224 protein-coding genes, 1 tRNA gene, 1 other RNA gene, 4 pseudogenes and 2 riboswitches are annotated in these 230,011 nt (G+C 40.8%); of the genes and pseudogenes, 55 read left to right on the forward strand and 175 right to left on the reverse strand.

Annotated features, from left to right (window positions below; translation table 11 throughout):
• Together LF817_RS08085 and LF817_RS08090 are read left to right on the forward strand one after the other, a co-directional pair.
• A partial coding sequence (locus tag LF817_RS08085) for a transposase (protein ID WP_253935503.1) occupies window positions 1-176 on the forward strand: 176 nt, incomplete at its 5' end.
• Between the two features lie 560 nt (window positions 177-736).
• Window positions 737-952 (forward strand): hypothetical protein, encoded by a 216-nt coding sequence (locus LF817_RS08090; protein ID WP_253935295.1) that lies wholly within the window; start codon window positions 737-739, stop codon window positions 950-952.
• A 151-nt stretch (window positions 953-1,103) separates the two neighbouring features.
• Here LF817_RS08090 and LF817_RS08095 read toward each other — a convergent pair whose 3' ends face one another.
• From LF817_RS08095 to LF817_RS08125, 7 genes are all read right to left on the reverse strand, one after another.
• Window positions 1,104-1,868, reverse strand: a complete 765-nt coding sequence (locus LF817_RS08095) for an STAS domain-containing protein (RefSeq protein ID WP_253935296.1) — start codon at window positions 1,866-1,868, stop codon at window positions 1,104-1,106.
• Window positions 1,855-2,514, reverse strand: coding sequence for a cobalamin B12-binding domain-containing protein (locus tag LF817_RS08100; protein WP_253935297.1), 660 nt, complete (start codon window positions 2,512-2,514; stop codon window positions 1,855-1,857). Before LF817_RS08100 ends, LF817_RS08095 begins: the two co-directional genes overlap by 14 nt.
• A 15-nt stretch (window positions 2,515-2,529) precedes the next feature.
• Window positions 2,530-2,895, reverse strand: a complete 366-nt coding sequence (locus tag LF817_RS08105; RefSeq protein WP_253935298.1) for a hypothetical protein — start codon at window positions 2,893-2,895, stop codon at window positions 2,530-2,532.
• On the reverse strand, window positions 2,892-3,197 hold the full coding sequence (locus tag LF817_RS08110; protein ID WP_253935299.1) for an antibiotic biosynthesis monooxygenase family protein: 306 nt from the start codon (window positions 3,195-3,197) through the stop codon (window positions 2,892-2,894). Before LF817_RS08110 ends, LF817_RS08105 begins: the two co-directional genes overlap by 4 nt.
• A gap of 249 nt (window positions 3,198-3,446) precedes the next feature.
• Entirely contained in the window at window positions 3,447-4,256 is an 810-nt protein-coding gene (locus LF817_RS08115) for a VLRF1 family aeRF1-type release factor (protein WP_253935300.1), read from the reverse strand.
• A 341-nt stretch (window positions 4,257-4,597) separates the two neighbouring features.
• On the reverse strand, window positions 4,598-5,488 hold the full coding sequence (locus LF817_RS08120) for a glycine betaine ABC transporter substrate-binding protein (protein ID WP_253935301.1): 891 nt from the start codon (window positions 5,486-5,488) through the stop codon (window positions 4,598-4,600).
• A gap of 155 nt (window positions 5,489-5,643) precedes the next feature.
• Window positions 5,644-5,838, reverse strand: coding sequence for a YfhD family protein (locus tag LF817_RS08125; protein ID WP_253935302.1), 195 nt, complete (start codon window positions 5,836-5,838; stop codon window positions 5,644-5,646).
• A gap of 77 nt (window positions 5,839-5,915) precedes the next feature.
• A riboswitch (guanidine-I (ykkC/yxkD leader) is annotated at window positions 5,916-6,019 on the forward strand.
• Between the two features lie 46 nt (window positions 6,020-6,065).
• Between LF817_RS08125 and LF817_RS08130 the strand changes: the two genes are divergently transcribed.
• Together LF817_RS08130 and LF817_RS08135 are read left to right on the forward strand one after the other, a co-directional pair.
• A complete protein-coding gene (locus tag LF817_RS08130) occupies window positions 6,066-6,392 on the forward strand; it encodes a DMT family transporter (protein WP_305882225.1) in 327 nt (108 codons plus the stop codon).
• Between the two features lie 5 nt (window positions 6,393-6,397).
• Entirely contained in the window at window positions 6,398-6,712 is a 315-nt protein-coding gene (locus LF817_RS08135; RefSeq protein WP_253935303.1) for a DMT family transporter, read from the forward strand.
• A 445-nt stretch (window positions 6,713-7,157) separates the two neighbouring features.
• Here the strand turns inward: LF817_RS08135 and LF817_RS08140 are convergent, their stop codons facing one another.
• From LF817_RS08140 to LF817_RS08170, 7 genes are all read right to left on the reverse strand, one after another.
• Entirely contained in the window at window positions 7,158-7,772 is a 615-nt protein-coding gene (locus tag LF817_RS08140) for a PH domain-containing protein (protein ID WP_253935304.1), read from the reverse strand.
• 52 nt (window positions 7,773-7,824) lie between these two features.
• Complete coding sequence (locus LF817_RS08145; RefSeq protein ID WP_253935305.1) at window positions 7,825-8,652, reverse strand: carbohydrate ABC transporter permease; 828 nt, start codon at window positions 8,650-8,652, stop codon at window positions 7,825-7,827.
• Window positions 8,653-8,665: 13 nt separating this feature from the next.
• A complete protein-coding gene (locus LF817_RS08150) occupies window positions 8,666-9,508 on the reverse strand; it encodes a carbohydrate ABC transporter permease (protein ID WP_253935505.1) in 843 nt (280 codons plus the stop codon).
• Window positions 9,509-9,688: 180 nt separating this feature from the next.
• A complete protein-coding gene (locus LF817_RS08155) occupies window positions 9,689-10,948 on the reverse strand; it encodes an ABC transporter substrate-binding protein (protein WP_253935306.1) in 1,260 nt (419 codons plus the stop codon).
• 22 nt (window positions 10,949-10,970) lie between these two features.
• Window positions 10,971-13,094, reverse strand: coding sequence for an amylo-alpha-1,6-glucosidase (locus tag LF817_RS08160; protein WP_253935307.1), 2,124 nt, complete (start codon window positions 13,092-13,094; stop codon window positions 10,971-10,973).
• Window positions 13,095-13,159: 65 nt separating this feature from the next.
• Window positions 13,160-14,173: a LacI family DNA-binding transcriptional regulator gene (locus LF817_RS08165; protein ID WP_253935308.1), complete on the reverse strand. Its 1,014-nt coding sequence runs from the start codon at window positions 14,171-14,173 to the stop codon at window positions 13,160-13,162.
• A gap of 116 nt (window positions 14,174-14,289) precedes the next feature.
• Window positions 14,290-15,462: an MFS transporter gene (locus LF817_RS08170; RefSeq protein WP_253935309.1), complete on the reverse strand. Its 1,173-nt coding sequence runs from the start codon at window positions 15,460-15,462 to the stop codon at window positions 14,290-14,292.
• A gap of 132 nt (window positions 15,463-15,594) precedes the next feature.
• Here LF817_RS08170 and LF817_RS08175 point away from each other — a divergent pair, with 132 nt between their 5' ends.
• Window positions 15,595-16,353 carry a TrmB family transcriptional regulator gene (locus LF817_RS08175; protein ID WP_253935310.1) on the forward strand — a complete coding sequence of 253 codons (759 nt, stop codon included), beginning with the start codon at window positions 15,595-15,597 and terminating at the stop codon, window positions 16,351-16,353.
• Window positions 16,354-16,400: 47 nt separating this feature from the next.
• Here the strand turns inward: LF817_RS08175 and LF817_RS08180 are convergent, their stop codons facing one another.
• The 6 genes and pseudogenes from LF817_RS08180 to LF817_RS08200 form a co-directional block, all read right to left on the reverse strand.
• Window positions 16,401-16,640 carry a hypothetical protein gene (locus LF817_RS08180; RefSeq protein WP_253935311.1) on the reverse strand — a complete coding sequence of 80 codons (240 nt, stop codon included), beginning with the start codon at window positions 16,638-16,640 and terminating at the stop codon, window positions 16,401-16,403.
• Between the two features lie 75 nt (window positions 16,641-16,715).
• A complete protein-coding gene (locus LF817_RS08185; RefSeq protein WP_253935312.1) occupies window positions 16,716-17,321 on the reverse strand; it encodes a serine/threonine-protein kinase in 606 nt (201 codons plus the stop codon).
• Window positions 17,322-17,428: 107 nt separating this feature from the next.
• The gene (locus tag LF817_RS08190; RefSeq protein ID WP_253935313.1) at window positions 17,429-17,659 is read right to left on the reverse strand and encodes a PepSY domain-containing protein; all 231 of its coding nucleotides are present in this window, start codon (window positions 17,657-17,659) and stop codon (window positions 17,429-17,431) included.
• A gap of 48 nt (window positions 17,660-17,707) precedes the next feature.
• Complete coding sequence (locus LF817_RS20190) at window positions 17,708-17,842, reverse strand: hypothetical protein (protein WP_256558239.1); 135 nt, start codon at window positions 17,840-17,842, stop codon at window positions 17,708-17,710.
• A 319-nt stretch (window positions 17,843-18,161) separates the two neighbouring features.
• Window positions 18,162-18,314 carry a small acid-soluble spore protein P gene (locus LF817_RS08195; protein ID WP_253935314.1) on the reverse strand — a complete coding sequence of 51 codons (153 nt, stop codon included), beginning with the start codon at window positions 18,312-18,314 and terminating at the stop codon, window positions 18,162-18,164.
• An 84-nt stretch (window positions 18,315-18,398) separates the two neighbouring features.
• Window positions 18,399-18,694 (reverse strand): annotated as a pseudogene (locus LF817_RS08200) (response regulator); the annotation flags it as partial.
• 135 nt (window positions 18,695-18,829) lie between these two features.
• Here LF817_RS08200 and LF817_RS08205 point away from each other — a divergent pair.
• On the forward strand, window positions 18,830-19,222 hold the full coding sequence (locus LF817_RS08205) for a hypothetical protein (RefSeq protein ID WP_253935315.1): 393 nt from the start codon (window positions 18,830-18,832) through the stop codon (window positions 19,220-19,222).
• 16 nt (window positions 19,223-19,238) lie between these two features.
• On the opposite strand, the gene LF817_RS08210 is transcribed toward LF817_RS08205, so the two are convergent.
• The gene (locus LF817_RS08210) at window positions 19,239-19,445 is read right to left on the reverse strand and encodes a YozQ family protein (protein WP_253935316.1); all 207 of its coding nucleotides are present in this window, start codon (window positions 19,443-19,445) and stop codon (window positions 19,239-19,241) included.
• 217 nt (window positions 19,446-19,662) lie between these two features.
• On the opposite strand from LF817_RS08210, the gene LF817_RS20195 reads away from it, so the two are divergent.
• Window positions 19,663-19,797: a hypothetical protein gene (locus LF817_RS20195; protein ID WP_256558241.1), complete on the forward strand. Its 135-nt coding sequence runs from the start codon at window positions 19,663-19,665 to the stop codon at window positions 19,795-19,797.
• Between the two features lie 22 nt (window positions 19,798-19,819).
• On the opposite strand, the gene hpaB is transcribed toward LF817_RS20195, so the two are convergent.
• From hpaB to ilvD, 7 genes are all read right to left on the reverse strand, one after another.
• The gene (gene hpaB, locus LF817_RS08215; protein WP_253935506.1) at window positions 19,820-21,256 is read right to left on the reverse strand and encodes a 4-hydroxyphenylacetate 3-monooxygenase, oxygenase component; all 1,437 of its coding nucleotides are present in this window, start codon (window positions 21,254-21,256) and stop codon (window positions 19,820-19,822) included.
• A 118-nt stretch (window positions 21,257-21,374) separates the two neighbouring features.
• Complete coding sequence (aceA, locus tag LF817_RS08220; protein WP_253935317.1) at window positions 21,375-22,667, reverse strand: isocitrate lyase; 1,293 nt, start codon at window positions 22,665-22,667, stop codon at window positions 21,375-21,377.
• Between the two features lie 12 nt (window positions 22,668-22,679).
• Window positions 22,680-24,266, reverse strand: coding sequence for a malate synthase A (gene aceB / locus LF817_RS08225; protein WP_253935318.1), 1,587 nt, complete (start codon window positions 24,264-24,266; stop codon window positions 22,680-22,682).
• A gap of 68 nt (window positions 24,267-24,334) precedes the next feature.
• Window positions 24,335-24,460: a hypothetical protein gene (locus LF817_RS20200; RefSeq protein ID WP_256558242.1), complete on the reverse strand. Its 126-nt coding sequence runs from the start codon at window positions 24,458-24,460 to the stop codon at window positions 24,335-24,337.
• A gap of 68 nt (window positions 24,461-24,528) precedes the next feature.
• Window positions 24,529-24,654, reverse strand: coding sequence for a hypothetical protein (locus LF817_RS20205; protein ID WP_256558243.1), 126 nt, complete (start codon window positions 24,652-24,654; stop codon window positions 24,529-24,531).
• Window positions 24,655-24,918: 264 nt separating this feature from the next.
• The gene (locus LF817_RS08230; RefSeq protein ID WP_371925019.1) at window positions 24,919-25,848 is read right to left on the reverse strand and encodes an aldo/keto reductase; all 930 of its coding nucleotides are present in this window, start codon (window positions 25,846-25,848) and stop codon (window positions 24,919-24,921) included.
• Window positions 25,849-27,016: 1,168 nt separating this feature from the next.
• A complete protein-coding gene (gene ilvD / locus LF817_RS08235) occupies window positions 27,017-28,717 on the reverse strand; it encodes a dihydroxy-acid dehydratase (protein ID WP_253935320.1) in 1,701 nt (566 codons plus the stop codon).
• Window positions 28,718-29,004: 287 nt separating this feature from the next.
• On the opposite strand from ilvD, the gene murB reads away from it, so the two are divergent.
• Both murB and LF817_RS08245 read left to right on the forward strand, forming a co-directional pair.
• A complete protein-coding gene (murB, locus tag LF817_RS08240) occupies window positions 29,005-29,928 on the forward strand; it encodes a UDP-N-acetylmuramate dehydrogenase (RefSeq protein ID WP_253935321.1) in 924 nt (307 codons plus the stop codon).
• A 112-nt stretch (window positions 29,929-30,040) separates the two neighbouring features.
• Window positions 30,041-30,316 (forward strand): hypothetical protein, encoded by a 276-nt coding sequence (locus LF817_RS08245; protein WP_253935322.1) that lies wholly within the window; start codon window positions 30,041-30,043, stop codon window positions 30,314-30,316.
• A gap of 50 nt (window positions 30,317-30,366) precedes the next feature.
• On the opposite strand, the gene glpK (LF817_RS08250) is transcribed toward LF817_RS08245, so the two are convergent.
• The 7 genes from glpK (LF817_RS08250) to smpB form a co-directional block, all read right to left on the reverse strand.
• The gene (gene glpK, locus LF817_RS08250) at window positions 30,367-31,860 is read right to left on the reverse strand and encodes a glycerol kinase GlpK (protein WP_253935323.1); all 1,494 of its coding nucleotides are present in this window, start codon (window positions 31,858-31,860) and stop codon (window positions 30,367-30,369) included.
• Window positions 31,861-31,886: 26 nt separating this feature from the next.
• A complete protein-coding gene (locus tag LF817_RS08255; protein WP_253935324.1) occupies window positions 31,887-32,717 on the reverse strand; it encodes an MIP/aquaporin family protein in 831 nt (276 codons plus the stop codon).
• 207 nt (window positions 32,718-32,924) lie between these two features.
• A complete protein-coding gene (locus LF817_RS08260) occupies window positions 32,925-33,224 on the reverse strand; it encodes a hypothetical protein (protein WP_253935325.1) in 300 nt (99 codons plus the stop codon).
• An 83-nt stretch (window positions 33,225-33,307) separates the two neighbouring features.
• The gene (locus LF817_RS08265; protein WP_253935326.1) at window positions 33,308-33,457 is read right to left on the reverse strand and encodes a hypothetical protein; all 150 of its coding nucleotides are present in this window, start codon (window positions 33,455-33,457) and stop codon (window positions 33,308-33,310) included.
• Window positions 33,458-33,749: 292 nt separating this feature from the next.
• On the reverse strand, window positions 33,750-35,747 hold the full coding sequence (locus tag LF817_RS08270; protein ID WP_253935327.1) for an acyltransferase family protein: 1,998 nt from the start codon (window positions 35,745-35,747) through the stop codon (window positions 33,750-33,752).
• A gap of 306 nt (window positions 35,748-36,053) precedes the next feature.
• Window positions 36,054-36,416: a transfer-messenger RNA gene (ssrA, locus tag LF817_RS08275) on the reverse strand.
• Window positions 36,417-36,511: 95 nt separating this feature from the next.
• Window positions 36,512-36,976 (reverse strand): SsrA-binding protein SmpB, encoded by a 465-nt coding sequence (gene smpB / locus LF817_RS08280; protein ID WP_253935328.1) that lies wholly within the window; start codon window positions 36,974-36,976, stop codon window positions 36,512-36,514.
• A 143-nt stretch (window positions 36,977-37,119) separates the two neighbouring features.
• Between smpB and LF817_RS08285 the strand changes: the two genes are divergently transcribed.
• Window positions 37,120-37,980 carry a GNAT family N-acetyltransferase gene (locus tag LF817_RS08285; protein WP_253935329.1) on the forward strand — a complete coding sequence of 287 codons (861 nt, stop codon included), beginning with the start codon at window positions 37,120-37,122 and terminating at the stop codon, window positions 37,978-37,980.
• Window positions 37,981-38,017: 37 nt separating this feature from the next.
• Here LF817_RS08285 and rnr read toward each other — a convergent pair whose 3' ends face one another.
• The 3 genes from rnr to secG all read right to left on the reverse strand — a co-directional run bounded on the left by rnr (window position 38,018) and on the right by secG (window position 41,479).
• On the reverse strand, window positions 38,018-40,303 hold the full coding sequence (gene rnr / locus LF817_RS08290; protein WP_253935330.1) for a ribonuclease R: 2,286 nt from the start codon (window positions 40,301-40,303) through the stop codon (window positions 38,018-38,020).
• A 39-nt stretch (window positions 40,304-40,342) separates the two neighbouring features.
• Window positions 40,343-41,089 (reverse strand): alpha/beta hydrolase, encoded by a 747-nt coding sequence (locus LF817_RS08295; protein WP_253935331.1) that lies wholly within the window; start codon window positions 41,087-41,089, stop codon window positions 40,343-40,345.
• A 156-nt stretch (window positions 41,090-41,245) separates the two neighbouring features.
• Window positions 41,246-41,479: a preprotein translocase subunit SecG gene (gene secG, locus LF817_RS08300; protein WP_253935332.1), complete on the reverse strand. Its 234-nt coding sequence runs from the start codon at window positions 41,477-41,479 to the stop codon at window positions 41,246-41,248.
• Between the two features lie 219 nt (window positions 41,480-41,698).
• Between secG and LF817_RS08305 the strand changes: the two genes are divergently transcribed.
• The 6 genes from LF817_RS08305 (at window position 41,699) to ytzI (ending at window position 47,593) form a co-directional block, all read left to right on the forward strand.
• On the forward strand, window positions 41,699-42,448 hold the full coding sequence (locus LF817_RS08305; protein WP_253935507.1) for a DeoR/GlpR family DNA-binding transcription regulator: 750 nt from the start codon (window positions 41,699-41,701) through the stop codon (window positions 42,446-42,448).
• The gene (gene pfkB / locus LF817_RS08310; protein WP_253935333.1) at window positions 42,445-43,359 is read left to right on the forward strand and encodes a 1-phosphofructokinase; all 915 of its coding nucleotides are present in this window, start codon (window positions 42,445-42,447) and stop codon (window positions 43,357-43,359) included. Before LF817_RS08305 ends, pfkB begins: the two co-directional genes overlap by 4 nt.
• 15 nt (window positions 43,360-43,374) lie before the next feature.
• Window positions 43,375-45,276 carry a PTS fructose transporter subunit IIABC gene (locus LF817_RS08315; RefSeq protein ID WP_253935334.1) on the forward strand — a complete coding sequence of 634 codons (1,902 nt, stop codon included), beginning with the start codon at window positions 43,375-43,377 and terminating at the stop codon, window positions 45,274-45,276.
• A gap of 57 nt (window positions 45,277-45,333) precedes the next feature.
• Window positions 45,334-45,600 (forward strand): phosphocarrier protein HPr, encoded by a 267-nt coding sequence (locus LF817_RS08320; protein WP_253935335.1) that lies wholly within the window; start codon window positions 45,334-45,336, stop codon window positions 45,598-45,600.
• A gap of 4 nt (window positions 45,601-45,604) precedes the next feature.
• Complete coding sequence (gene ptsP / locus LF817_RS08325) at window positions 45,605-47,323, forward strand: phosphoenolpyruvate--protein phosphotransferase (RefSeq protein ID WP_253935336.1); 1,719 nt, start codon at window positions 45,605-45,607, stop codon at window positions 47,321-47,323.
• 96 nt (window positions 47,324-47,419) lie between these two features.
• A complete protein-coding gene (ytzI, locus tag LF817_RS08330) occupies window positions 47,420-47,593 on the forward strand; it encodes a YtzI protein (RefSeq protein WP_253935337.1) in 174 nt (57 codons plus the stop codon).
• 5 nt (window positions 47,594-47,598) lie between these two features.
• On the opposite strand, the gene LF817_RS08335 is transcribed toward ytzI, so the two are convergent.
• From LF817_RS08335 to LF817_RS08385, 11 genes are all read right to left on the reverse strand, one after another.
• Window positions 47,599-48,192 (reverse strand): nitroreductase family protein, encoded by a 594-nt coding sequence (locus tag LF817_RS08335; RefSeq protein ID WP_253935338.1) that lies wholly within the window; start codon window positions 48,190-48,192, stop codon window positions 47,599-47,601.
• Window positions 48,193-48,207: 15 nt separating this feature from the next.
• A complete protein-coding gene (locus LF817_RS08340) occupies window positions 48,208-48,789 on the reverse strand; it encodes a YdcF family protein (protein ID WP_253935339.1) in 582 nt (193 codons plus the stop codon).
• 112 nt (window positions 48,790-48,901) lie between these two features.
• Window positions 48,902-50,188 carry a phosphopyruvate hydratase gene (gene eno / locus LF817_RS08345; protein WP_253935340.1) on the reverse strand — a complete coding sequence of 429 codons (1,287 nt, stop codon included), beginning with the start codon at window positions 50,186-50,188 and terminating at the stop codon, window positions 48,902-48,904.
• A gap of 14 nt (window positions 50,189-50,202) precedes the next feature.
• Complete coding sequence (gene gpmI, locus LF817_RS08350) at window positions 50,203-51,741, reverse strand: 2,3-bisphosphoglycerate-independent phosphoglycerate mutase (protein WP_253935341.1); 1,539 nt, start codon at window positions 51,739-51,741, stop codon at window positions 50,203-50,205.
• Window positions 51,734-52,495, reverse strand: a complete 762-nt coding sequence (tpiA, locus tag LF817_RS08355; protein WP_253935342.1) for a triose-phosphate isomerase — start codon at window positions 52,493-52,495, stop codon at window positions 51,734-51,736. Before tpiA ends, gpmI begins: the two co-directional genes overlap by 8 nt.
• 20 nt (window positions 52,496-52,515) lie before the next feature.
• Window positions 52,516-53,697, reverse strand: coding sequence for a phosphoglycerate kinase (locus tag LF817_RS08360; RefSeq protein ID WP_253935343.1), 1,182 nt, complete (start codon window positions 53,695-53,697; stop codon window positions 52,516-52,518).
• Window positions 53,698-53,889: 192 nt separating this feature from the next.
• Window positions 53,890-54,897: a type I glyceraldehyde-3-phosphate dehydrogenase gene (gap, locus tag LF817_RS08365; RefSeq protein ID WP_253935344.1), complete on the reverse strand. Its 1,008-nt coding sequence runs from the start codon at window positions 54,895-54,897 to the stop codon at window positions 53,890-53,892.
• A gap of 35 nt (window positions 54,898-54,932) precedes the next feature.
• On the reverse strand, window positions 54,933-55,961 hold the full coding sequence (locus LF817_RS08370) for a sugar-binding transcriptional regulator (protein WP_253935345.1): 1,029 nt from the start codon (window positions 55,959-55,961) through the stop codon (window positions 54,933-54,935).
• A 153-nt stretch (window positions 55,962-56,114) separates the two neighbouring features.
• Window positions 56,115-56,348 (reverse strand): glutaredoxin family protein, encoded by a 234-nt coding sequence (locus LF817_RS08375; protein ID WP_253935346.1) that lies wholly within the window; start codon window positions 56,346-56,348, stop codon window positions 56,115-56,117.
• Between the two features lie 451 nt (window positions 56,349-56,799).
• Window positions 56,800-57,027, reverse strand: a complete 228-nt coding sequence (locus LF817_RS08380) for a hypothetical protein (RefSeq protein ID WP_253935347.1) — start codon at window positions 57,025-57,027, stop codon at window positions 56,800-56,802.
• A 244-nt stretch (window positions 57,028-57,271) separates the two neighbouring features.
• Window positions 57,272-57,347 (reverse strand) — tRNA-Arg (locus tag LF817_RS08385).
• 212 nt (window positions 57,348-57,559) lie between these two features.
• On the opposite strand from LF817_RS08385, the gene clpP reads away from it, so the two are divergent.
• A complete protein-coding gene (gene clpP, locus LF817_RS08390; RefSeq protein ID WP_253935348.1) occupies window positions 57,560-58,147 on the forward strand; it encodes an ATP-dependent Clp endopeptidase proteolytic subunit ClpP in 588 nt (195 codons plus the stop codon).
• A gap of 115 nt (window positions 58,148-58,262) precedes the next feature.
• On the opposite strand, the gene LF817_RS08395 is transcribed toward clpP, so the two are convergent.
• The 34 genes and pseudogenes from LF817_RS08395 to LF817_RS08560 all read right to left on the reverse strand — a co-directional run bounded on the left by LF817_RS08395 (window position 58,263) and on the right by LF817_RS08560 (window position 92,758).
• On the reverse strand, window positions 58,263-58,517 hold the full coding sequence (locus LF817_RS08395; protein WP_253935349.1) for an HPr family phosphocarrier protein: 255 nt from the start codon (window positions 58,515-58,517) through the stop codon (window positions 58,263-58,265).
• Between the two features lie 141 nt (window positions 58,518-58,658).
• Window positions 58,659-59,615 (reverse strand): DNA-binding protein WhiA, encoded by a 957-nt coding sequence (gene whiA, locus LF817_RS08400; protein ID WP_253935350.1) that lies wholly within the window; start codon window positions 59,613-59,615, stop codon window positions 58,659-58,661.
• A gap of 21 nt (window positions 59,616-59,636) precedes the next feature.
• Window positions 59,637-60,590: a gluconeogenesis factor YvcK family protein gene (locus LF817_RS08405; protein ID WP_253935351.1), complete on the reverse strand. Its 954-nt coding sequence runs from the start codon at window positions 60,588-60,590 to the stop codon at window positions 59,637-59,639.
• Window positions 60,591-60,593: 3 nt separating this feature from the next.
• Window positions 60,594-61,478: an RNase adapter RapZ gene (rapZ, locus tag LF817_RS08410; protein ID WP_253935352.1), complete on the reverse strand. Its 885-nt coding sequence runs from the start codon at window positions 61,476-61,478 to the stop codon at window positions 60,594-60,596.
• 18 nt (window positions 61,479-61,496) lie between these two features.
• Window positions 61,497-61,964: an 8-oxo-dGTP diphosphatase gene (locus tag LF817_RS08415; RefSeq protein WP_253935353.1), complete on the reverse strand. Its 468-nt coding sequence runs from the start codon at window positions 61,962-61,964 to the stop codon at window positions 61,497-61,499.
• Between the two features lie 232 nt (window positions 61,965-62,196).
• Window positions 62,197-63,147, reverse strand: a complete 951-nt coding sequence (gene trxB, locus LF817_RS08420; RefSeq protein WP_253935354.1) for a thioredoxin-disulfide reductase — start codon at window positions 63,145-63,147, stop codon at window positions 62,197-62,199.
• A gap of 79 nt (window positions 63,148-63,226) precedes the next feature.
• Complete coding sequence (locus LF817_RS08425) at window positions 63,227-64,243, reverse strand: tetratricopeptide repeat protein (RefSeq protein WP_253935355.1); 1,017 nt, start codon at window positions 64,241-64,243, stop codon at window positions 63,227-63,229.
• A gap of 97 nt (window positions 64,244-64,340) precedes the next feature.
• On the reverse strand, window positions 64,341-64,964 hold the full coding sequence (gene hisIE, locus LF817_RS08430) for a bifunctional phosphoribosyl-AMP cyclohydrolase/phosphoribosyl-ATP diphosphatase HisIE (protein WP_253935356.1): 624 nt from the start codon (window positions 64,962-64,964) through the stop codon (window positions 64,341-64,343).
• Window positions 64,961-65,719, reverse strand: a complete 759-nt coding sequence (gene hisF, locus LF817_RS08435; protein WP_253935357.1) for an imidazole glycerol phosphate synthase subunit HisF — start codon at window positions 65,717-65,719, stop codon at window positions 64,961-64,963. Before hisF ends, hisIE begins: the two co-directional genes overlap by 4 nt.
• Complete coding sequence (gene hisA, locus LF817_RS08440) at window positions 65,719-66,450, reverse strand: 1-(5-phosphoribosyl)-5-[(5-phosphoribosylamino)methylideneamino]imidazole-4-carboxamide isomerase (RefSeq protein ID WP_253935358.1); 732 nt, start codon at window positions 66,448-66,450, stop codon at window positions 65,719-65,721. The genes hisF and hisA overlap by 1 nt, the downstream gene beginning before the upstream one ends.
• A gap of 12 nt (window positions 66,451-66,462) precedes the next feature.
• Window positions 66,463-67,092 (reverse strand): imidazole glycerol phosphate synthase subunit HisH, encoded by a 630-nt coding sequence (hisH, locus tag LF817_RS08445; protein ID WP_253935359.1) that lies wholly within the window; start codon window positions 67,090-67,092, stop codon window positions 66,463-66,465.
• Window positions 67,093-67,686, reverse strand: a complete 594-nt coding sequence (gene hisB, locus LF817_RS08450; RefSeq protein WP_253935360.1) for an imidazoleglycerol-phosphate dehydratase HisB — start codon at window positions 67,684-67,686, stop codon at window positions 67,093-67,095. It abuts the gene before it with no gap.
• Window positions 67,683-68,957: a histidinol dehydrogenase gene (hisD, locus tag LF817_RS08455; RefSeq protein WP_253935361.1), complete on the reverse strand. Its 1,275-nt coding sequence runs from the start codon at window positions 68,955-68,957 to the stop codon at window positions 67,683-67,685. The genes hisB and hisD overlap by 4 nt, the downstream gene beginning before the upstream one ends.
• On the reverse strand, window positions 68,954-69,592 hold the full coding sequence (gene hisG / locus LF817_RS08460; RefSeq protein ID WP_253935362.1) for an ATP phosphoribosyltransferase: 639 nt from the start codon (window positions 69,590-69,592) through the stop codon (window positions 68,954-68,956). The genes hisD and hisG overlap by 4 nt, the downstream gene beginning before the upstream one ends.
• On the reverse strand, window positions 69,585-70,769 hold the full coding sequence (locus LF817_RS08465) for an ATP phosphoribosyltransferase regulatory subunit (RefSeq protein ID WP_253935363.1): 1,185 nt from the start codon (window positions 70,767-70,769) through the stop codon (window positions 69,585-69,587). Before LF817_RS08465 ends, hisG begins: the two co-directional genes overlap by 8 nt.
• Window positions 70,770-70,951: 182 nt before the next feature.
• A pseudogene (locus tag LF817_RS08470) lies at window positions 70,952-72,542 on the reverse strand (acyl-CoA dehydrogenase family protein).
• A gap of 59 nt (window positions 72,543-72,601) precedes the next feature.
• Window positions 72,602-72,985: a MerR family transcriptional regulator gene (locus tag LF817_RS08475; RefSeq protein WP_253935508.1), complete on the reverse strand. Its 384-nt coding sequence runs from the start codon at window positions 72,983-72,985 to the stop codon at window positions 72,602-72,604.
• 106 nt (window positions 72,986-73,091) lie between these two features.
• Window positions 73,092-73,913 (reverse strand): hypothetical protein, encoded by an 822-nt coding sequence (locus LF817_RS08480; protein WP_253935364.1) that lies wholly within the window; start codon window positions 73,911-73,913, stop codon window positions 73,092-73,094.
• Window positions 73,914-74,307: 394 nt separating this feature from the next.
• On the reverse strand, window positions 74,308-75,975 hold the full coding sequence (locus LF817_RS08485; RefSeq protein ID WP_253935365.1) for a glycerol-3-phosphate dehydrogenase/oxidase: 1,668 nt from the start codon (window positions 75,973-75,975) through the stop codon (window positions 74,308-74,310).
• A 225-nt stretch (window positions 75,976-76,200) separates the two neighbouring features.
• A complete protein-coding gene (gene glpK / locus LF817_RS08490) occupies window positions 76,201-77,700 on the reverse strand; it encodes a glycerol kinase GlpK (protein ID WP_253935366.1) in 1,500 nt (499 codons plus the stop codon).
• Between the two features lie 12 nt (window positions 77,701-77,712).
• Window positions 77,713-78,528, reverse strand: a complete 816-nt coding sequence (locus LF817_RS08495) for an MIP/aquaporin family protein (RefSeq protein ID WP_253935367.1) — start codon at window positions 78,526-78,528, stop codon at window positions 77,713-77,715.
• 132 nt (window positions 78,529-78,660) lie between these two features.
• Window positions 78,661-79,206, reverse strand: a complete 546-nt coding sequence (locus tag LF817_RS08500; RefSeq protein ID WP_253935368.1) for a glycerol-3-phosphate responsive antiterminator — start codon at window positions 79,204-79,206, stop codon at window positions 78,661-78,663.
• On the reverse strand, window positions 79,206-79,727 hold the full coding sequence (locus LF817_RS08505) for an acyltransferase (RefSeq protein WP_253935369.1): 522 nt from the start codon (window positions 79,725-79,727) through the stop codon (window positions 79,206-79,208). Before LF817_RS08505 ends, LF817_RS08500 begins: the two co-directional genes overlap by 1 nt.
• Window positions 79,728-79,730: 3 nt before the next feature.
• Entirely contained in the window at window positions 79,731-80,369 is a 639-nt protein-coding gene (gene ppaX / locus LF817_RS08510) for a pyrophosphatase PpaX (protein ID WP_253935370.1), read from the reverse strand.
• Window positions 80,359-81,303, reverse strand: a complete 945-nt coding sequence (locus LF817_RS08515) for a nucleoside recognition domain-containing protein (protein ID WP_253935371.1) — start codon at window positions 81,301-81,303, stop codon at window positions 80,359-80,361. Before LF817_RS08515 ends, ppaX begins: the two co-directional genes overlap by 11 nt.
• Before the next feature lie 16 nt (window positions 81,304-81,319).
• On the reverse strand, window positions 81,320-82,156 hold the full coding sequence (gene lgt, locus LF817_RS08520) for a prolipoprotein diacylglyceryl transferase (RefSeq protein WP_253935372.1): 837 nt from the start codon (window positions 82,154-82,156) through the stop codon (window positions 81,320-81,322).
• A 14-nt stretch (window positions 82,157-82,170) separates the two neighbouring features.
• The gene (gene hprK / locus LF817_RS08525) at window positions 82,171-83,112 is read right to left on the reverse strand and encodes an HPr(Ser) kinase/phosphatase (protein WP_253935373.1); all 942 of its coding nucleotides are present in this window, start codon (window positions 83,110-83,112) and stop codon (window positions 82,171-82,173) included.
• 118 nt (window positions 83,113-83,230) lie between these two features.
• On the reverse strand, window positions 83,231-83,575 hold the full coding sequence (locus LF817_RS08530) for a phage holin family protein (RefSeq protein ID WP_253935374.1): 345 nt from the start codon (window positions 83,573-83,575) through the stop codon (window positions 83,231-83,233).
• 28 nt (window positions 83,576-83,603) lie between these two features.
• Window positions 83,604-84,629 (reverse strand): DUF4097 family beta strand repeat-containing protein, encoded by a 1,026-nt coding sequence (locus LF817_RS08535; protein ID WP_253935375.1) that lies wholly within the window; start codon window positions 84,627-84,629, stop codon window positions 83,604-83,606.
• A 421-nt stretch (window positions 84,630-85,050) separates the two neighbouring features.
• Window positions 85,051-85,710: a bacillithiol biosynthesis deacetylase BshB2 gene (gene bshB2, locus LF817_RS08540; RefSeq protein WP_253935376.1), complete on the reverse strand. Its 660-nt coding sequence runs from the start codon at window positions 85,708-85,710 to the stop codon at window positions 85,051-85,053.
• Window positions 85,703-86,074, reverse strand: coding sequence for a YojF family protein (locus LF817_RS08545; RefSeq protein WP_253935377.1), 372 nt, complete (start codon window positions 86,072-86,074; stop codon window positions 85,703-85,705). Before LF817_RS08545 ends, bshB2 begins: the two co-directional genes overlap by 8 nt.
• 70 nt (window positions 86,075-86,144) lie before the next feature.
• Complete coding sequence (uvrA, locus tag LF817_RS08550; RefSeq protein ID WP_253935378.1) at window positions 86,145-89,021, reverse strand: excinuclease ABC subunit UvrA; 2,877 nt, start codon at window positions 89,019-89,021, stop codon at window positions 86,145-86,147.
• A 7-nt stretch (window positions 89,022-89,028) separates the two neighbouring features.
• Entirely contained in the window at window positions 89,029-91,008 is a 1,980-nt protein-coding gene (gene uvrB, locus LF817_RS08555) for an excinuclease ABC subunit UvrB (RefSeq protein WP_253935379.1), read from the reverse strand.
• 166 nt (window positions 91,009-91,174) lie between these two features.
• Window positions 91,175-92,758: a peptide chain release factor 3 gene (locus LF817_RS08560; protein ID WP_253935380.1), complete on the reverse strand. Its 1,584-nt coding sequence runs from the start codon at window positions 92,756-92,758 to the stop codon at window positions 91,175-91,177.
• A 296-nt stretch (window positions 92,759-93,054) separates the two neighbouring features.
• Between LF817_RS08560 and LF817_RS08565 the strand changes: the two genes are divergently transcribed.
• Window positions 93,055-96,258: a DEAD/DEAH box helicase gene (locus LF817_RS08565; RefSeq protein WP_253935381.1), complete on the forward strand. Its 3,204-nt coding sequence runs from the start codon at window positions 93,055-93,057 to the stop codon at window positions 96,256-96,258.
• A gap of 57 nt (window positions 96,259-96,315) precedes the next feature.
• On the opposite strand, the gene LF817_RS08570 is transcribed toward LF817_RS08565, so the two are convergent.
• Together LF817_RS08570 and LF817_RS08575 are read right to left on the reverse strand one after the other, a co-directional pair.
• Window positions 96,316-97,197, reverse strand: coding sequence for a COX15/CtaA family protein (locus LF817_RS08570; RefSeq protein ID WP_253935382.1), 882 nt, complete (start codon window positions 97,195-97,197; stop codon window positions 96,316-96,318).
• Window positions 97,198-97,280: 83 nt separating this feature from the next.
• On the reverse strand, window positions 97,281-97,829 hold the full coding sequence (locus LF817_RS08575) for a metal-dependent hydrolase (protein ID WP_253935383.1): 549 nt from the start codon (window positions 97,827-97,829) through the stop codon (window positions 97,281-97,283).
• A gap of 117 nt (window positions 97,830-97,946) precedes the next feature.
• Between LF817_RS08575 and LF817_RS08580 the strand changes: the two genes are divergently transcribed.
• Window positions 97,947-98,603 carry a haloacid dehalogenase type II gene (locus LF817_RS08580; protein WP_253935384.1) on the forward strand — a complete coding sequence of 219 codons (657 nt, stop codon included), beginning with the start codon at window positions 97,947-97,949 and terminating at the stop codon, window positions 98,601-98,603.
• 40 nt (window positions 98,604-98,643) lie between these two features.
• Here LF817_RS08580 and LF817_RS08585 read toward each other — a convergent pair whose 3' ends face one another.
• The 5 genes from LF817_RS08585 to LF817_RS08605 form a co-directional block, all read right to left on the reverse strand.
• On the reverse strand, window positions 98,644-99,501 hold the full coding sequence (locus LF817_RS08585) for an ABC transporter ATP-binding protein (protein ID WP_253935385.1): 858 nt from the start codon (window positions 99,499-99,501) through the stop codon (window positions 98,644-98,646).
• 241 nt (window positions 99,502-99,742) lie between these two features.
• Entirely contained in the window at window positions 99,743-100,924 is a 1,182-nt protein-coding gene (locus LF817_RS08590; RefSeq protein WP_253935386.1) for a PDZ domain-containing protein, read from the reverse strand.
• Window positions 100,925-101,010: 86 nt separating this feature from the next.
• A complete protein-coding gene (locus LF817_RS08595) occupies window positions 101,011-102,510 on the reverse strand; it encodes a S41 family peptidase (RefSeq protein ID WP_253935387.1) in 1,500 nt (499 codons plus the stop codon).
• A 96-nt stretch (window positions 102,511-102,606) separates the two neighbouring features.
• Window positions 102,607-103,761 (reverse strand): copper resistance D family protein, encoded by a 1,155-nt coding sequence (locus LF817_RS08600; RefSeq protein WP_253935388.1) that lies wholly within the window; start codon window positions 103,759-103,761, stop codon window positions 102,607-102,609.
• Window positions 103,758-104,348 carry a copper resistance CopC family protein gene (locus LF817_RS08605; RefSeq protein ID WP_253935389.1) on the reverse strand — a complete coding sequence of 197 codons (591 nt, stop codon included), beginning with the start codon at window positions 104,346-104,348 and terminating at the stop codon, window positions 103,758-103,760. Before LF817_RS08605 ends, LF817_RS08600 begins: the two co-directional genes overlap by 4 nt.
• A gap of 191 nt (window positions 104,349-104,539) precedes the next feature.
• Here LF817_RS08605 and LF817_RS08610 point away from each other — a divergent pair.
• A pseudogene (locus LF817_RS08610) lies at window positions 104,540-104,824 on the forward strand (winged helix-turn-helix transcriptional regulator).
• A 113-nt stretch (window positions 104,825-104,937) separates the two neighbouring features.
• On the opposite strand, the gene LF817_RS08615 reads toward LF817_RS08610, so the two are convergent.
• From LF817_RS08615 to hpf, 9 genes are all read right to left on the reverse strand, one after another.
• A complete protein-coding gene (locus LF817_RS08615) occupies window positions 104,938-106,362 on the reverse strand; it encodes a murein hydrolase activator EnvC family protein (protein ID WP_253935390.1) in 1,425 nt (474 codons plus the stop codon).
• Between the two features lie 28 nt (window positions 106,363-106,390).
• Window positions 106,391-107,284: a permease-like cell division protein FtsX gene (gene ftsX / locus LF817_RS08620; protein WP_253935391.1), complete on the reverse strand. Its 894-nt coding sequence runs from the start codon at window positions 107,282-107,284 to the stop codon at window positions 106,391-106,393.
• On the reverse strand, window positions 107,274-107,960 hold the full coding sequence (ftsE, locus tag LF817_RS08625) for a cell division ATP-binding protein FtsE (protein WP_253935392.1): 687 nt from the start codon (window positions 107,958-107,960) through the stop codon (window positions 107,274-107,276). The genes ftsX and ftsE overlap by 11 nt, the downstream gene beginning before the upstream one ends.
• A gap of 307 nt (window positions 107,961-108,267) precedes the next feature.
• A complete protein-coding gene (cccB, locus tag LF817_RS08630) occupies window positions 108,268-108,621 on the reverse strand; it encodes a cytochrome c551 (protein WP_253935393.1) in 354 nt (117 codons plus the stop codon).
• Window positions 108,622-108,680: 59 nt separating this feature from the next.
• Window positions 108,681-109,520 (reverse strand): YitT family protein, encoded by an 840-nt coding sequence (locus LF817_RS08635; protein WP_371925025.1) that lies wholly within the window; start codon window positions 109,518-109,520, stop codon window positions 108,681-108,683.
• Between the two features lie 211 nt (window positions 109,521-109,731).
• Window positions 109,732-110,833 (reverse strand): peptide chain release factor 2 gene (gene prfB / locus LF817_RS08640; RefSeq protein WP_253935394.1). Its coding sequence is split into 2 segments (ribosomal slippage): window positions 109,732-110,760 and window positions 110,762-110,833, totalling 1,101 coding nucleotides; the frame shifts between segments, so codons are not numbered across the junction.
• Between the two features lie 81 nt (window positions 110,834-110,914).
• Window positions 110,915-113,431 carry a preprotein translocase subunit SecA gene (secA, locus tag LF817_RS08645; protein ID WP_253935395.1) on the reverse strand — a complete coding sequence of 839 codons (2,517 nt, stop codon included), beginning with the start codon at window positions 113,429-113,431 and terminating at the stop codon, window positions 110,915-110,917.
• A gap of 172 nt (window positions 113,432-113,603) precedes the next feature.
• Window positions 113,604-113,804 (reverse strand): hypothetical protein, encoded by a 201-nt coding sequence (locus LF817_RS08650; protein ID WP_253935396.1) that lies wholly within the window; start codon window positions 113,802-113,804, stop codon window positions 113,604-113,606.
• A gap of 229 nt (window positions 113,805-114,033) precedes the next feature.
• Window positions 114,034-114,588, reverse strand: a complete 555-nt coding sequence (gene hpf / locus LF817_RS08655) for a ribosome hibernation-promoting factor, HPF/YfiA family (protein WP_253935397.1) — start codon at window positions 114,586-114,588, stop codon at window positions 114,034-114,036.
• Window positions 114,589-115,516: 928 nt separating this feature from the next.
• Between hpf and LF817_RS08660 the strand changes: the two genes are divergently transcribed.
• Genes LF817_RS08660 through LF817_RS08670 form a run of 3 tightly spaced genes read left to right on the forward strand, consistent with a single transcriptional unit; the run spans window position 115,517 to window position 118,073 of the window.
• Window positions 115,517-116,311 (forward strand): ABC transporter ATP-binding protein, encoded by a 795-nt coding sequence (locus LF817_RS08660; RefSeq protein WP_253935398.1) that lies wholly within the window; start codon window positions 115,517-115,519, stop codon window positions 116,309-116,311.
• A complete protein-coding gene (locus LF817_RS08665; RefSeq protein WP_253935399.1) occupies window positions 116,289-117,047 on the forward strand; it encodes an ABC transporter permease in 759 nt (252 codons plus the stop codon). Before LF817_RS08660 ends, LF817_RS08665 begins: the two co-directional genes overlap by 23 nt.
• A 21-nt stretch (window positions 117,048-117,068) precedes the next feature.
• Window positions 117,069-118,073, forward strand: coding sequence for an aliphatic sulfonate ABC transporter substrate-binding protein (locus LF817_RS08670; RefSeq protein ID WP_253935400.1), 1,005 nt, complete (start codon window positions 117,069-117,071; stop codon window positions 118,071-118,073).
• Between the two features lie 33 nt (window positions 118,074-118,106).
• Here the strand turns inward: LF817_RS08670 and LF817_RS08675 are convergent, their stop codons facing one another.
• From LF817_RS08675 to LF817_RS08770, 20 genes and pseudogenes are all read right to left on the reverse strand, one after another.
• Entirely contained in the window at window positions 118,107-118,484 is a 378-nt protein-coding gene (locus LF817_RS08675) for a DUF8042 domain-containing protein (RefSeq protein ID WP_253935401.1), read from the reverse strand.
• Window positions 118,481-118,831: a flagellar protein FliT gene (fliT, locus tag LF817_RS08680; protein ID WP_253935402.1), complete on the reverse strand. Its 351-nt coding sequence runs from the start codon at window positions 118,829-118,831 to the stop codon at window positions 118,481-118,483. Before fliT ends, LF817_RS08675 begins: the two co-directional genes overlap by 4 nt.
• 1 nt (window position 118,832) lies before the next feature.
• Window positions 118,833-119,222 carry a flagellar export chaperone FliS gene (gene fliS, locus LF817_RS08685; protein ID WP_253935403.1) on the reverse strand — a complete coding sequence of 130 codons (390 nt, stop codon included), beginning with the start codon at window positions 119,220-119,222 and terminating at the stop codon, window positions 118,833-118,835.
• A 24-nt stretch (window positions 119,223-119,246) separates the two neighbouring features.
• Entirely contained in the window at window positions 119,247-120,752 is a 1,506-nt protein-coding gene (locus LF817_RS08690; protein WP_253935404.1) for a flagellar hook-associated protein 2, read from the reverse strand.
• Window positions 120,753-120,763: 11 nt separating this feature from the next.
• On the reverse strand, window positions 120,764-121,132 hold the full coding sequence (gene flaG / locus LF817_RS08695; protein WP_253935405.1) for a flagellar protein FlaG: 369 nt from the start codon (window positions 121,130-121,132) through the stop codon (window positions 120,764-120,766).
• A 271-nt stretch (window positions 121,133-121,403) separates the two neighbouring features.
• Window positions 121,404-121,565, reverse strand: a pseudogene (locus LF817_RS08700) (flagellin); the annotation flags it as partial.
• Between the two features lie 73 nt (window positions 121,566-121,638).
• Window positions 121,639-121,863 carry a carbon storage regulator CsrA gene (gene csrA / locus LF817_RS08705; RefSeq protein WP_253935406.1) on the reverse strand — a complete coding sequence of 75 codons (225 nt, stop codon included), beginning with the start codon at window positions 121,861-121,863 and terminating at the stop codon, window positions 121,639-121,641.
• Window positions 121,850-122,302, reverse strand: a complete 453-nt coding sequence (fliW, locus tag LF817_RS08710; protein WP_253935407.1) for a flagellar assembly protein FliW — start codon at window positions 122,300-122,302, stop codon at window positions 121,850-121,852. Before fliW ends, csrA begins: the two co-directional genes overlap by 14 nt.
• Window positions 122,303-122,316: 14 nt before the next feature.
• Entirely contained in the window at window positions 122,317-122,868 is a 552-nt protein-coding gene (locus LF817_RS08715) for a DUF6470 family protein (RefSeq protein ID WP_253935408.1), read from the reverse strand.
• Window positions 122,869-122,918: 50 nt separating this feature from the next.
• A complete protein-coding gene (gene flgL, locus LF817_RS08720) occupies window positions 122,919-123,794 on the reverse strand; it encodes a flagellar hook-associated protein FlgL (protein ID WP_253935409.1) in 876 nt (291 codons plus the stop codon).
• Window positions 123,795-123,805: 11 nt separating this feature from the next.
• Complete coding sequence (gene flgK / locus LF817_RS08725; RefSeq protein WP_253935410.1) at window positions 123,806-125,344, reverse strand: flagellar hook-associated protein FlgK; 1,539 nt, start codon at window positions 125,342-125,344, stop codon at window positions 123,806-123,808.
• 18 nt (window positions 125,345-125,362) lie between these two features.
• Window positions 125,363-125,851 carry a flagellar protein FlgN gene (locus LF817_RS08730; RefSeq protein ID WP_253935411.1) on the reverse strand — a complete coding sequence of 163 codons (489 nt, stop codon included), beginning with the start codon at window positions 125,849-125,851 and terminating at the stop codon, window positions 125,363-125,365.
• Between the two features lie 12 nt (window positions 125,852-125,863).
• On the reverse strand, window positions 125,864-126,133 hold the full coding sequence (gene flgM / locus LF817_RS08735; RefSeq protein ID WP_253935412.1) for a flagellar biosynthesis anti-sigma factor FlgM: 270 nt from the start codon (window positions 126,131-126,133) through the stop codon (window positions 125,864-125,866).
• A 63-nt stretch (window positions 126,134-126,196) separates the two neighbouring features.
• Window positions 126,197-126,619 (reverse strand): TIGR03826 family flagellar region protein, encoded by a 423-nt coding sequence (locus tag LF817_RS08740; protein WP_253935413.1) that lies wholly within the window; start codon window positions 126,617-126,619, stop codon window positions 126,197-126,199.
• Window positions 126,620-126,685: 66 nt separating this feature from the next.
• Complete coding sequence (locus tag LF817_RS08745; RefSeq protein ID WP_253935414.1) at window positions 126,686-127,357, reverse strand: ComF family protein; 672 nt, start codon at window positions 127,355-127,357, stop codon at window positions 126,686-126,688.
• Window positions 127,354-128,721, reverse strand: a complete 1,368-nt coding sequence (locus LF817_RS08750; protein ID WP_253935415.1) for an ATP-dependent helicase ComFA — start codon at window positions 128,719-128,721, stop codon at window positions 127,354-127,356. The genes LF817_RS08745 and LF817_RS08750 overlap by 4 nt, the downstream gene beginning before the upstream one ends.
• Before the next feature lie 64 nt (window positions 128,722-128,785).
• Entirely contained in the window at window positions 128,786-129,631 is an 846-nt protein-coding gene (locus tag LF817_RS08755; RefSeq protein ID WP_253935416.1) for a DegV family protein, read from the reverse strand.
• 216 nt (window positions 129,632-129,847) lie between these two features.
• A complete protein-coding gene (locus tag LF817_RS08760; RefSeq protein WP_253935417.1) occupies window positions 129,848-131,059 on the reverse strand; it encodes a stalk domain-containing protein in 1,212 nt (403 codons plus the stop codon).
• Window positions 131,060-131,329: 270 nt separating this feature from the next.
• Window positions 131,330-132,004, reverse strand: coding sequence for a response regulator (locus tag LF817_RS08765; RefSeq protein ID WP_253935418.1), 675 nt, complete (start codon window positions 132,002-132,004; stop codon window positions 131,330-131,332).
• Window positions 132,005-132,160: 156 nt separating this feature from the next.
• Window positions 132,161-133,300 carry a sensor histidine kinase gene (locus tag LF817_RS08770; RefSeq protein WP_253935419.1) on the reverse strand — a complete coding sequence of 380 codons (1,140 nt, stop codon included), beginning with the start codon at window positions 133,298-133,300 and terminating at the stop codon, window positions 132,161-132,163.
• 149 nt (window positions 133,301-133,449) lie between these two features.
• Here LF817_RS08770 and LF817_RS08775 point away from each other — a divergent pair, with 149 nt between their 5' ends.
• The 3 genes from LF817_RS08775 (at window position 133,450) to LF817_RS08785 (ending at window position 136,829) form a co-directional block, all read left to right on the forward strand.
• Entirely contained in the window at window positions 133,450-134,088 is a 639-nt protein-coding gene (locus LF817_RS08775; protein ID WP_253935420.1) for a YigZ family protein, read from the forward strand.
• Between the two features lie 29 nt (window positions 134,089-134,117).
• Entirely contained in the window at window positions 134,118-135,143 is a 1,026-nt protein-coding gene (locus tag LF817_RS08780; protein WP_253935421.1) for an LCP family protein, read from the forward strand.
• Between the two features lie 225 nt (window positions 135,144-135,368).
• Window positions 135,369-136,829: an APC family permease gene (locus tag LF817_RS08785; protein ID WP_253935422.1), complete on the forward strand. Its 1,461-nt coding sequence runs from the start codon at window positions 135,369-135,371 to the stop codon at window positions 136,827-136,829.
• 275 nt (window positions 136,830-137,104) lie between these two features.
• Here LF817_RS08785 and LF817_RS08790 read toward each other — a convergent pair whose 3' ends face one another.
• From LF817_RS08790 to LF817_RS08815, 6 genes are all read right to left on the reverse strand, one after another.
• Window positions 137,105-138,367 carry a TcaA second domain-containing protein gene (locus LF817_RS08790; RefSeq protein WP_253935423.1) on the reverse strand — a complete coding sequence of 421 codons (1,263 nt, stop codon included), beginning with the start codon at window positions 138,365-138,367 and terminating at the stop codon, window positions 137,105-137,107.
• 230 nt (window positions 138,368-138,597) lie between these two features.
• The gene (gene sinI / locus LF817_RS08795; protein ID WP_253935511.1) at window positions 138,598-138,732 is read right to left on the reverse strand and encodes a DNA-binding anti-repressor SinI; all 135 of its coding nucleotides are present in this window, start codon (window positions 138,730-138,732) and stop codon (window positions 138,598-138,600) included.
• Window positions 138,733-138,765: 33 nt separating this feature from the next.
• A riboswitch (cyclic di-GMP riboswitch) is annotated at window positions 138,766-138,853 on the reverse strand.
• 68 nt (window positions 138,854-138,921) lie between these two features.
• Window positions 138,922-139,128: a YkvS family protein gene (locus LF817_RS08800; protein ID WP_253935424.1), complete on the reverse strand. Its 207-nt coding sequence runs from the start codon at window positions 139,126-139,128 to the stop codon at window positions 138,922-138,924.
• 145 nt (window positions 139,129-139,273) lie between these two features.
• Window positions 139,274-139,975 (reverse strand): CpsD/CapB family tyrosine-protein kinase, encoded by a 702-nt coding sequence (locus LF817_RS08805; protein WP_253935425.1) that lies wholly within the window; start codon window positions 139,973-139,975, stop codon window positions 139,274-139,276.
• Window positions 139,965-140,723 carry a YveK family protein gene (locus LF817_RS08810; protein ID WP_253935426.1) on the reverse strand — a complete coding sequence of 253 codons (759 nt, stop codon included), beginning with the start codon at window positions 140,721-140,723 and terminating at the stop codon, window positions 139,965-139,967. The genes LF817_RS08805 and LF817_RS08810 overlap by 11 nt, the downstream gene beginning before the upstream one ends.
• Before the next feature lie 159 nt (window positions 140,724-140,882).
• On the reverse strand, window positions 140,883-141,929 hold the full coding sequence (locus LF817_RS08815; RefSeq protein ID WP_253935427.1) for a glycosyltransferase family 4 protein: 1,047 nt from the start codon (window positions 141,927-141,929) through the stop codon (window positions 140,883-140,885).
• Between the two features lie 247 nt (window positions 141,930-142,176).
• On the opposite strand from LF817_RS08815, the gene secA2 reads away from it, so the two are divergent.
• Together secA2 and LF817_RS08825 are read left to right on the forward strand one after the other, a co-directional pair.
• The gene (gene secA2 / locus LF817_RS08820) at window positions 142,177-144,567 is read left to right on the forward strand and encodes an accessory Sec system translocase SecA2 (RefSeq protein ID WP_253935428.1); all 2,391 of its coding nucleotides are present in this window, start codon (window positions 142,177-142,179) and stop codon (window positions 144,565-144,567) included.
• Complete coding sequence (locus LF817_RS08825) at window positions 144,560-145,468, forward strand: accessory Sec system S-layer assembly protein (protein WP_253935429.1); 909 nt, start codon at window positions 144,560-144,562, stop codon at window positions 145,466-145,468. The genes secA2 and LF817_RS08825 overlap by 8 nt, the downstream gene beginning before the upstream one ends.
• 47 nt (window positions 145,469-145,515) lie before the next feature.
• Here the strand turns inward: LF817_RS08825 and LF817_RS08830 are convergent, their stop codons facing one another.
• From LF817_RS08830 to LF817_RS08845, 4 genes are all read right to left on the reverse strand, one after another.
• Window positions 145,516-147,735 (reverse strand): 5'-nucleotidase C-terminal domain-containing protein, encoded by a 2,220-nt coding sequence (locus tag LF817_RS08830; protein WP_253935430.1) that lies wholly within the window; start codon window positions 147,733-147,735, stop codon window positions 145,516-145,518.
• 473 nt (window positions 147,736-148,208) lie between these two features.
• Complete coding sequence (locus LF817_RS08835) at window positions 148,209-149,213, reverse strand: C40 family peptidase (protein ID WP_253935431.1); 1,005 nt, start codon at window positions 149,211-149,213, stop codon at window positions 148,209-148,211.
• A 527-nt stretch (window positions 149,214-149,740) separates the two neighbouring features.
• Window positions 149,741-151,408: a S8 family serine peptidase gene (locus LF817_RS08840; RefSeq protein ID WP_253935432.1), complete on the reverse strand. Its 1,668-nt coding sequence runs from the start codon at window positions 151,406-151,408 to the stop codon at window positions 149,741-149,743.
• A 60-nt stretch (window positions 151,409-151,468) separates the two neighbouring features.
• A complete protein-coding gene (locus tag LF817_RS08845) occupies window positions 151,469-152,878 on the reverse strand; it encodes an N-acetylmuramoyl-L-alanine amidase (protein ID WP_253935433.1) in 1,410 nt (469 codons plus the stop codon).
• 444 nt (window positions 152,879-153,322) lie between these two features.
• Between LF817_RS08845 and LF817_RS08850 the strand changes: the two genes are divergently transcribed.
• The 4 genes from LF817_RS08850 to csaB all read left to right on the forward strand — a co-directional run bounded on the left by LF817_RS08850 (window position 153,323) and on the right by csaB (window position 158,720).
• The gene (locus LF817_RS08850; protein ID WP_253935434.1) at window positions 153,323-155,239 is read left to right on the forward strand and encodes an S-layer homology domain-containing protein; all 1,917 of its coding nucleotides are present in this window, start codon (window positions 153,323-153,325) and stop codon (window positions 155,237-155,239) included.
• Between the two features lie 105 nt (window positions 155,240-155,344).
• Window positions 155,345-156,076: a WecB/TagA/CpsF family glycosyltransferase gene (locus LF817_RS08855; RefSeq protein ID WP_253935435.1), complete on the forward strand. Its 732-nt coding sequence runs from the start codon at window positions 155,345-155,347 to the stop codon at window positions 156,074-156,076.
• Complete coding sequence (locus LF817_RS08860; RefSeq protein WP_253935436.1) at window positions 156,073-157,635, forward strand: putative polysaccharide biosynthesis protein; 1,563 nt, start codon at window positions 156,073-156,075, stop codon at window positions 157,633-157,635. Before LF817_RS08855 ends, LF817_RS08860 begins: the two co-directional genes overlap by 4 nt.
• 14 nt (window positions 157,636-157,649) lie before the next feature.
• Window positions 157,650-158,720 (forward strand): polysaccharide pyruvyl transferase CsaB, encoded by a 1,071-nt coding sequence (gene csaB / locus LF817_RS08865; RefSeq protein ID WP_253935437.1) that lies wholly within the window; start codon window positions 157,650-157,652, stop codon window positions 158,718-158,720.
• An 84-nt stretch (window positions 158,721-158,804) separates the two neighbouring features.
• Here csaB and LF817_RS08870 read toward each other — a convergent pair whose 3' ends face one another.
• The 7 genes from LF817_RS08870 to LF817_RS08900 all read right to left on the reverse strand — a co-directional run bounded on the left by LF817_RS08870 (window position 158,805) and on the right by LF817_RS08900 (window position 165,553).
• On the reverse strand, window positions 158,805-160,130 hold the full coding sequence (locus LF817_RS08870; RefSeq protein ID WP_253935438.1) for a UDP-glucose dehydrogenase family protein: 1,326 nt from the start codon (window positions 160,128-160,130) through the stop codon (window positions 158,805-158,807).
• Between the two features lie 15 nt (window positions 160,131-160,145).
• The gene (gene galU, locus LF817_RS08875; protein ID WP_305882227.1) at window positions 160,146-161,030 is read right to left on the reverse strand and encodes a UTP--glucose-1-phosphate uridylyltransferase GalU; all 885 of its coding nucleotides are present in this window, start codon (window positions 161,028-161,030) and stop codon (window positions 160,146-160,148) included.
• Window positions 161,031-161,095: 65 nt separating this feature from the next.
• The gene (gene pssE, locus LF817_RS08880; protein WP_253935440.1) at window positions 161,096-161,575 is read right to left on the reverse strand and encodes a PssE/Cps14G family polysaccharide biosynthesis glycosyltransferase; all 480 of its coding nucleotides are present in this window, start codon (window positions 161,573-161,575) and stop codon (window positions 161,096-161,098) included.
• The gene (gene pssD / locus LF817_RS08885; protein ID WP_253935441.1) at window positions 161,572-162,042 is read right to left on the reverse strand and encodes a PssD/Cps14F family polysaccharide biosynthesis glycosyltransferase; all 471 of its coding nucleotides are present in this window, start codon (window positions 162,040-162,042) and stop codon (window positions 161,572-161,574) included. The genes pssE and pssD overlap by 4 nt, the downstream gene beginning before the upstream one ends.
• Entirely contained in the window at window positions 162,043-163,143 is a 1,101-nt protein-coding gene (locus LF817_RS08890) for a glycosyltransferase (protein WP_253935442.1), read from the reverse strand.
• Window positions 163,144-163,155: 12 nt separating this feature from the next.
• Entirely contained in the window at window positions 163,156-164,538 is a 1,383-nt protein-coding gene (locus tag LF817_RS08895; RefSeq protein ID WP_253935443.1) for an O-antigen ligase family protein, read from the reverse strand.
• Between the two features lie 121 nt (window positions 164,539-164,659).
• Window positions 164,660-165,553: a PIG-L deacetylase family protein gene (locus LF817_RS08900; RefSeq protein WP_253935444.1), complete on the reverse strand. Its 894-nt coding sequence runs from the start codon at window positions 165,551-165,553 to the stop codon at window positions 164,660-164,662.
• Between the two features lie 462 nt (window positions 165,554-166,015).
• Here LF817_RS08900 and LF817_RS08905 point away from each other — a divergent pair, with 462 nt between their 5' ends.
• The 3 genes from LF817_RS08905 (at window position 166,016) to LF817_RS08915 (ending at window position 170,236) form a co-directional block, all read left to right on the forward strand.
• A complete protein-coding gene (locus LF817_RS08905; protein ID WP_253935445.1) occupies window positions 166,016-167,047 on the forward strand; it encodes a GNAT family N-acetyltransferase in 1,032 nt (343 codons plus the stop codon).
• A 255-nt stretch (window positions 167,048-167,302) separates the two neighbouring features.
• Complete coding sequence (locus LF817_RS20390; protein ID WP_253935446.1) at window positions 167,303-169,087, forward strand: asparagine synthase-related protein; 1,785 nt, start codon at window positions 167,303-167,305, stop codon at window positions 169,085-169,087.
• Between the two features lie 114 nt (window positions 169,088-169,201).
• Window positions 169,202-170,236: a glycosyltransferase family 2 protein gene (locus tag LF817_RS08915; protein WP_253935447.1), complete on the forward strand. Its 1,035-nt coding sequence runs from the start codon at window positions 169,202-169,204 to the stop codon at window positions 170,234-170,236.
• A gap of 51 nt (window positions 170,237-170,287) precedes the next feature.
• On the opposite strand, the gene LF817_RS08920 is transcribed toward LF817_RS08915, so the two are convergent.
• From LF817_RS08920 to LF817_RS08960, 9 genes are all read right to left on the reverse strand, one after another.
• Window positions 170,288-171,388 (reverse strand): glycosyltransferase family 4 protein, encoded by a 1,101-nt coding sequence (locus LF817_RS08920; protein ID WP_253935448.1) that lies wholly within the window; start codon window positions 171,386-171,388, stop codon window positions 170,288-170,290.
• Between the two features lie 197 nt (window positions 171,389-171,585).
• Window positions 171,586-173,301: a phospho-sugar mutase gene (locus tag LF817_RS08925; RefSeq protein WP_253935449.1), complete on the reverse strand. Its 1,716-nt coding sequence runs from the start codon at window positions 173,299-173,301 to the stop codon at window positions 171,586-171,588.
• Between the two features lie 257 nt (window positions 173,302-173,558).
• Window positions 173,559-174,050: a VanZ family protein gene (locus LF817_RS08930; protein WP_253935450.1), complete on the reverse strand. Its 492-nt coding sequence runs from the start codon at window positions 174,048-174,050 to the stop codon at window positions 173,559-173,561.
• 426 nt (window positions 174,051-174,476) lie between these two features.
• A complete protein-coding gene (locus LF817_RS08935; protein WP_253935451.1) occupies window positions 174,477-175,691 on the reverse strand; it encodes a helix-turn-helix domain-containing protein in 1,215 nt (404 codons plus the stop codon).
• Window positions 175,692-175,766: 75 nt separating this feature from the next.
• A complete protein-coding gene (locus LF817_RS08940; protein ID WP_253935512.1) occupies window positions 175,767-175,889 on the reverse strand; it encodes an anti-repressor SinI family protein in 123 nt (40 codons plus the stop codon).
• Window positions 175,890-176,149: 260 nt separating this feature from the next.
• The gene (locus LF817_RS08945) at window positions 176,150-176,743 is read right to left on the reverse strand and encodes a hypothetical protein (RefSeq protein ID WP_253935452.1); all 594 of its coding nucleotides are present in this window, start codon (window positions 176,741-176,743) and stop codon (window positions 176,150-176,152) included.
• Window positions 176,744-176,778: 35 nt separating this feature from the next.
• Window positions 176,779-177,009, reverse strand: a complete 231-nt coding sequence (locus tag LF817_RS08950; protein WP_253935453.1) for a helix-turn-helix domain-containing protein — start codon at window positions 177,007-177,009, stop codon at window positions 176,779-176,781.
• Window positions 177,010-177,228: 219 nt separating this feature from the next.
• A complete protein-coding gene (locus LF817_RS08955; RefSeq protein WP_253935454.1) occupies window positions 177,229-177,699 on the reverse strand; it encodes a hypothetical protein in 471 nt (156 codons plus the stop codon).
• Window positions 177,700-177,849: 150 nt separating this feature from the next.
• Window positions 177,850-178,074, reverse strand: a complete 225-nt coding sequence (locus tag LF817_RS08960) for a hypothetical protein (RefSeq protein ID WP_253935455.1) — start codon at window positions 178,072-178,074, stop codon at window positions 177,850-177,852.
• Window positions 178,075-178,526: 452 nt separating this feature from the next.
• On the opposite strand from LF817_RS08960, the gene LF817_RS08965 reads away from it, so the two are divergent.
• The 4 genes from LF817_RS08965 to LF817_RS08980 all read left to right on the forward strand — a co-directional run bounded on the left by LF817_RS08965 (window position 178,527) and on the right by LF817_RS08980 (window position 182,314).
• Entirely contained in the window at window positions 178,527-179,822 is a 1,296-nt protein-coding gene (locus LF817_RS08965) for a homoserine dehydrogenase (RefSeq protein WP_253935456.1), read from the forward strand.
• A gap of 2 nt (window positions 179,823-179,824) precedes the next feature.
• Entirely contained in the window at window positions 179,825-180,877 is a 1,053-nt protein-coding gene (gene thrC, locus LF817_RS08970) for a threonine synthase (protein ID WP_253935457.1), read from the forward strand.
• Window positions 180,874-181,788 (forward strand): homoserine kinase, encoded by a 915-nt coding sequence (gene thrB, locus LF817_RS08975; protein WP_253935458.1) that lies wholly within the window; start codon window positions 180,874-180,876, stop codon window positions 181,786-181,788. Before thrC ends, thrB begins: the two co-directional genes overlap by 4 nt.
• A 157-nt stretch (window positions 181,789-181,945) precedes the next feature.
• Window positions 181,946-182,314 (forward strand): hypothetical protein, encoded by a 369-nt coding sequence (locus LF817_RS08980; protein WP_253935459.1) that lies wholly within the window; start codon window positions 181,946-181,948, stop codon window positions 182,312-182,314.
• Between the two features lie 236 nt (window positions 182,315-182,550).
• On the opposite strand, the gene LF817_RS08985 is transcribed toward LF817_RS08980, so the two are convergent.
• On the reverse strand, window positions 182,551-183,045 hold the full coding sequence (locus LF817_RS08985; RefSeq protein WP_253935460.1) for a sigma-70 family RNA polymerase sigma factor: 495 nt from the start codon (window positions 183,043-183,045) through the stop codon (window positions 182,551-182,553).
• Window positions 183,046-183,236: 191 nt separating this feature from the next.
• Between LF817_RS08985 and LF817_RS08990 the strand changes: the two genes are divergently transcribed.
• The 3 genes from LF817_RS08990 (at window position 183,237) to LF817_RS09000 (ending at window position 184,328) form a co-directional block, all read left to right on the forward strand.
• Window positions 183,237-183,743: a sigma-70 family RNA polymerase sigma factor gene (locus tag LF817_RS08990; RefSeq protein ID WP_253935461.1), complete on the forward strand. Its 507-nt coding sequence runs from the start codon at window positions 183,237-183,239 to the stop codon at window positions 183,741-183,743.
• A 66-nt stretch (window positions 183,744-183,809) separates the two neighbouring features.
• Window positions 183,810-184,097 carry a hypothetical protein gene (locus tag LF817_RS08995; RefSeq protein WP_253935462.1) on the forward strand — a complete coding sequence of 96 codons (288 nt, stop codon included), beginning with the start codon at window positions 183,810-183,812 and terminating at the stop codon, window positions 184,095-184,097.
• Window positions 184,098-184,169: 72 nt separating this feature from the next.
• On the forward strand, window positions 184,170-184,328 hold the full coding sequence (locus LF817_RS09000) for a hypothetical protein (RefSeq protein WP_253935463.1): 159 nt from the start codon (window positions 184,170-184,172) through the stop codon (window positions 184,326-184,328).
• A gap of 40 nt (window positions 184,329-184,368) precedes the next feature.
• On the opposite strand, the gene LF817_RS09005 is transcribed toward LF817_RS09000, so the two are convergent.
• From LF817_RS09005 to LF817_RS09035, 7 genes are all read right to left on the reverse strand, one after another.
• Window positions 184,369-185,265 carry an AEC family transporter gene (locus LF817_RS09005; protein WP_253935464.1) on the reverse strand — a complete coding sequence of 299 codons (897 nt, stop codon included), beginning with the start codon at window positions 185,263-185,265 and terminating at the stop codon, window positions 184,369-184,371.
• Between the two features lie 138 nt (window positions 185,266-185,403).
• Complete coding sequence (locus LF817_RS09010) at window positions 185,404-187,056, reverse strand: sodium:solute symporter family protein (protein WP_253935465.1); 1,653 nt, start codon at window positions 187,054-187,056, stop codon at window positions 185,404-185,406.
• Between the two features lie 34 nt (window positions 187,057-187,090).
• A complete protein-coding gene (locus LF817_RS09015; protein WP_253935466.1) occupies window positions 187,091-187,375 on the reverse strand; it encodes a DUF4212 domain-containing protein in 285 nt (94 codons plus the stop codon).
• Window positions 187,376-187,741: 366 nt separating this feature from the next.
• Window positions 187,742-188,020 carry a YesK family protein gene (locus LF817_RS09020; RefSeq protein WP_253935467.1) on the reverse strand — a complete coding sequence of 93 codons (279 nt, stop codon included), beginning with the start codon at window positions 188,018-188,020 and terminating at the stop codon, window positions 187,742-187,744.
• 257 nt (window positions 188,021-188,277) lie between these two features.
• Entirely contained in the window at window positions 188,278-189,327 is a 1,050-nt protein-coding gene (locus LF817_RS09025) for an IS1595 family transposase (RefSeq protein ID WP_253935468.1), read from the reverse strand.
• Window positions 189,328-189,413: 86 nt separating this feature from the next.
• On the reverse strand, window positions 189,414-189,599 hold the full coding sequence (locus LF817_RS09030) for a hypothetical protein (protein WP_253935469.1): 186 nt from the start codon (window positions 189,597-189,599) through the stop codon (window positions 189,414-189,416).
• Window positions 189,600-189,770: 171 nt separating this feature from the next.
• Complete coding sequence (locus LF817_RS09035) at window positions 189,771-190,646, reverse strand: N-acetylglucosamine kinase (protein ID WP_253935470.1); 876 nt, start codon at window positions 190,644-190,646, stop codon at window positions 189,771-189,773.
• 112 nt (window positions 190,647-190,758) lie between these two features.
• Between LF817_RS09035 and LF817_RS09040 the strand changes: the two genes are divergently transcribed.
• Window positions 190,759-191,610, forward strand: a complete 852-nt coding sequence (locus LF817_RS09040; RefSeq protein ID WP_253935471.1) for a MurR/RpiR family transcriptional regulator — start codon at window positions 190,759-190,761, stop codon at window positions 191,608-191,610.
• 69 nt (window positions 191,611-191,679) lie between these two features.
• Here the strand turns inward: LF817_RS09040 and LF817_RS09045 are convergent, their stop codons facing one another.
• A complete protein-coding gene (locus LF817_RS09045) occupies window positions 191,680-194,997 on the reverse strand; it encodes an FN3 associated domain-containing protein (RefSeq protein ID WP_253935472.1) in 3,318 nt (1,105 codons plus the stop codon).
• 210 nt (window positions 194,998-195,207) lie between these two features.
• On the opposite strand from LF817_RS09045, the gene LF817_RS09050 reads away from it, so the two are divergent.
• Window positions 195,208-195,909 carry a DsbA family oxidoreductase gene (locus LF817_RS09050; protein WP_253935473.1) on the forward strand — a complete coding sequence of 234 codons (702 nt, stop codon included), beginning with the start codon at window positions 195,208-195,210 and terminating at the stop codon, window positions 195,907-195,909.
• Between the two features lie 237 nt (window positions 195,910-196,146).
• On the opposite strand, the gene LF817_RS09055 is transcribed toward LF817_RS09050, so the two are convergent.
• The 4 genes from LF817_RS09055 to LF817_RS09070 are packed head-to-tail and all read right to left on the reverse strand — an operon-like array spanning window position 196,147 to window position 201,815.
• On the reverse strand, window positions 196,147-198,099 hold the full coding sequence (locus LF817_RS09055) for a beta-galactosidase (RefSeq protein WP_253935474.1): 1,953 nt from the start codon (window positions 198,097-198,099) through the stop codon (window positions 196,147-196,149).
• Between the two features lie 17 nt (window positions 198,100-198,116).
• Window positions 198,117-199,628: a UDP-glucose--hexose-1-phosphate uridylyltransferase gene (galT, locus tag LF817_RS09060; protein ID WP_253935475.1), complete on the reverse strand. Its 1,512-nt coding sequence runs from the start codon at window positions 199,626-199,628 to the stop codon at window positions 198,117-198,119.
• A 16-nt stretch (window positions 199,629-199,644) separates the two neighbouring features.
• Window positions 199,645-200,634: a UDP-glucose 4-epimerase GalE gene (gene galE / locus LF817_RS09065; RefSeq protein WP_253935476.1), complete on the reverse strand. Its 990-nt coding sequence runs from the start codon at window positions 200,632-200,634 to the stop codon at window positions 199,645-199,647.
• Entirely contained in the window at window positions 200,631-201,815 is a 1,185-nt protein-coding gene (locus LF817_RS09070; protein ID WP_371925023.1) for a galactokinase, read from the reverse strand. Before LF817_RS09070 ends, galE begins: the two co-directional genes overlap by 4 nt.
• 301 nt (window positions 201,816-202,116) lie before the next feature.
• On the opposite strand from LF817_RS09070, the gene LF817_RS09075 reads away from it, so the two are divergent.
• On the forward strand, window positions 202,117-203,331 hold the full coding sequence (locus tag LF817_RS09075; RefSeq protein ID WP_253935477.1) for an ROK family transcriptional regulator: 1,215 nt from the start codon (window positions 202,117-202,119) through the stop codon (window positions 203,329-203,331).
• Between the two features lie 759 nt (window positions 203,332-204,090).
• Entirely contained in the window at window positions 204,091-205,551 is a 1,461-nt protein-coding gene (locus LF817_RS09080) for an esterase/lipase family protein (protein WP_253935478.1), read from the forward strand.
• A gap of 69 nt (window positions 205,552-205,620) precedes the next feature.
• On the opposite strand, the gene LF817_RS09085 is transcribed toward LF817_RS09080, so the two are convergent.
• Window positions 205,621-206,001 (reverse strand): hypothetical protein, encoded by a 381-nt coding sequence (locus tag LF817_RS09085; protein WP_253935479.1) that lies wholly within the window; start codon window positions 205,999-206,001, stop codon window positions 205,621-205,623.
• Window positions 206,002-206,206: 205 nt separating this feature from the next.
• Here LF817_RS09085 and LF817_RS09090 point away from each other — a divergent pair, with 205 nt between their 5' ends.
• Window positions 206,207-207,082 carry an LCP family glycopolymer transferase gene (locus tag LF817_RS09090; RefSeq protein ID WP_371925024.1) on the forward strand — a complete coding sequence of 292 codons (876 nt, stop codon included), beginning with the start codon at window positions 206,207-206,209 and terminating at the stop codon, window positions 207,080-207,082.
• 115 nt (window positions 207,083-207,197) lie between these two features.
• Here the strand turns inward: LF817_RS09090 and LF817_RS09095 are convergent, their stop codons facing one another.
• Window positions 207,198-207,365, reverse strand: coding sequence for an aspartyl-phosphate phosphatase Spo0E family protein (locus LF817_RS09095; protein WP_253935481.1), 168 nt, complete (start codon window positions 207,363-207,365; stop codon window positions 207,198-207,200).
• A 252-nt stretch (window positions 207,366-207,617) separates the two neighbouring features.
• Here LF817_RS09095 and LF817_RS09100 point away from each other — a divergent pair, with 252 nt between their 5' ends.
• Window positions 207,618-207,866 carry a GlsB/YeaQ/YmgE family stress response membrane protein gene (locus tag LF817_RS09100; RefSeq protein WP_253935482.1) on the forward strand — a complete coding sequence of 83 codons (249 nt, stop codon included), beginning with the start codon at window positions 207,618-207,620 and terminating at the stop codon, window positions 207,864-207,866.
• A gap of 412 nt (window positions 207,867-208,278) precedes the next feature.
• Complete coding sequence (fdhA, locus tag LF817_RS09105) at window positions 208,279-209,493, forward strand: formaldehyde dehydrogenase, glutathione-independent (protein ID WP_253935483.1); 1,215 nt, start codon at window positions 208,279-208,281, stop codon at window positions 209,491-209,493.
• A gap of 47 nt (window positions 209,494-209,540) precedes the next feature.
• On the opposite strand, the gene LF817_RS09110 is transcribed toward fdhA, so the two are convergent.
• A complete protein-coding gene (locus LF817_RS09110) occupies window positions 209,541-210,554 on the reverse strand; it encodes a YecA family protein (protein ID WP_253935484.1) in 1,014 nt (337 codons plus the stop codon).
• Window positions 210,555-210,649: 95 nt separating this feature from the next.
• On the opposite strand from LF817_RS09110, the gene LF817_RS09115 reads away from it, so the two are divergent.
• A complete protein-coding gene (locus LF817_RS09115) occupies window positions 210,650-211,066 on the forward strand; it encodes a YkvA family protein (RefSeq protein WP_253935485.1) in 417 nt (138 codons plus the stop codon).
• A 55-nt stretch (window positions 211,067-211,121) separates the two neighbouring features.
• Here the strand turns inward: LF817_RS09115 and LF817_RS09120 are convergent, their stop codons facing one another.
• Window positions 211,122-212,039, reverse strand: coding sequence for an NAD(P)-dependent oxidoreductase (locus tag LF817_RS09120; RefSeq protein WP_371925026.1), 918 nt, complete (start codon window positions 212,037-212,039; stop codon window positions 211,122-211,124).
• A gap of 78 nt (window positions 212,040-212,117) precedes the next feature.
• Entirely contained in the window at window positions 212,118-213,053 is a 936-nt protein-coding gene (locus LF817_RS09125; protein WP_253935486.1) for an LCP family glycopolymer transferase, read from the reverse strand.
• A 235-nt stretch (window positions 213,054-213,288) separates the two neighbouring features.
• Here LF817_RS09125 and pxpB point away from each other — a divergent pair, with 235 nt between their 5' ends.
• The 4 genes from pxpB to LF817_RS09145 are packed head-to-tail and all read left to right on the forward strand — an operon-like array spanning window position 213,289 to window position 216,980.
• Window positions 213,289-213,996, forward strand: a complete 708-nt coding sequence (gene pxpB, locus LF817_RS09130; protein ID WP_253935487.1) for a 5-oxoprolinase subunit PxpB — start codon at window positions 213,289-213,291, stop codon at window positions 213,994-213,996.
• Complete coding sequence (locus LF817_RS09135) at window positions 213,989-214,990, forward strand: 5-oxoprolinase subunit C family protein (protein ID WP_256558247.1); 1,002 nt, start codon at window positions 213,989-213,991, stop codon at window positions 214,988-214,990. Before pxpB ends, LF817_RS09135 begins: the two co-directional genes overlap by 8 nt.
• Window positions 214,987-215,757, forward strand: a complete 771-nt coding sequence (locus LF817_RS09140) for a LamB/YcsF family protein (RefSeq protein WP_253935488.1) — start codon at window positions 214,987-214,989, stop codon at window positions 215,755-215,757. Before LF817_RS09135 ends, LF817_RS09140 begins: the two co-directional genes overlap by 4 nt.
• Before the next feature lie 35 nt (window positions 215,758-215,792).
• The gene (locus LF817_RS09145; RefSeq protein ID WP_253935489.1) at window positions 215,793-216,980 is read left to right on the forward strand and encodes an NRAMP family divalent metal transporter; all 1,188 of its coding nucleotides are present in this window, start codon (window positions 215,793-215,795) and stop codon (window positions 216,978-216,980) included.
• Window positions 216,981-217,006: 26 nt separating this feature from the next.
• Here LF817_RS09145 and LF817_RS09150 read toward each other — a convergent pair whose 3' ends face one another.
• The 12 genes from LF817_RS09150 to LF817_RS09205 all read right to left on the reverse strand — a co-directional run bounded on the left by LF817_RS09150 (window position 217,007) and on the right by LF817_RS09205 (window position 228,402).
• Entirely contained in the window at window positions 217,007-217,381 is a 375-nt protein-coding gene (locus LF817_RS09150; RefSeq protein WP_253935490.1) for a hypothetical protein, read from the reverse strand.
• Window positions 217,382-217,590: 209 nt separating this feature from the next.
• A complete protein-coding gene (locus LF817_RS09155; RefSeq protein WP_253935491.1) occupies window positions 217,591-218,517 on the reverse strand; it encodes an LCP family glycopolymer transferase in 927 nt (308 codons plus the stop codon).
• 224 nt (window positions 218,518-218,741) lie between these two features.
• The gene (locus tag LF817_RS09160) at window positions 218,742-219,509 is read right to left on the reverse strand and encodes a putative hydro-lyase (RefSeq protein WP_253935492.1); all 768 of its coding nucleotides are present in this window, start codon (window positions 219,507-219,509) and stop codon (window positions 218,742-218,744) included.
• Between the two features lie 90 nt (window positions 219,510-219,599).
• Window positions 219,600-220,286, reverse strand: a complete 687-nt coding sequence (locus LF817_RS09165; protein ID WP_253935493.1) for a YesL family protein — start codon at window positions 220,284-220,286, stop codon at window positions 219,600-219,602.
• A 25-nt stretch (window positions 220,287-220,311) separates the two neighbouring features.
• Window positions 220,312-221,280 (reverse strand): sugar phosphate isomerase/epimerase family protein, encoded by a 969-nt coding sequence (locus LF817_RS09170; RefSeq protein ID WP_253935494.1) that lies wholly within the window; start codon window positions 221,278-221,280, stop codon window positions 220,312-220,314.
• Between the two features lie 21 nt (window positions 221,281-221,301).
• Window positions 221,302-222,342, reverse strand: a complete 1,041-nt coding sequence (locus tag LF817_RS09175; RefSeq protein ID WP_253935495.1) for a Gfo/Idh/MocA family protein — start codon at window positions 222,340-222,342, stop codon at window positions 221,302-221,304.
• Window positions 222,343-222,346: 4 nt separating this feature from the next.
• Complete coding sequence (locus tag LF817_RS09180; protein ID WP_253935496.1) at window positions 222,347-223,378, reverse strand: Gfo/Idh/MocA family protein; 1,032 nt, start codon at window positions 223,376-223,378, stop codon at window positions 222,347-222,349.
• A 21-nt stretch (window positions 223,379-223,399) separates the two neighbouring features.
• On the reverse strand, window positions 223,400-224,119 hold the full coding sequence (locus LF817_RS09185) for a ThuA domain-containing protein (RefSeq protein WP_253935497.1): 720 nt from the start codon (window positions 224,117-224,119) through the stop codon (window positions 223,400-223,402).
• Window positions 224,120-224,137: 18 nt separating this feature from the next.
• On the reverse strand, window positions 224,138-225,193 hold the full coding sequence (locus tag LF817_RS09190; RefSeq protein ID WP_253935498.1) for a LacI family DNA-binding transcriptional regulator: 1,056 nt from the start codon (window positions 225,191-225,193) through the stop codon (window positions 224,138-224,140).
• A gap of 21 nt (window positions 225,194-225,214) precedes the next feature.
• On the reverse strand, window positions 225,215-226,039 hold the full coding sequence (locus LF817_RS09195; protein WP_253935499.1) for a carbohydrate ABC transporter permease: 825 nt from the start codon (window positions 226,037-226,039) through the stop codon (window positions 225,215-225,217).
• A complete protein-coding gene (locus LF817_RS09200) occupies window positions 226,039-226,899 on the reverse strand; it encodes a carbohydrate ABC transporter permease (protein ID WP_253935500.1) in 861 nt (286 codons plus the stop codon). The genes LF817_RS09195 and LF817_RS09200 overlap by 1 nt, the downstream gene beginning before the upstream one ends.
• 201 nt (window positions 226,900-227,100) lie before the next feature.
• Complete coding sequence (locus LF817_RS09205) at window positions 227,101-228,402, reverse strand: ABC transporter substrate-binding protein (RefSeq protein WP_253935501.1); 1,302 nt, start codon at window positions 228,400-228,402, stop codon at window positions 227,101-227,103.
• 524 nt (window positions 228,403-228,926) lie between these two features.
• On the opposite strand from LF817_RS09205, the gene LF817_RS09210 reads away from it, so the two are divergent.
• Window positions 228,927-229,688, forward strand: a complete 762-nt coding sequence (locus LF817_RS09210; protein ID WP_253935502.1) for a sugar phosphate isomerase/epimerase family protein — start codon at window positions 228,927-228,929, stop codon at window positions 229,686-229,688.
• Window positions 229,689-230,011: the final 323 nt, after the last annotated feature.

The following is a 230,011-nucleotide window of genomic DNA, read 5'->3' on the forward strand; positions in this document are numbered from 1 at the left end:
AATTTAAAGAACGAGCGAAAAGCCGTTACAAAATTGAAGCGAAAAATGGAGAATTAAAGCAACGGCACGGATATGAGACCGCCTCATCTTCGGGTCTTGAAGCCATGGAATTACAAGCAGCGATGGCAGTCTTCACCGTTAATATGAAACGAATAGTAAAATTAAAGAACCAATAAGGGAGAAATCCCATATAAAAGATGTTAAAAATAGCGGTTTTCGGAAAAAAACATTCCGAAAACCGCTATTTATTTTTCTGAGTGAGAATTACCAACAGTTTTTCAGTGGCCTCGCTTCGCTCTCCGGGGTCTCACCAAGCACTCTCTTCCCACAGGAGTCTCGCGATTTCCCGGAGCTCTTTACGATGGTTAGTATCACGGAAACGTCTTTGATAAGACATTAGAATCTACGAACCATAAAAAACTTAATTATGAATATTTTTACTACAGTTGTTTACGATACCGTGTCTTCACATGGAAATAAGAACATGGATGTTAAATACTGAGGGTCGTAACAAAGATCTCTTGTTAAAAACTTGAGGTAGAACACATTATTTTCATTTCGCAGAATACGGGAAGACGCTCTTCTTTATGTGTGGGTTCGTTTCTCACCATCATACAATGGGGTTGTTGGGAAGCTGCGAGACTCCCTTTGTAAAAGCGGAAGCGCTTCGTTAAGCGGCGTTTGGACTGGACTGAGCTGGCGGAGATAAAGGAAACACGAAGAACGGAGTGATTCGATGTTGACTTATCGTACAGAAGTGAAGGAAGTCTCAGTAGCCGCTAAGCGCTGGAGCTGGATAGTCCCCCATGACGTTTATGAACGGATTCACTCCATAGACTTATTTTGGTGTAAGAGGTGGGAGAAGGATGTAGGCGAGATCCCACAGGGCTTTAGCCCGAGGAAGCTCGCCACTTCCCCACAGGAAAGCGAGCAGCTTCCCAATAACCCCTGACCCTCAATACGGCAACGAACCCAGGTTATCTCGAAACCAAATCTTCCACAATCCTGCCATATTATTGAAAAATGAAATCAACTGTATCTGGGAACAAAGCTAATAAGCGGAGCCTGCCATAGACTCCGCTTTCCTTATAGTTTATAACGCTTTACTCGACACAATATTTATGGATAGCCTGCTGCAAAGAATTCATAAACCTTATTTGAGAAGGAATGACCATTTCATGAAGTACCTTCACTTGCTTCGGCTTAACTCCAATAATAACGATCTCAGCACCCATATAAAACAGAGAGGTCATCATGTTAGTCAGCACACGAATTCCCTCTCTGTTCATCTCTCCGACAGCGGTGAAATCGAATAGCATTCGATCAATATCGTCATTTTGAGATGATTTAAAAAGGTTATCCTCAACAGCCTGCATTTTCTCTTGAGTTAATTCTCCAAATAACGGAATCAGAGCAGTATCTTCAGTCAAACGAATAAAAGGAGCAGAAAGACGATTATTTTGACTAATGGCATTTTCCAGTTTTTCTTTTTCATCCAATAGTTCAAAGTTCGTGTCATTTAACCTTCCCCTAAGCTGATTCAAGGTTTTTGTTACTTTTGTCAACTTGTCATCTTTAGGTATTATAAGGGCTTGAGCATATAAATCGTTATCCCATGTCACATAGAGATCAACTGTCAACGGTTCTACTTCCTCAGCAACCGGCTTCAAATGAACCTCTAAAGCTGCTTTATGCAATTCGGGAGTCACCCATTTTTTAACTTTTTCTAGACTTCCATCCTCGAATACCTCTAATAAGCTAGCAGGTGTCCCACACAGTTTTTCTGCTTCTTGTGAAAAAGTCAGGATAGTAAAATTTTTATTAATCGTAAAAAAAGGTAAAGGAAATGTCCGGTCAGCTTGTTTCATTTATGGCGCCTGCCCTTCCCTCATTAAACCATTGATTCAAATGATTTAAGTCCTTTACAATCATTACTTGGTCTGATTCCAACTCTTCGAGCTCAAATTTCCTGGCCATTCGTCCTCCAATCATAATCAAAGGATTCCATTCTAACGTTCGGAAATGTTCGACAAGCTTCTTTAAAGTGGGGAGTCTATAGGAGAGCGATGCAGATAAACCGATCACATGGGGCTTATAACTGTGCACTTGCGAATATGAATGCTGTAACCCCAAGTTAGGGCCTAAGTAACGCACACGCCACCCGTGTTCTTTAAATGTGTCAGCAACCATTTTCAAACCGATATAGTGCTGCTCCTTTTCTACTCCAAAAAGCATGGCTTTAAAAGTGGTTTGATGCTCTCCACTTATTTTTTTTGTTTGTGCCTCAATTTTTGATAGAACAAAGTCACAAATGGCAGTGGCTAAATGTTCATCAGCTACTGAAATTTTATTATTTTCCCAAAGCTCCCCAACATAATACATGGCAGGAGTAATAATATCTTCATACAAATATAATCTAGGGTAATCGGTTATTAAGTTTTCGATATATTCAATTGCCCCTTCTTCGTCTCCTTCGAGAAAAAAGCGGGCTAGCGTTTTATGATGTGGAGTCAAATGAATTCACCTCTCTCATTGCGGAAGCTTGCGTAATTGATCGATTGCTAAAGCGAGATAACGGATGAACGATTCTTTTTCTATTTCATCTTCCCACTGGATTTTCTCCAAATTTTCGATCAACCGTTGAAAATTATCTATAATCAGGTTCGTACCTACCCCTCGTGATGTAAGGAGGGTATTCAACCAATCGGTATAATCAAGAAAAAAAGAGGCGCTTTTCATTTCATAAGCTGCATACAGATGGTCAAGGTGATGATGGTTATCTTCCTCTGTACGGTCTCGACCGTTCTGTCCGAACCTGGACCAGAGTGTTGGATAAGCCTCATAAATTTCTTCTGTAACTTGTTGAGCCATTTGATTCTTTTCCTTATTATTCATCGGGCTACTACCTTATATCTCTGCACTTGCGGTACAATTCCCTGTAATTCCTGGTCTGGATAATTCTTCTCTAATTCGTGGATTTTTTTAAATTGATCGCTGCGCGCCCAATTCAAATAAGAAGCTTTATCCTCCCATTCCATATGAACAGTCAATTCACCAAGCTTACGTTCATTTTGAAGTAGTTGAAACGTTAAAAAGCCTTCGGCCTCATCCACGAGGCGGGAGCGATTTTGATAAATAGAAATTAATTCATCCGCTTTATGTTCTGGAACTGCAACGGTTGAATCGACAATATACATAATACAATGCTCCTCTTCAATTATTTTTACTAAATAGTATTCTATCATATTAATAAAGAAGTTGTATAACCAGAGGGACTATCTCTCTTGACTTGGGTAAAGGATAGATGGAGTATGACCATAATTCAAAACCCATATTTAATCTTTTTACTGATTATATAAATTCCTGGCTTTTATAAGTAAATACAAAAAAAGGGAAGCTGGTACTAACCAGCTTCCCTTATATCTTATATACTGCAAGAAATGAAGTTATTTAAAGGCTACTTCATTGACAATTTTTGTTTCTTCATGATCAAGCATGTTCTTATTGACGAACTCATCTACAGGCTTGTTCATATTATCATCTAAATCCTTGAGTTCTTCTTTATCACCGACCATATAAATACGTTCCCATTCATATTCTTTGGCCAGCTTGTCGAGTTTCGGAGCTACACTCTTGTACCAGCGGTAACGGTTTTCCTCGAAACGCTCTTTATATTCGTCTTTTTTAGAGCTTTTCGCACCACCAGAGCCCATAGATGCATCTCCTTGATGAGGACCCTGATGTTGTTTCCAATCTTCAGTGTTCAAGTCCAGTTCAAACAACTGTGTATCGTTTACCATCCCTAATTGTGCATCGATACACTTGATTTGTTCCTTTTGAGTAAGAATAATACCCGTTTTAGGGAATTTTTCTCTCATTTGCTTAAGCTGATCAAGCACAGGGGATTCTTCCCAGTAAAATTCACTTTCCACTGGCATTTGGAAACGCTCCGCGAACCAAACAGTGTCATCTCCAGAAGCGATGATAACTACACTTTTAGCAAAGTTCTGCTCATTTTCTTCAATGTAGTTTTGGACTTTTTCTTTAACAGCCCAATAATTCCTTTTTTCGTCTGGATCTCCGTCTTCTTTTAAATAAGTTTCAAAATTATTTAAACCGTTCTTCAAGTGTATTTTCCACTCGCCGCCTTGCTGATCAGGATCAGAAGGATCTGTATTTAAATACATAGTAAAAACACGCTGGGGTTTTTCCAGGTGAACATTCTCTAATTTCTTAATTTCCTTGTTTAAATCCATAAGCTTCATCTACTCCTTCTATTAGAATAATATTTCTATTCTAGTCTGTATGTTTCCGCTAAAGCGGCTTGTTAAACTTATGATTTAAACAATTAGAGAAATTACATGTTTTTTATCCCTTTTCAATAGCACTTTGTTAAATATTACTTTCTTCATTAATATGCTATTAGATTAGATTTCCGCTATCTATGCATCAGCCTGTAATTCTGCCCTAACGTTGAATAACTAACTCTATTATATTTAGCTTCTTTAATTTTAATAAAACACTTGAATAAGAAAAAACCAGAGGTGACGAGAATTTCCACGTCCCTCTGGTTTTTTATGAAATCAGACCTTGCTTATTATTGAATCCATTCATCAATAACGTCCTGGTTCTCGTCAACCCAAGCCTGAGCGCCTTCTTCTTCAGAATCTGCTTCGTTAATAGAAGCCATCAATTCACCAAGCTGCTGATCATCCAGCATAAACTTATCAAACATTTCAACTAATTCTGGTTGATCATCTTCTAAACCTAAACGAGCGGCGTAAGAGATGTTCTCAGAATCACCATAGACATTTTCTGTATCTTCAAGGAACTTCAAATCCATTTCTGAAAATGCCCAGTGCGGCGTCCATAGTGTTACCACGATAGGCTCTTCATTTTCAACAGCCCCTGTTAGTTCAGTCATCATAGAACCTTCAGAAGAAGCTGCTAAAGAATAATCTAAATCATACGTATCGATAGCCTCATCCGTTAAAGACATAATACTTGCTCCTGAGTCGATACCGTAAATCTGTCCATCATCAAATTGATCAACGTTTTCGTTTAAATCTTCTATCGTATTAATATCTTCCATGTAAGAAGGGACGACAAGACCTAGTGTAGTTCCTTCATACCAAGTTTCACGCCAGTCAATATCTTCTTCATACTGTTCATAGAAAGAAGCGTCAGTATTAGGCAGCCAAATTTCCATTCCGATGTCAATATCGCCGGCTTCTAAACCTTCATAAAGTACCCCTTTTTCAACATTTTCAAGCTCAACATCGTAGCCTTCTTCTTCAAGAACAACTTTCCACATATTAGAAACTGCTATATTTTCTGCCCAGTTATTCATACCGATACTCACTTCTTTATCTTCAGAAGAACCTTCGTCAGAGGAACCCTCTTCGGAAGAATCCGATCCTCCACAAGCCGCTAGCACCAGTAATGCGCTAAGCATAAGAGCTGTGAGCCAAATACGTGTATGCTTCATAAACATTCCTCCATTTCAAAAATATTAAAAAATTACACGGGTATTGCATTTCAATTACAAATTATATCATAAATTGTCGAAAGCTCAAAATTGCACAACACATTCATCATGTACGGGAATAAAACCATCTCCATATGAAGATGGTTTTATTATACTTATCTTTTTGTTTTATTTTCGTGATTTGCTCTACGGTCTGCTGCTTCGCTTCTTCTGATTGCTTCTAAATCATCATGATCAGCCATATCCTGTGAAAATTCCACGTCAAAGCCGTCAAACTTAGCATGACCAGGAGTTTGAGACAACTTTTGTTTTTTCTTTGGATTTGAATGTTTATGTTCATCTCTTCCCATGTTATTGACCTCCTTCAAGAATTACGTTTAGGATTTGCTACAATAAAATTCTTATTCTATAATGAGCATAATTTAGCAAATGGCTCTTCTAGGGTTCCGCTCTTTCTTTGAGAAGAGGACTGGTCCGAGAGAAGACACGTAGCAGAAAGCTATGACACGGAGGGACAAAAGCCCGGGAGATATTCGTAAAAGAATATCTCCTTTTTTATGGGGGAGAGGATATTAAATTGAATAAGGAATGGATGAAGATTTTTATTGCGGCAATTTTTGAGGTTGGCTGGGTGATCGGTTTAAAGCACGCAGAGTCTTTGACTCACTGGACGGCCACTGTTATTGCTATTTATATCAGCTTCCACCTGCTGATCGCTTCTGGTAAAAAGTTACCTGTTGGTACCGCCTACGCTGTATTTACTGGCCTTGGGACGGCTGGTACCGTAGCTGCAGAAGTATTAATTTTTGGTGTTCCCTTCCAATGGCTCAAGCTATTTCTTATCACTCTCCTTTTAAGCGGTGTGGTCGGTCTGAAGCTTGTATCTGAAGGGAAGGAGGCATAAGTCCAATGAGCTGGTTTTATTTAGTTGCAGCGGGATTATTTGAAATGACCGGAGTGCTAATGATTAATATATATCACCGGGCAAAGTCCATCGTTTCATTAGCATTACTCATCATAGCTTTTCTACTCAGTTTCTTGTTTTTATCCTTGGCCCTCGAGAACCTTCCAATGGGTACTGCTTACGCCGTATGGACAGGAACAGGTGCGGCAGGGGGAGCACTTATGGGGATGATCTTTTTCCAAGAATCTGCAGAATGGAAAAGAGTGTTTTGCGTCTTCCTAATTATAGCTTCAGCAGTCGGATTAAAGCTTATCGAATAGCTATGTTAATCTCGTTGTTGATCTCTCATGAAAAGTTATTTACCAGTATGGCAGGATAGTGGAAAGGCTTTTAAATGCCTGGCCGGCCAGAAATAGCGCTTTACATCAAGGTTTAACATAAGACACTTGGTATGAAAATCACCAAATGTTTGCTTTTTCTTGAAGCGGTTTCGAGCTGCTTATTTGGCAGAGGGGTGGAAGGAAAAGGTGAGACTCCCAAGGGATTAGCCGGGGACCCCGCAGAGCGAAAGCTCGATTAGGCTCAGCTCCCGCCCCACCGGAAAGCGAACCGTTTCCTTCCGCCCTTAAACTCTCACTATATCTCGAAACTAAGTCTTCAACATAAAATAGCTTATATGAATACTAACACTGCAATTTAACAGTGCTTACCAAAAAGAAAAGCACCGCCGTCTCTAAAAAAAAGACAAAGCGGTGCTTTTCTGCTTCAATTTTTTATGAACAATTCAAATACATAACCGAAATCTTTGATATGATACTGATTCTTTGTTTCAAGAAGCCAGTTAAAAGACGTCTCATTTATATCTCTGAATTCATGAGATAAACGGGTTTCGTTGGTGCGGCTGTTCTGCAATGTAGTTGATGCCGTGTGCAGACTTTGATTCGCGTACTCAGTAAACATCTTGTTTTCCTCAGTAATCTCTGAAATTTTCAGAAGGGATTTATATAAATCCTTCACTTCTTCAATAAATTTCTTATGAACATCGATATCAAAAACTTCATTGCCTAATTGGAATTTGATTTCTACATCTAAATCAATTGTGCCTGCGGTTTCTAATTCGATATTGGCAAAATCATTCTTATGATAAGAATATCTGCGAAGTGTGCGTTTTTTGCTTGTAGCACTCGTGCCATCCACGTGAATGAGAGCTTTGTTCGTAAAGCAGTATTCATCAGCTTTCGATTTAATAAGGAAGTAGATTTTTTCGCCATCTTCATGCATGACATAATCATCAGCGTCAACTTTATCATAATCCTCTGGTTGGATAACACTTCCAATATCACTTAAACCTAGTGCGTCTGTCGCCATCTTTTTAAACATGGTTCCCCCTCCTCTTTGTACCATTTTATCATTTAGAAGAGTGGGAATCTATTTACTTGTCGGCTGTGAAAGACATCCCCTTCATGAAAAATTTATTGAAGAACATGTAGATGACTAGAACAGGTAAAGTGAACACCATGGAAGCTGCCATAATATAATTCCAGTAAGTGACGTATTGACCTTTGAACGAATTAAGTCCGACTGTCAACGTGTACATCTCCGCATCAGTCATAATGATCAAAGGACGCATAAAGTCATTCCAGAATCCCATAAAAACAAATATTGCTTGTGCAGCTAAAGCCGGCTTAGCTAACGGAAGTACAACTCTTATAAACATTCCAAAACGACCCAGCCCATCTAATGATGCGGCTTCCTCCAGTTCTTTAGGGAAATTGATAAAGAACTGTCTCATCATGAAGATGAAAGTGGCGTTAATCATTGCTGGAACGATCATTCCTTGATAACTGTTCAGCCATCCAAGCTCCTTAAGGATCAAATAATTTGGAATCATAGTAACTTGGACCGGAATCATAATGACAGCAAGGATGAGCATAAACCATATTTTCTTTCCAGGGAAGCTTATTCTGGCCAGTGCGTAACCAGCCATCGAGTTGAATATCAAATTGAGAGCTGTCCCTCCCCCGGCTATAGCTACAGAGTTGAGCAGCCATCTAAAGAATAACTCTTCTTCGATAAAGATTTGCCTATAATTTTCAAACGTAAATTCATTCGGAATGAAGCTCATTACTCCACTAGATATTTCAGCGAATGTTTTGAATGAGGAAGAGAGAGCCCAGACGAAGGGCACTAATGTAATAACTGCGTAAGTAATTAATACGACATACAGTAACTTCTTTGACCATTCTTTTTTCTTGTTCATTAGAATCCCTCCATCAATTGAATTGTTCTTCCTTAGACAACACACGCTGTAAAATACTAGCGACCAATATAATCAGAGCTAACATAAAGGCGATAGCTGTGGCATACCCCATGGTGCCTAACGATTTAAAAGCATACTGATAAATCAACAGAACTACAGTCAAAGTAGAATTTGAAGGTCCCCCAGATCCGCCTGAGAAAATATACGACTGGTCGAACAATTGAAAAGTTCCGATTAACCCCATGATGACAACAAAGGATGTGATCGGGCGCAGCTGCGGAACTGTTATATACCAGAACCTTTGTATCACATTGGCTCCATCAAGCTCAGCAGCTTCATATAAATTTTTAGGCACGCCTTGAAGAGCGGCTAAGTAGATTACCATAAATAATGGAGCTGTTGCCCAAATGTTCATAATCATGATGGAGTAAAGGGCAATATTAGGATCACCAATCCAATTGTAAGTAGGTAGATTTACAGTCTCCAGCATGTTATTAATAAGACCATTTTGGTTGTACATCCACATAAATATAAGAGTAAGTACAGCTGAAGAAGTTAAAGTCGGCAGGAAATAAATGATCCTGAATATTTTTTCTCCCTTTAATCCCGCATTGAGTGTTGCTGCCAGGAATAATGCTAAAAAAGTCTGAACAGGAACGACGATTCCAACATACAGACCTGTGTTCAGTAAAGCCCTCTGTGCCCTTGCATCATCCATTAACCTCAAATAATTGTCTACACCTGTAAAGTCTAAAACTGTGCCTCCTAGGAGAGTAACATCAAAAAAGGATAAAAAGACCGCATATAGAACCGGGCCTAAGATAAAGGTCAATAACACTAATATAGTCGGCAGCATAAATCCATAGCCTTGAATGATATCCCTCAGCAGACGTTTATTGTTTCGTTGTTTCTTTTTTCTCTCTTTCACTTTAGAAGTGCTTGAGGTTTCAGCCCGTTCCATAAGAGGCCCTCCTTTAATAATTTTCCTAAAGACCGCCTTTAAAACAGCGGCCTTTAAGCTATCCTGTCCATTCAATTAGTCACCGATTTCATCGTTAGCAACTTTTTCTCCTGTTTCAAGTGCATCTTCGAGTGATTTCTCTCCTAAGAAAGCGGACAAAAATTCATTATCGAAGTTGTTGTAGATGGTCGGCAGGTTGGGGCCGTCTGACCATGTCGTAGCATATTCAGCTCCAGTAACCAACGGTCCGCGAAGCTCATCATCTTCAAATCCTAGTTCCTCGGCAACAGACTGACGTGCTGGAAGTTCGATCCCTGTTTCGGTCCAAGTTTTCATACCTTCCTTACCTGTCAAATAAGAAATCAGCTTCCAAGCTGCTTCTTTTTTATCTGACGCTTGATTCATCACGTAAGAAACTGTATAAGCCATCGTTCCCTGCGTTCCGTTCATTTCCGGAATTTCAGCGACGCCATAATCCATTTCCGGGAACGTTTCTTCAAAGTACGGTACATTCCAGTTACCTTCCATAACCATGGCAGCACGCCCCTGGCCTAACATTTCACCGGTAGATTCAGACCCCATTTCTGACGGCGCCGCTGCTGCTTCTTCCTCTGTGCGCAGATCAACTAATGGCTGTAATCCTTGTACGACTTCCTCACTGCCAAAAGCCGCCATATCATCTTCAACCATGTCCCCGCTTCGAGATTCACCGATAAACTGGAGACGGGCCATTTGTGGAGCTACTCCTAACCCGACAGTATCCTCTGTAGTCAGTTCAATTGCGGCTTCTTCTAGTTCCTCCCAGTTTGTAGGAACATCTACACCTGCTTCATCTAACATTTCTTTGTTGTAAAATAGCCCAAGCGTAGAATATCCTTTAGGAAATCCATAAGTTTCTCCTTCTTCATCCTTGAAAGCTTCAATTAATGTGTCCTCGAAATCACCAGCATCGAACTCATCGTCCACATAGCTGTTCAACGGCTCTAAAACACCGGTTTCAATTAAAGATGGAGCTTCCACAGCATCTAAGTAAAATACATCAGGGCCTTCTCCACCCACTAATCTTGTTTTTATAACATCCATATATTGATCGGCGATTGCTTCATGTTTTACTGTAATGTCTGGATTTTCTTCTTCAAACTCTTCTAGCTGTGTATTAAGCAATTTTTCTTCTTCAGGTGAAGAGGCCCATCCTGCTAGGGTCAATTCTGTTGTTCCATCCTCTGATTCTCCACCGCCATCACCAGAAGTCGTACCGTCATTCCCTGAACAACCTGCAGCCACAAGTAAAAGAAACATTAATGCACTCCAAAACACCCATGCTTTTCTTTTCATACTTAATTTCCTCCTTAAAATTTTATTTAGATTCCACAGGTTGCGTGAAGACAACATTTAAACCTGTAGTATTTTCTAACACATCTACATCCACTTCGACTCCATTTTCTTGCTTAACTACTTTTATACTCAAATAACCCTTACCCACAGGTAATCGCTCTACCTTTAAATGCTCAACTCCCTCTGGAAGTAAAGGATTCAAGTGGATTTCACCTTGTAAAACATTAGGGAAAATTCCCAACAACGATTGCACTATCGTTAACGAAGTCCCAGCCGCCCAAGCTTGAGGTGAACACGCGACTGGATATTCGATTAATCGGCCACGCTTTTCGTCATATCCGCAAAATAATTCTGGAAGCCTGTAATGTTCGAACTGGGAAGCTGCTTTTAATAAGGCGTCAGCTGTTTTTCCAACTTCTTTAGAAAATCCTAATTTGCTCATACCTAACAGGGCGATACTATTATCATGGGGCCATACACTTCCGTCGTGATAACTCATAGGGTTGTATGCTTTCTCGGTTGCCGCCATCGTCCGTATACCATAACCGGAAAACATAGGTTCAGATAAAAGTTTATCGACAACAGCCCGGCTTCTAACAGAACTTGAGATTCCCGAAATCAAGGTGTGACCAGGATTTGATGTTATCGATCCTACTTGCGCTTTATCCTGATCAAGAGCTACAGCATAAAATTGCTCACCTTCCATCCAGAAAGCGTTTTCAAATTTGGCCTTTAGTTCACCAGCTTCGTTCCTTAAAGATTCAGCTTTCTTCATTTGATTGTTTCTTTCGTAAATTTCCGCAAGACCGGTTTTGGCATGGTATACATATCCTTGGACCTCTGATAATGCAATAGGCGGTTCAGCATAACGTCCATCCCGATGAACGATTGAATCTGCAGAGTCCTTCCACCCTTGATTGGCAATTCCTTTGGAAGATTTCTGGAAATATTCAACAAATCCATCTTTATCCCTGTCCCCAAATTTATCTATCCATTCCAGCGCTCGCTCTACATTTGGCTGTAAATGCTCGAAAGTCTCAAGATCTCCAGTCCATTTCACATATTCGGATAGTAAAACTAAAAACAATGGTGTAGCGTCGATCGTTCCAAAATAAGGAGTGAACGGAACCTGGTTCGTGTTCGCAAGCTCTCCGTATCTTATTTCATGCATGATTTTACCTGGCTGCTCGTCTCTCCACTCATCCTCTTTTTTACCTTGCTGATCAGCTAACGTATATAAAGTTCCCCGAGCAGATTCAGGATAATAAGGGAGCAGCTGCCATGCGGCAATTAGACTATCTCTTCCAAAAGGGACTCCGAACCATGGTAAACCTGCTACAGGAAACTGCCCATGACCAAGATTTGTAAGCAGCACTCTTAAGTCCTTCAGACCTTGACGAAACGAATTATTTAAAGCTTCCGAATCTGAATGTATGGTCGGCAATTGATTATTCCAGCTCTTATGCGATTGACTGAGTAGTGTAAAAGCTTTTTCATAATCAAGAGGCAGCCCCTTAAGCTGACCTTTTATTTCAACGGACGTTTTGATTATAAGTTCTTCTTGCTCCTGGGGGTTTAAGGAAATAGGGAAATGATATAACTGCTGATCAAAAGCATCTGTATCAGCCGCCTTGCTCCATTGCAATTTAGTAGACCTTTCTAGTCGATCGGCTCCCTCATAATTGAACTTCACGTAATCTTGTTCAGAATCTATTCCTGATATTTTGCCGATGTTCCCTGACTGGAATCCTCTAATTAAAAACATGTCTTTAAAGTCCGCTCCAACTTTTAAGCTGAAAGTAAAATCGATAGACTGTGGGCTGTAGTTCTTCAATATAATCTTTTCATATAATACTTCCTCATATATAAATTGTTCACGAGATATTTCTACCGATTCTCGCCATAATTCGATGCTCCCGTCCTGCTCTTGATGAGGATTCGTAAGTATCATCCTGGAAACATAGTTGCTGGACCCATCTGAATCTAACAAAATAGGTGCTTCACCATTAATAAAGATCTCTAAACTGCTTAAGAACCTCGTGTCATTTATATATAGTCCGAGCCCATTAGATCCCCCTGGGTAAATATTTCCGTCAGGGCTTGTAAGTAAAAACATGTTATTTTCTTTTATTGCTCGATAATCCATTATTGCTTTCCTCCTATCAATTACTTATTCGTTCATCCGAAACGTTTCGGATTTGTTTAAAAAAATTAAGATGTGGCGCTTGTGGAGCTTCTGATTATTAATTCGGTTTTTAAGATGCATTGCTCAGGTGGCTGCTGATATTTAAGCATTTTCACTAACATTTTGGCCGCATTATAGCCTAGAGCAAATTTATCTTGTGAAATAGTCGTTAGAGAAGGTGATATGTAGCTGGACAAAGGGATGTCATCGTAACCGATTACAGAAAGATCTTCAGGGACACGATAATTCAATTGTTTGGCTGCTGAGATCGCTCCAATTGCCATTAAATCACTTGCACAGAAAACGCTGGTCACATCGGGCTGTTCTTTAAGTAAGGACATTGTTTCTCTGTAAGCCTCTTCTTCTCCGAAAGAACCGTCTTTGACAAGTTGGTCTTTAAAACTGATGCCGTATTCTTGAAGAGCCAGTTTGTAACCTTCCAGCCTCTCCTTACTTACGAAAGCCTGCTTGTGACCATTGATCATTCCAATATTACGATGCCCAAGCTCTAATAAATGAAGTACGGCGTTTCTTGCTCCTTCAACATTATCTGTTGAGACATACCCAACATGTTTCGAACTTACAGGGATATCTATAAATACACAAGGGATATTGGAATCCATTACTTCTTTAAGGTAAGGGTCGTCTGTCTTGATCCCTTGCAGTATGACTCCATCTACCCTTCTTTCTCTACAAAGTTGTGTATATGTTTTTTTTCTTTGTTTGGAAGAATCCGTGTTGAATAGCACTAAATCGTATTGCGTTTCTGCAATATAGCTGTTGATCCCAGACATGACTTCTACTGTAAAACCGTCCTTAACACTCTCTTTATTAAACCCTGAAACTAATAAGCCAAGGGTCTCCGACTGGTTTCTAACCAGGCTCCTCGCCAGTGAATTAGGACTGTAGTTTAATTCCTTAGCAACTTGTTCAATTTTCTTACGAGTTTCAGCATTGACGTCTGAATACCCATTAAGAGCACGGGAAACAGTAGTGACTGATACTCCAGCCTGGCTTGCAATATGCTTAATTGTAGTCATGAAATTTTCCTCCAAAACGTTTCGGATCCATCTTGTACCTTAGGTTAAAACAATTCTGACAATAATGCAAGCCCTTTCATAAAAAAACAACCGGATTTTTCCGGTTGTTAATATCCCTACGAAGAATGTGACGTATTCGCAGAAACTACTCCACTTGACCTCGTAATTGAATAAACGGCTGTAACCAAAGCAAACAGAACAAAAACTCCGCCTACAGAAGCGTTATGGATCACCGATGACTGTTCAATCACTATAGCTCCAATTGTAGATCCAAATGCTATGCCAAAGTGTAAGGCTGAATTATTCAAACTTTGCTGAATATCTGAAGTCTCAGGCGCTGCAGCAATCAAGTAGCTTTGCTGAGCTGGGGTAATCGCCCAGCTTAACATGCTCCACATAACCATCACAATTAAAAACAGTGGTAACGAGAACGTGACAAATGGAATGATGAATATAGAAATGGCAAACGCAGTGATAATCACTGGAATACTGCGCTCAGCGCCCCATTTATCAGATATCAAACCTCCTGCTCCACCACCAAGTACAGCTGCGACTCCGAATATGAAATAGACTATACTGACCCAAGTTCCATCTAAGCCCATCGTCGTTTTTAAAAAAGGTGTTAAATATGCATATAAAGTTAAATGACCGGTTAGGAACAAAAAGGATGTCAACTGTGCAGTAAGAATTTTATTATCCTTCAACGTTCGGAGCTGCTGCCTTAAAGGCAGACCAGGTTTCGGTTCGATCTTTTCCAGAAATAAAGCTACTCCAACCATGGAAACGAGAGTAAGAATGGCAATTAACAGAAAAGGAGCGCGCCACCCAAACGCATTTCCTATTGTAAGTCCAATAGGCACCCCTAGCACTAATGATCCACTAATCCCCATATAAATGATACCAATCGCTCTTGCCTTGTACTCTTTCTGTACGATGGCTGAGGCCATTGTGATTCCTAAGACAACAAGAAGCGAACCACTAGCCGCTGAAATAATTCTGGCGATAAGTATAACGGAATAAGTAGGACTCCAAAAAGCCAGCAAATTCCCAAGGAAAAAAACAAATAATGCAACAAGAGTCAGTTGTTTTCTTTCATACTTCGCCGTTACTGTTAACAATAAAGGAGAGGCAATAGCGAAAACTAATGAGAAAATCGTTATCAACAACCCCGCTTGACCCAACGTAACTCCGAGGTCTTCCGCTATTAAGTCAAGGGTCCCTCCGATTATTAATTCTACAGTTCCAACTACAAACGAAACTATAGCGAGCATATATACTTTTTTATTCATTTAAAACTACTCCCTTTAATTAGGTTACCACTACAAAGGTAACCTAATTAAAGACTTTTGACAAGACATTTTACTGTTCAATTAAAAACATGTATTCTTACCTTAGAGTTTAGACGGAAGGAAGTTCAACTTATGCTGCAAAAATTCGGATTTACCCAGTATGAAAGCCAGGTGTTTGAAGTGTTGACAAGCAGTACTCTCCCTCTGGACGCTACATCTGTCGTAAAATACTCAGGTGTACCAAAATCTAAAGTTTATGAAGTCCTTAATCGACTCGCCGATAAAGGGCTGTTACTTATTACATTTCAAGAAAGAAAAAAGTTATATCACGCACTTCCGCTCGACACGACGATTGAGAAGCTTACGAAAGATTTCAACGAGAACATAAAAGATTTAAAAGAGAGAGAATATACTTTAAAACCTACAGACGACCGTGTATGGTCCTTACAGGATGGGAACAGTATTGACGCCCTTCTGAATGACAAATTAAAAGAAGCTCAGAAAACGATTTACCTTTCAGGATGGAATAACGATATAGAAGCTTTCCTCCCTCTTTTAGAAAAGAAAAAAAGCGAGGGTGTGGATGTCGAAGTGTTATCTGTAGGTAGTCTGAAGACTAAATTAGAGCCGCTGCACATATTACTGCCTGATGAGAAGCATGAAGCTTTGGAGCAGCACAGGTTGTTGATCATAGATCATAAAGACATTGTATTTGCAGGAGTAGAACAGGGGAACTGGCAGGGAATAACTACTGCATCAAGCCCTCTGGTAAAGTTTTTCATTGAGTTTTTCTACCATGATGTAGCATTGACAGAAATCACAAAGAAGTATGATGCTGTTCTGAAGCAGGACGAAGAGATTAAAGATATTCTTATGAAGTTAAGATATTAAAAAAAGGAGACCTCTTTTAGTTTGAACTAAAAAAGGTCTCCTCCCATTTACACTTTTTCCACAATGTACGCTTTCTTCTCTCGGAAGTATTTCTCTCCGTCGTTTGAAGAATGTTCAAAAAATCCGTCAAAAGCACCTGTGACTTTATATTGGCGTTCAGGATCTGTGAATAATTGGGACTCATTGTTCGATAAAACAACGACATCTGTTGTACTTACAAAACTGTCTAATTCTTTTGCAAGATAATTTTTCCCTACCTCAATATTGCTTAAACGATACTGTGACATGATTAAATTCCCGCCTTTCTTATCTTCATTACAGGACTGTTCCCATGAAAATAAAGGTTGAAACGTAGGAATTTTCTAAATGGGTAATAAACGCTTTCGGTATAGCCGTATAATTAATTCAAGGAAGATAGGAGCGAATCTTTTAGGGAAATATTTTTTCTGGTAATACGTAAAATAGGCTTTCTTTAGATCGGACCAGTGTGGACAATCTTTATCCTGGGTGAATCTGACGACATCAATAACTTTGATCTGATTATTATTTGTAAGCATGATGTTTTTTAAATGGATATCAGATGGGTTCAAGCCTTGTGATCTCGCGTAACCTAAAGCATCATCCACCATAGCTACCATGAGCGGGGTAATCGGGATACCAGCTACAAGGCACTCGTAGAATGTCATACCATTTAAATATTCAAGTACCAAATATCCTTCTCCGACTTCTACAAGTTCAGGATAATACTTATTGTGGGACAGTCTTTCATATACAGCCGCTTCTTGGTGAGCTAGCTGTTTAAATTCAGGATAAAAAACTTTCACAGCATAATCTGGTGAGCCTTCCATTCTAAATACTGCAGCACTTCTACCTTGACCAATCAAGGTGAATTCATTAGGTACTGTGTCTACTTTTTGATGAATAAAAAGGGTTTCTTCAACCAATTCTTTTATTGTTTTAGTATTCATGGTCATCCCCTCTGTCCTTAACCTAATATATAATTATTATACCAAATATTATCAAAATTCCTAAAACTTTCGACTTCAAAAATAAGAACTGCCAAAAGGCAGCTCCCTTAATCTTCATTCTGGTCCTTCTCAAATTCAATGATTTCGCCGTTTTCTCCATTTACTTTTACTTCATATTCCATGTTTCCATCTCTGAATTCAAGCTCATAGTGACCACCATCCAACTCGTCTTCCTTCAGGTCCCCCTCAGCTTCCTTTTTCGCAATAGATACAGCCTCTTCACGGTCGATCGTTACATTGAAATACTTCGATTGTTCATCATCCCGATCGACTTTCAATATCTCTGCAGTATTGGCATCAACTTCAATATTCTTCCCATCTTCATCCTAGATGTCTATCTCATAAGAAACTCGTTCTTCGTCTTCATCTTTTTCAATTTTTGTAACTTCTCCAGATATTTCTTCCTTTGCCGTCTCTTCTGCTTCTTTAGAACTTTTTTGTTCATTTGAAGAATGTAGCATTCGACGTTACTTCAATAGTTTTTTGAGCTATCGGTCAAGTCTCCAGCACTTATTGCTCCTCCCAATAAAACCGTTCCTACAATACCACCTGTTACTAATTTCTTTTTCAATGCTATCTCCTCCTTGGTTGTTAATTACACTATAACGACCAAAGATGGAACTTACCTAAAGTAAAATGAGAATAGGTTAAGAAGTTCATTTTATATGGTGGTGCATTAATTAAAATTTTAGTTCGTTAAGTACTTGCTCTCGACCAGCTACTCAGAAAAATCTCGAAAAAAACAGCCATGATGAAAAATAACCATGGCTGTTTTTTCTATTATAAATCGTGAGATGACTTACTGTTTTGCCGACTATGATTCGCTTGCTTCGATTTATGATTTCCTTTCATTGGATCGCCGTAAGGCTGGGATGGGCTTTTTGGCAGATTCGGATCTTCTTGTTGTTTAGGTCCTTTTGGCCGCACTGACATTAGATGACCTCCTTCCTATATCATAACTAGCATGTGAAAATGAGTTATAAATATCCCTTATCCCACTCACAAAAACACCTCCATTCTTGTATTATAGTCATTCGCTCCTAAATTTAGCCCGGACACTTTATCTTCCACCGAATCTTTAGCCGTGAGTAAAAGGATCGGAGTCCGATCATCATTTGATCTGATTCTCCTTAACAATTCAATCCCGCTGATCCCAGGAAACATGACATCTCATAGAAGCAAATCCCATTCATTGTCACGATATAATTGCAGAGCCTCTCTTCCATCAAAAGCTTTCGTTACTGAATACCCTTCGAATTCCAACTGGCGATTTTCATTTCGTCTTCAACTACTAGAATGGCAGGCTTGTTCAAAAGAACTCCTCCTTTTTTCGTCTTCTTTACCGTATATCAGCATGACGTGCTCAATTTTAGTATAGAGGAATCACTTGACACTGATAATCATTATCAATTAAAATGTGGATAACCAAAGCAAGAGAGGTGAATTTAATGAATCAACCTTTAATCGTTACTCAACCTTTTAGTCATGTTCAAAATGCAGCCTATGAAGAACTTAAGAAAACTATTCATTTTCATAAATTTGAAAAAATCAATTTAACAGATCCGCCACATTACATTGACCCAATGGGGTGGTATATCCCTTTAGCAAGCGACCGTTGCACGTTTAATTTATCGTCGGATACTCTCGATGAATATTATCGTAAGGGATTCATTACTACCTATGATGATTTAGTGTTAGAAAGAAATTACATTCAATATAAAATCAACCAATCACTCGATGATAATGCCAAAGAACAATTTGAATTATTAGCAGACAAATTGAATGATGTGAATCACTTGATCGATTCTTTTACAGAAAGCAAAAACCCCATCGCTTTTTAAGCGCGGGGTTCTTTGTTTACTTTTTTCGAAATGAAAGGTTATCTCCTTCATTACTTTTCAATTTACCGTCTTCGTCTACCTTGGCATCATATGTGCCTTCTGTTAATGTGTCCGTTACTTGTTCATGAGTTACAGCCAGCCCCTTGGACACGGAATCTTTCCTCTCGTAATCCTGAACGTCATACTTGCGATCACCAATTGTCTTTCCATTTTCCTTATTCATGATTGAACCCTCCTCTATCTATTTATTTGCATTTATCTTATGAATAAACATCTATATTTAAGTGGAAACTACAGTCATTCAATACATGGAGGATGGAGAAGAAATATTCGTGAAGCCCGTCCAATCTCTTATTGAATGATTGCTGAAAGAAATTTCTCATCACTAAGTGCAGCGTCAAGCTATCGAAAGAAAGAACAGCAATGAAGGTGGTGATACGATGAGCAAGAAAAGTAATGCAAATAAAAGCAAAAACCAAAAGACTGTAAGCCCCCAAGGACTGACTGAAGATATTGCAGATCAACAACCCCATTCACAATTAGAACAAAAAGCCAAGAAATCAAATAGAAAATAATAAGCTGACTTAATATGTCAGCTTATTTTTTTCCCATCATATTTTTCACAAAATCTTTGGCACATTCCATTTCATATGTTTGATAGATGGTTTGCGATAATCTCACCGGGTCCCCAAAAAAGAAGCGCTCATATAATGTCTGCCTTGATCCAAAAGAACTCATACAAAGATCAAATGCCAGACTGAAGAGCTGGACTCTCTGCTTCCCTTTCACCTCAAACCCTTGCATATAATAATCAAGTTTTTCACCTATCGCTGAATCAAATTGTTTTTCCTGCGGAAGGTTAATCATTCCGCTCGCCCCTAATAATTGAATAATTTCCGTAAATCGCGGATAATTTTCCTGAAACTGGTTAACAGCAACGTACAATGGAGTTCGGTCAGGAACCATCACGCCATTTTTATTTTTACGTGATTGAATTTCAGATACCAATAATAAAGCTTTTGAAGATTCTAATCCCTTTATAATTTCTGTAACTTTATTTTGAACGTGGGGATAATTCCCGATATTAATCGTATCAATGATAAGCTGCGCAATTCCTAAAATAAACTCTGTTTTTACAACCTGTCTGGAAACAATCTGGTGAAGCGCAAAAGGAACAAAGTTCCCATTCTTATAAAACTCGTTTGCCATGCGAATATTATTATAGAAAAAGACTCTTTCCCAGGGAACGAGTACATCATCGAAAAGAACAAGTGAATCCATTTCCTCAAAACGTGAACTGAGAGGGGAATTGAAATCTGTTCCATCACCGATCAATGGTTTCCTGCATACGAATCGCAATCCTTTAGTGTTACTCGGAATCGAAAAAGCGAAAGCATGTGATTCATCCTGGATGCCAGGTGCTGAAAAAACAATAATTTCATCCGTGATGCCGCCCTGCGTAGCTAATAATTTCGCTCCTCTAACGACAATTCCTTCTTCTGTCCTTTTTACAACCCTAGCATTTGTAGTGTCCTCTTCAAAGCAGGACAAAGAAGAACGGTTGTTTTGCGGATTGATGAAGGTGTGGGTAAAGGACAAATCATTCGAAGCCGCGTATTCATAAAAAGACTTTAAATGCTCAGGAAAACAATTCGGTTGATTTTTCAACAAGTGGACAGAGCTTGCAAAAGCAGCCAAAGCCGTATTCATATAGTCCGGGCTTCTTCCCATCAATCCTGCTGTATGTCTGGCCCATACCTGACTCATCTTGCGTCTTTTTTCAAGATCAGACCGCGATTTTGGAATTAAATACGAAGTCCCGAACTTTTCACCTTTTCCTTCTGACTGGTAATACATAATATCCTTTAAATGGTCCTGGTGCTGCAAGTCATATAACTCTGACTGACTTTTTATTACTCCTTTAAAAACAGGATGATCAGATATTTTTTCCTTAACGGTGTCTCCCTCGATCCAAACTTCCGTTTGAAGTTTGTTTATCCTATCTACATACTCCGCCCCTGTAACTATTGCCATAGGCACTCCCTGCTCTCCTAAAAATAGTTGAATACAGCAGTTTATGTTTAGGAGCGATAAAAGTGTCAAAGGACATGTAAACAAAAATTAAGCCCGCCTATCTGGCGGGCTTAAACTTTTATGATTTTACCGTTTCACTCTTAAATTGATCGGTTTCCGTTGAACCTTTCAATGCTGTAGTGGAAGAAGTTCCACCCGAAATGACTTGGGCAACTTCGTCAAAATATCCCGTTCCTACCTCACGTTGATGGCGGGTAGCAGAATAGCCATACTTCTCACTGTTAAATTCATCTTGCTGCAATTCTGAATAAGCTTCCATTCCGCGTTCTTTATATTGGCGTGCCAGTTCGAACATCCCATGATTTAAGGAATGGAAGCCGGCAAGAGTTACGAATTGGAATTTGTACCCCATTTCTCCTAATTTCTGCTGGAATAGTGCGATTGTTTCATCATCTAATTTACTCTTCCAGTTAAAAGATGGAGAACAATTATAGGCTAGCAATTTCCCAGGAAATTCTGAGTGGATAGCCTCGGCAAATTTCTGGGCCTCCTCCAAATTAGGTTCTGATGTTTCGCACCATACCAGGTCCGCATAAGGAGCATAAGCGAGACCTCTAGCAATCGCTTGATCAATACCGGCATTAGTCTTGTAAAAGCCTTCAGCCGTCCGCTCCCCAGTTATAAATTCATGATCGACCGGGTCTATATCACTAGTAATCAAATTGGCAGCATTTGCATCTGTACGGGCAATGATCAATGTCTGTACTCCCATTGTATCCGCTGCAAACCTAGCGGAAATCAGATTCCTAACGGCAGTTTGAGTAGGAAGAAGGACTTTACCGCCAAGGTGCCCGCATTTTTTCTCAGAAGACAATTGATCTTCGAAATGAACTGCTGCTGCTCCTGCTTCAATCATTCCTTTCATCAATTCGAAAACATTCAGTTGTCCTCCAAACCCTGCTTCGGCATCGGCAACAATTGGCGCGAACCAGTCGATATCTTCTTTTCCTTCCATGTAATGTATTTGGTCAGCTCTCTGAAGTGCTTGATTGATTCGTTTTACTACTTGAGGAACACTATTTGCGGGGTACAAACTTTGGTCAGGATACATATGTCCAGATAAATTAGCATCTGCAGCTACCTGCCAGCCACTCAAGTATATAGCTTTCAGCCCAGCTTTTACTTGCTGCATCGCCTGATTTCCAGTCAAAGCCCCAAGCGCGTGTACATAATCTTCTTCGTGGAGTAGTTTCCACAACTTTTCTGATCCTTTTTTTGCAAGCGTATGTTCAATATCCATCGAACCACGAAGGCGGATGACCTCCTCCGCATTATAAGGACGAGTAACCCCATTCCAGCGTTCTTTGTTTTCCCACTCATCGCGCAAATTCTCAATTCTTTCATTTCTCATTCGTAATCCCCCCTAAAGATATTTATAAGCTTTCAAAGTTAGAAACTCAGCAAATTCATCTTCTTCGATCAGTTCTTTAAATATCTGGGAAGCTTGATGGTAATGACCATTGTTATACTGTTGCTCCCCAACTACCTGCTTAATTTTCGCCATTTCCTCTTCTAAAATATCCTGCACTAGCTCTAAAGTAATGTCTTCTCCCTCGATTTTTCCTTGAGGGTGGCGAATCCAATGCCATACTTGAGCCCTTGATATTTCCGCAGTCGCTGCATCTTCCATAAGATTATGAATTGGTGCCGCTCCTTTCCCGCCGAGCCATGAGGCAATATAAAGAATACCTACATTGATATTCGTACGGAGACCATGTTCCGTTATTTCTCCTTCTGGCACTTCCACTAACTGCTCAGCAGTCACATGAACATCATTTCGCTTTTTAGATATTTGGTTCGCTTCCGGCATACCTGTGTTAAATACTTCCATCGCTGTCCCCACCATGCCCGGGTGGGCGACCCACGTCCCGTCGTGGCCATCCCTAACCTCACGATGCTTATCTGCCATCACTTTTTCGAACGCGGATTCATTTTTTTCAGGGTCGTTTTTAACAGGGATTTGTGCTGCCATGCCGCCCATCGCATGTATACCTCGCTTATGACACGTTTTAATAACGAGTTGAGAATACGCTCGCATAAACGGGACTTCCATCGTCACCTGGGATCTGTCCGGTAAGATCATGTTCGGATCCTGACGGAACATTTTCAAATAACTGAAAATATAATCCCACCTTCCACAATTCAGTCCAGCTGAATGTTCTTTCAACTCGTAGAGAATTTCATCCATTTCAAAAGCTGCCGGCAATGTTTCCAGTAAGACAGTCGCCTTAATAGTACCTTGAGGTATTTTCAAATAGTTTTGAGCCTCTATAAAAATTTCATTCCATAGTTTAGCTTCTTCGTGGTGTTCTAACTTTGGAAGATAAAAATAGGGACCAGATCCGTTTTTCATCAACGTTTTTGCATTGTGGAAAAAATATAACCCAAAATCAACAATGCTTGCTGAAATAGGTTCACCATTTACAGTTAAGTACTTTTCTACTAGGTGCCATCCTCGTGGACGGACCTTTAGTACAGCTGGGTTATCATTCAACTGGTACAGTTTTCCATCAGGGTTCTTGAAATCGATTTTTCGGTCTACTGCATCTCTTAAATTAACTTGGCCGTTCATGTTGTTTTCCCAACTTGGGGAGTTAGCATCTTCAAAGTCAGCCATGAATACTTTCGCTCCAGAGTTCAAACCATTGATCACCATTTTTCTATCTACAGGACCCGTTATTTCTACTCTACGATCTTTAAGGTCCTCAGGTATAGAAGCTACCCTCCAATCTCCTTCTCGTATACCTTTCGTGTCTTCTTTGAAATCAAGCTTTTGTCCTTCGTTCAACTGCTGTTGAATCTCAAGACGTCTGGTCAGCAGTTTCTTTCTTTTTGACTCGAATTTAGTATGAAGATGCTCTATAAACACTAGAGCATCTTCAGTTAAAATCTCCTCAAACTGTTTGTTCATTGAACCCTTGATTTGAATTCCCTTAGTTTCTGTTCTCATTTACAAACCACCCTTGTTATATATTAATAAGCCATTACACTTTATGTTATATAACAGATTTCACATAACTATTCTTCTGTTTTTGCAAGACAGCGATTACATTCCATCATATACGTGAAGTTGCTGCCTTCTACTTCTGTTCCACACTCCGGACAAGGTATCCCTGCAGTTCTTCTTGTTTGGTTGGTTTTCATTTTCTTTTCCTCCTCTTTTTATATGAGATTTAATATTTGCTTATTGTTATAAAACAGTTGTTACATAACTATTCTTCTGTTTTTGCAAGACAACGGTTACATTCCATCATATACGTGTAATTGCCACCTTCTACTTCTGTTCCACACTCCGGACAAGGTATCCCTACAGTTCTTCTTGTTTGGTTCGTTTTCATATTCTTCTCCTCCTCTTTTTATATAACAGATTAATTATTTACTAGCTGTTATAAAACAGTTTACGATTGATAATCTATAATTGCAACCCTAAATTTTAATTTTTTTGACAATTAATTCTAGAATGCAGTGATGGTGCGTTTTAAAGCAGTAAATTTTTTCAATAATTACATAGGTACTTGAAAATCGAGCCCATTACTATTCAATAAAAGAAAGACTCCATAATAAAAAGCCCGCCTGTAACAGAGGCGGGCCATATACATATATTACTTAAAAATTCCATCGATTTTTTTGATATCATCATTCGTCAATTCGACGTCTAAAGTACGCAGGTTATCTACGACTTGTTCTTTTCGTTTCGCTCCCGGAATGACAGCGTCCACTGACTCTCTGGTCAAGTACCACGCAAGCACGACATGAGCTGTTTCCACTCCTTTGGAATCTGCGATTTCCCGTACCCGTTCAACTTTTTCCAAGTTACGTTTGAATCGTTCTCCTTGGAATTCTGGATTTTTTGCACGAATATTATCAAAAGTTGTATTCTCATCATATTTTCCTGCAAGTAACCCAGAAGCCAATGGAAAATAAGGGACAAATGATATTTGATTGGCAGCTGTATAAGGCAGCATTTCCTTTTCAGCTTCCCGATTCAATAAATTGTATTCTGATTGTATAACATCGACATGACCATCTTTATTCGCTTCCTTCAATTGCTCTAAAGAAAAGTTGGAGACACCGATAGAACGAATTTTCCCTGCATCTTTTAAATCTTTCAAAGCTCCGACTGCTTCATCTTTTGGAGTCTCTTCATCAGGAAAGTGAATGTAAAATAAATCAATGTAGTCCGTTCCGAGGCGACGCAAACTTTGATCCACCGATTCCTTCAGAAAGTCTGGAGAATTGTTGAACACGACATCATCACCCTTGAATTGATGAGCTCCTTTTGTAGCAAGGACAATCTCATGTCGTCTTCCATATTCCTTCATTACTTGACCTACAAGTTCTTCAGAACGCTCCGGACCATAAATGAAAGCCGTATCAAGAAAGGTCATTCCATTCTCAAGTGCCGTTCTTACTACGCTTTTTCCCGCTTCTTCATCTAGATTCGGATAAATATTATGACCACCGACCGCATTCGTTCCTAACCCAATAGGATTTACTTCAATATTTGATTGTCCAAGAGTTGTCCGTTTCATCAAGAATCCATCCCTTTCATAAGTGTAAGTCACACAGTACCTTACCACAATATGGATATCTGAAACTACCCGGTAAATACAAGACTTAAATCTATTAAAAATAAAGATTATTTCACAATATGGCAGAATACTTTAATACTCAGATTCGAGATAACCTGGGTTCGTTGCCGCATTGAGATTTAGGTGTGGTTGGGAAGCTACTCGCTTTCCTGTGGGGGAAGTGGCGAGCTTCCTCGGGCTTTTCAGCCCTGTGGGATCTCGCCTACATCCTTTTCCCACGGGAGTCTCGCAGCTTCCCAACCACACCAATCGATAGGAGATGAACGAACCCCCTTATACAGTTCTTTGAATTATCTTTATCTCCGCCAACACATTCCTAAAATCCCTAACTTAAAACGGGACTGATCTAAGAAATGAGAAGCAGAAACTCCCTTGTACCAACGCTTGCAGAATAATTCAACCGGTTGTTTTTTAAAAAACTAACTATCCAATAGGCTTTTCATTTACATGAAAGTAAGCTAGAAATGAACCCGTTTTGCAAGAAGGAGCGTCTTCTTTATCCCTGTCCAGTGAGAATATTGTGCTCCACATCAAGGTGTTCAACATGGACCGCATGTTTATGACAATCAGCATACTAACATACTTGTTTGTTTTTTGATGAAGCGATTGTTTATGGGAATAAACCGCTCAATATCAAGCTTTTATCATAACTGTAGCGCAGCAGCATCTGTCATACTGAAATCGGCGTTTCCGTACCCCTTAATCATCGCAAAGAGCTCCGGGAAATCGCGAGACTCCTGTGGGAAGAGAGTGCTTGGTGAGACCCCGGAGAGCGAAGCTCGAGGAGGCTCACTGCGCTCCCACGGAAAGGGAGTGATTTCCCGGAGCTCTTCCCTCTGTTAAACATAGCGGAAACAACAGTCCAAGCATCTCGAAACTGAGTCTTCCACTAAAGGGAGCTTATATGATAATCAACATTGAAATTTAATAAAGGAAAAAACGAATAGACGACGCTTAAACGTTCCTCCACCTAAAAGCGAGTATTTTTCTATCTTCACGAAAATGTTTGAATTAAAGTTTTCCTCGTAAGTGATTCGCTTAAAAACCCTCAAGGAAATTTATTTTTTAAATAAAAAAGGGGGCCTCCTTATGAGGTCCCCTTGTAAGTTTATTCTTCAAGATCCGTAACTGCACCTTTAGCAGAAGAAGAGACGAGACGTGTATACTTCGCAAGCATACCTCTCTTATGTCTAGGTTCAGGTTGAACCCATTCTTTTCGCCGCTTATCAAGCTCATCGTCAGTAACATCGAAATTGATTTGCTGTGTTTCACTATCAATGGTAATAGTATCTCCTTCTTGCAGCAATCCGACTGGTCCGCCGACAAAGGCTTCTGGAGCTACGTGTCCAATGACAAACCCGTGCGATCCTCCTGAGAATCGGCCATCAGTCAATAAAGCCACTTTACCGCCCAGTCCTTTTCCTACGATCATTGCTGTAATGGAAAGCATTTCAGGCATCCCTGGTCCACCTTTAGGGCCGACATTACGAATAACGACGACATCGCCTTCTTTCACTTTGTTGTCCACAATAGCAGTGGTAGCTTCCGCTTCACTGTCGAATACGCGTGCCGGGCCTTCAAAGCGGCTTGCTTTTTGTCCGGACATTTTCGCTACAGCACCTTCAGGAGCAAGGTTACCGCGCAAGAGAACAAGTGGACCATTCGGTTTGATTGGCTCATCAAAAGGTACAATGACCTTCTGCCCTTCTTTTAACGGTTCCGCTTCCGCCAAGTTTTCAGCTAACGTTTTCCCAGTTACAGTCAAACAATCTCCGTGAAGAAGTCCTTGTTCGTGTAGCAGCTTCATGACAGCCGGAACTCCACCGCTCTCGTATAAATCCTGCATGACATATTTACCGCTCGGTTTCATATCTGCAATGTGAGGGACATTTTGACGCACTCGCTCAAAATCATCAAGCGATAGATCTACACCGGCAGAATGAGCCATTGCTGTTAAATGTAAAAATGCATTCGTGGACCCGCCTAAAGCCATGACTACAGTTATAGCATTTTCAAACGCTTGCTTTGTCATGATATCGCTTGGATAAATCTCTTCCTCAAGTAAATTAATGACCATTTCACCAGCTTGTTCACACTCTTTTTCTTTATAGTCGTTAACAGCTGGAGTTGAAGAAGAACCAGGAATACTCATTCCCAGTGCTTCAACAGCTGAAGCCATGGTATTCGCTGTGTACATTCCGCCGCATGCTCCAGCCCCAGGACACGCATGACACTCTACGTTGTGTAATTCTTCTTCATTTATATTTCCTTCATGATATTGCCCTACAGCTTCGAAGGAAGATACAATATCAATATCTTTCCCATTCAATTTTCCAGGCTGTATCGTGCCGCCATATACGTAAACGGCAGGAACATTCATCCGGCTGATGGCCATTAAGCATCCTGGTGTGGTTTTATCACATCCTCCAATTGCTACGACACCGTCCAGTCGTTCTGCGTTGGTGACCGTCTCAATTGAATCAGCGATAATCTCACGGCTCGGTAAGGAATAATGCATTCCTTCATGCCCCATCGCAATTCCGTCAGAAACGGTTATCGTACTAAAAATCATTGGAGCACCGCCATTATTGGCGGCACCAGATTTTGCATGCCGGGCCAAATCATCTATATGTACGTTACATGGTGTTACCTCGCTCCATGTGCTCGCAATACCGATCATTGGTTTCTTGAAATCTTCATCCTTAAATCCTACAGCTCGCAGCATCGAACGGTTAGGGACTCGGTTCACACCTTCACTGATGACTTTACTTCTGATTCTCAAGTCTTTTTTCTCGTCCACTATTCTCATCCTTCCTTATATGAAATGCATGGTTTAATTTGAATAAAAACATCCACTTACAATGATGATACAGATTTACGACAGGGTTCGCAATCAATTTTCTGAATATAAGGAACTTTCCTGTTAATATAGCGCTTTCAAAACAAATGTAACTTTTTTCAAAAAATCCATATAATATAATAAATTGCATATACTTGCTCTTTTATATACTTAAAATTTGTTAAAATGCTTTGATTCCTCCGCTTTTTGTTATACACTTCAATAATGAAGATAACTATTTTATAGGAATGGTGTGCATGAATAACAAACAAAAAATTTACGATACGTTATTAGAATTAGTGAAAAAAGATAATGTAAAAGTTGATGAATTACTAAAAAATCATTTATATACGAAGCTTGGAGGCAGAGCGGATTTTTTCATAACACCTACCAGTTTTGAAGAGATTCAAAAAGTCGTGAAATTTTCAAATGAAGAAAATATCCCTTTTATGCTGCTAGGAAATGGTTCGAACTTGATCATTAAAGACGGAGGAATCCGCGGAATCATTATAAGCTTGAAACAGCTGAACGACATCTCAACAGACGGAACAACTGTAGTTGCTCAAAGCGGTGCAAGAATCATTGACGCTTCTTACCATGCCTTAAATGAAAAGTTATCGGGTCTGGAATTTGCCTGCGGCATCCCCGGGACTGTCGGAGGGGCTTTATACATGAACGCTGGTGCTTACGGTGGAGAGATCAAAGACGTGCTTGACTACGCATATGTGATTGATAAACACGGTGAATTAGTCAAACGCCTCGCTTCCGACCTGGAACTCGACTATCGAACGAGTAATATCGAAAAAAATAAGGACATCGTCATTGAAGCCACATTCAGCTTGAAGCCTGCTAAGTATGAGGACATTAAAGAGGTAATGGATGACCTGACTTATAAAAGAGAATCAAAACAACCTTTAGAATATCCATCATGCGGAAGTGTTTTTAAAAGGCCACCAGGCTATTTTGCTGGAAAACTTATTCAGGATAGCCAGTTACAAGGTGCAACGATCGGCGGAGCGGAAGTATCTACTAAGCATGCTGGTTTCATTGTGAATAAAAATAACGCAACGACATCCGACTATATTTCTTTGATTGAACACGTCCAAAAGACAGTCAAAGAAAAATTCGGAGTTGATTTGGAGAGAGAAGTACGGATTATCGGCGAAGACCTTCCTTCATAATTAAAATACCCATTCCTTTGCAAGGGAATGGGTATTTTTATGTCCAATGTCAGTCAACCACCCTTTCTTTTATCCATCCTGCTCATAGTATAAATAAAAGGGGGGATTTTGATTGACTGCTTACGATAATTACAAAAAAATATATGAACTGGAAGAGGAAGTTACACGATTAAAAGAACAGCTTCAGCAGAACTCTAATAGTGTTGGAGGAAGCAATACTTCCAAAGAAGAAGATAGTAATACCGACCATTTACTTTTCTTGATCGTATTTTTGGTTTTATATAACCTGGACTCCAACACAGTTTTTAGTCTTCTCAACAATAATAATGACTTACTAGGGGAAGCATCAAAACTATTTGACACTCTAATAGATACTGACACCATCTAATTACCCGTTTTAAAAAGAGCAGCCGATACCATCGACTGCTCTTTCGTCTATTATTTAAATTCCCTTGTAGCAGCTACCGCTTTCTTCCATCCGCCATATAACTTTTCTTGTTCTGACTCTTCCATATCATTTTCAAACGTTTTTTCCACATTCCATTGCTTTGCTATTTCCTCTTTGTCTTTCCAATATCCCACGGCCAGCCCAGCTAAATAAGCGGCACCTAGAGCTGTTGTTTCTTGTATGACCGGGCGTTCTACTGGTACTCCAAGAATGTCACTTTGGAACTGCATCAAGAAATTATTTTTTACTGCCCCGCCATCGACTCTCAATGTCTTTAAGTCGATTTCAGAGTCTGCGATCATTGCATCCAATACGTCCTTAGTCTGATATGCCAATGATTCCAGCGTAGCACGGACGACATGGTCCTTCGATGTCCCTCGCGTTAAACCGAACATAGCTCCTCTAGCATCACTATCCCAATATGGAGTTCCTAGTCCGACAAAAGCCGGAACCAAATATACACCATCCGTGGATTCAACGTTAAGGGCATGCTTTTCACTTGCTGGAGCGCTTTCAATTAAATTCAAACCATCACGCAGCCACTGAATAGCAGAACCGGCAACAAATATACTTCCTTCAAGAGCATATTCAACCTTACCATCAACACCCCAGGCTAAGGTTGTCAACAATCCTCGTTCAGATTTCACACCTTCTTTACCTGTATTCATTAACATGAAGCAGCCTGTACCGTACGTATTTTTAGCCATTCCTTTTTCGAAGCATGCCTGTCCAAATAAAGCAGCCTGCTGGTCACCTGCAATACCGGCAATTGGTACTTCATGGCCGAAGAAATGATAGTCTACGGTATTCGCATACACTTCAGAAGACTGCTTCACTTCAGGGAGCATGCTTTTAGGAACAGTTAAAATATCCAATAATTCCTCATCCCACTTCAAATCATATATATTAAACATGAGAGTACGAGAAGCATTTGAGTAATCCGTGATGTGCGTCTTACCTCCGGAGAGCTTATAAACGATCCACGTATCCATCGTACCGAACAAAAGCTCACCTTTGTCTGCTTTTTCTCGTGCTCCTTCAACGTTATCCAGAATCCATTTCACTTTCGTGCCTGAGAAATATGGGTCAAGCAGCAATCCGGTTTTTTCGTTGAATAGATCATTATGTCCTTGAGAGCGGAGCTCCTTACAAATATCTTCAGTTTGGCGTGACTGCCATACAATTGCTTTATATATCGGTTTGCCTGTATTTTTGTCCCAAACAACCGCTGTTTCTCTTTGGTTGGTTATTCCTATACCAGCTATTTGTTCAGGATCGACATCTGACTTTCGCAGTACATCGGCAATACAAGCAAGAACAGACGTCCAAATCTCATTGGCATCATGCTCTACCCAGCCAGGTTTCGGGAAAAATTGCTCAAACTCCTTTTGACCGGTTTCTACGATTTCTCCTGCTTCATTAAACAGAATGGCTCTTGAACTTGTTGTCCCCTGATCGATAGATAGAATAAATTTTTCACTCATAAAAATTCTCCTCCATTATTATATATTTAGACTACTTTTTCTTCGATTTGATCGGCTGGTGTATGATCTTTTTTAAGCTCTGATGAAGCTGCTCCTAGTAGAATACCAGCAACGATAATACTCATCACCCAAAACAGCGCACTAAAGTTCCCTAGGAACAGGGCATTGTAAAATACAGCACCATAAATTCCTCCAAGAATCGGTCCTACAATCGGAATCCATGCATATCCCCAGTCGGATCCGCCTTTACCTGGAATAGGAAGAAGGGCGTGTGCAATTCTTGGTCCCAAATCTCGCGCAGGGTTAATCGCATAACCAGTAGCGCCGCCTAAGGACATCCCAATCGCTATAATCAATGCACCGACAATAAGCGGGTTCAAACCGTCAGTAAATTCATTCGCACCAATGAATAGTAAACCCATTAATAAAACAAACGTTCCGACCATTTCACTGACTAAGTTTGAAAAAGGACTTCTTACTGCAGGGTCGGTTGAAAACACTGCTAATTTCGCTCCTTGATCTTTTGTTTTCTTCCAATGTGGTAAGTAGTTGAAAAATACGATAACTCCTCCAATGAAAGCTCCAATCATTTGAGCGGTAACGTACAGAGGAACTTTAGCCCATTCAAATTCGCCGATAGCTGCAAATCCTATGGTCACTGCCGGGTTGATATGCGCACCAGAAAAATTACCTACTGCATATACACCCATCGCAACTGCTAGTCCCCATCCGATCGTGATGACGACCCATCCGGCCCCTTCAGCTTTAGAATCCTTTAGTACGACTCCTCCGACGACTCCTCCCCCGAAAATAATGAGAATCATCGTCCCGATCAATTCTGCAGCAAATTCCGACATGATTTTTTTCTCCTCCTTTTTCCCAGTCAACTATGTTACTACAAAAAAGACCCACACTAAATTAAAGTACTCCGCGCATATGCAGTACTAAATCTCGTGTGAGTCTCCGTATCTCCGTCACATAGTTAACTTGTTGTAATCAATTTAACTCATTTTGAAAACGCTGTCAATAGTAAGTAGATTATAAGGAATCGTGGAATGTTCTAATCAAGAATTTTTTAGTAATTTTGTAAGCTTTGTATATTGAGCTCGAATTTCACTCATTTGATTTTTCAATTCCTGGACTTGATTATTAAATTTGTAAACTTCATGTACAAGATTGTCTGACCTTTCAGCATTCCTAACATTATATTTCTGATCAATAGTTTCACTACCTTTAATGAGTGATTCTGTTTCAATGCTCTTCTCTTCTGCTATGCCTTGAGAGCTATCTGTACTCTCTAAACCCTCAATTAAATTGGATGCAAAATCGACTATACTATTCAGTTGAAAATTATCGTTTTTCACCTTTATTTACTCCTTTTTTATATAAACTATAAAAGCCCTAAAGAAGCTTAATTTTCAGCTTCTTTGAGGACTTGAGAATATTTTTATGCTGCTGGTCTAATAGTACCCAGAATACTTTTAATCGCATTAATTAGAATTTGTTTTTGTTCATCAGAACCTAGAAGCAGCGCTACTACCAACGCTAGCAGCAATAGCAGAATAATTACAATTGCAGCCAAAGAATTTAAAAGCATCTACATCTCCCTCCCTCTATCTTTTATTAGAAGACGTCTCTTAAATAACATATGCTGTCCTGTAGATAGGGTATAGTTATATCACCCTATCTTAGGATTAATAGAGGAAGACGACTATAAAAATAATAGAAAGTATCAAACAAAGGACTAGCTCTAATCATATAAAAAAGACATGAACAAGCCTATCCCAGTAAAAGATAGCACTTAATTCATGCCTTTATTATAAGTAAGAGTCAATTTTACAATGGTTAGTTCCCATTGTTGTAAATTGCTTTCTACTGATTCTCACCCACTATTCATCTAAACTTTCCAGCGCTTCAGTAAGTGGTTCTCTTAAAGGTTCAGCTAACGTTCTTGAGTACAAATTAGTAAGATGATGCTGATCACGATAAACGACAACATTTCCAATTACAGAATGACATGTTTCATCGTCACAAAAATACTCTGATAAATCAGCGAATGTCACATTATTCGGTATGCCCTCTGTGTTTTCCCACGGCGTCACATCGGGAAGTCCCTCCTCGCGTGAGATAGAACATTCTTCCACTGATTTTGTTTCAATGCACGAAGGTATTTTCTCTTTCATTCTTGGATTATCACGGATTGCAAATACTTCCGTTACCCCTTCTAACTTCTCCCATTGTTCGATGTATCCTTGTGGCACCTTATTTCCACGGTTCACCGTCGCTGTGCCGAACACTAAATCCGGCGGATCTTCTCGAAGTGGTTCTATCACTTTCTCATTCCACTCCATACATGATTCGTTCATAGCTCCGTCAAAATTATCGGTAGTGAACCGACAACCATCTTTATTATATACATCGATCTGGAAGTCCATTTCTTCAGATAGTTCATCCAACGCAGGGAACCAGTGACCCGTATGGGACCCTCCTACCAGCGCAATGGTATATTCAGGGTTCTCCGTTTCACCGAAAGAACAATAGCTCACCTCTGTCCCCTCTATACCAGTGAAGCATCCATCTTCCGTATAAAAATCAGGAAGATTACTTTCTGCATCTTCTGTATTAGAAATTGGCTCGACACCAGAAGGGGGGTCTGTATCTTCATGTATAGCAAGGGCACCCGGATATTCTTCCTCACTATACTCCCCACTGAGTTCATCCTGCACTTGCTCAGCATAAGCCCCCCATGAAAAGTAGACAACGAGTACAGGTAGCATTAATGAGAACAATATTGCCGTAAGCTTAAGCTTCGATTGTTTAATGTTCATTCTGCGGACTGGTGTTTCAAGTATTCTGACTGACAAAATAGACAGTATCAGTGTTAATAGCAAAATTGCCATACCCGCTGGTATCGAGGCTTTATCGGTGCCGAAATAAGCATAATAGAAGATAAGAAGCGGCCAATGCCATAAATAAAAGCCGTAAGAAATACTGCCGAAATAAAGAAATGGTTTTGAACCTAATAACCTTTCAACTCCGAAGCGGCTGCCTTTCTCAGCTGAAATGATCACTAGAATAACCCCGGTCGTTGGCAGCAGGGCCGCATAGCCTGGAAAAACACTGGATACGGGCAAAATAATTCCAGTCAAGCAGACGATCGCAAGGCCGAGCCAGCCTATGACAATACTTATGGATTTATTAATATTAACGTAAGGGATCAATAATGCTAAAATTCCTCCAAGACTGAATTCCCAAACACGAGCGAAAGTGTCAAAATATGCCCATGGCTGGTTAGCAGAAGTAATGTAGATCGAATAAATAATAGAAATAGTGAAAATGACGATTAGAACACCTAAGAGAGTTTTCCTGACAGGTGTTTTCAATATTTTTCTCGCCAGGTAGTACGCCAAGAATATAATAATCGGCCAAGTCACATAAAATTGCCCCTGGATCGAAAGCGCCCAAAAATGTTGAAACGGACTGGCATCATTATTTTGAGCCAAGTAATCGACCGCACTCGTAGCTAACTGCCAGTTCTGGAAGTAGAAAGCCGAAGCAAACGTCTCGGCTATAATTTGTTCCCACTGAGATTGCGGCATAATGAAAATAGACAACAGTGCCGTAACCAGGATGACAATGAAAGCAATCGGAAAAAGTCTTCTAGCCAATCCTAAGAGGTATTCCAGTATGTTAATTTTACCCTCTCTTACCATTCGCGATAATAAAGAGGTCGTAATTAAGTAGCCTGACACAATGAAAAAAACATCGACCCCGCCGGATACGGAGCCTAACCAAATATGATATACCGCTACTAATAATGCCGCAACAGCTCTTATACCTTCTATTTCAGGGCGGAACCTTTTCTCTGGTGCTGTTAAATCATTCATATTCACATCTCCATTGCAATAAATTCATTTAATTAGCCGATTTTATATACGACAAATTCATATGTTGAGGTCTTTTGAATACAGGTTTATCATTTCAAATAAATCCGTACAAACCCTATTTTATCTTAAGATTATAGGTAACGCTAAAATAAAATAACTATATCCCTGTATAAGGTTCGCTATACTTCTTCATTTTTTTATGGTAGCTCAAAACTTTTATTAATTGAGTTCGTTAAAGATTATTGTCGGGATCAACTGGTGTTGGAAACATTTAAAATTAGACATAAAAAAACCACCAATATGTATTGGTGGAGACGGTGGGAGTCGAACCCACGTCCGGAGATATCGGCACTCGGGCTTCTACAAGCTTAGTTGATATATTATATTTCGCTTACTCTTCTGCCTATCAACAGGCTTCCGAGCAGCTAACCTGATTAGTCTCTTCGTCCTTCCTCAGGTGGTGGAAGAACGCGTAGCTCGCTTCAGTTTGAGACCCTTCGATCTGGCACACGAGCGATGCCAGGAAGGATCAGCTATAGACTACTTACGCAGCTACAGCTAGGTTATCGTTAGATTCGCCAGTTATTTTAGGCAAATGACGTTGTACGAGTCGTCGCCTCGACCTGCAACCCGAGCTCAAACTATCCCCGTCGAATCCGTAACGTCCCCGTTAGGATTAAAATAGATAGTATAAAACTCATCTGAAACATCACTTTCGCGACAAAAACTATTATAACATAGTCACTTAAAAAATCAAGCCGGCATTATTTAAGGCTTTCTTTAATGGCACGGTCGATTTCACGATTGACTTGTTTGCGTTTCAAGTCTTCCCGCTTATCATACTTCTTCTTCCCTCGGCCTAATCCGATCAATACTTTAGCGACACCGTTCTTGATATACATTTTCAGAGGGACTAATGCATAACCTTTTTGCTGGGTAGCTCCAATCAGTTGGTTGATTTGTTTACGATGAAGCAGCAGTTTGCGGCTTCTAGTGGGGTCGTGATTGTAAATGTTACCCTGCTCGTAATGGGAAATATGCATATTGTGAATATAAACTTCTCCGTCTTTTATTCTGGCAAAGCTCTCTTTCAAGTTAACCCTTCCGGCACGAATTGCTTTAATTTCCGTTCCTTGCAGAACGATGCCTGCTTCAAACGTTTCTTCTATAAAATAATCGTGACCCGCTTTTTTATTTTGTGCTATTGTTTTCCCATGACCTCTTGGCATAACTTCTTCCTCCTAATATCCATCCACTTAATTGTATCAAAAATGATCGGGCAATCCAATTTTGAAAGAAGCAATGTAATGGACTTTTTTACAATTAATGTGAGAATATATGTTTGCATAGTTTAAATAAAGGAGCTTGATCCATGGAACAATTAGTCCAGGTCCGAAAATTGATGCTTAATGATTTACCTGCTTTAACAAAAATGGATACGGGGATTGAAGATGATTATGTCATTCGTATCTTTGATCGCCTGGTCGCCTCTCCTTCTCAAGAGCTTTATGGCTTATTCCAGCAGGAACAGCTTCTCTCGCTTGCAGGCTATAGTCTTTTTGGACAAAATCGTTTTGCCATGATCGGCAGACTCCGCAGTGATCGCAGGTACCGTTCACAAGGTTATGCGACCGAATTGCTCAAACCGGTTATTGACCAGTTAAGAAACCGTCCTGAAGTCAAATGGATTGGAGCAAACACGCACGTTCACAATCATTCAGCGAGGAGACTGCTGGAGAAATCTGCTCTTCAAGCTGATACAATATCCTACTACTTAACGCTTAATCAACCTGAAAAATTGAAAGGTCATTCTCCCGGAGACCGATGGAATGAGGTACATTCCATTTTTGAAAAGCGAGACCTTCTACACTCTTTAAATGAAAATCATTTAGGCTTATTTCCATACGAATGCTACTATTCCTTCCCCTATGATGAAGCACTTTTCACTGATGACTATTTAGATTCATCTAAAATATACATCAATCGTGATAAAACGAGGTTCGTTATCATCAAAAATGATACGAAAAAATATGACTACTCACACGTTAAATATTTCTGGAACGATCATTACACTCAGCCAGGATTCTTTGAAACGATCCTTCAACACTGGGATGAAAATCCGGACAATGTCGGATGCTGGATTGATTTTTCAAAACAGGCTTATGACCACATCACAGATCTTAGCCCCTATGATGTTCAGGAACCCTGGATTCTTTACGGACTATGGACATAAGCAAACGCGCCGGGATGCCCCGTGCGCGTTTGCTTGCTTATTTTTTCTTTTTCTTGCCTTTTTTCGGTACACCTTTATTTCGGTAAAAAGGTTTGTTCCCTTTTTGTTTTTTCTTTTTATCTTTCTTTTTTTCAGGCCCTCTGGCATCAATCTGCTTAGGCCTTGCGGGTCTTTCCTTTTGTTTTCTTGGTTTCATTCCAACAACTTCAAAATCCACGACTCTTTCATCGAGATTCACATTGGCTACACGAATCGTAATTTCGTCACCAATCCGGTACATATTTCCTGTTCGTTCACCGATCATCGCAAACTGCTTTTCCTGAAAATTGTAATAATCATCAGTCAGTGTGCTTACGTGAACAAGTCCTTCTACGGTGTTCGGTAATTCAACGAACAGACCGAAACTGGTTACAGAACTGACTACACCATCATATTCTTCCCCAATCTTATCCTGCATGAATTCTGCTTTTTTCAAATCATCCGTTTCACGTTCAGCATCTACAGACGCCCGTTCCTTTGCAGATGAATGTTTGGCAATGTCAGGAAGCTGATCCTTCCAATGTTTACGTGTTTTATAATCGAGCTGCTTTTCAACGAGATACGTGCGGATTAACCGATGGACGATTAAGTCGGGGTACCGGCGTATAGGTGACGTAAAGTGTGTATAGAATTCAGTTGATAGCCCAAAGTGACCAAGACTCTGCGGATCATACTTCGCCTGTTGCATCGAACGAAGCATTAATTTGGAAATGATCATCTCTTCCTGAGAGTCTTTGACAGTCTCCAGTACTTGCTGAAGTGCTTGCGGATGTACATTTTCTGCTGAGCCTTTTACAGAATATCCAAGGTTGGCCACAAATTCAAAGAAATTTTGCAGCTTGGATTCATCTGGATCCTCGTGAATACGGTGGATGAATGGAACTTCCATCCAGTGAAAATGTTCAGCCACAGTTTCGTTTGCGGCCAGCATAAACTCCTCGATCAGTCTTTCCGCAACAGAACGCTCCCGCAGTTTCACATCGACTGCTTTTCCTTCATCATCTACAATGACCCCAGCTTCTTTAAAGTCAAAATCTATGGCACCGCGTCCGAACCGTTTTTTTCGAAGAGTGGCTGCTAAGCTTTCCATTTCCCGGAACATAGGTACAAGCTCTTTGTACTTTTCAATCAATTCTTCATCGTTATGCTCTAAAATAGCATTGACATCAGAGTAGGTCATTCGTTCATTTGTTTTAATGACACTTTGGAAAATTTCATGACCTACCACGACACCACTGGAATCTATCTCCATCTCACAAGACAGAGTCAGTCGGTCGACTTGCGGGTTCAAAGAACAAATTCCATTAGATAAACGGTGCGGAATCATCGGAATGACACGATCAACTAGGTACACACTTGTAGCGCGTTCCCTTGCTTCTTTATCAATCGGAGAATTTTCTCCTACATAATAAGTGACATCCGCGATATGAACTCCTAATTTATAGTTTCCGTTATCTAGCTTTTTCACGGTGACAGCATCATCCAAATCTTTAGCATCCGCTCCATCGATCGTTACGATAGTTTCATCACGTAAGTCTCTGCGGCTCTCAATTTCCTCTTCAGTTATTTTCTCAGGCGTATTTCCTGCCTGCTCCAAAACTTCTTCCGGGAATTCGGTTTTGATTCCATGCTTATGAATGATGGATATGATGTCGATACCAGGGTCGTTCTTATGCCCCAGGATTTCAACGATTTCTCCCTCAGCACTCATACGATCTTCAGGAAACTTCGTAATTTCTACAATCACTTTATGCCCATCCACTGCACCGTTCACCTGGGACTTAGGGATGAAAATATCGTGAGGGATACGCTTATCATCCGCTACGACAAATCCGAAATTCCGGCTTGATTCATAGGTTCCGACTACCCTGTTAGTAGCGCGTTCTAAAATCCTTATAACAGTCCCCTCTGGGCGCTGTCCATTCTCATCCCTTTTCTCAACACGGACGAGCACCTTATCATTGTTCATGGCAGAGCTGAGATCAGAGTGATGCAGGTATACATCATCTTTCCCTTCATCATCCGGGATCAGGAAAGCAAACCCTTTCGCGTGCATTTGAATCTTCCCACGGATTAAATTCATTTTTTCAGGCAGCCCGAACCTGTTCTTTCTCGTCCGGACTAATTCACCCTCTTCTTCCAATTCGTTCAAGACTTTCACTAATACCTTAAAATCTTCTGAGTCTTTTAATTCTAGAACTTCTTCTAGCTCTTCGACTGAAAGAGGTTTTGAGGCAGCTTCGTTAAAATGCTGCACAATTTTCTGTTTTAAATCTGTATTCATTTATTTACCTCCTCAAGTGATGGACAAGACTCTGACCGATTATGACCAATCCAGTGATTCAAGAAATTCCAAAACATCTTCATGTAGTTGTTCTTTTTCTTTATCCATTGTGATCACATGGCCGGAGTTTTTGTACCATTTAATATCTTTTTGATCAGATTCAATGTTTTCATAAATATAGTTTGCACTTTCTTTGTTTATCATTTCGTCTTTTTCTGCTTGTATGATAAAAGCCGGAGTATAGATTTGATCGACTTCATCATGGACAGAGGTTATAAAGTCTCCCAATTGTGAAAACATATCTTTGGATTCTTCTAGTAATTCGTCCACTTCTCTATCGATCGTTTCCTTATCTTTTCCTTCTAACTGCTTGTATTGCCTGGCTTTAAATGTGAATCCCTGGGTCAATTGTTCCTCATTATCGAAAAACATAGGACTGCACATCGTGACAATACCCTTTATCGGTTCAGAATATGCCAGTTTTAGTCCAAGTACTCCCCCTAGAGAAAGTCCGGCTACTGCAATTTTTTTGTAACCTAATTCTCTTAGATGGTTCAAGGATGCCGTCACGTCTTCCCACCATTGCTCTGGAGTAGCGTCTACAAGGGCTTCTAGTTCTTTTCCATGACCTCTGTAAATGGGAGCGTGAGAAGTGTATCCGTGTTTTTGCAAAAAGCGGCCAAGCATGCGTACGTCAGCTGAATGACCTGTAAAACCATGTAATAGTAAAACTGCTCTTTCACCTTCACTTTCAAATGTAAATGGTTCTGGTTGTTTGATATTCATTCTGATCTCTCTCCTTACTTCATCTATTTCCTTAAATTGAAATTTCATTCGTAATTACAATGTTTCTATTTTACCAAAATCAATTTCACTAAACACAAAATCTGCACAAAAAAGCCGCGCTCGTATTAAAGCGCGGCCTTGTAAGCAGGCATGAGGTTATCCTAAGATGTAGGCTGCCGAGAAAGCAAGTACAAAGAAGAGAACTCCAGTGACAACTGTCGCTCGATGTAAAACCGCATCGATTCCACGAGCCTTTTGCTTACCGAAGAGTTGTTCAGCTCCCCCGGAGATCGCTCCAGATAAACCAGCACTCTTTCCTGATTGCAGTAGCACAAGTACGATTAAAGCAATAGTATCAATAACTAACAAAGTAATTGCAAGTGTTTCCATGATGTGCCAACACCTCCTAAAGACGCACAATAAACTATTATAAATGTAGCATAAAACATTAAAGACAGCAACATGATAATTTGTATGTGACTTTTTATAAAATGTGAATGATTTTGACACATTCATTGATAGTTTTTGAAAGTTAATGAACGTTTTTGATTGATTTTTGAAAGGGCTTACTTTAAAATAAACTTAGAGACATGAAAGGAGGGTCTTAGTCTGTTAACAGCTGAGCGTCACCAACATATTTTAGAGCTCCTTCAAAAGCATCATACAATTAAATTGAAACAACTTGTCCAGCATACGCAAGCCTCAGAGTCTACGATTAGGCGAGACCTTGATCAACTGGAACAATCAGGCAAGCTTCACAGGGTACATGGCGGTGCTTCGCTGCGCCACGCAACTAGTGTAGAGCCGACAATTGATGAAAAATACACTAAGTTCCATCCAGAGAAAAAATTGATTGCGGAAGCGGCCGCTTCTTTAGTCAGGGACGGAGAATCTATTTTCATTGATGCCGGAACAACGACATACGAAATGATCTCTTATTTATCCGGCAAAGATATTACAGTCGTAACAAATGGTCTTAACCAATTAGACGCCCTCACTGATTATCATATTAAAACATATGTACTCGGTGGATACGTCAAGGAGAGAACACGAGCTGTCGTCGGAACAAGTGCTCTGCAAAACCTGAAGCAATATCGTTTTGACCAGTGTTTTATGGGGGCGAATGGAATTAGCCTCGAAGATGGATACACTACTCCTGACCCGGAAGAAGCAGCTATAAAAAGAACGACATTGGCACTGTCACAGAACAGATATATTCTAGCAGACCAATCAAAATTTAACGAAGTGACTTTTTCTCAAATTGCGAACATTGAAGAAGCCAACATCATTACAGATTATAATGGACCCCTTCTCCATGAATTCCAAGAAAAAACGAATATAAAGGTTGTGACTCCATGATTTACACTTGTACACTTAACCCTTCCATCGACTACATCATGCATGTGGATGGATTTCAATCGGGAGGGCTGACTAGATCTAATAAAACTTTTTATTACCCCGGAGGGAAAGGGATCAACGTTTCCAGAGTAATGGAAAGACTTGGAGTTTCTACTATAGCTCTCGGGTATATAGGGAATTTCACGGGGCAATTCATTATAAATTCCCTCGAACAAGAAGGTATTAAGCACAACTTTATTGAGACGGGGGACTATACAAGGATCAATGTAAAACTAAAAGGTGAACAGGAATCAGAAATCAACGGTCCCGGCCCAAATGTTTCTGAACTACAACTTACCCAGCTTCTTGATCAAGTTCGATCATTACATGAAGAGGATTTCCTGATTCTTGCCGGCAGCGTCCCTTCATCAATGCCTAAGGACTTTTATAACCAAATAGCTGACATTTGCGCGCAGAAAAACATTCCACTAGTTGCAGACACTTCAGGGGACGCACTTAGGCAGCTATTAGGAAAAGAAGTATTTTTTCTAAAGCCTAATGAACATGAACTAGGAGAATTGTTCGATACTACGATTTCTTCAGTGGAAGATGCTGCTTACTATGCGCGCAAACTTGTCGAGCAAGGTGCAAAACACGTCATCGTCTCCATGGGAGGGAAAGGTGCCGTATATGTAGACAGGGACCATAAATTTTATGCGAACGTTCCGAAAGGCGAAGTGAAAAACTCTGTTGGCGCCGGTGACTCCGTTGTTTCTGGATTCATCGCAGGACTAAGTCAAGGGAAATCTGTTGAAGAAGCTTTCAGAGATGGTGTAGCTACAGGAAGTGCCACTGCTTTTCAAGATGACTTATGTCAAAAGGAAGACGCCGATCACTTAAAAGAAGAGATCAAGATTTCACCTATTATCTAAGGAGGGAAAGATACAATGAGAATTACAGATTTGTTGACGAAAGATACCATTTTGCTTAACATGACAGCTTCTTCCAAGCCAGAAGCCATAGATGAACTGATTGGAAAGCTGGATCAAGCCGGTAAGCTGAATGACCGGGACGGATATAAACAGGCCATTGAAGAACGCGAACAGCAAAGTACAACAGGGATCGGAGAAGGAATCGCTATCCCTCACGCAAAAACGGCTTCTGTAAAAGAACCAGCGATCGCGTTTGGCCGCTCACAGGAAGGCCTGGATTATGAATCATTAGATGGGCAGCCTACGAACCTCTTCTTTATGATTGCTGCATCAGAAGGAGCCAACCAAGCTCACTTAGAAACACTGTCCAGCCTCTCATCCTTTTTAATGGATAAGAATTTTCGCGAAAAATTAGAGACAGCTAAAACAGAAGATGATGTTATAGAAGCGATCAACGCGAAAGAAGCAGAGGAAAATGAGGATGAAGTTGAAGATTCTTCTACATCTGAAGGTAAAGTACTTGCTGTAACTGCTTGCCCAACAGGGATCGCCCATACGTATATGGCCGCGGATAAATTGAAAGAAACAGCAAAAGAAATGGGCGTTGAAATCAAAGTGCAGACAAATGGCTCAAGCGGAGTAAAGAACCGTTTGACCGCTGACGACATTGCACAAGCTTCTGCCATCATTGTAGCCGCAGATACGAAAGTAGATATGAGCGTATTTGATGGTAAACCAGTAATTGAAGTTCCTGTCGCAAAAGCGATTCACGAACCTAAACAATTGATTACTAAAGCTCAAAATAAAGATGCTCCAATTTACAGCCATGAAGGCGGAAGTTCAGATTCAGAAGATGGCGGCGGTAAAAAACGCGGTGGTATTTATAAACATTTGATGAATGGTGTTTCCAACATGCTTCCGTTTGTTGTTGGGGGCGGTATTCTCATAGCATTATCGTTCTTCTTCGGAATTAACTCTGCAGATCCAGATAGTGAACAATATAACCGTTTCGCGGAGATGCTTAACACGATCGGGGGCGGCAATGCTTTCTTCCTTCTTGTTCCTGTACTAGCCGGTTTCATTGCTTCTAGTATTGCAGATCGCCCTGGCTTTGCTCCTGGTATGATTGGCGGTTTGATCGCTACCACTTCAGGAGTCGAAGGTGCTGATGGAGGTTCAGGTTTCCTTGGAGGACTTATTGCTGGTTTCTTAGCAGGTTATCTAACGTTAGGTATTAAAAAATTGTTGGAAGGCTTACCTCAGTTTTTAGATGGATTAAAGACGGTACTTTTCTATCCCGTACTTGCCATATTTGGTACAGGAATGATCATGCTGTTGATCAATCCTCCATTGACAAGCATTTACACTGGTCTGCTTAGTTGGTTAGAAGGACTTACAGGAGCCAACGTAGCTGTTCTTGGAATAATTATAGGCGGCATGATGGCTGTCGATATGGGTGGTCCGATCAACAAAGCTGCCTATACGTTTGGTATTGCAACACTGGATGCCGATAACTTTAATATTATCGCTGCAGCAATGGCAGGTGGTATGGTTCCCCCATTAGCTATGGCACTATCAACTACAATCTTCAAAAATAAATATACAAAACAAGAACGCGAATCAGGAAAAACTGCTTATGCATTAGGAGCGTTCTTCATTACGGAAGGCGCCATTCCGTTTGCAGCAGCCGATCCTGCCAGAGTTATACCATCCATGGTTGTGGGCTCAGCCATAACCGGCGCTTTGACTATGCTCTTCAGCATTGGTTTAACTGCTCCACACGGTGGTATTGTAGTCATTGGTCTCGTTCAAGGTGGGATTACACAAGCTGCTCTGTACATTCTCGCTATTTTAATTGGTTCAATAGTTGCAGCATTTATGGTAGGATTCTTGAAAAAGGACCTAAGAAAAGCTTAAAATAAGAGAGTTAGGGTATTCTTTTTTAGAGACCTATTATTATGAGGAGGAATTAGAATGGTAGAAAAAACTTTTCACATCACATCTTCAGACGGCGTACATGCTCGTCCGGCAACTGTGCTTGTACAAAATGCAGGAAAATATGAGTCAGACATCAACCTGCACTACAAAGAGAAATCAGTGAACCTTAAATCCATCATGGGAATCATGAGCCTTGGGATTCCTTCAGGAGCGGATGTAAAGATTACTGCTGAAGGCAGTGACGAACAAGAAGCAATCGATCACCTTGCAACGACTTTAAAGAATGAAGGGCTGGGGGAATAACTTCATGACACAACTTCAAGGAATTGCAGCTTCCAGTGGTATAGCGATCGCTAAAGTATACCGTCTGGAGGCTCCAGACCTTTCTTACAGCAAGACAGATGTAGACCAACCGGAACAAGAAGTCAAAAGACTGCATGATGCATTGGATATTTCTAAGAATGAACTGGAAAAAATCAAAGCTCATACTAAAAATTCACTGGGTGATGAGCATGCCGAAATATTCTCAGCTCACCTGCTCGTCCTAAGTGATCCAGAACTTATCAAACCGATCGAGGATAAAATCAAAGCGGATAACGTTAATGCAGAAGCTGCTCTAGACGAGACAGCTAACATGTTCATCGACATGTTTAAAGGCATGGATAATGAATATATGCGCGAGCGTGCTGCGGACATACAGGACGTTACAAAAAGGGTTATGGCTCATTTATTGAACGTTACGTTCCCCGACCCTGCATTGATTAATGAAGAAGTTGTCATCGTTGCGGATGATTTAACTCCATCAGATACAGCTCAACTTAATAAGCAGTATGTCAAAGGTTTCACTACGGACATCGGTGGCCGAACTTCTCACTCGGCGATTATGGCCCGCTCTCTTGAAATTCCGGCGGTAGTTGGAACTAAGGATATTACCAGCCGTGCAGAGAAAGACGTCATGATCATTGTAGACGGTATTAACGGAGACGTGATTGTAGATCCATCAGCTGAAGAAATCAGCCGATATGAGCAGAAACAAGCTGATTTTGAAGAGAAGAAAAAAGAATGGGCTAAGCTCAAAGATGATCCTACAAAAACTGCCGATGGTGAACACGTAGAGCTAGCGGCCAACATAGGAACGCCTGAAGATGTGGCTGGAGTGCTTAACAATGGCGGGGAAGGTGTAGGCCTTTATCGTACAGAATTTCTCTATATGGGTAAAAATCAACTTCCTACAGAAGAAGAACAGTTTGATGCATACTCTTCTGTATTAAAGCAAATGGGAGACAAGCCTGTTGTCGTCCGTACACTTGATATCGGAGGAGATAAAGAGCTTGACTATTTAGACCTTCCAAAAGAAATGAACCCATTTCTGGGCTACCGCGCGATACGTCTTTGTCTAGAACGTGATGATATTTTCCGTGTTCAGCTCCGTGCTCTTCTACGCGCAAGTGTACACGGCAACTTAAAAATCATGTTCCCTATGATTGCTACTCTTGATGAATTCCGTCAGGCAAAAGCATTGCTTGAAGAAGAAAAACAGAAGTTGATCGAAGAGGGACACGAAGTCGCTGAAAAATTCGAAGTTGGCATGATGGTTGAGATCCCGGCAACTGCTGTCATTGCTCGTCAGTTCGCTAAAGAAGTTGATTTCTTCAGTATTGGTACGAATGATTTAATCCAGTACACAATGGCTGCCGACCGAATGAATGAACGGGTTTCTTATTTATATCAACCATACAACCCTGCCATTTTAGGTTTAATCAATAATGTTATCGAAGCAGCTCATGCTGAAGGCAAATGGGCTGGGATGTGCGGAGAAATGGCGGGCGACGAAATCGCTATACCGATTCTTCTCGGCCTTGGATTGGACGAATTCAGTATGAGTGCTACTTCAATCCTGCCAGCTCGTACACAATTAAAAGAACTATCTAAACAAGAATTGGCTGGCTTTAAAGATGAGATCCTTTCCTTGGGTACTTCTGAAGAAGTAGTAGCGTTCGTCAAAGAAAAAACGAACCAAACTTAAATAATTCCACCTATTCGTGACACACTATCTTTATAACTAGAAGGGAGAGCCACTGGTTCCTCCCTTCTTTAAATGCTTTAAGAAAGAAGTGACTTCATGACATTAACTATTGTGATGATCATATGTATTGCTATCGTCTTAGGCATTGCAGGAGCCTTCTGGGCAGCTATCTCCAAGGGCTACGCTTATGAGCATACGGTTGACCCTCATCCGGATGACCAATCACCGGACAATGAAACTCCACCAAAAGAAACTGACTCTCAAAAATAAGAGAGTCAGTTTCTTTTAATGAATGAATCTTTTTTTATAGTGATGGATACTGTGTCCCTATTTTTAGCCCGGGGTATTTTTTTAGGATAGCCCATTTGCAGTACCCCGACAATTTTATGTTGATCACTATTTAATCCAATATCCTTAATAAATTTCTTGTCGTGGATATAAGGGCTAGAAGTCCAAAGTACGCCTATTTTGTATGCCCAGGCAGCAAGCTGGACATTTTGGATGAAAGCACAGACTGCAGCATAATCTTCTTCGTACTTATGTTCATCGATATCTTCTTCCATATAAATAAGCGCATGGTGAGGAATATCTACCAAAAATTTTTTGATCCCCTCCATCATTCTTTTCGTTTTATCTACTGAATAGCCTTCTGTCAGACCATTTCTCACATAGCTTTCAATTACAAGACTTGCGTAATCATCACTTCCCGATTCCTGGAAAAGAAGCACCTGCCACGGCTGCTTCATCCGATGATTAGGAGCCCAGCTCGCTATATTGAAAATTTCCTGCAGGATATTTTCTTCTATTCTTTTTGGAGAGAATTCATGAATGGAGCGCCGCTCCTTAATCGCTTCAATTATATCCAACATGCACACCTCAGCTATTTAACGGAATACTTTTAAAATTTGGTTCCCTACATAATATGCCCATTCTTCAAAGAAAAATGGCAGCTTAGTTTCTAACGACTCATAAGCAGAATACTCGGTGGCTACCCCTTCCGCATCCATCCCTCTTTCATTGGCAATAGACACAGCGCGTTTTAAATGAAAAGCATCACTAACTAAAAGAAAGGATTTAATGTCCCGGTTTTCGATTAAAGTGTTAGCATTATATAAATTCTCTTCGGTTTCCAGAGACTTATCTTCCACTATGATGTCTTTTTCTGGCACTCCTTGTTCCATCGCATAACTTTTACCTACTTCTCCCTCTGAGTCTTCAGCCGAATCTATAGTACCTCCGGTTACAATTAAAAAATCGACTTGACCTTTTTTATATAATTCTATGCCTTGTTTTAAACGACCTTCAAAAACCGGACTGGGTGTTCCATTCCACTGTGCAGCACCTAAAATGATAGCTGCATCAGCATCTGCGTCTTCGTTGTTTGCACCATAGGTCCAGATCGAATACCCTGTATAAGCTACATATATGATAAATAAGATGACAATATATTTTATTAGTTTCTTCATAGTCTAAAGTCTCCTACTAATTTCAATAATCTCTTTTTCTATCATACTAGAAAACGAAAAAAAAAACCTCCCTCGAAAGTACGAAGGAGATTTTTGATTTTGCTTTTAATTCTTATTTATTCAAGTTATAGAAAGCCTGGTTTCCAGCATAAGTCGCTGTACCTAATAGCTGGTCTTCTATACGAAGAAGCTGATTGTATTTAGCTACGCGATCCGTACGGGATGGTGCACCAGTCTTAATTTGACCAGCATTTGTAGCAACTGCGATATCAGCAATAGTCGCGTCTTCAGTTTCACCAGAACGGTGAGAAATAACCGCGGTGTATCCTGCACGCTTAGCCATTTCAATAGCTTCAAATGTTTCTGTAAGGGTACCAATTTGGTTAACTTTAATAAGGATAGAGTTTCCTACGCCTTCTTTGATAGCACGGCTCAGTTTATTCGTATTTGTAACGAATAGATCATCACCTACAAGCTGGACGCGGTCTCCAATGCGATCTGTCAGAAGTTTAGTACCTTCCCAGTCGTTCTCATCAAGTCCATCTTCAATAGAAACAATCGGATACTTATTAACGAGCTCTTCGTACCAATCAACCATTTCTTCGGAAGTACGTACTACGCCTTCGCCTTTAAGGTTGTACTTACCATCTTCGTAAATTTCAGAAGATGCTACGTCCATAGCGAGTCTAACTTCTTCATCAGGCTTGTAGCCAGCTTCTTCAATAGCTTCAATGATTGTAGATAGTGCTTCTTCATTTGATCCTAAGTTAGGTGCAAATCCACCTTCGTCACCAACACCTGTATTGTAGCCTTTAGATTTAAGAACTTTTTTCAGCGAGTGGAAAATTTCAGCACCCATGCGCACAGCCTCTTTAAACGTTGGCGCGCCAACAGGCATGATCATGAATTCTTGGATATCTACGTTGTTATCAGCGTGCTCTCCGCCGTTAAGGATGTTCATCATTGGAGTCGGTAGAGTGGCAGCAGTAAATCCTCCCAAGTACTTATAAAGAGGTAGATCTAAAACATCTGCAGCAGCATGAGCTACAGCCATAGATACACCTAGAATAGCATTAGCTCCAAGCGTTCCTTTATTTTCAGTACCATCAAGTTCAATCATCATTTGGTCAATGATAACTTGCTGAGTAACGTCCATTCCTAATAGGTTTGGAGCAATTTTTTCATTTACGTTATCAACTGCATTCTGTACACCTTTGCCAAGATAACGATCTTGGTCTCCATCACGAAGTTCTACAGCTTCGTACTCTCCAGTAGATGCTCCACTTGGAACTAGGGCTGTACCGAACGCCCCTGATTCAGTGTAAACTTCTACCTCTACGGTTGGGTTACCACGGGAGTCAAGGACTTCACGTGCATATACATCAGTAATATAAGGCATTAATAATCTCTCCTCTATTTTTTAATTAATGAATGACCTGTCATTTCTTCTGGTTGTTCTACTTCTAGTAGTTGTAAAAGAGTCGGAGATAGATCTCCAAGCACCCCATCTTTACGAAGTTCAACTCCATCTTTCGTTACAATAACTGGGACTGGATTCGTTGTGTGGGCCGTCATAGCGTTTCCTTCCGGGGTCGTCACCTCGTCAGAATTACCATGGTCAGCCGTAATGATAGCATGTCCACCCTTTTCGTGAATCTTATCAACGATCTTTCCTAAGCATTCGTCAACCGTCTCAATTGCTTTGATAGTAGGCTCAAGCATACCTGAATGACCTACCATATCCGGATTAGCGAAGTTCAGGATAATGGCGTTATGCTTATCCGCATCAAGTTCTTGTAATAAAGCATCAGTCACTTCATATGCGCTCATTTCCGGCTGCAGATCATAAGTGGCAACTTTAGGAGAATCGATAAGGATGCGCTCTTCCCCATCAAATTCCTGCTCACGGCCGCCGCTCATGAAGAAAGTGACGTGAGGATACTTTTCAGTTTCAGCAATTCGCAATTGTTTCAATCCGTTATTAGCCAGCACTTCTCCGACTGTATTTTTCAAGTCATTAGGAGGGAATGCTACTTTAGCGTCAACCGCATCACTGTATTGTGTCATTCCAACAACATATAAATCTTTCGGAGCATTTTCCCCCCGATCAAAGTCATCGAAATCATCGTTAGCAAAAGAACGGGACAATTGAATGGCTCGATCTGGTCTAAAGTTATAGAAAACGATTGTATCTTCGTCTTCCATGTTTCCTACAGGGTTGCCACTTTCATCAGTTAAGACGAATGGCTCGACAAACTCATCGAAAATTTCTTGATCATAAGAGTTTTGTACTGATTGAATTGGATCGTTAGATGTAGGACCCTTGCCATAAGCGATAGCATCATACGATTTTTTCACACGCTCCCAGCGGTTATCCCTATCCATAGCGTAGTAACGGCCGCCAATTGTTGCAAATTGACCGACCCCAATCTCATCCATCTTATCTTGAGCCTGCTGGATATATTGTTTAGCTGATTGCTGACCGACATCCCGTCCGTCAAGGAAAGCATGCACATAGACTTTTTCAAGGCCATGGTCCGCTGCTAATTGAAGCAGGGCGTACATATGCTCGATATGACTGTGAATGCCTCCGTCAGATAAAAGCCCAAAGATATGAAAAGCTTTGTCGTTGTCTTTAGCGTGCTGCACAGCATTCACTAACTCTTCATTTTCCATGAATTCTTTCTCACGGATTGATAAGTTAATTCGTGTTAAGCTCTGATAAACTACACGTCCAGCTCCAATATTCAAGTGGCCTACTTCGGAATTACCCATTTGACCTTCCGGCAGTCCAACTGCTTCTCCACAAGCCTGCAGTTGAGAATGAGGAAACTGGTTCCAGTACTTATCAAAATTAGGAGTGTTCGCTTGTTTAACGGCGTTGCCTTTTTCTTCTTCCCGGATCGCATAGCCATCCAGGATAATCAAAGCTGCCAAATCTTTTTTACTCATGCTTACCTGCCTCCACGAGTTTAAGGAAAGAATCTGCTTCTAAGCTTGCTCCGCCTACAAGTGCTCCATCGATATCGGATTGAGACAGAAGTTCGTCAGCATTAGCAGGTTTCACACTGCCGCCGTATTGAATACGAACGGCTTCAGCAACTTCAGAACCGTAAAAGTCGATGATGACACGACGAATGTGTGTACACACTTCATTTGCTTGCTCAGAAGTAGCTGTGCGTCCTGTACCAATCGCCCAAATAGGCTCATAAGCGATAATGACCTGAGCAGCCTGCTCATCATTTAAGCCTTCAAGTGCGTTCTTAACTTGCGCTTCCACGTGATCCATTGTTTTGTCCGCTTCACGCTGTTCTAAAGATTCACCTACACAAACAATAGGAGTCAACCCATGTTTAAATGCAGCATGAACTTTTTTGTTTACTTCTTCGTCTGTTTCTTTGAAAATCTCACGACGTTCTGAGTGTCCAAGTACAACATAGGAGACCCCAAGCTCTTTCAGCATGACCGGGCTTACTTCTCCTGTGAAGGCTCCGCTCTCTTCAAAGTGCATATTCTGTGCACCGATTTTAAGAGAAGTCCCCTTTGTCTCTTCTACTAACTTCTGTAGGAAAGGAAAAGGTGCACAAACTACAGATTCTACTTGATCCGAAGATGGTACTTCGTTCTTCGTTGTCTGGATGAAATCTTCTGCTTCTGTATGAACTTTGTTCATTTTCCAGTTACCTGCAATTACTTGTTTTCGCATGGTATCATCACCTCTCCAAATTATTTATCGTTTAGTAAACTCACGCCTGGAAGTTCTTTACCTTCCATGAATTCCAGAGATGCACCGCCGCCTGTTGAAACGTGATCCATATCATCGGCAAATCCGAATTTCTCGACAGCTGCCGCAGAATCGCCGCCTCCGATAACTGTATAACCTTTTGTATCAGCCAGAGCTCTAGCTACATCTTTTGTTCCATTAGCGAATGTTTCTAATTCGAAGACTCCCATAGGTCCATTCCAAATTACAAGCTTGGAATCTTTTATGATTTGAGCATACTTTTCACGAGTTTTCGGTCCAATATCCAGTGCTTCCCAATCAGCAGGAATACTATCTATTGAAACTTCCTGCGTATTTGCAGAATCAGAGAAGTCATCAGCTACAATGACATCTACAGGCATGACGAAGTCCACGCCTTTTTCCTCTGCTTTTTTCATATATTCCTTGGCGAGGTCAATTTTATCTTCCTCAAGCAGTGACTTTCCGATTTCGTGTCCTTGAGCTTTAACGAAAGTATAAGCCAGGCCGCCGCCAATAATAAGATGATCCACTTTATCAAGAAGATTATCAATGACACCGATCTTGTCTTTAACTTTAGCACCGCCGACAATAGCCGTGAACGGGCGTTCCGGTTCAGTTAAAGCTTTCCCAAGAACGTCAAGTTCTTTTTCCATTAGAAAACCAGCGACTGCTGGAATATGCTCAGCAATACCAGCTGTAGATGCATGAGCTCTATGAGCGGCACCAAAGGCATCATTTACATAAAGATCTGCCATATCAGCAAATGCTTTAGCTAGTTCCGGATCGTTTTTTTCTTCTCCAGGGTGGAAACGTACATTTTCGATAAGGAGAATATCGCCATTTTCCATTTCAGAAATAGCTTTATTCACTTCCTGGCCATGTACTTCGTCCGTCTTCGTAACTGTCTGCTCAAGAAGATTACTTAAACGTTCAGCTACTGGGTCAAGGCGCAATTCGTTGACAACTTCACCTTTAGGTCGTCCGAGGTGGCTAGAAAGAATAACCTTTGCACCGTTCCCAGTCAAATGTTTGATGGTTGGTAGTGCAGCTTTTATTCTAGTATCATCTGTTACCTCTTCTCCGCTCATTGGCACGTTGAAATCAACGCGGCAAAATACGGTTTTTCCTTGTACCTCAACATCACGAATTGTTTTCTTATTCATGATTCGACAACCTCCTTCATTTTAGTCAGGATTACATCTCACCCCTGCCCACTATGTACCTTCCACATTTAGATGCCGTAGAAACCATATGAACAAGGAAAATCTCTTAAGACATGGGTAAAGGAGGAGGACATGAGACCCCCTCCTTTCCATTATACTCTATCTTATTATGAACCTAAAATTAAATGGATATTATAGGCCTTGTTTCTTAAGGAAAGCAGCAAGGTCTACGCAACGGTTAGAGTAACCGAATTCGTTGTCATACCAAGATACGACTTTAACCATATTGTTATCAAGTGTAAGTGTAGAAAGACCATCGATAACTGAAGATTGAGTGTTGCCGTTGTAGTCAGAAGAAACTAGCGGCTCATCGCTGTAACCAAGGATACCCTTAAGGTTACCTTCAGCTTCAGCTTTAAGAACTTCGTTTACTTCTTCAGCTGTAACGTCTTGATCAAGTTCTGCAACAAAGTCAACTAGAGATACGTTCTTAGTTGGTACACGCATAGCCATACCAGTAAGTTTTCCTTCAAGTTGAGGAAGAACTTTAGCAACTGCTTGTGCAGCGCCAGTTGTTGTTGGAATGATGTTTTCAGCTGCCGCACGTGCACGACGGTAGTCTTTGTGCGGGAGGTCAAGGATTTGCTGGTCGTTCGTATAAGAGTGAACTGTAGTCATCATTCCACGCTTAAGACCGAACTTGTCGTTAAGAACTTTAGCGTATGGTGCCAGGCAGTTTGTTGTACATGAAGCGTTAGAGATAACATCATGCTCGTCTTTGTTGTAATCACTTTCGTTAACACCCATAACTACTGTGAAGTCTTCACCTTTAGCTGGAGCGGAGATAACAACTTTCTTAGCGCCTGCTTCGATGTGTTTTCTAGCATCTTCACCTTGAGTGAAACGGCCAGTAGACTCAATAACAACTTCTACGCCAAGATCTCCCCAGCCAAGTTGTGCAGGGTCTTTTTCGGAAAGTACTTTGATTTCCTTACCGCCGATTACAAGATTGTCACCATTTACAGTTACTTCTTCATCAAGCTTTCCGTGAACAGTATCATACTGCAGTAAGTGTGCAAGCATGTTAGCATCAGTTAAATCGTTAACTGCAACTACTTCTACCTCATCATTTTTAAGAGAAGCACGGAATACGTTACGTCCAATACGTCCAAAACCGTTAATACCAACTTTTACAGTCATTCAAAATTCCTCCTTGAATTATAAACAATATTTATTTAAAGGGACGAATCCCTTAATAACTCTTGTGCTGCCCCTTCATCAGTGATCAAAACATTACTTTGACCTGGCTGAAAATAAGAGGCAATCGCTTGTGCCTTCGTATGACCGCCAGCTACAGCGATAACTTTATCGGTATATTTCAAGTCTTCGAGCTGCAATCCTACTGTCCTCACTTTATGGACGATTTCACCTTGCTGATTGAAATAGTAGCCGAACGCTTCGCCAACAGCCTTTTTCTGCTTAATAATTTCGAGCTGATCACTCGAGGTCTTTCTTCGCTCAGCCATCGTCATTGCATCGCCCACGCCATGGATAACGATGTTCGCATTCCGGATCATATTCAAAATCTCTTTGATAGAAGGTTCCTCAATGATGGTATGATAGGAACTTTCACTCAGCGGATCCGGTACATAAAGCAGTCGGTAATCACCCCTGGCTTTCTTGGCCATTTCAGCACAAATTGTGTTCGCCTGGTTCTCCACGCGCTCGCCTAAGCCGCCGCGTGCAGGGACAAACATACATTTCTCTGCATCTTTTAGAGGGGTCATCATGTCAGCTACAGCTGCCATTGTTGTCCCCCCCGTAATCGCCACTGTATTATGGGGCTTCAAATGTTTTTGCAAATATTCCATGCAGGCTTTTCCCATTTCATGCTTGACCCAATCGAGCTCGTCGCTGTCCCCTGGGACAACGATAACATGGTGTAATTTTAATGTATCCTTTAATCGCTCTTCTAAAACCTTAATGCCTGTAACATCTTTAATGAAGTCGGCTAACTGTTCTAAAATGTTCTGACCCTCGTAGGTTAAATGCATACCTCTTGAGGTTATCTCAACAGCACCCATCTTATTCAGATAGTCCACTTCGCTGCGGACGGTACGCTCAGCAAGCTCGACATTGTCAGATAAAGTCCTTCGGCCAACAGGCTGCATCAATTGGATATAGTGCAATAATTGATAACGGCGCTGCATGATGTCCAGTACATCAGGGAATAATTTTTTTTGAAGATCGATTAAAGCTCTCATGGAATAGCTCCTTTAATATTACAAAATACATTTGCCGGGATGGAATTGTCCCAGGTAGTCATAATTTGTCCCACTAGGAGCAAAAAATTATCCTTTTCACCTATTATATTAACAGTGAGAAAAAGCGCGCGCAAGTTATAAATTCATAAGAACTTAATGTAAACGCTCTCTTATGGAATCCAGATTAATCCTGCGGTAATCCAGTTCATATCCATTAACTACTAGGACAGGGATTTCCAAAAGATATTTTCGCTCTAACAGTATATTACCCATTATGTCGACTTTCTCAAACTCGATCTCGGAATCCATTTTCAAAAGATCGACCAGCACTTCGACCTCTTCACATAAACCACAGTTATCTTTCCTGTAAATTATAATTTTATTCAATGATTACCACTCCCGGGTTTTCTTTTATTTATGCGTCCATGAATATAAATAAGGGTTTATTGCTCCTTATTATTTTCGATTGGTGTGATTTGTTCTCGAAAATAAAACGAAAGCATTGAATTTTACTTTTATCAAGATTCTATTTAGTGTAAATATTTTTATATAAACTCCCTTATGTAGAAGACTCAGTTTCGAGGTGTTCATACTGTTTCCGTTCAGCGTTTAGAGCTCCGGGAAATCGCTCGCTTTCCGCGGCATGCTGTTCAGCTTGATTGTCCTGATTAGCTGGCAGTATCTCCTGGTCCCCACCACCCCTGACTCTCAGCCTGGCAACGGATACCAATTACTAGAATCAATTCATCCCTAACCCTACCATATTGTTGAATAACTTTTATGAACAATCAACGGCCACGTTTAACATAGCATTTATGAAAATATAAAAAGGGACGCGTTAAGAAACGCGTCCCTCTTTATCATAGTATCCATGATCAATTTTGTATTTTTTTGTGTCAAGAAACTCAGAAAGTTCTTCTTCTCCGCCTTTTCTCTGGGGAGAGCGTTTTATCGATTCATAATTGAACGATAAATTGCGTTGATTAAGCATGTCGAACACATGTATTCTACGATCATCTGCAATTCTTTCAGTAGACATAATCTTGTATCGAAGAATATCTGTCATAAAATCTCCTTTTCGTGTAAAAGCGAACAGCAGTTTCGACTACTTAAATTATTATAACATAAAGTAACCTCAAACAAAACTACATCATTATAATAAATATTATGTCTCCAAACTCCGAGTAATATCGTACTTCATGTGGTTTTTTTATTCTTTTTATAGGTGACTTTATTATTCCGATATACCTTGCACGGTATATTAAAAAAATCCTGATCGTATAAACGATCAGGACCTCTTGTAAAATTAGCGCGCCCGAGAGGATTCGAACCTCCGACTGACGTAGAACCGGAATCTACCGCTCTATCCAACTGAGCTACGGGCGCATATGAAAACGTAAAATCTATTATACTTTTTTTAATGTATAAAAGCAAGGCAACTTTTATAAAAATAAGGCTGAGCCCACGTTTATACAACTTTTTTTAGGGAAAGATGGTATAAGAAACTAGTCGAATGTTTTTGTTTGACCTTTTCTGACCATAAAGGTATGATAAAAATACATTCCATCATATAGGTATGATAATAAGGAGGAATAACAATGAATTTAATCCCAACAGTAATTGAACAAACGAACAGGGGAGAGCGTGCTTACGATATTTATTCACGCCTGCTCAAAGACCGTATCATTATGTTAGGAAGCCCGATTGACGATAACATTTCTAACTCAGTTGTCGCCCAGCTGCTGTTCTTAGCGGCAGATGACCCCGACAAGGATATTTCAATCTATATCAACTCACCAGGTGGTTCCATTACCGCTGGAATGGCTATTTACGATACGATTCAATTCATTAAGCCTGACGTTCAAACCATTTGTACAGGTATGGCTGCATCAATGGGAGCGTTCCTATTAAACGCAGGTACTAAAGGTAAAAGATTCGCATTACCTAACAGTGAAGTGATGATTCACCAGCCTTTAGGCGGTACACAGGGACAAGCTACTGACATTGAAATTCATGCTAAACGAATCATCAAAATGCGTGAGAAATTGAACCAAATCCTTGCTGAGAGAACAGGCCAGCCGATCGAAGTGATCGAACGTGACACAGATCGTGATAATTTCATGTCTGCTGAAGAAGCCGTTGAATATGGACTGATTGATAAAGTTATGGAAAAAAAACCTAATTAAAACATTTTGAAACCCGCTTGCCATTGGCAGCGGGTTTTTTCATGTTAAATTCAGATATGTAGGATTAAACATTCTCCATTTAATCCCTTCTGCTCATAGCTTCACATGAAAAGGTTTAAGGCTGCTTAACAAAATCACTCAGCTCATTAATGACTTTATCTTCATCAGATCCATCTGCAATCAGCTTAATTTCTTCTCCTTGTCCTACTGCAAGACTCATTAATCCCATGATACTTTTTGCATTGATTCTCTTACTACCTTTTTCTATAAAAACATCTGAAGAAAAACGGTTAGCAAGCTGGACGAACTGAGCAGCCGGTCTGGCTTGAAGCCCTGTGTCTAAATCAATCGTGATGGTTTGTTCTTTCATCTATCATTCTCCTTCCTAACATTTACATTAAAACTTAGAAAGCGCATTCAATCTTTTAAAATAAAGAACGCCTCTTTATTATGAGTGCGTTCTTATTTTAACTTATTTAAATAATTATACCACGAATCACGCAGCATGACATTATTTTTGACTGTTTTCTTGAATCTCACCGCGCCTCACTTTATCAGCAAATTCATCTATTTTCCTTAATCTATGATTAATTCCTGATTTACTGATTGGTGCACCTGAGACTAGTTCGCCTAATTCTTTCAAAGAAACTTCCTGATTTTCATAGCGCAGCCTGGCAATTTCGTGCAGTTTTTCTGGTAACGCCTCAAGACCTACTGTTCTTTTAATGAACTTTATATTTTCCACTTGTCTGAATGCCGCTCCGATGGTCTTGTTCAGATTAGCTGTTTCACAATTCACTAACCGGTTCACTGAATTCCTCATATCTCTAACTATCCGGACATCCTCGAATTTAAACAATGCTTGGTGGGCTCCTATATTACTTATGAGTTCGGTGATTTTTTCAGCCTCTTTCAAATAAGTAATATACCCTTTTTTCCGTTCAAGCGTTCGAGCGTGAAGTCCGAAACTGTTCATAAGCTCACATAATGATTCATTGTGATTCTGATCAGAAGAATAGATTTCCAAATGATAAGAAGAAGTCTCTGGATTATTAACAGAACCTCCTGCAAGGAATGCACCTCTTAAGTAAGCGCGTTTACAGCACGTAGTCTGTAAGTATTTATCGGGAATGTTAGGGTTGATGCTTAAGGGTCCTTTTAAAATTTCTAAGTCTTCCAGCACTTTTTCAGCATTTTCTTTCATCCTGACGATATATACGTTGTTTTTCTTCAAGCGCATTTTTTTACGAACGAGTAGTTCTACCGGGTAGGGATACAGCTTTTTCATAAGAGTATATATACGCCTCGCTATCGCTGCGTTCTCTGTTTGTACATCCAGCAAATACTTTTGATTGGAGAGTGAAAACGTCCCATTCATTCGAACTAGTGCTGCCAATTCAGATTCATTACAACATTCATCCGCTTCTACATTAGTTAATTCTTTTTTTATCTCTGAAGCAAAAGACATGAGTACACCCCCTAACACTTATTAAATCATGGAATATAACAAATGAGCCAACTTATTCGTGTCATGTCGAATCGTGGACTTGTTACGATCTAGAATATCTTCCTCTATAACTTCCAGCCCCATAGACCTTATTCGATCTATATCATAAACGACAGGCTCAGCATTCTCCTCAGCATACATCCTTTTTACTTTTGGAGCGATAGGCCGATTATGAACGATTATCGATTGAATCGTCCCTCTCCCAACATGATCATGCAGTGCCTGCACGTGATCTCCTGCTGAATAACCCGATGTCTCACCGTACTGGGTCATAACGTTACATACATACGTAACTTTAGCCTTTGTTTTTTGCATAGCTTCCCGTATTTCCGGAACTATTATGTTCGGCATAATGCTTGTGTATAAACTGCCAGGAGCTATGACGACAAGATCCGCTTCCATAATTGCACTCATAGCCTCAGGGAGAGGCTGGATAGGGAGTGGGCTGACAAAAACACGCTTAATCTTTTTATTTTGTTTCGGAATATTCGATTCGCCAGTAACGATCGTGCCATCATCCATTTCCGCATGAAGGTTCATGGAATGATTGGCCGTCGGGTAGATTTTCCCTCGGACGTTGAGAACTCTGGAAATTTCTTTGATTCCATTATAAAAATCACCCGTCATCGAGGTCATAGCTGCCAATAATAAATTACCCATCGAATGACCAGAAAGACCATTCCCATTTGAAAAACGATGTTGAAACAAATCAAGCAGCATCGGTTCTGCATCCGACAAGGCTGCCAATACATTACGGATATCCCCAGGAGCTGGTATGGCCAATTCATTTCGAAGTCTGCCAGAACTTCCTCCGTCATCAGCTACAGTTACGATAGCAGATAGGTCGATAGGGAAATACTTGAGGCCTCTTAGCAATACCGGCATTCCCGTACCTCCCCCTATAACGACTACGCGAGGCTTCGTCGAAGGATTCATCGATTACAGTCCCTTTCTTTTTTCAATATCTCGATGAGTAACGTGCGAAGTATAGTCCGTTGAGAAATAATTCGCAAGGTGTTCAGCTAAAGCGACTGATCGATGCTGGCCTCCGGTACAGCCGATGGCGATGACAAGCTGACTTTTACCTTCGCGTCTATATTGAGGAAGCATGAATTGTAATAAGTCTTTGAGCTTTTCCAAGAACTTCTGAGTATCCGACCATTTGAACACATAAGAAGACACTTCAGCGTTAAGTCCGGTTAATGGGCGCATTTGTTCAACATAATGCGGATTAGGCAAAAAGCGCACATCAAATACTAAATCCGCGTCAATTGGAACCCCATATTTAAAACCGAATGAAACCATCTGGACTGAGAACACATGCTGCTCTCTCGCTTTATACTGTTCGAGAATGCGATCGCGCAACTCTCTGGGCTTTAAACTTGTAGTATGAATAATGGTTTGTGCACGTCCCCTTAATTCATCCAACAGCTTTCGCTCCTGCTGAATCCCTTCAAGTGGAAGGCCATCCTGTGCGAGCGGATGAGATCTTCTTGTTTCTTTATAGCGAGCAACTAAAGCATGGTCATCAGCATCTAAAAACAAGATGTGAGCATCAAGCCAATCCACTTCGCTCACTTGGTCCAGAGCATCGAACAGGGCGTCAAAAAATTCTCTTCCCCGCAAGTCCATCACCAACGCTACATTACTGATATCATTTGTTGAATCCTTCATCAACTCTAAGAATTTAGGAAGCAGTGCCGGTGGAAGGTTATCCACACAAAAATACCCCAAATCCTCAAAACTTTGAATAGCTACTGTTTTACCTGCACCTGACATACCTGTAATTATCACTAATTGTGTACTTTGATCTTTCTCCGTCATTTAAAACCGCCCCCTCGTTTACTTAGGTCGAGATGGATCCATATCCTGGTCAATCAATTTGAAATCGGTTGTGTACACGAAAGTGCCATAAATTTGGTCTTCACTGTTTAATATATGTTTAAAAATATGTCGGTCGCCTTCAGCCATCGGTTTATTAAGAACATCTTCAACCTGCACCCATTCCAGCTCGCCTTCTTCACTAGTTTCAAGAAGCTCACCCTTATAGGTGGAAGATTGGAACGTAAACATCATCCACTCTTGAACAGTCTGCTGATCCTCTTTCATTATGAATGTAAAAGAACCCATAAGTTCTGGACTTTGTATATCCAATCCCGTTTCTTCTTTGAATTCCCGTATCACTGAGTCTTTAATATTCTCCCCGGCTTCCATTTTTCCGCCAGGAACAACATACCATCCTCTTCTCGGTTTTTTTAACATTAAAATTTTATTATCTACTCTTAAAATACAGTTTGCTACCCGCTGCATGACTTTCACCTCATTTTTCTATCTCGAGGACATCTTTTACCATTATACAATGAATACGCAATCCGCCACAATGTTATGTCCCCACTATATTCATGCACAAAAAAAGTGCACAGGTCATAAACACCTGTGCATAATAGAGATCTATCTATTAAAAGGGGGTCAATTAATCATTATAATTGTACCCCACAAATGTTGCGTAAGTGTTACAGGATAGTTAAAAAAACGTTACTTTTTAGTTGACAACTTTCAGCTCTTCTAACAGGTTTTCAATATAATGCTGAGCTGATTGAGCGGCAATGCTTCCATCTCCTGTAGCTGTAACTATTTGACGCAGTTCTTTTTCTCGGATATCTCCCGCTGCAAACACACCTGGCACTTTTGTTTCCATGCGTTCATCTGTTTCGATATATCCTTGCTCATTGGTTACTCCTAAGCTTTCAAACGGAACGCTTAGTGGATTCATTCCAATGTATATGAAAGATCCATCTGTATCAAATTCATATTCTTGATTCGTTTTATTGTTATGAAGAGTGACACTTCCTACTTTGCCCTCTTTTTCATTGATTGTTTTAACTTCAGTATTCCAAATGAAATCGATCTTTTCATTATCGAATGCTCTGTCCTGAAGAATCTTTTGAGCGCGAAGTTCATCACGACGGTGCACAATCGTAACCTTACTAGCAAAGCGTGTGAGGTAAACACCTTCTTCGACAGCGGAGTCACCACCGCCTACAACCACTAATTCTTTATCACGGAAGAACGCTCCGTCACAAACAGCACAGTAAGATACGCCGCGTCCGCCTAATTCTTTCTCTCCGGGTACTCCAAGTTCTTTATACTGGGCACCTGTAGTAATAATTACGCTGCGAGCTTTATATTCTTTTTTTCCTGCGACAACGGTTTTATACTCTTTTCCGTCGATGACTTCTTTAATATCCCCGTATGCATATTCAGCACCAAATTTTTTAGCATGCTCAAACATTTTATTAGATAAATCGGGGCCTAAAATACTCTCGAACCCTGGATAGTTTTCAACATCTTCTGTATTAGCCATTTGTCCGCCTGGAATACCTCGTTCAATCATCAACGTATCCAGATTAGCGCGTGACGTATATACTGCTGCAGTCATACCTGCCGGCCCTGCGCCAGCAATGATGACATCATAAATACGGTCTTCAGTCATGTAAATCAACTCCTCGCTTCACTCAAACTTTTACTGTCTATATCATAATAAATTGTCGAAAAACCGTCCATTAATGTGCTTATTGGTGATTCCAAGGACCGCCTTCCTCACTGAGGTGAGGGAATTGTTTACAACCTTTTTCCCAAAGCTGAAGCGCCTGAGACGGCTTACCTGTTTGGTATGAAGCAATACTGAACCACTTATAGTATCCTCTTCGCCCTATTACTAATTTATTTTTCAACCCGCTGAAACGTTCGACGGCTTCTTGATAGTAACCAGCTCGGGTCAGCACCTCAGCAATGGCCAGCTTCTGCTGCTCATGAAGAGGAAATACATTACGCAGTGGTTCAATGTGAGCAAAGGCCTTTTCCTCTTGTTTACTTAGTAAATAGAAAGCAGCAAGATTCACATGACTATGAATATCTTTAGTATCCTCAGTGATCCACTGACTTTCAAGCTCAATCGCTTCTTCCTCGCTGCCACTTTGGAATAAAGCATAGGCGTACTGATGTTTAGCAAGCGTGAATTCGGGAAATAACTGCATCATTTCATGAAGAACAGGAATCGCTTCTTCCCACTCCTCATTCTCTAAATGATAAAAAGCCGTCTCTTGGTAAATCAATAATTCGTCTTCATCTTCAAAAGCATAATCTTCCTCCGCCTCCTCTTCTTCAAGAGAATCCAACATTTGCAGCAGCTGGGAGGCAGCTTCTTCAAAGTCTCCGTCTTTCGCTTGTTCCATATATTTCTCGGCATACTTTTTAGCGTCATTCAGCAGCCCTAAATGGGCATAATTATTCGCCATTAAGTAGTAACAGTCTACATATTCTTCGCCATAAGTGATGACCACTTCACTCAGCAGCTGATTTGCTGCATGATAAGAGCCAACTTCCGTATATACTACAGAGAGCTGGCAAGGGTAAAGAGGTTCATCTGGCGATAATTCAATTGCTTTTTTCAACCATTTCACAGCCGTATCAAACCGCCGCTTCTTAAAAGCTTGGATCCCGTAAGTGAAATAAAAGCTTCCTGTCGGCAAAAACGGGATGACATTAGACTGTTTATCTGTAATGGTCGGATTCGGTGATCTCGTCATGACTGTCCTCCTACTTCCATATCCGTTCTCACTAATTATGCAGTATAACATAGATAGTAGAGTTGAAATAGGAGATTGACGGAATTTGTCTACTGATTTACTGGTGACGGGATTCCAACACGGAGAGCACTTGATCTAAACTGACGCCGCGATCGGTCAATAACAATAGTAAGTGGAATAACAAATCCGCAGACTCCATCGACAACTCTTCTTTATCATCGTTTTTTGCAGCAATGATAACCTCTCCTGCTTCTTCTCCGATTTTCTTAGCGATCCGGTCTACGCCCTCTTGGAAAAGTTGAGAAGTATATGAGCCTTCTGGTAATGTCGTTTTCCTCTCTGCTAATACTTGAGTTAATTGATCGAGAATAGCATAGCGTTCTTGTTTTAGAGAACCCCCAGGGTCAATCAATGAATCACTGAAACAGCTATAATCTCCTTTATGACAAGCTGGCCCTGATGGGATCACCTGAACTAAAATCGCGTCTTGATCACAATCATAATGTAAACTTTCAACTGCCTGGGTGTTTCCTGAAGTGGCGCCTTTATGCCATAATTCCTGTCGAGAACGGCTGTAAAACACCGTCTCCTTTTGGTCGATAGTCATTTGAAGTGATTCTTTATTCATATAGGCCAGCGTTAATACAGATTTTGATCGAGCATCCTGAACGATAGCAGGCACTAATCCTTTTTCATCAAAAACAACATCATCTATATTCATCGTATGACGACCCCTTTCGAGCGTAAATAGTCTTTTACGCTTTCTACTGACGTTTCTTTATAGTGAAAAATAGAAGCTGCTAAAGCCGCATCAGCATCCACTTCGTTGAAAACTTCATAAAAATGATCAGCCGATCCTGCACCGCCTGAAGCAATAACGGGGACAGTCACTACTTCTTGTACAGCTTTAAGAAGCGGCAGATCAAACCCTGTCTTCTCTCCATCCTGGTTCATTGAAGTGAGTAAAATTTCTCCGGCTCCCAGCTTAACAGCTTTTTTTGCCCAATCGGTCACGAGCCATTCCGTAGGTGTACGTCCTCCATGCGTATATACGCGCCACGTTCCAGCTTCTTCATCGTAACGAGCATCAATAGCGACAACGATACATTGAGCTCCGAAATAATCAGCACCTTCACTAATCAGCTCTGGTCGCTTAACAGCAGCTGAGTTAAGTGAAACTTTATCAGCACCATTTCTCAATGTTTCTTTCATGTCTTCAAGTGTACGGATGCCTCCGCCGACAGTAAAAGGAATCGCTAGCTGAGAAGCGACCGAACGAACCACATCAATCATCGTTTTTTTACCTTCATGAGTAGCAGATATGTCTAAGAACACAAGTTCATCTGCGCCTTGTTCATCATAAACTTTAGCCAATTCAACCGGATCACCGGCATCGCGGATATCTACGAACTGTATGCCTTTGACTACTCGACCTTCTTTCACATCTAAACAAGGTATGATCCGTTTTGATAACATTAGCGTACCTCCTCATTCAATGCGTCGGATAATTGGATACGGTCGGTATATAGTGCTTTCCCTACGATAGAACCGATGACATTATACTGCTGGTATTTTTTCAGCTCCTGAAGGTCCTCTATGCCTTTAATCCCGCCTGAAGCGATCACATCCACACCTGTCTGTTCAGCTAAACGCACGATTTCAGAGGTGTTTGGACCTTGAAGCATGCCATCTTTGGCGATATCAGTGTAAACGAACGTCTTTGCTCCGGCACTCGCCAGTTCCTTCCCGAGATCAACAGCCTGGACTTCTGACTTCTCAAGCCATCCTTCTGTTGCGACATACCCGTCTCTTGCATCCAGACCGATGACGATGCGCTTTCCGTATTTACCGAGAAGCTGCTTCGTCAACGCAAGGTCCCGAACAGCTAAAGAACCTATAATGACCCTGTCAACACCGCGGCTTAAGTAATATTCAATATCATCTTCTGAACGAATACCTCCGCCAATCTGGACTTTCACGTCAAGCTGTTGAGCTACTTTTACGACATGCTCTGCATTTTGCTTGGATCCCTCTTTTGCACCGTCCAAGTCTACCATGTGGATCCACGTGGCACCTGCTTCAGCGAACCCTTTTGCTACTTCAAACGGATTATCTCCGTAGACTGTCTGTTTATTAAAATCGCCTTGTTCAAGGCGGACACATTGACCATTTCGCATATCAATAGCTGGAAAAATCGTAAAGCTCATACTAAATGCTCCTCACTGTTTAACGATTCGCTTACAAAAATTTTCTAAAAGCTGTACACCGGCACGCCCACTTTTTTCCGGGTGAAACTGGCTTGCTACGAGGTTACCTTTCCCTACTATAGCCGGCACCTGCTGATGATAATCAGCTGTGGCATATAGTATGGCATCTTCGTCAGTTTCCACGACGTACGAGTGCACAAAGTAGACGTATTCTTCACCTACATTTTCCATTAGTAGATGGTCAGATTGATGCAGTTTCAACTGATTCCAGCCCATATGAGGCACTTTATACGTTTGACCGTCTGGACTGATACCCGGAAACCTTTCGATTTTCCCGGGAAATAATCCGAGACCTTTAGTCAAACCGCCTTCTTCGCTTTCTTCAAACAGCAGCTGCATACCTAAACAAATACCATACATAGGTACACCTTCGCTCACCTTTTGTTTTATAAAATCAATAAAACCATGTTCTTCAAGAGCTTTCATCGCATCCGGGAACGCACCAACACCAGGTAAAATATATCCTGTGCAGTTATCGATTTGATCAGGGCGATCCCCTATCTTGTAAGGAATGTCCATTCGTTCCAGCGCCTTCGAAACGCTGAATAAATTACCCATTCCATAATCAATGATTCCTATCATTTATAAACTTCCTTTCGTACTTGGCACACCTTGAATTCTAGGATCGACCGTCGTAGCCTCATCAAGTGCTCTAGCCAATGCTTTAAACATCGCTTCTATAATGTGATGAGTGTTATCACCGTGATGAAGCACAATATGAAGATTCATACGAGCTTCTACAGCCAGCTTCCAGAAAAATTCGTGAACATTTTCCGTATCAAATGTTCCAACTCGATCCTTAGGAAGGTCAGCCCGCCATTCAAGGTGAGGCCGGTCGCTCAAGTCCACGGCCACAGTGACCAGTGTTTCATCCATTGGAAGAGTCATAGATCCATACCGTTTGATTCCATATTTATCTCCCAATGCTTCCTTTAAAGCCTGTCCAAGTACGATGCCGATATCTTCTGTCAGGTGATGGTCATCAACTTCTACATCACCCTTCCCCGCTACCTTCAAATCAAACTGCCCGTGTTTTGTGAACAATTCCAGCATATGGGACATGAAAGGAACTTGGACATTAAGATCTGATGTTCCTGTTCCGTCAATCGCGAATTCAAGTTCAATATCCGTCTCTCTCGTTTTTCTAGCTATCACAGATTTACGCTCTGCCATCATTTCCAGCGCTCCTTCCGGGTTTCTACAGCCCTGGCATGGGCCTCGAGTCCTTCTAAACGTGCGAATTGAGAAATTTTCCCGCCATTGCTTATTAATGCTTGCTCACTATATGAGATGATACTGGATTTTTTAGTAAAGTCATCAACGGATAACGGACTGGAAAACCTCGCTGTGCCGCTGGTTGGCAATACGTGATTCGGCCCCGCAAAGTAATCCCCTACAGGTTCACTGCTGTATGGACCTAAAAATATTGCCCCTGCGTGTTTCACTTTCGCCATGTCCCCAAAAGGATCTTTTGTCATGATTTCCAAGTGTTCTGCTGCGATTTCATTGATGACTGCGATCGCTTCATCCATCTCCTCACAGATAATAATCGCTCCATAATCGTCGATACTTGCGCGCGCAATATCATAACGCGGGAGGTCTTTAAGCTGTACTTCAATTTGCTCTTCCACCTTTTCAGCCAATTCTATGCTCGTCGTAACGAGCACACTGGAGGAGCGTGCATCATGCTCTGCCTGTGACAATAAATCTGCAGCCACTTCGTTAGCTTTAGCAGAGTCATCGGCTAACACCGCGATTTCGCTTGGGCCGGCAATCATATCTATATCTACATCCCCAAAAACTTCACGCTTGGCAAGAGCGACAAATACATTTCCCGGGCCGGTGATTTTATCGACAGGTTGAAGGCTTTCTGTTCCATAAGCTAATGCTGCGATAGCTTGAGCTCCCCCCACTTTATAGACTTCATGAACACCTAAGAGCTTAGCAGCTACAAGTACGCCCTCAGGGACGTTCCCATCTTTCCCTGGGGGCGTCGTCATAACGATACGTTCTACTCCGGCTACTTGGGCAGGAATAACGTTCATAAAAACAGAAGAGGGATAGGCCGCTGTCCCGCCTGGCACATAAATGCCCGCAGCATCGATGGCCGTGATTTTTTGGCCGAGAATTGAACCATCCGCTGCAGCTTCAAACCAGGAATTTGTACGTTGGCGCTCATGGAAACGACGGATGTTCTGTTCAGCCTCCTGGAGAATTTCAACGAATTCACCATCAATCGATTCATAAGCCGCATCCATTTCATCTTCCGATACCCGCAACTCCTCAAGGTCAACTAGATCGAACTGCTTCGTGTAAGATTGGACAGCTGCATCTCCGCGCTGTTTTACATCATGAATGATTTTTTTAACAGCTTCTCTTTGCTCTTCAGTCCCTTGATCTACACTTCTTTTTAAAGAGTTCAGTTCGTGTTTTTGGATGATTTTCAAGCTTGTTCCACCTCCACTGCTTTGCTCAGTCCGTTCACCATCTCATCAATCTCCTCACCCTTCAGACGATAACTGACAGGGTTGACGATTAAACGAGACGTGATATCCGTAATTTTCTCATATTCAACGAGACCGTTTTCTTTCAATGTGCGTCCCGTAGACACTATATCTACTATGCGGTCAGTGAGGCCAATGATGGGAGCCAGTTCAATAGAACCATTCAACGGGATGATTTCTATTTGTTCTCCCTGTTGTCTGAAATAGTCTGACGCGATTTTAGGATATTTAGTTGCGATCTTCGGAGCGATACGGCTGAGCGGCTGATTGGGCAGCCCTGCGACAGCTACGTAGCAAGGACTGATTTTCAAATCCAATACTTCATATACATCACGGTCTTGTTCTAGAAGAACATCCTTACCCGCAATTCCTATATCTGCCGCACCATATTCAACGTACGTCACAACGTCCATAGGTTTAGCCATCATCACTTGGATGTTCTGTTCTGGAAAGTCCAATATTAACTTCCGTGATTCTTCTGCATCGGCTGATAAATGGTAACCAGCCTGTTTCATTAAACCGGCTGCCTCTTCATAAATCCGTCCTTTAGGCATCGCGATTACTAGTGGCTTACTCATCATTTTGTCCTCCTTTCGCAGTAAAATCGATATGCTCTTTCAGTTGATTTTTAAATTCTTGAATGTCCGGGATCTGGTCAACGTGCTGTAAAAGTACAGGGTATCCTTGTTGACGCAGTTCCTTCGCTTTCTGCACACCTTTGATGTGAGTATCATCATCGACGATGACCCCAAGCCTGGTTTCTCCATTTTCTTCATCATTGATTGCCTCTACAAGTCGTTCCAGATGAATGGCGAACCCAGTAGCCGACGCGTTCAGCTTAAAAGAAGGAAGCAATGTATCATACCTTCCTCCATTACATAATAAAGCGCCAAGGTTTGGAGCGTATCCTTCAAATAAAATCCCCGTGTAGTAATTCATATGGCTGATCAGGTTGAAGTCAAATTTCACATGGCTTTCAACGCCATAATTACTCAATAACTTATAGAGCTGCTTCAATTCATTTACCGCCTGCATGCACACTTGATTTCTAGCCAGGGATTTACTTTTCGCGAATACTTCTTCTCCACCGCGCAGGTCCAGCAAAGCTAGCAAAGCATTCTTTTTATCATCCGTAAGGGTTTGTGCCTTCACTTCTTCGCGGTAACCTACATAATTTTTACGATAGAGATGCTCCAGCAGCAACTCTTTAGTCGATTCGTCATTTCCTAGTAAATCTTTAAAGAACGCTTTTACATAACCAATGTGTCCTATCGTGATTACAAAGTCGGTCAAACCTGATCGTTTTAATGATTCAACTAATAAGGCAATGACTTCCGCATCACCGTGAGATGAATGATCTCCAATGAGCTCAGTCCCAACCTGTTCAAATTGGGCCGGCTTTCCGCCTTCCGCTTGTTGTGCTCTGAATACTGGACCGTCATAAGCTAAACGCAAAGGATATTCTGCATCTTTAAGCTGAGAGGCGGCCACACGAGCAATAGGCGCTGTCATATCTGGACGCAGTACGAGAGTATGTCCTTGCTGATCAAGCAGCTTGAATAAGCGCTGCTCTTTCGTGGCACTGACCTTGCCTACCGTTTCATGATATTCGAGAAAGGGGGTATCCATAAAAGAAAACCCATAAGAAAGAATAGATGACTTCAATTGTTCTCTTGCTTTTGATTTTTGGTTATAAAAAAAAGGAAGCGTGTCTCGCATTCCTAATGGTTTTTCAAACATAAGACGCTTCGCCATTTAGAGTTCCGTCCTTCCTGAATCCTTTAGTCTGCTAATATGCTAACATGATGAAGTTATACCGTCAATACTTAGGCCTATAATACCTTCTCTCTATTATCATACCAAAACCAGCATAGAGCAAACTTACTTTCTTAATAGTACTGAGATTTAACAAAGTTTCCATAAAAAAACTGATGAGCTTAATTCTCATCAGTTTTTGCTGCAGTTTCCTCAGAAAGCTGCAATATATCTTCCGCAAATTTCAATGTAAGCGGGTTCGCTTTTTTAATTGCATGATTAAAGGTTTGGTGTATAAACACCTTCGCAACGCTTAACTTTCGTTCACTTTCAGCAGCTCTTTCAATAGCATGAACCCCTTCATATATATCAACTAGTCTTTTAGCTATTTCTTTACTGTGAAATGTTTGTAAATCCTGTGATAATTGGAGCCCTTCATGGATCCAATTTTCCTGATCTGCTATTTCTTTCTGCAAAAGTGCTTTTTCCTTAGAAAGCACCGTCACGTTTTCCAGCGTAAACTTCATCTCTGTAAAAAGTTGTTCATGCGCTTTATGTTTTGTAAGCAGACGGACAACTTCCAACCCCAGGATATTTGCAGTACCTTCCCAGACCGTTAACACTTGAGCGTCGCGCAACAGACGAGGGGTTACAAAATCTTCTATATACCCATTCCCTCCATGCATCTCTATGGCTTCATGAGAAAAATGGATCGATTGCTCTGCTGTTTCTTTTTTCAGAATGGCAATGAGCAGACGGGTGACCGTTTGTTCTTTCGCACTTACTTGAGCTGGGAAACGTGCTGTCTGGTCAAAACGTTGAATCATTTTAAATAGCGCGCTCGTCTCCACTTCGTGCTTCACGATAAGCCCTCCGCATGATCCCAACTGAAGCTGCTGCATTACAAACTCTAGATAAGTTTAGTGCTTCCACCATATAATAGAAACCTCGATTTTGATCACCTATTAGGTAAGCTTCTGCACCTTCAAACTCTACTTCGGCTGATGGTACAGCCCTTACGTCAAGTTTATCTTTCAACCGGCGGATAGATATTCCGTTTAAGCCGCCGTCTTTTTGTCTCCAGGGGACAAGAAACAGACTTAAACCCTTAGTGCCGCGAGGGGCACCTTCGATTCTCGCTAGCACCATAGCTACTCCACACATTCCAGCATTACTGGCAAAATATTTTTCCCCATACAATTGATAGCTTCCATTTTCTAAAGCTACGGCCTTCACTTCATTAGCACCTACATCAGATCCACCTTGACGTTCGGTTAGAAAAGTCGCTCCCTCATACAGCTCTTCTTCTCCCGTAGAGAGCACATGAGGAAGATATTCAGCTTTTATGTCTTTAGAAGCATAGTGGTCGAGCAAATAAGCAGTAGCCATTGTTAAAGTGACTGGACAATAAAATCCAGGTTCAGCTTGAGACAACAAATACCCTTGTGCCAAAGAATAAATATAATTTCCTTTATACCCTAGTCCAGGAATTTCTTTATGCGGATAACCTGCTATTCCCTCACTATATGTTTCTTTTACTGTATTACGGTAGCCTTCATTGACCCAAACTTCTGAAATATCTTCTCCTTTTTTATTAAACTTGATTAATCTAGGCTGCCCCTCGCGATCCGTATGAATCGCTCTTTGATCAATTTCCTGAGCACACTTTCTTCCAAATTCGTTCAGCTTGCGATCAGCCCAAACAAAAAATGAGGGTTCCAGCTGTTTTTTCAGAATTTCTCTCAAGTCATCGTCTTCTTTGTAAAAATTCATAGACAGACCTCCAAGAATTTTTTACTATTTTACAAAGTTGAACTAGTCGAAAAGGTTCATCAGCCTTCCTTTTTCCGTTTTTCCAATTCTTCATTAAAGTTGATGATCCAGTCATTCATCTCTTTCTTCAGCAATTGTAATTCCTCAATTCTTGCTTCCACCTCATCCATTTTTCTCTGAGCGCTCTGGATGACGGATTCAAGCTGTTTGATACCCGAAGGATCCTGATCAAAAAGCTGTATCATTTCTTTAATTTCCTCAAGTTGAAATCCATATTTTTTACCACGAGAAATTAGACGCAGTCTAGTCATCTCCTTTTGAGTGAACACACGTTGTCCATTGTTCCTCATCGGTGAAATTAGACCAAGCTCTTCATAATACCGAATCGTTCTTGCAGTGACGTCATAATGATACGCTACTTCTGAAATTGTTTTATTTTCGATAAGAAAATCCTCCTTCTACGCACATAAATCATAGCATTTACGTTGACGTAAAGGTCAACACGTTTCACTTCACGCTAAAAAACGCTGATGCCAGGCATCAGCGCAATTATCCAGCTGTATTCGTTTGAACTAAGAATAGAAAAGCTATTAGGGAGTGGGGAATATCTTCACGTTTTTTCCATTCGACTAAATATCCAGGCATGCGGTCAAATCGTTCAGCAGCTTCATAAGGAACAGCATCCCTTTTAATTACAGCCCATAAAAGTCCTTCTTCATCTTTCACTTCCAAATGGCCGATAACCCTATCTCCTTCTGCCGTCCATTGAGTTTTTTCTCCTTCAATATAACGGAATACACTCTTGCCAGTACCTTTTAATTTTTCATGGGAAGTATATGCTACATAGATGCCATCTGGATGCTGTACATAACCGCGCCAAGTAAACCCGCCTTTTTTATCGATTTTATAAGAAGGATTTCCATCCTTATCATACATTTGATAAGTAGCCGGAATAAGACTTCCTCCATTAAACAAGCTGATGAAAGGTCTGAAAATCTTTATATCGTACTTTTCTTTTGGTTTAATTTCGCTGTATACCTCTCCATTCATATCGTATATGCTAGCATGAAAAGCATCTGCAGCTTTATGCCCGATATACATGCGCTGTGGTAAGGTGCGATAGGAATCAGCAGAAAGATCTTGAATGAATCCTTTGGACTGAGATGCATCGCGATAATCCTTTAATCCGCGATTAAATACGGCTATGCCTGCCAGACCAAAAGCTATACTATATACGCTCGAAATAAGCATACTGCTGAATCCGGTAAAAAATATAGAAATCAAAAAAAACATCATAATCGCGATTAATATTCCGCCTGTAATAAGCTGTCTTACGCCATCGCGGCGGACTAGCTTCTGTGCATTGATCATAAACAACATTCCCATTCCTAGAAAATTCAGTTAATAAAAGTATACATAAAAAATTCCATCCGCTCAATGGGCAAGTAGTTAAGATAAAGTATTGAAACTAAGTAAATAGCTGTTAAATTTTTTTGGCAAAAGCGAAAGCATATAAGTAGTTTCGTTTATCAATTATTGGTCAGTGCACTGACAGGATGTTGACTGTTCCGTCACCATAATGAGTGGAAGGTGGTTTTAGGAATAGGGGGGCTTTTCAGACGCTGAGACCGCAATAAATATATTAAAGCCTGGTTTAGAATAAGGGGTATTTAATTTTTATAAATCTGTATATAAGTAAAGCTCAGAGCTATATAGCAGCTCTGAGCTTTACTTAAGTGAATTCACGGTTGAATCATTTACTTTATTAACTGATTTGCACAGGCTCCACAGCTTCTCTTAACAATTCGTCAAGTTCAGCCGTGTACTCGTTCTTCTGTTGATCTGTCCATTTCAATTCTTGAGCCATATAATCAATCACTGGCTGCTTGTGTTCGTGCACCCAGGCGATATTGAAAAACAGGGCAGCCGTTCTTCTTACGAAAAAGTCGACTGGCTTATAGGCTCCCTCATATTCTAAAGCCATAGTTAACTGGGCAAATACTACCCGATCAATCAATGCTGCAGAAGCTTCAGCCTTTTTATCTTGGAACAGTTGATAAAATTTATCGACATTTGCTCCATATAAGTCCACCATTTCTGCCGCTTTATCATGGGTTAACCCAAGGGATTCGCCGATTTTGATTCTTTCTTCCCTGAACGTTTTGTATCCTTTGGATCCGTTGACTTCTCCCCCTGAAATAGCCATGTGCTTCGTCTCTGAATCAGAATAACGAATACCATACTCCTCTGCCAGCTGATCTCTGACTATATCGACAGCGGTCTGAGACATTTTACGGTATCCCGTCAGTTTACCTCCAGCCATGGAAATCAATCCTGAATCTGAAACGAAGATCTCATCTTTACGAGAAATTTCAGAAGGATCTTTTCCATCTTCGTGAATAAGCGGGCGCACACCAGCCCAGCTGGATTCAACATCTTCTGCCGTAACCTTCACAGACGGGAACATCATGTGTATGGCATCCAATATATAGTCGCGGTCAACGTTTGTCATTTTAGGATGATCGATTTCTTCATCAAAAGGCGTATCTGTAGTTCCGACATAAGTTTTTCCGTCTCTAGGGATTGCGAAAATCATTCGACCATCCGGCGTATCGAAGTAAATCGCTTGCTGTAAAGGGAAATCGGATTGGTCAAAGACAAGGTGGACACCTTTCGTCAGCTGCAGCGTTTTACCTTTTTTGGATCCATCAATTTCTCGTAGCTCGTCGACCCATGGTCCACCCGCATTTACTACACGTTTAGCATTAACTTGGTATGTTTCTCCGCTAATGGAATCCTCGACGATTGCTCCCTCAATTTTTCCAGAGTCACTATAGAGAAAATCCACTACTTTTGCATAGTTAAGCGATGTGGCTCCATGTTCTACAGCTTTTTTCATTACTTCTAACGTCAGACGTGCATCGTCCGTTTTATATTCTACATAGAACCCTGCTCCTTTAAGGCCTTCTTTTCTTACTAAAGGTTCGCGTTCTAACGTTTCTTTGGAATCGAACATCGTTCGGCGCTCGCTCTTCTTTACGCCTGCAAGATAGTCATATACACGAAGACCAAGGCTCGTACTGAAAGGACCGAAGTTTCCGCCTTCATGGAACGGAAGCATCATCCATTCAGGTGTAGTGACATGAGGACCATTCTCATAAACGATCTCACGTTCTTTTCCTACTTCAGCTACCATTTTAACTTCAAATTGTTTTAAATATCTTAAACCACCGTGAACAAGCTTAGTAGATCGGCTGGAAGTTCCGGCCGCGTAGTCCTGCATCTCCACTACCGCTGTCTTCATTCCACGGCTGGCTGCATCAAGAGCTATACCTGAACCCGTTATTCCACCGCCAATCACAAGGACGTCCCAATCTTCTTGATTAAGCTTGTTAAATTGTTCTTGTCGCTGATAATTAGAAAAATTCTTCATGATGATACCTCTCCTTTTATATAGTCGGAATGATTTTGATCGTCTGATAACCTTTATTCCCTATTCGGGGCAGGATTATGTGTAGGAATGAGCATTGAAATAAAAAAAGAGACCACGAACAACTTTAGCAACGTTTGTTACAAAGTGTCGTGGTCTCTCCAAATCTCCGACCAGAATCTATTAACTTAGTTTAATCTTATCAAAGGCAGCGAAAAAAATCCACTCTTAAGATTCAGTTTTGAAAACTCTAGTAGCTTCTACAGCTTTCTGCCACCCTTTATATAATTCCTCGCTCTTTTCTTCTTCCATGTCAGGGTCGAATTCTTTACCTACTTTCCATTGCTTAGCGATTTCCTCTCGGTTTTCCCAGAATCCAATAGCAAGACCTGCAAGGTAGGCAGCACCCAGAGCAGTCGTTTCCTCGACTTTTGGCCGTTCAACAGATGTGTTAAGAAGATCACTTTGGAATTGCATCAGTAAATCATTCTTCACAGCCCCACCATCGACGCGCAGTTTTTTCAGTTCAATTCCAGAATCTTCATGCATGGCATCGACCACATCTTTAGTCTGATAAGCCAGCGATTCCAATGTCGCGCGCACAAAGTGCGACTTCTTCGTGCCTCTCGTTAAACCGAACACAGCACCTCGTGCTTCACTATCCCAATAGGGAGTACCTAACCCGACAAATGCGGGTACGACATAAACCCCATCTGTCGTATCCACCTCGCTCGCGATTTCCTGGCTTTGAGCAGAGGATTCCAGCATTTTTAATCCATCGCGCAGCCACTGTATAGCTGAGCCCGATACGAAAATACTTCCTTCTAAGGCATACTCCACCTTACCGTCAACTCCCCATGCAAGAGTGGTAAGGAGTCCATGCTCAGATTGAACAGCTTCCTCTCCTGTATTCATAAGCAGGAACCCGCCGGTACCATACGTATTCTTCGCCATCCCTTTTTCGAAACAAGCTTGACCGAATAAAGCGGCTTGCTGATCTCCAGCTATGCCGGCGATCGGAATTTTTCTACCAAAGAAGTGATAGTCTACTGTATGGGCGTAAATTTCTGAAGAAGGTTTCACCTCAGGCAGCATCGATTTCGGCACTCCTAAAATATCGAGAAGCTCCTCATCCCATTTCAAATCGTAAATATTGTACATTAAAGTTCTTGAAGCATTGGAATAATCAGTCACATGAGCTTCTTTTCCAGATAATTTGTAAACAAGCCATGAATCGATCGTACCGAACATCAAGTCGCCTTTTTCAGCTTTTTCCCTTGCACCGTCGACATTATCCAATATCCATTTGACTTTAGTTCCTGAGAAATAAGGGTCCAAAAGCAGACCGCTCTTATCTCTGAATGTATCATTATGTCCTTGTTCGCGGAGTTCATTGCAGATTGGCTGCGTCTGACGGGACTGCCAAACTATGGCTTTATATATCGGCTTTCCAGTATGACGGTCCCATACAACAGTCGTTTCGCGCTGGTTAGTGATGCCGATTCCCTCAATTTGGTCTGCTTCGACATCGGCTCTCACAAGTACATCAGCTATACAGCCCAGAACTGAAGTCCAAATTTCATTCGCGTCATGCTCAACCCAGCCTGGTTTAGGAAAATATTGTTCAAATTCTTTTTGCGCTGTTTCTACAATAGTTCCTTCATGGTCGAATAAAATGGCTCTCGAACTAGTCGTACCCTGGTCAATTGATAAGATGTATTTTTCCATATTGAATTCCTCCTATGCTGTTCGTTGTTTCCCTTGCTGAGCTTTCTTCAGTTCCACCTTTAAAGATGTCCCCAAAATTAGGACTAAGACTACTGACATTACCCAAAACCATATATTCGGAGTGGCTTCAAAGATAGCTTGATAAAACAACCCTCCATAGACACCGCCTATAACAGGACCTAATACAGGCACCCAGGAATAACCCCAATTCGAATGGCCTTTTCCTGGAATCGGCAGCAAGGCATGCGCAATTCTCGGCCCTAAATCACGAGCTGGATTAATTGCATAACCTGTAGTCGATCCTAGTGACATACCGATTGCTACTATGAGCAGACCGACAATGATAGGGTTCAGTCCATCTGTAAACTCTGTTGCACCTATGAACAGTATTCCCATAACTAATACAAATGTTCCGATAATTTCACTTACTAAGTTGGAAACAGGACTATCGATCGCTGGATCCGTAGCAAAAATAGACAGCTTTGCCATATCGTCTTCCGTTCCTGCCCAGTGGGGGAGGTAATGAAAGAAGACTATCACCGCTCCAATAAACGCACCGATGAGCTGAGCTAAAATATACATCGGCACTTTTGCCCATGCAAAGTCTCCGACAGTAGCTAACCCGAGAGTCACTGCGGGATTAATGTGCGCCCCCGTAACATCTCCTACAGCGTATACCCCCATAGCTACACCCAGTCCCCAGGCTATTGTAATGAGTACCCAGTTCCCTTCTGCTTTCGTGGCGTTTAAGTTGGCTCCGGCTATTACACCTCCACCTAAAATAATGAGGATCATAGTCCCGATCAGTTCTCCCATGAACTCTGTCATTCAGGACAACTCCTTTCAATAATTAAACCCCTCAAATAAAAAAACACACAATAAGAAATAGCGGGCAGCTACTTATATTTGTGTGGATCAGCCAGCTTATATCACGATTTCACTATGTACATAATCCTTCAGCTAAAAGTTCCAAAGCTCTGAACGTGAAGTAGATACTGCCGAAGCACCTGACTCGATTGCGGAATTGACCTCATCTTCCGTACGAATCAATCCCCCGGCAATCACCGATGCTCCAATCTGATCCTTTACCTCTTTAATCATTCCCGGAACGATACCTGGTAAAACCTCGACATAATCAGGCTTCACTTTTTTTATAATGGCAACGTTATGTTCTACTGCCTGACTGTCGATTAAAAATAATCGCTGAATAGAAATCATTTTATATTTTTTTGCTTGTTGAATGACATGCGATCTCGTGGATATCACACCGTCCGGCTTAACGACTCGACCTAAAAATTCCATACCATAGTCATCAGCCTTCAGGCCCTGAATGAGATCGACATGGATCAGCACTTTTTTGCCGGCCTTTTGCGCCGCCCGCACCACTTTGTGCAGGTTTCCTAATCTGCTTTCTAAAATAATAATGTATTCTGTTGTTGTTTCAAGAAGCTTCTCAAAATCCTTCATGTTTTTTACAGCTGGTAAGACTTTTTGTTGAATGCCCATTATCCAGTCACCTCACTCCTCTTTCGGTCTTCCATTTGTGCCTTGGTGTAGATGATTTTCATAGGATTGCCTCCTACAAAAGTTCCTTCAGGGACATCTTTATGAACGAGGGTACCCGCAGATACAATGGCACCGTCACCGATCTTTATTCCTGGAAGAATAGTCGTATTTGCTCCGATCATAACTGCATCTCCGATCTCTACATCTCCCAGACGGTACTCCTGTATCAAATATTCGTGAGCTAAAATCGTTGTATTATAACCAATGATCGTATTACGTCCCACTTTAATTCTTTCTGGAAACATGATGTCAGGCATCACCATCAAGGCAAAAGCAGTCTTCTCCCCGACTTCCATTTTTAAAAAACGACGGTACAGTCCATTCTTAAAACTCAAAGATGGAGTGTACCTCGCGATTTGAATGACTAAAAAATTTTTGACCACTTTTAAGAAAGGAACCGTTTGATAAATATGCCACAGTGAATTGGCTCCTTGAACAGGATATCTTTTCGTGCGACGCATGATTTATCCTCCCAAAATTTCGATCAGATCATCCATTTTATGAAGCATGAAATCTGGGTTCAAGTCATCCAGCACTTGGCGCCCTTTTACTGACCATACAACACCAGCAGTTTTCGTGCCAGCATTTTTCCCAGCCTCAATGTCATGGGTATTATCACCGACCATAAGAGATTGTGCCGCAGTTCCATTCAAAGCTTCAAGCGCTTTAATGACAGGCTCAGGGTGTGGTTTAGCATGGTGTACGTCATCTAGTGTAACCACTGTTTCAAATACACCTTCCAACCCTGTCAGCGCCAGTCCCATTTCTACAGTATGGCGCATTTTTGTCGTGACAATACCTAAGCGATAACCCTGACCCTTTAACGTTTTGACGGTATCAACTACACCTTCATAAGCCGTGACATATTCATCATGGTTTTTAGTATTATGCTCGCGGTACGTTTCAACCATTTCATCTACTCGAATCGGATTTACTTTACTCAGGCTTTCCCTAAGCGGAGGTCCGATAAATTCCAATATCTCTTCACGCGAATAAGGCCTTTCAGCATATTGGCCGAGCGTATGGGTGAAGGAAGCAATGATCAATTCATTGGTGTCGATTAACGTGCCGTCTAAATCAAAAAGAATTGTATTAATACTCATGTGTCAAACTTCTCCTCTTCTCACGCTGTAATTTATTCCAGACAAATCCTACGGCTGCAGTTAATAATATGGCTGTCGTCAGACGAATGATTAGAAGCGGCCAGATTGGTATGCCTAAAGGAATGAAGATGAGCGTATCTTCAACTACGGCGTGACAGGATACGAGAAAGATCATTGCTAAAAACATATCTTTTTTAGAAACACCGTCTTCCTCTACTGCTTGTATCATCAATCCAGCTCCATAAGCCAGTCCAATCGTCAGACCGGCTGCTAGTGTCATAGACGTATTACGTTCCATTCCGAGAAATTTAGTAGCTGGAGCAAGCCAATCGGAAAATCGTTCAAGCCAGCCTTTTTCTCTTAAATACTGCATGACAATCATCAATGGTATGACGATCAACGCCAACTGAACGATCCCCATGGCGGCCGTTTGCAACCCTTGTAAAATGATCTCTGCCCACCCTTCTGGTGCAGATCGTTGCTCTGGAGCAAATCCGTATTGGGCTTGTTCCTGCCCGCCGCTCCACATTAAGTTGATGACGATCGCAGAGAAGAGGGCTAACCCGACACGGACTCCGATGACGAGCCACCAGCTTACGCCTACTTTCTTCGCCACAGTGGATTCAATAATCAAGTTATGGCAGAACGATAACATAACCGCAAGAATAAATACCTCTTTCACAGTAAACTCAAATGAAATGATCGCAGCAATACCTGCATACAAATTCAGAAAATTACCGAGAACAAGAGGCACTGCAGCTTCACCTGAAAGACCAAGCAGGCTCATCAAAGGAGCAAGCTGATCCATTACCCAAGGAAGTACTGGGGTGTACTGAAGAATGGTGACGATCAACGTGACAGGAAATATAACTTTTCCTAATGTCCAAGTCAGCTTCATCCCTTTTTTTAGTCCTTCTAGTAAAATAGCGGACATTCTTCACCCCTCCTTGTTATTTTTTCACTTTTTTACCGTTATAATACTTATCCGCCAGTCCCATTTTTCTACGATAAACCGCGATGATAAGCGAAACGATAATCATCACGATCGAAATGAACTGCGCAGTACGTATTTCACTGAACAGATAGAGGCTGTCAGTCCGCAGTCCTTCCACATAAAAACGTCCAATGGAATACCAAATAATGTAGCTTAAGAATACTTCTCCACGTCGAGGGTTGAATTTATGCCGCAAAACGAGAAGCAGAATGAATCCTGCTATGTTCCATAAAGATTCATATAGGAACGTTGGATGATACATCGTACCATCAATACACATCTGCTGATTAATAAAATTCGGCAAATATTGCATGTAATTATTATAAAAAGATTCCGAAACAGGGCCGCCATGGGCTTCCTGGTTCATGAAATTTCCCCACCGTCCGATGGCCTGTCCTAGAATTAGACTGGGAGCTGCGATATCAGCCAACATCCAGAAGGATAAACCTTTGACTTTTGTATAGACATAAGCCGTCAGAAATGAACCGATCAGTGCACCATGGATAGCGATGCCGCCTTCCCATATCGCAAACACCTTCCACCATGGCTCACCTATATATCGATCAAACTCAAAAATGACATAATAAAGTCTCGCGCATAATATCGCAATTGGAATTGCATATACGACGATGTCCATCATATAATCTTTCTTCAAACCTAGTCGTTCCGTTTCTCTTGTTGCTATTAGCAAACCTAAAAATGCGCCAGTTGCTATAATAACTCCATACCAATAGATAGATAGGGGACCTAATTGTATTAATACTCGATCAAGTGATTCTGCTGAACATGACACGATCTATTCTCTCCTTACTCTTCCGGTGATTGTTCTTGGTCTTCATCGATGACCTTTGTCAAACGCTCAGAAAATTCTTCAGCCGCGTTGACACCCATACGCTTTAACCGGAAGTTCATGGCAGCTACTTCAATGATAACGGCCAAGTTACGTCCCGGTCGTACAGGGATTGTAGCTTTAGGTATTTCGGCATCCATAATCTTCATCGTCTCTTCTTCAAGACCCAGTCGATCATACTGTTTATTCTTATCCCAGATTTCCAGATTGATGACGAGAGTTATGCGCTTGAAACTGCGCACAGCTCCCGCACCAAATAAAGTCATGACATTGATGATGCCCAGACCACGAATCTCTAGTAAATGTTCGATTAACGGCGGACTATTTCCGATTAACGTATCGTAGTCCTCCTGTCGAATTTCCACACTATCATCGGCTACGAGACGATGTCCTCTTTTAACAAGCTCAAGGGCTGTCTCACTTTTACCTACACCACTCTGCCCAGTAATTAGAACTCCAATACCATAGATATCAACAAGTACTCCATGAATAGCGGTGAACGGGGCGAACTTAGTCTCCAGGAAGTTAGTCAGCCGGCTGATCACACGAGTCGTCTTATGCGGTGAACGCATTAAAGGGACGCCTGCTTCTTTTGCAGCTACAGCCAGTTCTTCAGGAATATCCATGCCTCTAGTGATTACGATTCCCGGCGTGATATCCGTGCATAACTGTTCAGCTCTATGCTTTCTCTGTTCATGAGTCAATTCATTAAAATAGGAAAGTTCCGTTTTACCTAGGAGCTGCAAACGATCTTTTGGATAAAATTTAAAATATCCTGTCATTTCAACCCCAGGGCGTGAAATATCACTCATATGTATCTCACGGTGAACGCCGTCCTCACCTGCAACTAATTCAAGCTCAAAACGATCTAACAAATGCTCCGTTCTAACTTTACTCATGGTAGACCTCCTATATTTCGTATCTTCACTGTCCCTTATTGTAGCATGTTTTGAAAAATCTTGGACACAAAAAATCCTATAGGCATAAGAATGCCTATAGGATCGATATAAATATCTATTAATCTTTAATAAAACTATTCAGCACCAGGTTGAGTAACGAAATGACAAGAGCAGCAATAATCGTCATTCCAAATCCAGCAATTTCAAATGTACTGCCTAATAAGGCGTCAGTCATAGCCAGCGTAATGGCGTTGACGATCAATAAAAACAACCCTAAAGTCAGGACCGTAATCGGCAAAGTCAAAATTACAAGAATCGGACGTACAATCGCGTTCAATATAGATAGTATCAATGCTGCGATCAGCGCACCAATGAATCCGTCAATCTCTACCGAACTGAATACAAAGCTGACGATAATGATGGCAATCGCGTTAACTATTATGTGTAATAACCAGTTTTTCACAAAAATCCCTCTCTTCTACCTTACAAAATTATGACGAAGTGTCCTTCACATAAACGGACCCGGTTTTAGTGTCCGCTTCTACATGATAAACATCTTCGAATTGTTCTCTGGCTTCAAAAACCAGCTCTTTGGTCATGATTTCTTTCTTATTTCTTAAAATCTTATAGTTTTCTACCTCACAGTGAAGGCTACCCATGCTGGTTTTAATTTTTCCATCAATCCTTCTGCTCTCAGGTACGTGGACAATGACTTGCCCTGTCGTAGTTTTGAAAAAACCAGTGTGAGCTTCACTTCCATAGTTCTTCACTGTAATACTTCCTGTTACAGCGGACACATCACATTTCCCGAAGCGGCCGTCTACTTTAACGGATCCGTTGATCGTATCCGTTTCAAACGTAGAGAAGCGGCTATCACATACTGTTATCGAACCATTTCCGGTTTCTAACTTACATGTTTCGCCATTGGACCCATTCACCTTCAAAGCTCCGTTACTCGTCTTCATATGAAAGTGGTCGGACTGAACTTCACCTGAGGTGATGCTGCCATTTGAAAGTTTAGCTTTAACAAAGTCATACCGCTTTTTTGGTAAGTAAAGTTTAACATGTGTTTTTACCTTTTTAGATGGGTTGGCAAATCGCAATATCCCGTTCGTAACATCAAATTGCCCATCAGCCAAAAACTGCTCTTTCGCCTCTTTTTCATCTGCAGCTTGATAAACTTTCACCTGGCATTCCGCTTGAGCGTATGACTCCTGCCAAGGTTCCAAATATAAGGACCCGTTAGCGATAGTGATATCCAGGTCATGAAAAGATTCTTCATTGGTTTGGAGATGATATTGAAACTCTACAGACTCACCGAATAACAAATCAAAATCAGCATTTTTGATTTTTTCTACGGCTTCTCCGACAAAATCTTTTAGTCCGTATTTTTTTCCGGCTGCTTTTGTCTCCTCTTCCTTAGAATATTCAACAGCTTTGAGAAGTTTCTCTCCTTCATCTGCAGAAATGGTACCATTTTCAATCATCTTTAAGATTTTCATTCTCTCTTCATTCATCTGTCACTCGCTCCTTTATCATTTCATTCCCTGCAAGCTCCAATAAAAAACTAGGCTTTGAAAATTATTAAAAGTGATTTTTCCAAATAAGATTATATTTGGAGATGATGGATCTAGAAAACGGGTCTATTTCCTTGGGCATGTATTGAGCTTCCTCAGGCTTCGCCTTCCTGGATCTCACCGATCATGTACTCCACACAGGAGACTCACCGCGCTCCCACGGAGGACGAGCCATTCCCCGCCGCCCTGATCCCACTAACTGAATGTCTCGAAATTCCCAAAAACTCTGCCATAATAACTCTCTTATGAAAAAATCAACAACGACGTGTAACATAGCCTAAGACTAAAAATGAGTGTTAAGAGAAAAAAGACACCCCGAAGAAATGTTGAACATTCTACAAGGTGTCTAACTCATCAGGTATCACGAAGAAAGTGTTAAGCGGTAAAACTGCTCTCTTTTCAATCGTTGAATCTGTTTAGATGTTTGCTCGTGATTCTCTATTAAATTCATCATCCCATCAACTTGTGACAGATGAGCCCGGATTGCCGCTTCTTTTCTTTCCCAATAAGGCTCAATGTCAAAAATGAAGTCCGGCTCACCTAATTCATCTTCATGGTTGTTCGTAATCGCGTGCATCCATACCTCAGGCCGCTTTCCTGGCTCGATAAGCTCTACAGCTTTGACTACAGCCGCACCTAATGCATCATGATCAGGGTGTACAGCGTATCCTGGATAATGTGTAATGATTGTAGTAGCTCCGTACGCAAGAATACGCTCCTTCAAATGCTGAGCCAATTCATCAAGCGGCTCAAATTCTAAAGTTTTATCACGGTAGCCTAACAACTCTACGTCAATGTCCAGCTCTTTTGCAGCTTCAGCCAATTCCTTTTTCCTGTAAGTGTACAAAGTTTCGCGATTAGCGAATACTGGGTTTCCCATATTTCTCCCCATTTCCCCTAATGTCCCGCACAAATAGGTGACTGGCACCCCTTCTGCCCGAAACTTCGAAATGGTTCCAGAAGTACCGAAGGACTCATCATCTGGATGGGGGAAAATGACTAGAATGTGCTTATTATTCATGCTCTTCCGCCTCATGAGTAAATGGCTCTTCACTTATTTCCAACGCTACCATCAATCGTCCTTCTCGATCATGGCCTGCTAAAAGGAGACGATCCTTTTCGTCAATTTCGAAGTCACTGACTCCTTCTGCATAAACCCAGCCTATATCGAGCTTTAGTCCTACTCGGTACGAACCGCCTGTACTCACAATTTTTCCATGTTGATAATTCACTTTAGCATTGCGGATGAATGCTCCTACATTGTAGGCTGTTTCATCAAAGTGGCTGGCATACGCTCCATTCGTAGTTTCTAAATGAATGTATACGTCTTTGTTGGCAAAATGATTGATTTTTTCTTGTACTGCTGATTGATCTATCGCTTCCATTTGTATAATTCCTCCCGTTAAACGTCTCTTGTTTAACGATACTCCAAATCTATCGACAGCGTCAAAGCATCTACTTTGAAGAGACTCTTTCTCTTGATTTTAACTTCGTTTTCATGCGCTTTTCATCACGTTCAAGAACGGGTTTTAAATATTTTCCTGTATAAGAAGCTTTTTCTTCTGCTACTTCTTCCGGGGTACCGGTAGCGATGATCTGTCCGCCTTTTTCCCCGCCTTCCGGACCAAGATCAATAATGTGGTCCGCTTCCTTGATCACATCTAAACTGTGTTCAATGATGAGAACAGAATCGCCATTATCCACCAGTCTCTGCAGAACTTTCAGCAGACGTGAAATATCGTCTACATGAAGTCCGGTGGTCGGCTCATCGAGTATATAAAATGATTTTCCATTCGAACGGCGGTGAAGTTCACTAGCCAGCTTCACACGCTGGGCTTCACCCCCGGAAAGCGTTGTTGCCGGTTGTCCTAGCTTAATGTACTCAAGTCCAACATCTGCAACAGTCTGCATTTTCCGTTTGATCTTAGGAATGTTTGCGAAAAATTCCAGCGCCTCTTCAATCGTCATGCCGAGGACTTCTGAAATATTTTTCCCTTTATACTTCACTTCCAGAGTTTCGCGGTTGTACCGTTTGCCGTCGCACACTTCACATGGTACGTAAACGTCCGGCAGAAAGTGCATTTCGATTTTGATGATTCCGTCTCCACGGCAGGCCTCACAACGACCGCCTTTAACATTGAAGCTGAACCTTCCCTTTTTATAGCCGCGGATTTTTGCCTCATTCGTTTGTGCGAACACATCGCGGATATCATCAAACACGCCGGTATAGGTGGCAGGATTGGAGCGCGGCGTTCGACCGATCGGTGACTGATCGATGTCGATGACTTTTTCCAATTGATCTATGCCTTTGATTTCTTTATGCTTCCCTGGCTTTTGCTTGCCGTTATGAAGCTTCATGGATAATGACTTATATAAAATATCATTGATCAGTGTACTCTTTCCGGAACCAGAAACTCCAGTTACGGCCGTAAATAAACCAAGAGGGATATTTGCATCCACTTTCTTCAAATTATTCTCTTCAGCCTGCTTGATCGTAATATAACGCCCATCCGCTTTACGCCGTTTTGCTGGAAGAGGAATAAATTTCTTGCCGGACAGATATTGGCCGGTCAATGATTTGCTGCTTTTCATCACCTGTTTCGGTGTGCCCTGGGTAACGATTTCACCGCCATGAGCACCTGCTCCGGGTCCGATATCGATTAAATAATCAGCGGCCAGCATCGTGTCTTCATCATGCTCCACAACGATTAACGTATTATCTAAATCACGCATTCTTTTCAGCGTATTGATCAGTCGATCATTATCTCTCTGGTGAAGACCGATTGATGGTTCGTCAAGGACATAAAGGACGCCCGTCAATGCAGAACCGATTTGAGTAGCCAAGCGGATACGCTGAGCTTCGCCACCAGACAGCGTTCCCGCAGATCTTGATAGGGTCAGATAATCAAGGCCTACATTAGCCAAAAAGCTTAACCGTTCACAGATCTCTTTAAGGATCATGCGGGCGATTGTCTCTTCCTTCTCAGTAAGCTCTAGGCTATCGAAAAATTCCTTAGCTTCCGTAACCGAATATTCGGTCGTCTCTCCCACATGTTTACCTCCGATCAGCACGGCTAACGCTTCCTCATTCAAGCGGTTACCCTCACACTTCGGACATGGCTTTTGTGCCATATATTTCTCCATCTGCTCGCGAATATAGTCAGAACCGGTTTCCCTATACCTTCTTGATATGTTAGGGATGACTCCTTCATAGAAGATTTCATTCTCACGGACTTTACCAAAGTCATTTTCATAACGGAACTGGACCTTTTCATTTCCGCTCCCATAAAGTACGCGGTCCATCTGATCTTTTGATAAATCTTTGACCGGTTTGTCCATATCAATGCCATAATGATTCGCTACGCTTTGTAACAGCTGAGGATAATATTGAGAGCTTGTCGGCTCCCAGGCAGCGATGGCATGGTCCCTTAAAGATCTATTCCAATCGGGAATGACGAGATCAAGATCCACTTCAAGCTGAGTTCCCAGACCGTCACAGCGGCTGCATGCTCCATATGGACTGTTGAATGAAAACATACGCGGCTCAAGTTCGCTTACAGAAAAGCCGCAAATCGGGCAGGCATGATGTTCACTGAACTGCAATTCTTCCCCGTCAATAATATCAATGATTAGATGACCCGCCCCTAGCTTTAAAGCCGTTTCTATGGAATCGGAGAGCCGCCCTTCGACGCCATCTTTCACCACGATTCTGTCAACGACTACTTCAATCGAATGTTTCTTGTTTTTTTCCAAAGATATTTCCTCGGAAATTTCCCTCATCTCTCCGTCTACCCTCAGGCGAATATACCCTTCTTTACGGAGCTGTTCGAACACTTTCACATGTTCTCCTTTCCGCCCGGAAACTACAGGTGACAAAACCTGAAGCTTCGTACGTTCCGGCTGCTCCATAACCTGATCAACCATCTGCTGAACAGTCTGGGAGCTGATTTCAATGCCGTGATTCGGGCAGGTTGGACGTCCAACGCGAGCATACAGAAGTCTGAGGTAGTCATAAATTTCCGTAACGGTACCTACGGTAGAACGAGGGTTTTTACTCGTCGTTTTCTGATCGATGGAGATTGCTGGAGACAGCCCTTCGATCGAGTCTACATCAGGCTTATCCATCTGGCCGAGAAACTGACGCGCATATGCGCTCAATGATTCAACATATCTTCTTTGACCCTCGGCGTAAATCGTATCAAAAGCTAAAGAAGACTTACCTGAGCCAGAAAGACCGGTCATGACCACGAGTTTATTTTTTGGTATATCTATGTCGATATTTTTCAAATTGTGGGCTCTTGCCCCTTTTATACTAATGTTCTTACTGGCCATAAGGTTCTCATCCTTTCGCTTTTAATTCTAAGATGACATCCCGCAGTTCTGCTGCACGTTCGAAATCTAAGTCTTTAGCAGCCTGTTTCATCTCAGTTTCCAAATTATCCACTAATTCCAAACGCTCTTTTTTCGTCATTTCAGATGGTTTCTTATCGGTCAGATAGGTTTCTTCTTCCTCCGCTACCTTCGTTGCAGAAATGAGACTGCGAATTTCTTTCTTGATTGTTTTCGGGGTGATGCCGTGTTCCTCGTTATAAGCGATCTGCTTCTCTCTCCTACGGTACGTTTCATCTATGGCGTACTGCATGGATTTTGTGGTTTTGTCGGCATACATGATCACTCGCCCGTTTTCATTACGGGCAGCCCGTCCTATCGTCTGAATCAGCGAACGGTCCGACCTTAGGAACCCTTCTTTGTCCGCATCCAAAATTGTGACTAAGGATACTTCTGGGATATCGATTCCTTCCCTAAGTAGGTTTATTCCAACGAGAACATCATACTTACCCAGACGCAGATCCCTTATGATCTCTATCCGCTCCATCGTATTGATTTCGGAGTGAAGATAAGCCACTTTGATCCCGATTTCCTTAAGGTAATCTGTCAAATCCTCAGACATCTTTTTAGTCAGGGTGGTGACGAGCACACGTTCATTGAGCTCTTTCCGCTTATTGATCTCTCCAATCAAGTCATCAATTTGACCGTTGATCGGCCGAATTTCTATTTCCGGATCGAGCAGTCCTGTTGGACGGATGATCTGTTCCGTCATTTTCGGAGTATGCTCAAGTTCATAAGGTCCAGGTGTTGCAGACACATAGGTGATAAATTCGATTTTCTTTTCGAATTCTTCAAACCTTAAAGGACGGTTGTCCAATGCCGATGGTAATCGGAATCCGTGATCGACTAGAACTTGCTTCCTCGCCTGGTCTCCGTTAAACATTCCGCGGATCTGGGGCAGCGTAACGTGTGATTCATCCACTATGATGAGGGAGTCCTCAGGAAAATAATCCATCAATGTATACGGTGTTGCTCCTTTTTCTCTGAATGTCAAATGACGGGAATAGTTCTCGATCCCCGAACAGAAACCCATCTCATTCATCATTTCCAAATCATAATTCGTCCGCTGTTCCAAGCGCTGGGCTTCTAACAGTTTGTTTTGATCCTTCAGTTCTTTTACCCGCACGTGCATTTCTTTTTCAATATTTTCGATCGCTTTTTTCAGTTTTTGTTCTCGGGTTACGAAGTGGGAAGCCGGGAAAATGGCTACATGCTCACGATCACCGACAACTTCTCCAGTCAGTACATCAATTTCCCTGATCCGATCAATTTCATCTCCAAAAAATTCTACACGAATTGCGTGTTCCTCACGTGAAGCAGTAATAACTTCCACAGAGTCTCCGCGCACACGGAAAGTTCCGCGCTGAAAGTCGATATCATTTCGAGCGTACTGGATATCCACTAATGAACGGAGCAGTTCATCACGGTCCTTTTCCATTCCAGGACGAAGTGACAAAACCTGGCTGCTGTATTCTTCAGGAGAACCTAAGCCATAAATGCAAGAAACACTTGCGACGATGATGACATCGTTACGCTCAAATAACGACGTAGTCGCAGAGTGGCGGAGTTTATCAATCTCATCATTTATGTTTGAGTCTTTTTCGATAAATGTATCTGTCTGCGGAACATAAGCTTCCGGCTGATAATAGTCATAAAAGCTGACAAAATACTCTACAGCGTTGTTCGGAAAAAACTCCTTGAACTCACTGTAAAGCTGTCCTGCCAATGTCTTATTATGAGCAATAATCAGGGTAGGTTTATTAACCTCCTGTATGACATTCGACATCGTAAAGGTCTTCCCTGTACCTGTAGCACCTAGTAAAGTCTGGTGTTTCTGGCCATTTTGAATCCCTTTGACAAGTTCATCTATTGCACGAGGCTGATCGCCTTGAGGTTGATATTCTGAAACTAATTCAAATTGATTGTTCATTTCACAATCCTCCGTTCTACATTCGTTCATCAATAGTTTACCACAATATTTTATCATTCTAACATGAAACGAACAAACATTCGGTACTGTACTTTGATAGAATATCTTCCCAGTTCAAATGGAACGTAAAAAAGCCTAAGGATTTAATATCCTCAGGCTTTTATTTTTATTCGTAAGATTGATCATACTGGTTGACTTCGAATAAATCAATCAACTCGATGTCTTCATGTTTATCTTTGAACCAACGCAGAGAGAAGTCGTTTTTAAATAACACAAGCGGCTGTTGTTCACGATCCAATACGAGCATGTTCCGGTCATCAAACATTGACTCATCCACTTGATCTTGAGGAATCCAGCGTGGGATCCTCTCACCGATGGAAGTCAGTTCGACCTCGACATTGTATTCATTTTTCATGCGGTACTCAAATACCTCATACTGCAGCTCACCGACAGCTCCGATGATGTAATCTTCAAAATGATAATGTTTAAACAGCTGGATCGCACCTTCTTGTACAAGCTGCTCCAGACCTTTTTTGAAAGACTTTGACTTCATAACGTTTTTTGCCGTAACCTTTTTGAAAAGTTCAGGCGGGAACTGAGGCATTTCATCAAATTCGAATTTTTGTTTACCCGTCAAGATCGTGTCACCGATTCGGTAAACGTTAGGATCATAAATTCCGATAATGTCGCCTGCGTACCCTTCCTCCACAGTTCCTCGTGAAGAAGCGACGAACTGCTGCGACTGGGCAAGCTTGAACGTTTTACCTGTCCTTGAAAGAGTTACGTTCATTCCTCGCTCAAACTTCCCGGAACAAATTCTTACAAAAGCGATCCTGTCCCGGTGCTGAGGGTTCATATTCGCTTGAATTTTGAAGATGAATCCAGAGAACTCTTCATTGTCTGGAGATACTGTACCTTCAGTAGAGCGGCGGGGAGCAGGCTCAGGTGCATAATTGATAAATGTGTTAAAGAAAGTTTCTACACCGAATGGAGCCAGCGCACTTCCGAAGAATACTGGTGTTTGATCCCCTTTCATCACTTTATCGAGATCAAATCCGTCTCCTGCTTCATCCAGAAGCATCAACTCATCTTCAGCTTCTTTATATGTTGGATCTTCCGTAAGCTCAGGGTGTTGATCTAGCTCGGAATTAGGGATGTACGTTTCTTCTTCATTACCCGTATATTGTACGAATTGGTCATTTTCTCTATCGAAAACACCCATGAATCGTTTCCCCATACCTACAGGCCAGGTCATCGGGTACGTTTCTATATTCAGAGTCGATTCGATTTCTTCCATTAATTCAAGGGGCTCACGGCCTTCACGGTCCATTTTATTAATGAAAGTGAAAATCGGAATACCGCGCATTTTACAGACTTTAAATAATTTCAATGTCTGCGCTTCGATTCCTTTTGTACCATCAATGACCATGACTACGCTGTCAACGGCCGTCAATGTCCGGTACGTATCTTCACTGAAATCTTCGTGTCCGGGAGTATCGAGAATGTTGACTTGATAGCCTTTATAAGGAAAGTTCATCACACTAGAAGTTACAGAAATTCCTCGCTGTTTCTCGATTTCCATCCAGTCTGAAGTAGCGAATTTCCCTGACTTCTTCCCTTTCACCGTACCCGCCGAGCGAATGAGGTTACCGAACAGAAGCATTTTTTCAGTCATTGTCGTTTTACCAGCATCCGGGTGGGATATAATTGCAAATGTCCGGCGCTTTTCCATCTCTTTTTTTATCGTCATCGTGATATCCTCCAGTTCTATTAATGGATCATTTCAATGGTTGGATAGGATATACGTATCACATCGGCCATTTCACTCCATAACAAAGGCCGCTCACTCGACGAGCGGCCCTTCGAATTTAAAATTCTCTACCTTGAAAGTTAGCATATTAAGCGCTTAAAATCAATATGTCTGTTCCACATGTACATCAAGGCATGGATTTTCATAAACAGGAGAAAATAGCCAAAGATAAAGGAAGAAAATTACCCCGTTTACCTGTTATAATGATTAAAAAGACTAGAGTTAGGATGCAAGCTATGCAGTCATACCTTTTACAACCTAAAGATATTATAAAAATTACAGGTCAAACGTTTTATGAGCGTGGAGAGCAATACTATAAGCAAGGGAAAGTATACGCCCTCTCTCATAACAGCGCCATTCGTTCCTGGCGAGCCGTCGTGACGGGTACTCATGATTATGAAGTACGCGTTTTCTTTTTTGAAGACGACGACCTGGAAGCCCGGTGCGAATGTCCCGCTTATGATACGTACTTCAGCTGCAAACATATTGCAGCCGTTCTATGTGCAATAAGAGAGCAGGCCATTGCAGAAGCGTCTCCTAAACTGACGCAGCAGGCTGAAACGGCCCCTGAACAAACGGACCATAAAATGGACCGTGTATTTGCTATGCGATTATACGAAACGTTCCGTGACCGTCAGGAAAACCGCTATACGAACTCTTCCAAACAGGCATTGAATATTCAATACTATTTACACATCCAATCCCTGCTTGGGAGTAAAAATCTTGCGCTTGAAGTTAAGCTTGGTGAGGACTACCCATATGTGATTAAGGATATCCGCAGTCTTCTTCAACATATCCGCCAGGACCAGCCATACCGTATTTCAAAAAAATTCACATACGATCCCGCCGATCATTATTTCAAGGATGATGATTTGAAAATCATTGAAAAACTTCATGGCGCTTATGAACAGGAACTTTTTTATGACCGCCACTGGAACTCCGGAGAACAGCGTGTCCTGACGATACCTCCCGCTCTCGCCCCGGATCTAATGAAAAATTTGGCGCCACAGTACTGTGAAGTCATCGAACGAGGCAGTGCTGTCGGTCAATTAGAGCTTATGGACGATTTTCCAGAGCTTGATTTTTATATTGCTGAAGAGCGAGGCATGTATCATCTGCACATGAATCAGCTTAAGAACTTTGAATACTTAAAGGAGTACCACCTCCTTTACAACAATGCGTGCTTCTACCCTCTAGCTCCAGAAAAAGAAGAGGTGATCCGCACGCTCCATTACCTGCTTCCATACAATTCCAATGGGAACCATACCGTAGGGCAGGTTGATATGGAAGGGATCGTATCTTATGTACTTCCTGAATTAAAGTCTATCGCAAATGTAAGGCTTGATCCCTCCGCTCAAAGTAAAATCGTGCAAGAGGACTTGACTACGAAAGTGTATTTGGATTTTGAACAATGGGCTCTGACGGTCGATGTATCATTTGTTTATGGCGATCACACACTCCACCCCTTCAAAAAGCAGAGCGTAGATAATCAGCAAATTATCCAGCGTGACCGTGAAACGGAGCAGTCGATTATCCATATCATTGAACAGGCTGAGTTCAAATTTGATGGTGAAACAGTGTATCTAGAAGAAGATGAAGCGCTTGACCGCTTCTTGATCGATTATTTACCACAATTGGCTCAGATAGCAGATGTTTACACCTCAAACTCTGTAAAATCTATTATTGACAACCAGGACCGTGAGCTCGTCCCTTCAGTAGACATCGAAAGCGATGGCAGCTGGCTGGATGTTAAGTTCGGAATAGATGGCATTTCTGAAGATGATGTCAGCAACGCCTTAAGAGCAGCTATCGAACGGAAGAAATACTACCGATTATCAGATGGGGCGTTACTGTCACTAACTTCAGAATCATTTGAAAGGTTCCAGACATTAGCAGAAGAATTAGACTTGGCCTCCTCTGATATTGATGGGTCTTCTTTACAAGTGTCCAAAGCGAGGAGTCTTCAAGTTAATGATGCACTGGCTCTTGAAGAAAAAGAGCGCAATGAGCGATTCAGCCAGCTTGTTCAGAGGCTGCAATCCCCGCAATCTTTCAATATCGATCCGCCTGATACTCTAGAAGCTGAACTAAGAAGCTATCAGCTTACAGGATTCAGATGGTTAAAAACTCTTTCGACTTACGGACTGGGTGGTGTGTTAGCCGATGATATGGGACTCGGAAAAACTGTCCAAAGTATCGCTTTTTTACTTTATGAAAAAACAGAAGGTCTGATGGAGCAGCCAGCGATCATCGTCACTCCAGCCTCACTTGTATATAACTGGAAAAAAGAAATTGAAAAATTCTCACCAACGCTCACCGTACAGGTCATTACAGGAGACCCCATATCCAGGAGTGAACAGATCCAAAAAGCGAGCGCAGATATACTAATCACTTCGTATCCTTTGCTGCGCCAGGACATTACGTTTTATGAGGGGAAAACCTTCCACGCCATAATATTGGACGAAGCGCAGGCAATCAAAAACGAATCGACGAAAACTTCTCAGGCTGTTCGCTCATTAAAGGCAAAGCACCGTTTTGCTTTAAGCGGTACACCTATCGAAAATTCATTAACCGAATTATGGTCACTTTTTAGAACCATCATGCCAGGGTTTTACACAAGCAAGAAAAAATTCCTCCAAATGAAACCTGAGAAAATTGCTCGGATGACAAGACCATTTATTTTACGACGCATGAAAACAGAAGTGCTCGAAGAACTTCCTGATAAAATTGAAACTGTACAATATTCAGAACTTACAAGGCCCCAAAAAGAAGTGTATTTAGCCTATTTAGAAAAAATACAGTCTGAAGTTAAAGAAACGATTGCAACGAAGGGGATTCAGCGTGGAAAGCTTGAGATTCTGGCCGGCTTAACGAGACTGAGGCAAATCTGCTGTCACCCTGCCCTCTTTTTAGAAAACTACGAAGGAGAATCTGGTAAACTCGAGCAGTTGAAAGAACTCGTCTCAGAATTGAAAGCAGGCGGTCATCGCGTGCTCATCTTTTCCCAGTTTGCAAGCATGCTCAAGCTGATGTACGAAGAGTTAACAACTACCGGATTAGAAGCATTTTATTTAGATGGAAGTACAAAAAGCGAAGCCCGTGTAGAAATGGTTGAACGATTCAATCAAGGAGAAAATGATGCATTTTTCATTTCATTAAAAGCCGGAGGAACCGGACTGAACCTGACAGGAGCCGACACTGTCATTCTTTACGACTTGTGGTGGAACCCGGCTATTGAAGAGCAAGCAGCTGGTCGAGCTCATAGGATCGGACAGGAAAAAGTCGTTCAAGTCATCCGCATGATTTCAGAAGGTACGATTGAAGAGCGCATTTTCCAGCTTCAGCAGAAAAAACGCGACCTGGTCGATCAGATTATTCAGCCAGGAGAATCGATGCTAAGCTCATTGAGCGAAGAAGAAATACGCAATTTATTTCAATAATGAAGAAAAAAAGCTGTCGCACAGTCTTTTCTGTGCGACAGCTTTTTTGCATGCTCGTTAAATATGTTTCTTTTGAAGCTTGAACCAATAGCCGCCTAATATCATTCCACCAATAACTGTCGTTAAAGTAGATATGATCATATGCATGGAGGAAGCAAGAACAACATTACCAGTCACTACAATGACAAACCCGACTACAGCGTTCAATAAGATCGTCGATAAATAAGCCCAGGCAAGGACTTTATGATACTTGAACCTCGTCGCGTAAATCACATACCAGAGGGCTGCTACAAAAATCACGACTGTAGCCACCCAATGAAGAGAATATAGCATGTTGGCAATCGACTCACTTCGAATCAAGTACTCAGCCGCAGGAATATCCATCATGACATTACTTGCGCGACTGTGCTTGAAAAATGCACCAAGAATGACTTGAGCCATATAAACGGTAAACCCGATCACAAAAGCCCGGTAACTCATGCTTACAGTCGACCAGCTTACCTGGTCCAATTCGATTTTCGTTTCGTGAAGACTGTAACTCAGCAGCACGAGAATGAGCAGCAGCACTTGACTGAACGTGACATCTAAAGTTGTAAATCCAGGAGGTGTCCCAAGCAATACGTTCAAACCGCCAATTGCCGATTGAAACAACAGCATCCCTAAACTCAAAATCGCCAGAACTACAACAGCGCGTTTTTCACGATGCTTTAAAATCGCTCCGACTGCATTGATGAACGTTAAGATAGCAAGCAAAGGAACCATTAATCGGTGAGAATATTCGATCAGTATATGGTAATCTGTAAAGTCTGGTATAATCTGACCATTACAAACCGGCCAAGTCGTCCCGCATGCATCTCCTGATTTAGTAGCAACTACTAAATTACCAAGAATGAGTGCAATAAACGTGACGATTGTCGTTAATATCGAGAATTTTTTCATCGTCTTACCCTTCCTATTTCTAGTCATTTAATCATCTTCTCACAAATCATATCATGAAATTGCCTATAGGTTGCGGGTTCCCCTCATGAATTTTTTGTGAACTTCTTATTCTTACGCCGTTTTCCAACCCACAAATAAAGGAGAGAAATGATGATAAGGAAGATATTCACCAATGAAAAAACACCACCATAATGAGCGTCATCCCAGTAAGAAACGCCACTTCTGAAGGTGTAATCACTCACCGGATAAAAAGTCGGTACGGCATCTTCTACGTGGGTAAGCAGATCCAGAATGACGTGACCGAGCCACCCATACATAAAAGCTGTCCATTTCGTCAATTTCCTGCCTTTTATAAGAATAAGTGCAGCAAAGATCAAGGCCCATATAAATAAAGAATGCCCCGTTTGCCGGAGCACGGATACAACCGGATGCTCAAATAATTCGTGAACAACCATATAGAGGTACTCTGAAAAGTCCGTGCTGCCGAATATATGGGCTCTCTCTATAACCAAATATAGAAACATCACGTAATAGACGACGTCTGGGAATATGCTCCCCATTATGAACCAGGCTACGTAAGGACTTTTTCTCGCTGCGAAAAACGTCCAATAACCATGATGCAGGGTATTCATAGGCTCCCTCCCTTAGTCTATTTCAGTTTACCCTCCCTGCTCTTTTTTGTCATTTCTTAAAGGTTTATTGAAAAAGATGAAAGGGTACCCCAAAGATAGACAGGAGGCAGAATTAAAATGAGTTATAAAGCTTATGTATTCGATGCATATGGTACGTTATTCGATGTCCATTCCGTCATGGATGCCATTCAAGACCATTTTCCAGACAAAGGGCCGCAGATTAGCGAGCAGTGGCGCAGCAGCCAAGTCCATTATTTCATGGTGCGTCAATTAATCGATGGGTATGTTTCATTCGACCAAGTAACTCGCTGGGCCTTAAAAGATGCACTCGTTTCTTCAGGTGCAGAGGCGGATAATGAGACAATAAATCATCTGATGAAACAATACGAAAAATTAAAACCTTATGATGAAGTTCCTTTCTTGAAAGAAAATCACCCTGAGAAGGAATTAACGATTTTTTCAAACGGAACGAAATCAATGCTCGAGCCTCTGCTCGATAACAACCAGCTGTCTGAGTCTTTCCTGCTGCTCAGTGCGGATGCACCGAAAGTCTATAAACCTCATGCGGATGCTTATCATTATGCAGAAGATAAGCTGCAGGCTTCACAGGACGAAATCCTATTCTTTTCGAGTAATCCATGGGATATCGCGGGAGCTTCCCAGTATGGTTTCGATACCGCCTGGGTTAACCGTAATGAACAAAAGTGGCCGGAATTAGGAATTGAGCCAACTCATATCCTTCATGATTTGACCGATATTCCTTCTAAACCATAAGAAAAGCCTCAAGACCGTGAACCCGGACTTGAGGCTTTTTTTAGCTGACGACGGTTTGGGTCTGGCTCTGCCCTTGTGTCTTCTGTGCTTCAGCTTGAGCTTGTTTGATTAAACAACGCCCTTTGCCGTGCGGAATGCACATCGGAGTACCAAAAAGCGGATCCTGTCGTACATCACAGTTCATTTCAAACACATGCTGCATCAATTCACAAGTAATGACATCTTCAGGCTTCCCTTGATCAAAAACTTCTTTATCCTTCACAGCCACAATATGGTCTGCATATCGACAAGCCAAATTTATATCGTGAAGCACCATGACTACCGTACGTCCATTATCCTGATTCAAATCGAACAATAAATCGAGGATATCAATTTGGTGGGTCATGTCTAGATAAGTCGTCGGTTCATCAAGCAGCAGCAAATCTGTATTTTGAGCAAGCGTCATTGCAATCCAAGCCCTTTGACGCTGACCTCCTGATAAGGAATCCACCGCACGATCCTTCAATTCAGTCAAGTTCGTATCGCGAAGAGCCTTATTGACGGAATCTTCATCTTCCTTCGACCACTTTTTAGCCCAGCTCTGATATGGGTAGCGTCCTTGCTTGACTAGCTGATAAACACTCAATCCTTCAGGAGTAGTCGGACTTTGTGGAAGAATCGCCATTTTTTTAGCAACATCTTTCGTGCGCATTTTAGAAATATCAGAACTGTCCAGAATAACTTCTCCGGATTTCGGCTTCAGCAATCGAGCAAGTGAACGAAGCAAAGTAGATTTCCCGCAGCCATTCCCCCCAATTAAAACGGTAACTTTCCCTTTAGGAATTTTTATATCTAATGAATCAATTATAATTTGATCTCCATAACCTAACGTCAGATTGTTCGCCAGCAATGACTCCATCTGCTTTTCTCTCCTTTACAAACGACCCGTTCGTCTGAATGGTTTAAGTATAATATAATTTCAAGTATATTCTCAGTCAATTAATTCAAGAATGGGCTATTACATCTCTTTTAAGTTTAGAAGGTAAATCGAATTGTGTCAATGAATTTGAGAATCATTTTCATTAAAAAAAGATAGTATTCATAAAATTTTCAAAAAACAAAGACAGGCAGAAGCTCGATGTTTTGAGCTTTACCAGTCTTTACTGAGCGATTGGTTCATAAGAATTTTCTTGAACGAACAGCAATCCTAACTGGTGGTGCTCGCCTTCGTACATCGCTCTCTGCTCAAAACGGTTCTCGCCTTGGAAATCTTTCACTTCGATCTTAGTAAGCGCGCGGTTTGTCTGTAAGGCTTCATACAGTTCGTTAACAGAAGAAACATAAATGCCGTTAACTCTGATGATCAACTCGCCTGGTAAAAGGTCCATCTCATCTGCTGGGCTTCCCGGTATCGTCCCAAGTATTCGGACGCCGCGGTGGTCCTCTGTGAAATAGGGCTGATTTTTCTCCCTGCTGCTGTGAATAGAATAAATCGCTAGTCTCCCAAGGAAAGCTATAAGAACGGCAGCGGCTGCAAGTACTGGGACAAATATACTGCTTACAGCAATGAAGAAAGTGAGAACAGCTATCGCAATCGTCTGCCTTCCAAGTCTGATCGCAGATAATTTCGGAGACTGTGCTCTCGCCAGCCATTCATATCCTAATAAAACAGGAAACATCACCAAGCCATAACTGCCTTCACCTATGCTGAAAACTGGCCACCAACCGGCAATAGGTTCAATCACTCCAGCTGGAAAAAGTGTAACCATCGGAATCAATGCCAGTTTTTTTACCCGGTGTTGACCAATCTTTTTCCCACGCGGTCCTGGAACACGTTCCGGGAATGTACGCCGTGATGAAGTTTTCATAAGGAAAACCCCTTCTACGACTAGTAAAATACTTAGTATGATGGCCATTCCCGGCAGTGAAACCCCGGTCACACCTGGAATTGTCTGTTCTATGAAAGAGAGACCTGGCACATAGGATATCATAAAAATCAATAAGATTGAGATTCCTAATGTATAAGCTGGAGATAACCATGTCAGCTTCAATGGGAGACTTAAAAGGATTGTAATTCCTGATACTACCAATAACGACGCTGTAGTAAAAACCATCCCCCCGGCTAAAGCAAAAACCGAAACAAGCAACCCTGCAACTAAAGAGATTCTCCACGTACTTCTCCCCTCGGTGAAGATATCATATACCCTCGTCCCGAATCGCCTGCGCTCCTGTTTCATTCTCCGTATCGATATGACAAACAATAGTATAATAGACCAATATAATAGCGGCTGAGACATCAGCCTGATAAAACCTTGAAGAAATTCTTCGAACCAAACTTCCACCATTATTCCCCCTCTCCCTTTTCCTCGAAAAAATCCGCAGTCTGTAGACTACGGATTAACTTCGAGATTTTTTGCTTAAATCCTGCTTATTCAAACAATACATCTATGGCTTTATCCATTTGTTGATCATTCTCACCTGAACGAACCTGCTCGATAATCAACTCTTGAATTTTCCCGCCAGTTTCTTCATTTACCTTGCCTGATGTCTCAAGCCCTTGATCAGCCTGGAATTCAGAGACAGCAGCTTCTGTTTCTTTACTGAAGTACCCGTCAGTTCGACCTGGCTCATAACCTAATCCTTCTAACATGATTTGTACATTTTCAATTTGCTCAGCATTATCGTCGTAGCTTAATTCTTCCTCAATTTCTACAGGGTTTGTATAGAAATATTCAGGCTGCTTCACTTCTACCGTAGGCTCGACTCCTTTTTCATGGATCCAGTTACCTTCCGGTGTAAGCCACTTATACAGCGTCAACTTGATCGTACTTCCATCGCCCATAGGCATTGTTTGCTGCACAGTGCCTTTACCGAAGCTTTTCGTTCCGACGATATCATAGCCGCCTGCTTCATTCATAGCAGCTGATAATATTTCAGAAGCCGAGGCGCTTCCTTCATCCTGAAGCACCGTGATCGGATAGTCCTTCATGTCTTGAAGGTTCGACCGGTATTCAGATTTTTCACCCGCACTATCTTCCACTTGCACATAAGGCTGTTCATCTGTAATGAACTGCTCTAATATTTCCTGTACATCGGTGAACAGTCCACCTGGGTTACCTCTTACGTCAATTACAAGACCTTCTATATTTTCTTCCTCAAGCTCACTCAAAGCATCTTCAAACTCTTTGGATGTTTTTTCAGAGAAGGAAGTAATTTCAATGATCCCGGCTTTTTTACCATCGACCGTTTTTGTATCTTTATATACCGTTTCAAGGGGAATATCATCTCTTACAAGATCGATTTCCAAAGAGTCACTCGACCCCGGACGCTCAATCGTCAAAGTGACCTCCGAACCTTTTTCACCTCTTATTTTGGAGACCGCATCGTATAAGTCAAGTCCTTCGACACTCTCGCCATCCACCTCGAGGATTTGATCGTTAGGCTTCAAACCAGCCTCTTCAGCGGGTGATCCTTTAATAGGGGCTACTATGGTTACCTTTTCGTCCACCATGCTCACTTCGGCACCTATGCCTTGAAAGGAAGATTCAATGGACTGGTCGAACTGCTCCATTGTTTCTTTATCCATATACGTACTATAAGGGTCGTCTAATGTATCCAGCATACCTTCGATTGCTCCTTCGATCAGCTGGTTATCCTCAGCTTCGATCAAAGAGTTCTCCTGTATCATCTGGTAGGCTTGTTCAACCTTTTCTATGTCTGTATCACCTGACAAACCTTCTATGAAACTCTTTTGTTCGTCTTCTGATAAATCCGCAAAATTCTCTGCTTCTTTTTCTACATTCGCAGATTGACCAGCATTATCATTGGAGGACACCCCAAAATACTGCATCCCCACATACGACCCCGCGGCCCCTAATAGTAAAGCAAGCCCCACTATGATCGCGACGTAACGTGGTTTAACATTCATCGCATTCACCCTTCTGTGTAAAAAAATTCTACTTGATTCTTCTATACTAGCAAAAAAAGCACCACACCGTAAACGTGAGATGCTTTATTTATAAACTTATGCCACAATTTTAGTAAGAATGTCCAAAGCCTCGTAGTTCCAAACTGCCGGTGTTGCCTCTTTCCCAATAGAAAGCGCGCTCATGAGTCCGAAATATACACTTATGATAGCAAGCCCAGCAATACTCAGAGCAGCGGCAGGAGAACTGTTTTGCTGAAAAGCATAAAATACGAGAAATAAAAACACACCGCCTATGGTTATAAAAAGGAGGCTGATGACACTTGGCTGAATAACCAAACCCGTCTCAGCTCCTGCTGAAATAGAAGTAAACGTCCGAAACAGAATCGAAGGATCTTCTCCTCTTAACGTCTGCGAAATATTATGGGCAGGTTCCTTCTCTGTCAAAAATCCAGTAATCATGAATATACTGATCAGGATCACACTTTCTGCTCTCCACCAGGATCGAGGTGAAAATGAGTGGTTATGATGCATCTTTTGACTTATGAGAAAGCCGTTAATACATGCAAACAACAAAAGCGGCACATAAAGTAGATGCTTCAATAACAGTGCTTGACCATACGTTAAAATCCAGGAATCTACAATTCTTTCGTTCAGAAGGAAGGTCATGAACAAGCCTGTGAATGTAAGGATTACGATGCAGCCTAAGGCTAAAAACGTAAACCAATCAATGAACTCCTTCCATTTACGGTCACTTACTGAGAACCAGCTCACAATCAGCAGTACTCCCGCCCAGGAGCTTACGGAAACAAGATGAAAAATATGGGCGGCTGCTCCCGGGAAGCTTCCCATGTTGGCCGAGTGTCCGACTACCCCCTGGGTAACGATCATTCCTAAAGCAATCATTAGACCGGCACCAAAAATAACCGATTGCCTTACTTTTAACCTTAGTAACACGATAAAGAGCAGGGACAAAAGGGCCAGCACCAACCAGGCTTTTCCCGTTTCCAGGTGCAGCCACACATACATCAAACTAGACATGAACGACTCGTCACGGTATCCATTGATCCCGCTAGCCAGCTCCAGTACAGGTACAAGAGACACAATCGGTACGAGCAGGGTACTTCCTTTGATCAATGTCTTCGGTAATTGAAGCTCTGGCTTATGGTCTTTAGGGATGGCCGACAGGATACTGGCACCGATAATTATAGCAAAGCATATATACAAAATGCTGTTGCTAAAAGCGTAAATCATGACTTCTTCCTAATAAACATAAAGGCGATGACTGCTACTGCAGCTAAAAGAGCTACAATAAGCGGAAGCGTCCAGCCTCCCTCATTTCCTGACTGATCCTCACTGGATTCTACTTGATCACCAGATTCAGCGGCGCTTTCATCCGATGCATTTTCTGCTTCGTTTTCCGCTTCCTTTTCTGCTTCCTCTTCCGCTGCTTCTTCAGCAGCTTCTTCGTTTTCTTCAACTTCTTCAAAACCTTCATATGTGTACTCAAGTTCATCTTCCATGACATGACCGTCTTCCCCTACAATGCTGTAAAATAAAGTGAAATCTCCATTTTCCATGGATGAGGGGAGCGTAACTTCAATGACATTCTCAGGAGAATGATTGATCTCAGTGACTTCCATTTCTTCTCCGCTTGCATTTGTTACATTAATCTCGTTCGGCTCCTGGACAGGAGAGTCAAATGTCAGCGTTATCGTCGAGTTCACTTCTGAAATGGTGTCTCCAGCTTCAGGATCTGCACTCTCCAAATGAGTATGAGCACCTGCCAGCGTCGGGAAAATAAGAACCAGCATGATGAGCATTAAAACGGCTTTCTTCATATTTTAACCTCTTTCTTAATTTAGAATGAATGGTATAAAATCCTCTACACACACGATTATAGTTTAGTTATAACAAAGATCCTAGTGGTAAGCTATAAAAAATTATTAACGATATTGTGACGTCATAATACTTTCTTTGAAGTTGATACACTTGAAAAGTACAACTTTGCCAGGACACTATAGAAAGGGGAATGACTCAAGGACACGTTTATTCTAAGGAGTACAAATGTGAAAAAGAACTAACGCTTGCCGAGATCGGTAGGAAGTGGAAGATGGTCATATTATGGTCTCTCGTAAAAGAAGGAACGAAGCGTTTCAGTGAGCTGAAAAGATGGATACCTGTCACCATACAGCTTCGAGAATGAGAATCTGACTAAATTATCCACCGTAAAGTACATCCTGTAGTTCCTACTAAAGCAGAATATTCTCTGACCCCGCAAGGAAAATTACTTATCCCTGGGTTAAATGCTGATTGATGTTCTTTTAGCGAGGTACGGAAGTCTATTTGATAAATTAACAGTAAGGTTAAAAGAAAAGAAACCATTTGCTGAATACAAATGGTTTCTTTTAGCTTCATAGTTTTATAGATTTAGAAGTTGACATGTTTCCTAGGGTCTACTGCATTACTCTTGGAAGCATTCCATGCTCCTTCATGAACTTCAAAGTGAAGGTGGGGTCCGGTTGAACGGCCTGTATTTCCTACACGGCCAAGCTGCTCTCCCTTCGATACACGATCACCTGAGCTTACTTCACGATTTTGCAAGTGCGCATAAACGGTCGTGTAAACTTGTCCATCAATATAGTGAGTGACATACACTACGTTTCCATAAGAAGAGGAGTAATACGACCTCAACACTTCACCAGAAGCGGCGGCAACCACCGGTAATCCGTTTCCTCCGAGATCGATTCCCTGGTGTTCACTTCCCCAGCGCGGACCAAATCCTGAAGTGACCGGGCCACTTGATGGCCGCATGAACTTATCGCTGGAAGAAGAAGGGGCTGGAGCTGATGAACTGTCGGCCGATGAACTGGAGCCGCTTGATGAATCCGAAGAACTGCTCTTCTCCGAGCTGCTTGAACTGCTTTCTTCTTTTTCAGCTTCTTCTTCTGCTTCTTCTGCTTCTTTTGCTTCTTCTTCTCTTTGTCGCTCTAATTCACGTTCGCGCTCTCTCTCACGTTCTTTTTCTCTTTCGATTTCAGCCTGGACATTCTCTTCATCTTCTTCTGCATTTTTCATTGCTTCTTGAATAGCTGCCTCTTGTCCACTTAATAAAGATTCTTCTTCTTCAAGGGCCATTTTATGATCATGAAGCTCTTCTTCCTGCATCTCAAGTTCTTCCATCAATTCTTCTTTTTCTTCTAGTTGACTGTCCAGTTCTTCCTGGATCTCTTCAAGATCAGCTTTCTGTTCTTCAAGATCAGCCATTTTTTCTTCCACTTCTATTTGCTTTTCTTCTAACAGAGCTTTCTCTTCCATATGGGTATCCATGATATTCTTATCCTGGTCCATGATGGTAGTGACGGCTGACGCACGATCTAGAAAGTCACCAAAGCTTTGTGACCCCATGATGACCTCCAGGTATTGCACGTCTCCTCCACTCTTTTGCAAGGCACGTAACCGCTCTGTAAGCAATTCTTCACGCTCGTCGATACGTTCCTTAAGATCTTCTATATCCTTTTCGAGCTGTTCTATTTCCTCTTCTGTCTTCTTAATTTCTTCCTCTTTCAAGCGAAGATTCTCTTGAGTTTCACTCAGTTTATTATCAAGCTCTTCCATTTTGTCCTGAGTCTCTTCTTGTTCTTTTTCATTCTCAGAAATTTCTTCTTCTGTACTGTTTTTGTCGTCGGCAACATCATTTTTCTTTTCATCTACGCTGCCTTTTTCTTCTTCCAGCTCTTTTAGTTCTTCCCGAACTTCTTCCAAGTCTGCATTGGCGCTGACTTCCTTAAGAGGTGTAAACAATGCCCCCGCTGCAAGCAAAGCAGTTAATGATAAGGTGTAAAACTTTCTCATATGACCGTTTTCCTCCCCCTGAATTCCGTTAAACTTTCAAGAACTTCCTTACACTCATAACGCTTCCCCAAACGCCTATGAATGCTCCGATTACCAGAATCAAACCTGCCAGCTGAAAAGCGAAAGGGTTGAATGGAAGTAATTGGATGAAGTCGAACTGTATGCGGTCTTGCAAATTATAATATAAATAGTAATAACCACTCATCACGGCCGCAATTGGAATAATGGATCCGAGAACCCCAAGGGTCAACCCTTCCACGAAGAAAGGCCAACGGATAAACGCATTAGTCGCTCCTACTAGTTTCATAATGCCAATCTCTTTTTTGCGGGCGATGATCGTTATCTTGATCGTATTAGATATTAAAAAGATAGCTGTAAAGACTAACCCTACGATTAGACCTAACCCTATATATCTTGCATATTCATTAAACTGGAACAGCCTTTGGACGATTTCTTCTCCGAAGTCGACCTCATCTACCTGATCCATAGCTTCTGCTTCTTCCGCAATTTGAATTGCATCAACAGGATTGTCAGGTTTAATGATAAAGGCATCATTTAATGGGTTGCTCTGTTCAAAAAGTTCAAAAGCCTTCCCCTGATCTCCGAGACTATCTACTAATTCATCTAACTCTTCTTCTTTCGAAGAGTAGGTCAATTCACCGACGGCTGGTAAATCTCCCAGATTATTTTCAAGTTCAGAAACCTGCTGCTCGTCAGCTGTCAATTCAACAAGAACTTTCACTTCAACATCATCTTCTATGTTTCCTGCTATTTCATTCAAATTCAGCATTAGAGCAAGAAATACTCCTACAAGCAGTAATGTCGTTGTAACGGCTCCCACCGCTGAAATCGTCATCCAGCCATTACGCCAAACACTTTTAGTTCCTTCACGAGCATGTCTGCCGAGGGTTTTAAATTTCATAGCCGTATTCCCCCCGCGCCTCATCACGAACGATTTGACCATCTTCAATAGCGATAACACGTTTGCGGATGGTGTTTACAATTTCCTGGCTGTGGGTAGCCATAAGTACAGTGGTTCCTTTTGCATTAATTTCTTCTAAAATGTGCATGATTTCCCATGAAGTATCCGGATCTAAATTCCCTGTAGGCTCATCAGCAATCAAGAGGCGCGGACGATTTACAATCGCTCTCGCAATAGATACCCTCTGCTGCTCTCCACCGGATAATTCATCGGGAATAAAACGCGCTTTATTTTTTAACCTGACTTGATCCAAAACATCCATGACACGACGCCGAATTTGGTTTGGAGATTCTTCAATAACCTCTAAAGCGAATGCAACGTTCTCATAAACTGTCAGTCTTGGAAGCAGACGGAAGTCCTGGTAAACGACTCCTACATTTCTGCGTAAAAAGGGTACTTTTTTTTCTTTTATCGTAGTTAAATTAAAATTATTTACATTAACAGTGCCTTTTGTCGCCTTTTCTTCTCTGAACATCAGCTTCGTAAATGTCGACTTTCCAGCTCCGCTGGGCCCTACTACATATACAAATTCTCCTTGATCTATATGTACGTCAATCCCATTCAAAGCCGTTACACCATTAGGGTAAGTCTTATAGACTCCCTTCATTTCAATCATACAGATCACCTTAACTCCTTTACTAACAATATTCTAAGTTGTTTTTTAACTCTAGCTGTTTATCGTCTTAAGTCCTCGTTTATTATACCATTCAGATTCGAGTTTTTATGATAAAAAATTATTACATTTTCATTTCAGAATCTTTAATAAATATATAAAATTCGACATTTTTTTCAGGATATGTACGTATTTTCTATATTGTGTAAATGGTTTAAGGAATGTCTATGTAATAGCCCCACGATATGGAAAATGAACATATAAAAAACCCGACTATATTCTGTCGGGTTCGCTAAAAATTATTTATATATCACTCCATTGTTGCAAGCCAGCTCGCTACTAATTCAGCATCACTTTCTTCCACATTCTGCGCTGACATGGAGCCTTTTCCTTCTTGGATGATCGACTGGATCTCATCAGCAGAATATTTAGAGCCGATTTCAGTTAACGCCGGACCGACATTTCCTTCCATGTCGCCGCCGTGACAGCTTGCACAGCTTTGCTGATATACTTCTTCAGCCGCCGCAACATCCCCATCAAAACTGGACTCTTCACTGCCGGTATCTTCAGACTCACCGCCATTTCCGGATTCATCGTCTCCACCGCCACAGGCACCTAATACTAAGATCATCCCTACTAAAGCAGCCCATAATAATTTATTCATCGCGCAACCCCCAAACAGGTAATTTTTTCATAAATGGATTATAGAATAGTATAACCTAATCAACTCGTTTTAAAACCCTCTCCAAGTACTTCTGTTGCGTTCATAGCAACCACGAAAGCTCCTGGGTCAATGAGTTTGACGGTTTGTGTCAATTTAATGAATTCATTTTGCTGAACGACACACATGATGATTCTCCGCTCTTCTTCCGTATACCCTCCGGCACCACTCAACACAGTGACTCCACGATCAATTTCATGTAGAATTGCTGATCTCACTTTGTCCACGTCGTTCGTAATGATCATCACATTTTTAGAGGTGTTCAATCCCACTTGTACAAAATCAATCGTGCGACTGGTCACGAATAATCCGATTAAAGCATATAGTCCTTCTTCTACAGAAAAAACGAGAGCAGACGTAAGAACGATCATACCATCAAATAGAGCCACGCTGACCCCAAGCGGGAGATGCGTAAACTTATGTAGTACTTGAGCCGCTAAATCAATTCCACCAGTAGAAGCGCGCCCTCTAAACACAATACCAAGGCCTAACCCGACACCCATACCACCAAAAATCGCTCCTAAAAGAGGATTTTCTGAAGCCGGCTCCAATTGACTCGTCAACAAAACGAACAAAGGAAGCACCATCGTACCTACGAATGACTTCAAGCCGAAATTTTTCCCGAGGATAATGACACCTGTAATGAAAAGAGGTACATTAAGAACAGCCTGTACAATCCCCGGCTCCCATCCGAATACTCCTTTAGTTATCGTACTGATTCCTGCAACTCCGCCTGAAGCAATATTATTGGGGAGTAGAAAGATATTAAAAGCGAGCGCCACAAAGAATGACCCCAGAATGACTAGTCCGTATTCAATAATATGTCGTAATAAAGGGGGCATAGGCTGGCGCCGGTATTTTTTTGCCATCATCATACTAAATTCCTCCTGAATGAGTCGACTGCCGTTTAGGAGTATACCACTGAGAAGATCAGAATGTAAACGCGATTGTGATAACGTATTACTATGGTAAAGTGTGAAGTTATTATATTTGTAGAAGCTACCTGTAAAACAGAAAAACCCTCTCTTCATGTGGAAAAGAGAGGGTTCTACATTAATTCATTTTGGAACGCAGGAAAGCGTTAATGAACTTATCAAGCTCCCCATCCATGACGGCCTGGGAATTTCCGTTTTCTACATTGGTACGGTGGTCTTTCACCATAGAATATGGATGGAAAACGTAGGAGCGGATTTGACTGCCCCAGCCAATTTCCTTTTGCTCCCCTCGAATATCATCAAGTTCAGCCTGTTGACGTTCTATTTCCAGCTGATAAAGCTTAGATTTAAGCATTTTCATTGCTTGATCCCTGTTTTTCAACTGTGACCGCTCGGATTGACAAGTCACAACAGTTTTAGTCGGGACATGAGTAATTCGAACTGCTGAGTCTGTCGTGTTGACGTGCTGACCGCCAGCCCCGCTGGATCGGTACGTGTCAATTTTCAAGTCCTCAGTTCTCACATCAATTTCGACCTCATCATTGAATTCAGGCATAACTTCGCATGAAACAAACGACGTGTGACGCCGTCCAGATGAATCGAATGGAGAAATACGGACGAGGCGATGCACGCCTTTTTCAGCTTTCAAATAGCCATAAGCGTTATGTCCTTTTATCAGCAGAGTTACACTTTTCACTCCAGCTTCGTCACCAGGAAGATAATCCATCGTTTCGACAGAAAAACCTTTCTTCTCGGCATAACGGGTATACATCCGAAGCAGCATGCTCGCCCAGTCCTGCGACTCAGTTCCGCCTGCCCCCGGGTGCAGCTCAAGGATGGCATTATTTTTGTCATAAGGTTCACTTAGAAGCATGTTAAGCTCAAATTCGTTAAGGTTTTCAACGAGCACGGTCACTTCCTCTTCCAGTTCCTTACGAAGTTCTTCATCTTCCTCTTCTTTTACAAGCTCATAAGAGACTTCCAGGTTTTCGTGGGATTCTTCATGCTCCTCCAATGTGTGTACAAGGCTTTTCAGTCCATTCACTTCATTGATAACTTTTTGAGCGTTTTCCTGTTGATCCCAAAATCCCGGCTCTGTCATTTCTTCTTCTAGCTCAGCAATGCGGGTCTTCTTTTGTTCGACGTCAAAGAGACCCCCTGAAGTCCGCTAATCGTTTAGCTGTATTATCGAGTTCGTGGCGAATTTCTGCCATATCCATTTTCCATCACTCCTAGTAAGATTCAAGACGTCACATAAGCACAAGGGAAGACACCCTCTTATACGAGGGTGTCCTCTTCTATTAAGATCCGTGACAATTTTTATATTTTTTACCGCTGCCGCATGGGCAAGGGTCATTACGGCCTACCGTGTCTTTTTTAACATAAGGCGTTTTTCTTTTAGTTTCTTTACTTTCTTCGCCGTCACCTGAAACAGCTTTCGCACCCTGCGCAACTTCCTGACGCTGGAGGTTGTTCCGGATTTGGGCTTTCATGACGTACTTGGCCACTTCTTCATCAATGGTTTGAACCATCGCCTCGAACATACTGAAACCTTCGAATTGATATTCACGAAGAGGATCATTCTGTCCATAAGCGCGTAAATGGATACCTTGACGAAGCTGATCCATTTGGTCGATATGATCCATCCATTTCTGGTCGACCGTCCGCAGCAGGATGACTTTCTCGAATTCTCTCATTTGCTCTTCTGTGAGCTCAGCTTCTTTTTCGTCATAACGTACTTTAACTTTTTCTAAGATGAGCTCTTCCATCTCTTCAGGATCTTTACCTTTTAAGTCTTCGACCGTTACATCGCCTTCATGAAGCAGGTTGGCTTTCACGTATTCTACAATAGAATCAAGCTCCCAATCGTCATCGATTTCCTCAGACGTATGAGCCTGCACGGTTTTTCGCACGACGTTTTGAATCATCTGTTCGATGATTTCGCGCAGGTTGTCGGAAGTGAGAACATCATAGCGCTGTTTATAAATGACTTCACGCTGCTGACGAAGCACATCATCATATGAAAGTATCGTTTTACGCGCATCGAAGTTATTACCCTCGACCCGTTTCTGAGCCGATTCCACAGCTCTTGAAATCATTTTACTTTCAATCGGCTGTGAATCGTCCATACCGAGGCGTTCCATCATGTTGCGCATATTATCTGAAGCGAAACGGCGCATCAGCTCATCATCAGTAGCCAAATAAAACTGTGACATCCCCGGATCACCTTGACGACCTGAACGACCACGCAGTTGATTATCGATCCGACGTGATTCGTGACGCTCTGTACCTATGACAGCAAGTCCGCCCGCGTCACGGACGCCATCACCTAATTTAATGTCAGTACCACGTCCGGCCATGTTCGTTGCAATAGTCACTGCGCCTTTTTGGCCTGCATTTTCAATGATTTCCGCTTCTCGGAAGTGGTTTTTTGCGTTCAGCACATTATGAGGTACTTTAGCCTTAGTCAAATAACGGGAGATAATCTCTGACGTTTCAACAGCTACTGTTCCGACAAGCACAGGCTGTCCTTTTTCATAACGTTCTTTAATATCTTCTACGACGGCACGGAATTTGCCATCCATCGTCTTATAAACAAGATCTGGTTTGTCATCACGGATAATCGGCTGATTCGTCGGAATCGCTATGACACGCATATTGTATATATTCAAGAACTCTTCTTCTTCTGTTTTAGCCGTACCGGTCATCCCCGACAGCTTTTCATACATCCGGAATAAGTTCTGGAATGTGATAGAGGCAAGGGTCATGCTTTCATTTTGAATCTGCAAGCCTTCTTTAGCTTCTATCGCCTGATGCAGCCCATCACTATAGCGTCGTCCTTTCATAAGACGGCCAGTGAATTGGTCGACGATAACGACTTCATCGTCTTCAACAACATAATCCGTATCACGATGCATCGTCGTGTGGGCTTTTAAAGCCTGGTTGATGTGGTGGATCAATGATACGTTTGAAAGATCGAACAAGTTCTCAATTTTGAAGAATTTTTCTGCTTTGTTGATCCCTTCTTCCGTCAGCTGGACGTTCTTCGTCTTTTCATCAAACGTAAATTCATCATCACGTTCAAGAAGACGCACAAAGGAATTCGCCGCCTGATACAAATCAGCCGACTTGGACGCTGAGCCGGAAATGATCAATGGAGTACGCGCTTCATCGACCAGAATGGAGTCAACCTCATCAATGATCGCAAAGTGAAGCGGACGCTGCACCATCTGCTCTTTATATAAAACCATATTGTCACGCAAATAATCGAAACCAAACTCGTTGTTGGTTCCGTACGTAATATCAGCCAAATAAGCTTCTCTTTTATCATCTTTGGACATTCCATTTAAGTTCAAACCAACAGTCAGACCGAGGAATTGAAAAAGCTCACCCATTTCCTTCGCATCACGACTCGCTAGATAGTCGTTGACCGTAATAATGTGAACACCTTTCCCGGTTATAGCGTTCAAATATGCAGGCATAGTAGAAGCTAATGTTTTACCTTCACCTGTTTTCATTTCGGCTATATTCCCTTCGTGTAGGGCTGCAGCACCAAGGATCTGGACAGTGAAAGGGCGCATACCTAACACGCGTTTGGAGGCTTCACGTACGACAGCATAAGCTTCCACCATCATATCATCAAGCTTTTCTCCTTTTTCATATCGGGACTTGAATTCATCTGTTTTATTGCGAAGACCATCGTCAGACAGCTTCTCTAAATCTGATTCTAACTCATCTACCTTCTCCGCTATTTTTTCTAAGCTTTTAAGTTGGCGTGAGTTTCCATCACCAAAAATCTTTTTTAATGTTCCAAGCATTGCAACCGCTCCTCTTTAATATCCTATCTTCGGTTGAATAGTTTAATCCACACCTTATCATAACACTAAGAACAGCGAAATGACAACAAATCAGAGAACGTGAAGGACCGGTCTGAGCGAAGAAATACCGACGGAGCAGTCCGGGGGTGAACTGCCCGATCGGCGGAGGCGATTATAAGGAAGGAGAAGGGGCCAAGCGGGGTTGCTGCTCACGAATCAACTGATGCTCCATGTTCGATTGACGCTGATCGACTTCATATATACGTCGATTAGCCGTACCAATGATTTCTACGAGCTGAGCAATCGTTTCTTCTTGTTGTTTTAAACGTTCATATAAATGAACGCAATCTGAGCAAGTGTAAGTACGGGTCATGATTTCGCCTCCATGGTAGGATTGTTACTATTTATTTATATCATGGAAGCAATTGAAAGAAAAAAGGCGGAATTTCGATAATCAATCGTGAGGAAGGATATAAAAATCATTTTTGAGTAGAAGGAAAGTGGATTATAATGGACATTTTTACTAAGGTGCTGGGGATCTTCGTTATATTAAATGAATTTAAAAAGCAGCCCCATTTTACTGAGGCTGCCCTTTTCTCTAATTAAGTTTCAATTAAGCCATATCGTCCGTCTCTACGTTTGTAGACAATATTCGTTTCATCTGTATCCGCGTTAGTGAATACGAAAAACGCGTGTCCAAGCAGATCCATTTGTAAAGCGGCTTCTTCACTGTCCATAGGTTTCAGGTCGAAACGCTTCGTTTTTACAATTTCCACTTCGGATTCATCGTTATCATATTTCTCGGCTTGAGCTTCTCTTTCCATTTCAGCGAATACATATTTTGGAGCGCCCTCCTGACGGGATCTCCGGTTCACTTTTGTTTTGTATTTACGGATTTGTCTTTCTAATTTATCTACAACAAGGTCGATGGCAGCATATAAATCTGAATTGTGCTCCTCAGCACGCAATAGTAAATTTTTCATCGGGATTGTGACCTCGATTTTCTGCTCATCATTATAGACACTTAAATTAACGTGAACTTCAGAAGACGGCGGAGTCTCGAAATAACGCTCCAATTTGCCCACCTTTTTTTGAACATAATCTTTGATGGGATCCGTCACCTCTAAGTTTTCACCACGAATGTTATAATTTAACATATACAAGTGTCCTCCTTTCATCCTTATGTAGTTTATATTCTACCATACCCTTGCCCATTCCTGCATAAACTTTCTGAACTTTACAATAATCATTGTCGAACTTTTGTGGAATTGGAGGAAATACCATGAAAGTTGGTTGAATAATTCCATTTAATAGTTGAATTTTGAAAGAATATGGTCGAATTAAAACAGATGATGTAGGTATTATATTATTCTTACCTCTTGTATATGTTTTTTAAAATAGTTAGAGAATATTATTTACATAGATTATAGAAAGGATTAAGTAAGCTTTTGCAAAACTCCCGGCCCCTTTTAAAAAGAAGCTTTACCTCGAAGCCCCCCTCGAACACATGCCAGTTACACAATCATCGAAAACGACTATAGAAAATTCTTCTTCATTTATATTGGACAAGAATCACTTTTCTACTATTTAAAAACAAACTCCATGTCAAATTGCACAAGACATTCGATGTCACCTTCTCCACGTCAAAATCATGAGAGAGCTTTGCATGATTATTCTGTTTTTCTAAAATTGACCATCAAAAATAGAAATTTCCGCGAATTCTGATTTATGAAATCCTCCTCGACGGCTAATAAATTGCTTGCTTCTTTACCATTATCTGCAGTGGGAAGCACTAAAGGCCGCTTTTACCTTCTATTGAAGAAAATAATGACCGTCTCCTTTAAATGGGAGCGGTTTTGCCATTATTTCCTCCAATGACGGAATTAATTCGACCAATGAGTGAGATAATTCAACCACAAACTACGATAATTTCTTCACAACACATCATATTTCTTCTAACTTTTAAAAATATTTCAATAATTCAATGAGAATCATTGCACGTTTCTTGAATCATGGTATAATCTAAAACTACAGCTAAAACCAACTAAGTTTATAGGAATTATACATATATAGGGGAGGGATCACATGTTTCTTCAATTAAATGACGTAGGAAAAACATTCGAAGATAAGGAAAAAGGAAAATTTGAAGTTTTTTCTAACATTGATTTATCAATAGACAGAAAAGAATTTGTATCGCTATTAGGACCCTCCGGCTGCGGGAAATCCACGTTACTTTCGATGGTAGCAGGCCTGGAACATGCTACATCCGGAACGATTCAGCTAGAAGACAAACAAATTAAACAGGCAGGCCCGGACCGGGGCATGGTCTTCCAGCAGCCCTCATTGTTCCCCTGGCTTAATGTGCGTGATAATGTCACCTTCCCATTAAAATCCACCATGTCTAAGCAGGAAGCTGAAAAACGAGCCGACCATTTTTTGAAAATGGTTCACTTGAGCCGCTTCAAAAAACATTACACGTATGAATTATCCGGCGGCATGCAGCAGCGTGTAGCAATCGCACGCGCTTTAGCAATGGATCCTAAAGTTCTCCTCATGGATGAACCGTTTGGCGCTCTTGATGAACAGACTCGTCACATACTCCACGATGAACTCATCAAAATTTGGGAAGAGACTCAAAAAACGATACTGTTCGTCACTCACAGTATCCAGGAAGCAATCAAGCTCTCTGATCGCATCATCGTTATGGGCACTCGCCCTGGCCGTATTATCGCTGATTATAACGTCGATATTCCGAGACCTAGAATAAGATCTGACGAACGAGTGATTGAGATGGAAGATAAAGTGATGAATCTGCTAAAAGAAGAAATCAATAAAGTACTGAAGGAAGAATTAAACGATGAACTTGAATATTCTTATTAAACGCATCCTTTTTCTAGTCGCTGTCTTAGGTATCTGGCAATTAGTTTTCACCGCAGGCATTTTGGAAGAAATCATTTTCCCATCTCCTACAAGTGTTTGGGAAGCTCTTTATAATGGATTTACTACTGGAGACTTTCTCGGAGCATTAGGCGCCAGTTTCAGGCACTTATTCATAGGATTAGCGATGGCGATTGGTTTTGGCACAGTGATCGGAGTAATTCTCGGCAAGTCGAAGCAGGCGGATGAAACCGCCGGCATGTATTTAATTGCCATGCAGAGTATTCCGAGTATCGTCTGGGTACCGCTCGCTATTATGTTATTCGGATTCTCAGAGTTCGCTGTTATTTTCGTAGTTGTTCTCGGTGGAACGTTTGTTATGGCGTTAAACGTACGAACCGCAATCCAAAGTGTTCCCCCGCAGTTCATACGAGCCGCAAGAACTATGGGAACGAGAGGCATCAGCTCTTTTTTCAGAGTCGAAATCCCTTCAAGCGTACCTTATTTTATGACCGGGCTGCGCTTAGCGTGGGCATTCAGCTGGCGAGCGTTAATGGCTGGTGAGCTGTTAAGTAACGGACCGGGGCTAGGCTATTCACTAGCCTACGCTCAGGATTATGCACGTATGGATCAGGTCGTTGCGATTATCGTCATTATTGGCGTTATCGGAGCAGTCGTTGATCAATTCGTATTTTCAAAACTAGAGAAAAATGTAAGAAACCGTTGGGGTTTATCTTGAATATAGAAAGGGAGAGTTATATTGAAAAAATTAATTACAGGATTCAGCTTTATTATATTAATCGGAATACTTTCTGCTTGCGGAAGCAGCTCCACTTCAGGAAGTGGAAACTCAGACAAAGATGAAGTGACTATCGGTTACTTCCCTAACATCGATCATGCGGCAGGAATGGTAGCAGAAGATAAAGGGTTTTATGAAGAAACCTTACCAGACGGAACAGACGTAAATTATCAATATTTTCCTGATGGTTCAGCCTTCATGACGGCGATTGAAACCGGGGAAATCGAAGGCGGAATTGTAGGACCGGGGCCAGCAATGAATCACTTTACAAGTGGAGCGAAAATCAATATCGTTGCAGCCGGAGCGACGGGCGGTACCGTCATTATGGCTAGAAATGGCGCAGACATCGAATCTGCTGAAGATATTAAAGGAAAAACATTTATCTCTCCTCGTGTCGGTTGTACACACGATGTTCAATTTGAAACGATGATGAAAAATGAATTTGGAATCACTTCTGATCGTCTGGACGGCGAAATGAAACACGTCACAGGTAAACCGGCCACTTACAGCAGTATGTTCGAATCTGGAAAAGTCGACGTAGCAGCTGTACCTGAACCATGGGCCGCTTACATCGAAGCACAAGGTACCGGAGAAGTGCTTTTCCAAAATGACGAAGTCGCTCATAACGAAAATATGCCTGCTTCTGTTTTTGTAACTTCCGAAAAGTTGAAAGAGAAAGACCCGGGATTGATCCAAAACTTAGTTGATGCACATAAAAAAGCGACAGACTTCGTAAACGAGAACCCTGAAGAATCGAAAGAAATAGCAATCGCACAAATTAAAGAGATCACTGATCAGGAATTATCCCAAGAAGTGGTAGACAGCTCATGGGAGCGCATGAACTTCACGTATGAAGTTGAAGCGAATGAAATCCAAATGTTCGCTGACTCCTCTTATGAACTACAATTCCTTGAAGAAAAACCGAACTTGAATGGATTAGTCGATACGACATTCATTGAAGAATAAGCAAAAGAGCCTTTCCGATGTGAAAGGCTCTTTTTAATGAGAAATATAAGGGAAAATGTAAGCCTGCATCTTTGACTTCCACCTTTCAAAGGAGGGAATCAGCTGTTGGTTCAACGTCAGACTTTTCTTATCAGCCGCTTTTGCTTGGACCCATTCCTCAAACACTACAATTACATCATGGAAATCAGTCAACAGTTCCTGAGAATAGAAAGGATCATCGAGAACATCCACGATATGAGTATGAGACCGGTGCATTTTTTCAAAAGCCTTAATCGTGTCCCTGAAGACGATCTTTGGCCCCTGCTTATTCATGTTCGCTCCATCTAAGTACTGAAAAGCTTCGCTTACTCCCGTCAACACCTGCATGTATTCATAAAGCATCTCCTGCTCTTCAACTGTACGCTGTCTCATTTTTTTCTGTCCATAAACATGCCGTCAAACGAGGAGACACTTTGATAAGGGTTCATATAGCGCTGCGTACTTGATTTCTGCCTTCTCATCTGCCGAAGCTCAACCTTCAACCCGTTAAAAAGAAACTCAAGCTTCTGATTAATATCGAGGTCCAAACTCATCACAGTTTGAACAATTTCTTTTTCCTTATTGGTTTGAGGTTGAGGAAGCTGTTGAATGATCGCCGAACGCTCGCCAAGTAACCGCTGGATTTCCTGGACAACTTCCTGGCGATTATCGTCGGTGACTTTGCGATTTACTTCCTTAGATAAAAGTTCGGTGATCGTTAAAAAATGCTGCCACCCCATACTAAGCTGTTCCGCCTGCGCCATATTGAGCTTTTCTGGATTGGAGAAGCACTTGTTTCCACGTATCACGGAACTCGGTCACCAACCCCTCCACCTCATCCAAAATAGCCGGATCATTTTGAATGTTAGCTTCGATTAGCCGACGGTTCATATACTCATACAGTGGAAGAACATCCTCAGCCACAGCGTAATCCTGATTCATCGTCACCATCAGTTCACGAATGATCGCTTGCGCTTTTTGAATGACGGTATTTTTTTGTTCAATCTCATTATTTTCCATAGCTTTCTTGCCAGCGCGGATGAATTTAATGCATCCGTTATAAAGCATCAACGTAAGTTCGCCTGGAGAAGCTGTTTCTACTGAGTTGTTTTGATAGGCTTGGATTGACATCTAAACAAACACTCCTTTATATTATTACATCATACCTGCTGAAAAGTTTTGTTGAATATAAGCTGATTGTGAGTTCATCTCCTGAATTGCTTTCTCCATGGCACCAAATTCCGACCAGTAGCGGTCTTCGATTTGCGTCAGCTTACTCTCAAAGCTGAGCATACGCTGGTCGACATTCACTAATTCCCTGCCTAAAGTAAAGCTTTGATTGGTACTCGTCTCTTTTCCAGCCTTGCGTTCAATTGAAGTCCGCGTACTGCCGATAATATCTTCAAGACGGCGTACAATCCCCTTCTCATCACCCTCTCCATCATTAGAAAAAAGGGATTTTACAGAAGAAGCATCTTCGCTTAAAGCATTGCGAAGCTTTTCTTCATCGACCTCAAGCTTACCACGGTCGCGGTAATTAGAGGACGTTTCAATGCCGATTTGCGAAAGAATATTAAACTCGCCGTCAGATTCGACCTTGCTGTACCAGCTTGTCCTCATTTGAGCGAGAGCGCCGGACAAGACAGAATCTCCTTGAAGCAGGCCTTTTCTCGACTGCTCCTCCCACTTCTCAATTTCATCCTCTTCCATAGCTTCTTTCTGCTGTTCGGTCAAAGGGGGATAATCACGATTTTTTCTTTCATTCAGCTTATCACCCAGACTTTCGATGATGTCATTGTATTTATTAACGAAGTCAGTAATTTTTTCAACAGCTCCATCAACGTTATTAGTAACGTTGACAGTAGATTTCCCTACTTCGTGAAGAGTAAAGTCGACACCGTTAACTGAGTAATTATTGTCATGGGACGTAATTTCAAAGCCACTATCATTATACGTAAACTTTGCGTCACTCCCGCCTTTTTCTTCACCGGTGAGACCTAAGGTACTCGTTAAAAAGTTCGGTCCACCGCCAAAATCGATTTCATTTCCATCGGAGTTGTAATTTCCCGTCTCATCTCGCTCAATCATCACTTTATCGGCACTTTTATCATAAAAAGCCCTCACGCCGATTTGAGAATCATTAATTTCTTCTAGAACATCATTTAATGAATCACTTGAATCAATGGAAAACACATGAGATTTTTCTCCATCTTTCCCGTATGTCTTAATCTCAAAGTCACTTTCATCCAGTCCATTGGCAAAGAAACCTCTTTGAGAATCTAACGAAGCATCAGGATCAAACTCATCGTTTCCACCCGTAATCGTTCCTTCAGAGTAATTATAAGCAGCAGAGGCAAGCTGAGTAACCTCCACACTATATCGGCCTTCCCCAGCACTCGAGCTAGCTTTCGCACTTACGGCAGAATTAGAGGAAGAAGCCTCTTTTGATTGATATGTACGATCAAGCTTCATATCCAGCGCTAAATTATCAAGCTCAAGAAACTTCTTATTTACATCTCGGTACTCATCACGCTGCCACTCAAGCTTCGTCTTCTCCTGTTCCATCTTATTCAGCGGCATCCGTTCAGCTTCCATCAAATCTCTGATAATAGTATCAGTATCAATACCGGAAGCCAGCCCGCCAACTCGCATATCACTCATCAAATCACCTCTTATATTTTGTCATCTACGATGAAACCAAGAAACTCAGCCATCGCCCCATAATAATCCAGCATCTTTTTAGGAGGAATCTCCTTCACGACCTCTCTCGTCTTCATATCGACGATCGTCACATAGTACTCATCCAATTTATCATGCATCTCGAACCGCAAAGACGTCGGCTCATAATCCAACAACTCATTCATCTTAGCAATAATCTCTCCAGCATGCAGTTTATCGGGCGCACCGCCGAGATATGGAGTGCTCTTATCTTTTTCCTTCTGTATCTGCTTCAAATTCTCCTGAACAGCTGAAATATCACTAAGTTGGATTGTGCTTCTGTGCAGGAGCTGTGATTGGGTCATGCTTTTTTTGACATCCACCTTCAACAACTCCCCATGTTATATGGTTTAGTTTTTATATCGGTTATTTTTTATGATTGTTGAGTGGTTAGATGAAATGGAGGTGTCTATTGTATGGGCTGTTTTGTGGAGGGTTTCGTGATAACTGGGTTAAGGGGAGTAAATATATTTTCACGCTATTGATGAAAGGAGAAAAAAGTTAACTTAAATAACTCAGTCAAAAATTCCTCCTAGTAAAAGGACCCTATGAATAAGGTCCTTTCCAAATATATTAATGTAGTAACTGAAGAAATCATGGTGGATGCTGATTGCCTTGAGCTAACATCGCTTGAGATGCTTGCCCTAAAAAAGAATTCTTCGTTTGGGTCATCATTTCCTCGGCCTTGTCCAAGTCTTTGATACGAGTTGCTGCTGTTAAGTTCTCAGAAGACGTTCCAAAGTTGTAAATAGAAAGGACTAATCTATTTTAATAAGCTTTCACTTGAGCTCGTGAAGCTGAAACAGAAACTATAGCACTGCCAAGACTATCAATTGGACGAATTTTTCAGCAAATCTAGTAAATCCCCTGAGAATGTAGCCGCTTCGGCGTTCTCTTCCTGTATGGCCACGTAAATTTCCTGGCGGTGGATTTCTATGTGCTTAGGTGCTTCGATCCCTAGCTTCACCTGACCGCCTTCAATAGATACGACTTTCACTTCGATGTCATCACCTATGCGGACGGATTCTCCTGATTTTCGATTAAGGACGAGCATAGGTTTCACCGCCTTCATTTGTAAACAGTGGATGCTTTGTGCGATAGGTCGTTTGGTTCAGGATGATTTGCTTCGCCTGACCGTTATTGATGTTCATAATGATCGGTGCCTGCAGATTAAGGGTGGACTGAGCGAACGGCTCTTTCAATGTGACAACACTATATATGGCCACATCCTCGGGCTTAGTAATGCCAAGTCCTTCCTGTGATTTTTCGTCCAGGTCGAATTCATAATTTTTATAAAATAAATACGGATTGGTAACGATGAGCGCAACGCCTGCTTCATCCACTGATTGCAGGGCGAGATACAGGCTGGTTTCGTCTACCGGCAGCAATATGAATGTGTGATAGCTTTCAAAGCCCGGGATTCCTTTTTTAAACGTAATGCAGTCGTTTTCTTTCACTTTGATATCGCCAAAGTATTTCGTCGCAATGTTCATGATTTCCACCTTCCTTACACTTTCCAGTCAATTTGTATATCCGGGTACTGCTGCATATAGGTACTTACTTTTCCTTGTTGAAAGGAGGTTTCAGGGTTTCTTCTTTCCACATTAATGACCGGCTCGTTTCGCTGGACAGAGATATCAGCTTCGGCCGGCTGATAATGAAGATCTACTAACTCGTGGGTCGGGGAGCGTCCGAGTTGAATGTCAAAGTCAAATCCTGAGTTGCGCTCAGCTTGAGACGCGATCGGGTTGCCTCCATTTTCTATCTTCATCAACTCATCGCCTTCTGAAGAGACACGGGCTACCCCCTGCATCCACTTTTGCTCACCGACTTGTGCCGTTTCTTTTGTCCGCAGAAGTGCATTTTTTAAATCAATATTGTGCCAGGCTTTTGTCTGATCGATTGTAAGCTTGCCAGGCCGCTGCTGAATAGACAGATCCGCTTTAGGCTGCTGGATTGATTGCTGCGCTTTCGGCTGACGGATCGTCTGCTGTCCACGGTCTATAGTTAATGCCAGTCTTGCCGGTGTTGATTTTATTTGAATTTGTGAAACAGCCATCCGAAAACACCTCCTCTAAAAAATGAGACTGCCTCTGCAAAGAGACAGCCTTATCTAAGAAAGTCCATCAGCGACGGTTGAATGATCCGGGAACCTACGCCCATCGCGGCCCGGTGAACACTTTCTTGTGCTTTTAAGTCAGTAATCACTTTTTCAATGTCCGCATCTTCATTATCGGACATCATTTTAGTAGCGCTCACCTGCTGAGTGCCTAAGCGGTCCTCAATCAGCTCGACACGGTTCATTCTCGCGCCTAAATCGGCACGCTCGCCGACAAAGCTGTTCACATGATTATCCATTTGGCTCAAACTGCTGCTGAGCTCGTCTTCACTTGCGCCGCTTTCTAAATCGAAAGCGAATTTTTCTATATCAGCAAATAAGTCCTCGTTAAACACGGAGCTCGGTGTAATGTTTGCCTGGATTTTAACTCCTGAGGACACTTCGATTTCTACCGATGCATCACTGACGTTCAGCTCATACGTATCAGGATCAATCGGTTTCTCCGTCGTATTCGCTCCATTAAAGATGTATTTGCCGTTGACTTGTGTGTTGCCTACCTCAGCCAAATGCTCTTTCAATTGGCGCACTTCTTTAGCGATATTCTCCCGTTCCTCGCCTTCATACGTCCCATTGCTTGCCTGTACGTTCAGCTCTCGGATCCTTTGAACCGCCTGGGTCGCTTCATCTAAAGCGGCATCACTATTATCCATCCAATTATGAACTTCCCCGATATTACGCTGGAATTGCTCCACCTGACCAAGCTGAGAACGATAGTTCATGCCTTTCATCGCCACTACAGGGTCCTGGGAGGGTTTGCTGATTTTTTTGCCGGTTGAGAGCTGTTCTTGATACTTTCCTAAATCCCCGTAGCTGCTGCTTAAATTACGCAGCATATTATTCGATAACATTCCTTGAGTTACACGCATGTACTACTCACCTACCTTCCCACGACGCCCATTTGATTGATGATACGGTCCAACATTTCATCCACAACCGTGATGTTCCGTGCCGAAGCGTTGTAAGCATGCTGGAATTTAATCATGTTCGTCATTTCTTCATCTAAAGATACCGAGCTGACGGACTCACGCTGCTGTTGAACCGAATCTTTCAATGTAGTTGTATTGCCCTGCATGCGCTGAGCTTCCTGTGTTTCCACAGCCATGGCGCCGATCATAGATTCATAGTAATCATCTAAAGACGTTTCTTCGCCAAACAGCTCATTGGCATCATTTTGCACATTAGCTAAAGCAGATGCATTATCTCCATTACCCGACAAAGCTTCATCAGCCGCTGCAATATGATCGGCGTCTGCTTTTATCTCATCCGTAATGTCTAATTGACCAGCCAAGCCTTCGATTACGCCTTCTTCATTTTTCTCTCCCAACACTTCAAAAAAGGCAGGGACTTCCACATCGTCTGCAACACTGTTCAATGATTCTCCGCTCTTATGTACTTCGTTGAAAGCTTCGGTAAATCCTGTGGCCATTTTGTCTAAGTCACGCAGCATATTTTCATATGTTCCGACCGCACCACCGTCGTTGTTAAGATAACCTCCCGAATCCATTAAACCTTTCAGCTTTCCGATGGAAGTGAAATCCTCGACCGTCATTGCCCCGCCACCGAGCCCAACTGATGTCGTCAACCCTTCACCGTTGGAATTGACAGTTAATTCATTAGTAGAGTTGTCTGCTCCGTTTACTAGATTCGGCTTGAGGGCTGCTCCATTTTCACCGATAATGGTAATGTTCGCTTTCCCAGTAGCCATCGGATCAGCGGATGACGGAGGTTCTTCGTAGGATACGTCGATATTCACATGGCCGGAAAGCTTATCAATCAAGTTATCGCGCTCATCATACAAGTCGTTCGGAACCATACCGTGAGGCTCCACTTCCGCAATTTGCTGATTCAAATTGTTAATTTGATTTGCCATTGAGTTAATTTCTTTCGTCGTCACTTCGATTTCCGCCGAAATATCTTCCTGCACATTGTTCAACGTGTTCGACAAGTAATTGAACGTCTCCGCTACGGCCTGTCCACGCTGACGCACGACCGAACGGGCACCGGAATCTTCTGGATTGACCGCTAGATCCTGAAGGGAATTCCAGAAGCGATCCATTGTTTTGGATAATCCATCCTCCGAAGGTTCATTCATAATTTCCTCAAGGCGGCCAAGCTCATCGGCACGAGCCTCGTAGTAACCGGCTTTATTATTTTCACTCCGATACTGATCGTCAAGATAGCCTACTCGAATTCGTTCAATCGCTCCAATTTGAACACCGCTGCCCACCTGCCCCGGGATTTCCGGACGGTTTCTTGAAGCCGGCGGATAAGGTCCGGATGATTCAAAATTAACTCGCTGCCTCGTATATCCTTCTGTATTCGCATTCGATATGTTATGCCCCGTCGTATGTAATGCAGATTGCTGGGCAAACAACCCGCGTTTGGCCACTTCCAACCCGCCAAAAGTTGATCCCATAAAACCTCTCCTCTTCGATTACGCCTGTGAATCGAATACGGAGCGATTCTGCCCGTTCGATCCAGATGCATGACCATAATTTAAATTATTTAAAGAAGGCTGCAATAAATCAAGCGACATATTTATGAACTGCAGCGACTGCTTCGTCAGCTCACCGTTCAATACTTCCTGCTGCTTCAAGTCGGCCAGCACTAAAATGAAAGAGTTGTACATTTCTTGAAGCTGCTCACGATCCGGCCAACGGCTCCACTTAATAATATCAGAAACCGTCGGCACAGCATCCGCAAAGCCCTGCTTTCCAGCTGCCCATTCCTTAACGGCTGCACTGCGTTTATTTTCTAACGAATTAATCGCTGACACATGTTTCCGCTCCTGTGACAGACACAACTGCAAAGCATCCATATCGTTCGTTTTCAAAGCTTCCGTCTTTTTCCTCGAGAGGACAAGCAGACTTTCATGCAGCTGCTTCATCCGTCCCAGATGATCGATAATTAATTTAGCTGTCAACGTCATTCTCCTTTACTTCTTATCCGAAAAGAAATCCACTATATTTCCAGCTGTCCGCTGGTGGTCAACTTTATAATTCCCATTCTCTACCTGGCTTTTAATTTCATTTATATAATTTTGACGTGTCTCATTCGTTTTCCCTGAGTCTTGCAGCGCCTTACCGGCAGAAGAAATTTCTACTTTATCCTGCTGCTGTTTTAGCGGCTGCTTCACTTCGTCCTGTTTGTTCATCTGCTTTTGATATGGATTAAAATTCGAATGGTTCGGCCCATTGATTTTCATATCATTCACCTCTTTCATTCCAGCCTGTCGTTACTTTGTATATCGTCCAATTATGGAAACAGTTTAGCGGTTGTCATCATTCACCGTATAATAAGTCACAGGACCTAAGCCTTCCTTCTTATTGCAAGCCTCCAGGTAATCCAGTTCATCCTGCATTTGTACCCCAGACCTGATGGATATAGTACAGTCTTCACACAGACGTCCCACACGGATATCCGCCCCGCACCGCTCACAACCATAAGATAATGCCGGGAATTGGGCCGGGTGGAGCCGCTTCGACTTCACAAACTCACGGATCTTATACTCTTCCACACCCGTTTTCCTCACAATATCAGGAATCGCAGCCGTCCGGTTCTCCTTTTTCCTTACAAAAGAATACACCAATTGAAAGTCCTCTTCCTCTCGCTTCACACAATCATTGCAGACTATCGCCGGCCCCTTCATAAACAACGCATGACACCTAGGACAATTCGCTAATTCAGCCATCACCCAATCCTCCCATACTACTCTTTTTCTATTATATCGGCAATAATACAGAAATCAAAAGATGTACTAGCGAAAAACCGTAAACGAATGCACTCGCGGACACCCATTCGCCTTAAGCAGACGAGCCAAATGCCTCACCGTCATTCCCGTCGTATAAATATCATCTACCAGCACCACCGGACATTCTACACTGTCCATAAGCACAAACGGATTCTCCCCCATAATCCGTTCTACCCGGCCACGCTTAGACTGCTTTTCATTCCCTTTTCTTTTAAAAAAATGATGAGGAGACGCACCCAGCATTGCTATGACTGCTTCCGACTGGTTGAACCCCCGCTCCAACAACCTCTCCACACTCAAAGGAATTGCTCCAAGCTCTGCATCCATCCCGTGAAAGTGGTTTTTATACTTCGTCTGGACAGCTTCAGCAAAGGCATGGACGAGCGTAAAGTCCCCCCGATACTTCCAGCGCGCAACCAGCTCTTTTGCGAAATCGTTGTAACCAAACACCGACACATTCTCCTCAAGAACCCCGCTGTACTCAGACAGATTCCAGCGCTCACAGTCGAAGCACAAACCGTTGCCCTCCTTCCGTCCACATCCCTTGCAGCCGGGCTCATCGATGACATCGAACTTCTCCATGCAGGAAACACAGAGTTTGATCGGCTTTTGCACGGTCAAAAAGCTGGTCCAATCCACTTTGGGAAGCAATTGTTCAAAACAGATGAGGCACCTCATAGCTCCTTCCTCGCTTTTTTGTTCATGTAAATGATGGCTTCCTGAGCATCCAGCATGGCGTTTGTTTTACCAAAATGGTAGAATATTACATCTCCGTCAGGGTCTACCGGACTTCGTCCTGCCCGCCCGGCGATTTGTACTAAAGCAGCTTCATCAAATACGTGGTGACCAGCGTCAATGACAAAGACATCGACGGAAGGAAATGTCACTCCGCGTTCTAAGATGGTCGTCGTCACAAGAATGTCGATTGTCCGATCGCGGAAGCGCTGGACTTTTTCGCCCCGTTCCGGGTCTTCTGCATGAACTGAGGCCACATTAAAGTCATTTTCAAGAAAGGCTTTGACCGCTCCTGCATAGGTAATCGTCGAAACGAAAAGCAGCAGCTGGCGGCTTCCTTTTTGCTGAATCTGAATTGTTTTTATTATAGATTGAGGCAATCGCCCTTTGGATAAATGGCGTTTTAAGGTAAGAATGAGCTTAAGTCTTGGCACAGGAAGAGGATGACCGTGGAAACGCTGCGGGATGAAGACTGCGGGGAGCGTTCTTTTTCTAATTTTAGCCTTTTCTTTTTTTCGAGGAGTAGCCGTTAAATATAGGCGTGCAGCGTCGGTTTTAGCAGCTCTTCCTGCAGCGAATTGAAGAGAGTCATCGTTATGGTACGGGAAGGCATCAATCTCGTCGATGATGACTACATCAAAAGCCCGCGAGTATCGAAAGAGCTGATGGGTCGTGGAAATAAGCAGTTGGGCGTCTCCCTGCTTTTCTTCAGAATCTCCGTACAACGCCTGAATCCGGACTTGCGGGAACGCCTGTTGAAAGCGCGGAAGCAGCTCACGCACGACATCAGTACGTGGAGTAGCCAAGACGATTCGTAAGCCTCTCTGAAGAGCTGCAGTAATGCCGGGAAACAGCATTTCCGTTTTCCCTGCCCCGCAGACAGCCCAAACGAGAAGCTCGCTTTTTTGTTCAATGGCTGAAACAATTCTTTGAGCAGACGCCTCTTGACTGACCGTCAATTGTCCATCCCACTTGCACGGATCTGCGTGCTGAGGCCATATGACAGCAGCTCCCTCATATAGCGGCTCACACTGAGTGACCCGCCCCATCATGATACAGTTTCTGCAGTATAAGCAGGTATTATTTTTACAAGTGGAGTGTGGAAAAACGGCGAACAAATAGGATCGATCATTGCCGCAGCGCTGACAAACCGATTTGCCTTTAGTCGTGACGATCGAAGGTATTTTGTTGAGGATGGACTGACGTACAAGCTCATTGACGTCTTCCGGTGAAAAGGGGAGTTCTTGCATTGTGAGCAGCTTTCCTGCCAGCTGTTCACGGGAGAAAGATATCTTTTCTTGAAGCACTATGATCACCTTCTTATTAGAGTAGAGCCTATTCGAGTCTCACAAATAGGCTCATGCTCAACAGTTAAGATTCGCGATACCAGCCTAATCCCATCGCACCTTCACCGAGGTGCGTGCCGATGACGGGACCAAAATAGCTGATCGTCACTTCGACTTGATCGAACTCTGCTTCAATCTCCTGTTTGATCTGCTCCGCTTCTTCAGGACGGTTTGCATGGATGACGCTTGCTTTGTAGCGGCCCTCGCTTGATATCGATTCTTCGAACAGCGCAAGTATGCGCTTCAGCGCCTTTTTACGTGTACGGATTTTTTCAAACGGAACGATTTTCGTATCCACAAAATGAAGAACCGGCTTCACCTGAAGCAAACTCCCTACGAATGCCTGAGCTCCGTTCAAACGTCCGCCTCGCTGTAAGTGACTTAAATCGTCCGCCATGAAGTAAGCCTGCATAGATTCTTTCATTTCATCAAGACGGGTCATAATCTGTTCAGGCAGAGCTCCATTATTCGCAAGCTCCGAAGCTTCAAGAGCATAAAACCCTTGCATCAGACAGCTGGTTTCAGAGTCGAAGGCATACACTTCTATATCGTCCACCATGTCACCCGCTGTAATTATCCCCTGGAACGTTCCGCTTATGCCGCTCGACAAGTGGATAGCAATTACGGCGTCGTATTCTTTCGCAAGCTCCTCCAGCTTTTCAGTCATCAGACCGATCGAAGGCTGTGATGTTTTAGGGAGCTGCTCATATTCCTTCACCATGTCGTAGAAGTCATCTGTCGTAATGTCTATTTCTTCCTGATACGATTCCTGGCCAAATACGACATTTAGCGGAACCATATGAATATTATTCGACTGCCTTGTTTTTTTAGGAATGTAGGCTGTACTATCGGTAAGTACCGCTGTTTTCATAGAACCATTCTCCTTACCTATGTATTTTTTATAGCTCTTTTCGTTTATCTTCATTGTACTTGAATAACAATCTTGTTTTTATAGCTTAAACTCCTATCTTATTTCTCACTCAAATAAAATTAACAACTCTTCTATTTTCTAATGTAACACTTTTCACTTCTACTTTATATAAAAAACAGACAAGCGCTCGATGCACTTGCCTAATCCTACTTATTATCATTGTAATGCCTCTTCGATTTTATTTATCATATCATCAGCTGAATACTTTCCATGTCCATTAATTCTTTTTAGTTCGAACACGGACTCTTCTCCGTAAGAAACATCTCCGTTTTTCGTAGTAAAGCCTATTTTATATCCAACTTCTTCAGCAATCCTTATCGTATCACGACTATAATTACCATAAGGATAGGCTATAGAAACAACGCTTACATCTAACTCTTTTTCTATAATCTCTTTGGATTTTGAAAGGTCGCTCCGTAATCGATTTTCAAAAGATGCTTGTGTTTCCAATTTATCACCAACGTACATTCTCTCAGTAATAACCCCTCTTTTAGTACCAACTGCAGTCTTCCCTTTATAATGAGAATCCCACGTGTGTCCTTGAAAAGTGAAAACATCTAAACTATCTCTAGATTGATCCCACGTCATCTTCGGTATTTCATTCGGAAAAGCATTCACATCATTACTCATACGGCTGGCAATCAAATTAATAGAAGCTTTCATCCCCAATTCTTTTAAAATGGGGTAAGCCAAATCATAATTACTGCGATACCCATCGTCAAATGTTATTAATATCGGCTGGTCTGGAAGTTTCTTGCCTCTCTCTAAGTAATCAACTAAGTCATGATCTGTAATTGTGTTGTACCCTTTATTATGTATAGCTTTCATATGTGATTCGAACACTACAGGGTCGATGGTTGCTCCAGTAGAAACACCATTCTCCAAATGATGATACATCAAGACTGGAACATCCACTTCGTATGGATTGAACCCTACTCCATCAGAATCAATGAATACAGTACGTGTGCTATGATCCCAGTCCACACCATACCCGAAATTCTCTGAAAGGAACCTAAGAGGCACGAGTGTACGCTTCCCCTTAAGCACAGGAGCTGCATCGTTAAGTACTATCTCACCGTTCTTTGAAGCCTCTTTCTCCCCAATCGTTAAACTGATTACATCCTCTCCTCGAAACACCTTCACTTCTCGCTTAGTATGACTCCATTCAATGTCAGCTCCAAGCTTTTCCATAGTTAATCGAATAGGCACCATTGTCCTCTTGTTCATGAGTTGAGCCGGGGTATCATACTTCACTTCTTTCCCATCGAGCATGACTTTAACCTCAGCATGAAGGTTCCAGCTTCCTAAAAACATTACTGCTAAAATAATACATGCGCAAACAACCAACATCCCAAACTTCTTCTGCACATTCAACTACCCCAATCCCTTATGTACAAGTTACATAGATATTTAACAGGTATTATTTTACATGAATGACATGAAATTTGCACTATATATTTGGAAATTAAATATTCTTTTATACCTATAAATTTTTTCTGTCAGTTGTTTTAAAATGTTATTTTAGACCTATACATCATGACATGTCATTGTATGACCTATTACTTATGGATCCTGCAAATATTAACTACACCAAAAAAGCCCTCACGTCCATAGACGCGAGGGCTTTCTATCAAGCTATTATATGACTTCTACCCAGCCATTTTTTATTGCTGTAACTACAGCTTGCGTACGATCATTCACATTCATTTTCTGCAAAATATTACTCACATGGTTTTTCACCGTTTTTTCACTGATGAAGAGAGCCTCTGCTACTCCGCGGTTGCTCTGCCCGTCTGCTAATAGCTGCAGCACTTCGCATTCTCTGCGGGTAAGGAGATGGAGCGGTTTACGGTACTCGATGGCACGGAACGCTTCATTTGAACTCGTATCCGAAAGTCGGCGATATTCAGCCACTAAATTATGAGTTACTTTAGGATGAAGGTAAGAACCTCCGTTTCCTACTACCTTTATAGCTTCGATTAATGCGTTCGAGTCCATTTCTTTCAATAAATAACCTTGTGCTCCCGTTTTTAAGGCGTGAGTGACGTAGTTTTCATCGTCGTGAATAGACAGGATGATAATTTTTAGACTTGGATGTCTTTTCGTTAGTTCGGCTGTTGCTTCTACACCGTTCATGCTCGGCATATTTATATCCATTAAAACAACATCAGGATTATGTTTATCGATTATATCTAGCGCAGCTGAACCGTCGTCTCCTTCGGCAACGACCTCAAAGCTGGATTCAAAATCAAGGATTCTTTTTACTCCCTCACGAAACAATTTGTGGTCATCAATTAATACGATTCTGGTCATATTGAGTCTACCTCCTAAATTTTTAGCATCCGAATCTCTTTTTTTAAATCGAATGCAGTGGTTCTCTAAATTCTATTTATCTATTTTAGTCGATCGACCCTAATCCTAATTCCTATTATAAACGATTCACGCCTTTTTACATAGTTTTTCAACTATTTAACTATTTAATGGCATTTTAATCGTTACGATGGTCCCTTCTCCTGGTACAGAATGGATATCCAAGTCACCATTCACCATTTCTACCCGTTCCCGCATCCCTACGAGCCCGAAAGACTTTTCTTTCTTCACAGAAGGGTCGAAGCCTTTCCCATCATCTTTAATGACAATGGTCGTCGAACTGGCTTTGAGCTCGAATTTCACTTCAATCGTACGTGCTTCTGCATGCTTTAATGCATTTTGGACGGCTTCTTGAATTAGCCTGAAAATGGCAACCTCATACTTACTGTCTATCCTCCGGCTGCTCCCCATGGAAACAAATTCAATGGTTGTCTGATTGTAATCTTCTACCGTCGCCAAGTATTTTTTCAAGGTCGGTACTAATCCAAGATCGTCTAACGCCATCGGCCGTAAATCGTAAATAATACGGCGCACGTCATACAACGCAGAGCGGACTAGCTTTCGGACGTTGCGCATCTCTTCTAATGCTTCATCTATTCCCCGGGCATTAAACGTTCGTTCTACCAAGTCGGATCGAAGCATAACATTTGCGAGAGCTTGAGCTGGGCCATCGTGGATTTCGCGGGAGAGGCGGCGCCTTTCTTCCTCTTGGGCTTCAATAATCTGCAGACCGAATTGCTGTTTTTCTTTTGCAGTCTTTAGAGTTTCAGTTACGTCTTTAAGATCTTCCGTCAAATAGTTCAATACGACCGAAATTTTACCAGCCAGTCCTTCAGCTCTTTCTATCGTTTCATCTATGTTTCTTAATCTTAATTCGATCTCATGTCGCCGATCGCGTAACTGCTTCTCTTTCTCTCTTGTCATCGATAAATCCATTTGTAGTCCATGAGTTTGTTCATACACTTTTCGTATTTCGTCTTCCGAGTATTGCAGGAATTTCTTACTGACTTCTGCCAACCTGAGTCTCGATAAACGGACTTTGCGCTCCAGTTCATCTCCATCGTCTATCAAAGTAGCTACATTAACCTTAATAGTTTCCAATTCCTTGCTAAGCTTCTCAAACTCGGTACGAGAATCTTCTCCAATCTGGAAAATCTCATCTTTACTATTGGAAACGGTCGAGACCATATCCTTGATAATATAGTCAAGCGCTTTATTCCCAGACTTAGAATCATCCATTTTAAGTCTCCTCCATCAATGTTCACAATAATCATTCGTAGGACCTAAGTCCATTTATGGGGGTGGTTGTTCATTTGACAAATTCCATCAATAAGTTGCCCCAATTACTCTACCCATTATATAATAAAAATTTAGGAGGTTAAATCACGATGCTAGAATGTTATACAACTGTAATGAAAGAAGGACATCATGAAATAAACATACAAAAGTCTCGGTTTATCGGATTTGTTAAAAGATGTGAAACTGAAGAAGAAGCTCAAACCTTTATACAATCGATCAAAAAGAAACACTCTGATGCTACACATAATTGTTCAGCCTATTTGATTGGCGAGCATGATCTAATTCAAAAAGCGAATGACGATGGAGAACCGAGCGGCACTGCAGGAGTTCCTATGCTTGACGTTTTGAAAAAAATGAAGTTGAAAGATACAGCGGTGGTAGTGACGAGGTACTTCGGAGGAACGAAACTCGGAGCCGGCGGCTTAATCCGCGCCTATTCAAGTGCCGTCTCTGAAGCGATCAAAGCTACCGGAGTCGTCAAGAGAGAGCTCATGCAAGAAGTTAAAGTAACAGCCGAGTACACACTCCTGGGTAAACTCGAGAATGAAATCAGAAATTCAGACCACCCTATAAAAAAGGTTAATTACTTGGAGAATGTGGAAATAGTCGTATATGTTAAAAAAAACGATATTGATGAATTTAAGAAATGGATCATTAATTTAACGAGCGATAAAGCAGTTATCACTGTCGGGAGTTTTTCCTATATGGAGACAATCGCAGATCTATAATACAAGGAACAAAAAAGGAGATTATAGGGATGAAAAGTAGAAAAATAAGAATATTTTTCTGGGTAATCGCTGCAGTTGTCCTTTTGTCGATAGGAGCTGCAGCAGGGTATGCCGCTTTTTTGACCGACAAAGCACGGGAAACGGCTAATTCTTCTCACGATTCATTAGCAAGAGGAGAAAAGTCGGAAAAACGCGTGGAAATAGTTACTCCTGATTTGAATTCTACTTCTATGTTATTTGTCGGTGTAGATGACAGCGACAAACGAAGCGCAAGTGAAAACGGCAATAGCAGTAGTTTAGCGGACGCCCTCGTGCTGGCTACTTTTAATAATGATGATAAAACTGTAAAGCTGGTCAGTATACCGCGAGACGCTTACACATATATTCCAGAAGTCGGTTACTACGATAAAATTACACACGCCCATTCTTTCGGTGGAATAGACGCAACAATAGAAACTGTAGAAAATTTGTTTGATATCCCTGTAGATTACTACGTCCGCTTGAACTTCAATTCATTTGTCGATGTAATTAATGCGATAAATGGAGTCGAATATGACGTACCTTTCGACTTAGCCGAACAAAACAGCAATGATGAGAAAGGTGCCATCAAGCTTGAAGAAGGCAGGCAGACGGTGAATGGAGAAGAAGCATTAGCACTAGTCCGCTCCAGGCAATATGACAGTGACCTTGCGCGAGGAGAACGTCAAATGGAAATGATCAAAGCAATCACAGACAAGACTGCCAGTCTCGGTTCTATTTCTAATTATGGTAAGATTATCGATTCGATCGGTAATCATATGAAAACGAACCTATCATTCGATGAAATGACTTCATATAAGGATTACGTAATTAGTGGAAACGGTCTTGATTTCGATGATATGCAGTTAAAAGGTGAAGGAGGCTATCATGATAACGGTATTTGGTATTACCAAATCAATGAAACGAATTTAGAAAATATTCAAGAGGCATTGAGGAGTCATCTGGATCTGGATGCCCCTAAGAATTCCGAATCATTTGCTGGTGAAGACCAATCCTCTGAAGAAGATATCAATTGATGACCTTATAAAATTTCCCGGGAAATAAGTATTAAAATGCTTACCGGTGTCGAAAAATCACTATTCCGATAAGAATAGTGATTTTTTGCAGCAGGTTAGAACAAATATAGTTGGTACTAAGTGAATTTGAATGAAAATGATTATACAATTGTTATACTGGACATTCGTTTCATAAAATGTAAAATGGAATTTGTGTGTTTTTCACTATAGGAGGAAAAATTATTTATGGAAAAACTTGAAAGAAGACAATTAAAGCGCTCCCTAAAACCTCATTGGGTATGGGCCATCGCATTCGGCTCAGCAATCGGGTGGGGAGCTTTTGTATTGCCCACTGATTGGATCGGCCAGGCTGGACCTATAGGAGTAGTCTTAGGAATACTGTTAGGCGCAATTCTTATGATGGTCATTGGAGTCAGCTACGGCTTCCTAATTGAAAAATTCCCGGTAACGGGCGGAGAATTTTCTTACGCTTACATAGGATTCGGCCGTGGATTCGCATTTATGGCTGGCTGGTTTCTTACCCTTGGGTACATATGTATTGTAGCCTTGAACGCATCAGCCCTCTCCCTGCTGGCCAAATTTCTTTTCCCTGAATTCGCAGCGATAGGTACACTTTATAGTGTAGCCGGGTATGATGTATCTATCGTACAAATCTTGATCTCTAGTACGGTACTTGTAGTTTTTGCTTTATTGAACATTAGAGGAACCAGCTTTTCCGGCCAGACTCAATTCATTTTCAGCCTTATTTTGATTTTAGGAATATTGATGTTAGCGGCTGGTGCCATTTTCACTGAGGGTCCATCCCTATCCAACATCACTCCTGGCTTTGAGCCAACACAGCCGGCCATTGCTTCTGTATTGGCAATCCTGGCGATTGCACCTTTCGCTTACGTAGGTTTCGATAATATTCCTCAAGCAGCTGAAGAGTTTAAGTTCGAATCGAAAAAAGCTTTCGGCTTGATCATATGGTCACTATTAGCTGCAGGGCTTGCTTACGCATTTATGATCATTATCACAGCAAGTACGATGCCGTGGCAGAACCTGCTGGCACAAATTAATGAACAAAATTCTGTCTGGGGAACAGGCGACGCCATTGAAAGCTATATGGGACGAACAGGCGTATTCATCATTGCTGCAGCTGTATGCATGGGTATATTTACAGGTTTGAATGGTTTTTACTTATCAGCCAGTCGATTGACCTTTGCTATGGGCCGTGCAAGAATATTACCAAATGCTTTCCGCTCGCTGCACAGTAAATACCACACGCCTTATGTAGGAATATTATTTACTATGTCAATTTGTTTAATTGCTCCTTGGTTTGGACGTGAAGCACTTTTATGGGTAGTCGATATGTCTTCAACCGGAGTTGCCATTGCCTACTTTTTCTGTACAGCAACCGCTTATAAAATGTTCAAATGGTCCAATAAGCAGCCTGACAAAAATATTAAAACTGTTGCTGCACCCGGCAGAAAACTATTATCTTTATTAGGAATGATCAGTTCTATCATCTTTCTCATTCTATTGTTACTGCCTGCTTCACCAGCTGCATTAGGGCAGGAATCTCTAGTAGCTCTCGGAATCTGGGTATTGCTAGGGATAGTATTCTACCTATTTAATTCACGCCGGTACAATAATCTTTCTGATGAAGAATTGAATTACCTTATCATTGGAAGAGAAAAGATTTAACTGTATAATTTTAATGTTAAACGGCATCAAGATCACTTAAGGTTTTATGAAATTGCAAAAAATAAATAGGTTCTGTCCCAAAAGTTTTAGAAATAGGATTTTCAGGCCAAAACCTTGCAGTCAAGACACTACAATTGAACATTCCCACGAAAAAGAGGCTCAGAACCAAATATAGGTATTCTGAGCTTTTTTTCACGCTAATTCGTTTGTAATTCCAGTTCTTCTATTCAAAAACTGAAACAATTCGCATTAAAATGTAGAGCGTTATATTTTAATTAATAATCATGAGATTCCAGCTGAGCCGTTTCTATTGATGTTGATGTCATAGGCTTGCCAGAAGTAATCACCCATAAACTCTCTTCATCATCAAAGGTGAAATCATATTCCCACGAATACGTATTTTTATTCATTCGAGCGCTATCCTCCCCCTCACCTTCAAGATAGTACCCGGACTGAATATCAAACGATGCAACCATAGTCGATTTATAACTTCCCGTTTCTTCATCTACTGTTACTTCAGGACTTCCTTCACCATAAAAAACACCCTGTATTTCACCATCATAATGCTGGCCCAGGCTTTCCATTTCTTCAATGCTTCGTTTTGTGTCTTCTAAATAAGAATCATTCCTCATCCTATTGAAAACAGTTATATCTTTCTCTTTAAAAGCAGTCACATATTCTTCAACATGCTCCGACACTGCCTGTTGTAAGTCGGCTTCCAACGTTTCTTCTAAAGAAGCTTTGACAGCTTGAGGATTAAGATCTTCGAAGTTCACTTCCACCTTCTCTTCCGAAAGTTCATATGTATTTATTGTTACAGCCTCATCATAAGTCTCTCCGTCTATTTCTACTACACCTTTTAACTCATGAACTCCTGGAGGCAGTCCACTAAGCTCATAAGTTCCTTTAGAAAGTGTTCCAACCTGTTCATTATTCAAGTAAAGTTTCACACCTGATTGAGTAGAGAAAACTTCCATATTCTCTGGGGTCAATTGCAGTTTATAATCATTAAACATCAACCATTTGGAACCTTGATTACTGACATGGAGCATTTGATCTTTTTCTAACTCAGATCCGCCGGCCGAAGCTCTTAAATATCCTAAAGTCTCTACAAACTCCCCGGAAGATTTATTGAAATGCTCAACCATATTTTCAGCATGTGCCAATTTGAATGATTCAGAAGCGTGCTGAAAATCAATCAGGTTCAATAGGCGTTCAGCATCGTTTCCTTTTACGGAGTTCTCAAATTCGTGAACAATATATTCAGAGGAAGTAATTTTCGAAAGATACGCCCATCCAGTAACTGATAGACCGATCACCATTGCAACCGTTATTAAAGTAGTAAATACTTTCTTCCAATTTTTATTTTTATTCTTTTTTTGTTCTTTATAATGGCGTTCATAATATTGGCTGGCGTTCAACCAATCATCACTACCAGCAAAATAAGACGGCTGTTTTGCCCGAGTATTTGAAATACATTCTTCACAAGTACTATCTAAAGAATGTACTTCATTTCCACATTCGTTACACTTTTCCATAAAACTCCCCCATCGTTTGTAAAACTGTTTCTATTTTAGCACAAAAGTACAGAGATAAATTCTCTGTTTCGCAAGTTTTTCCTATAATGTAAGTATTCGTATGACCCAGAACCTTTATCGTGCTCTGAGCTTCCCACTACAGATTGGTTAAGCAAGTTGAAGTAATCACAAAAAACCCCGAATAAGCACACTATTTCAGCGTCTCTCATTCGGGAAACATTTGATAAACTCTAAGCTCTCTCTTTCAGGTTCATTTGTTTCATCGTTTCTATAGAGTGGCGTACTTCCTCTTTAGTCAATCCTAATTCTTCTGCTTCTTTTACAAGGGCTACCCAGTCCGCATCCAACTTCATCACAAACTTCACATCGTCCAATGAATGATCCCCCTACCATTCACCCTAGACAACCCGGCCATCATCATCCTCTAAGGATATTAGACCCGTAGTTTTGCGTCCTTATTTTTCAATAAGTTTGCCTTTTTCAAGGAGAAGTCGCTTGATATAGACTTTATTATAATCGTGTTTTTCAAAAAGCACAATACTTTTTTCAGAAAATTACGACAATATCCTATAGTTTTCGTGCGCGACTACTGTACGTTCAAATTCAAAATCTACTTCAGCAAGATTATCCATAATCGTCAAGTCCACTATGACAGAGCGCTGGCATTGACTAGGAATGACTTTACCTTTAAATGTAATATCATTTCTTTCAAATTCTACGATGTTACCAGGTTGAGCTATCTTTGTATCTGGTGTAACCATTATAGTGACCCCTTTCCACATTTAAACAATTTAAAATAAAGGATAATGTAATTTTTCTGATAAATCAAGTAATATATATAATTCGATTCAAAATTTCGATAATTTTAGACAAAAAGAAACAGGAGCATTCCCTGCTCCTGTTTCTTTAATTACCATAGTAGTAATAATAGTTGCTATTCTTTTTCTCCTGATCGTTTAAAACTACGCCCAGAATATTAGCCTTGGACTGCTCAAGTAATTCTTTAGCACGCTCCGCAGAAGAATTATCTGTTTGGCCGCTTCTTACCACAAGCATGACGCCGTCGACCTCACTGGCTAAAACTTGAGAATCAGAAACAGCAAGCACAGGCGGTGTATCAAATACTAGCAGATCATAGGTTTGCCGAGCTTCCAGAATAAGTTTGCTCATCGCTTTTGAGCCGAGTAATTCAGAAGGATTCGGTGGAATCGGACCACTCGTCATGACCTCTAAGTTTTCTACATTGGTATTTTGGGTCGTCGCTTTTAAAACCTCTTTACCTACTAAGAAATTGCTCAACCCTTTTGTATTGTTAAGGCGGAAAGAGTGATGGACGGTCGGTTTTCTTAAATCTGCATCAACTAATAATACTTTCTTTCCTTGCTGAGCGAATACAGCAGCAATATTTCCTGCTGTCATCGATTTTCCTTCAGAAGGTCCAGATGAAGTGACAAGTAGTGTATTCAATTCATTGTCCACGGAAGCGAACTGTAAATTTGCACGTATCGTCCTATACTGCTCAGCAATCGGTGATTTAGGGTTATCATTTGCAATAATTTTCCTTGCCTTCACCAGCAAATCATTTTTCTTATTTTTTTTACGTGCCAACCGACTCACCCCTAACTTTGGAAGCCCTGTTATTCTGTCCGCTCATCGACTCTGGCCCAAGATCTTCTTCAGAAACCGTAGAGATTACTCCCATTAAAGGTAATCCCAAAGTCTTTTCCACATCTTGTTCTGTTTTGATTGTATTGTCCAAATACTCTAGTAAGAAAGCTAAGCCCACTCCAACCATAAGACCTACCACGATAGCAATTGCAATATTCAGCGCAGGCTGTGGACTTACTGGTGACGGATCCGCTTTCTCCATAGCAGGTGAGAGAATATTCACATTATCTACGTTCATAAGTGTGGGAATGGTCTCCTGAAACGTTTCTACTGTATTGTTAGCTATTTCAACAGACATGGAAGGACTCTCATCCGTGACCGTTACGTTCACAACTTGCGATTCTTCAGCGCTTGACACTTGAATTTTATTACTCAACTGTTCTGCTGACATATCTAACCCTATGTTATCGGAAACCTGATCTAATACCGCGGGGCTTTTGATGATAACATTGTATGTACTAATTAATTCAACATTCGTTCTAATATCATTGACATCATAAGGGGTATTCGCATCCTCACTTTCAGATTGATTAACGATGAACTCCGAAGATGCTTCATATGTAGGGGTTAAAACGAAGAAGGTTATTATTGCACTAATCGCTGCAGCGCCTACTGTGATAGCAAGTATCATCCAAATTCTTTTTTTCAAAACTTCAAATATTTCTTTTAAAGAAATGGTTTCTTCCATTGATGTACCTCCAATTATGTAAATGCTTCATGTCGAAAAGACACAAGATATCTCGTATTATATCATACTGTTCTACATAATAAAGCACAGAATAATGTGAGTATCTACCTAAAACTTTACAATTAGCCTGCTCATCCCTTTACCCATGGGACGTTTCAGCTATTTACGGGTTTTGTAAATTTTCATAAAATTTATGATAGGTTTGTAATCTTTCCCAATTAATCCAGTGAATTCAGCAATCAGTTCGACCATTAGTATCAATGATGCGACTACCGCTAAAGAACCGAATAATGTGGCCTGTGAGAAAACTACTGCAGCTATACTGAATAAAGAACTTACTGCATAAATGATCAGAACAGCTTGTGGATGAGAGTACCCTAAGTTGAGCAGACAATGATGCAAATGGGATTTGTCCGGAGAAGACCACGGTTTATTCTGCAATTTCCGTCTTAATATAGCAAATAAAGTATCTGATATCGGCACACCTAAAATAATGATAGGGATAATGAATGAAAATAGTGTCACATTTTTGAACCCTAATAAAGATAAAACGGCAATCATGAAGCCTAGAAAAAGCGCTCCTGTATCCCCCATGAATATTTTGGCGGGATAAAAATTAAACAGAAGGAATCCTAACGTACTACCTAATACAATAAGACCTACAATAACTACAAAAGTGTTTCCCATAAATAATGCCATTCCAGAAATGGTCAATAAAGCTATGGAAGAGACACCTGCAGCTAACCCGTCTAATCCATCGATAAGATTTATAGCGTTAGTAATACCTACAATCCATAATACAGTGATCGGTATACTTAGCATTCCGAATTCCAGTTGACCCCCAAATGGAAGATTAACGAACTCAACTTGCACTCCTCCATAAATAACGACTCCGGTAGCGAGAAGCTGACCTAATAATTTTATTTTTGGCGAAACTTCTACTAAATCATCAGCTACGCCGGTTACAATGATCAAAATTGCACCAATAATAATAGGAAGCGTATATGTACTATCAGGATAGAATACAATGATCCCTGCAAGGAAACTTAGAAATATAGCTAAACCTCCTAATCTCGGCATTGTTCCTTTATGTACTTTTCTTTCATTTGGCTGATCGGTCGCTCCTAATCTTAATGCTGCTTTTTTAACTAAAGGGGTAATCAAAATCGTAGAAATAAAGCAAAAAATGACCACTAGGTATTCCAATAAAAAACCTCCTTCTATCTCTGTAATGATTTTCGGATAAATTATATGTGTTTTTTAGGCTCTCTAGTAAGATACAATACTTTGAAAAATTTTACTAGAGTTAGCACTACTAATCTAGATAAAATTCGATCAAATTCGCCAAAACCTTAACATCTGCAGCTTAACTTCTATGGAATAAACTAGTAAATCAGTACCATGTCATGATAAAATATGTATGATTACATAGTCTAAGGAGTGTTTAATGCTTATGATTGAAACTCTCAAAAAAGTCCTCACTGAAAAGACGGATAGACCTCTTAAAAAGCATTTAAAATCTATCGAATATATTAATGGTCTTGAAAGCGAGATCAGTATACTTTCAGATGAAGCACTCCAGGCAAAAACATTACATTTTAAAAAACAGATCCGCGATGGTGCTCCTTTAAAAGATATACAACATGAAGTATTTGCAGTCGTTCGTGAAGCTTCCAAACGAGTGCTCGGACTTCGGCCATTTGACGTGCAGTTAATGGGCGGATTGATATTAAGCGAAGGAAACATTGCTGAGATGGCTACCGGAGAGGGAAAGACTCTGGCAGCATCCATAGCTGGTTATTTAAAAGCATTGGAAGGTAAGGGTGTGCACGTAATTACGGCTAATGAGTATTTAGCCAAACGAGATTTTGAAACATTGAAACCATTGTATACATTTTTAGGCATGAGGACAGGACTAAACATCTCTAAATTATCATCTGCAGAAAAGAAACAAGCGTATAAAGCTGATATTACATATGGAATCGGAACCGAATTTGGCTTTGATTTTTTAAGAGACCACATGGTCAATAACCAAAACCAGAAAGTTCAAAGAAATTACCATATCGCTCTCATTGATGAAATAGACAGTGTACTTATAGATGAAGCAAAAACACCGCTTATTATCGCTGGTAAAACAATGTCCAGCCCAAAATTGCACAAGGTTGCCGCTTCGTTGATAAGAAGCTTCGAAGAGGACACGGATTATCAACTGGATCGAGAAAATAAGTTCGTGAACCTTAACGAACAGGGTTCATCAAAAGTCGAGAAAGCCTTTGATATAGAAAATTTATACGATTTAGAACATCAGTCTTTATATCACTACATCATTCAGAGCTTGAGAGCTCACGCGCTATTCAAACGGGATGTAGATTACATAGTAGATCATGATCAAATAAAACTGGTAGACGTATTCACTGGCAGAGTGATGGATGGAAGAACGTTGTCTGACGGGCTTCACCAGGCGTTAGAGGCAAAAGAAGGCGTATCGCTCAGTGAGGAAAACAAAACTCGAGCCTCCATAACGGTACAAAACTATTTCAGAATGTATCCGATGCTCTCCGGAATGACTGGAACGGCTAAGACCGAAGCAACTGAATTTCAAGATCTTTATGGAATGAACGTAATTAAAGTACCTACCAACAGACCAGTTAAAAGAGTCGATTATGCTGACCTCATATTTATGACAAAAGCTCAAAAATACAAGGCACTCGCAAAAATCGTTAAGGAGAAACACCAAACCGGTCAGCCTATCCTGATTGGAACGACCTCTATCCTTCAATCTGTAGAAGTTGCAAAATATCTAAAAGAAGCCGACCTCGACTTCCAACTTCTCAATGCCAAAAGCGCAGAGCAAGAAGTGAAGCTCATTGCAAAAGCCGGTCAAAAGTACAATATTATGATCGCCACTAACATGGCTGGCCGTGGAACAGATATAAAGTTGGGTGAAGGAACAGACAAATTAGGCGGACTGTTCGTCATTGGAACAGAAAGGCATGACGCACGAAGAATTGATAATCAGTTGAAAGGACGGGCTGGCCGCCAAGGCGATCCTGGAGCTTCTCAGTTCATTATCTCCCTGGAAGATGAATTGATTTCAAGATTCGCAAAAGATGAACTAAAACGAAAGTTAAAAACGATAACAGCAGATTCAAATGGACAAGTTCTAAATAAAGACATACATCAATTTATAAATACGGCCCAGCAGATAAGTGAAGGAAGCAATTATAATATTAGGGAACTGACGCTTAAGCTGGACGATGTTGTGAATGATCAGAGAAAAGTCGTGTATGAGTTCAGGGATTCACTTTTAGAAAAAAAAGATTCGATTCACTTGATCGTATCCATGTTGGGAGAATACTTCAATAATTTAATTGATCATCATTGTCCAGAAACAATCCCTTACGAGAATTGGCCGATTGAACACATTGAGGTAGAGATAATGAGGGCTGTCCCTGCGGCTGAAGTAAACTTAACGTCGGATGATGAAGATCCTGAACAACTAAAGCAAGAAGCTTCTAACATTGCACGAAAATATGAATCCTACTTGAATCAGTGGAGAAAAAATGACCAGCTTCAAATGGAATTGAGAGTAGCATGCCTCTCCATCATTGACCAATTATGGACCCGTCATTTAGAAATGATGAATCGTTTAAAAGAGGGGATTGGAATGCGTCAATATCAGCAGGAAGACCCTATAAGATTGTACCAAAACGATGGAGTTGATATTTTTCGATATACTTTTTCAGGAATGCGCAAAGAAATGATTCTTGAACTCTCGCAACACATACAGAACTGCTGTAACAGCGGGAAAGAAGGTGCTTCAAAGGATGGAACGTATGATTAATTTCTTAACAAATCGTTTTAAAAATGACCAAAGCTTTGATGAAGATGCTGTAGACGCAGAAGATTTCACCGATGTGCAGCAAACTCCTGCAGACATACACATATATCCTAAACTTTCTCTCCACCCAGAATGGAAAGTATCAGACGAGGACGAATACGTTTTTAAATTTTTGAACACAGAAATGAAGCCATTAAAACCAAACCAATTATCAATTCATGGATACGATTTAAGCATCCAAAACCGAAAATTAATAGTAGATGTTTTTATTAGAAGTTCTATCTCTAGAAGCGTACGATTGAAAATGACCACGATTCTTCTATTAAACAATGAACATGAAAAGGTCGCACAAAAAGAAGTAGATTTGAAAAACGCAGGAACTTTACCTTCAAACTCCAGCCGTCCCTGGACAATTGAATTTGAAAGAAAAGATTTTTTTAAAGATGTATATAGCCTCTCATTTGAAGATGGGTGGAAAATAGTGTTTGAACAGACCAAACCTTCCAATAAACATTCCTTGTCCTTAGACTATATATGGAGAGAGAAATTGTCTGTGGTAGATGTGGAAAAGTTAGAAAAATATGTATCCAGTCTTACTTTACCGATAAACGATCAGTTAATCTTTCACGCCTTAAAAGCGACCTACTCTCAAACAGGAGAGTTACATGCTACGATTTTAATACGAAATAGCAGTAAGCAGGATTACAAGATAAAATACCTTCCTTTAAGATTTGAAGATGCCAATCAACAAGTTATAGGAGAGTGTGAATTCTCATTTCAGGACTTTGTTGTACAAGCTAACACCAGTAAGCCCTGGACATTCATCTTTCCTAAACCCCCACTCGCTGATTATGAAGCAGATTTGTCTGAATGGAGGCTCTATCCAATAGAAAAGGCAAGATAAAGAGAGAACTCTTTATCTTGCCTTTTATTTTCTAATACAAACGATATTTACTTAGCTTCGTCTACAATTCTTCCTTCAATCTCAGGATCTACTTCTCCAAGTTCAGCTACGTAATCACGGAAATTCTCCCAGTCAGATGAACCAAGGTCTGTTACGCGTCCTTCATCGTAAGCCGCCGCAAAGACATCAAATCCGTCTCCACCTTTTGCTGTAAATGCGTTGGTAGCGATGACGTACTCTTCTTCGTCTTCAAGAGCAACCATATCCTCACCTTGTTTAAACTCTACTGATTGAACACGATCTCCAGATTCCGCTGAGCTTGAATACGTAAATTCCATACCAGAAACATGCAGGAATCCGCCATTTTCAGCCGGGGCTTCACTAACACTATGTTCTAAGGCTTGCTTAATTTCAGCACCTGTCAACTCCATAGTAGATAAAGTATTACCAAAAGGCATCACTTCTAAGATTTCTCCAATAGTGATTGGGCCTTGATCAATGGAAGTACGGATTCCACCGCCATTTTGAAATGCAGCAATTACATTTTCATCATACTCTTTCGCCTTATCAAGCATGCCGTCTGTAATTAGATTTCCAAGTTTTGTTTCACTGTTCCTCACACTTACATCGCTGCCTTCACCCGTACGAGGATTTGGAAGTTCAGTAACAGCTACTCCTCCACTCTCTTCATTTTCAACCTCTTCAATCTGGGCTGAATACTCCTCAAGCATCTCAGCAGCCTCTGGGTTCTCTTCAAACTCAGATACTTCCAGCAATTCACCGCTAAAACCTTTCACAACACCATTATCATCAAATTCAACGTCTAACGTCCCTAAATCATTCCCGTATTGGGAAGCTTGAACGATGACTGTTGGATCTTTTTCTTCACCATCTTTGTTTTCCGATACTTCTGTCGGCTCATCTAAAGATGTGTGACTATGGCCACCAACGATGACGTCAATACCTTCTACATGTTCAGCTAAAAGTAAATCGTTATCATAGTTCGGATTGTCGTCATATCCAATGTGGGTGAGACCGATAATTTTATCGATTCCTTCTTTCTCAAAAGAAGCAACCTGCTCTTCTGCCGCTTCGATATAATCCTCAAAGGTTATGTTCTCAGGGCTGGAAATGTCAGCTGTCTCTGCCGTCGTCAAACCAAACACTCCTACCTTCTCCCCATCAATTTCCTCAATGACACTGTTATAAATTTGTCCGTCTTCAGGAGAGTCTGTCATTTCATCATTAAACAGGTCTTTCATGTTGCTATCTTGAGAGAAGTCTACATTGGAACTGACATAAGGAAACTTCGATGCTGTTACAAAATCCGCAAGAGCCTTATGGCCATCCGGGCTGGAACCTAGATCGAATTCATGATTCCCGAAAGTCATTAAATCATATTCCATCAAATTCATGAATTCCAAATCCGCTTGACCAAGAAATTCGTTAAAGTATAAAGTTCCTGAAAAGACATCCCCGGCATCCAATAAAAGAGCATTTGGCTTCTCAGCTCTGACGTTTTCAACAGCCGTAACCCTTCTGGCAACATCATCTAAATTAGCATGTGTATCATTCGTATGCATCAAAGACAATTCATAGCTTTCGCTTTCTCCATCATCTGGTTTCGGCAGTTTATCTCCGAATTTATAATCAGTATTAGCTAACAGCCAGGCAAAGTCACCACGCTTTACATCCTGTTCAGGACCAAAAATGATAGGAGTCAAACCACTAATTAAACCGTTTGCGTACAACGTTTCTATAGCAGGTTCATACCAGGCTCCATCTCTAAGGTCACCAAAAGGAAGGTCCGCCTCTTCGTTTTCAATTTCATACGAATTGACAATGAGTTGAGCAAATTCAGCGCGTGTCATCTCCTTATTAGGATTAAACGTACCGTCACCCATTCCATATATGTAACCTTCCTCGTAAAGAGTATTTACGTATTTGGCATACCATGCACTATCAGGAACGTCAGAGAATTGTCCTCCAGTTGCGTCATCAGTATCAAGATCAAGAATTTTCACCATCATTGTAGATGCTTCTGCTCTCGTCATAGAACTGAACATCTTAAACTCGCCATCTTTATATCCGTTGACTACGCCAGCATCTTTCAGTTGATGAATCACCTCATAATATTGATGTCCTTCTGACACATCAGGAAAACTGGAATCTGCAGCTACAGCTGTCGGGACCAAAGCAGAAGCGGCAAGGGCCGCACCTAATGAAGATACTAGCACCTTATTTCTCGTCTCTTTTTTGTTGCTCATTAATAAAATTCCTCCCTCACAAATTGTAATAACTTTTTTTCATAGGTTAATAGGATATTTTGATGTTATGTAAAGAATGTTTCCAAAATTCGCCCTATTAAGATAAAATACCTATGGTTTTGATATTACATTAATTTGCAGGAATATGAAATAGAATTTATGAATAAACATTCAACATTTAAACAGAGCTTACAATAATTACACAATTAACTAATAATCTATGATAATCATTGCAGATATTCATAAGAGAGTCATTCAACTAAAACGCTGAATTGGGGAAGAATTGGTTTCGAGATAACTGGGGTTCGTTCATGAATTAAGAGTCCGGGGGGGTTGGGAAGCTATTCTCTTTCCTGTAGGGGAACTGGCGAGTTTTTTCGGGTTTACAAATATTGAGCTTTTATCAATAAATTTGCTAGGTTTTAACAAAACAAAAAAGGTCAAACAGCGAAACATCTGTTTGACCTTTTTTATTATAATGCTCTATCTAGGAAGGCTGTAAATTCTGCACGAGTAGCATTTTCGCGAGGCTCGAACTTATTATTCCCAGTACCTGTTGCTATAGAATTATCTGAGAGAGCTTCAATTTTTTCAAACGCCCAGTGGTCTTTGCTAACATCATTGAACGTTGCTTTACTGCCGTCACTGGATAAGTTAAATGCGCGTGTCAGGATAGCCGCAATTTCATCTCTTTGAATACTTTCATTCGGTCGGAATGCACCATTTCCGTCACCTACAATAATCCCTTCATCCGCTGCGGCATTTATATATTCATTTGCCCAGTGAGAAGAAGAATCATGGAATGCGTTAGAAGAAGAAGTTTTCAAACCTAAAGCTTCACTAACCATTTTAGCTGCTTCTGCTCTAGTAACATCATCTTCTGGATTAAAATTCTGATTTTCATCGCCATTGATAATTCCTTCTTGACTTAACCGTTCAATATGATGAGTAGCCCAGTGATCACTGGTAACGTCATGGTACTCACCTACTGAAGAATTATTATTGGAGGCTTGAGATTTATCATCAAGTACTCTCTTCGCCCCTACGTATCGAGGTCCCCAGTAGTATGGATCGTTTATTGATACTTCATTTACTCCCTTGCTTACTGTAGCAGATATGTAATTATCATTGCTTGTATAAATTCCCACATGTGAAATATTATCTGAGCCTGGTGTTTTGCTGAAAAACACTAAATCTCCAGCCTGTAAGTCTGACTTAGCAACATATTCTCCAACCCCGTTTTGCTGGCTCGAATTCCTTGGCAGATCAACCCCTGCTTCTTCGAACACATATTGTGTAAAACCAGAACAATCAAACCCTGATGTAGTAGTTCCTCCGTAATCATATGGAGTGCCCGCATACTTTTTCGCAATATCGACAACTTTACTCCCCGAAACTGACGCCCCCTTTACCGATGGTGCATAAACCGACAAAACCATTAAACTTGATAAAAACAAAACAAACGACTTCCTCAACATTTTATGTATACCCCCACGTTTAATTTCTCTAAAGTTAGGGTATCATACATTATTGGGCTTTTATTTTACAGTTCGGTAACAGTCGACAAAAAGATGTAATCTTTTCTTAAAAATTCGACAATATTTTTCCAGTCTTTTTTATTTGACTTAGTATTACTGCTTTTATTATTACAAATGCATTACATTTTCCTTAACGATTATCAAGCTCCTCAAGAATTTCTAACTTATTTCAACTTTATATGTAATAACCTAGTTTAATCAATAGAGTAATATACCTGATCATTCTATTAATCATCCCTGAATACTGAAAAAAGATCGCTACTTCATAATGCGGCTTTTTCTACCGCATTCCAATTATCAACTTGGATTCTTTATCGTCAGCAGATGAAAAAACATAATTAATAACAAAAAAACCATAAAAACCCCACATTGATAATACAAAGTGGGGTTTCACTAGTATAGCAAAAACGTAAATCCCTTAGAAATCAGACCTTTTCAGAGAATGTCCGACCTGCATATAGGGCCGATCATCTCACGGGAGCATCGTCAGCTTTGGCAAGCAATGGAGTAAATTCGGAACGAGTTATATTACTCCGTGGACGGAATGTGCCATCTGGATAGCCGACTATAATCCCTTCATTCGATAGTTTACTTATCGCATTACTTGCGTAAAATTTATCGGCAACATCTGTGTATTCATTGCTGCTCTTATCTCCTTCAATTTCATAAGCTTTATGAATGATAAGTGCGATATCTGCTCGTTTAATTGAGATATCAGGCTCAAAATTACCACTTGGAAAACCTTCAATGATTCCTTTTTCTTCAGCAGAAGCTATATAACCTGAACTATAGGAGTCACGGCTTACGTCCGGAAAACCGGAATCTCTTTTCTTTCCATCTAATCCTAAAGCACGCCCAACCATTGTAATGGCTTCTTCTCTTGAGATCTCGCTATTTGGTCTGAAAGTTCCGTCTGGAAAACCTTTAATTATATGATCTGAATATAAGCTTTTCAAGTAAGGTTCAAACCACGGATTAGCCGTCATGTCCAAAAAAGGCCTTTCTAATGATTGAATAAGCCCATGGCCGTATTTGAAATCTTTCCCTCGCTGCCCTAAGTCTAGAGACTGTTCAATCATCATATCGTTTATATCATCTAAACTTAATTCGGGAAAAGCTTGTTTATGTAAAGCGACGATCCCCGCTACGTAAGGAGCAGCCATAGAAGTACCATTTAATGTCTCATAAGCCCCTCCGCCTGATTGGCTTCCAGCATACGTACTATAGATACTTTCACCTGGTGCCACAAAATCCAATGAATCACCGCCATAAGAAAACAGCGCACGTTCTTTATTTCTATCTACAGCACCTACACTAATGACACTTGAATAACGCGCAGGGTACATTACATCGTTTAAATATTCTCCATTGCACAGAAGCTTGTTCCCTGAAGCCGCCACCACAGAAATACCATTATTTTCTGCCTCGTTCAGCACTTTTTTCATGGCTTCAGAAGATTTACAGGAAGTTAAACTCAAATTGATAACATCCATTTTATTTTCAACAGCCCACTGGATTCCAGCAATAATTTCAGCTTCCCACCCTTCTCCATCTCTGTCTAATGCTTTTAGAGCATATAAATTCGCCTGGGGCGCTACACCGATTATTCCTATAGAATTATCTTCAGCTCCAATCACTCCGGCCACGTGGGTGCCGTGACCATTATCATCATCATAACTGCTGTTGGAGTTAATAAAATTTTTACCTCCTTTAATATTCAAGTCTGGATGCTCTTCATCTATACCTGTATCAATTACAGCTACGTTGACCCCTTCACCTGTTACTCCCCAGTCATAGGAGAGATTACTATTTATGGACTCGTATCCCCAGTCAATTTTTTGCGCATTCGCACTTACTTTTTGGTCTGATTCTATCCATTTCACTTCAGGTTGTCTCTCCAGATTGCTAATAGATTCAACCGGTAAAGATACAGCAATGGCATTAAAAGAATCATATGTATGATGGAGGTCATAAGGTATTTCAGATAGCACATCTTCTTCCACTTTCTCTTCAAACCCTATGATGACTCGCTGTTTTTCATCCGTCGATTCAATTGAGGCTGAAACTTCCTGGTTGTCTGAAAATACGTACGATATGAAAAGTATGAACATACAAATGACTATTAACTTTTTCAATCCAGATTCTCCTTTTGTCATTACAAAAGAAGCGAACGTGATTTGTCCGCTTCTTCCATATTAATTATTCTCTTCCCAATTATAATAATCTACTACACCTAATGAAATAGCTCTTGCAGCTGCTTCACGGTATTGAGTTTGCTTAAGTTTGTCTGCATCACCTTTATTTGTTAAAAAGCCGATTTCCGTTAGCGCTGAAGGTAATGAAGTAGCTTTGATCACACGATACCCTGCTTCTTTCACACCACGGTTAGTCATGTCCATTTCTTTTACAAGTCTTTCATTTATAAACTGAGATAACTTTAGGCTGCTATATGCACGATTGGATAATCCTGCTGAAGAATAAAACGTCTCGACACCCTTAGCGCTTTCGCTAGCAGCAGCATTGGCATGAATACTGACGAAAGCATCCGCTTTATTACTTGTAGCTAATTTAACTCGATTATCTAATGTATGATAAATATCTCTGGTTCTCGTCATGAATACATCAAGTCCTGCATCCTCTAAATACTCTTCAGCGATTTCCCCTACATCTAAAACTACTTCTTTTTCTACTAGACCATTCGCCGATGCTCCAGGATCATTACCGCCGTGACCAGGGTCTAGTGCAATAACATGGGATGACCTTGGTTTGTCGATCAGGTAGGACATGGAAACCCAGCCTTCTACGTTACCTTTGGTAACATATGCCCAATTTCCTTCTTTCTTGTAGACAGATACAGCACTGGCAGTAGATAGAGTGCCTACTACACCGTTACTTGTACCCGGACCTGAACGAACATTTAATGAGTCTGCTGTAACAACCTTCTCATCAATAACTTTCAAATCTTCTTGTTTCTCCTTATTATCGTCTTTAACTTGCTGACTTCTAAAATCAGGATTCATGCTTCTGGCAACGAGCAGCGAAAATTCTTCTCTGGAAATCTCTCGGTTTGGTTGGAACGTTCCGTCAGGATAACCCATTGTTACATTAGCAGAAGCAATGTCATTAATATAAGTGTAAAAAAAGTTACTCTCAGAAACATCAGTAAACGACACATCTTGACTTCCGCTTAGAGGAAATGCTCTTGAAATCAGAACAGCCATTTCACCACGAGTTATAGTATTATTTGGTTGAAATGTACCGTTAGGGTAACCATTGATGATCCCTTTATCAACTGATGAAGCTATGTATCCAGAACCATAATGTGAGGCATCTACATCATCAAAAACAGTATTTCTTTTTGTGTTGTTCAAGTCGAGAGCTCTACCGATCATAGCAGCAGCTTCTTGTCTCGTTACATGGTTCTTTGGTTTGAATGTGTTATCATCATATCCAAAAATAATTTCCTCATCAATCAAATAATTGATTTGTTCTTTATATTTGGAAGGAACCCCCTCTATTGAATTAGCGGAAACTGTACTTTGACTCTGTAAAAAACCACCAATCAAAACAATTACCCCAAACAACAAAATAAAAAACCTTTTCATTCATCCTACTCCTTTTTTAAAATTGGCTTTGTACACACAAAGCTTATTATTGTATTTTGTTAATTCTTCAACTCTTTTACATTTGCAGCTAGCTCATCACTCTCCAGTCCACTATAAGATTACTATTCAGAATAGAAATGAGAGAAAATGTCGACTAATTAGAAATTTTAGCTTTTATTGTAATAATATGTATGTAAGTCCCCCATCCAACAATTATTATATCGTCAAACCCGGGAAAATTTTTATCCTACAAAAGAACTAACTTATTATAATGAACATTTCATCACTATATTTCTTAAGTGTTCATTTATTGGGAATCCATGGTGGAAATCCGTGTAGTTTAAATTTTACTATATTACAAAACATTACAATATTAGCTATTAATCTCCTTAATTTTTTGATAGATTAATAGAGTACTTAATTTTCAAGGGGGAAATATACTAAATGAAAAAAGCTATGATTCTATTTGTAGGTCTTATGACGCTAATGGCAGTTTTGTCACCGACTAGTTTGGCAAAAGATGACATTACTGACACTCCTTTTGAGGAAGAAATGAGAACATTGATTGATAAAAACATAATGGCAGGATATACAGATGGTACATATAGACCAAAAAATTCAGTGACGCGTGCTGAATTTACCGCTTTCTTAGTTCGCGCATTAGATGTCGAACTAAAAGAAGATGAATATCCGGATAAACAATTCAATGATGTTACTTCAAATCAATGGCATCATACATACGTAATGTCCGCCTATAACCAGGGCATCGTCGATGGCTATCCTGGAGGCGACTTTAAGCCGAATAATGTCATCTCTCGTCAAGATATGGCGCTGATGATGATGAACGCTGCTGAATCTGAAGGTTTGGTCAGTGAAAGGTTACCGATCGATGAATTTAAGGATAGTGATCAGATCAACCACTATGCTGTTGAGGCCGTAGAAAGATTAACATACTTAGAAATCATAAATGGTAAAAAGCATAAGGATAATAGTCTTTCTTTTGCACCCAACGATAAAACGTCACGTGGGGAAACCGCAGCGGTTATCTCCAGATTACTCGACCAATTATACCCTCCAGAAAATTTGAATTATTCCGTAATTTCTCTTGATCCTGATGGGGACCACGTGAGAAAAGGCGAATATGAAACGTATGATCAGGCTGTAAACCGTGCAGCCGGCAGCCAGGTAGTACTGGAAGGTAATAACGTCGTTTGGATAAAAGAAGGGATGGCTGCTTCTAATAAATTCGCCACACTTTATGACAACCAAAACTTGACGTCCGATATTACTTATGTAACTTCTGGAGTAGAGATGGAAATTATTGAAATTTCAGAGGACTGGGTGAAGGTCAAAGTAGCTGATACTGCCGGATACGTAGATCCATCCGTCGTCAATTTAACACCTACTCATATGATAAAAGATCGTTCACATTATAAAGTAGAAAATGGCAGTCTTGTACATTATTTATATAATTCTATTAATGACACAACCACTGAGTACACTTATGGAGCTGCTCCAAACTTTATGGAAACTGGTAAGAAGTATTATAGTTTAAATGGTAATACGTTCTACAAGACAAATGGAGATAAAGCTGGGGAAGCTTATCAATATTTTAATAGAATGCCGCTTTATACGGAAACGAATTATACTGCAGAACAGTTAGATGAGTATGTTAAAAGTGAAAAGCCTAATAGCCCGTTAGTTGGAACGGGGGAATCTTTTAAAAAGGCTGAGAAAGAATATGGGACAAACGCTCTATACTTACTGGCACACGCTATTCATGAAAGTAACTGGGGACAAAGCGAAATTGCTGAAGGTAAAAACAATTTGTTCGGGATAGGCGCAGTGGACAGTAACCCTTATGAAAATGCAAAAGAATATACTGATTTTGAATCTGGTATATTAGAAGCCGCTTCAGATTTCATCGTACCTGGATATTTCAATGAAGAAGACTACCGTTTTAATGGAGCTCAACTCGGAAACAAAAGTACAGGGATGAATGTAAAATACGCTTCTGACGCTTATTGGGGTCAGAAAATTGCCGGACACATGTACAGAGCTGATCAGTATTTGAGTAATAAGTCGGACAGTTCACCGGAAAATGGTCAAAATGATTTAGCCCAAACGGTTACAACAAATATAAACGTACGTAATGAAGCAAGTACTGATGGTGATCCACTCTATCAATTGCCTAAAGCTAATGAAACAGTAGAAATCATTGAGGAAGTCGATGCCAGAGGGACATGGTACGAGATTACTCCAAAAAACATTTTAGAAAATGATTATGAGAAAGCTTTCGTATACAGTGACGGGTACTCTTCATACGGAACAAGTCTTGAAAAATTACCAATTGCTGAATAAGTCCTATTATGTCGAATTAAGGCGGCAACATCTAACATGTTGCCGCCTTTTTATGTTATATTATGTAGAGCATGAATGTGTATATTAAAGGAGTCACTTTACAATATGAAGCACGTAAATATCTTGGGTATCCCGTTTTCGATCATAAACCATGACTATTTGATAAAGAGCCTGAGCCAACATGTACAATCGGCAGAAAAATCTTTTGTCATTACCGCAAACCCTGAAATCGTAATGCAAGCTAACGAACATCATGAATACAAGAATCATTTACTTCGTGCTTCATACATAACTGCTGATGGAATCGGTATTGTCAAAGCCTCAAAGATCTTAAAGAACCCTCTTCCAGAGAGAGTGACAGGCTATGATGTTATGATGGATATGCTTCAATTATCCTGTGATCATCAGTACAGCATTTATTTATTAGGCGCTGATAAAGAAACCTTGCTATCTACTAAAAATAATATAGAAAAACAATTTCCTTCTATTCGGATTGCCGGCCAACATGACGGCTATTTTGATTGGAATAATAATAGAATTGCTGAAGACATTCACGAGAAAAAGCCTGACATCGTATTCGTAGCACTTGGGGCTCCAAAACAAGAAACTTGGATCTCTCAACATATCGATCAGTTCACTAAAGGGGTATTCATTTGTGTGGGAGGCAGCTTTGACGTTATTTCAGGGAATGTAAAGCGCGCTCCACTAAGCTGGCAGAATATTAATCTTGAATGGCTTTACCGTCTTTTAAAACAGCCGCGCCGCTGGAGAAGAATGCTTGCGCTCCCTCGCTTCAGCTACCGTATCATTAAACAAAGAGTGAAAAATTCTTTATGAGCAAATCAAATTTAATAAAAAGTACTTTCATTCTATCAATCGCTGCCCTGTTATCTAAAATATTGGGCAGTGTTTTTAGAATTCCACTGCAAAATATTGCTGGAGACCAGGTTCTCGGTATTTTCACTCTTGTTTACCCCGTATATATGGTCGCCCTTATCTTATCTGTAGCAGGTATCCCTATTGCAATTTCTAAAATGATTGCCGAAGCGAAATCAAATAAAAATTTGGAGGCTGTCGGTGAAATTAAACGTACAGCTCATATATTAGGATTACTGTTTGGAATTGCAAGTTTTACAATATTGTATATTTTTTCTGAACCATTATCTGTAATCATGGGTGATTCTTCCACTGAAACAGCTTTAATTATAGTTGCTTCTTCCCTCCTGTTTGCGCCATATATGGCTGTTTACAGAGGATATTTCCAAGGGTTTGATGATATGAAACCAACGGCTGTTTCACAAGTGCTAGAACAATTATTCAGAGTGAGCGTCATTATAGGAGCTGCCTTGCTTTTTACAGCAAATGATTTTTCAGAAGATATCGTAGCTGGTGGTGTAATGAGTGGATCTGTAATAGGGGTTATTGCTTCTCTTTTGTATCTTCAATACACCTATAAAAAATCTGATCTTCCAAAATCCAGCCCTAAAAAATATCAGCTCCGTTCGTTTATCTTGTGGAGCAAAAGAATTCTGAAAGTATCTATACCGGTAGCCATTGGCAGTATTACTATGGCTTTATTGAATGCGATTGATTCCTTGACGATCCCGCTGGCTCTTCACTCCCAAAGTGATGGTTCGACGATCAACTTGACCTACTTATACGGAGTCTATGGCAGGGGGCTTGCGCTAGTGCAAATCACCACTGTATTTGCCACCTCCATAGTTTTGCCGCTTATTCCATTACTAACTAAAAAAATTGCAGAAAAAAAGCATTCTGAGACCAGGGAATTAATAGAAAAGTCGAACTACCTCACCCACCTCATTTCTTGGCCTGCTGCTTTTGGTTTGCTTGCATTGACTCTTCCTTTGAATCTGGCACTATTTACTAATTTAGAAGGAAGCAGTATGTTAGCGGTCATCGGATTCAGTTCAGCATTCACATCACTGGCACTTGTCGGCACGGGGATCATGCAGGGAATCAATCTGAATAAGACAGCTGCTTTCATAGTGGTGACTGGTGTAACATTGAAGGCGTTACTCAACATAGTTTTTATAAATTTTTACGGAATACTTGGGGCTGCAATATCAACTCTCATCATTTATATATTATTAGTGGCAGTAAACACAATATTCATACGAAGAACAGTATCATACAACCTTTTCCCACGCGAATTACCAAGAATTATACTTGCTGCTGCAATAATGGGTATGATTGCAGCACTTCCTTCTTTGTGGCTGAACTTCGAACATTGGTCACGGGCAATGAATCTACTGTATGTATTCTTAGTTATAATAGCAGGTGCGCTTGTTTACTTCTTACAACTTTTCTTAATGAAAGTTATTAATAGAAAGAGCCTTGCAAACTTGCCTTTTATCGGGAAGCGTTGGAAAATATAAAGCGAGGTCCTACTATGCAGATCATTTTGTCCGGATATTTCGGTTTTCAAAATACAGGAGATGAAGCTATCCTTTATTCCATGATTCAGCAAATCCGTCTGGAAGACCCTTCTATCAAAATCACGGTATTGTCCAACGATCCAGCCCATACGAGAGATACGTACGATGTTTATGCCGTTAACCGATGGAGCTTGAAAGAAGTCATTAAGGTCATAAAAAGATCAGATGGGTTAATCAGTGGCGGAGGCAGTTTACTACAGGACGTTACCGGAGTGAAATCGGTCATCTATTACACTGGTGTCATTGGGATAGCCAAGCTTCTACAAAAACCTGTCATCATCTATTCCCAGGGGATCGGGCCACTTAATGGTAAAATAGCAAAAAAACTGACTGAATTTACAATGAATAAAGTTGATCACCTTACCGTAAGAGATAGGGATTCTAAACAGCTCCTTACCAAAATGGGGATCCGGAAAAATATCGAAGTGGTACCAGACAGTGTCATGGGACTGGACGACTCTCTTACCGAAAGCGGCAGAGAAAAAGACAACTCCGTCATTATCGTATGTGTACGCCCGTGGCCATCAACACAGCCTTACCAACAAAAATTCGCTCATGGATTAGATTTATTGGCTCATCAGGGCTTTGAAATTGTATTTCTGCCCATGCATGGCGAGGAGGATGCCATGTGTTCTCAAAACATACAGTCACTTATGAAGGAAAAATCCGATATTCTATCTCAAGACCTATCACTGAACGAAAAAATAAACATTATCACCTCTTCTAGATTCCTTATCGGAATGAGGCTGCACTCCCTGATTTTTTCTGCAATTTCTAATACCCCCTTTGTTGCGGTTTCTTATGATCCAAAAATTGATTCATTCGTTGAACTTATGGATCAAAAAGTATTAGGTCACGTAAATGATGATTCTTGGACTGGTGAAGACATTGCCGAGGACATCTTCCGCCTTAAAGGAAACTATCAAAAAGTACAGAGGCAACTCCAAACCATCATATGCGAACTTAGAAACGAGTCCAGAATAGCCGTGAAACACATGCTATCTGTTATCAAACAACTGAAATAAATACACCGCGAAAAAAGCATGGAACGAGCTCCTGCACTCAGGAGAGTCCCATGCTTTTTAAGTATTCGTATTTATACTGTTCTGTTATTTTTCTTCATCTTCCCTTACACCGATAGAAGGTCGTCCGATTGAGTGGTACTCTAATCCTGACTCCTTCACTTTTTCAAGGTTAAAGCAATTACGCCCGTCAAATAACGCGGGATTCTTCAACTGCGACTTCAATTGTTCAAGAGGGTATTCTTTTATCTCTTGCCAATCCGTCATGATGATCGCAAAATCTTTGTCTTTCAATGTTTCGTCGATAGAATCTTTATAGATTGTGCCTCCAGGAAGAAATACCTTGGCGTTTTCCTCAGCGATAGGGTCGTAAGCATAAACCTCTGCCTCATTATCAACAAGTTCTCTAATTACTTTAATCGATGGTGCATCTCTCATATCATCTGTATTCGGTTTAAAAGCAAGTCCTAAAACCGCTACTTTTTTGTTGGAAAGATCCGGATAGAAATCTTTGATTTTATCAATGATGATACGCTGCTGCTTATCATTAGTTTCAATGACGCTATCCACTATCGACATATGATAACCGACACTATGTCCAATTGACACTAGAGCATTCGTATCTTTAGGGAAACAGGAGCCTCCGTAACCCACACCCGCATTAAGGAATTTATCTCCGATCCGCTTATCCATTCCCATACCTTTGGAAACATTTTCAATGTTGGCCCCTAAACGCTCACACAAATTCCCCAGTTCATTGATGAAACTTATTTTCGTCGCTAAAAAAGCGTTGGAAGCGTACTTTATCATTTCAGCGCTTCGAAGGTCAGTCTCTAAAATAGGGAGCGTGAATGAAGAATAAACTTCTTTCACGCGATCTAATGCTTCCTGCTCTTCTGAACCTATGACAATCCTGTCACCATAAAATGTGTCGTGGATGGCCGATCCTTCTCTAAGGAATTCAGGGTTTGACACTACGCTTACCTTATGTGAATTAGATTTATGCTTTTCAATTATCTCTTTAACATATTCGTTGGTTCCTACAGGCACTGTACTTTTCGTTATCACAATCAGGTCATCCGTCATATGTTCCGCTATACTTTTACAAGCTTTTTTCAAGTATGTAAGTTCAGCAGATCCATCTTTTGACTGCGGCGTACCGACTGCAATGAAAACGATCTCTTTATCTTTCATCGCTACTTTGTAATCACTAGTGAAGGTAAGACGATTTTCATTAATGTTCTTGATCATCATATCTTCTAATCCGGGTTCAAAAATAGGCGAAATTCCTTTACGCATATTTTGAACTTTATTTTCATCAATATCCACGCAGGTTACATGGTGACCTACTTCCGTCAAGCATACACCAGTCACTAACCCAACGTACCCCGTTCCAATAACAGAAATTTTCATTAGTTTCACCTTACTTTACTGGTCTAGTTTTTCATATTTCGCTCTTAATAAGTTAACGACATCTTCTCTTAAATCTTCACGGTTCAATGCAAAATCAAGTGTAGCATCAATGAAGCCAAGTTTATTGCCTATATCATAACGACGGCCTTTGAAATTATAAGCGACTACTCTCTCACTTGTATTCAACTGCTTAATAGCATCAGTCAGCTGAATTTCATCACCACGCCCTGGCGGCAAGTCTTCAAGAATATTAAAAATTGCGGGTGTAAGTACGTAGCGCCCCATTATTGCTAGATTGGATGGAGCTTCCTCTTTAGAAGGTTTCTCCACCATATCTTGAATTTCAATTTGGTCATTCGATGGATCTTCGCCTGTTCGAGGAGCTACTACGCCGTAGCTGGACACAAGTTCTTCAGGCACTTCTTGCACACCTACAACCGAGCATTCCTGCTCTTCATACACATTCATTAATTGTTTAAGACAAGGTTCGTCTGACTGGACGATATCATCCCCCAGTAAGATTGCAAAAGGCTCGTTCCCTATGAAACGGCTGGCACATGATATGGCATGGCCAAGTCCTTTTTGTTCTTTTTGACGAATATAATGTATATTGGCTAAGTTAGATATGTTTTGGACTTCCTCTAAAACATCATACTTTTCTTTTTCTATCAGCTTTTCTTCCAGTTCATATGATTTATCAAAGTGATCTTCAATCGCCCGCTTGCCGCGTCCTGAAACGATGATAATATCTTCAATACCAGATGCCACTGCTTCTTCTACGATATATTGTATCGTCGGTTTATCAACAATAGGGAGCATTTCTTTCGGTTGAGCTTTCGTTGCCGGCAGGAATCGGGTTCCAAGCCCTGCAGCAGGTATAATTGCCTTGCGTACTTTCAACTTCATCAACTCCATTCAGTTTGTAATTGTTCTAAAATTTAACATCCTTCGATAAAAAAGAAATTCTATGATTTTTCAATAAAATCTTTAATCAATTGTATCATTTGTGTTTTTCCAGACTGAAATGGAGGAGGGTTAAATGAATCTACTTGATGTAACACGTCTTCAAGGTCGTCCCCTTTTCCCCAATTTAAAATATATCCTTGCTCAAGGAATACTTCGATCAATTCAAGTTGGTGATCGTCATTATGTTCTCCATATTCTTTAAGCCTTGCAGCTGCAATTACTTTTTTTCCTTTTTTTAATGCTGTTGTGACTGAGCCGGTTCCAGCATGTGTGATCACAAGATCGGCCTGGTCAAAAAGAGCGTCCATCTCATCGTACGTCACGAACGGCTTCAAGGTAAGTACATCACTTTCAAATGAGGTATTCCCATTTTGTACGACTATGTCTTCCTGTATGACGCCAGCTTTTTTCAGCCTTTCCACTTCCGCAAGCAGCCGTTTGAATTGTAATTCATGGGTACCTAAAACAACAAAAATCAATAGATACTCCCCCCATAAACTGCTTTAGGATACACTTTCTTCATAGATTCCCATTGAACGATAAATAGATCAGCTATAGGATAGACCATCCGACCGGCTAAGGTAGGTGATGATGACTTCGCAAAACTCTCAATGAATATTACTTTCTTCCTGAATAATTTTGCGATATAACACATCGGTACAGAGGAATGAACTCCAGTTGTGACGACAACATCAGGCCTTTCCCTTAAAAATATAAACAAGGACTTAATTATGTTGTAGGAAAACTTGAAAATATATCGAAAAGGATAATTGCGTGCCCCATATAATAGAAAGGAGACTGGATACTTTTGCTTTAAATCTTTCGTAATATCGGATTTCTCTGTGACTATATGATAGTCATACTGTGTAAACAGAGGTTCCAGCTGCAGTAACTGAGTCAGATGTCCTCCAATAGAAGAAATCATTAACAACTTTTTTTTCTTCATTTATTTCGCTCCGATCTCATCATAAATCGATCTCAATCGATCGATTAAAACATCATGATCATTCTCCTGTGCCTTATTTTCGCCATGTTTTATAAGTTTATATCTTAAATGTTCATCTTCCATTACGTTCTTAATTGCTCCTTTTAAGGCGGCGGAGTCTCTAGGCGGCACAAGCACTCCCAGACTTTCATCTAACAAATATTGGAGCCCGCCGACTTTTGTGGCTACAACTGGAGTATGACATGACATAGCTTCCACAGCAACTAAACCGAAGCCTTCTATATAAGATGGCAGCACAAACACATCCGCAGCAGCCATCCATACAGCCACTTCCTTTTGAGACAACGCCCCATGGAAAGTGACACCTTCTATATGTTCATCATGTATCTTTTGCTTTAACTTGTTTAGAAAAGCTTCCTGCTTAGGCTGTCCTACTAACTGTAATGATAAACGGTCATCCTCTTGTTTCAGCAGCTTAAACGCCTCTATCAACTCTTCTATACCTTTTGCAGAAATAATGTTACCGACGAACAATATATGCTTGGAAGAATCGGTCATATCCAACGACCGCCTAGCCTCGTTTTTCGGGGTAGGTTTAAACACCTGTCTGTTAATGCCCATACTCATGACAGTTATAGATGATTCTGAAACGCTAAAATCATTTATAATATCTTCCTTCAAACCTTCACCAACCGCAATGACGTGATCAGCACCATTTAAAATCTTTTTAGTCTGATTGTGTGTAAACTTATTTATTTTAGCCATTTTATCTATATCCCCACCATGACAAGTGACAACGAGCTTCACCCCCAACAACTTTTTGAAGAGTAAGCCGAGCCACCCGCTCGGGAAAGCATAGTGAGCATGAACTAAATCGTACTTACGGCCTTTTGTAAGAAGGAGGAACAATGTATACATTATCCACTTAAAATATTTGAGAATCACATGAAGTTTCGACGTCTTATCATCCAGTATCGCTGAGACATCAACTGTTGATGAATGTTTTCTCAATTCTTCCACCTGGTTTTTCACAAAGATTCCAAAAGTCTTGTTGCTTTTACTAGGGTACATAGTGGTTATAACGAGAATTTTTTTCGGCAAAAGATCACCTTCCTAAGTTGGGCTTATCTTTTGACTTGGTTTGGTACTTCGATAAAGATAAGCCAGTAACAACGCTAAATAAATTCCTGCAGCAGGCGCAGAAAGTACATGTCCTGCAAGAAAAGCTGTCCCAAGCCCTATACCTACTGCTACACCGATAAACAAATTCTCACCGGTCAACACCCTGAATCGACTAGTGATCAAATTCTTTAAAATCATATAGATAAAGTATACAACAGGCGTCATAAGAATAACGAAACCTAAGATTCCAAAGTTCAAGAACCAATCCATCAAGTCCATTTCGACTAAGCTTGGTTCATCTTCGTAATTTCCACCACGACCCATTCCTAATAACTTTTGAGAGATCGGTGCTTGTCTGAATTGCTCTACTTTCTCTCCTAGAAATACATCCCGATTACTTAAAAGGGCGGTTGCGTCTGCATTTCCTGAAGAGTCATCTTCCTCTTCACTTTCAGCTCCGCCGGTACCTTCATCTATTCCGGTATCATTGTCTCCAGAACCTTCTCCGTCCGTCTCTGTGTCTGGAGCCGGGTTATTATTTTCATATGTCAGATCCATATTATTCCCAACTGCTGTATAGGGGATAGCTAAGATGGACACCACAAACAAGGCAGGCAAAACAATCGCATTCAGCCAGGCTTTCTTTTTAAAAGCCTCAAATAATGCAATAAGACTCCCCAGTGCTAAAACCATGAGGATGGAACCCAGCCCTACCTTTGTTCCAACTGTAAAAATAGCCCACGCAGTAACAATGACAGCAGGTATCAAAAGAAAGAGTTTTTTTACTGTCGGCTGTTTCATTAAGAAAAGAATCATAATAGCGAATCCTATACCTAAGATGGCACTAAGTTCATTTGCTGAATAGAACCATCCGGAATGTCCTTCTTTATCCAGCATTCCATAGCTTCTCTTTCCTGTATCTGTTAATGAGGCTATGACCATAACGACGCCAATAACAGTCAAGTTGATCGTCAAGTATTTTTGTAATTTACTTCTCCAATCGATTCTCTCGCTTAGAGACCTGAATACAAAATAGTAGACGATCAGCATTATTAAGAAATAAGATGTCTTAATGATGTATGTCGTTTCAGTAATCAAGGATACTGGCTCTTTCACCATTAAATTATTTCCTAGACTCAATCCCATAAATATACCCAGAAGTACAATGTAGCTTATGGAAAACAATTTAGCCCTTTTATAAGGACTAAGCAGTACATAAATCAGTCCAAGAAAAAGGGTCAGTACTCGGATTGGTTCAGAAATAGGTAGATTTATATATGCTGTAATATCTAAAATCGGCTGCAGCAATATGAAGACGATTAGGTAAATTTCCATAAACCTAATAAATTGGTTCGTGTTCTTCCCGTGATGCATAGTACTAATCCTCCATCATTCATAAAATTATTTTAATTTTCAGCTCTGGTAAAGGATGAAATGGAGATAACGGAACCCAGTACACCATACTCGTTCGACCAAAACTTTTTAATAAGCTGTTTTAATTCTTTGATAGTCTTTCCTGATAAATCCGTTTTTTTTGAGGGTAATTTTTGAACATGGCCCAAAGCAAGGTCACTACACGATTCGCTTGCTTAAACATTTTGTGATAAGGATAATTCTTCTCCCTCAATTTGTCGAACTGTTTAGTGAATTGATCTGCATCCACTTCTATAAAAACTTCCGCAGCCGAAACTGAACGATCTTTTACCATATGTGATTTAAGTTTATTCAAAAGTAAAAATCCATCAAATGCTATGGCTTGAGAAGTGAATAACTTAATCGCATCTTTTTTTGTAGGATATGTGGAAGTGATGTCAATTACACAATTAATTTCTCGAGGAGGAATTGGACAATTGATCTCGTATAAGCGAATCTTTTCACCATTTCTCCGCAGCTTCAAACAATCTGATAGTATGGCGGTCGTCCCTGTATGATCAGGATGTGCATCTACAAAAGGAGTGCAGTAAATTAAATCAGGTTCGATTTGTTCTAATAATGAAACCAGTTTATTTTGAGCTTCACTTGTAGACTGCACATTACCGTCCGGCAAATCCATGTAATGAATCGAGTCCATACCGAGAAGTTCATTCACCTTTTCTATTTCATCTTTTCTTATCCGGCTTAATTCCTCTCTGGAAAGTTCACTCTCGCTGTTTGAACCATCTGTACTAAAGACACAATGAACTTCAGCACCTTCTTGTACATGCCGCTTTATCGTTCCACCCAATCCTATCGTTTCATCATCCATATGGGGAGCGACTATTAAAACTTTCTTATAGTCCCCTAGAGGTGTTATCGATAGATTTGAAGTGTAATGCTTCTTTAAGATCACTTTTGTAATAGGTGTTATTACTGGTTTACTACCTTCTATAAGAAATCTTTTAAGATTCATTGCTCCTCTCCTTTCAAGCTTCTAACGTTATACTTTTTCATCTTGATTGATTTGACCCTTTTGTCTAGTTCAATAACATGACTTTTGGATATGATATTTGGAGAGGAAAAAATTGTATGTATATATTTTATTCGTCAATTTTCTACAGTCTTTATTAGAACTATACATTAAACTACATAAATGTTCATACTTCCATCCCACTTCAAACATTATAACATTTGAGTAAAAAAAATCTAATATACTTCCTGGATTATTTATTATTGATTATTTTAGAAATCCACACAAAATAATTATTGTTTTATCCAGCATACGGCTGAATTTTATATTGAGTCTCAAAAGACCTTTAAAACAGACGAATTCAACATTATTATTAGTTTTCAATGGAATAGAATTTAGTGTAATATTAAGTGCGTGAAATAAGATACTCAATATTATCCATTTTCGAGAGGAAAGGTAGTCAGAATGGCGATAAGAAATTATGCACCTGGTGATGAAGAACAGATTCAAGAACTGTTTGCAAAAACTTTTAACCATAACCGTTCTTATGAAGAGTGGGAGTGGAAATTTAAAAAACATCCGCATTATGAAGAGCCTACGATATTGGTATGGGAAGAGGATGGCAAAATTCTAGGACATATCAGTCTATGGGTGAATAAAGCGTATATAGGAAACGAAATTCACAAAGTCGGTTTAAGAATCGATACTATGGTAGATCCTCAAACAAGAGGTAAAGGTATATATAGAAAATTAAATGAAAAACTCAGCGAGATAGCCCGGAAAGAAAATATTGTCTATTTGTATGGATTCCCTGCACCTAAAGCGAAAGATTTATTGATTAAATATTCGAAAGGTGTCCACATTACCGACATACCTAGACTCATAAATATTCAAAGACCTTTCTCTTTGCTATCGTCTAAGCTATCCGTATTGAAATTGTTAAAACCTGTGGATGAACTAATTTATAACTTTAAAAACCGCAAAAAAATGAAACCATCTAACGAACTATCTGTAGTTGAAATCGAAAACTTTGATGATAGGTTCACTAGCCTCGATGCCGATATTCATAATGACGGCCTTGTTAAAGTAGTGAGAGACACTGCTTATTTGAATTGGAGATATACTTTCCATCCAGAAAAAAAATATACCATTTTAGCTTTGGAAGGCCCTTCTAAAGCACTTCGAGGCTATATAGTTTTCACTATTGAAAACAAAGAATCTTATCAGAGTGGTATGATTTTAGATTGGTGCTGCCTTGAAGGTACCGAAGGCTGTGATTTGCTATTAGATTCAGCGTTGAAATATATGAGGAATGCTGCAATTATTCAGACTTGGGCTTTACCGCATACCTCAATTTATTCCCAATTGATTAATAACAGCTTTTATCAAAAAGATAGACCTGTTCCTCTAGTCGGTATTCAAACACATGATGAATTCACAGGTTTTGAAGACGAATCCAAATGGTTCATCACCCCTGGCGATGTAGACTCTTTTTAGAACTCAAATTAACCAGCGATTATATAACAACCTGATTACTTAAATTCTGAAGCAACGATACATTCGTTGCTCTTTAGTATTTCAAATTTAGTCCTACTTATCACATTCCAAAATAAAAAGCTTGAGCCAGAATTACACTGCTTTATGAGGAGCGATTTTGAATTTATTGTTGATCTTCATAACTATAAGGATCAGTAAAAAGTTTGATGAAAAGGTTATTGAAACTTCAAAATAAGAGAAATTAGGTGTTTTGCAGTGAGCGATTTTATTTTTTCAAGAAAAACATTCGACCGCGGTGAGTTAACAAATCATATTAAAAAAATATACCACGAGGATGCGCCTATAGTAGAAGAGTTCCATGGAAAGTGGGGTTCTTTAGCGGTAAGTCACAACTTATATAACGGTTTCCAACCCTACGAAACAGACGAACACATCACTTTGGTGCTTGGAGGCCCGGTGTTGTGTTATAGAGATAACCGTTTTCTAGTCAATGAAGAGGCCGTTTTCGAGGGGACCCGCTCAATTTATGAACGATGGCATAGCGACCAAATGCATTGGGATGAAGATTTGAGTGGACCTTATTCAGTTATCATCGTAAATAAGCATACAGCCGAGGTCTATTCTATGACCGACTTGATGTCTTTCATTCCTGTTTATTCATTTAGTAATCATAGTAATATCATTCTCTCATCTCACGTAGACATATTAGCCGGCGCAGCGAATGAACAGGGGAATATTGATTTAGTATCTGAGGCAGATTTTATCCTGCACGGATTTGTCACTTATCCATTCACTATTTACAAGGAAATCAAACAAATACCACCAGCTTCCATACACACTATTCCAGGCGTTTCAAACACTCTGAAATCAGAATCTTATTGGATCCCCAGGGAAATGATCAAATATGAAAATATTACAGAAGCTGCTTCGGATTTACGAAATGCCTTACAAGAATATGTAGGTTCAATTACAGAGGATATGACGCATATCGCACAGTTCATAAGCGGCGGCGAAGATTCTCGTGCGTTATCGGGATTATTACCTGAGACATCTAGACGGGATGCATTTGTTTTCTTAGAACATATGAACAGGGAAGGAAAAGTAGCAAAAAAAGCCGCTAATGCTTATGGAGCGAATTTCAATCTTTCAACACGGACGCAAAATCACTACCTTAGCATTCTTCCTGAAACTGACCGTTTAGTAGGAAGCGGATCTCAATTTCATCACGTTCACACTTTTGGCTTTCACAAGCATTGTAAGCTCGACGAATATCCGGCCGTTTTTGGAGGATTGTTTGCGGATGCAATGCTTAAAGGTTCCCGCATTAAAAAGGTTCGCGGCCCTAGACGTTTCCCATTTCTTCCACAGATGAAAAACAGAAAATATTCGAATGCGCATTCTAAAAAAAATGAAGCCTTCACACAAGATATTCTAACTGAGGTTACGAAAAGAAGGCGGGCACATTTAGATCGAGTAAAAGCATTTCGGACACATTCGGCTCAAGAGTGGTTTGAGCTTTGGCCAAGTACGATGAACATGAATATCCCTAACCTTCATGGAAATCGGAGACTCTTCCGGAGTTACGAACCTTTTATGGCAAAGGACGTCGTTAAAATAAGTGCTTCAGTTCCTCAAAGCTGGAAGCTTAACCATAGATTGTTCCGGATTATGGCAAAACCCTTATTGTCAAAAACTAAATGGCTGTTACATGGGGAAGGACGATTACCTTATTTCCCGATATACGTAAACTTTTTTGTGCAATTGTGGGTTTGGATGTTGCGGGAATTTGGAAAGAAAACTAATATCATTAAAGGAAATCAAGAGTCCTGGACCCAATGGGATGTAGTAATGAAAAGCGATACTTGGAAACATAGCTATGAAGGTTATTCAGAAGGTTTGTCTGTTCTTGAGCCCGCACTAAAAGATCACGATTTATACAACCTTTTTGAAACCGACAAACTAAACAAATCACAAAAAATAAACCTTATGCAAGTTCTTCATAGTAACTTGAGGATAGAAGAAGAATTAAAACAAAGTTAGCTCGATCTTCCACAACTTCAACTTGCGGTAATAAATTGTTACAATTAATTAAATACTACACAGATTCATCAGTCAGCATCATTTTTATGTCATTTGAATAAGAGAGGTCAAAATATGAATCAAAATAATAATGAAGATTTGATTAGTGTAATTATACCTACCAGAAACAGAGTCAATCTCTTGAAGGTAGCCGTTGAAAGTGTATTGAACCAGACTTATGAAAACCTGGAGCTCTTTATTATTAATGAAGCTTCTAATGATAGTACGCCTGAGTATTTACGAAGTATTGAAGACCCAAGGGTGAAAATAATTACTCATGAACAGCCTAAGGGTGGAAATATTGCTAGAAATAACGGCTTAAAACAATCAAAAGGAAATTACATCGCTTTCTTAGACGATGATGATGTTTGGGCGAAGAGAAAATTGGAACTACAGCTAGAGATCATGAATCAACGGCCGTCTGTAGGTATAGTAAGCTGCAATAACTTTTATCTTGATGAAAATGATGACATTGCGGGTTATCGGAATAGAGGAAATGATAAATTATTCGAAAGCGAGCAGGCTTTAGAGAAAATGCTTCTCGGTAATTTTATAGGCGGAGCTTCTTTTCCACTTTTGAGAAGATCTCATTTGGAGAAACTGGGTGGTTTTCAAGAAGATTTAAAAAGTGCACAGGAAACGAATCTTTTTCTGAGGATTATTGATTGTGGCGCAGATGTATTTATATTAAAAGAACCGCTACTTCTTTACCGAATTCACTCAAACAATAGGATCAGTGACAGTTATGGTCCTAAACTTGAGGGAATCAGGCAGCTTTACAGCTATATTGAAGAAAATCTCTTTCCTAAAGTAGACGACTCACTGAAATCTAAAGTAAAAGAAATTCATTTAGAAAAAATAGCAGGAGTATACATTCAGAATAAAAATTACAAAGGGTACCTACAAGAAAAAAAACAATTTATCAAAGAGTCCCATTCGAAGGACGAGCTTTCCGCACGAAAAATAAAACTGAATGAATTCAAGACACTTGCCAGCCGTTCAATTGTTGGAAAAAAACTCAAAAAAATTAACCAATCATCTAAAAATGATAAGTTGAGTAAAAAGTGGAATTATTATATAGTCGCTGAATTTCCGAAGCAATTATCTTGAAACATAAAAATGCTCGAGCACTGAGAAAAACTCAATGGCTCGAGCATTTTTTTACTGCTTCTCTTTATTTTTTTCTTTGTTACGCTGAGCTGCTTTTGGATTCTTGAGTAAATCAATTATAGGACGCTTACCCTTTGATACAACTCCCGTCATTTCTGCGAATAAATGAATCATTAGCAGCAGCACAAAGGTTATAATCAATGATATGCCAAAAGAAGTTAAAGAAAACATTATTGCTAAAAATCCGAATAAGGCACTGAACGCATATACAATCAGCACGGTCGCTCTATGACTAAAACCTTCAGCTAATATTTGATAGTGGATATGCTTATTGTCAGGCATCATGATTTTCTGTTTGTTTATTATTCTTCGCATAATAGAAAATAAAGTATCAAACAGTGGAACTGCCAGAACAATTATAGGAATGATAAAACTAAAGAGTGTTACATTCTTAAATAGTCCGACCATAGAGATGACAGCCATCGAATAACCTAAAAACAGCGAGCCTGTATCCCCCATATAAATCTTGGCTGGATAGAAGTTATGGATCAAGAAACCTAAATTACTGCCGATCAGCACAACACACAAATAAACGATAGCAATTTGCGGTTCGATGGCTAGTGCCATTATCGCTATACTTATTAATGATATGGTGGTGACTCCTGTTGCTAATCCATCCAGTCCATCGATCAGGTTAATCGCATTCGTAATCCCGATGATCCAAAAGAATGTGAAAATTACACTGACTGGATCGCTCATAGGTATCATTCCAAGGAATGGAATAGTAATAATATCTATCTTTAATCCTGACAGTATAACGACAAATGCAGCAGCAATTTGGCCTGTGAGTTTTAATATCGGGCTGATTTGGTACCGATCATCCAATAGACCAGTCAATACTATAATAAAAGCTCCAATGCAGATAGGTGTAAGATAGCTGAGTTCGGGACGAATAAATAGCATCCCTGCCACTACACCACCAAAAATAGCGATACCACCCATTCTAGGAGTTACTACTTTGTGAATTTTCCGTTCTTCTGGGTGATCCATCATTCTCCATTTGACTGCTAACTTGATGACTGGGAAAACGAGTAAATAACTGACTAGCATAGATATAGCTAACGCTATGGCTATATTGATGTATTCATTCATAAATATCCTCACTTGTCTTTATAACTTAGTTTTAGAACATGCAAACTTAATTATAGCATACATAAAGGTTATTCATTTTACACTTCAGTAAAATTTTAAAGTCTTTATATAAAATACACAACTATATTACTTCGTATGGAGTTCTGATTTATGACGGCCTTTTTCAGTAAAAAAAGCCCCTTAACAGAGGCTTTTTTTTATACTGTTCTATTAATTTGTTCGTTGACTGTCTCTTTCAAAGACTTTATTAAGTTTTGGCTGTCTACTTTTGAAGAAGTTTTGACTCCGTAATAGAACTTGATTTTAGGCTCGGTTCCTGATGGTCGCAGACAGAACCAGCTGTCATTTTCTAAAATGAATTTAAGAACATTAGCTTTAGGCAGCTCAATTACTTCTTTATCGCCTTCTGTCGTAAGTCTTTCCGAAGTGGAATAGTCCTCCACAGCCAACACTTTAAGACCTCCAGCATTTTTAGGAGGGTTACTCCTGAAATCATTCATAATTTCTTCAATTTGCTCTGACCCGCTTTTGCCTTCCATAGTCAGGGATTGCAGATCTTCTAAGAAGTAACCATGCTGTTGATACAGCTCATCCAGCGCCTCGAGAAGGGTCATGCCTTTGGATTTCCAGTAGGCAGCCACTTCTGCTGACAGAACTGCAGCCTGCACGGCATCCTTGTCCCGGGCAAAATCTTTAACTAAATAGCCATAACTCTCTTCATATCCGAATAGAAAACTGTGTTCACCAGTCTCTTCGTATTCTTTTATTTTTTCACCTATGAATTTAAAGCCCGTCAGCGTATCAAGACTGCTTGCCCCATAATAGTTCGCTATCACCCGTCCGAATTCTGATGTAACAATAGTCTTAATGACTATTCCATTTTTAGGGACTTGTTCAGATTGTGAAAGCAGATAGTCAATCAGAAGTGCGCCTGTTTGGTTACCTGTCAGGACTTGGTACTCTCCTGATTCATCTGGAACAGCAACTCCCAAGCGATCAGCGTCAGGATCTGTAGCAATCAGGATATCAGACCCTAACTCTTTCCCCTTTTTGATAGCCATTTCAAATGCTTGATGTTCTTCAGGGTTAGGTGAAGCTACAGTAGAAAATTCAGGGTCTGGCTGAGCTTGTTCTTCTACCGTATGAACGTTCTGCACACCCATGCTTTGCAATCCTTTTTCAACAAGCATTTTCGCAGTTCCGTGTAGCGGGGTGAACACCACACTTAGATCTTTTGCGATCTCAGATATTCTTGGGTGAACATGGACAGATTGTAAAGCATCCAAATAAGCTTTATCCACTTCTTCATCTATCCATTTCAGAAGTCCTGAGGCTTCGATTTCGGATTGCTCAGCCACTTCGACCTCTAGTTCATTCTCTACTTTATTTACCATGTCGATCACAGTTGAAGCTTCGTTTGGAGGAAGCTGTCCACCATCGGAGTTGTATGCTTTAAATCCATTATATTCAGGGGGATTATGACTTGCGGTAACTACTACACCAGCTGCAGCCCCTAAATGGCGGACAGCGAAAGATAGTTCAGGTGTAGGTCTCAAGGAAGAAAATACGTAGGATTGGATACCATGGCGACCAAGGACTTTTGCAGTCTCAATTGAGAACTCCTGGGACATATACCTGGAATCATAGGCAACTACTACACCTTGTTCTTTGGCATTTTTGCTTTCCACATAGGCGGCTAGTCCTTCTGCGGCTCGGCGGATGGTGTAAATGTTCATACGGTTTGTTCCTGGTCCAAGTTTTCCTCTCATACCACCAGTACCGAATTCTAGATTCTTGTAGTAGGCATCTTCTAAAGATTGTTCATCTTGTTGTAAACGGTCGAGTTCCGTTCGAAGTGCTGGATCTAAATCAGCAAAGTTGTTCCAACGCTCAAATTCTTGGTTCCAAGTCATATCATCATCCCTTTACATTTTTTTATGTAGTGGTTTAAATTATAACATAAAAAGGTAAATTCAAGGGGCTTCTGTGGCAAAAAAAGAGCAGAAATCTGTTCTTTAATTATGCTTGCAGCTGCTGGATCATTCTGTTAATGACCTCTTCAGAAGATGACAGTTCTTCAGATTCTGTTTGTCGAAGAATATTCTGTAGTAATTCTTTCAAATCTTCAGCTTTCGTCATTGTGACCACCTTTTCTTCATTTCTTTATCTATTATTTAAATTCCATTGATTTCTTACGGCTTCTTTTTCTTATGAAGTAGATAAGTGAGAGCCCTGCCAAGCCACCGATAGCATCTAAAATCACATCTCCTATGTAAGGCGTACGATTAGGTGTAATGCCTTGATGGAGTTCATCAGTTATTGCATAGAAAACAGTTAAAAGCCAGGCTGCCAGCATAGGATGCTTCATCTTGTGTTGGGCAAGGCCTAAATATAAAAGGAGTGTCAACACTAGAAAAACTCCAACATGTGCTCCCTTTCTAATAAAGAACTCGATAAAACCCTCTACCCCGTGTGTGGCGATACTAACCATATTCTGGTCATACGTAAAGGAAATCCCCTCCAAATAAGGGGCTAGCCATTGCAAATTTAAATATTCCCCAAGTAATGGCTGGACGTTCTGTTCTTCATAAGGTGTTGACGAAGAATAAAAAATGATTCCCATCCATAGAATAGAAGGAATCCAGCAGACAATTTTTCTCATTATTTTCCTCACAATTCATAATCTATGTATATATTAACATATTTCGTCATTTATCTATATATTTTTTCTATTCATTATACTGATAGTTTTGAAAATACCAGCACGATATTTTAACTGCTCCACTAACCGGTCTCGTTCAGATACATTCGATTGATCTCCTCTTTTACGCCCATATAAGCGCAGCGCATAATTGATTCCATAAATTCCGAGGGTGCTATCCAGCCTTAACCTAAGCGGCTTCTCAGACTTCCTTCAATTCTGCACCGATAAGTAACCATCCACTCATTACTCCTACAGCCCTAATTCCACTATCTCTCGAGACCAAGACTTCAATGTAAGTGAGGGTATATAAATATGAACACGAAAATTTATCAGAATCCTCAATTAAAAACTCGACCTTAACTGCAGGTCGAGTCAGTTTAAATACTATGAATATGTTTGCAGCTTTTGACGAAATTCTTTCGGACTGATCCCTTCCTGCTTTTTAAAAACTCTAGTAAAATAACTTTGACTGTTATATCCGAGCAGAATACTGATTTCCATTAAAGTATAAGGGGTGTTACTTAACAATTCTTTCGCCTCTTTCATCCGTTGTTCGTTTATATACTTTGTAATAGAGGTTCCGGTATCCTTATTAAAAATACTGGATAGATAATTGGGGTTCACTTTCAATTCATCTGCTATACTTTTCAAGTTGATTTCTTCTGTTAAATGATTATAAATGAAGCTTTTAGCACGTTGCACTAGAGGAGAAATATGGCTGGATTGGTTACGTTGTTTCATAACCTTTAAATAAGATTGCACGATCGTTGATTCTAATTTTATCAGTTCAGTAAGGGTTTCTTTTGATTCAAGATAGTTTATATAAAAGTCATGTAAAGAGAAAGCTTCTCCCTTCGCGATACCTTCTTCAATGGCTATCCTGGTCAACTTAGAAACCAATGTAATGATATTATTTTTTGCAGAACGAAGCTCATCTCCATTACCTAATGGAAACAAAGCGGATTTGCGTAATTGTTGGTATTCATGCAAGGCTTTTATATTTCCTTCTTTGAAGTAGCGATTGAAATTTTCATTTAACTCCAGCAAGTGCTGAGAGTATTTTGCGTTCAAATGGTTACTTTTAAAGTTTCTATAGTCAAGGATTTCTTCTGAGGGAATTTGTCCAATTGAATGACTTTCACTTCTCCCAGGAAGTAATGAAGTTAACAGGCGCTCGGTTGACTCTAGTTTCTCCCTATTTATTATAGAAAGAGTGGAAAAATATTCTACCGTCTCTTCCTCATATGAAAAATCCATTCCGTTAAGGATCAGCATTTTTCTGATTTTCAGTTTCTCAACTTCTTGTAATAAGTAAGGTCCCATACCTATAAATGTAAACTGGTCTAAGTTATTTTGAATGGGATAAATAAAAAAATATTGAAAATAGATATCTTCAAACAATTGAAGCTGGAAAGGAAAATGTTTGCTTTCCCTTAAGCAACTGTACAATTTTTTCTGAAAAATCTTTGGTGGTTTATGAACTGTATCGGGAAAGTGGTGAATCATTTTTTCGTTATGGTTAAACATGAAGATAGGGACACGAAAAGTAATTGAACAATCTTTCAGCATTTGAACTAGTTCATAGTGACTCGATTTCATTCAATCCCCCTCCTATGTATTAAATATAATCGAATTTTAAAAAAATAACATCAGCTGTCAGCTGATGCTTATATACTACATTTTGTTAGATTGTAAAAATTCTCTAATTTCCTCTACTGACAGTCCCATGTTTCTTGCTTCTTCGATTAACTCCACCCATTCAACATCCAATGTCTTAACATCAGGAAACGCCTCCATCAATGATGAACCTCCCCGCTTGAAATGAGGATAGCTTCTACTTATCAGTATGTAAGCCTATCCTCTTACCCTTGTCCTTTATTACTACGACTATTATACATCCATTTTCTTCTATAGTTTTGTAAAAAATTCATATTTTTTTAACAATTCACTTATAAATTTGGAATTGCTCTATAAATAAATTGTAAAAATAAATCGAATATGTATATAAATAGTCTCACCTTAAAAAGCGGCTAAACATGATATCTTTCAGCCGCTTTCTATGAGAGTCTTTCCCATGATCGGTCATAAGAGCATCTCCTGCCAATTGGCCTGCTATATTCTTTTAGACAATAGCTGTCATAATCAAATCTGTGAATATGCTTCGTGATGGTCAACTCACTATCTCCTTGGATTGTATATATTATAATAACCGGGTGCTGCAAAGAATCATAAAAGAAGATAGGGTTGAGGCTCTTAATAATATCTTCGAAAGGCCAAGCTCCAAGTACTCGCAAATACTTTACGAAAGCATCATCGAGAATTCTTATATAACTCCACCTCCCTTTGAAAGAAGGACTGTATTTATTCAACTCATAAAAACAAATGACTGCCTGTAAATAAGAAAGAGGAGATTCGTCTCCATAAATCCCCTTCATTACATCTTCGAATGTCCGATTAGAAGTATGTCTTGCATACACCAACCCACCTTCACTTCTTATCTCATAAGAAGGCTTGATAAGAAGCTGAGAGAACTGCTGGACCACGGTTTGCAAATTAAATGTCACCTCTTCATGAAATAACATAGGTGGAAGTGGTCCAGTTCTGTAATTAGGTTGAGCGGCTAATCTTGTAAAATAAACTTTCCCCCTCATTAATAGCATCACCTTTTACTTTAAATTTGCTTGTTTTATTGATTATGCGCTTTTGATTGATCGTTTCCCTGGGTAAGCAAGTCTTCTAACGGAACATCTAACGTGGCAGCTAACTTTCTCATTACACTCAAGGAAGGATTCTTTTGCACGCCTCTCTCAATATTACTAATGTAAGATTTTGAAACACCTGATAAGCTGGCAAATTGGTTCACCGACAAATCTCTTCCTAACCGGAGTACACGTATTCTTTCACCTATCGTCGCCATTTACATTCCCCTTTCTTTATACTTCATCTGATTGTTCTTAATAAAGAATATTTATTTAAATTATATCGGAATGGTTCAGAAATTAAAAGAATTATTTTTCTTAATAAAGAACAATTTAGTGCATTTATTACTCTTGATAGTAAAGACTATACTGAGACAAAAAAAGCTAATCACCAAATTCATTTTGGCAATTAGCTTATATTCATAGGCTTTCTTATGTCATAAAGGGTTTTCTTGAGAGTACATATCGTTCCAAGTCTGCGTCAATTCCACAAATGTCTTCTTGTCAGAACAATCAATAGCCTTATCTATTAACCTTCTTAAATTCTGCTTCTCTAAATAGGATACGATACTGTCAATTTGGTCTTCACTCTCTTTTACTTCCTCAATAATTTCCGCTTCATACGGAGAAGTAATGGAATGAAGATGAGTGAGGAACTCCGGCAGTTTCAGCAGGTCTGCAACAGAAATATATACGATGCGCTTCCCTCTCTGGAATACAAATATATCAAACACATTATGAACACGCTTACTTTTACGATCAATAATAATCTCACGCGACTCCATAGGGATAAACTGGTATAATTCGTCATCAATGAACAAGGAAAAATACTGGTAGGCAAGAACGATACGGATAAAGCGATTATCTTCTTTCACGTAATATGGTTTAAGCATTTTTATATTTAACATTACGCCCACCTCCTGTTAATCTGAATTTTCAGTATTTTACACTATTATCCCTTATTTCTCTGTAAAAATAAAGTCTTTTACGTAATTTATTGAGTGAATATTTTCCAATTACAACAATAAAAAGCTGCTGGAAAAACAGCAGCTTTTACTTTACTCCCACGTTTCATTATTAGGGAAGAATGTACGGAAATGACTCTTAATGGCGTTGATTAACTGATATTCTGTCTTTAGGTTTTCATTTTGTACTTCTAAAAAATTATGTATGGCTATCATACCTTCCTTGAGAAAAACATCTTCTTTTCCAATCCCCATTTCTCCTATGATTTCTGTAACTAAACATTCACACACCTTACGTGATTCAAAAAACTTTTTCACGTCCTAACCTCCTTTAGAATTAGGTATTTTTACTTACCACTTTTACTTATATAGTAAGTTTTCAGATTAGTCAATGTGCTGTTAAACCATGATGATAGAAAAAAGTCGGATTTTAATGTCGAATAAGAAGTTATTATGTCATTTATTACATTATTTTGTTGAATTGAATCGAAAAATTTTCGAAAAATAAATTAAGATTTTCAATTATATTAGATTCATGTCATTTTATCACTAGGGTCAGGCAATCTCCGGTACTTTTCTCCCGGACGGATCAGGGTCCAGCAACTCCCAGAAGATTGAACAAGATTAAGCTTCAGTAAACTTAATATTTTATATAATATAACTATAGGTATAAATCTCTCGTATTTACCTTGTACATCGTATGGCTTTCCGTTACAATGTCCATTACAAACAAAAATATGTATATATCAAGTGGACAAGGAGTGTGAACAATGAAAGATACAATTACTGTTGGTTTACTAGGATTAGGCACCGTTGGAACGGGTGTTATTGAGATTCTTGAAGACCACAAAGAAAGTATTCAACATAAAACCGGGAGTAACGTCATTATTAAAACAGTCCTTGTGAATGATATGAATAAACCCCGTGATCTAAAGAATTCCTCAGCGCAACTTACAGATCGTTATGAGGATATAACGAATGATCCAGAAATCGATGTCATTGTAGAAGTCATGGGTGGAATCGATCACACTTTAAAAATATTGATGGAAGCCATTGAAAACGGCAAACACATCGTTACAGCTAACAAAGATCTAGTAGCACAGCATGGTGAGAAGCTATTTGAAGCAAGCCAAAGAAACCGTTGTGACTTGTTTTATGAAGCAAGTGTAGCTGGCGGAGTACCTATTGTCCGCTCTATATTGGACGGGCTTTCTTCTGATCGAATTCGTAAAATGATGGGAATTGTGAACGGAACGACGAATTACATTTTGACGAAGATGTCTAAAGAAGGCGTGGATTTTGACTCCGTGTTAAAAGAAGCACAGGACCTTGGATTTGCTGAAGCTGACCCCACAGCTGATGTAGACGGGCTAGATGCAGCAAGAAAGATGACAATTCTTTCCATTCTAGGCTTTTCCATGCCTTTCAATTTAGAAGATGTCGAAGTCAAGGGCATCCGTGGCTTATCATTAGCGGATATCGAGTATGCTGAGCTTCTTGGCTATTCTGTAAAACTGATTGGTGTTGCTGAAAATGACTTAAGTGGTGTATCTGTCAGCGTGGAACCTACATTACTTCCAAGTGAGCACCCTTTATCTTCTGTAAACGACGAGTTCAATGCTGTTTATGTGTATGGAGACGCTGTCGGGGAAACGATGTTCTACGGGCCTGGGGCCGGGAAACTTCCTACTGCAACGGCCGTAGTTTCAGATTTGATTGCTGTTATCAAAAGCTTGCGACTGGGAACCTCAGGATCAGCCTACGTTCAGCCGCAATTTCCAAAACAAGTGAAAGCTAAAAAAGACCAAATGACTAAAAAATATTTACGGCTGCACGTCCATGATCAACCAGGAATGTTAATGGATTTGACGAAAATCTTTGCAGAGTACGGTATTTCATTCGACCAAATTATTCAGCGGGAAGCAGATAAAGATGACGAACGTGAGCTTATGATGATTACACACCAGGTAAGTGAAGAGGATTTCCAAAAAGCCTATAAAGATCTGGAGTCTCTATCCTCCATTCGTTCAGTAGACAGTGTGTTTCGTGTAGAAGGAGGAAATTGACGATGTGGAAAGGTTTATTAGATAAATATCCTGATTTATTGCCGGTAACACCAGAAACTCCTTCATTGACCTTACATGAAGGAAATACACCGCTTTTGCCGATCCCGACCATTTCCAAAGAACTAGGCATCGAAGCTTATGTCAAAATAGAAGGTGCCAACCCCACCGGCTCATTCAAAGACCGAGGAATGGTGCTAGCTATGGCTAAGGCCATTGAAGCAGGGTCAAAAGCTGTAATTTGTGCTTCTACAGGTAACACTTCCGCTTCTGCTGCAGCTTTTGCCGCTCGTGCAGGGTTGCGATGTATCGTAGTTATTCCAGACGGTAAGATTGCGGAAGGAAAACTTGCACAGGCCGTGATGTATGGAGCTGAAATTTTCTCCATTAAAGGTAACTTTGATCAGGCGTTGAACATTGTTCGTGAAATTGCAGAAAAAGAACCGATTACTCTCGTCAATTCTGTTAATCCTTATAGAATAGAGGGACAAAAGACGGCAGCTTTTGAAGTATGTGATGTACTAGGTGATGCTCCTGACTTCTTAGCGATTCCAGTAGGGAATGCCGGAAACATTACAGCTTACTGGAAAGGTTTCAAAGAATATCACGAAGCTCATGGCACGAAACTTCCAAAAATGCTTGGTTTTGAAGCAAGTGGTTCTGCTGCCATCGTTCGTAACGAAATCATTGAAAACCCGGAAACATTAGCTACAGCAATCCGAATCGGCAACCCTGCAAGCTGGCAGCCCGCTCTTAAAGCAGCTGAAGAATCTAAAGGTCAAATCAACGAAGTAACTGACGAAGAAATCGTTGAAGCTTATCAGTGGCTGGCCAGTAAAGAAGGAGTTTTTGCTGAACCTGCTTCATGCGCATCGCTCGCCGGCACGATAAAAAAGGTTAAGGACGGAACAATCCCTAAAGGTTCCAAGGTTGTCCACGTCTTGACAGGGAACGGACTTAAAGATCCGGTCACTGCTATTGAGAAAAGTGCTATCAAACCTACTGTCATTGAAAATGACCTTCAGCAATTTAAGGAAGCAGCTGGTGTTAGCTCATGAACTGCTTGACCATTCGTGTCCCAGCTACCTCAGCAAATCTGGGGCCAGGATTCGATTCAATCGGTATGGCGCTGACTCAATATGTAACCCTGGAATGTGAACGTGCAGAAGAATGGTCGTTCGTCTTACAAGAGAAAGACGTACCTTTCATTCCTAAAGGTAAAAGTAACTTAATTTACAAATCAGCTTTGTTTACGGCTAGCCGATTCGGTATTGAAGAATTGCCCCCTCATCAAATTACGATGACAAACGATGTACCTATCGCAAGAGGACTAGGAAGTTCTTCGACCGCAGTAGTCGGCGGAATTGAGCTCGCCAACCAGATTCTTAAACTGGAACTTAGTGATCAGGAAAAGTTAAAGATTGCTTGTGATATTGAAGGACATCCTGATAATGTCGCCCCTGCCATTTGCGGCGGCATCACTGTTTCAAGCTATGATGGTACAGAACTTGAATCCGTTCGTTTCTCCAAAGGGTTGGAATCATTGACGTGGATAGCTGTCATCCCTGATTATCACGTGGAAACAGAAGAAGCTCGGGCTATACTCCCAACCCAAATGGATTATAAAGGTGCGGTACATGCGAGCGGTATGGCGAACGTTCTTGTTGCCGCACTAGCGGAAAAAGATTGGGATCTCGTCGGAAGAATGATGAAAAAAGACAAGTGGCATCAACCCTACCGCAGTGGTTTAATTCCTGATTTTCCTCACGTATCCAGAGTACTCAATGATCATGGATCACTAGGTCATTATATTAGTGGAGCAGGCCCAACAATGATCGGACTTTTTAAAGACGCTTCAGCTAAACAGATAGACTCGTTAATCGAAGATTTACCAGACTACCAGGTAAAAATTCTTCACGCCGACTTACATGGCGTTACATCTACTAATACAGCGGCTATGAACCAGTGAGCTCATTTCACTGGTTCATTTTTTCATTCTTCGACTATTAATCTTACAGAATATCGAATAATCAAAGGAATTGTTTAATTATGGGGATAACTAATACTATAAAAACAATCGATTGTTGTATAGAATATAAGTAATGATTAATAAAGGAGTTAAGATTATGAGTAAAAAGAGTAAACAATATGATTATGATTTAACTGAAGTAAAAAGGTTGATTGAAGAAACTGACAAAAACTACCGAGAAATTTCTAAAGATACTGGCTGCCCGTATGCAAGTGTCGTTTATCACGGAAGAAAAATCCGAGGACGCGTCAATCGCAGCCAACATGATATTGTGGCTGAAGTCCCATCCCACGTTCCTTCGCCTACTGCAGAAGAATTGGAGCAAATGCCATTATTCGGCGGCACTACATTAAATATCTCAAGAAATAATATTTCCATCCATGATGCAGAATTTGAAGCTGCCCGCATGATCCAAGCTGCCAAAGCTCTGGGGTTAAGTAAAATTAACATCACCATAGAAAAATAACTTGTAAACGTTCTAACAAAGCTTAGAACGTTTTTTATTTAGATGGTACAAAATGATGTCGACAGGATGCTGTAAACATACTTCCCCTATACTCTCACGTAAATCTCAGGACTGGCTATACCTGGATAAGTCAATACCCAGGTTTGGCTGTCTTACCGTTTTCCCGCAGAACTTCTATTTATATAATAAATGATCTATCCCCTTAATCACCACTGAGCTGTGACTGAGTCTCTTTATTACATAGATAAACGTTCACGAAGAATTCTTCGCGCATGCCTTCCCCAATTTTTGACTGAGTCTTTAGAAACCTTTTCCAAACTTGCAATTTGTTCTACGGATAAATCATGGATGATGAAATAATAGACCCATTTCCATTGGTTTTGTGTAAGTAAAGACTTTACTTGCTCCCATAAATGATGATCTTCTATGTAATCTTCAGTTAACAGGCTGGTGGTTGCGGAGGTCTGCTGTAGATAATTTAACTGGTGCTTTTGTTGAGTGGATTCTTTGCGGATTCGATCAATAAGAGCATTGCGTATTTTCCAACTTAAGAAAGTCGAGAACTTCCCTAACTCTTTGTCGTATGACTCATAAGCTTTCCAGAGTGCAACTAATCCTTCCGAGAAATATGTCCCTTCTGAATCATTAATCCTTAAACTGTGAATATGATAATAGATCAAGCGTTGATTCTCCTTAACTACTCGTTCAAAATTCAAATGTTCATTCGACATAAGGTGCTCCCCTAACTATTCCAAATTTATCCTTCCATAGTTATAATCGTTGAAAACACCCTTATTGGTGTCAAAATGTTTAAAAAATAAATTTTTCATAGTAAATTAACCATATAAAATTGAAATTTAAAATAATTAATGTAATTTTCAGAAATTCGTTTCTTTTTTTACAAAATTAAGTAATAATATAAATGCGCGCAAAAAAACAATTGAATATTCAATTAGAATTGAGCTTATTCGTGAATGAGTCACCTTCTTCTTTTGAAAATTATCGGTACCTTGTTTATTACACACTAAATCGATTGAATGTTCCTCTTCCTTATGAAGATTTAATTCAGGAAGCCTACTTCATTTATGTCCAATGTATAGCTCGTTATGACCCGTACCGTTGCAAATTTTCAACGTACTTCACTCATAAACTCCTCTATTTCTATAAGTCATATTTAAGAAATGATCAACGAGCTTCACCCCTTTACATCGACCGACAACTCTCAATTGACCCCTCTCTTGATATCATTCTGCTTCATGATATTTATTCCCATTGCCGCCTTACGTCACTTGAAAAAACCGTCGTAGAATTGACGCTTGAAGAGTATACAATTATTGAAATATCTGAAATCACTAATAAGAGTGAGTCGACAGTGAAAAGAACAAGAAAATCATTGAAGAATAAACTAAGGAGATACGTGTTGCAGTAAGCATTAAACGTTTAATCTATGGAAGACAGGGTATTAAATAACAACCCATAAAGGAGGGGTAATCAGATGGAACGTAATGCAAGCGAATCCATCCCATTAGCTAATATTTGGCTCGATAACACCCCCACCTCGTATACCCAAGCCTTCGTGGAACGGCTCTCTTACGAATGGATGATCGAAATCATTAACCCCCGCCCGATCCCACTGATTGAGGATAAAGAGATTATCCAGCAGATTTCATTTAAACAAATTGACGGCCAGGCGATCTCCAATGCTGATATACAATTCTTTGAGATGATGGAAGAAGAAGAAGTCACGGTTTATCGCTTCTTTGTATACCCGCAGGAAGGATAATGGGATGCTTTTTCAGTAAAGCATATGTTATTCTTACGGATAGAAGCCTTAATTAGTGAGAGGAAGAGCGTCTTGTTTTATTTATTGTTTGCTTTGTTTTTCATCATTTTTTTAGTTGCGGGTTATTTCACCCCGTTAGAAATAACATCAGTGGGGGCATCTTTAGCGATCGCTATGATCATAGGAAACCTATTTATGTATGTTAAAACGAAAAAAGAAAATAAAGAATAAAAATGAGCGATCAGGTCTAGAATCTGATCGCTCATTTTGTTTATGTGAGAATATTCAACAGAATTGGGATAGTAATAACACTTAATATAGTCGTAATCAGAGTGATACTGGAAACTAAATCCGGCTTAGAATCGAACTGCACCGCATACATTGTCGTCGTAGCAGCTGAAGGCATAGCTGCTGAAACGATGAGCACACTCGCCATCAAATCGCTCATAGGTATCAATATCGTCAATGCCCAGGCAATCAGAGGAGAGCCAATTAAGCGTAAACTGGCTGCATAAGAAACCTTTCCCCAGTCCAGGTTTTTGATGGTAATGTTAGCCAACTGCATTCCGAGTAATATCATTACACTTGGGATAGTGGCATCCCCTACCAGGGTAATGCTTGACATTATATTTTCCGATACAGGAACCGATGCAAATTTTGCCGTCAACGCAATGAGCACCGCGTATGTCGGAGGCATCTTCATGACCGTAGTCAAAGCAAGCTTGACACCGGCTGTACCCTTAGCAGCATAATAGACGCCAAAGAAGTTCATTACGATTTGCTGAATTACCATAAAGGATACGGAATAGACGAAGCCTTGTTCTCCAAATGCAAAAAGCACGATAGGTGCTCCATAATTTCCAGCATTCATGAAAGCTGTCGATAGAATCAAACCACTTTCTGTCGAAGAATTATACTTAGCTACTTTAGATGTAATTTTATTAATGAGTAAAATTATAAAAAGTAAAATGACTGAAAAAACAATCATCATGACATATTCATTATCAAACTCCGCATGATAAAACGTATCGAATACGAGACATGGCAGCATGATGTATAAAACAACGGTGGAAATTGATTTGATCTCAAGCTTTATGAATTTTTGGAGGATGAAACCTGCAATAAATACTAAAATTACTGGAAGAACTACTTGAAAAAATATAGCCATGCGCCCCTGCCCTTTCTACGTAATAATACCGATTCTCTAAGTCTACCAAATTAGCAGGGATCACAGCTAGGTTTTTATAAATCAAGGTCTGCTTTTTCTAAAGAAAGCCCATAACCATATGGCAATGAGCTTTCATGGTTATTCTTTTAACCAGACTTCACCATCTTTATATTTGATTTGCTCAGGGTAGCGCAAATCAGTCACTTCATCTAGTGTTTCTTGAGAAGGAGGAGCAGTATTCAATGAGACTACAATATTAGCAATGATTGCCGATGCTGCACCAAAGACACCAGCTCCCGTATCGATAATACCTAAAATCGTAAATCCTAAATACTTCGCTGCAAAGATATAACTCAGAGTAACCGTTAACCCAGTAACCATCCCGGCAATTACCCCCGGTCCATTCGCCCTTCTCCACCAGACCCCCAGTAACAGAGCAGGAAAGAATGATCCTGAAGCAAGAGCAAACGCCCAAGCCACAATCTGAGTAATCGCTCCCGGAGGATTCAAAGCTAATAGTCCTGCGGCAACAGTAGCAAGCACAATAGAAAGACGACCAACAAAGAGACGTTTACTCTCTGTAGCTTTTGGATTAATCGAACGGTAATAGATGTCGTGTGATAAAGCAGCTGAGATCGCGATCATCAACCCCCCAGTTGTAGAGAGAGCGGCAGCCATAGCTCCTGCTGCCATCAGTCCGATCACAAAAACTCCTAAATTTGCGATTTCAGGAGTAGCCATTACAACTATATCATTACTAATGGTAAGCTCCTGCCATTGAAGCATCCCGTCTCCATTAGTATCAGCTACAGATAATTGTCCCGTGTTAATCCACGGCTCTGTCCAGGCTGGCAAATTATCCAGTTGAGTATTTGCGACTTGTGTCATTAAAATAAAACGAGAAAACGCGGCATATACAGGTGCTGAAAGATAAAGTAATCCGATAAAAAGCAGTGCCCAAGCACCACTCCAGCGCGCCGCTTTCATTGTAGCAACCGTATAAAAGCGAACGATAACATGCGGCAGACCTGCAGTTCCTGCCATAAGTGTGAACATTAGCGCTAAGAATTGCCATTTCGTAGCTTCCGTAAATGGAACCACATATTCAGAAATACCTAGTTCACGATCCAGCTCTCTCATCTCTCCAATGATTTCACCATAAGAGATCCATGGGGCGGGATTCTGAGTAAGCTGCAGTGACATGAAAATAACTGGAATCAAATAAGCGATGATCAACACAAGGTACTGGGCTACCTGAGTCCAAGTTATCCCCTTCATGCCACCCATAGCGGAATAAAACGCAATGAGAACTACGCCAATTAAAGTACCAATGGCCGTGTCAACCTCAAGTAAACGACCGATAACGACGCCTGACCCTGATAACTGCCCAACGGAATATGTGAAACTGATAATAATAGTTGCAACGGCAGCGATTAATCTGGCCGTATTGCTCCGATACCGGTCTCCTATGAATTCAGGGACCGTATATCTTCCGTATTTCCTTAATTGAGGAGCCAGCAGGAAGGTAAGCAGCAAATACCCGCCTGTCCACCCCATAATGTAAGCCAGTCCATCATAGCCAAGAACCATAACGGTGCCTGCCATACCAATGAATGAAGCAGCACTCATCCAGTCTGCTCCAATAGCCATTCCATTAAATACGGGGGGAACACCTCGGCTTGCCACATAGAAGTCAGAAGTCTGCTTCGCCGTGTTAAAAATAGCAATACCTATGTACAAAGCAAAGGTCGCCCCAATTAGTGCTAGCGAAACTAGAAATTGCATATCCAAAGCCAATCACTCTCCTTTGTATTCAACCATCTTATTAGTCATCATTTGTATCTACGTGCTCTGGGTTAAAACCGAACTTCTTATCAATCTTGTCACTGACAATTGCATTAATGAATAATAAAATAATGAAAGTTAGCACAGCGCCCTGAGCTCCCATGTAATAACTGAATGGAATTCCCATCACTGTAAAAGACGTAAGCTCCTGAGCAAAGAAGACAACGACATAAGAAACAAGAAAACCTATGGCCAGGTAAATTGTAATCATCATGGTGCGATATTTGAAGTAAGCGTCTGCTTTTTTACGTTCAACTTTTCTCACTCTGTCTCACCTCCCTTCAGTATTTAATTCTTTGGCTCTGTTAAAGTTGAGTGTTGATATTACCTAAAAAAGAGAACTTCCAATTTTATGGAAGTTCTCATTACATATATTTCCTTATTAAGCTAAAGCCCCAGATACACTAAGAATTGAATTCAAGATAATTAGTTTTTTTCAAAATTATATTAAACCCAAAATTTCAGTCTTTAATAATGTGAAGTACATTATAAGAGTAAACACTATATCACAAATTGTTACTTTATAAGCGTTAGGGTTGTGTGCATAACTTACATTCCATAAACCGCTCTCCCCATTTAAGAAACAGCAACAAAGAAAATAAGTATATACTACGGACTTTACTAGATAAGCCTAATTCCTTATTGTATTTAGTTTTACTTTTACCCCCATTGCAAATGACGCAAGAGCAAAAATGATTAAAAAGAAACAAAGAATGCCATAAGCTGCACCTTCAAAACCCCTAATGTTCACAAAGCCGTGATAAAAGAGAATGGCAGCAATTATTGTTAAAAAGCATCCAGGTAACATCCTGACAAATAAGGAAAAACCCTTTTTACTGAACCACCAAGTAAGCGTCAATACAATTATCCCTGGTATTAAAGACACTAATAAAGGTCCATAAAGCATCATAAGAACACCCCCTTTTAATTAGATTTTGCCAGATAATATTGGTTTTCCTAAAGAAAATTAAGTACCCCTACATTACAAAAGTTCAATAATCTTTCTCATTCTCCACCGAAAGAATCCTCTCATATTACAAATACGATACCAATCCAATTTAGTTTCAAAACGCCTAATATCTCGATACTGAGTCTTCCACTATCCTGCCCTATACCGGAAGACTCAGTTTCGAGATAAATCCTACCTTAGGGAACAAGATTCAACAATTATATCTTGAAAGTAGATAATCTAAGGGTATCATAGGTTTCGACACTTGGAAATAAATTTCCTTTTACCATCATATCCTTCATCGTCATTTCATTTCGCTGATGATGGATGCTTTCTAATACTTGAAACCAGGTCAAATAATTGTTGAGATACTTCGTTGCCACACCATTAAAGCGCTGTATCCACCCTTTCAACCTCCTGTGGTAATTGTTGACGTTCTGGATGTGATAAAGCCCTTTGGTACGAATTTTTCCGTCGGATTTGAATTGATAGATAGCCATCCCATTATCAAACGCATACGTTTTAAAGGCACGCCAAGCATCGGTACATAGTACATTCTCACTCGAAAGTTTGTGCCCGATGGCTTTGTCTAATTGCTCTTTAGTCAATCGCCCCATTCCTAACGTCTGCGAAAAGGTTATCTTGTCACGGTCTCTTGCGACCAGTACACATACTTGTTCGTTGCTTATGCCGCGTTTCTTTGCGGAACCACCCCGTTTGCGAGATTTTCTATCAGCAATCTTCCTTTTCCCTTTTTCTGAGTACAAGAAATAGGTTTCGTCCATTTCAACGATACCTTGGAAATGTGAACTATCCATTTGTTTTAATGCCGATAGGAGCTTATGCCTCCAATAGAACAAAGTGACGTGAGTGACGCCCCCAATCAACTGTGCTGATTTGCGGAGGGAATACCCCTCTATCATACATTCGATAAATTTCATCCAGCGATGGAGATGGCGCGTGCGGTATAAGGCGGTATTGGTGAGGTCCGTGAACGTCATACGACAAGCCTTGCAGCGGTAACGCTGTTTCTTCACTTCCTCACCGTCCACGATAGTCGAGTATTTCCCGAATCGAACGATATGTTCTGACTCGCAATCAGGACAACGATAGCCTTCCTTATGCTTTCGTTCTGAAATCTCTTGCAGTGCGGTTCCCGTAGAGGATGATGCAGTAAGAGCATCGATTAAATATTCCCGTAACCGATGCTTTTCCGCTGGATTCAGTTTTTGAATGGCTTTAAGGATATCGGTTGCTCTCACAGTCATCACCTGCTCCTATTTGATGACTCTATTATAGAACATTTGTTCGATTTGAGCAAATATCAACATTAAACTTTAACAGAGCCAATTCTTTAGCCCCGCAAGTCGAAAATAAATTTTATAGTATCCCAAAACGGCATTGGGACCATAAGGATTTTTATAAATGCAAAGCTCAAAAGTGACAACACAGGAAGGGTAAGAAGGATCGGCCTTTTCTTCCTTAAAGCAAAAATGACTGAAAAAATTGTAATAAAAGAAAATGCAGCAATAATTAACATTAAAAAGACCCCCTTTTTTGAAAGCGCTATCATATACTGCCAAAAAAATAAAAATTCCGAATAATTAGAATTTAAATACTTTATGTTTGCCATTATTATGGAAAAACTGACAATTGTCAATGATTAAAAAAATTGCTTCTATTGTCCAGGTGAAACAATAGAAGCAGTCCGTTAAGAATTCATTTTTAAATGGAGAGAATAAGCCCCTGAATAAGGAGGTGCCCCAAGCTTTTCAACACTGGAAAAGTCCGGTTTAAGAGCTTGTTTAAAATATTTAAAATAACTATCATTTTGTATAAGCAGGCTGCCTGAAACTACAAGTTTCGATTTGTCCGTCAGTCCAATATTTTTATACAGCCGATTGACTTGTTCTGCTAAAGTTTGCGCGCTTTTAATCATTAAATTAGAGGCTGTTTTATTTTTTGCTCTGCTTAAATCTGCCACGAACCTTGACAGCTTTGCAACTTCACTTTTATCACTTGTGTAAAACCATTCTTTAATTCCGTTAGAGTCTTGCAGATTTAAGTGTGATAAGAGTTTCTTCGTGAATGATCCTTTCACCCTGCTATACTCTAAATCCGTCAATACGTGCCTAATCGCTTGCTTGCCAATATGGTAGCCACCTCCTTCGTCTCCTAGTAAATGCCCCCATCCGCCAGCAGTATACAATATATCGTTATGTTTCCCTATATGAATAGACCCTGTCCCAGCAATTGTCAGAATCCCTTCTCCGTCAGGGATCCCCGCTTCAAAAGCCAGCTCTGCATCGCTCAGGATATGAACAGGATGGTCATTTTCCCAGTGAGAGGGAAGGTTCAGTTTATGTTTCAATGTGGAATAACCCGCCATTCCAATGATAACTCGGGAAATTTTTTGGTCAGAAGCTTGCTTGCATGCCTTCATTACTTCCTCAATATGTAAGAATGCTCTTTCTAAATCAATTAGCGGGTTACCAAAGCCAGACTTAAAGGTTGCCTGAATGTTCCCTCCTTCGTCCATAAGTGCCCCTATTGTAGAAGTTCCTCCCGCGTCTATTCCAATGATCATCTATTACCCTCCCCACATATTTTTCATAAAATTACGAATATAATTGAAATTTAATTTCATTATAGCATATAATTAAAGGAGAGAATTTCATATTTTAAAGGAGGAGAGAATCATGGCCTATATATCCGGAGGATTAGCAATGCTTAAAAGTGTAGAAGCAACCCTCCCTACTTCCGAAAAAAAGATTGCAGCATACATCCTTTCCTCCCCTGAATCTGCTATTACCATGACAGTTAAACAATTGGCAGACAAAAGTCAGACGAGCACAGCAGCTGTTATCCGTTTATGTAAATCCCTTGACTTGAAAGGTTTTCAAGAATTAAAAATGAGAATTGCCGGTGACGTGCAAAAGCCTTCCTCCGTTGAATACAGGGACATTGATAAAGGCGAATCATCTCATCATATCATAGAGCAAATGACGCACAACGGAATACAAATGCTGCGTGAAACGGAAGAAATGCTGCGAAGAGACGATGTGGATCAAGCTGTACAGGATATATATCACGCTTCGGCTCTTCACATTTTTGGTGTTGGCGCATCGGGTTTAGTAGCTTACGACGTACAACAAAAATTTCTGAGAGCGGGCAGATATGCTTTTTATTTGCAGGACCCACATTTGTCATATACATCCTTATCTAACGCCGGCACAAATGATGTTGCACTCGTCATATCCTTTTCTGGTGAAACGAAAGAGACGATTCAATTTCTTAAATTAGCCAAAAAAAATAAATTACGAACTATCAGCATTACAAAATACGGCATTTCTACGATATCGCAGCTTGCCGATATACCACTGTATACATCGGCGACCGAGGAAGCAATGATACGGAGCGCCGCAACATCCTCCCGTCTGGCTCAGCTTCATGTTATTGATGTATTATTTATGACTTACGTTTCTAACTATTATGATGATGTAATTGAGTCTCTTGATCGTTCTCGAGCAGCGATTGATCACAAGAAGTGATTGGCAAACGAATATTTAACAAATCCAGAAAAACCCCACTGGCTGAAATTTGCCAGTGGGGATTTATTTTTACTTATGATTATTGTGGCCTTTTCCTTTATCGTGACCTTTTCCCTTATCGTGGCCCTTGCCTTTATCGTGACCTTTTCCCTTATCGTGGCCCTTGCCTTTATCGTGACCTTTTCCCTTATCGTGGCCCTTGCCTTTTCCTTTTTTACCTTTGCCTTTGTGGTCTTTATCTTTATCCTTATCTTTTCCTTTTCCTGGGTGTTCTTCATCTTCGTCTTCATCCTGCTGGTCAGAACTCAAACTGATTTGAGCAACAATCGGATCATGGTCACTGGCACGTCCGTTTTCTTCAGAAAAATCGGCATTTATATGCACACCATCTATTTGAGATTTTTCTTCCAAATAATTACTTACCAAAATATGATCCAACGTTTGGGAATTGCCTTGATAAATATAAGAGTATCGCTCTTCTTGAGGAAGGTTCTCTATCAAGTTAGCAAGTTCATCACCTTTTAACGCCTCTAGAGGATTAGAGAATTCGAAATCATTCAGATCTCCCATGACGACAACATTTGCATCTTCTACTGTGCTTTCAGCCTCTTGTACAAAATCATTCAAAACTTCGGCTTGCTGGATTCTCTGAGACTCGCTTCCCAGTTCGACTGGTTGACTAGCTCCAAATAAAGCATCGTCTCCCCCTTTAGAGTTAAAGTGGTTGTTGACTAGAATGAACGTTTCTCCGTTAAATTCAAACTCTGCTGCCAAAGATTTTCTTGAATCTTCAAAAGCCTCATTTAAAGGATCAATACGACCAGGATTATGCGATAATCCATCTTCTGTTACTTCAACCGCTGTTGCCGCATCACCTTTTGGTTTGTCAGTAAGCGATACACGTTCCGGGTTATAGATATACCCTACACGTATGTTCCCCCCTGGCTGACCGCCATCCACTTTATCTTCAGGCGCGATATCTGTATATTCATAAGCCGGTCCACCTGCTGCTTCAATGGAATCGATAATAGCTTCATAACTTTGATCAGCTTCCACTGTCCCATCATCGGTTGGTCCATTATTATCTTGTACTTCTACAAGTCCTATGATATCAGGTGCATTCATGTTAATAGCAATCTGTTCTCCGATACGTTCTGCTTTTTCCGCATCTGTTTCAGCTGAAAAATTCTCCATATTATACGTTCCTACAGATAACTCATCTTCAGTTCCTTCCAGTTCTGTCACTTGAGGTTCAGTGTCTCCATCATTAAGCTCAGGAAATTCTGACGTTGGGCGAATTTTGTAATTACTATAATCATAGCTGACTACTCCTGTGGCAGTGCCATCCAGTCGATCGCCAGTGACAGCATCCAGACCCAGACCGTCGACATCAAATAAAATCCGCTCGGGATTATAGTCTTCCGGGGAAATCAAAAGACCTTCTGCCTGTGTTTTCTGTTGGTTCTCACTCGTTTGAGTGTAAATTGAAAGCTCATCATAATTAATCGGTCCAGAAACCGTCCCGTCTTCTACACTAATGAGCATCCCTTCCAGACTTTCATAAAAATCCAGTCCATCTTCTTCTGGATCAAAAGATTCCATTTCATCATTTTCTATAATTTCCGTCGGCTGTTCTCGATCTTTACCGATTACGACAGGATCAGGAAGTTCTTGGTCAGATTCTTTCACTTGTACATCCGAAGCTGTGATTTGAGTTGTCAGTAAATCATCAGCATCGCTATAACCTTCTTCTCTATACTCTGTAACTTCGCCGTCAACATCTACTGCATCACCTACTTGCGCTTCTCCCGAACGGTCATAGACGTAAATCCCTTCTGAAGTAGCGATATCATCATCAGGATTAGTAGATTGCATATAGAAACCGCTGGAACCATCTAGTTTTGTAACGACGCCGGGCACACCTTCTACAACTTCACCTTCATATGGAGAGGTGTGAGCGGCACCCTGAATATCATGGATGTCAACTTCATCTACAGGAGTCAACACACTGTATTCGAAAGTGGAAACTGGACTTATCTCTCCATTTTCCCGTACCGCTGCTGCCTTTATAGTAGTATCTTCATTGATTGTGATAGGTTCGTTATATTGCTGACTGTTTTCATTTGGTTCTGATCCATCAGTCGTATAATGAATAACGGCATTCGGTTCAGCCGTATTCAGTTCTACTTCATTTCCGGACACTATCGAACCCGATCCTGGCTGCGCCGTCACAGCAAAAATTACTTCGACTACATCCTGTGCATCTCTTGGCACAAGCTTGTACTCATCAAAGCTGAAATTGACAACACCGGAGATTCGTTCATACGTCTCCCCTATTTCTAGTAAACTTTCATCCTCGGGAGTTATGACGAATTCACCGCTTTCATCTTCGACAGTAAAATCACCATAGCTGTTTTTTGATAAGACTTTTACATCTTCTACTTTTACATACTCCGCTTCGATGCCTTCACCTCTATCAGCAGCAAACTGCTCTGATGTGACAAGCTCAGGTTCGGGCACTCCTGCTCCCTCATCTGTTATCTCAATATTCCCTGAAGAAGATAATATTTGCTGCATACCATAATAATCGGAAAATTCTCCTGCAGCCGTGATACGGTCTCCAACATCAGCTGGGTTCCCTGGTACTCTTATGATAATCCCCGCTGATTCATCTTGAATATACAGATTGGTCTGTCCGCCTGTTTCATAAGAAGCTGTAACGATACCCTCTACTTTGACAGTGGCACCTGCCTCAGCTCCTCTGGCTTCTTCAATTGTCTGAAGTTCTACAGGTTCTGTCTCCGGCATATCATAGCTGCCAAGATAATCAAATGTGTTAGGTGCGTATGAATCCCACTCTTCATCCGCAGAAAATGCGTCTTCAGGATTTGTATCCCCACTTTGGACATTTTGATTTCTAACGAGCGTCACGTCACTTCCAAAGGAAGCCTCACTCCCGATTTGACCAATTGAATCTATGACCTCATCATTTTTTTTCAAAACTAAAGGATCATTTCCATTAAAATTGATAGCTGAGTTATTGGTAGCATCTGTTACGTCCAGAATCTCCTGGTCCGCCCTGCTGTTAGCAGCTACAAACACATCTCCGCTTTCTAAGGTACCTTCCATTGCAAACGAACCGGTCGTTTCCATAGAGCCATTACCGTAAAGTTCAATTTCGTACTCAGACAAATCAATAGCATCATCTGTTCCATTGTAAATTTCTACAGCTTTGTTATAACTGCTGCCTTCTATGTATTCAGAAAAGAATAATTCTTCAGCTTCGCCTGTCTCAGCTTCAGCCTTTGAAGGCGAAGCACCTGCGGTAAGCGGGCTTAAAGCTAAAACAGCCACCATGCTTTTAATGATTGTTTTCTTTTTGTACATTTAACTCCTCCTAGTAATATTTAGTAATTACTATAAAAGTATAAAAGAAAATTACTAAATAAATATTCAAAATTTGTAAATTTTCAAAAAACACTCCTTATGGCACACCCTCGCCTAATGATATAGCACTATAATCTGAGTCATTAGTAACAAAACATAATAATAGCTTTTAATAATGGTTAAGATTAAAATAATGGTGAGGTGATATAAATGAAGATTGAAGTTTGGTCTGACTATGTATGTCCATTCTGTTATATTGGTAAGCGGAAGCTAGAACAAGCACTTGAACAGCTATCGTTAAAAGAGAAAGCTGAGATTACCTATAAAAGTTTTGAATTAGATCCTGAAGCTAAAAAAAATACAGGCATGTCAATAAATGAAAAGCTTGCTTCTAAATACGGACGAAGTCTACAGGAAGCGGAAGAAATGACAAAAAATATGACCCAGCAAGCAGCCGAAGTTGGTCTTAATTTTCAATTCGACAAAATGATTCCCACTAATACCTTTGATGCTCACAGGATTGCAAAGCTGGCAGAGCAAAACGGAGTGGAGAAAGAACTGACTGAACAGCTGTTTCAAGCAGTTTTCACTTATGGCATCGATATCGGTGACCGTGAAGAGTTAGTGAAAGTTGCATCTCAAAGTGGTTTAAGTGAAGAGAATGTTCTTGAAGTTCTGGAAAGCGGAGATTTCAGTCAGGAAGTGCGTTCCGAAGAATCCGAAGCCTATGAAATTGGAGTTCAGGGTGTCCCTTTCTTTGTAATTAATCGAAAATATGCGATATCCGGAGCTCAGCCGACTGAAGTATTCGTCCAAAGTTTACAAAAAGTAATGGAAGAAGAAAAATCGGTTTCAAGCTTCCAATCACTAACTTCTGAAAGAGGAGCTTCCTGTACAGATGAAAGCTGCTAAGTCCACGACTAAGTTCTTTTTAAAGCTGTCCCCCGCTGAACAGGGACAGCTTTATTATTTTACCGTATCCTAGCTCTGCTTTTTCGGTGCACCTTGCGAGCAGGAGCTATATCAAATAATCGCTTTTCGTCTTCAATTTCATGCTCGGGGTACAGGCTTAGGTCTGCCTCTTTCATCCACAGTTAAATTTAAAAACTCCGCTCCCTATTCAGGAACGGAGCCGACAGTATACTTGCCTCAATTCTTTATAATTTTACTCTCGAAAGGCTGCAACTTTTCTCCATCGAAATTCTGTACTTCTTCACTATGATTCATTATAAAAGAATACACTTCTTCACCTAGTTCCCTCTGGTAAACTTCTACTTTTTCAGGAGAGTCAACGTACTTAATCTGATTAGATTCTACAAGCTGTCTTGCGAGAACAAGAAGTGGCTCTTCGCTTATACCTCCTCCAATATAATAGACAGTTCCTCTCCCGAAAGCATTTTTAGTTACTGCAGCATATTGATTATAGAAGAAATCCGTATACTCGTATAATACCTCAGCCCCTTCGGAAACAAGCAAATCCCTCCAGACCGAAATTTCTGCGTTAATATTTGAAAAATCTCCCTTACCTCTCACCTTCAATTGGTGATTGCTTGTAAGCGATTCAATTTCTTCTATACGTGCCCCTATTAAAGATCGGACAGGTCCGGGAAGCGGTTCTCCTAAACGAATATTGTTGTTTTTGTCTTTAAGTCCAGCTCTAAAGGAAAATATGACGGTCCCGCCCCGCTCAGTAAAGTCTTTCAACCTCTCAGCTAATCGATCATCGAGAACCTGCATAACTGGCACCAGAACAATTTTATAATCAGCAAAATCACGGTCTGATGGCAGAACATCAATTTTCGTATTCAATTGATAAAAGGGACGATACAACCTTAATAATTCATCATTAAAGTCGAAATCTTTGCTTTGAATTTGCCCTTTCCATGACCAAATATTGTCATAATCATACAAAACAGCGACCTCAGATTGAATAGGTGATTCGAGTAAGGCCTCATGATTAGTAATTTCTTCGAAAAGAGTCTGCACCTCTTTATACTTGCGTCCATATACATTGTCATGATCAACGATTCCATAGCAGAACTGTTCCGCTCCTTTTGTCATACCCCTCCATCTGAAATAAAGCATATCGGAGCATCCATGAGCAAACGCTTGATAAGACCACATTTTCGCTTGTCCCGGTCTTGGGAGATAACCAATTACATCGTGACCTTGAGCACCCATCAGTTCTTCTACTATCCAATAATTCTTTTGAAGCAGACCACGATTGAAGTCATGGGTCATGGCAATAGCTTCTGGGGAAATTGGTTCTTCAAGTCCGCCCCAGACTGGATAGTTGTCATAAGAAACAAAGTCCATCTCTTTGACATTTTCCGCATGATCAAAAGATTTATCGAAAAAACCACCTGATACGTTGGTCGTCACTTCCTGATGCTTCCCTTTCTCCTCACGAACTATTGACGTCATTTCATGAGTGAAAGTGTTTACGGAATGTGAACGGAAACGGGCCCATTCCAGCTTCAAGCTAGGATTATGAGTAGTTACGGTGACTTTTGGGATAGGGATTTCTTCAAATCCGTTATACGTCTGCCCCCAAAAAATCGTTCCCCACATTTCGTTTAAAGATTCGATCGTGTCGTATTTGTTCTTTAAAAATGACTGAAATTTGTCCTGACATTTGCTGCAATAACACTGGTCACTGCCTTCATGCCCAAATTCGTTGTCTACCTGCCAGGAGATGATTGAAGACTCTTCGCTGAAGTGGCGTACAAGCTTCCGAGTTATTTTCCCAGCGTACTCGCGGTATATATCAGAATTGAAACAATATTGTCTCCGTCCTCCAAAAACCCGAACTTGCCCATCTTGTTCCTCAGATAAAATGGAAGGGTGCTTGGATGCTAACCAGGCCGGAAATGTGGCAGTCGGTGTCCCAAACATTACACTCATTCCATTTTTCTTAAGTTCGGCAATAACTTTTTCAAAGTAAGAAAAGTCGAACTCGCCTTCTTCCGGTTCCATCAAATGCCAGGCGAATTCACCTATTCTTACAATATTTGCACCCAGCCCTTTAATCCCTTGAATATCTTCTTTAAGCATAGACTCAGGCCAGTGTTCAGGATAATAATCCACTCCTAGATAAGCCATGTACACTCCTCCTCAACTCACAGATGTTCAATAAATGTTCTAAACGCTTGAGCGCCTTTTGGATCACGCTTGAAAACTCCAGCATGCTCAAGTACAGTCGAAAATGATTTTCCTATCTCTTCTTTAAATACTGCATGAATGGTAGCTTCTGATAAATTTTTATGTTTTTGCAAGACTTCCCTTGCCCACGGCACATGCTTAGCTGTCCGTTCGTCTTTCTCTGCTTTATTCAACTCACCGGTTAAAGTGTACTCAGCGAGAGCTTGCATTTCCTCTACTAGTCGTCCTGGCAGCACGGCCAGTCCCATCACTTCAATTAGTCCGATATTTTCTTTCTTTATATGATGAACTTCCTCATGAGGATGGAAAATTCCAAGTGGATGCTCTTCGTCAGTCCGATTATTGCGAAGAACGAGATCCAGCTCAAATTCTCCATCTCTTACTCTGGCAATGGGAGTAATGGTATTATGCGGATTCCCGTTCGTAGAATGATAGATATCCACTGATTCATCACTATACTGTTTCCAAGATTCCAATATATGTTCACCAAGTTCAGCCAGCCTGTTTCTGTCTCCACCCCGAAGTCTCAGCACAGACATCGGCCATTTCACGATACCCACTTTAACATCTTCAAATTGATTGAGATTGAAGGTTTCTTCCACAGGGGCCTTTGCCATCGGAAAGTCGTGTTTTCCCCCTTGAAAATGATCGTGACTCAAAATCGATCCACCCACGATCGGAAGATCCGCATTCGATCCAACGAAATAGTGAGGAAGCTGTTCGGTAAACTCAAGAAGGCGTTCGAAACCTGCCCTTGAAATTTTCATTGGACGGTGCTCTCTTGAAAGAACAATTGCGTGCTCTTCATAGTAAACATAAGGAGAATACTGTAAATACCATTGTTCTTCAGTTAAATTCATTGGAATGATGCGGTGATTATCCCGAGCTGGGTGGTCCAAACGCCCAGCGTAGCCGACGTTCTCTTTACATAATAAACATTCAGGATAGCTAGACTTCTGAGCTTTTTTAGAAGCAGCAATAGCTTTCGGATCTTTCTCCGGTTTTGAAAGGTTAATAGTGATTTCAAGGTTTCCATACTCGGTAGGACTATACCAATGCATATTTTTGGCGATCCGATCTGTACGGATATAATGCACGTCTTTGGAAAACTGGTAAAAGTATTTGGTGGCAGCTTCTGCTCCTTTTTGTTCATAAGTTCGGTAAAAGTTCTTGATTACTTCCGATGGGTTTGGGGTGAGGATATCCATGACTTTCGGATCAAATAAATCACGTTCTGTCACGGAATCCCCATCTATCATGCCGCTCTCATGGGCGTACATAAGTAGCTGCTCAAGTATTTCTACTGGTGTTTCTGGAATATTTCCATCAAATTCAATTCTAGAAGCTTCACCATCTAATGAAAATAAATGAAACAATGAGTTTCTTACGTAATCTATATCCCAAACAGAAATCAACTTCTTTTGTAAACCATAGTTGATCAATCGGTCAATATTGTTATAAACAGTCACCTTCAACTCCCCCTTTTTATTCATGATAGCCTTCAGGGTGATTCTTGAACCAGTCCCAAGCGTGAGTGATGATGGTTTCTATATCTGGATAGCGAGGAGCCCAACCAAGTTCCTGAGCTGCTTTTTCAGAAGAAGCGACAAGCTGGGCTGGATCTCCTGCTCTTCTTGGAGCTACTTCAGCGGGGATTTTGTGCTTAGTAACTTTTCTTGCGGCATCGATTACTTCCTTCACTGTAAACCCCTGGCCGTTCCCTAAATTGTAAATGCCGCTTCCGGAGTCTCCCTCTAAACGATCGATAGCTAATAGGTGAGCATCTACAAGGTCGTTTACATGGATATAGTCTCTGACGCACGTCCCGTCTTTTGTATCGTAATCGTCTCCAAAGATCATGATCTTCTCTCTCTTCCCAAGGGGGACTTGCAAAATGAGTGGAATCAAATGAGTTTCAGGGCGATGATCTTCGCCGATTCGGCTTTTCGGGTCTGCACCTGCCACATTAAAGTAACGCAGGATAACATGTTGAATACCGTGGGCCTGCTCAGCCCATTTCAACATTTTTTCTACAGCTAGTTTAGTTTCCCCGTAAGGATTGGTCGGGTTCGTCAAATCGCTTTCTTGAATAGGAATTTGCTCAGGCTCTCCATAGGCAGCTGCTGTCGAAGAGAAAACAATTTTTTTCACCTCATGGTTGGCCATCGTCCGCAATAAAGAAATGGCTCCCCCCATATTATTATCGTAATACTTCAACGGGTCCTCCACACTTTCACCTACAAGAGAGTCTGCAGCAAAGTGTATAACGGCATCGATCGATTCTTTTTCAAACACTTCATTCAAAAATGTTTCGTTTCGTAAGTCTCCCTCATAAAAGGCTGCTTCTTTAAAAACTGACTGGCTATGACCGGTCTGAAGGTTATCAACGACAACCACATCCTTCTCCTGCTCGATCAGCTTAACGACGGCGTGACTGCCTATAAAGCCAGCACCGCCACAAACTAAAATACTCATCGGATGTCCTCCTCTTCTTTCATTTTTTTAGCACCGTCACCAACTTCTACAGTGTAAAAATCAGCCTCTAAATCAGTAACTTCCCTATATGCTTTACCAACTCTCTCCGTGAAAGCCTGTATTTCATCTTCTTTTACAATACTGATTGTACACCCTCCGAATCCAGCGCCTGTCATCCTTGACCCGATAGCACCTTCTCGCCAGGCTGCTTCTACAAGAGCATCCAGCTCCGTCCCCGTCACTTCATAATCATCACGCAAAGATATGTGTGACTCATTCATTAATTGGCCGAAAGCTTTCATATCACCTTTTTCAAGAAGATCAACTGCGGAAATCGTTCTATTATTTTCATAGACAGCGTGTTTAGCCCTTCTTCTTATGACAGGATCTTCAATCAAATGACTGTGCATTTCGAATTGTTCATTCGTTACATCGCCAAGAGCTTGGATATCCATTTCCTTCTGTAATAAGGAAAGAGCTTTCTCACACTCTTGTCGACGTTCATTATACTTGGAGTCAGCCAGTCCTCTTCGTTTGTTGGTATTTGCAATAACTAAACGCAGGCCAGACATCTTTAAAGGTACGTGCTTGTAGTCCAGAGAATCGCAATCAAGGATGACCGCATGATCTTTCTTGCCTGCTGCTATTGCGAATTGATCCATAATTCCGCAATTAACACCTACAAATTCATTTTCTGCTTTTTGGGCTAGTTGAACCATCGTTATCATATCAACTGGGAGATTAAACAGCGATTTTAAAAAGACAGCTGTCAAGATTTCAATCGAGGCAGAAGACGAAAGACCAGCTCCATTAGGTATATTACCGTAGTAAACTACATCAAAGCCTGTTTCTAAGGAAAAGCCCTCCTTTTGCAACACTTCTGTTACACCTATTGGATAATTCGCCCAATCACGAGACTTATCATATTTCAATTGATGGAGATCAGCTTCAATCACCCCCAGATCTGGAAAATTGAGAGAATACAAACGAAGCTTTGTGTCGTTCCTCTTTCTAGCTAAAGCGTATGTGCCCACACTTAAAGCACACGGAAATACATTGCCGCCATTATAGTCCGTATGTTCTCCAATCAAATTAACACGGCCTGGCGCAAAAAAAGATTTCGGTTCTTCCCCTTGATCCATGAACTCCTGAAAGGCTTGTTTCAATTGATCCATATCCATTTCCCTCTGCCCCTTTCTATACTATCTATTTCTTCATTACAAGTGATCTATAGTAACTTGAAGAAAACTTAATAAAATTATTTAATTAACTAATGTAAATGTAGCATAGTTATCCATGAAAAGAAAGACTTTATTTAAATGAAATAGAACAACAACTTACTTACTATAGCTCAATAAATTCTTCACTGCTCCGTGATCATTTTAAAATATGAAGGATTTAACCTCCTCCCCCTTTATAAATTTATTTAATTAACTATTATGGTATGATGGAGGATAAAGTTAGTATATTGGAGGAGTATGAATGAACAAAAAATACACCCGAGGCAGCTTCAAATTGATGAAGTCGATGAATCGATCGATAATCCTGAACATGATCCGTGAAGAAGGGCCTTTATCTCGAGCAGATATCGCTAAATATACGCGTCTGACTCCTCCCACCGTCAGCAATATCGTCAAAGAACTGATTGAAGCTGACTTCGTGATCGAGACCACTCAAGGAGCTTCAAAAGGCGGAAGAAAGCCTACTTTACTAGAAATTAATGCCGACCATTTTTATATAATAGGAATTGATGTAGGCCGTTATAAAATGAATTTGGTAGTGACGAATTTATTTGGACAATTAAAAGATTCAGCAGAACTTGAAATAAAAGATAACCCTACAAGCGAAGAAATTATAAATACATTACAACAAGGCATACATCAAACTATCGAATGCGGAAGTTTACCGCCTGACAAATTTATAGGCATTGGCATAGGTATGCATGGTATCGTCGATACGACCAATGGGGTTTCTCTGTTTGCCCCTTCTTTCGGCCTTCACAACATTCCTATTAAGGAGAGGTTAGAAAAGGAATTCAACATGATTGTTAAAGTTGAAAATGATGCCCGAACGATGACTCTAGGGGAATCCTGGTTCGGAAATGGAAATGAAGCTGACAACCTTGTAGGAGTCAATGTTGGGCACGGAATAGGTGCAGGGGTGATGATAAATGGGCGGCTTTTTCATGGAGAAAATAGTTTAGCGGGTGAAATTGGACATGTAACCATTGATTTATCCGGGCCTAAATGTACTTGCGGGAATTATGGGTGCCTTCAGGCATTAGCAGGCGGACCAGCCATTGCTGAACGAGCAGCTAAGGAATTGAAGTTAGGAAAATCCTCATTAATTCGGGAACTCGTCGATGACCAATTGGAACGAGTTGACGGGGCAATCGTTTATGATGCTGCTAAGCAGGGAGATGTATTCAGCATTGAACTCCTCCACCAGACAGGCCGATATTTGGGAGTTGGACTTACCAACCTGATTCACACTTTGAACCCTAAAAAAATCATTATTGGCGGCGGAGTCTCGAAAGCCGGCCAATTTCTAATGAAGGGGATTGAAGAAACAATTATGTCTCGAGGTCTAACTGATCAAGGGAGAGAAACCGTGATTGTACCTTCTATGCTTGGTGAGCAAGCATCAGCAATTGGTGCTTGTGTACTCATTCTAGAGGAATTTTTTTCTCAAAAATAATAGGTGCATTCTCATTTTTGAGAATGCACCTTTTCATTTATTCATCTGCTCAGTTAAAACTGCGTGTTAATTTATTACACATAAGCTCCGGAAGACTCAGTTTCGAGACATCATGAGACTTTAGGGGTCCGGGAAACGGATCGCTTTCCGGGGGACGGGCGCTGAGCCTCCTCGAGCTTCGCTCTCCGGGGTCTCACCTGTCCCGCTCCTCCCCCAGGAGTCTCACCGTTTCCCTCCGCCCCTCTGCCATATAAGTATCTCGAAACCGCTTCAACAAAAGCAGACATTTCTGTTAGTACACAGATTCTCGGTCCAAGTATCTCAGGCTGCATAACCTTGCAATAAAGCTCTATAATTTGAAAGAACAGAGGCATGAAAAACACTTCTTCTGAGTAAAAGCGTTTTTTATCGCTTACTTCGCACGGAGGAATTGGAACTGCGATGCTACTTTTTAAATGCGAAAGCGCTTCGTTCAGCGGCGTATGAACTGGAATGAGCTGCCAGAGATAAAGGAAACAAGAAGCCCGTAGTGATTCGATCTTGACTTACAAAAATCGTTAGTCGCTAATCGCTAGAGCTTGGAATACGCAGCTTTGATGAGTGATCAGAAGTCTTTTCCAGTGTCAGAGTGTTCGTTAATTCTGTTAAGAAAATTCTAGTAAAAATGAACCTTTACTTCTTATACTTCTTTACATTATTTTCAAACAAGAGATAATGAATAGAGAACGTATTCCATTCCATGAGAAAGGGGCCGTATAATTGATATCTTCCCAATTTCAGGCAGATCCATTTGGAAAAAACACATCGCCAGGTACCCCTGGCCAATGGTATGAAGGTTCACTCCCGCCCATTGAAAATGAAAAGAAATCGCCCGTAGTTTTTATACACGGATTAAATAGTTCTTCTTCCATTTGGTGGGAAGAAAATGATATGTACGCCATTGCTTATGCACATGGTATTAAAACGGCTTTTATCGACCTGTATCCGGCTAAAGATATGTGGGAAAATGGAGAGCTCCTTACCCGCAAGCTTAAAGAAATTCATCAGCACTTTGAAGAAAAACTGGTCGTGGTCGCCCATAGCAAAGGGGGCATTGACACTCAAGCTGCACTTGTCCATTTTGGAGCATACAGATATGTTCACCGCTTGATTGCTCTTTCTTCTCCTTATCAAGGCGCTCAATTAGCTGACTTAGCGTATAGCACTTGGGCAGGCTGGCTCGCAGGAATTATCGGCAGTAAAAATGAAGCCACCTACTCGTTGCAGACAGGGTATATGAAATATTTCCAAGAAGAAACGGACGATCATCCTTATGTTTTGAAAACTCCTATATATACGCTGGCAGGGAAAGGATGGGGCACCTTTGGCTCTCCCTTATACTGGGGTGGAGTGTATTTAAAGAGTTACGGTCAAAATGATGGAGCGGTGACCGTAGAGAGCTCAAGGCTCCGTTATTCAAAGGAATTAAACGTAGGAGATTGGAACCATTTTGAAATTCAGCAAGGCAGTTTTATTTTTGAAATAATAGATGAATATTTATATAAATTTGATGATCGGATAAGCGACGAGATCCATATCTTTGAAGATAATGCATTACTACCAGCTGATACCTTTCTGCGAGGTGGGAGTTATCAGGGTGAAGCTGAAGAGATATTTCATGTAGAAGGTGGAGTGGCTCAACTAGGAGTAAATTGGATGAGTGATCGACGAACTAGTACCATCATCATTACAGCTCCTGATGGTAAAGAGACTTTATTAATGAACATTGCAGATGATGCCTCTACTCTTCTCAAAGGAAGTTACTATCAATTCCTGGAAATAAAGAATCCTATAGAGGGTGAATGGAGAGTAAAGGCTAGTTCTGAAAGAGAAAACTATTTGTTAACCGTCCAGTTCGACAGCCCTCTAAATAACGAAATTAAGCTTGGGTTAGAGAACGATTTGGAAGTAAGTCTCGCCTCATTTGCAACAGGAATAGTAGAATTTAAAGAAATTAAGTCGACTATCAGAACGGAATATTATGAGAATGGAAGACAAATATCCAGGCAAGTTGAGTGGGTCGATGTTAAAAATTCCCCTTCAATAAATCTTTCAGCGCTGGGTGAAGGTGTTTATAATATAACTGTTGATGTAGAAGGAAAAACGTTAAATAACCACCCGTTCAATCGAACGATTGTAACCTCTGTTTATGTTGATGCTAATGGGCGCCTATTAAAATAAACGTTGTTTTTCTTTTAATCGACAGCGTTTTTGTATTCACATGAAATCCGCAGTCAGCAGCAAATATACTTAAGATTTACTAGTCCAGCGGAATATTCCTTTTATTACTAAATAAGCCGCACAAAACGCAAAGAAACCAAGGATACTATAGGCAGCGTCAGCGAATTCCATATTCCCAGCTCCTGTAATCCTCTGTTGGATTTCTACCGCAAAAACGAATACAAGTACCATAGCAAAAGTGAAAAGAAACGAAATAGCTGTAATGCTCCATTTAGAAATCGCGTGAAAAATCAAATCCACAAATAATAAACCAATTACACCAAGGATGCCTATAACCCAAAAATGAAGCTCTTTATCGGTCAACCCCAAACCTAACCTGTCAGATATTTCCCATATAATTTCATGGAACGTATTCACAACCTCAGCTAATAAAAGAATCACTTCTCTCATAATCTCCACCTGGCTTTCTATAAAACTAGATTATATTTTAACATACCTCTGTTTTTTATAGAATTTTCAGGAAATAACTTTTACATTTTACACCTATCCAAGTATAATTAAGTAAATTATAGTTAATTTTCTTAATTGAGGTGGAAGTATGGGGCGGAAGGACAGAAAGCGTTCAAAGAGAAAAAGAGGCCGATGGTGGAAGATATTGCTCGTAGGATTAGGAGCAATCATATTATCTATTGGCGCTTATGGCCTTTATGTATTTAATGATGTTCGTTCAACAGTCAATTCCGAGCTTCACGAAGAAATAGACGCCATTGATAGTGAAGCGGCGAAGGAAAAATTAAATAACAAGAATCCTTTGAACATACTTCTCCTTGGAGTCGATGAAAGGGAAAATGATCGAGGCCGCTCCGACACTATGATTGTCATGACGCTGGATCCTAATAATGAAAAAATGCAGATGGTCAGCATTCCCCGGGATACTGAAGCTGAAATTATCGGTGACGGACGGGTAACAAGGATGAATCACTCCTATGCCTACGGAGGAAGTAACATGACTGTAGATACTATAGAGAACTTTTTAGATATTGAAATCGATTATTATGCAAGAGTCAATATGGAAGGCCTCTCCCAGCTTGTTGATTCTGTTGGTGGGATTACCGTCAATAACACGCGTGCCTTTCAGTACGACGGCTATCAATTTCCTGAAGGAAAAGTCCAGCTTTCAGGAGAAGAAGCTCTCGCTTTTGTAAGAATGAGAAAGGAAGATCCTCAAGGGGATGCCGGACGTAATGAAAGGCAGCGTCAGGTCATCCAGGGTGTAATTAACAAAGGGGCAAGTCTTAATATAGTGAACCAAGTGGGGGATATTATGGAAGTGCTTGGGAACAATGTAAGCACGAACATGGAGTTCAGTGATATGAGGAGGCTCGCCACTAATTACCGGGGTGCGCAGAAAGAAACATCTACTTACCAAATGTCGGGAAGCAGTAAAACGAGCTCTGGAATGTACTTGATTGAAATGTCACAAGAAGAAATTGAAAAAACGCATAAAATGATTACTAATTTCGGATCATAAAAAGCTCGCACTTGCAAAAGTGCGAGCTTTTCGTTGTTTACGAGTAGGGAAAAAATCGGAATCATTTACATGAGCGAAAAAAACACCTGCGACCAGAAATAAAGGAAACAAGTGCTTAGTCATTTAACGATATATTTGACTCTTTATTTAATTGGTTGAGTAAATGGTCAAGTTCTCGAGAGAACTTCAAAACCTGAGTACCGTAAGGATTGTCCCCATATGAATTGTACATTTTTAAACGAAGCTGTTCGATCTGTTCTTCTAATTCTTGAATTTTACTCAAGTTTGTACCCCCTTATTGAAATTGAGGTTCTACTATAATGAACATTATAACAGAATTTGTAGAATATTGTAGACAGTTTGATTGTAAAGTTTTTGTGAATTAACGGCTTTTCCCACTCGGTTTGATGATCTCCATATCAATTGATTGTACTACCTATAACTCCTTTATCATACACTGAATTATACATGCAACTCTCGCTTTTTGTTCTCTACCGATTGTAAAAAGAATTCAGCAACCAAGGAGGTTAGAATAATGGGAGTTTTACTCTATTTAATTGTAGGCGGAATAGTCGGATGGCTCGCTCAAGTATTGTTAGGTCGCGGCGTTCCATTCGGTATTATCGGTAATATTATTGCAGGCATTGCCGGCGCCTGGATCGGCGGGGAACTTCTCGGACACATTGGACCTGAAGCAGCTGGGATAGCCATATTCCCTGCCCTTTTAGGAGCCATAGTATTTGTCTTTATCGTCAGTCTGATTATGAGGAATACTAAAAAGTAAAACTACTTACTATCACTCACAACTTTCGTGAGTGATTTTTTTATTATAGGAAGTGTTGGATTGGGTGAATAACCATGCCCTGGTAAATTGTTAAAGGGAAAACACTCCCTTCAGAGAACTAGAAAATATTTTTCCTCCTGCTGCTCTGGAGATACAGGATATTAGAGGGGCTTACTCTTCTTTTAATGATGACTATTTAGTTATTGAACATCCATTAAATCTCAAGTTTGAGATTTTTTTGAAAGGGTATCTAGTGAATACAGCTTAATTTGTCTTATATTGTAAAAAACAAATTCCTCTATATTCACTTCATTTTTAACTACTCTTTCATTCAGAAAGCTGTATGTCGTGTGACCCCGCTGTCTGTCAATTCAAACTACCTTGAACCCATGTAAATTAAGGAGGAGAATGTATGACCACAAATAACCGTGCTGTTGCTTACACGGGAAATGGTGATGTCACTGTAAAAGATATTGACTTTCCAGAATTAGTTTTACGGGACGGGCCTGGGGTCAACCCAGCTAACGTAGGAAGAAAGTGTGAACACGGGGTAATATTAAAGGTTGTATCCACTAATATCTGTGGAAGTGACCAGCACATGGTACGCGGCAGGACGACAGCTCCCGAGGGCTTAGTGCTGGGGCATGAAATTACCGGTGAGGTGATAGAGACAGGTCGTGATGTAGAATTTGTCAAAAATGGCGATTTAGTTTCTGTTCCTTTTAACATTGCCTGCGGAAGATGTGTGAACTGTATTGAGGGTAAAACACATATTTGTTTGAACGTGAACCCCGATCGTCCAGGATCGGCTTATGGGTATGTGGATATGGGGGGCTGGGTCGGTGGTCAAGCAGAATATGTCATGGTTCCCTACGCAGACTTTCAAGTTTTAAAGTTCCCCGATAAGGATGAAGCAATGGAAAAAATGCTCGACTTGACCATGCTTTCTGATATTTTTCCGACAGGCTTCCACGGGGCTTATACGGCAGGAGTAAAAATCGGCTCAACCGTCTATATAGCGGGAGCGGGACCAGTAGGCTTAGCAGCTGCTCACTCTGCTCAGCTTCTTGGAGCCTCTGTTGTTATTGTGGGAGATTTGATTGAGGAACGTCTGGCGCAGGCAAAAAGTTTTGGTTGTGAGACCATTAACATCAGCGAACATGATAATATTACTGAACAAATTGAACAAATTCTCGGTGTCCCAGTTGTAGATTGTGCAGTAGATTGTGTCGGGTTCGAGGCACATGGCCATAGTCATGTAGAAGCCCCGGCTGTCGTACTTAACTCCATAATGGATGTAACAAAAGCAGGCGGTGGTCTCGGTATTCCGGGATTATACGTGACTGAAGATCCAGGAGCATCGGACGAAGATGCCCGTAGAGGCGCCTTAAAGCTCGACTTCGGACTCGGCTGGGCTAAAGCTCAAACCTTCGTAACGGGACAAACCCCCGTTATGCGTTACCACAGAGGATTAATGCAGTCCATCCTTAAAGGAAAAGCAGACATTGCGAAAGCAGTAAACGCCACTGTAATCAGCCTCGAGGACGCGCCTAAGGGATATAAAGAGTTTGACGAAGGAGCTGCTAAGAAATTTGTATTAGATCCTCACCATCTGATTAGAAGCTGATGAAAAAGACCGTTCCAGAATAGCTGGGACGGCCTTTTTTTGCTTTATTAGAATAGACTTTTATTCTCGGAATAAAAATATTCAAATTCACTATATCTCTTCGAAATACTATTAGTACTGACACCATATTTTTCGGCGATATGTTTTTGAGAAACTTCCTTTGCTATATTGAAATGGGAAGAATCCTTATAGAAATACTCCAGAGCAGCGGAAAATACAGCCGGTTTTCTAATAACCGGAGCCCTGTCTTGGTAGTACTTCACCCACATGTCAATCAACTGCCGATAGGAATCAAGATTAGTAAGCGAAGACTCCATAGTTGTCTCTAGTATGGTAAGGACTTCCTTCTCAGAGGAATCGTTTATCTCCTCTTCCTCCTTGAAAATCCACTGGGGCAGCTGCTCTAAGAAGGTACTATGGAAGTACAAGCTTAAAGTAGAAAAGTTAGATTGTACTTTGAAAGACTTCTCTAACGTTTCACGAATCTTTTTATACTGAGTTATTTCAATAGGGACAGCCATAGGTGCGAATTTATAGAAAGATCCCCAATTCAATAGAATACCTGTATAGTATGGAGCAACATTAAAGTCTTCTTCTTTTAATGGAATTCTTTTTCTATCAACTTTATAAGTACCCCCAAAAAGCAGATCCTCTACCTCAATCAGTCCGTTCTCATCTATGTTAATCATTTTGAATATACTGGCTTTTGTCTGCTCCCATGACCTAAGAGTTCTTGCTGTTAGAGACCTTAGAATAGTTCCTTCTCTTTTGTTCAGGAACTGCTGAAAAATCGTAGCCCCGCCCTTTTGAACTTCGAATAAACCTTTATATAACAGTTTTATGAACTGCTCTACTTCTTCTTCCTCAGTAGTCGGCTTTGAACGAGGGAATACATGCGGATACTCTTCATACATGAAATCCTGGAATTGCAAGAAGTATTGATCTAATTCTTCTTCTACTCTCTTTGAAGGAAACTCGATGACGTTTGTCTGTCCATGACATTTTTTGTACTTCTTCCCGCTGCCGCACGGACAAGGATCATTTCTTCCCACTTTAGCCATAACCACTCTCCTCTCAAATAGTATTCTTATAGTTTATTATATACGATTTTAAGGTAAAGGGGAAAAACACTGTTTATACTAAGGAGGCATTACCATTGAAGAAATCAAAAAAAGGAAAGGCTCGCCGAATCTTCGAAAAGCTGAAGGGTAGAGCTGGCAAGATCATTACAAACCCACAGAAAACAAAAGAAGTCATAGATCAGGCTAGGAATAAGTCTTTTAATAATAAGGGGCCTCTTTCTGAAGTTTGGCACGAGCTTCAATTGATGTTCAATATGGTAAGGGATTGGATACGCGGTGATTACAGGAATGCTCCTGTCGGTTCCATTATTGCCATAATCGGAGGCTTATTGTATCTTATTATGCCTTTCGATGCTATACCTGATTTCATACCTGTGGCTGGTCTTATAGACGACGTCTATATTCTTAATCTAGTAATTAAACAAGTACGTGCAGACTTGAACGATTATAAGGTATGGGTAGGAGAAGAAAATTTAGCGGCTGAATCTTAAAGCTATAAACGAAAAGCTGTCCCTGTTAAGGGGACAGCTTTTCATTTGATTGGATTCATTGATAGAACTTATACAGCGCCTGCGTACCACTATTCTCTTCACCAGCTTCTGAAACCTGTTCATACATATGTTTGGCTAGTTTCAATCCAGGCAGATCAAGTTCCATGTTCTCTGCAGAGTCTATGGCAATTTTCATATCCTTTATAAAATGCTTAATAAAAAAACCTGGTGAAAAATCGCGCTTGATAACACGAGGAATCAAATGATCCAAAGACCAGCTTCCAGCCGCTCCTCCGCTTATACTTTTCAGCACGGTATCTGGATCCAAGCCGGACTTTTCAGCATATACGAGCGCTTCTGTAACCCCGACCATCGTGGATGCAATAGCTATTTGATTACTCATCTTTGTAAATTGGCCTGCACCCGCAGGACCTTGCAGCACATAATTGCTTCCTAAAGTTTCAAAGATAGGAAGCATTTTTTCGAACGTCTCCTTTTCTCCCCCGGCCATGATCGAAAGCGTCCCCTTTTGTGCTCCGATGTCACCTCCAGAAACAGGTGCATCCATCGCGCACGAGTGGTTAGATTGAGCTTCTGCAGCAATACGCTTTGCTAAATCGGGTGAAGAAGTCGTCATGTCGATCAAGATGGATTGAGAGCGTATATTATGCAGTAGACCATCGTCTCCAAAATAGACTTCCTCTACGTCTTCTGGATAACCTACCATAGTAAGAATCACATCAGAGCTTGTTGCTATTTCAGCCACGCTTGACTTCCAGGTCGCGCCATTTTCCAAAAGCTCTTCCGCTTTTTCACGTGTTCGCGTGTAAATATGTACGGGGTAACCTTCATTCAGTAATCGGCTCGCCATACTCTTCCCCATGACTCCTGTACCGATGAATCCGAGCACGGGTTTATCTTTTTTATTCAATATTAAGTCCCTCCCAGATACTTCTTTCTCATAATATAACATAAAAATCATTTTCTAAACCCATGAAGAAAGCTGCCTCAATTGATCATATCCATCAATTTGAGGCAGCTTCTCTATTCATTAGCTGGGAGCATATTCATTGATTTTTTCACGAGTGTTTTCAATCTCAGATTCAGGGACATTCAGATAATAGATATCATCTATATACGTATCTTCCCCTTTCATCTGGTAAGTCTCCATATCATGACGGGCACTCCGATAATTGGTGGCTAAGTTTTTCATATCATCAAAATTCATATTAGTAGCCGCATTATCACCAAGCACATTCATAATGTCATCGATTTTACTGCCTACATTAACACTTGCGCCTTGATTGATTGTGCCCTGGATAACATCACGCTGTCGATCGTTACGTCCGGCATCACCTTCTGGATCGTCCTTTCTCATGCGTACATAAGCAAGTGCCTCTTCTCCATCCAGCGTAAGTTCTCCTTCATCAAAATTTTCGCCGCCCTGAGAGAAGGCTTGATCGTTCGTAACCTCAATCCCCCCAACAGCATCAACCATTTGAGAAAGGCCTTCCATATTCATACGAACATAATAATCCAAATCGATATCAAGAAAATCTTCTACCGTATTCACTGACATATCACTGCCGCCGTAAGCATAGGAATGGTTTATTTTGTCCGTCATTCCCTCGCCTGCAATTTCCGTGCGACTATCCCTTGGAATACTGACCATTTGCATGCGATCATTGGCCGGATCAAGAGACAATACAATCATAGTGTCAGCTCGTCCAGAATCATTTTCCCGTTCATCCACACCTAGTAATAAAACGTTAATTGGCTCTTCATCCTTAACTTTTTCTTTCGTCTCATCATTATCTATACCACTGACTTCTTCATGAATCTCGTCGTCTACTGTCGTTTTGACATTATTAAAAACAGAGTAGAGATAGGCTGCCCCGCTTCCTGCTAATAATAAAACAACAGAAATAGTGACGAGAAGCCAAGTCTTTTTCTTCTTTTTTCTTTTATTAATTCGTCTTGAAGCCATAAGAACCCCCTACTTTTTAACTATTCAATAAAACATACACCATTAATACTTAACATAAATGTACTGTAATTTCAAAGTTCATCTGTGATGAACCATGTATACAACATGTATAAAATGCTTAAATTAAAAGCCAAACTTGTAAGATAATGCATTTGTCACTATATATATGATACCTTATAATTTAGTATATAATTCTGAATACTTTTTTTAAAAAAACTCGAAATGAGGTGAAAAGTTGGACTATACTATCTCCCCATTAGGTGACCAGGCCATTGTGTTGACAATAAGTAAAGAGATTAATGAAGAAGCCCAGCGTAAGGTCCAAGTACTATCTAAGCAGCTCGACGAACAGCAGCCTGACTGGATGATCGAATATATCCCTGCTTTTACGACAGTGACCATTTTCTACAGTCCGACAATGTTAGCCCAAGAGGACGTGCTGCCCTATCAAGCAGCAGAAATGGAAATAGAGCAACTCATGTCCAGCATCACTATAGAGACGGCCGGTGAGCCGAGGACTATCGAAATTCCAGTTTGCTACGGAGGAGACTTTGGCCCAGACCTTGAATTTGTTGCTGAACACAATTCACTTAGTACAGACGAAGTTATAGACATTCATAGCTCTGGAGATTATTCCGTCTATATGATTGGATTCGCACCAGGATTTCCTTTTATAGGGGGCATGTCGAAAAAAATTGCTGCTCCCCGCAGAGATTCCCCTCGATTAACGATTCCAGAACGTTCAGTAGGGATTGCAGGAATGCAAACAGGAGTGTATCCGATAGAAACTCCTGGAGGCTGGCAGTTGATTGGTAGAACGCCTAAGAAGCTCTTTACACCTGAAGCGGACACCCCTAGTCTCCTCCGAGCTGGAGATAAAATAAAATTTAAGCAGATCAGTGAAGAAGAGTATATAAACTGGGAGGAGCATTCTGATGATTAAAATTCTGAAAGACGGACTGTTGACGACGATTCAGGATCTTGGCAGGACAGGTTATCAGAAGTATGGAGTCATTGTAAGTGGAAGCATGGACACTTACGCTCATCGTCTCGCTAACCTTCTAGTCGGCAATGAGGAAGAAGAAGCACTCCTAGAAGCAACACTGCTCGGACCCGTGATCGAATTCAAAAAAGATACAGTGATTTCCATTTGCGGAGGTGACTTGTCTCCCGACATCAATGGGAAAAAAGTAGGCATGTGGAAGGCGATCTTTGTAAAGTCAGGAGCTGTTTTAAAGTTCGGTAAGCCTAAGACCGGCTGCCGCGCTTATATCGCATTTGCAGGCGGTTTGGATATTTCTAAAGTTATGGAAAGCCGTTCCACTTACATACGCGCCCAAATTGGAGGATACAAAGGAAGGCCTCTGCAATCAGAGGATGTCATTCCTTTACGAAGGTCCTCTGCTGATCATTCACAGTCACAGGCAAGTACAGAAGATTTACTTTTTAATGAAACAGATTGGACTATTGCTTCAGATATGATTCCGAACTATACCTCACGTCCAGTCATTTCATTAATTAAAGGACCTCAGTTTGAATGGTTCAAAGAAGAAAGCCAGAAAGCATTATACTCTGAATCTTTCAAAATCTCCTCTCAATCCGATCGGATGGGCTATCGATTGGAGGGGGCATCGCTTTTCTTGAAAGCCAAAAAGGAACTGATTTCTGAAGCCGTAGCATTCGGGTCGATTCAGGTTCCACCGGATGGTAATCCAATTATATTATTAGCTGACCGACAAACGACCGGTGGCTACCCAAAGATAGGACAAGTCGCAAGTGTAGACCTGCCTGTTCTATGTCAAACCAAACCAGGAGAGCAGCTTTCCTTTAAAGAAGTCTCTCTCGAAGAAGCACAGCAAGCTTATTTAGAGCAAGAACACTCCATCCAATTATTGAAACGTTCTATTTCATTAAAAATAAAGGAGGCATTTTCATGAGTTATTCAGTGGATATCAACTGCGACATGGGAGAAAGCTTTGGTACTTATGAAATGGGAAGAGATGAAGAAATACTTGATTTTGTCACTTCAGCTAATATTGCCTGCGGATTTCATGCAGGAGACCCCGCCACTATGAGAAAAACAGTAAAATTAGCGATAGAAAAAGGAGTCGGCCTCGGTGTCCATCCCGGCTTACAAGATCTTGTCGGGTTTGGCCGCAGAAATATGAGTATTTCTCCAAAAGAAGCATATGACCTTGTCGTTTACCAAATCGGGGCATTGAATGGTTTTGTTAAAGCAGAAGGCGCACGGCTTCAGCATGTAAAACCTCACGGCGCTCTCTTTAATATGGCTGCTAAAGATGCATCTTTAGCAGAAGGAATCGCTGAAGCAGTCTACGATGTAGATTCCCAACTTATCTTATTTGGACTTTCCGGAAGTGAACTTGTGAACGCCGGCAAGAAAGTCGGGTTAAAGACAGCCAATGAGGTCTTCTCCGACAGGACTTATCAATACGATGGATCTTTAACGGCACGAACAGAATCTAATGCTCTCATCACTGATTCAAATGAAGCGATCCAACAGGTTGTACGTATGATAAAAGAAAGCAAAGTAAAAACTATACAGGGAGAAGACCTGTCCATTTTGGCTGAAACCATTTGTATTCATGGGGATGGCGTTCATGCCCTGGATTTTGCCAAAAACATTTCATCTACTTTAAACGAAGCTGGAATTGAAGTGAAAAAAATCAGTACCATACTATAACAACATATTATATCAACATAGAAAGGTGTACATCTATGAAAAATTCGAATCGAAGTATATTAATAGGTGCTGCTATGCTGATGGCTACCTCAGCTATCGGGCCTGGTTTTCTAACCCAAACGACAGTATTTACTGAGCAGCTGTTGGCAAGTTTTGGCTTCGTCATCCTCATGTCCATCATTATCGACATCGGAGCGCAAACGAACATTTGGCGCATCATCGCTGTCAGTGAGAAAAGAGCCCAGGATATCGCAAATGATGTCCTGCCTGGCTTGGGTTACTTTTTGGCTGCTCTTATAGTAGCCGGAGGACTTGCCTTTAATATAGGAAATATCGCCGGGGCAGGACTTGGTACAAATGTACTATTTGGTATTTCTCCTCAACTCGGTGCTGTATTAAGCGGTGTCTTAGCTATTGGAATCTTTTTAGTAAAAGAAGCTGGACGTGTCATGGACCGTTTCACACAGATCCTCGGATTCGTTATGATCGGACTTACTATCTATGTCATGTTTACTGCTCAGCCTCCAGTAGGAGAAGCGGTAACTAAAACATTCGTACCTGACACCATTGATTTTCTAGCCATCGTTACTTTAGTGGGTGGAACGGTAGGTGGATACATTACATTTGCTGGCGGACACCGTTTAATTGAAGCGGGTTTAAAAGGAAAATCAGCCTTACCCGAAGTAACTAGAAGCTCCGTTTATGCCATTGGAGTCGCTTCCATAATGAGAGTTTTCTTATTCTTAGCCGTACTAGGCGTCGTGTCACAAGGTTTTGCTTTAGATGAAGGGAATCCTCCAGCTTCAGTATTCCAATTAGCAGCAGGAAATATCGGATATAAAATGTTCGGAGTGGTCATGTGGGCTGCTGCAGTAACCTCTGTAGTAGGGGCAGCTTATACTTCAGTTTCTTTTATACGGACTTTCAGCCCAACATTAGAGAGAAACCACAGATATTTAACAATCAGCTTCATTGCTATTTCCACTCTTGTATTTGCGTTTGTCGGGCAACCGGTCAGCATTCTTGTTCTCGTAGGATCCGTAAACGGTCTTATTCTACCTATCGCTCTTGGAGTTATGCTTATCGCAGCTCATAAATCTAAAATTGTCGGGACGTATAAACACCCGATTTGGATGACTGTATTTGGTATTTTCGTAGTCATTGCTATGTCTTATATGGGTATCTATACTCTTATTGATGGAATCCCTTCATTATTTGAATAATTAAAGTAAAACAGCCGCGGCGAAAGTCACGGCTGTTTTACATCAAATATAAACTCCATCGTTTCTTTTTGAGCATTTGCTTCCTCAATCGTTATAACACCGATTTTCACCTTGTGATCCAATACTTTGTATAATTCAGTCAAATACTGATCTCTTAGTCTGTCATCTTTTGACAGGACATTGTAAAGTGCCTCTTCATTTGCTTCCTGAGGACTTTCCCCTAACGCCTCTTCAATTTTCATTTCTAAATCATGACTCATGATCCATTCCCCGTCTACAAAGCGAATCGTCGAAACCTCTACTTCTTCAGCTAAAGTCTTATGAACCATATCTAAATCCGAATACTCAACTCCACAGCCATTCATTAACAATAGCATTAGAAATGCTACTAAAATCTTCATGTCAATTCCCCTTTAAATTAGATTGGGCGACAATCTGTGACATGGTCTTTAACTGGAGGCTTCACGAAGAGACAAAATATTTCCCCGGAAATAACTATATTGAATTACAGGTAATGATAGTAATCTATACCCCAATATTTGAAAAAACAACAAAAAGCCATCCAATTTTTAAAATTAGATGGCTTTTCATAGAGATTCAATATTTGCTTTTATGAATTATAGTCCTGGATCATTTCATTAGCCTTTTGTACTTCAGACTCTGGCACTTGCAAGTAATAAATATCATCAATTCTCGTGCCGCTTCCTGTGATTTGGTAGGTGGATATATCTTTACGGGCACCGCGATAATCAGTAGCAAGATCACGCATATCTTCAAACTGCATATTTGTAGCGACATTGCCTCCAAGAACATCCATAATATCACCGATCTTATTCACAGCATTTATGTTTGCCCCCCGATCCAGAACCCCCTGAATCACCTGGCGTTGTCTTTCATTTCTTCCTGCATCTCCCTGAGGATCATCATACCTCATGCGAACCCATGCCAGAGCTTCTTCACCGTCTAAGTCAATTTCCCCTTCAGAAAACGATTCTCCAGAGTAGTCGAAGGCGAAATCATTATCGACTGTTATCCCACCAACAGCATCAACTAATTGTCCTAACCCTTCCATATTCATGCGCACGTAATAATCCAGATCGATATCCAGAAAATTTTCTACTGTATCAACTGCCATGTTGCTGCCACCAAAAGCGTAAGCATGGTTGATTTTATCATCAAAACCCTCACCTACAATTTTAGTTCTAGTATCACGCGGTATACTCACCATTTGTGATCGTTCATTTTCAGGATCGAGCGTCATAACAATCATTGTATCAGATCGTCCTCTATCATTTTCCCGCTCATCTACCCCTAGTAATAGGACATTGATTGATTCTTTTGATTCCACTTTTTTCTTAGTAGCTTTATGGTCTATCCCAGTCACCGTCTCATGGATGTCATTATCTACAGTTGATTTCACATTATTATAAATTGAAAATAAGTAGACCGTAATCCCTACTCCAAGGAGCAAAATAACTGTGAGCGTAATCCAAAGCCATTTTTTGCTCTTCTTATGTTTTTGCACTCTTCTTTCCATTCGTACACCCCTTCATTCTCTGTATGTTCATTATAGAATAGTTAAGACTTGTTTTGTAAGATATTTTAAATATTTTGTCATAGATTGACTTGTAATGTCATTAAAAATCCCCCACGGGTATCACCCGCTGGCATAGAAAGGTCAGTTTCCTCTATGAGGTCTTAACATAGACATTAAAAAAGAAGGAAATAAAGGAAGATTTCCCTTCATTTCCTTCTTTTTGTTCATCCCCCTTTTCTTTCTTCTAACTGGTCTGTGATGAGCATATGACCAGGCGCGTGGGATATCATAATTTCGGGTTTTGCATTCAGGCATACATTTTGGGGCGTCACACCACAGGCCCAAAATACAGGCACTCGTTCTTCGTCATTAAATGAAATGCTGTCTCCATAATCTGGGCTGTGTATATCATTGATTCCAATCTCTTCAGGATTCCCTATATGCACAGGGCCTCCATGGGAAGTTTGAAAGTGTTCCGTTATTTGAGAAGCACGTTCAATTTCACCTTGTTTCAGAGCCCTCATACTGACCACCATATTACCTTCGAAATTTCCTGCTTTCTCGCATGGAATATTCGTTTTATACATAGGGACGACACGTTTTTGCTGTTGGTGAAGAAGCTCTATTCCATCTTCAAGCAATGCTTTTTCAAACGTAAAACTGCATCCAATCAAAAAAGTTACAAAATCGTCACGCCAATAATCTTGGATGTCATTCACCTCTTCCGTAAACTCACCACTTCGATAAATTCGATATTTGGGAAGGTCCGTACGAATATCCGCATCCGCGACTTTTGGCTTTGTAACTCCGGCCTCTAGTACATCTACTACCGGACAAGGCTTTGGATTCCTCAGGCAAAATAATAGAAAATCAAACGCAAATTCTTTCGGCAAAGTGATCATATTCGCCTGCAAATAATTGTCACACATTCCTGAAGTAGTCCCGTTATCTTCTTGTTTTCTAAATATCTGACGCTGATCATATGGTTTCATAGCTCATATCCTCCTCTCCCTTTAATATACCAAATAACAGAATTAGAATAAGTAAAAAAACACGACTTGTCGTTAAGTCGTGTTTTTTCCTTATGTTTTCGAAGCTACTTTCAAATGCAATCGATAAAATGCTGAGAAGGCTAAAAAGGCTACAAGAGAGCCTGTGAACAATGGTATTAACAGTGGAAATATATAAAGACTGATATACAGAACAATTCCAGAGCTGATAACTATAGTCAAGAACAGCAGAGGACTGCCTATAGTCATCAAGAAAGCTTGCTTGAATGAGGCACGCAGCTTTATGTCATAATGTACAAGGACATTAAAGAAATTAATAGTAAATACGAACAGCAAAATTCCCATCACTAGAAATGCATTCATCAAAAAAGTGTTACGGCTTGAGAAATAATAAACATCTGCAGCAAGAACGCCCCAGAGGACTACAAATATTATTCCCCCGAACATACTCTTGACGTAATTATCTTTATAATGTTTCAAATATGAATATTCGATTAACCCCTCTTCTTCTTTTCTCACCCACTCCCGTGCCTTAGCGAATAACGCGGTTGTAGCTGGAAAAAACACAAAGGGAGCGATACATGCTAATGGAACTAATAAATAAGCGATCATTTCGTTGCTTTCTATGTATAATAAACTAAGAAGAAGGAGACCTACCGGCAAATTGAACAAGGCCCATTGCAAGTTCCCGAGGGTGAACCTCGTAATCCACTCACTAACTACATAAAATCCACCCATAAAGCCTGATCTATTCGCCATAGAGATCACTCCTTCTTCTCAACTGTTAGGCCCACCACATATCTGCAGGCGGTTCTTCGATGTTAACTGCTTTCAAGTTCTTAACGGCTTGGTTAAAACCCTCGCTAATCGACATAATCGGGTCTTCGTGCTCAATGCTGATGACATAATCATATCCATAAGTTCGAAGGGCACTTACAATATTAGACCATTCCTGGATCCCATGTCCATACCCAACAGAACGGAAACTCCACGCTCTTGTTTTCACTTCCGAATAAGGCTGCATGTCGGTCAATCCGTACATGTTGACGTTTTCCTGATCGATGTACGTGTCTTTAGCATGGAAGTGATGGAGAGCATCTGCTTTTCCGAGGATCTTAATAGCTGCTACCGGGTCGATGCCCTGCCACCATAAGTGACTCGGATCAAGATTTGCTCCAACAGCTTCATTTGTAGCTTCGCGAAGCTTAAGCATAGTATGTGGTGTATGCACAAGGAATCCAGCATGAAGTTCCAATCCAATTTTTACACCGTGCTCTGCTGCAAACTCTCCTTGTTCTTTCCAATAAGGAATCAGCTTCTCATTCCATTGCCATTCAAGTACATCGGAGTATTCAGCTGGCCATGGTGTGACAGGCCAATTAGGCGACGTATCCGTTTTTGAACCTCCGGGTGTCCCTGAGAACGTATTAACGACAGGCACATCAAGCAGATTGGCTAATTTGACCGACTTGACGAACGCTTCGTGGGACTCCTCTGCGAATTTTTCATCAGGAGAGATCGGGTTGCCGTGGCAGCTGAATGCACTGATCGTCAGCCCTCTTTGATGAACCTTATCCAAGTACTCTTTTCGCTTCTCTTCACTTTCTAAAAGTTCATCCACGTTACAGTGTGCCGTCCCTGGGTAGCCTCCTGTTCCAATCTCCACAGCTTTCAATCCCGATTCCTTTGCTTTATCGAGCATTTCTTCGAATGAAAGATCGGAAAACAATACCGTAAATACGCCTAATTTCATAAGTAATTCCTCCGTTCTTGTTTATGATAATTTAATACTTGTACCTGTTTCACTGCTTTTATATATGGCTTCCATCAGCTTTGTGACCTTTAACGCCTGTTCCGGCTTGACGATAAGATCTGCATTACCTAAGCAGGCGTCGACAAAATTTTTCGCTTGGTTAAATCCTGCTCCAAGTTTGTCCTCAGGAATGTTAGGCTGACTGTTCCAAACCGCTCCATACTTCGTCTGATAAAGCTGGAATGGGTAGACGTCCATTCCACCATCCACCCCTGAAATGCTAAGAGTGGTCTGGTCTTCTTTAACGTTAGCGGCCCAAGAACACTCAAACTGCATAGACAACCCATTCTTGAACGTTATATAACTGGTAACATGGTCATCGACATTGAAGGTTTCATGATCAAATGCCCCCCAATCGTTTACCTGACCAGGAGTTTTGCTCAGCCGATCATACGTCTTACCGATTACTTCTACCGGTTCAGGATCATCGAGAAGCCATAAAGCTAAATCAAGCAAATGGCAGCCGAAATCGATTAGACTTCCGCCTCCTTGCAAATCTTTGTTTGTAAAGACACCCCAGCCTGGCACTTTTCGCCTGCGCATCGCTTGAATACGGCTGACCAGCGGGTCTCCGATCTCGCCCTGAGCAATCGCTTCCTTCGCAAGTTCAGCTTCAGGGGTATATCGGTAATGATAAGCGATGGATAACAAGCGGTCATTATGTTCAGCTGCTGCTATCATCGCTTCTCCTTCTTCTGTGGTAATAGCCATCGGTTTTTCACAAAGAACGTGCACACCCGCTTCCAGTGCGGCAATAGCTATTTCTGAATGAAACTTATTGGGCGTGCAAATGGTTACTGCATCGACTTCTGAGAATAGTTGATTATAATCTTCAAACACTTTTGGAATATCGAAGTTTTCGGCTACAAGGTGAGCACGATCCATGTTCACGTCCTGTACGGCTGTCAGCTCAACCTGGTCAACCATCCCTGCAAATGCCGGAATGTGACGTTCCTGTGCAATTCCTCCAACTCCGATGATTCCCATTTTAAACTTTGACATCTAATCACTTCGCTAACTGTGTAATTTTACGGGTCTCGCCAGATTCTAGAGCTGCTAAAATCACTTCGAGAGAACGCTTCCCTTCTTCTCCGTCAATCAAAGGCTTTTTATCCTCCACGATTGCTTCTACAAAATGATCGATAACTCCCGTGTTGGTCTGGCCGCCTTCATCATTCGATTGAATTTGCCCTAATTCGTATTTAACTGTTTCTCCTGACGTGTACTGGGCGATTAAAGAGTAGGACGGATCATCCTCAAGACGAAGCATGCCCTTTTCCCCATAGATCACTGTGGAATTGTCTTCACCAGCGTTATACGCCCAGCTTGCGGTAAGGGTTCCTACGATTCCACTTTCTGAACGCAAGATACAAACTGCATTATCATCTACAGTAATTTCAGATTTAGCATTATTTTCAATAAATCCTGCTACATCTGCAAACTCTTCTCCAAGTACATGTCGGAGAAGATCCGCTTTATGTACACCAAGATCCCCCATTGCACCTATGAAAGCTTGATCTTTCTTGAAAAACCAGCTATTCTCACCATCAGCGCTCCAGCCTTCTGGACCTCCATGCCCAAAAGTGGTACGGAAGCTGTATATTTTCCCTAACTCACCGGCAGCGATCAATTTACGAGCTTTTTCGTGAGAAGCTACAAAACGCTGATTATGAGCGATCATTAATTTTTTACCATTTCGTTCTGCTGTTTCAATCATTTGATCAGCTTCCTCGCGTGACGTAGCCATGGGTTTCTCACACAGTACATGAGCCCCTGCTTCTAAAGCAGCGATGGATACAGGAGCATGCAAGTAATTTGGTAGACACACACTTACAGCATCTACTTCTTCCTTACTGAAAAGCTCTTCATAATCTGTATAGGATTTGGCTCCAAAAGCTTCAGCCGTTACCATTGCTCTCTCTTCAACGATGTCACACACCGCAACGATATCCACGTGTTTGTTTTCTTCATACTCCAATAAGTGACGATTTTGCGCTATACTCCCGCAGCCAATGATGGCAACTCTTAAGTTAGACATTACCTGTTCCTCCTTCAGAAATTATTTTTCAGAAATGTGTTCTAGCGGTTGTGCATTCCCGTATACATTCTTAGGTGTACCGCCGTTATTCACCCATTTAACTCCATTACGGATCACTTTTTGTACATCTTCATGATAATAGGTTGGGTACGTTTCATGTCCTGGACGGAAATAGAAAATCTTTCCGCGTCCTCGTTTGAATGTAGCTCCACTTCGGAAAACCTCGCCACCTTCAAACCAACTTACAAATACCAGCTCGTCCGGTGCAGGAATATCAAAATGCTCGCCATACATTTCTTCTTTTTCAATATCAATGTATTCCCCTAGACCTTCTGTAATCGGATGTGTAGGATCTACTACCCAAATACGCTCTTTGTCATCGGCTTCGCGCCACTTCAAATCACAAGTCGTACCCATCAATTTTTTGAAAACTTTAGAAAAATGGGCAGAGTGAAGGACAACAAGCCCCATCCCATCAAGTACACGCTGTTTTACTTTTTCAGCCACTTCCTCTGTGACCTCTTCGTGAGCTTTGTGGCCCCACCAGACTAACACATCCGTATCTTCAAGAACCTCATCCGTAAGACCATGCTCTTCTTCATCTAGAGTTGCCGTACGTACAACGTGTTCATCACCTTCAAGAAAGCCCGCAATCGCACTATGAATTCCTTCTGGGTAAATATCGGAAACTACCTTATTTTCTTTTTCGTGTCTGAATTCATTCCATACTGTTATATTCATCAATAATCACTCCTCCATTTAATTAGCATCCAATTCTTTTATACCGGGGTTGTAGGGTTTGCAAGAATCCCTTTCGACTATGCTCGTCGGGATGATTACACCTCTCTTGACCATTTCCGGTGTATGCAAAATATTAATTAAACCATCTGAAGCTTCGTACCCAAGTTGATAAGGATTTGTGTCCACAGTAGTTAATGGTGGATTAGCTAATTTTGCAATCATCGTGTTATTAAATCCGATAATGCTTACATCTTCCGGCACCTTAATTTGTATTTCTTGAAGTGCTGCCATTACTGTCAATCCATTATAATCGTCTGTGATCACTAGCCCTGTAGGTCGTCTCGGGGTATTCATCATTTTTTTTACCACTTCTTTTCCATTCTCCACAGAATCACTTAAGTCAATGCTTTGCACTGATTCAGGTTGAATGTCAATGCCGTGTTCTTCGGCCGCCAGCTTAAAACCCTGGAGGCGATCCTTAGCAACTTCAAACTTAAGATCCCCTCCGATAAAGCCTAAGTCTTTGTGACCAAATTCAATTAAATAATTCGCGGCTTCTCGGGCAGCTTCAACATTATCATTATCAACATACATGAATTTATTGGCTCCGAATAGAGGTTTCCCTACGACGACAAATGGAAAATTATGTTCCATTAAATAAGGTACTACTTTATCATCTTTTTTAGAGTATAGAACAATAATTCCGTCTACACGTTTCCCCTGGACCATTTTGACCACATCTTGAAATATGGTTTCCTCAGATTCACCTGTCGTCAGGTTCAAATTATAATCCCTCGTGTGACAAGCCTCACTGATCCCCTTAAGTATTTCTGAAAAAAACGGGTTCTCAAATGAATGGGTGGCAGAGTCTTTCATCACAATTCCGATAGTCTGCGTCGATTGGCGGACAAGCACTCGCCCATTGATATTTAAATGGTAGCCCATCTCCTCCATTATTTTCCTTACTCGTTTTTTAGTAGTTTCACTTATCCTTGGACTATCAGATAATACCCGGGACACAGTGGATGGCGCCACATTGGCTTTTTTAGCAACATCTTTAATAGTGACGGACACGATCATCCACTCCTTGAAAGTTTATTTAACTGCGCCCTCAGATACACCTTGTATAATTTGTTTCTGTGCGAAGAAGTATCCAATAATTACTGGGATGATCGCAATGGTCAAACCAGCCAGAGCCAAATGCCACTGTTTAGTATATTGCCCAAAGAAGAAGAACATTTTCAATGGAATCGTTGCATTTGATTCACTTAAAACAAGTGAAGGTAATAAGTAGTCATTCCAAATCCAGATGACATTCAGGATTCCAACCGTAACGGAAATCGGCTTTAATAGTGGGAAGATAATAAACCAGAATAACTGGAAGCGGTTGGCACCATCGATGATTGCAGCCTCATCCATTGATTTAGAAACGCCAGTCATGGCGCCATGATACAAGAAGATTGATAAGCTGCACCCGAATCCTAGGTACATAAAGATCAATCCGCCGGCATTCAGCATATCTGCCTGTCCGAATAAAGCGACAAGCGGAATCATTACCGACTGGAATGGGATAAGCATAGCGGCAACAAATGTAAAGAACATAAACCCGCTCAGCTTACTTTTATTACGTGCCAGAGCATATCCAGCCATCGAAGAGAAAAGGATGATGATCGCGACACTTAATCCAGTAATCAACGTGGAGTTGAATAAGGATTTCAAAAACTCTAGATCGATGAAAGCTTCCACGAAGTTCTCAGTAATCCATTCTTCAGGAAGACCAAGAACCCCGGTGAAAATATCACGTTTTGTTTTGAAAGCATTCACAAGCATTAAATAAAATGGAGAGATCCACAATAGGCCAAGAATGAGCCCCAGGACTTCGATTGAGATTAAATTTCTCTTTTCATTGTTCTTTTTCATTACATCTCAACCTCCCGCTTCTTGTTGTAATACACTTGTGTCAGTGCCACAACAGATACAATTAAGAAGAAGATAACAGCTTTTGCCTGAGCGTAAGCCATATCGTTATCAGAAAACGCTGTGTTTACGATTTCCATTGCAACCATTTGAGTCTGGTTCGCTGGTCCGCCATTTGTAAGAGACAAGTTCTGGTCATAAATCTTGAAAGCCATGGAAAGCGTTAAAAACATACTAATCGTAAAAGCTGGTGCAACAAGAGGGAACGTAATATTTTTAAAACGTTGAAATGCGCTAGCTCCATCAATTTTTGCAGCTTCGATCAGATCCTTAGGAATATTTTCTAAATAAGCAATGTAGATGATCATGATGTAACCAGCCATCTGCCAGCAAGTAAGTATGACGATTCCCCAGAAACCTGTGTTAGCTGTAGATAACCAGCCATTAAACCCTTCGATTCCTGTTAAATTACCGATATCTCCAAACACGCTGATGAATATGAACTGCCAAATGAAACCTAAGATTAAGCCACCAATTAAGTTGGGCATGAAGAAGACAGTTCTAAGAAGACTGCTGCTTTTAAGATTTCTTGTTACAATCAAAGCTAATCCTAACCCGAAGATGTTCAATAAAATAACAGCAACGAAAGCAAATTTAGTAGTAAACCAAATCGAATTCATGAACTCATCTTCCTGAAACAAACTTATGTAGTTTTCCAAGCCAATAAATGCGGTTGCTCGGATACCATTCCAATCAGTAAATGAATAGATAAAACCATAAATGAAAGGGATAACGACGACTATTCCAAGACCCAGTATTACTGGAGTAAGGAAGAGCCAAAAAGCAAGGCTTTTATTTTTCATATTGTTTTCCTCCAATGCGGATCACGCGAACTTTATGAAAAAGTTTTGGCGAGTTATTTTATGAGAACGATTTCAGAAATATGGTGAAGTTGAACATCTCATCTATTAGGCTGTCTATATGTCTAAACACCCTAATAGAAAAGATATTCATAATGGTCACACCAGGGGTATGACTCCATACCCCTGGCGACCATAAAATCATTACTGCCTTGAGCTTTCCCAACCGGAGATTGCTTTTTCTTCTACTTCTTCCCACTCAATATCGCCGCCAAGGTATTCCTGCATGGCCGATCCAAGGGAATCCTCAGTCCAGGAAGTCGGAGCTCCCATGAATACCCATCCAAGTGTTTCTTCTGCGGATGCATATTCATATACTTCTTGAGAAATAGGGTCAGCTATGTTTTGATCTTCATAACCTTCATAAGCTGGTATAAACTTAAATTCTTCCGTTACAAATTTCTTACCTTCATCAGAAGTATACATCCAGTCCAAGAAGTCTTTACTAGCCTGAATCACTTCTTCTTCTGACTCATTGTTTACAGCCCAGTTGTTTGAAACTCCAACCGGAAGCTTTCCTTCTTGTCCTTCAACCGGAATCGGCAGAAGACCTACGTTACTTTCAGCAAATTCAGGGTCCATGGATTCAATAGTATTGTATACCCAGTTCCCTTGCTGAATCATGGCTACATTACCAAGAGAAAAATGCTCTTCCACTTGTTGTGAGTAATCAAGACTCAGAACTGGTCCTACAGAGTAATCCGCCTGAAGATCTAAGAAACGCTTCATTTGATCTCCCTGTTCAAATTCAACAGTATCTGCTTCATAAGCCGTAGTAAGGTTGTTATCAAATTCTGTAGCAAGGAATGTATTCGCTAAGTGGTTTCCAAGTACCCACTGCTCTTTAGCTGGTAAAGCGAAGGGAGCTTCAATTCCAAGATCATCCTTTTGTTCATCGATTGTTTGAACAGCTTCTTCTAAGTCGTCCATAGTTGTAATAGATTCAGGATCAATCCCTGCATCTTCAAAGACTTGTTTATTGTATAGAAGCCCGTAGCCTTCCTGGTTAAAAGGAAGTCCTAAAATTTCTCCATCGCGTTCAACTGCTGAAAGCGTTCCTTCCAGTGCTGCACCTGCAGCTTCTGTGTCAGAAAGGTCAGTCAAATATTCTTCGTACTCATCTACATCAGCTGGTCCCCCGACGTTGAAGATGTCAGGTTCTTCTCCCGATGAAAATGATGTTTTCAGCGCCTGTCCGTAGTCATTACCTCCACCAACGGTTTTAACATTGATATTTACATCTGGATTTTCTTCTTCATACATGTCCGTCAGTTCCTCAAATTGATCCTTGAACTCTACTTTAAATTGAAAGATATCTACTGTCACTTGATCCTCTGACCCACCTGATTCTGAATCATCTGAACCTGATGAAAAGGAACAGCCTGCTAAAACAGTTGAAGCTAATAGTGCTGAAGCAACTCCTGTATAAAACTTTTTCTTCTGCATGTAATACACTCCCCTATCAATAATTCGTTTGTAATGAATGCGCTTCCACTATCCACTAAAAAAATATGTCTTACCGCCTGCTAGTTTACTAGATTGATCAGCATTCACTTTGGAAAATTAAATTTCATGCGCACTCGTTTGCATCAAGATATGTAGCAAAAGTGCACAAGAAGCATGAATGCGCTACAACTGCATTACTGTCAGTATTGATAGCGGTTCAGTGAATACGTTTGCACAAGTTCATTAAACAAACTATACCATGTGCTTTTTTAAAAAACAACATCATTTTATTATTAATATTAGTAGATTTCACTTGTAATAATAAGGAAAAAGCAGGTCTTCTCAAGCGCAACAAGGGTTTCAAGGCAAACGTTTTCACAATTTCGCTTTTTTTAATTACTCTTAATTTTTTCATTGAACTATTGGATACTATGAATTTCGGCAGAAAATTTGGATTTTTCTAGTATGTTTTGTATGATCAAAAAGAATACACATGATCTTATATTTCAGAAAAGAGGGTTTCTATGAAAACAATACCAGTAGCCGTGCAATTGTATACTTTACGAGATGAAACCGAAAAAGATTTCGAAGGAACATTAAGAAAAATAGCTGATCTCGGGTTTGAAGGTGTTGAATTTGCCGGGCTTGGCGATTACACAGCTAAAGAGATGAAGGATTTGATTGATGAACTGAACTTAAAAGCTGCCTCTAGTCACGTTCCGCTTGAACAGATCAAAAATAACCTCACCCAAGTCATAGAGGTGCAAAAGACGCTGGGAAGCAAGTTTATTGTATGTCCCTATTTTGAACCTGAGAGTGAAGAGGATTATAAGGAGCTTATCTCCTTGTTAAAACGAGCCGGGGAGATGTGCAACTTGGAAGGAATAACCTTGTGTTATCATAACCACGACTTTGAATTAGAAAAACTTTCTGATGGAAGAACGGCTCTTGAAACAATATTTGATGATACCGAAAAAAACACCCTGAAAACGGAGTTGGATATCTACTGGCTCGAGAAGGCAGGCGAAAGCCCAATTAATTGGATCGACCGTTATAAAGGGCGCACCCCTCTTGTCCATCTTAAAGATATGACAAACGATGAAGAAAAGTTTTTTGCTGAATTGGGTACTGGTGGAGTCGATGTGGATGCCGTATTGGCAAAAGGTGAAGAAGCAGGTGTGCAATGGTGGATCGTCGAACAGGACGAGAGTCGACGTTCTCCATTGGAAAGCTTGGAAATCAGTATGAACTATTTGAAAAAGAAACTCCCCCATCTATCTGAATAATGCATGTAACTACTATAAAGAATCTTCCATACAAGTAGAAAGTTCCTGTACTTTGAAGAAAATATAAAAAGTGCTTAATTATTACACTGAAACAAAGTTTGTATAGCACCATAAATAATAGTATAAGCAACAATAAAAAAACGCCTGGATTTAAAAATCGAGCGTTTTTTTATTGTTCCATTGCCTTATTCCACTAAAGCTCCCTTTAGTGGAAAACTCAGTTTCGAGACATAATGAGAATCTAGGAGCTCCGGGAAACGGATCGCTTTCCGGGGGGCGGGCGCTGAGCCTCCTCGAGCTTCGCTCTCCGGGGTCTCACCTGT

This window comes from Halobacillus sp. A1 (assembly GCF_024189295.1).
Taxonomy (GTDB): domain Bacteria; phylum Bacillota; class Bacilli; order Bacillales; family Halobacillaceae; genus Halobacillus_A.

What these genes read in the sequence shown, in the direction of transcription:
- LF817_RS08090 (WP_253935295.1), top strand. Translation starts at nt 737, where the DNA reads ATGTTGACTTATCGTACAGAAGTGAAGGAAGTCTCAGTAGCCGCTAAG.
- LF817_RS08095 (WP_253935296.1), bottom strand. Translation starts at nt 1,868, where the DNA reads ATGAAACAAGCTGACCGGACATTTCCTTTACCTTTTTTTACGATTAAT.
- LF817_RS08105 (WP_253935298.1), bottom strand. Translation starts at nt 2,895, where the DNA reads ATGAATAATAAGGAAAAGAATCAAATGGCTCAACAAGTTACAGAAGAA.
- LF817_RS08110 (WP_253935299.1), bottom strand. Translation starts at nt 3,197, where the DNA reads ATGTATATTGTCGATTCAACCGTTGCAGTTCCAGAACATAAAGCGGAT.
- LF817_RS08115 (WP_253935300.1), bottom strand. Translation starts at nt 4,256, where the DNA reads ATGGATTTAAACAAGGAAATTAAGAAATTAGAGAATGTTCACCTGGAA.
- LF817_RS08120 (WP_253935301.1), bottom strand. Translation starts at nt 5,488, where the DNA reads ATGAAGCATACACGTATTTGGCTCACAGCTCTTATGCTTAGCGCATTA.
- LF817_RS08125 (WP_253935302.1), bottom strand. Translation starts at nt 5,838, where the DNA reads ATGGGAAGAGATGAACATAAACATTCAAATCCAAAGAAAAAACAAAAG.
- LF817_RS08135 (WP_253935303.1), top strand. Translation starts at nt 6,398, where the DNA reads ATGAGCTGGTTTTATTTAGTTGCAGCGGGATTATTTGAAATGACCGGA.
- LF817_RS08140 (WP_253935304.1), bottom strand. Translation starts at nt 7,772, where the DNA reads ATGTTTAAAAAGATGGCGACAGACGCACTAGGTTTAAGTGATATTGGA.
- LF817_RS08145 (WP_253935305.1), bottom strand. Translation starts at nt 8,652, where the DNA reads ATGAACAAGAAAAAAGAATGGTCAAAGAAGTTACTGTATGTCGTATTA.
- LF817_RS08150 (WP_253935505.1), bottom strand. Translation starts at nt 9,508, where the DNA reads ATGCTGCCGACTATATTAGTGTTATTGACCTTTATCTTAGGCCCGGTT.
- LF817_RS08155 (WP_253935306.1), bottom strand. Translation starts at nt 10,948, where the DNA reads ATGAAAAGAAAAGCATGGGTGTTTTGGAGTGCATTAATGTTTCTTTTA.
- LF817_RS08160 (WP_253935307.1), bottom strand. Translation starts at nt 13,094, where the DNA reads ATGGATTATCGAGCAATAAAAGAAAATAACATGTTTTTACTTACAAGC.
- LF817_RS08165 (WP_253935308.1), bottom strand. Translation starts at nt 14,173, where the DNA reads ATGACTACAATTAAGCATATTGCAAGCCAGGCTGGAGTATCAGTCACT.
- LF817_RS08170 (WP_253935309.1), bottom strand. Translation starts at nt 15,462, where the DNA reads ATGAATAAAAAAGTATATATGCTCGCTATAGTTTCGTTTGTAGTTGGA.
- LF817_RS08175 (WP_253935310.1), top strand. Translation starts at nt 15,595, where the DNA reads ATGCTGCAAAAATTCGGATTTACCCAGTATGAAAGCCAGGTGTTTGAA.
- LF817_RS08180 (WP_253935311.1), bottom strand. Translation starts at nt 16,640, where the DNA reads ATGTCACAGTATCGTTTAAGCAATATTGAGGTAGGGAAAAATTATCTT.
- LF817_RS08185 (WP_253935312.1), bottom strand. Translation starts at nt 17,321, where the DNA reads ATGAATACTAAAACAATAAAAGAATTGGTTGAAGAAACCCTTTTTATT.
- LF817_RS20190 (WP_256558239.1), bottom strand. Translation starts at nt 17,842, where the DNA reads ATGCTACATTCTTCAAATGAACAAAAAAGTTCTAAAGAAGCAGAAGAG.
- LF817_RS08195 (WP_253935314.1), bottom strand. Translation starts at nt 18,314, where the DNA reads ATGTCAGTGCGGCCAAAAGGACCTAAACAACAAGAAGATCCGAATCTG.
- LF817_RS08205 (WP_253935315.1), top strand. Translation starts at nt 18,830, where the DNA reads ATGAATCAACCTTTAATCGTTACTCAACCTTTTAGTCATGTTCAAAAT.
- LF817_RS08210 (WP_253935316.1), bottom strand. Translation starts at nt 19,445, where the DNA reads ATGAATAAGGAAAATGGAAAGACAATTGGTGATCGCAAGTATGACGTT.
- LF817_RS20195 (WP_256558241.1), top strand. Translation starts at nt 19,663, where the DNA reads ATGAGCAAGAAAAGTAATGCAAATAAAAGCAAAAACCAAAAGACTGTA.
- hpaB (WP_253935506.1), bottom strand. Translation starts at nt 21,256, where the DNA reads ATGGCAATAGTTACAGGGGCGGAGTATGTAGATAGGATAAACAAACTT.
- aceA (WP_253935317.1), bottom strand. Translation starts at nt 22,667, where the DNA reads ATGAGAAATGAAAGAATTGAGAATTTGCGCGATGAGTGGGAAAACAAA.
- aceB (WP_253935318.1), bottom strand. Translation starts at nt 24,266, where the DNA reads ATGAGAACAGAAACTAAGGGAATTCAAATCAAGGGTTCAATGAACAAA.
- LF817_RS20200 (WP_256558242.1), bottom strand. Translation starts at nt 24,460, where the DNA reads ATGAAAACCAACCAAACAAGAAGAACTGCAGGGATACCTTGTCCGGAG.
- LF817_RS20205 (WP_256558243.1), bottom strand. Translation starts at nt 24,654, where the DNA reads ATGAAAACGAACCAAACAAGAAGAACTGTAGGGATACCTTGTCCGGAG.
- LF817_RS08230 (WP_371925019.1), bottom strand. Translation starts at nt 25,848, where the DNA reads ATGAAACGGACAACTCTTGGACAATCAAATATTGAAGTAAATCCTATT.
- ilvD (WP_253935320.1), bottom strand. Translation starts at nt 28,717, where the DNA reads ATGAGAATAGTGGACGAGAAAAAAGACTTGAGAATCAGAAGTAAAGTC.
- murB (WP_253935321.1), top strand. Translation starts at nt 29,005, where the DNA reads ATGAATAACAAACAAAAAATTTACGATACGTTATTAGAATTAGTGAAA.
- glpK (WP_253935323.1), bottom strand. Translation starts at nt 31,860, where the DNA reads ATGAGTGAAAAATTTATTCTATCTATCGATCAGGGGACAACAAGTTCA.
- LF817_RS08255 (WP_253935324.1), bottom strand. Translation starts at nt 32,717, where the DNA reads ATGTCGGAATTTGCTGCAGAATTGATCGGGACGATGATTCTCATTATT.
- LF817_RS08265 (WP_253935326.1), bottom strand. Translation starts at nt 33,457, where the DNA reads ATGCTTTTAAATTCTTTGGCTGCAATTGTAATTATTCTGCTATTGCTG.
- LF817_RS08270 (WP_253935327.1), bottom strand. Translation starts at nt 35,747, where the DNA reads ATGAATGATTTAACAGCACCAGAGAAAAGGTTCCGCCCTGAAATAGAA.
- smpB (WP_253935328.1), bottom strand. Translation starts at nt 36,976, where the DNA reads ATGCCAAGAGGTCATGGGAAAACAATAGCACAAAATAAAAAAGCGGGT.
- LF817_RS08285 (WP_253935329.1), top strand. Translation starts at nt 37,120, where the DNA reads ATGGAACAATTAGTCCAGGTCCGAAAATTGATGCTTAATGATTTACCT.
- rnr (WP_253935330.1), bottom strand. Translation starts at nt 40,303, where the DNA reads ATGAATACAGATTTAAAACAGAAAATTGTGCAGCATTTTAACGAAGCT.
- LF817_RS08295 (WP_253935331.1), bottom strand. Translation starts at nt 41,089, where the DNA reads ATGAATATCAAACAACCAGAACCATTTACATTTGAAAGTGAAGGTGAA.
- secG (WP_253935332.1), bottom strand. Translation starts at nt 41,479, where the DNA reads ATGGAAACACTTGCAATTACTTTGTTAGTTATTGATACTATTGCTTTA.
- pfkB (WP_253935333.1), top strand. Translation starts at nt 42,445, where the DNA reads ATGATTTACACTTGTACACTTAACCCTTCCATCGACTACATCATGCAT.
- LF817_RS08315 (WP_253935334.1), top strand. Translation starts at nt 43,375, where the DNA reads ATGAGAATTACAGATTTGTTGACGAAAGATACCATTTTGCTTAACATG.
- LF817_RS08320 (WP_253935335.1), top strand. Translation starts at nt 45,334, where the DNA reads ATGGTAGAAAAAACTTTTCACATCACATCTTCAGACGGCGTACATGCT.
- ptsP (WP_253935336.1), top strand. Translation starts at nt 45,605, where the DNA reads ATGACACAACTTCAAGGAATTGCAGCTTCCAGTGGTATAGCGATCGCT.
- ytzI (WP_253935337.1), top strand. Translation starts at nt 47,420, where the DNA reads ATGACATTAACTATTGTGATGATCATATGTATTGCTATCGTCTTAGGC.
- LF817_RS08335 (WP_253935338.1), bottom strand. Translation starts at nt 48,192, where the DNA reads ATGTTGGATATAATTGAAGCGATTAAGGAGCGGCGCTCCATTCATGAA.
- LF817_RS08340 (WP_253935339.1), bottom strand. Translation starts at nt 48,789, where the DNA reads ATGAAGAAACTAATAAAATATATTGTCATCTTATTTATCATATATGTA.
- eno (WP_253935340.1), bottom strand. Translation starts at nt 50,188, where the DNA reads ATGCCTTATATTACTGATGTATATGCACGTGAAGTCCTTGACTCCCGT.
- gpmI (WP_253935341.1), bottom strand. Translation starts at nt 51,741, where the DNA reads ATGAGTAAAAAAGATTTGGCAGCTTTGATTATCCTGGATGGCTATGCG.
- tpiA (WP_253935342.1), bottom strand. Translation starts at nt 52,495, where the DNA reads ATGCGAAAACAAGTAATTGCAGGTAACTGGAAAATGAACAAAGTTCAT.
- LF817_RS08360 (WP_253935343.1), bottom strand. Translation starts at nt 53,697, where the DNA reads ATGAATAAGAAAACAATTCGTGATGTTGAGGTACAAGGAAAAACCGTA.
- gap (WP_253935344.1), bottom strand. Translation starts at nt 54,897, where the DNA reads ATGACTGTAAAAGTTGGTATTAACGGTTTTGGACGTATTGGACGTAAC.
- LF817_RS08370 (WP_253935345.1), bottom strand. Translation starts at nt 55,961, where the DNA reads ATGAGAGCTTTAATCGATCTTCAAAAAAAATTATTCCCTGATGTACTG.
- LF817_RS08380 (WP_253935347.1), bottom strand. Translation starts at nt 57,027, where the DNA reads ATGACAGATATTCTTCGATACAAGATTATGTCTACTGAAAGAATTGCA.
- clpP (WP_253935348.1), top strand. Translation starts at nt 57,560, where the DNA reads ATGAATTTAATCCCAACAGTAATTGAACAAACGAACAGGGGAGAGCGT.
- LF817_RS08395 (WP_253935349.1), bottom strand. Translation starts at nt 58,517, where the DNA reads ATGAAAGAACAAACCATCACGATTGATTTAGACACAGGGCTTCAAGCC.
- whiA (WP_253935350.1), bottom strand. Translation starts at nt 59,615, where the DNA reads ATGTCTTTTGCTTCAGAGATAAAAAAAGAATTAACTAATGTAGAAGCG.
- LF817_RS08405 (WP_253935351.1), bottom strand. Translation starts at nt 60,590, where the DNA reads ATGAATCCTTCGACGAAGCCTCGCGTAGTCGTTATAGGGGGAGGTACG.
- rapZ (WP_253935352.1), bottom strand. Translation starts at nt 61,478, where the DNA reads ATGACGGAGAAAGATCAAAGTACACAATTAGTGATAATTACAGGTATG.
- LF817_RS08415 (WP_253935353.1), bottom strand. Translation starts at nt 61,964, where the DNA reads ATGCAGCGGGTAGCAAACTGTATTTTAAGAGTAGATAATAAAATTTTA.
- trxB (WP_253935354.1), bottom strand. Translation starts at nt 63,147, where the DNA reads ATGACTGAAGACCGTATTTATGATGTCATCATTGCTGGCGCAGGGCCG.
- LF817_RS08425 (WP_253935355.1), bottom strand. Translation starts at nt 64,243, where the DNA reads ATGACGAGATCACCGAATCCGACCATTACAGATAAACAGTCTAATGTC.
- hisIE (WP_253935356.1), bottom strand. Translation starts at nt 64,964, where the DNA reads ATGAATATAGATGATGTTGTTTTTGATGAAAAAGGATTAGTGCCTGCT.
- hisF (WP_253935357.1), bottom strand. Translation starts at nt 65,719, where the DNA reads ATGTTATCAAAACGGATCATACCTTGTTTAGATGTGAAAGAAGGTCGA.
- hisA (WP_253935358.1), bottom strand. Translation starts at nt 66,450, where the DNA reads ATGAGCTTTACGATTTTTCCAGCTATTGATATGCGAAATGGTCAATGT.
- hisH (WP_253935359.1), bottom strand. Translation starts at nt 67,092, where the DNA reads ATGATAGGAATCATTGATTATGGAATGGGTAATTTATTCAGCGTTTCG.
- hisB (WP_253935360.1), bottom strand. Translation starts at nt 67,686, where the DNA reads ATGATGGCAGAGCGTAAATCTGTGATAGCTAGAAAAACGAGAGAGACG.
- hisG (WP_253935362.1), bottom strand. Translation starts at nt 69,592, where the DNA reads ATGAGTAAGCCACTAGTAATCGCGATGCCTAAAGGACGGATTTATGAA.
- LF817_RS08465 (WP_253935363.1), bottom strand. Translation starts at nt 70,769, where the DNA reads ATGGCGAAGCGTCTTATGTTTGAAAAACCATTAGGAATGCGAGACACG.
- LF817_RS08480 (WP_253935364.1), bottom strand. Translation starts at nt 73,913, where the DNA reads ATGATCAATGCACAGAAGCTAGTCCGCCGCGATGGCGTAAGACAGCTT.
- LF817_RS08485 (WP_253935365.1), bottom strand. Translation starts at nt 75,975, where the DNA reads ATGAAGAATTTTTCTAATTATCAGCGACAAGAACAATTTAACAAGCTT.
- glpK (WP_253935366.1), bottom strand. Translation starts at nt 77,700, where the DNA reads ATGGAAAAATACATCTTATCAATTGACCAGGGTACGACTAGTTCGAGA.
- LF817_RS08495 (WP_253935367.1), bottom strand. Translation starts at nt 78,528, where the DNA reads ATGACAGAGTTCATGGGAGAACTGATCGGGACTATGATCCTCATTATT.
- LF817_RS08500 (WP_253935368.1), bottom strand. Translation starts at nt 79,206, where the DNA reads ATGGGCATTCAACAAAAAGTCTTACCAGCTGTAAAAAACATGAAGGAT.
- LF817_RS08505 (WP_253935369.1), bottom strand. Translation starts at nt 79,727, where the DNA reads ATGCGTCGCACGAAAAGATATCCTGTTCAAGGAGCCAATTCACTGTGG.
- ppaX (WP_253935370.1), bottom strand. Translation starts at nt 80,369, where the DNA reads ATGAGTATTAATACAATTCTTTTTGATTTAGACGGCACGTTAATCGAC.
- LF817_RS08515 (WP_253935371.1), bottom strand. Translation starts at nt 81,303, where the DNA reads ATGTCCGCTATTTTACTAGAAGGACTAAAAAAAGGGATGAAGCTGACT.
- hprK (WP_253935373.1), bottom strand. Translation starts at nt 83,112, where the DNA reads ATGAGTAAAGTTAGAACGGAGCATTTGTTAGATCGTTTTGAGCTTGAA.
- LF817_RS08535 (WP_253935375.1), bottom strand. Translation starts at nt 84,629, where the DNA reads ATGAATGAAGAGAGAATGAAAATCTTAAAGATGATTGAAAATGGTACC.
- bshB2 (WP_253935376.1), bottom strand. Translation starts at nt 85,710, where the DNA reads ATGAATAATAAGCACATTCTAGTCATTTTCCCCCATCCAGATGATGAG.
- LF817_RS08545 (WP_253935377.1), bottom strand. Translation starts at nt 86,074, where the DNA reads ATGGAAGCGATAGATCAATCAGCAGTACAAGAAAAAATCAATCATTTT.
- uvrA (WP_253935378.1), bottom strand. Translation starts at nt 89,021, where the DNA reads ATGGCCAGTAAGAACATTAGTATAAAAGGGGCAAGAGCCCACAATTTG.
- uvrB (WP_253935379.1), bottom strand. Translation starts at nt 91,008, where the DNA reads ATGAACAATCAATTTGAATTAGTTTCAGAATATCAACCTCAAGGCGAT.
- LF817_RS08560 (WP_253935380.1), bottom strand. Translation starts at nt 92,758, where the DNA reads ATGACGATAAAAAAAGAGATGGAAAAGCGCCGGACATTTGCAATTATA.
- LF817_RS08565 (WP_253935381.1), top strand. Translation starts at nt 93,055, where the DNA reads ATGCAGTCATACCTTTTACAACCTAAAGATATTATAAAAATTACAGGT.
- LF817_RS08570 (WP_253935382.1), bottom strand. Translation starts at nt 97,197, where the DNA reads ATGAAAAAATTCTCGATATTAACGACAATCGTCACGTTTATTGCACTC.
- LF817_RS08575 (WP_253935383.1), bottom strand. Translation starts at nt 97,829, where the DNA reads ATGAATACCCTGCATCATGGTTATTGGACGTTTTTCGCAGCGAGAAAA.
- LF817_RS08580 (WP_253935384.1), top strand. Translation starts at nt 97,947, where the DNA reads ATGAGTTATAAAGCTTATGTATTCGATGCATATGGTACGTTATTCGAT.
- LF817_RS08585 (WP_253935385.1), bottom strand. Translation starts at nt 99,501, where the DNA reads ATGGAGTCATTGCTGGCGAACAATCTGACGTTAGGTTATGGAGATCAA.
- LF817_RS08595 (WP_253935387.1), bottom strand. Translation starts at nt 102,510, where the DNA reads ATGAATGTTAAACCACGTTACGTCGCGATCATAGTGGGGCTTGCTTTA.
- LF817_RS08600 (WP_253935388.1), bottom strand. Translation starts at nt 103,761, where the DNA reads ATGATTTACGCTTTTAGCAACAGCATTTTGTATATATGCTTTGCTATA.
- LF817_RS08605 (WP_253935389.1), bottom strand. Translation starts at nt 104,348, where the DNA reads ATGAAGAAAGCCGTTTTAATGCTCATCATGCTGGTTCTTATTTTCCCG.
- LF817_RS08615 (WP_253935390.1), bottom strand. Translation starts at nt 106,362, where the DNA reads ATGAGAAAGTTTTACACCTTATCATTAACTGCTTTGCTTGCAGCGGGG.
- ftsX (WP_253935391.1), bottom strand. Translation starts at nt 107,284, where the DNA reads ATGAAATTTAAAACCCTCGGCAGACATGCTCGTGAAGGAACTAAAAGT.
- ftsE (WP_253935392.1), bottom strand. Translation starts at nt 107,960, where the DNA reads ATGATTGAAATGAAGGGAGTCTATAAGACTTACCCTAATGGTGTAACG.
- cccB (WP_253935393.1), bottom strand. Translation starts at nt 108,621, where the DNA reads ATGAATAAATTATTATGGGCTGCTTTAGTAGGGATGATCTTAGTATTA.
- LF817_RS08635 (WP_371925025.1), bottom strand. Translation starts at nt 109,520, where the DNA reads ATGCCCCCTTTATTACGACATATTATTGAATACGGACTAGTCATTCTG.
- secA (WP_253935395.1), bottom strand. Translation starts at nt 113,431, where the DNA reads ATGCTTGGAACATTAAAAAAGATTTTTGGTGATGGAAACTCACGCCAA.
- LF817_RS08650 (WP_253935396.1), bottom strand. Translation starts at nt 113,804, where the DNA reads ATGACCCGTACTTACACTTGCTCAGATTGCGTTCATTTATATGAACGT.
- hpf (WP_253935397.1), bottom strand. Translation starts at nt 114,588, where the DNA reads ATGTTAAATTATAACATTCGTGGTGAAAACTTAGAGGTGACGGATCCC.
- LF817_RS08660 (WP_253935398.1), top strand. Translation starts at nt 115,517, where the DNA reads ATGTTTCTTCAATTAAATGACGTAGGAAAAACATTCGAAGATAAGGAA.
- LF817_RS08665 (WP_253935399.1), top strand. Translation starts at nt 116,289, where the DNA reads ATGAACTTGAATATTCTTATTAAACGCATCCTTTTTCTAGTCGCTGTC.
- LF817_RS08675 (WP_253935401.1), bottom strand. Translation starts at nt 118,484, where the DNA reads ATGAGACAGCGTACAGTTGAAGAGCAGGAGATGCTTTATGAATACATG.
- fliT (WP_253935402.1), bottom strand. Translation starts at nt 118,831, where the DNA reads ATGGGGTGGCAGCATTTTTTAACGATCACCGAACTTTTATCTAAGGAA.
- fliS (WP_253935403.1), bottom strand. Translation starts at nt 119,222, where the DNA reads ATGTCAATCCAAGCCTATCAAAACAACTCAGTAGAAACAGCTTCTCCA.
- LF817_RS08690 (WP_253935404.1), bottom strand. Translation starts at nt 120,752, where the DNA reads ATGAGTGATATGCGAGTTGGCGGGCTGGCTTCCGGTATTGATACTGAT.
- csrA (WP_253935406.1), bottom strand. Translation starts at nt 121,863, where the DNA reads ATGCTCGTCCTTAATCGAAAATCAGGAGAATCCGTCCGCATAGGTGAT.
- fliW (WP_253935407.1), bottom strand. Translation starts at nt 122,302, where the DNA reads ATGAACATTGCGACGAAATACTTTGGCGATATCAAAGTGAAAGAAAAC.
- LF817_RS08715 (WP_253935408.1), bottom strand. Translation starts at nt 122,868, where the DNA reads ATGGCTGTTTCACAAATTCAAATAAAATCAACACCGGCAAGACTGGCA.
- flgL (WP_253935409.1), bottom strand. Translation starts at nt 123,794, where the DNA reads ATGCGTGTAACTCAAGGAATGTTATCGAATAATATGCTGCGTAATTTA.
- flgK (WP_253935410.1), bottom strand. Translation starts at nt 125,344, where the DNA reads ATGGGATCAACTTTTGGCGGGTTGGAAGTGGCCAAACGCGGGTTGTTT.
- flgM (WP_253935412.1), bottom strand. Translation starts at nt 126,133, where the DNA reads ATGAAAATCAATGGGCCGAACCATTCGAATTTTAATCCATATCAAAAG.
- LF817_RS08740 (WP_253935413.1), bottom strand. Translation starts at nt 126,619, where the DNA reads ATGGCTGAATTAGCGAATTGTCCTAGGTGTCATGCGTTGTTTATGAAG.
- LF817_RS08745 (WP_253935414.1), bottom strand. Translation starts at nt 127,357, where the DNA reads ATGAGGTGCCTCATCTGTTTTGAACAATTGCTTCCCAAAGTGGATTGG.
- LF817_RS08755 (WP_253935416.1), bottom strand. Translation starts at nt 129,631, where the DNA reads ATGAAAACAGCGGTACTTACCGATAGTACAGCCTACATTCCTAAAAAA.
- LF817_RS08765 (WP_253935418.1), bottom strand. Translation starts at nt 132,004, where the DNA reads ATGACCAGAATCGTATTAATTGATGACCACAAATTGTTTCGTGAGGGA.
- LF817_RS08770 (WP_253935419.1), bottom strand. Translation starts at nt 133,300, where the DNA reads ATGGATGATTCTAAGTCTGGGAATAAAGCGCTTGACTATATTATCAAG.
- LF817_RS08775 (WP_253935420.1), top strand. Translation starts at nt 133,450, where the DNA reads ATGCTAGAATGTTATACAACTGTAATGAAAGAAGGACATCATGAAATA.
- LF817_RS08780 (WP_253935421.1), top strand. Translation starts at nt 134,118, where the DNA reads ATGAAAAGTAGAAAAATAAGAATATTTTTCTGGGTAATCGCTGCAGTT.
- LF817_RS08785 (WP_253935422.1), top strand. Translation starts at nt 135,369, where the DNA reads ATGGAAAAACTTGAAAGAAGACAATTAAAGCGCTCCCTAAAACCTCAT.
- LF817_RS08790 (WP_253935423.1), bottom strand. Translation starts at nt 138,367, where the DNA reads ATGGAAAAGTGTAACGAATGTGGAAATGAAGTACATTCTTTAGATAGT.
- LF817_RS08800 (WP_253935424.1), bottom strand. Translation starts at nt 139,128, where the DNA reads ATGGTTACACCAGATACAAAGATAGCTCAACCTGGTAACATCGTAGAA.
- LF817_RS08810 (WP_253935426.1), bottom strand. Translation starts at nt 140,723, where the DNA reads ATGGAAGAAACCATTTCTTTAAAAGAAATATTTGAAGTTTTGAAAAAA.
- secA2 (WP_253935428.1), top strand. Translation starts at nt 142,177, where the DNA reads ATGATTGAAACTCTCAAAAAAGTCCTCACTGAAAAGACGGATAGACCT.
- LF817_RS08825 (WP_253935429.1), top strand. Translation starts at nt 144,560, where the DNA reads ATGATTAATTTCTTAACAAATCGTTTTAAAAATGACCAAAGCTTTGAT.
- LF817_RS08830 (WP_253935430.1), bottom strand. Translation starts at nt 147,735, where the DNA reads ATGAGCAACAAAAAAGAGACGAGAAATAAGGTGCTAGTATCTTCATTA.
- LF817_RS08835 (WP_253935431.1), bottom strand. Translation starts at nt 149,213, where the DNA reads ATGTTGAGGAAGTCGTTTGTTTTGTTTTTATCAAGTTTAATGGTTTTG.
- LF817_RS08845 (WP_253935433.1), bottom strand. Translation starts at nt 152,878, where the DNA reads ATGAAAAGGTTTTTTATTTTGTTGTTTGGGGTAATTGTTTTGATTGGT.
- LF817_RS08850 (WP_253935434.1), top strand. Translation starts at nt 153,323, where the DNA reads ATGAAAAAAGCTATGATTCTATTTGTAGGTCTTATGACGCTAATGGCA.
- LF817_RS08855 (WP_253935435.1), top strand. Translation starts at nt 155,345, where the DNA reads ATGAAGCACGTAAATATCTTGGGTATCCCGTTTTCGATCATAAACCAT.
- LF817_RS08860 (WP_253935436.1), top strand. Translation starts at nt 156,073, where the DNA reads ATGAGCAAATCAAATTTAATAAAAAGTACTTTCATTCTATCAATCGCT.
- csaB (WP_253935437.1), top strand. Translation starts at nt 157,650, where the DNA reads ATGCAGATCATTTTGTCCGGATATTTCGGTTTTCAAAATACAGGAGAT.
- LF817_RS08870 (WP_253935438.1), bottom strand. Translation starts at nt 160,130, where the DNA reads ATGAAAATTTCTGTTATTGGAACGGGGTACGTTGGGTTAGTGACTGGT.
- pssD (WP_253935441.1), bottom strand. Translation starts at nt 162,042, where the DNA reads ATGAAGAAAAAAAAGTTGTTAATGATTTCTTCTATTGGAGGACATCTG.
- LF817_RS08895 (WP_253935443.1), bottom strand. Translation starts at nt 164,538, where the DNA reads ATGCATCACGGGAAGAACACGAACCAATTTATTAGGTTTATGGAAATT.
- LF817_RS08900 (WP_253935444.1), bottom strand. Translation starts at nt 165,553, where the DNA reads ATGAATCTTAAAAGATTTCTTATAGAAGGTAGTAAACCAGTAATAACA.
- LF817_RS08905 (WP_253935445.1), top strand. Translation starts at nt 166,016, where the DNA reads ATGGCGATAAGAAATTATGCACCTGGTGATGAAGAACAGATTCAAGAA.
- LF817_RS08915 (WP_253935447.1), top strand. Translation starts at nt 169,202, where the DNA reads ATGAATCAAAATAATAATGAAGATTTGATTAGTGTAATTATACCTACC.
- LF817_RS08920 (WP_253935448.1), bottom strand. Translation starts at nt 171,388, where the DNA reads ATGAATGAATACATCAATATAGCCATAGCGTTAGCTATATCTATGCTA.
- LF817_RS08925 (WP_253935449.1), bottom strand. Translation starts at nt 173,301, where the DNA reads ATGACTTGGAACCAAGAATTTGAGCGTTGGAACAACTTTGCTGATTTA.
- LF817_RS08930 (WP_253935450.1), bottom strand. Translation starts at nt 174,050, where the DNA reads ATGAGAAAAATTGTCTGCTGGATTCCTTCTATTCTATGGATGGGAATC.
- LF817_RS08935 (WP_253935451.1), bottom strand. Translation starts at nt 175,691, where the DNA reads ATGAAATCGAGTCACTATGAACTAGTTCAAATGCTGAAAGATTGTTCA.
- LF817_RS08940 (WP_253935512.1), bottom strand. Translation starts at nt 175,889, where the DNA reads ATGGAGGCGTTTCCTGATGTTAAGACATTGGATGTTGAATGGGTGGAG.
- LF817_RS08945 (WP_253935452.1), bottom strand. Translation starts at nt 176,743, where the DNA reads ATGAGGGGGAAAGTTTATTTTACAAGATTAGCCGCTCAACCTAATTAC.
- LF817_RS08950 (WP_253935453.1), bottom strand. Translation starts at nt 177,009, where the DNA reads ATGGCGACGATAGGTGAAAGAATACGTGTACTCCGGTTAGGAAGAGAT.
- LF817_RS08955 (WP_253935454.1), bottom strand. Translation starts at nt 177,699, where the DNA reads ATGTTAAATATAAAAATGCTTAAACCATATTACGTGAAAGAAGATAAT.
- LF817_RS08965 (WP_253935456.1), top strand. Translation starts at nt 178,527, where the DNA reads ATGAAAGATACAATTACTGTTGGTTTACTAGGATTAGGCACCGTTGGA.
- thrC (WP_253935457.1), top strand. Translation starts at nt 179,825, where the DNA reads ATGTGGAAAGGTTTATTAGATAAATATCCTGATTTATTGCCGGTAACA.
- thrB (WP_253935458.1), top strand. Translation starts at nt 180,874, where the DNA reads ATGAACTGCTTGACCATTCGTGTCCCAGCTACCTCAGCAAATCTGGGG.
- LF817_RS08980 (WP_253935459.1), top strand. Translation starts at nt 181,946, where the DNA reads ATGAGTAAAAAGAGTAAACAATATGATTATGATTTAACTGAAGTAAAA.
- LF817_RS08985 (WP_253935460.1), bottom strand. Translation starts at nt 183,045, where the DNA reads ATGTCGAATGAACATTTGAATTTTGAACGAGTAGTTAAGGAGAATCAA.
- LF817_RS08990 (WP_253935461.1), top strand. Translation starts at nt 183,237, where the DNA reads ATGCGCGCAAAAAAACAATTGAATATTCAATTAGAATTGAGCTTATTC.
- LF817_RS08995 (WP_253935462.1), top strand. Translation starts at nt 183,810, where the DNA reads ATGGAACGTAATGCAAGCGAATCCATCCCATTAGCTAATATTTGGCTC.
- LF817_RS09005 (WP_253935464.1), bottom strand. Translation starts at nt 185,265, where the DNA reads ATGGCTATATTTTTTCAAGTAGTTCTTCCAGTAATTTTAGTATTTATT.
- LF817_RS09020 (WP_253935467.1), bottom strand. Translation starts at nt 188,020, where the DNA reads ATGATGCTTTATGGACCTTTATTAGTGTCTTTAATACCAGGGATAATT.
- LF817_RS09025 (WP_253935468.1), bottom strand. Translation starts at nt 189,327, where the DNA reads ATGACTGTGAGAGCAACCGATATCCTTAAAGCCATTCAAAAACTGAAT.
- LF817_RS09030 (WP_253935469.1), bottom strand. Translation starts at nt 189,599, where the DNA reads ATGTTAATTATTGCTGCATTTTCTTTTATTACAATTTTTTCAGTCATT.
- LF817_RS09035 (WP_253935470.1), bottom strand. Translation starts at nt 190,646, where the DNA reads ATGATCATTGGAATAGACGCGGGAGGAACTTCTACAATAGGGGCACTT.
- LF817_RS09040 (WP_253935471.1), top strand. Translation starts at nt 190,759, where the DNA reads ATGGCCTATATATCCGGAGGATTAGCAATGCTTAAAAGTGTAGAAGCA.
- LF817_RS09045 (WP_253935472.1), bottom strand. Translation starts at nt 194,997, where the DNA reads ATGTACAAAAAGAAAACAATCATTAAAAGCATGGTGGCTGTTTTAGCT.
- LF817_RS09050 (WP_253935473.1), top strand. Translation starts at nt 195,208, where the DNA reads ATGAAGATTGAAGTTTGGTCTGACTATGTATGTCCATTCTGTTATATT.
- LF817_RS09055 (WP_253935474.1), bottom strand. Translation starts at nt 198,099, where the DNA reads ATGGCTTATCTAGGAGTGGATTATTATCCTGAACACTGGCCTGAGTCT.
- galE (WP_253935476.1), bottom strand. Translation starts at nt 200,634, where the DNA reads ATGAGTATTTTAGTTTGTGGCGGTGCTGGCTTTATAGGCAGTCACGCC.
- LF817_RS09070 (WP_371925023.1), bottom strand. Translation starts at nt 201,815, where the DNA reads ATGGATATGGATCAATTGAAACAAGCCTTTCAGGAGTTCATGGATCAA.
- LF817_RS09075 (WP_253935477.1), top strand. Translation starts at nt 202,117, where the DNA reads ATGAACAAAAAATACACCCGAGGCAGCTTCAAATTGATGAAGTCGATG.
- LF817_RS09085 (WP_253935479.1), bottom strand. Translation starts at nt 206,001, where the DNA reads ATGAGAGAAGTGATTCTTTTATTAGCTGAGGTTGTGAATACGTTCCAT.
- LF817_RS09100 (WP_253935482.1), top strand. Translation starts at nt 207,618, where the DNA reads ATGGGAGTTTTACTCTATTTAATTGTAGGCGGAATAGTCGGATGGCTC.
- fdhA (WP_253935483.1), top strand. Translation starts at nt 208,279, where the DNA reads ATGACCACAAATAACCGTGCTGTTGCTTACACGGGAAATGGTGATGTC.
- LF817_RS09110 (WP_253935484.1), bottom strand. Translation starts at nt 210,554, where the DNA reads ATGGCTAAAGTGGGAAGAAATGATCCTTGTCCGTGCGGCAGCGGGAAG.
- LF817_RS09120 (WP_371925026.1), bottom strand. Translation starts at nt 212,039, where the DNA reads ATGTTATATTATGAGAAAGAAGTATCTGGGAGGGACTTAATATTGAAT.
- LF817_RS09125 (WP_253935486.1), bottom strand. Translation starts at nt 213,053, where the DNA reads ATGGCTTCAAGACGAATTAATAAAAGAAAAAAGAAGAAAAAGACTTGG.
- LF817_RS09135 (WP_256558247.1), top strand. Translation starts at nt 213,989, where the DNA reads ATGATTAAAATTCTGAAAGACGGACTGTTGACGACGATTCAGGATCTT.
- LF817_RS09140 (WP_253935488.1), top strand. Translation starts at nt 214,987, where the DNA reads ATGAGTTATTCAGTGGATATCAACTGCGACATGGGAGAAAGCTTTGGT.
- LF817_RS09145 (WP_253935489.1), top strand. Translation starts at nt 215,793, where the DNA reads ATGAAAAATTCGAATCGAAGTATATTAATAGGTGCTGCTATGCTGATG.
- LF817_RS09150 (WP_253935490.1), bottom strand. Translation starts at nt 217,381, where the DNA reads ATGAAGATTTTAGTAGCATTTCTAATGCTATTGTTAATGAATGGCTGT.
- LF817_RS09155 (WP_253935491.1), bottom strand. Translation starts at nt 218,517, where the DNA reads ATGGAAAGAAGAGTGCAAAAACATAAGAAGAGCAAAAAATGGCTTTGG.
- LF817_RS09160 (WP_253935492.1), bottom strand. Translation starts at nt 219,509, where the DNA reads ATGAAACCATATGATCAGCGTCAGATATTTAGAAAACAAGAAGATAAC.
- LF817_RS09165 (WP_253935493.1), bottom strand. Translation starts at nt 220,286, where the DNA reads ATGGCGAATAGATCAGGCTTTATGGGTGGATTTTATGTAGTTAGTGAG.
- LF817_RS09170 (WP_253935494.1), bottom strand. Translation starts at nt 221,280, where the DNA reads ATGAAATTAGGCGTATTTACGGTATTGTTTTCCGATCTTTCATTCGAA.
- LF817_RS09175 (WP_253935495.1), bottom strand. Translation starts at nt 222,342, where the DNA reads ATGTCAAAGTTTAAAATGGGAATCATCGGAGTTGGAGGAATTGCACAG.
- LF817_RS09180 (WP_253935496.1), bottom strand. Translation starts at nt 223,378, where the DNA reads ATGTCTAACTTAAGAGTTGCCATCATTGGCTGCGGGAGTATAGCGCAA.
- LF817_RS09185 (WP_253935497.1), bottom strand. Translation starts at nt 224,119, where the DNA reads ATGAATATAACAGTATGGAATGAATTCAGACACGAAAAAGAAAATAAG.
- LF817_RS09195 (WP_253935499.1), bottom strand. Translation starts at nt 226,039, where the DNA reads ATGAAAAAGAACAATGAAAAGAGAAATTTAATCTCAATCGAAGTCCTG.
- LF817_RS09200 (WP_253935500.1), bottom strand. Translation starts at nt 226,899, where the DNA reads ATGAAAAATAAAAGCCTTGCTTTTTGGCTCTTCCTTACTCCAGTAATA.
- LF817_RS09205 (WP_253935501.1), bottom strand. Translation starts at nt 228,402, where the DNA reads ATGCAGAAGAAAAAGTTTTATACAGGAGTTGCTTCAGCACTATTAGCT.
- LF817_RS09210 (WP_253935502.1), top strand. Translation starts at nt 228,927, where the DNA reads ATGAAAACAATACCAGTAGCCGTGCAATTGTATACTTTACGAGATGAA.